General features: G+C 44.3%; 213 protein-coding genes, 9 tRNA genes and 6 rRNA genes (1 of these 228 cut by a window edge). 94 read left to right on the top strand and 134 right to left on the bottom strand.

Annotation, left to right across the window (positions count from 1 at the left end):
* From fusA to AB1Y31_01030, 23 genes are all read right to left on the bottom strand, one after another.
* Positions 1–1,124 carry the 5' portion of an elongation factor G gene (gene fusA, locus AB1Y31_01140; protein MEW4981767.1) on the bottom strand. 973 nt of this gene lie to the left of the window's left edge, so 1,124 of the gene's 2,097 nt are visible here — the first part of the coding sequence; the start codon lies at positions 1,122–1,124; its stop codon lies off the left edge, out of view.
* Between the two features lie 28 nt (positions 1,125–1,152).
* Complete coding sequence (rpsG, locus tag AB1Y31_01135; GenBank protein ID MEW4981766.1) at positions 1,153–1,623, bottom strand: 30S ribosomal protein S7; 471 nt, start codon at positions 1,621–1,623, stop codon at positions 1,153–1,155.
* 16 nt (positions 1,624–1,639) lie between these two features.
* Complete coding sequence (gene rpsL / locus AB1Y31_01130; GenBank protein ID MEW4981765.1) at positions 1,640–2,014, bottom strand: 30S ribosomal protein S12; 375 nt, start codon at positions 2,012–2,014, stop codon at positions 1,640–1,642.
* Positions 2,015–2,256: 242 nt separating this feature from the next.
* The gene (rpoC, locus tag AB1Y31_01125; protein MEW4981764.1) at positions 2,257–6,477 is read right to left on the bottom strand and encodes a DNA-directed RNA polymerase subunit beta'; all 4,221 of its coding nucleotides are present in this window, start codon (positions 6,475–6,477) and stop codon (positions 2,257–2,259) included.
* A gap of 55 nt (positions 6,478–6,532) precedes the next feature.
* Positions 6,533–10,612: a DNA-directed RNA polymerase subunit beta gene (rpoB, locus tag AB1Y31_01120; GenBank protein ID MEW4981763.1), complete on the bottom strand. Its 4,080-nt coding sequence runs from the start codon at positions 10,610–10,612 to the stop codon at positions 6,533–6,535.
* Positions 10,613–10,761: 149 nt separating this feature from the next.
* Complete coding sequence (gene rplL, locus AB1Y31_01115; GenBank protein ID MEW4981762.1) at positions 10,762–11,136, bottom strand: 50S ribosomal protein L7/L12; 375 nt, start codon at positions 11,134–11,136, stop codon at positions 10,762–10,764.
* A 43-nt stretch (positions 11,137–11,179) separates the two neighbouring features.
* Positions 11,180–11,707: a 50S ribosomal protein L10 gene (gene rplJ, locus AB1Y31_01110; GenBank protein ID MEW4981761.1), complete on the bottom strand. Its 528-nt coding sequence runs from the start codon at positions 11,705–11,707 to the stop codon at positions 11,180–11,182.
* Between the two features lie 203 nt (positions 11,708–11,910).
* Positions 11,911–12,609, bottom strand: a complete 699-nt coding sequence (gene rplA, locus AB1Y31_01105) for a 50S ribosomal protein L1 (protein MEW4981760.1) — start codon at positions 12,607–12,609, stop codon at positions 11,911–11,913.
* The gene (gene rplK, locus AB1Y31_01100; GenBank protein MEW4981759.1) at positions 12,610–13,041 is read right to left on the bottom strand and encodes a 50S ribosomal protein L11; all 432 of its coding nucleotides are present in this window, start codon (positions 13,039–13,041) and stop codon (positions 12,610–12,612) included.
* Positions 13,042–13,092: 51 nt separating this feature from the next.
* Positions 13,093–13,626, bottom strand: a complete 534-nt coding sequence (gene nusG / locus AB1Y31_01095; GenBank protein ID MEW4981758.1) for a transcription termination/antitermination protein NusG — start codon at positions 13,624–13,626, stop codon at positions 13,093–13,095.
* A gap of 10 nt (positions 13,627–13,636) precedes the next feature.
* The gene (secE, locus tag AB1Y31_01090; GenBank protein MEW4981757.1) at positions 13,637–14,005 is read right to left on the bottom strand and encodes a preprotein translocase subunit SecE; all 369 of its coding nucleotides are present in this window, start codon (positions 14,003–14,005) and stop codon (positions 13,637–13,639) included.
* Between the two features lie 47 nt (positions 14,006–14,052).
* Positions 14,053–14,128: transfer RNA gene (locus AB1Y31_01085), tRNA-Trp, on the bottom strand.
* Positions 14,129–14,158: 30 nt separating this feature from the next.
* Complete coding sequence (tuf, locus tag AB1Y31_01080) at positions 14,159–15,349, bottom strand: elongation factor Tu (GenBank protein MEW4981756.1); 1,191 nt, start codon at positions 15,347–15,349, stop codon at positions 14,159–14,161.
* Positions 15,350–15,417: 68 nt separating this feature from the next.
* Positions 15,418–15,492: transfer RNA gene (locus AB1Y31_01075), tRNA-Thr, on the bottom strand.
* A gap of 17 nt (positions 15,493–15,509) precedes the next feature.
* Positions 15,510–15,583, bottom strand: a tRNA-Gly gene (locus AB1Y31_01070).
* Positions 15,584–15,607: 24 nt separating this feature from the next.
* Positions 15,608–15,692, bottom strand: a tRNA-Tyr gene (locus AB1Y31_01065).
* A gap of 73 nt (positions 15,693–15,765) precedes the next feature.
* Positions 15,766–16,332 carry an aminoacyl-tRNA hydrolase gene (gene pth, locus AB1Y31_01060; GenBank protein MEW4981755.1) on the bottom strand — a complete coding sequence of 189 codons (567 nt, stop codon included), beginning with the start codon at positions 16,330–16,332 and terminating at the stop codon, positions 15,766–15,768.
* Between the two features lie 3 nt (positions 16,333–16,335).
* A complete protein-coding gene (locus AB1Y31_01055; protein MEW4981754.1) occupies positions 16,336–16,980 on the bottom strand; it encodes a 50S ribosomal protein L25/general stress protein Ctc in 645 nt (214 codons plus the stop codon).
* Positions 16,981–17,037: 57 nt separating this feature from the next.
* Positions 17,038–17,973 (bottom strand): ribose-phosphate diphosphokinase, encoded by a 936-nt coding sequence (locus AB1Y31_01050; GenBank protein MEW4981753.1) that lies wholly within the window; start codon positions 17,971–17,973, stop codon positions 17,038–17,040.
* A gap of 71 nt (positions 17,974–18,044) precedes the next feature.
* Positions 18,045–18,119, bottom strand: a tRNA-Gln gene (locus tag AB1Y31_01045).
* 17 nt (positions 18,120–18,136) lie between these two features.
* Positions 18,137–19,030: a 4-(cytidine 5'-diphospho)-2-C-methyl-D-erythritol kinase gene (gene ispE, locus AB1Y31_01040; protein MEW4981752.1), complete on the bottom strand. Its 894-nt coding sequence runs from the start codon at positions 19,028–19,030 to the stop codon at positions 18,137–18,139.
* Positions 19,018–19,599, bottom strand: coding sequence for a lipoprotein insertase outer membrane protein LolB (lolB, locus tag AB1Y31_01035; GenBank protein MEW4981751.1), 582 nt, complete (start codon positions 19,597–19,599; stop codon positions 19,018–19,020). Before lolB ends, ispE begins: the two co-directional genes overlap by 13 nt.
* Positions 19,599–21,353 carry a tetratricopeptide repeat protein gene (locus tag AB1Y31_01030; protein MEW4981750.1) on the bottom strand — a complete coding sequence of 585 codons (1,755 nt, stop codon included), beginning with the start codon at positions 21,351–21,353 and terminating at the stop codon, positions 19,599–19,601. The genes lolB and AB1Y31_01030 overlap by 1 nt, the downstream gene beginning before the upstream one ends.
* Before the next feature lie 175 nt (positions 21,354–21,528).
* Here AB1Y31_01030 and hemA point away from each other — a divergent pair, with 175 nt between their 5' ends.
* The 4 genes from hemA to AB1Y31_01010 are packed head-to-tail and all read left to right on the top strand — an operon-like array spanning position 21,529 to position 25,162.
* Complete coding sequence (hemA, locus tag AB1Y31_01025) at positions 21,529–22,779, top strand: glutamyl-tRNA reductase (protein ID MEW4981749.1); 1,251 nt, start codon at positions 21,529–21,531, stop codon at positions 22,777–22,779.
* A 1-nt stretch (position 22,780) separates the two neighbouring features.
* Entirely contained in the window at positions 22,781–23,869 is a 1,089-nt protein-coding gene (gene prfA / locus AB1Y31_01020; GenBank protein ID MEW4981748.1) for a peptide chain release factor 1, read from the top strand.
* 10 nt (positions 23,870–23,879) lie between these two features.
* Entirely contained in the window at positions 23,880–24,737 is an 858-nt protein-coding gene (gene prmC / locus AB1Y31_01015) for a peptide chain release factor N(5)-glutamine methyltransferase (protein ID MEW4981747.1), read from the top strand.
* A 2-nt stretch (positions 24,738–24,739) separates the two neighbouring features.
* Positions 24,740–25,162, top strand: a complete 423-nt coding sequence (locus tag AB1Y31_01010) for a M67 family metallopeptidase (GenBank protein MEW4981746.1) — start codon at positions 24,740–24,742, stop codon at positions 25,160–25,162.
* 10 nt (positions 25,163–25,172) lie between these two features.
* Here AB1Y31_01010 and AB1Y31_01005 read toward each other — a convergent pair whose 3' ends face one another.
* The 4 genes from AB1Y31_01005 to gatC all read right to left on the bottom strand — a co-directional run bounded on the left by AB1Y31_01005 (position 25,173) and on the right by gatC (position 28,879).
* Positions 25,173–25,556 (bottom strand): hypothetical protein, encoded by a 384-nt coding sequence (locus AB1Y31_01005; GenBank protein ID MEW4981745.1) that lies wholly within the window; start codon positions 25,554–25,556, stop codon positions 25,173–25,175.
* A 49-nt stretch (positions 25,557–25,605) separates the two neighbouring features.
* Positions 25,606–27,039, bottom strand: coding sequence for an Asp-tRNA(Asn)/Glu-tRNA(Gln) amidotransferase subunit GatB (gatB, locus tag AB1Y31_01000; protein MEW4981744.1), 1,434 nt, complete (start codon positions 27,037–27,039; stop codon positions 25,606–25,608).
* Positions 27,040–27,041: 2 nt separating this feature from the next.
* The gene (gene gatA / locus AB1Y31_00995) at positions 27,042–28,505 is read right to left on the bottom strand and encodes an Asp-tRNA(Asn)/Glu-tRNA(Gln) amidotransferase subunit GatA (GenBank protein MEW4981743.1); all 1,464 of its coding nucleotides are present in this window, start codon (positions 28,503–28,505) and stop codon (positions 27,042–27,044) included.
* An 86-nt stretch (positions 28,506–28,591) separates the two neighbouring features.
* Entirely contained in the window at positions 28,592–28,879 is a 288-nt protein-coding gene (gene gatC, locus AB1Y31_00990; GenBank protein ID MEW4981742.1) for an Asp-tRNA(Asn)/Glu-tRNA(Gln) amidotransferase subunit GatC, read from the bottom strand.
* A 123-nt stretch (positions 28,880–29,002) separates the two neighbouring features.
* On the opposite strand from gatC, the gene AB1Y31_00985 reads away from it, so the two are divergent.
* The 12 genes from AB1Y31_00985 (at position 29,003) to lipA (ending at position 40,278) form a co-directional block, all read left to right on the top strand.
* On the top strand, positions 29,003–30,046 hold the full coding sequence (locus AB1Y31_00985) for a rod shape-determining protein (GenBank protein MEW4981741.1): 1,044 nt from the start codon (positions 29,003–29,005) through the stop codon (positions 30,044–30,046).
* 18 nt (positions 30,047–30,064) lie between these two features.
* Complete coding sequence (gene mreC / locus AB1Y31_00980) at positions 30,065–30,949, top strand: rod shape-determining protein MreC (GenBank protein ID MEW4981740.1); 885 nt, start codon at positions 30,065–30,067, stop codon at positions 30,947–30,949.
* Positions 30,939–31,424 carry a rod shape-determining protein MreD gene (mreD, locus tag AB1Y31_00975; GenBank protein MEW4981739.1) on the top strand — a complete coding sequence of 162 codons (486 nt, stop codon included), beginning with the start codon at positions 30,939–30,941 and terminating at the stop codon, positions 31,422–31,424. The genes mreC and mreD overlap by 11 nt, the downstream gene beginning before the upstream one ends.
* Positions 31,425–31,429: 5 nt before the next feature.
* Positions 31,430–33,259 carry a penicillin-binding protein 2 gene (mrdA, locus tag AB1Y31_00970; protein MEW4981738.1) on the top strand — a complete coding sequence of 610 codons (1,830 nt, stop codon included), beginning with the start codon at positions 31,430–31,432 and terminating at the stop codon, positions 33,257–33,259.
* Complete coding sequence (gene rodA / locus AB1Y31_00965) at positions 33,256–34,392, top strand: rod shape-determining protein RodA (GenBank protein MEW4981737.1); 1,137 nt, start codon at positions 33,256–33,258, stop codon at positions 34,390–34,392. The genes mrdA and rodA overlap by 4 nt, the downstream gene beginning before the upstream one ends.
* A gap of 9 nt (positions 34,393–34,401) precedes the next feature.
* A complete protein-coding gene (mltB, locus tag AB1Y31_00960; GenBank protein ID MEW4981736.1) occupies positions 34,402–35,409 on the top strand; it encodes a lytic murein transglycosylase B in 1,008 nt (335 codons plus the stop codon).
* Positions 35,410–35,414: 5 nt separating this feature from the next.
* A complete protein-coding gene (locus tag AB1Y31_00955; GenBank protein MEW4981735.1) occupies positions 35,415–36,260 on the top strand; it encodes a septal ring lytic transglycosylase RlpA family protein in 846 nt (281 codons plus the stop codon).
* Between the two features lie 93 nt (positions 36,261–36,353).
* On the top strand, positions 36,354–37,478 hold the full coding sequence (locus tag AB1Y31_00950) for a D-alanyl-D-alanine carboxypeptidase family protein (protein MEW4981734.1): 1,125 nt from the start codon (positions 36,354–36,356) through the stop codon (positions 37,476–37,478).
* A gap of 12 nt (positions 37,479–37,490) precedes the next feature.
* On the top strand, positions 37,491–38,363 hold the full coding sequence (locus AB1Y31_00945) for a D-amino acid aminotransferase (protein MEW4981733.1): 873 nt from the start codon (positions 37,491–37,493) through the stop codon (positions 38,361–38,363).
* Positions 38,356–38,640, top strand: coding sequence for a DUF493 domain-containing protein (locus AB1Y31_00940; GenBank protein MEW4981732.1), 285 nt, complete (start codon positions 38,356–38,358; stop codon positions 38,638–38,640). The genes AB1Y31_00945 and AB1Y31_00940 overlap by 8 nt, the downstream gene beginning before the upstream one ends.
* Positions 38,637–39,299, top strand: a complete 663-nt coding sequence (lipB, locus tag AB1Y31_00935) for a lipoyl(octanoyl) transferase LipB (protein MEW4981731.1) — start codon at positions 38,637–38,639, stop codon at positions 39,297–39,299. The genes AB1Y31_00940 and lipB overlap by 4 nt, the downstream gene beginning before the upstream one ends.
* Positions 39,300–39,303: 4 nt before the next feature.
* Positions 39,304–40,278, top strand: coding sequence for a lipoyl synthase (gene lipA, locus AB1Y31_00930; protein MEW4981730.1), 975 nt, complete (start codon positions 39,304–39,306; stop codon positions 40,276–40,278).
* Positions 40,279–40,314: 36 nt separating this feature from the next.
* On the opposite strand, the gene murU is transcribed toward lipA, so the two are convergent.
* Positions 40,315–40,980 carry an N-acetylmuramate alpha-1-phosphate uridylyltransferase MurU gene (murU, locus tag AB1Y31_00925; GenBank protein MEW4981729.1) on the bottom strand — a complete coding sequence of 222 codons (666 nt, stop codon included), beginning with the start codon at positions 40,978–40,980 and terminating at the stop codon, positions 40,315–40,317.
* A complete protein-coding gene (locus tag AB1Y31_00920) occupies positions 40,977–41,999 on the bottom strand; it encodes a phosphotransferase (protein ID MEW4981728.1) in 1,023 nt (340 codons plus the stop codon). Before AB1Y31_00920 ends, murU begins: the two co-directional genes overlap by 4 nt.
* Positions 42,000–42,454: 455 nt before the next feature.
* Here AB1Y31_00920 and lptD point away from each other — a divergent pair, with 455 nt between their 5' ends.
* From lptD to rsmA, 4 genes are all read left to right on the top strand, one after another.
* Positions 42,455–44,809, top strand: coding sequence for an LPS assembly protein LptD (lptD, locus tag AB1Y31_00915; protein ID MEW4981727.1), 2,355 nt, complete (start codon positions 42,455–42,457; stop codon positions 44,807–44,809).
* A gap of 105 nt (positions 44,810–44,914) precedes the next feature.
* Complete coding sequence (locus tag AB1Y31_00910; protein MEW4981726.1) at positions 44,915–46,213, top strand: peptidylprolyl isomerase; 1,299 nt, start codon at positions 44,915–44,917, stop codon at positions 46,211–46,213.
* A 31-nt stretch (positions 46,214–46,244) separates the two neighbouring features.
* Complete coding sequence (gene pdxA / locus AB1Y31_00905) at positions 46,245–47,222, top strand: 4-hydroxythreonine-4-phosphate dehydrogenase PdxA (protein ID MEW4981725.1); 978 nt, start codon at positions 46,245–46,247, stop codon at positions 47,220–47,222.
* 4 nt (positions 47,223–47,226) lie between these two features.
* Positions 47,227–48,012 (top strand): 16S rRNA (adenine(1518)-N(6)/adenine(1519)-N(6))-dimethyltransferase RsmA, encoded by a 786-nt coding sequence (gene rsmA / locus AB1Y31_00900; GenBank protein MEW4981724.1) that lies wholly within the window; start codon positions 47,227–47,229, stop codon positions 48,010–48,012.
* Between the two features lie 20 nt (positions 48,013–48,032).
* Here the strand turns inward: rsmA and AB1Y31_00895 are convergent, their stop codons facing one another.
* A complete protein-coding gene (locus tag AB1Y31_00895) occupies positions 48,033–48,569 on the bottom strand; it encodes a hypothetical protein (GenBank protein ID MEW4981723.1) in 537 nt (178 codons plus the stop codon).
* A gap of 55 nt (positions 48,570–48,624) precedes the next feature.
* On the opposite strand from AB1Y31_00895, the gene AB1Y31_00890 reads away from it, so the two are divergent.
* Together AB1Y31_00890 and AB1Y31_00885 are read left to right on the top strand one after the other, a co-directional pair.
* Complete coding sequence (locus tag AB1Y31_00890) at positions 48,625–48,831, top strand: DUF465 domain-containing protein (protein MEW4981722.1); 207 nt, start codon at positions 48,625–48,627, stop codon at positions 48,829–48,831.
* Complete coding sequence (locus AB1Y31_00885) at positions 48,831–49,487, top strand: lipopolysaccharide kinase InaA family protein (protein MEW4981721.1); 657 nt, start codon at positions 48,831–48,833, stop codon at positions 49,485–49,487. The genes AB1Y31_00890 and AB1Y31_00885 overlap by 1 nt, the downstream gene beginning before the upstream one ends.
* 52 nt (positions 49,488–49,539) lie before the next feature.
* On the opposite strand, the gene AB1Y31_00880 is transcribed toward AB1Y31_00885, so the two are convergent.
* Complete coding sequence (locus AB1Y31_00880; GenBank protein ID MEW4981720.1) at positions 49,540–51,264, bottom strand: carbamoyltransferase; 1,725 nt, start codon at positions 51,262–51,264, stop codon at positions 49,540–49,542.
* Between the two features lie 129 nt (positions 51,265–51,393).
* Positions 51,394–52,173 (bottom strand): lipopolysaccharide kinase InaA family protein, encoded by a 780-nt coding sequence (locus AB1Y31_00875; GenBank protein MEW4981719.1) that lies wholly within the window; start codon positions 52,171–52,173, stop codon positions 51,394–51,396.
* Between the two features lie 27 nt (positions 52,174–52,200).
* Here AB1Y31_00875 and AB1Y31_00870 point away from each other — a divergent pair, with 27 nt between their 5' ends.
* The gene (locus AB1Y31_00870; GenBank protein ID MEW4981718.1) at positions 52,201–53,016 is read left to right on the top strand and encodes a lipopolysaccharide kinase InaA family protein; all 816 of its coding nucleotides are present in this window, start codon (positions 52,201–52,203) and stop codon (positions 53,014–53,016) included.
* Here AB1Y31_00870 and rfaP read toward each other — a convergent pair.
* Positions 53,013–53,816 carry a lipopolysaccharide core heptose(I) kinase RfaP gene (rfaP, locus tag AB1Y31_00865; GenBank protein ID MEW4981717.1) on the bottom strand — a complete coding sequence of 268 codons (804 nt, stop codon included), beginning with the start codon at positions 53,814–53,816 and terminating at the stop codon, positions 53,013–53,015. The two genes, AB1Y31_00870 and rfaP, sit on opposite strands and share 4 nt — an antisense overlap.
* The gene (locus AB1Y31_00860) at positions 53,806–54,936 is read right to left on the bottom strand and encodes a glycosyltransferase family 4 protein (protein ID MEW4981716.1); all 1,131 of its coding nucleotides are present in this window, start codon (positions 54,934–54,936) and stop codon (positions 53,806–53,808) included. The genes rfaP and AB1Y31_00860 overlap by 11 nt, the downstream gene beginning before the upstream one ends.
* Positions 54,937–55,051: 115 nt before the next feature.
* Here AB1Y31_00860 and msbA point away from each other — a divergent pair, with 115 nt between their 5' ends.
* Complete coding sequence (gene msbA / locus AB1Y31_00855; GenBank protein MEW4981715.1) at positions 55,052–56,803, top strand: lipid A export permease/ATP-binding protein MsbA; 1,752 nt, start codon at positions 55,052–55,054, stop codon at positions 56,801–56,803.
* Between the two features lie 40 nt (positions 56,804–56,843).
* Positions 56,844–57,947 (top strand): glycosyltransferase family 4 protein, encoded by a 1,104-nt coding sequence (locus AB1Y31_00850; protein ID MEW4981714.1) that lies wholly within the window; start codon positions 56,844–56,846, stop codon positions 57,945–57,947.
* Positions 57,948–57,950: 3 nt separating this feature from the next.
* On the opposite strand, the gene AB1Y31_00845 is transcribed toward AB1Y31_00850, so the two are convergent.
* The 9 genes from AB1Y31_00845 to AB1Y31_00805 are packed head-to-tail and all read right to left on the bottom strand — an operon-like array spanning position 57,951 to position 67,220.
* Entirely contained in the window at positions 57,951–59,048 is a 1,098-nt protein-coding gene (locus tag AB1Y31_00845; GenBank protein ID MEW4981713.1) for a CDP-glycerol glycerophosphotransferase family protein, read from the bottom strand.
* Between the two features lie 4 nt (positions 59,049–59,052).
* A complete protein-coding gene (gene pseI, locus AB1Y31_00840) occupies positions 59,053–60,105 on the bottom strand; it encodes a pseudaminic acid synthase (GenBank protein MEW4981712.1) in 1,053 nt (350 codons plus the stop codon).
* Positions 60,106–60,108: 3 nt separating this feature from the next.
* Positions 60,109–60,660 carry a UDP-4-amino-4,6-dideoxy-N-acetyl-beta-L-altrosamine N-acetyltransferase gene (gene pseH / locus AB1Y31_00835; protein ID MEW4981711.1) on the bottom strand — a complete coding sequence of 184 codons (552 nt, stop codon included), beginning with the start codon at positions 60,658–60,660 and terminating at the stop codon, positions 60,109–60,111.
* A gap of 9 nt (positions 60,661–60,669) precedes the next feature.
* The gene (gene pseG / locus AB1Y31_00830; protein MEW4981710.1) at positions 60,670–61,755 is read right to left on the bottom strand and encodes a UDP-2,4-diacetamido-2,4,6-trideoxy-beta-L-altropyranose hydrolase; all 1,086 of its coding nucleotides are present in this window, start codon (positions 61,753–61,755) and stop codon (positions 60,670–60,672) included.
* Positions 61,749–62,531 (bottom strand): SDR family oxidoreductase, encoded by a 783-nt coding sequence (locus tag AB1Y31_00825; GenBank protein MEW4981709.1) that lies wholly within the window; start codon positions 62,529–62,531, stop codon positions 61,749–61,751. The genes pseG and AB1Y31_00825 overlap by 7 nt, the downstream gene beginning before the upstream one ends.
* Position 62,532: 1 nt before the next feature.
* Positions 62,533–64,161 carry an aldo/keto reductase gene (locus AB1Y31_00820; GenBank protein MEW4981708.1) on the bottom strand — a complete coding sequence of 543 codons (1,629 nt, stop codon included), beginning with the start codon at positions 64,159–64,161 and terminating at the stop codon, positions 62,533–62,535.
* Entirely contained in the window at positions 64,158–65,315 is a 1,158-nt protein-coding gene (gene pseC / locus AB1Y31_00815; protein MEW4981707.1) for a UDP-4-amino-4,6-dideoxy-N-acetyl-beta-L-altrosamine transaminase, read from the bottom strand. The genes AB1Y31_00820 and pseC overlap by 4 nt, the downstream gene beginning before the upstream one ends.
* 3 nt (positions 65,316–65,318) lie before the next feature.
* Positions 65,319–66,317 carry a UDP-N-acetylglucosamine 4,6-dehydratase (inverting) gene (pseB, locus tag AB1Y31_00810; protein ID MEW4981706.1) on the bottom strand — a complete coding sequence of 333 codons (999 nt, stop codon included), beginning with the start codon at positions 66,315–66,317 and terminating at the stop codon, positions 65,319–65,321.
* A gap of 9 nt (positions 66,318–66,326) precedes the next feature.
* Positions 66,327–67,220, bottom strand: coding sequence for an O-antigen ligase family protein (locus AB1Y31_00805; GenBank protein ID MEW4981705.1), 894 nt, complete (start codon positions 67,218–67,220; stop codon positions 66,327–66,329).
* 23 nt (positions 67,221–67,243) lie between these two features.
* Between AB1Y31_00805 and AB1Y31_00800 the strand changes: the two genes are divergently transcribed.
* A complete protein-coding gene (locus tag AB1Y31_00800; GenBank protein ID MEW4981704.1) occupies positions 67,244–67,603 on the top strand; it encodes a hypothetical protein in 360 nt (119 codons plus the stop codon).
* A gap of 446 nt (positions 67,604–68,049) precedes the next feature.
* Here the strand turns inward: AB1Y31_00800 and AB1Y31_00795 are convergent, their stop codons facing one another.
* On the bottom strand, positions 68,050–68,916 hold the full coding sequence (locus AB1Y31_00795; GenBank protein MEW4981703.1) for a YicC/YloC family endoribonuclease: 867 nt from the start codon (positions 68,914–68,916) through the stop codon (positions 68,050–68,052).
* 64 nt (positions 68,917–68,980) lie between these two features.
* On the opposite strand from AB1Y31_00795, the gene AB1Y31_00790 reads away from it, so the two are divergent.
* The 6 genes from AB1Y31_00790 to pyrE all read left to right on the top strand — a co-directional run bounded on the left by AB1Y31_00790 (position 68,981) and on the right by pyrE (position 73,388).
* Positions 68,981–69,883 (top strand): serine/threonine-protein kinase, encoded by a 903-nt coding sequence (locus tag AB1Y31_00790; GenBank protein MEW4981702.1) that lies wholly within the window; start codon positions 68,981–68,983, stop codon positions 69,881–69,883.
* A gap of 114 nt (positions 69,884–69,997) precedes the next feature.
* Positions 69,998–70,714: a ribonuclease PH gene (gene rph, locus AB1Y31_00785; protein MEW4981701.1), complete on the top strand. Its 717-nt coding sequence runs from the start codon at positions 69,998–70,000 to the stop codon at positions 70,712–70,714.
* Positions 70,711–71,322: an XTP/dITP diphosphatase gene (locus tag AB1Y31_00780; GenBank protein MEW4981700.1), complete on the top strand. Its 612-nt coding sequence runs from the start codon at positions 70,711–70,713 to the stop codon at positions 71,320–71,322. Before rph ends, AB1Y31_00780 begins: the two co-directional genes overlap by 4 nt.
* Positions 71,319–72,470: a radical SAM family heme chaperone HemW gene (gene hemW / locus AB1Y31_00775; protein MEW4981699.1), complete on the top strand. Its 1,152-nt coding sequence runs from the start codon at positions 71,319–71,321 to the stop codon at positions 72,468–72,470. Before AB1Y31_00780 ends, hemW begins: the two co-directional genes overlap by 4 nt.
* The gene (locus AB1Y31_00770) at positions 72,467–72,664 is read left to right on the top strand and encodes a CPXCG motif-containing cysteine-rich protein (GenBank protein ID MEW4981698.1); all 198 of its coding nucleotides are present in this window, start codon (positions 72,467–72,469) and stop codon (positions 72,662–72,664) included. The genes hemW and AB1Y31_00770 overlap by 4 nt, the downstream gene beginning before the upstream one ends.
* 82 nt (positions 72,665–72,746) lie before the next feature.
* Positions 72,747–73,388 (top strand): orotate phosphoribosyltransferase, encoded by a 642-nt coding sequence (gene pyrE, locus AB1Y31_00765; protein MEW4981697.1) that lies wholly within the window; start codon positions 72,747–72,749, stop codon positions 73,386–73,388.
* On the opposite strand, the gene AB1Y31_00760 is transcribed toward pyrE, so the two are convergent.
* From AB1Y31_00760 to moaA, 6 genes are all read right to left on the bottom strand, one after another.
* On the bottom strand, positions 73,385–73,681 hold the full coding sequence (locus AB1Y31_00760; protein MEW4981696.1) for a hypothetical protein: 297 nt from the start codon (positions 73,679–73,681) through the stop codon (positions 73,385–73,387). The two genes, pyrE and AB1Y31_00760, sit on opposite strands and share 4 nt — an antisense overlap.
* A complete protein-coding gene (locus AB1Y31_00755; GenBank protein ID MEW4981695.1) occupies positions 73,681–73,938 on the bottom strand; it encodes a MoaD/ThiS family protein in 258 nt (85 codons plus the stop codon). The genes AB1Y31_00760 and AB1Y31_00755 overlap by 1 nt, the downstream gene beginning before the upstream one ends.
* Positions 73,938–75,206, bottom strand: a complete 1,269-nt coding sequence (locus tag AB1Y31_00750) for an FAD-dependent oxidoreductase (protein MEW4981694.1) — start codon at positions 75,204–75,206, stop codon at positions 73,938–73,940. The genes AB1Y31_00755 and AB1Y31_00750 overlap by 1 nt, the downstream gene beginning before the upstream one ends.
* 95 nt (positions 75,207–75,301) lie before the next feature.
* Complete coding sequence (locus tag AB1Y31_00745; GenBank protein ID MEW4981693.1) at positions 75,302–77,161, bottom strand: aldehyde ferredoxin oxidoreductase family protein; 1,860 nt, start codon at positions 77,159–77,161, stop codon at positions 75,302–75,304.
* Between the two features lie 44 nt (positions 77,162–77,205).
* Positions 77,206–77,667: a 4Fe-4S dicluster domain-containing protein gene (locus AB1Y31_00740; GenBank protein MEW4981692.1), complete on the bottom strand. Its 462-nt coding sequence runs from the start codon at positions 77,665–77,667 to the stop codon at positions 77,206–77,208.
* Between the two features lie 56 nt (positions 77,668–77,723).
* Entirely contained in the window at positions 77,724–78,740 is a 1,017-nt protein-coding gene (gene moaA / locus AB1Y31_00735; protein ID MEW4981691.1) for a GTP 3',8-cyclase MoaA, read from the bottom strand.
* Positions 78,741–79,044: 304 nt separating this feature from the next.
* Here moaA and AB1Y31_00730 point away from each other — a divergent pair, with 304 nt between their 5' ends.
* Genes AB1Y31_00730 through AB1Y31_00720 form a run of 3 tightly spaced genes read left to right on the top strand, consistent with a single transcriptional unit; the run spans position 79,045 to position 81,539 of the window.
* Complete coding sequence (locus tag AB1Y31_00730) at positions 79,045–80,034, top strand: ABC transporter substrate-binding protein (GenBank protein MEW4981690.1); 990 nt, start codon at positions 79,045–79,047, stop codon at positions 80,032–80,034.
* A gap of 17 nt (positions 80,035–80,051) precedes the next feature.
* Positions 80,052–80,795, top strand: coding sequence for an ABC transporter permease (locus AB1Y31_00725; protein ID MEW4981689.1), 744 nt, complete (start codon positions 80,052–80,054; stop codon positions 80,793–80,795).
* A 6-nt stretch (positions 80,796–80,801) separates the two neighbouring features.
* Complete coding sequence (locus AB1Y31_00720; protein MEW4981688.1) at positions 80,802–81,539, top strand: ABC transporter ATP-binding protein; 738 nt, start codon at positions 80,802–80,804, stop codon at positions 81,537–81,539.
* 137 nt (positions 81,540–81,676) lie between these two features.
* Here AB1Y31_00720 and AB1Y31_00715 read toward each other — a convergent pair whose 3' ends face one another.
* Positions 81,677–82,039: a phasin family protein gene (locus AB1Y31_00715; protein ID MEW4981687.1), complete on the bottom strand. Its 363-nt coding sequence runs from the start codon at positions 82,037–82,039 to the stop codon at positions 81,677–81,679.
* 181 nt (positions 82,040–82,220) lie between these two features.
* Between AB1Y31_00715 and AB1Y31_00710 the strand changes: the two genes are divergently transcribed.
* The 3 genes from AB1Y31_00710 to AB1Y31_00700 are packed head-to-tail and all read left to right on the top strand — an operon-like array spanning position 82,221 to position 84,333.
* Positions 82,221–82,808: a nitroreductase family protein gene (locus AB1Y31_00710; GenBank protein MEW4981686.1), complete on the top strand. Its 588-nt coding sequence runs from the start codon at positions 82,221–82,223 to the stop codon at positions 82,806–82,808.
* Between the two features lie 57 nt (positions 82,809–82,865).
* A complete protein-coding gene (locus AB1Y31_00705; protein ID MEW4981685.1) occupies positions 82,866–84,020 on the top strand; it encodes an MFS transporter in 1,155 nt (384 codons plus the stop codon).
* A gap of 10 nt (positions 84,021–84,030) precedes the next feature.
* A complete protein-coding gene (locus AB1Y31_00700; protein ID MEW4981684.1) occupies positions 84,031–84,333 on the top strand; it encodes an antibiotic biosynthesis monooxygenase in 303 nt (100 codons plus the stop codon).
* Between the two features lie 9 nt (positions 84,334–84,342).
* On the opposite strand, the gene AB1Y31_00695 is transcribed toward AB1Y31_00700, so the two are convergent.
* A complete protein-coding gene (locus AB1Y31_00695) occupies positions 84,343–84,831 on the bottom strand; it encodes an FxsA family protein (protein MEW4981683.1) in 489 nt (162 codons plus the stop codon).
* Between the two features lie 322 nt (positions 84,832–85,153).
* Here AB1Y31_00695 and AB1Y31_00690 point away from each other — a divergent pair, with 322 nt between their 5' ends.
* The 11 genes from AB1Y31_00690 (at position 85,154) to purD (ending at position 95,848) form a co-directional block, all read left to right on the top strand.
* Positions 85,154–86,953: a protein-disulfide reductase DsbD gene (locus AB1Y31_00690; protein MEW4981682.1), complete on the top strand. Its 1,800-nt coding sequence runs from the start codon at positions 85,154–85,156 to the stop codon at positions 86,951–86,953.
* Complete coding sequence (locus AB1Y31_00685) at positions 86,954–87,496, top strand: TlpA disulfide reductase family protein (GenBank protein MEW4981681.1); 543 nt, start codon at positions 86,954–86,956, stop codon at positions 87,494–87,496.
* 146 nt (positions 87,497–87,642) lie between these two features.
* Positions 87,643–88,095 (top strand): type II 3-dehydroquinate dehydratase, encoded by a 453-nt coding sequence (gene aroQ / locus AB1Y31_00680; GenBank protein MEW4981680.1) that lies wholly within the window; start codon positions 87,643–87,645, stop codon positions 88,093–88,095.
* A gap of 2 nt (positions 88,096–88,097) precedes the next feature.
* Positions 88,098–88,535 (top strand): acetyl-CoA carboxylase biotin carboxyl carrier protein, encoded by a 438-nt coding sequence (accB, locus tag AB1Y31_00675; protein MEW4981679.1) that lies wholly within the window; start codon positions 88,098–88,100, stop codon positions 88,533–88,535.
* Positions 88,536–88,571: 36 nt separating this feature from the next.
* Positions 88,572–89,912, top strand: a complete 1,341-nt coding sequence (accC, locus tag AB1Y31_00670) for an acetyl-CoA carboxylase biotin carboxylase subunit (GenBank protein ID MEW4981678.1) — start codon at positions 88,572–88,574, stop codon at positions 89,910–89,912.
* A gap of 5 nt (positions 89,913–89,917) precedes the next feature.
* Positions 89,918–90,799 (top strand): 50S ribosomal protein L11 methyltransferase, encoded by an 882-nt coding sequence (gene prmA, locus AB1Y31_00665; protein MEW4981677.1) that lies wholly within the window; start codon positions 89,918–89,920, stop codon positions 90,797–90,799.
* 3 nt (positions 90,800–90,802) lie between these two features.
* Positions 90,803–91,543, top strand: a complete 741-nt coding sequence (locus AB1Y31_00660) for a zinc-ribbon and DUF3426 domain-containing protein (GenBank protein ID MEW4981676.1) — start codon at positions 90,803–90,805, stop codon at positions 91,541–91,543.
* A gap of 87 nt (positions 91,544–91,630) precedes the next feature.
* Positions 91,631–92,620, top strand: coding sequence for a tRNA dihydrouridine synthase DusB (gene dusB, locus AB1Y31_00655; GenBank protein ID MEW4981675.1), 990 nt, complete (start codon positions 91,631–91,633; stop codon positions 92,618–92,620).
* Positions 92,617–92,865 (top strand): DNA-binding transcriptional regulator Fis, encoded by a 249-nt coding sequence (gene fis, locus AB1Y31_00650; GenBank protein ID MEW4981674.1) that lies wholly within the window; start codon positions 92,617–92,619, stop codon positions 92,863–92,865. Before dusB ends, fis begins: the two co-directional genes overlap by 4 nt.
* A 121-nt stretch (positions 92,866–92,986) precedes the next feature.
* Positions 92,987–94,549, top strand: coding sequence for a bifunctional phosphoribosylaminoimidazolecarboxamide formyltransferase/IMP cyclohydrolase (gene purH, locus AB1Y31_00645; protein ID MEW4981673.1), 1,563 nt, complete (start codon positions 92,987–92,989; stop codon positions 94,547–94,549).
* Positions 94,550–94,561: 12 nt separating this feature from the next.
* Positions 94,562–95,848 (top strand): phosphoribosylamine--glycine ligase, encoded by a 1,287-nt coding sequence (purD, locus tag AB1Y31_00640; protein MEW4981672.1) that lies wholly within the window; start codon positions 94,562–94,564, stop codon positions 95,846–95,848.
* A gap of 96 nt (positions 95,849–95,944) precedes the next feature.
* Here purD and rho read toward each other — a convergent pair whose 3' ends face one another.
* Together rho and trxA are read right to left on the bottom strand one after the other, a co-directional pair.
* Positions 95,945–97,201 carry a transcription termination factor Rho gene (gene rho / locus AB1Y31_00635; GenBank protein ID MEW4981671.1) on the bottom strand — a complete coding sequence of 419 codons (1,257 nt, stop codon included), beginning with the start codon at positions 97,199–97,201 and terminating at the stop codon, positions 95,945–95,947.
* 231 nt (positions 97,202–97,432) lie between these two features.
* Complete coding sequence (gene trxA / locus AB1Y31_00630) at positions 97,433–97,762, bottom strand: thioredoxin TrxA (protein ID MEW4981670.1); 330 nt, start codon at positions 97,760–97,762, stop codon at positions 97,433–97,435.
* Positions 97,763–97,899: 137 nt separating this feature from the next.
* Here trxA and rhlB point away from each other — a divergent pair, with 137 nt between their 5' ends.
* On the top strand, positions 97,900–99,165 hold the full coding sequence (gene rhlB, locus AB1Y31_00625) for an ATP-dependent RNA helicase RhlB (protein ID MEW4981669.1): 1,266 nt from the start codon (positions 97,900–97,902) through the stop codon (positions 99,163–99,165).
* Between the two features lie 8 nt (positions 99,166–99,173).
* Here rhlB and yrfG read toward each other — a convergent pair whose 3' ends face one another.
* Positions 99,174–99,824: a GMP/IMP nucleotidase gene (yrfG, locus tag AB1Y31_00620; protein MEW4981668.1), complete on the bottom strand. Its 651-nt coding sequence runs from the start codon at positions 99,822–99,824 to the stop codon at positions 99,174–99,176.
* A gap of 48 nt (positions 99,825–99,872) precedes the next feature.
* Here yrfG and AB1Y31_00615 point away from each other — a divergent pair, with 48 nt between their 5' ends.
* From AB1Y31_00615 to AB1Y31_00580, 8 genes are all read left to right on the top strand, one after another.
* Positions 99,873–100,430 (top strand): hypothetical protein, encoded by a 558-nt coding sequence (locus AB1Y31_00615; protein MEW4981667.1) that lies wholly within the window; start codon positions 99,873–99,875, stop codon positions 100,428–100,430.
* Between the two features lie 12 nt (positions 100,431–100,442).
* A complete protein-coding gene (gene nth, locus AB1Y31_00610; protein MEW4981666.1) occupies positions 100,443–101,078 on the top strand; it encodes an endonuclease III in 636 nt (211 codons plus the stop codon).
* A 188-nt stretch (positions 101,079–101,266) separates the two neighbouring features.
* On the top strand, positions 101,267–101,644 hold the full coding sequence (locus tag AB1Y31_00605) for a hypothetical protein (GenBank protein MEW4981665.1): 378 nt from the start codon (positions 101,267–101,269) through the stop codon (positions 101,642–101,644).
* Between the two features lie 13 nt (positions 101,645–101,657).
* On the top strand, positions 101,658–102,506 hold the full coding sequence (locus tag AB1Y31_00600; protein MEW4981664.1) for a DUF692 domain-containing protein: 849 nt from the start codon (positions 101,658–101,660) through the stop codon (positions 102,504–102,506).
* On the top strand, positions 102,493–103,260 hold the full coding sequence (locus AB1Y31_00595; GenBank protein MEW4981663.1) for a putative DNA-binding domain-containing protein: 768 nt from the start codon (positions 102,493–102,495) through the stop codon (positions 103,258–103,260). Before AB1Y31_00600 ends, AB1Y31_00595 begins: the two co-directional genes overlap by 14 nt.
* A gap of 110 nt (positions 103,261–103,370) precedes the next feature.
* A complete protein-coding gene (gene hemL / locus AB1Y31_00590; protein ID MEW4981662.1) occupies positions 103,371–104,651 on the top strand; it encodes a glutamate-1-semialdehyde 2,1-aminomutase in 1,281 nt (426 codons plus the stop codon).
* Positions 104,648–105,061, top strand: coding sequence for a group II truncated hemoglobin (locus AB1Y31_00585; GenBank protein ID MEW4981661.1), 414 nt, complete (start codon positions 104,648–104,650; stop codon positions 105,059–105,061). Before hemL ends, AB1Y31_00585 begins: the two co-directional genes overlap by 4 nt.
* A gap of 11 nt (positions 105,062–105,072) precedes the next feature.
* Entirely contained in the window at positions 105,073–105,702 is a 630-nt protein-coding gene (locus AB1Y31_00580) for a DedA family protein (protein ID MEW4981660.1), read from the top strand.
* Here AB1Y31_00580 and AB1Y31_00575 read toward each other — a convergent pair.
* The 4 genes from AB1Y31_00575 to mpl form a co-directional block, all read right to left on the bottom strand.
* Complete coding sequence (locus AB1Y31_00575; protein ID MEW4981659.1) at positions 105,688–107,736, bottom strand: EAL domain-containing protein; 2,049 nt, start codon at positions 107,734–107,736, stop codon at positions 105,688–105,690. The genes AB1Y31_00580 and AB1Y31_00575 overlap by 15 nt on opposite strands.
* 27 nt (positions 107,737–107,763) lie before the next feature.
* The gene (locus AB1Y31_00570) at positions 107,764–108,651 is read right to left on the bottom strand and encodes a rhodanese-like domain-containing protein (protein ID MEW4981658.1); all 888 of its coding nucleotides are present in this window, start codon (positions 108,649–108,651) and stop codon (positions 107,764–107,766) included.
* Positions 108,652–108,741: 90 nt separating this feature from the next.
* Positions 108,742–109,326, bottom strand: a complete 585-nt coding sequence (locus AB1Y31_00565; protein MEW4981657.1) for an LON peptidase substrate-binding domain-containing protein — start codon at positions 109,324–109,326, stop codon at positions 108,742–108,744.
* Between the two features lie 8 nt (positions 109,327–109,334).
* A complete protein-coding gene (gene mpl, locus AB1Y31_00560; protein ID MEW4981656.1) occupies positions 109,335–110,690 on the bottom strand; it encodes a UDP-N-acetylmuramate:L-alanyl-gamma-D-glutamyl-meso-diaminopimelate ligase in 1,356 nt (451 codons plus the stop codon).
* 135 nt (positions 110,691–110,825) lie between these two features.
* Between mpl and apaG the strand changes: the two genes are divergently transcribed.
* Both apaG and AB1Y31_00550 read left to right on the top strand, forming a co-directional pair.
* Entirely contained in the window at positions 110,826–111,209 is a 384-nt protein-coding gene (gene apaG / locus AB1Y31_00555; GenBank protein ID MEW4981655.1) for a Co2+/Mg2+ efflux protein ApaG, read from the top strand.
* An 11-nt stretch (positions 111,210–111,220) separates the two neighbouring features.
* A complete protein-coding gene (locus AB1Y31_00550) occupies positions 111,221–112,048 on the top strand; it encodes a symmetrical bis(5'-nucleosyl)-tetraphosphatase (protein MEW4981654.1) in 828 nt (275 codons plus the stop codon).
* On the opposite strand, the gene AB1Y31_00545 is transcribed toward AB1Y31_00550, so the two are convergent.
* The 5 genes from AB1Y31_00545 to AB1Y31_00525 form a co-directional block, all read right to left on the bottom strand.
* The gene (locus tag AB1Y31_00545; GenBank protein ID MEW4981653.1) at positions 112,045–112,527 is read right to left on the bottom strand and encodes a dihydrofolate reductase; all 483 of its coding nucleotides are present in this window, start codon (positions 112,525–112,527) and stop codon (positions 112,045–112,047) included. The two genes, AB1Y31_00550 and AB1Y31_00545, sit on opposite strands and share 4 nt — an antisense overlap.
* Before the next feature lie 58 nt (positions 112,528–112,585).
* Positions 112,586–114,157 carry a PAS domain-containing methyl-accepting chemotaxis protein gene (locus tag AB1Y31_00540; GenBank protein ID MEW4981652.1) on the bottom strand — a complete coding sequence of 524 codons (1,572 nt, stop codon included), beginning with the start codon at positions 114,155–114,157 and terminating at the stop codon, positions 112,586–112,588.
* 147 nt (positions 114,158–114,304) lie between these two features.
* A complete protein-coding gene (thyA, locus tag AB1Y31_00535; GenBank protein ID MEW4981651.1) occupies positions 114,305–115,099 on the bottom strand; it encodes a thymidylate synthase in 795 nt (264 codons plus the stop codon).
* Between the two features lie 3 nt (positions 115,100–115,102).
* Positions 115,103–115,873, bottom strand: a complete 771-nt coding sequence (lgt, locus tag AB1Y31_00530; protein ID MEW4981650.1) for a prolipoprotein diacylglyceryl transferase — start codon at positions 115,871–115,873, stop codon at positions 115,103–115,105.
* Positions 115,874–116,008: 135 nt separating this feature from the next.
* The gene (locus AB1Y31_00525) at positions 116,009–118,015 is read right to left on the bottom strand and encodes a sodium-translocating pyrophosphatase (GenBank protein MEW4981649.1); all 2,007 of its coding nucleotides are present in this window, start codon (positions 118,013–118,015) and stop codon (positions 116,009–116,011) included.
* Between the two features lie 175 nt (positions 118,016–118,190).
* On the opposite strand from AB1Y31_00525, the gene ppa reads away from it, so the two are divergent.
* A complete protein-coding gene (gene ppa / locus AB1Y31_00520) occupies positions 118,191–118,739 on the top strand; it encodes an inorganic diphosphatase (protein ID MEW4981648.1) in 549 nt (182 codons plus the stop codon).
* Between the two features lie 16 nt (positions 118,740–118,755).
* Here the strand turns inward: ppa and AB1Y31_00515 are convergent, their stop codons facing one another.
* Together AB1Y31_00515 and moaD are read right to left on the bottom strand one after the other, a co-directional pair.
* On the bottom strand, positions 118,756–119,208 hold the full coding sequence (locus tag AB1Y31_00515) for a molybdenum cofactor biosynthesis protein MoaE (GenBank protein MEW4981647.1): 453 nt from the start codon (positions 119,206–119,208) through the stop codon (positions 118,756–118,758).
* A 1-nt stretch (position 119,209) separates the two neighbouring features.
* Positions 119,210–119,443, bottom strand: coding sequence for a molybdopterin converting factor subunit 1 (moaD, locus tag AB1Y31_00510; GenBank protein ID MEW4981646.1), 234 nt, complete (start codon positions 119,441–119,443; stop codon positions 119,210–119,212).
* A gap of 81 nt (positions 119,444–119,524) precedes the next feature.
* Here moaD and moaC point away from each other — a divergent pair, with 81 nt between their 5' ends.
* The 3 genes from moaC to purU are packed head-to-tail and all read left to right on the top strand — an operon-like array spanning position 119,525 to position 121,324.
* Positions 119,525–120,007, top strand: coding sequence for a cyclic pyranopterin monophosphate synthase MoaC (gene moaC / locus AB1Y31_00505; protein ID MEW4981645.1), 483 nt, complete (start codon positions 119,525–119,527; stop codon positions 120,005–120,007).
* A 2-nt stretch (positions 120,008–120,009) separates the two neighbouring features.
* Positions 120,010–120,447, top strand: a complete 438-nt coding sequence (locus AB1Y31_00500; protein MEW4981644.1) for an HIT family protein — start codon at positions 120,010–120,012, stop codon at positions 120,445–120,447.
* Positions 120,448–120,454: 7 nt separating this feature from the next.
* Positions 120,455–121,324 (top strand): formyltetrahydrofolate deformylase, encoded by an 870-nt coding sequence (gene purU, locus AB1Y31_00495; GenBank protein ID MEW4981643.1) that lies wholly within the window; start codon positions 120,455–120,457, stop codon positions 121,322–121,324.
* A 148-nt stretch (positions 121,325–121,472) separates the two neighbouring features.
* On the opposite strand, the gene AB1Y31_00490 is transcribed toward purU, so the two are convergent.
* The 14 genes from AB1Y31_00490 to metH all read right to left on the bottom strand — a co-directional run bounded on the left by AB1Y31_00490 (position 121,473) and on the right by metH (position 138,434).
* On the bottom strand, positions 121,473–122,219 hold the full coding sequence (locus AB1Y31_00490; protein MEW4981642.1) for a PilZ domain-containing protein: 747 nt from the start codon (positions 122,217–122,219) through the stop codon (positions 121,473–121,475).
* Positions 122,220–122,288: 69 nt separating this feature from the next.
* Positions 122,289–122,861 carry a prepilin-type N-terminal cleavage/methylation domain-containing protein gene (locus tag AB1Y31_00485; protein MEW4981641.1) on the bottom strand — a complete coding sequence of 191 codons (573 nt, stop codon included), beginning with the start codon at positions 122,859–122,861 and terminating at the stop codon, positions 122,289–122,291.
* Positions 122,862–122,960: 99 nt separating this feature from the next.
* Positions 122,961–123,650 (bottom strand): prepilin-type N-terminal cleavage/methylation domain-containing protein, encoded by a 690-nt coding sequence (locus AB1Y31_00480; protein MEW4981640.1) that lies wholly within the window; start codon positions 123,648–123,650, stop codon positions 122,961–122,963.
* Positions 123,651–123,665: 15 nt separating this feature from the next.
* A complete protein-coding gene (locus AB1Y31_00475; protein MEW4981639.1) occupies positions 123,666–124,598 on the bottom strand; it encodes a hypothetical protein in 933 nt (310 codons plus the stop codon).
* 39 nt (positions 124,599–124,637) lie between these two features.
* On the bottom strand, positions 124,638–125,042 hold the full coding sequence (locus tag AB1Y31_00470; protein MEW4981638.1) for a hypothetical protein: 405 nt from the start codon (positions 125,040–125,042) through the stop codon (positions 124,638–124,640).
* Positions 125,039–125,659: a hypothetical protein gene (locus AB1Y31_00465; GenBank protein MEW4981637.1), complete on the bottom strand. Its 621-nt coding sequence runs from the start codon at positions 125,657–125,659 to the stop codon at positions 125,039–125,041. The genes AB1Y31_00470 and AB1Y31_00465 overlap by 4 nt, the downstream gene beginning before the upstream one ends.
* Positions 125,656–127,209 (bottom strand): hypothetical protein, encoded by a 1,554-nt coding sequence (locus AB1Y31_00460; GenBank protein ID MEW4981636.1) that lies wholly within the window; start codon positions 127,207–127,209, stop codon positions 125,656–125,658. Before AB1Y31_00460 ends, AB1Y31_00465 begins: the two co-directional genes overlap by 4 nt.
* Complete coding sequence (locus tag AB1Y31_00455; protein MEW4981635.1) at positions 127,209–128,411, bottom strand: type II secretion system F family protein; 1,203 nt, start codon at positions 128,409–128,411, stop codon at positions 127,209–127,211. The genes AB1Y31_00460 and AB1Y31_00455 overlap by 1 nt, the downstream gene beginning before the upstream one ends.
* Position 128,412: 1 nt before the next feature.
* The gene (locus AB1Y31_00450) at positions 128,413–130,116 is read right to left on the bottom strand and encodes an ATPase, T2SS/T4P/T4SS family (GenBank protein ID MEW4981634.1); all 1,704 of its coding nucleotides are present in this window, start codon (positions 130,114–130,116) and stop codon (positions 128,413–128,415) included.
* A complete protein-coding gene (locus tag AB1Y31_00445; GenBank protein ID MEW4981633.1) occupies positions 130,109–131,320 on the bottom strand; it encodes a tetratricopeptide repeat protein in 1,212 nt (403 codons plus the stop codon). The genes AB1Y31_00450 and AB1Y31_00445 overlap by 8 nt, the downstream gene beginning before the upstream one ends.
* A gap of 3 nt (positions 131,321–131,323) precedes the next feature.
* Positions 131,324–132,964 carry a pilus (MSHA type) biogenesis protein MshL gene (gene mshL, locus AB1Y31_00440; GenBank protein MEW4981632.1) on the bottom strand — a complete coding sequence of 547 codons (1,641 nt, stop codon included), beginning with the start codon at positions 132,962–132,964 and terminating at the stop codon, positions 131,324–131,326.
* A 105-nt stretch (positions 132,965–133,069) separates the two neighbouring features.
* On the bottom strand, positions 133,070–134,368 hold the full coding sequence (locus AB1Y31_00435) for an AAA family ATPase (GenBank protein ID MEW4981631.1): 1,299 nt from the start codon (positions 134,366–134,368) through the stop codon (positions 133,070–133,072).
* A gap of 48 nt (positions 134,369–134,416) precedes the next feature.
* Entirely contained in the window at positions 134,417–134,731 is a 315-nt protein-coding gene (locus AB1Y31_00430; protein MEW4981630.1) for a glutaredoxin family protein, read from the bottom strand.
* Positions 134,721–138,434 carry a methionine synthase gene (gene metH, locus AB1Y31_00425; GenBank protein ID MEW4981629.1) on the bottom strand — a complete coding sequence of 1,238 codons (3,714 nt, stop codon included), beginning with the start codon at positions 138,432–138,434 and terminating at the stop codon, positions 134,721–134,723. Before metH ends, AB1Y31_00430 begins: the two co-directional genes overlap by 11 nt.
* Positions 138,435–138,556: 122 nt before the next feature.
* On the opposite strand from metH, the gene AB1Y31_00420 reads away from it, so the two are divergent.
* Both AB1Y31_00420 and thiE read left to right on the top strand, forming a co-directional pair.
* Positions 138,557–139,360, top strand: a complete 804-nt coding sequence (locus AB1Y31_00420) for a hydroxymethylpyrimidine/phosphomethylpyrimidine kinase (protein ID MEW4981628.1) — start codon at positions 138,557–138,559, stop codon at positions 139,358–139,360.
* The gene (gene thiE, locus AB1Y31_00415; protein MEW4981627.1) at positions 139,357–139,977 is read left to right on the top strand and encodes a thiamine phosphate synthase; all 621 of its coding nucleotides are present in this window, start codon (positions 139,357–139,359) and stop codon (positions 139,975–139,977) included. Before AB1Y31_00420 ends, thiE begins: the two co-directional genes overlap by 4 nt.
* A gap of 2 nt (positions 139,978–139,979) precedes the next feature.
* Here the strand turns inward: thiE and AB1Y31_00410 are convergent, their stop codons facing one another.
* The 4 genes from AB1Y31_00410 to AB1Y31_00395 all read right to left on the bottom strand — a co-directional run bounded on the left by AB1Y31_00410 (position 139,980) and on the right by AB1Y31_00395 (position 144,571).
* The gene (locus AB1Y31_00410) at positions 139,980–141,293 is read right to left on the bottom strand and encodes a TonB-dependent receptor (protein MEW4981626.1); all 1,314 of its coding nucleotides are present in this window, start codon (positions 141,291–141,293) and stop codon (positions 139,980–139,982) included.
* Between the two features lie 204 nt (positions 141,294–141,497).
* The gene (locus tag AB1Y31_00405) at positions 141,498–142,598 is read right to left on the bottom strand and encodes an NAD(P)-dependent alcohol dehydrogenase (protein MEW4981625.1); all 1,101 of its coding nucleotides are present in this window, start codon (positions 142,596–142,598) and stop codon (positions 141,498–141,500) included.
* A 26-nt stretch (positions 142,599–142,624) separates the two neighbouring features.
* Positions 142,625–143,617 (bottom strand): amidohydrolase family protein, encoded by a 993-nt coding sequence (locus AB1Y31_00400; protein ID MEW4981624.1) that lies wholly within the window; start codon positions 143,615–143,617, stop codon positions 142,625–142,627.
* 27 nt (positions 143,618–143,644) lie between these two features.
* Positions 143,645–144,571 (bottom strand): VOC family protein, encoded by a 927-nt coding sequence (locus AB1Y31_00395; GenBank protein MEW4981623.1) that lies wholly within the window; start codon positions 144,569–144,571, stop codon positions 143,645–143,647.
* 297 nt (positions 144,572–144,868) lie between these two features.
* Here AB1Y31_00395 and AB1Y31_00390 point away from each other — a divergent pair, with 297 nt between their 5' ends.
* A complete protein-coding gene (locus tag AB1Y31_00390; protein ID MEW4981622.1) occupies positions 144,869–145,993 on the top strand; it encodes an alkane 1-monooxygenase in 1,125 nt (374 codons plus the stop codon).
* A gap of 73 nt (positions 145,994–146,066) precedes the next feature.
* Here AB1Y31_00390 and AB1Y31_00385 read toward each other — a convergent pair whose 3' ends face one another.
* The 6 genes from AB1Y31_00385 to AB1Y31_00360 form a co-directional block, all read right to left on the bottom strand.
* Positions 146,067–146,555, bottom strand: coding sequence for an aromatic-ring-hydroxylating dioxygenase subunit beta (locus AB1Y31_00385; GenBank protein MEW4981621.1), 489 nt, complete (start codon positions 146,553–146,555; stop codon positions 146,067–146,069).
* On the bottom strand, positions 146,552–147,742 hold the full coding sequence (locus AB1Y31_00380) for an aromatic ring-hydroxylating dioxygenase subunit alpha (protein MEW4981620.1): 1,191 nt from the start codon (positions 147,740–147,742) through the stop codon (positions 146,552–146,554). Before AB1Y31_00380 ends, AB1Y31_00385 begins: the two co-directional genes overlap by 4 nt.
* Before the next feature lie 121 nt (positions 147,743–147,863).
* Complete coding sequence (locus tag AB1Y31_00375) at positions 147,864–148,967, bottom strand: NAD(P)-dependent alcohol dehydrogenase (protein ID MEW4981619.1); 1,104 nt, start codon at positions 148,965–148,967, stop codon at positions 147,864–147,866.
* 277 nt (positions 148,968–149,244) lie between these two features.
* On the bottom strand, positions 149,245–151,293 hold the full coding sequence (locus tag AB1Y31_00370; GenBank protein ID MEW4981618.1) for a TonB-dependent receptor: 2,049 nt from the start codon (positions 151,291–151,293) through the stop codon (positions 149,245–149,247).
* A 282-nt stretch (positions 151,294–151,575) separates the two neighbouring features.
* Complete coding sequence (locus tag AB1Y31_00365; protein MEW4981617.1) at positions 151,576–152,337, bottom strand: OmpA family protein; 762 nt, start codon at positions 152,335–152,337, stop codon at positions 151,576–151,578.
* A 202-nt stretch (positions 152,338–152,539) separates the two neighbouring features.
* A complete protein-coding gene (locus AB1Y31_00360) occupies positions 152,540–153,298 on the bottom strand; it encodes an OmpA family protein (GenBank protein MEW4981616.1) in 759 nt (252 codons plus the stop codon).
* Between the two features lie 326 nt (positions 153,299–153,624).
* Here AB1Y31_00360 and AB1Y31_00355 point away from each other — a divergent pair, with 326 nt between their 5' ends.
* Positions 153,625–154,707: an alpha-hydroxy acid oxidase gene (locus tag AB1Y31_00355; GenBank protein ID MEW4981615.1), complete on the top strand. Its 1,083-nt coding sequence runs from the start codon at positions 153,625–153,627 to the stop codon at positions 154,705–154,707.
* Here AB1Y31_00355 and AB1Y31_00350 read toward each other — a convergent pair whose 3' ends face one another.
* The 3 genes from AB1Y31_00350 to AB1Y31_00340 all read right to left on the bottom strand — a co-directional run bounded on the left by AB1Y31_00350 (position 154,708) and on the right by AB1Y31_00340 (position 160,124).
* The gene (locus tag AB1Y31_00350; GenBank protein ID MEW4981614.1) at positions 154,708–156,327 is read right to left on the bottom strand and encodes an acyl-CoA synthetase; all 1,620 of its coding nucleotides are present in this window, start codon (positions 156,325–156,327) and stop codon (positions 154,708–154,710) included.
* Positions 156,328–156,442: 115 nt separating this feature from the next.
* Positions 156,443–158,212 carry an acyl-CoA dehydrogenase C-terminal domain-containing protein gene (locus AB1Y31_00345; protein ID MEW4981613.1) on the bottom strand — a complete coding sequence of 590 codons (1,770 nt, stop codon included), beginning with the start codon at positions 158,210–158,212 and terminating at the stop codon, positions 156,443–156,445.
* Between the two features lie 115 nt (positions 158,213–158,327).
* The gene (locus tag AB1Y31_00340) at positions 158,328–160,124 is read right to left on the bottom strand and encodes a methanol/ethanol family PQQ-dependent dehydrogenase (protein ID MEW4981612.1); all 1,797 of its coding nucleotides are present in this window, start codon (positions 160,122–160,124) and stop codon (positions 158,328–158,330) included.
* Positions 160,125–160,265: 141 nt separating this feature from the next.
* Between AB1Y31_00340 and AB1Y31_00335 the strand changes: the two genes are divergently transcribed.
* From AB1Y31_00335 to prpF, 6 genes are all read left to right on the top strand, one after another.
* Positions 160,266–161,207: an MBL fold metallo-hydrolase gene (locus AB1Y31_00335; protein ID MEW4981611.1), complete on the top strand. Its 942-nt coding sequence runs from the start codon at positions 160,266–160,268 to the stop codon at positions 161,205–161,207.
* Between the two features lie 73 nt (positions 161,208–161,280).
* On the top strand, positions 161,281–163,179 hold the full coding sequence (locus AB1Y31_00330) for a propionyl-CoA synthetase (GenBank protein ID MEW4981610.1): 1,899 nt from the start codon (positions 161,281–161,283) through the stop codon (positions 163,177–163,179).
* A 27-nt stretch (positions 163,180–163,206) separates the two neighbouring features.
* Entirely contained in the window at positions 163,207–164,094 is an 888-nt protein-coding gene (gene prpB, locus AB1Y31_00325; protein ID MEW4981609.1) for a methylisocitrate lyase, read from the top strand.
* Positions 164,094–165,221, top strand: coding sequence for a 2-methylcitrate synthase (gene prpC, locus AB1Y31_00320; GenBank protein ID MEW4981608.1), 1,128 nt, complete (start codon positions 164,094–164,096; stop codon positions 165,219–165,221). The genes prpB and prpC overlap by 1 nt, the downstream gene beginning before the upstream one ends.
* 83 nt (positions 165,222–165,304) lie before the next feature.
* Positions 165,305–167,899 (top strand): Fe/S-dependent 2-methylisocitrate dehydratase AcnD, encoded by a 2,595-nt coding sequence (gene acnD, locus AB1Y31_00315; GenBank protein MEW4981607.1) that lies wholly within the window; start codon positions 165,305–165,307, stop codon positions 167,897–167,899.
* Between the two features lie 14 nt (positions 167,900–167,913).
* Positions 167,914–169,092, top strand: a complete 1,179-nt coding sequence (gene prpF / locus AB1Y31_00310; GenBank protein MEW4981606.1) for a 2-methylaconitate cis-trans isomerase PrpF — start codon at positions 167,914–167,916, stop codon at positions 169,090–169,092.
* Positions 169,093–169,161: 69 nt separating this feature from the next.
* Here the strand turns inward: prpF and AB1Y31_00305 are convergent, their stop codons facing one another.
* The 17 genes from AB1Y31_00305 to tyrS all read right to left on the bottom strand — a co-directional run bounded on the left by AB1Y31_00305 (position 169,162) and on the right by tyrS (position 186,959).
* Entirely contained in the window at positions 169,162–169,740 is a 579-nt protein-coding gene (locus tag AB1Y31_00305; GenBank protein MEW4981605.1) for a rhodanese-like domain-containing protein, read from the bottom strand.
* A gap of 20 nt (positions 169,741–169,760) precedes the next feature.
* Positions 169,761–170,702 (bottom strand): quinoprotein relay system zinc metallohydrolase 1, encoded by a 942-nt coding sequence (locus AB1Y31_00300; protein ID MEW4981604.1) that lies wholly within the window; start codon positions 170,700–170,702, stop codon positions 169,761–169,763.
* Positions 170,699–171,427 (bottom strand): quinoprotein dehydrogenase-associated SoxYZ-like carrier, encoded by a 729-nt coding sequence (locus AB1Y31_00295; protein MEW4981603.1) that lies wholly within the window; start codon positions 171,425–171,427, stop codon positions 170,699–170,701. The genes AB1Y31_00300 and AB1Y31_00295 overlap by 4 nt, the downstream gene beginning before the upstream one ends.
* A gap of 46 nt (positions 171,428–171,473) precedes the next feature.
* On the bottom strand, positions 171,474–172,013 hold the full coding sequence (locus AB1Y31_00290; protein ID MEW4981602.1) for a hypothetical protein: 540 nt from the start codon (positions 172,011–172,013) through the stop codon (positions 171,474–171,476).
* 39 nt (positions 172,014–172,052) lie between these two features.
* On the bottom strand, positions 172,053–172,868 hold the full coding sequence (locus tag AB1Y31_00285) for a transporter substrate-binding domain-containing protein (protein ID MEW4981601.1): 816 nt from the start codon (positions 172,866–172,868) through the stop codon (positions 172,053–172,055).
* 1 nt (position 172,869) lies between these two features.
* Entirely contained in the window at positions 172,870–173,283 is a 414-nt protein-coding gene (pedF, locus tag AB1Y31_00280; GenBank protein ID MEW4981600.1) for a cytochrome c-550 PedF, read from the bottom strand.
* A gap of 154 nt (positions 173,284–173,437) precedes the next feature.
* A 5S ribosomal RNA gene (gene rrf / locus AB1Y31_00275) occupies positions 173,438–173,552 on the bottom strand.
* Between the two features lie 97 nt (positions 173,553–173,649).
* Positions 173,650–176,539 (bottom strand): 23S ribosomal RNA (locus tag AB1Y31_00270).
* 205 nt (positions 176,540–176,744) lie between these two features.
* Positions 176,745–176,820, bottom strand: a tRNA-Ala gene (locus AB1Y31_00265).
* Positions 176,821–176,839: 19 nt separating this feature from the next.
* Positions 176,840–176,916 (bottom strand) — tRNA-Ile (locus AB1Y31_00260).
* A 58-nt stretch (positions 176,917–176,974) separates the two neighbouring features.
* A 16S ribosomal RNA gene (locus AB1Y31_00255) occupies positions 176,975–178,512 on the bottom strand.
* A gap of 1,778 nt (positions 178,513–180,290) precedes the next feature.
* Positions 180,291–180,405 (bottom strand): 5S ribosomal RNA (rrf, locus tag AB1Y31_00250).
* Between the two features lie 97 nt (positions 180,406–180,502).
* Positions 180,503–183,392 (bottom strand): 23S ribosomal RNA (locus AB1Y31_00245).
* Positions 183,393–183,597: 205 nt separating this feature from the next.
* Positions 183,598–183,673: transfer RNA gene (locus AB1Y31_00240), tRNA-Ala, on the bottom strand.
* 19 nt (positions 183,674–183,692) lie between these two features.
* Positions 183,693–183,769: transfer RNA gene (locus AB1Y31_00235), tRNA-Ile, on the bottom strand.
* A 58-nt stretch (positions 183,770–183,827) separates the two neighbouring features.
* Positions 183,828–185,365, bottom strand: a 16S ribosomal RNA gene (locus AB1Y31_00230).
* The 16S, 23S and 5S rRNA genes sit together here with 4 tRNA genes alongside, the layout of an rRNA operon.
* Before the next feature lie 391 nt (positions 185,366–185,756).
* Positions 185,757–186,959, bottom strand: a complete 1,203-nt coding sequence (gene tyrS, locus AB1Y31_00225; GenBank protein MEW4981599.1) for a tyrosine--tRNA ligase — start codon at positions 186,957–186,959, stop codon at positions 185,757–185,759.
* A gap of 202 nt (positions 186,960–187,161) precedes the next feature.
* On the opposite strand from tyrS, the gene AB1Y31_00220 reads away from it, so the two are divergent.
* Positions 187,162–188,580 (top strand): peptidoglycan DD-metalloendopeptidase family protein, encoded by a 1,419-nt coding sequence (locus tag AB1Y31_00220; GenBank protein MEW4981598.1) that lies wholly within the window; start codon positions 187,162–187,164, stop codon positions 188,578–188,580.
* Between the two features lie 6 nt (positions 188,581–188,586).
* Entirely contained in the window at positions 188,587–189,687 is a 1,101-nt protein-coding gene (locus tag AB1Y31_00215; protein MEW4981597.1) for an anhydro-N-acetylmuramic acid kinase, read from the top strand.
* A 42-nt stretch (positions 189,688–189,729) separates the two neighbouring features.
* Here the strand turns inward: AB1Y31_00215 and erpA are convergent, their stop codons facing one another.
* The 4 genes from erpA to argC form a co-directional block, all read right to left on the bottom strand.
* Entirely contained in the window at positions 189,730–190,083 is a 354-nt protein-coding gene (gene erpA / locus AB1Y31_00210) for an iron-sulfur cluster insertion protein ErpA (GenBank protein MEW4981596.1), read from the bottom strand.
* 60 nt (positions 190,084–190,143) lie between these two features.
* Complete coding sequence (locus tag AB1Y31_00205; GenBank protein ID MEW4981595.1) at positions 190,144–190,560, bottom strand: polymer-forming cytoskeletal protein; 417 nt, start codon at positions 190,558–190,560, stop codon at positions 190,144–190,146.
* A gap of 83 nt (positions 190,561–190,643) precedes the next feature.
* Entirely contained in the window at positions 190,644–191,366 is a 723-nt protein-coding gene (locus tag AB1Y31_00200; GenBank protein MEW4981594.1) for a DUF6776 family protein, read from the bottom strand.
* A gap of 24 nt (positions 191,367–191,390) precedes the next feature.
* A complete protein-coding gene (gene argC, locus AB1Y31_00195; protein ID MEW4981593.1) occupies positions 191,391–192,422 on the bottom strand; it encodes an N-acetyl-gamma-glutamyl-phosphate reductase in 1,032 nt (343 codons plus the stop codon).
* A 72-nt stretch (positions 192,423–192,494) separates the two neighbouring features.
* Between argC and AB1Y31_00190 the strand changes: the two genes are divergently transcribed.
* The 4 genes from AB1Y31_00190 to AB1Y31_00175 all read left to right on the top strand — a co-directional run bounded on the left by AB1Y31_00190 (position 192,495) and on the right by AB1Y31_00175 (position 195,103).
* Entirely contained in the window at positions 192,495–193,787 is a 1,293-nt protein-coding gene (locus AB1Y31_00190; protein ID MEW4981592.1) for a chloride channel protein, read from the top strand.
* Complete coding sequence (locus tag AB1Y31_00185) at positions 193,774–194,280, top strand: TlpA disulfide reductase family protein (GenBank protein MEW4981591.1); 507 nt, start codon at positions 193,774–193,776, stop codon at positions 194,278–194,280. Before AB1Y31_00190 ends, AB1Y31_00185 begins: the two co-directional genes overlap by 14 nt.
* Positions 194,280–194,702 (top strand): protoporphyrinogen oxidase HemJ, encoded by a 423-nt coding sequence (hemJ, locus tag AB1Y31_00180; GenBank protein MEW4981590.1) that lies wholly within the window; start codon positions 194,280–194,282, stop codon positions 194,700–194,702. Before AB1Y31_00185 ends, hemJ begins: the two co-directional genes overlap by 1 nt.
* A 98-nt stretch (positions 194,703–194,800) precedes the next feature.
* Entirely contained in the window at positions 194,801–195,103 is a 303-nt protein-coding gene (locus AB1Y31_00175; GenBank protein ID MEW4981589.1) for an oxidative damage protection protein, read from the top strand.
* 5 nt (positions 195,104–195,108) lie between these two features.
* On the opposite strand, the gene AB1Y31_00170 is transcribed toward AB1Y31_00175, so the two are convergent.
* Together AB1Y31_00170 and AB1Y31_00165 are read right to left on the bottom strand one after the other, a co-directional pair.
* Complete coding sequence (locus AB1Y31_00170; protein MEW4981588.1) at positions 195,109–196,347, bottom strand: ATP-grasp domain-containing protein; 1,239 nt, start codon at positions 196,345–196,347, stop codon at positions 195,109–195,111.
* A gap of 16 nt (positions 196,348–196,363) precedes the next feature.
* Complete coding sequence (locus tag AB1Y31_00165; GenBank protein MEW4981587.1) at positions 196,364–196,753, bottom strand: iron-sulfur cluster assembly accessory protein; 390 nt, start codon at positions 196,751–196,753, stop codon at positions 196,364–196,366.
* 421 nt (positions 196,754–197,174) lie between these two features.
* Between AB1Y31_00165 and AB1Y31_00160 the strand changes: the two genes are divergently transcribed.
* From AB1Y31_00160 to AB1Y31_00140, 5 genes are all read left to right on the top strand, one after another.
* Positions 197,175–197,585, top strand: a complete 411-nt coding sequence (locus AB1Y31_00160) for a hypothetical protein (protein ID MEW4981586.1) — start codon at positions 197,175–197,177, stop codon at positions 197,583–197,585.
* A 751-nt stretch (positions 197,586–198,336) separates the two neighbouring features.
* The gene (locus AB1Y31_00155) at positions 198,337–199,587 is read left to right on the top strand and encodes a porin (protein MEW4981585.1); all 1,251 of its coding nucleotides are present in this window, start codon (positions 198,337–198,339) and stop codon (positions 199,585–199,587) included.
* A 72-nt stretch (positions 199,588–199,659) separates the two neighbouring features.
* Positions 199,660–200,112, top strand: a complete 453-nt coding sequence (locus AB1Y31_00150; protein MEW4981584.1) for an FMN-binding protein — start codon at positions 199,660–199,662, stop codon at positions 200,110–200,112.
* A 3-nt stretch (positions 200,113–200,115) separates the two neighbouring features.
* The gene (locus AB1Y31_00145) at positions 200,116–200,868 is read left to right on the top strand and encodes a PepSY domain-containing protein (protein ID MEW4981583.1); all 753 of its coding nucleotides are present in this window, start codon (positions 200,116–200,118) and stop codon (positions 200,866–200,868) included.
* An 8-nt stretch (positions 200,869–200,876) separates the two neighbouring features.
* The gene (locus AB1Y31_00140) at positions 200,877–201,425 is read left to right on the top strand and encodes a class II aldolase/adducin family protein (GenBank protein MEW4981582.1); all 549 of its coding nucleotides are present in this window, start codon (positions 200,877–200,879) and stop codon (positions 201,423–201,425) included.
* On the opposite strand, the gene AB1Y31_00135 is transcribed toward AB1Y31_00140, so the two are convergent.
* Positions 201,422–201,925, bottom strand: a complete 504-nt coding sequence (locus AB1Y31_00135) for a DUF5063 domain-containing protein (protein MEW4981581.1) — start codon at positions 201,923–201,925, stop codon at positions 201,422–201,424. The two genes, AB1Y31_00140 and AB1Y31_00135, sit on opposite strands and share 4 nt — an antisense overlap.
* 49 nt (positions 201,926–201,974) lie before the next feature.
* Between AB1Y31_00135 and AB1Y31_00130 the strand changes: the two genes are divergently transcribed.
* From AB1Y31_00130 to AB1Y31_00120, 3 genes are read left to right on the top strand one after another with little or no spacing between them, the layout of a single operon-like run.
* Positions 201,975–202,541, top strand: coding sequence for a thioredoxin fold domain-containing protein (locus AB1Y31_00130; GenBank protein MEW4981580.1), 567 nt, complete (start codon positions 201,975–201,977; stop codon positions 202,539–202,541).
* Positions 202,538–203,023, top strand: coding sequence for a DnaJ domain-containing protein (locus AB1Y31_00125; protein ID MEW4981579.1), 486 nt, complete (start codon positions 202,538–202,540; stop codon positions 203,021–203,023). The genes AB1Y31_00130 and AB1Y31_00125 overlap by 4 nt, the downstream gene beginning before the upstream one ends.
* A complete protein-coding gene (locus tag AB1Y31_00120; GenBank protein MEW4981578.1) occupies positions 203,013–204,791 on the top strand; it encodes an SLC13 family permease in 1,779 nt (592 codons plus the stop codon). Before AB1Y31_00125 ends, AB1Y31_00120 begins: the two co-directional genes overlap by 11 nt.
* A gap of 26 nt (positions 204,792–204,817) precedes the next feature.
* Here the strand turns inward: AB1Y31_00120 and AB1Y31_00115 are convergent, their stop codons facing one another.
* On the bottom strand, positions 204,818–205,423 hold the full coding sequence (locus tag AB1Y31_00115) for a hypothetical protein (GenBank protein ID MEW4981577.1): 606 nt from the start codon (positions 205,421–205,423) through the stop codon (positions 204,818–204,820).
* A gap of 59 nt (positions 205,424–205,482) precedes the next feature.
* On the bottom strand, positions 205,483–205,989 hold the full coding sequence (gene yjgA, locus AB1Y31_00110; protein ID MEW4981576.1) for a ribosome biogenesis factor YjgA: 507 nt from the start codon (positions 205,987–205,989) through the stop codon (positions 205,483–205,485).
* Positions 205,990–206,081: 92 nt separating this feature from the next.
* Here yjgA and AB1Y31_00105 point away from each other — a divergent pair, with 92 nt between their 5' ends.
* Positions 206,082–207,479, top strand: a complete 1,398-nt coding sequence (locus AB1Y31_00105; protein ID MEW4981575.1) for a CUAEP/CCAEP-tail radical SAM (seleno)protein — start codon at positions 206,082–206,084, stop codon at positions 207,477–207,479.
* On the opposite strand, the gene AB1Y31_00100 is transcribed toward AB1Y31_00105, so the two are convergent.
* Together AB1Y31_00100 and AB1Y31_00095 are read right to left on the bottom strand one after the other, a co-directional pair.
* Positions 207,476–207,664, bottom strand: a complete 189-nt coding sequence (locus AB1Y31_00100; protein MEW4981574.1) for a hypothetical protein — start codon at positions 207,662–207,664, stop codon at positions 207,476–207,478. The two genes, AB1Y31_00105 and AB1Y31_00100, sit on opposite strands and share 4 nt — an antisense overlap.
* A complete protein-coding gene (locus AB1Y31_00095; protein ID MEW4981573.1) occupies positions 207,665–207,994 on the bottom strand; it encodes a DUF2007 domain-containing protein in 330 nt (109 codons plus the stop codon).
* Positions 207,995–208,032: 38 nt separating this feature from the next.
* Here AB1Y31_00095 and rnd point away from each other — a divergent pair, with 38 nt between their 5' ends.
* The gene (rnd, locus tag AB1Y31_00090; GenBank protein ID MEW4981572.1) at positions 208,033–209,187 is read left to right on the top strand and encodes a ribonuclease D; all 1,155 of its coding nucleotides are present in this window, start codon (positions 208,033–208,035) and stop codon (positions 209,185–209,187) included.
* Positions 209,188–209,193: 6 nt separating this feature from the next.
* Here the strand turns inward: rnd and AB1Y31_00085 are convergent, their stop codons facing one another.
* From AB1Y31_00085 to AB1Y31_00060, 6 genes are all read right to left on the bottom strand, one after another.
* Positions 209,194–211,239 carry a LysM peptidoglycan-binding domain-containing protein gene (locus AB1Y31_00085; GenBank protein MEW4981571.1) on the bottom strand — a complete coding sequence of 682 codons (2,046 nt, stop codon included), beginning with the start codon at positions 211,237–211,239 and terminating at the stop codon, positions 209,194–209,196.
* Entirely contained in the window at positions 211,227–211,844 is a 618-nt protein-coding gene (locus AB1Y31_00080) for a hypothetical protein (GenBank protein MEW4981570.1), read from the bottom strand. The genes AB1Y31_00085 and AB1Y31_00080 overlap by 13 nt, the downstream gene beginning before the upstream one ends.
* Positions 211,845–211,889: 45 nt before the next feature.
* On the bottom strand, positions 211,890–212,228 hold the full coding sequence (locus tag AB1Y31_00075; GenBank protein MEW4981569.1) for a type 1 pili tip component: 339 nt from the start codon (positions 212,226–212,228) through the stop codon (positions 211,890–211,892).
* A 176-nt stretch (positions 212,229–212,404) separates the two neighbouring features.
* On the bottom strand, positions 212,405–212,890 hold the full coding sequence (locus AB1Y31_00070; protein ID MEW4981568.1) for a hypothetical protein: 486 nt from the start codon (positions 212,888–212,890) through the stop codon (positions 212,405–212,407).
* 206 nt (positions 212,891–213,096) lie between these two features.
* Positions 213,097–213,558 (bottom strand): single-stranded DNA-binding protein, encoded by a 462-nt coding sequence (gene ssb / locus AB1Y31_00065; GenBank protein ID MEW4981567.1) that lies wholly within the window; start codon positions 213,556–213,558, stop codon positions 213,097–213,099.
* A 64-nt stretch (positions 213,559–213,622) separates the two neighbouring features.
* Positions 213,623–215,017 (bottom strand): MFS transporter, encoded by a 1,395-nt coding sequence (locus AB1Y31_00060; GenBank protein ID MEW4981566.1) that lies wholly within the window; start codon positions 215,015–215,017, stop codon positions 213,623–213,625.
* Between the two features lie 68 nt (positions 215,018–215,085).
* Here AB1Y31_00060 and uvrA point away from each other — a divergent pair, with 68 nt between their 5' ends.
* Both uvrA and AB1Y31_00050 read left to right on the top strand, forming a co-directional pair.
* On the top strand, positions 215,086–217,926 hold the full coding sequence (gene uvrA, locus AB1Y31_00055) for an excinuclease ABC subunit UvrA (protein MEW4981565.1): 2,841 nt from the start codon (positions 215,086–215,088) through the stop codon (positions 217,924–217,926).
* A 13-nt stretch (positions 217,927–217,939) separates the two neighbouring features.
* Positions 217,940–218,845 (top strand): bile acid:sodium symporter family protein, encoded by a 906-nt coding sequence (locus tag AB1Y31_00050; GenBank protein MEW4981564.1) that lies wholly within the window; start codon positions 217,940–217,942, stop codon positions 218,843–218,845.
* 68 nt (positions 218,846–218,913) lie between these two features.
* Here AB1Y31_00050 and AB1Y31_00045 read toward each other — a convergent pair whose 3' ends face one another.
* Both AB1Y31_00045 and AB1Y31_00040 read right to left on the bottom strand, forming a co-directional pair.
* Complete coding sequence (locus tag AB1Y31_00045) at positions 218,914–219,717, bottom strand: substrate-binding domain-containing protein (GenBank protein ID MEW4981563.1); 804 nt, start codon at positions 219,715–219,717, stop codon at positions 218,914–218,916.
* 59 nt (positions 219,718–219,776) lie between these two features.
* A complete protein-coding gene (locus AB1Y31_00040; GenBank protein MEW4981562.1) occupies positions 219,777–221,135 on the bottom strand; it encodes a porin in 1,359 nt (452 codons plus the stop codon).
* Positions 221,136–221,346: 211 nt separating this feature from the next.
* On the opposite strand from AB1Y31_00040, the gene AB1Y31_00035 reads away from it, so the two are divergent.
* Positions 221,347–222,297: a sigma 54-interacting transcriptional regulator gene (locus AB1Y31_00035; protein ID MEW4981561.1), complete on the top strand. Its 951-nt coding sequence runs from the start codon at positions 221,347–221,349 to the stop codon at positions 222,295–222,297.
* A 131-nt stretch (positions 222,298–222,428) separates the two neighbouring features.
* On the top strand, positions 222,429–224,138 hold the full coding sequence (locus AB1Y31_00030) for a proline--tRNA ligase (protein ID MEW4981560.1): 1,710 nt from the start codon (positions 222,429–222,431) through the stop codon (positions 224,136–224,138).
* Between the two features lie 105 nt (positions 224,139–224,243).
* On the opposite strand, the gene AB1Y31_00025 is transcribed toward AB1Y31_00030, so the two are convergent.
* From AB1Y31_00025 to AB1Y31_00005, 5 genes are all read right to left on the bottom strand, one after another.
* Positions 224,244–225,476 carry a methyl-accepting chemotaxis protein gene (locus AB1Y31_00025; protein MEW4981559.1) on the bottom strand — a complete coding sequence of 411 codons (1,233 nt, stop codon included), beginning with the start codon at positions 225,474–225,476 and terminating at the stop codon, positions 224,244–224,246.
* A gap of 83 nt (positions 225,477–225,559) precedes the next feature.
* The gene (locus tag AB1Y31_00020) at positions 225,560–226,603 is read right to left on the bottom strand and encodes a chemotaxis response regulator protein-glutamate methylesterase (GenBank protein MEW4981558.1); all 1,044 of its coding nucleotides are present in this window, start codon (positions 226,601–226,603) and stop codon (positions 225,560–225,562) included.
* 24 nt (positions 226,604–226,627) lie between these two features.
* Positions 226,628–227,275, bottom strand: coding sequence for a chemoreceptor glutamine deamidase CheD (gene cheD, locus AB1Y31_00015; protein ID MEW4981557.1), 648 nt, complete (start codon positions 227,273–227,275; stop codon positions 226,628–226,630).
* 4 nt (positions 227,276–227,279) lie between these two features.
* On the bottom strand, positions 227,280–228,140 hold the full coding sequence (locus AB1Y31_00010; protein MEW4981556.1) for a protein-glutamate O-methyltransferase CheR: 861 nt from the start codon (positions 228,138–228,140) through the stop codon (positions 227,280–227,282).
* 140 nt (positions 228,141–228,280) lie between these two features.
* A partial coding sequence (locus AB1Y31_00005; protein MEW4981555.1) for a methyl-accepting chemotaxis protein occupies positions 228,281–230,686 on the bottom strand: 2,406 nt, incomplete at its 5' end.

Raw genomic sequence — 230,686 nt, 5'->3', positions numbered from 1 at the left:
TCTTTAACTTCTTGTCGATCATTAGAATGCATTTGAACCAATCGACCAATACGTTCTTTTTTTCCTTTAAGTGGATTAAAAACAGAATCACCTGTCTTTAAAACACCAGAGTAGACCCTGAAAAAAGTCAACGTACCGACAAAAGAATCCGTTGCAATTTTAAAAGCTAGCGCAGCAAAAGGAGAACTATCGTCCGCCAATCGCTCTGTAGGCTTTTCATCATCAGCGACTACCGCTTTAATTGCCGGCACATCAACTGGTGATGGTAAATAATCCACAACAGCATCTAACATAGGTTGCACACCCTTGTTTTTGAATGCACTACCACATAAAACTAAAACAATTTCATTTCTTAACGTACGAAGACGCAAACCTTGTTTGATTTGCTCTTCGGACAATTCTCCAGAGTCAAGGTACAACTCCATCAAATCATCATTACCTTCAGCAGCCGCTTCAATCAACTGCTCTCGAAGAACTTCACATTCTTCTAAAATCTCCAAAGGTACATCAGCATTTTGATGCGACACCCCTTTGTCATTTCCATCCCAGTAGACGGCTTTCATTGTGATCAAATCAACCACACCTCTAAACTCATCTTCAGCACCAATAGCGCACTGCAATGGCACCGAATTGCAGCCCAACCTATCTTTTAACTGCTGCACTACTCTTAAAAAATCCGCACCAGCTCGATCCATCTTGTTTATGAAAGCCAATCTTGGCACATCATATTTATTAGCTTGGTGCCAAACTGTTTCAGACTGAGGCTCTACACCACCTACCGCGCAAAAAACCGCACATGCACCATCTAAAACTCTCAAAGATCTTTCAACTTCAATTGTGAAGTCTACGTGACCCGGTGTATCAATAATATTAATACGGTGTGTATCAAACTGTTTATCCATGCCAGACCAAAAGCATGTTGTTGCAGCAGAAGTAATGGTTATCCCACGCTCCTGTTCCTGCTCCATCCAGTCCATCGTTGCCGCACCATCATGGACTTCGCCCATCTTGTGTGACACACCTGTATAAAATAAAACTCGCTCTGTTGTTGTCGTTTTACCGGCATCAATATGAGCCATGATGCCAATATTCCGATAACACTCTATTGGAGTAGAACGAGGCATCTTGTTTCCTAAATCTTTCTAAATAAACCTACCAGCGGAAATGCGAGAATGCTTTATTCGCTTCAGCCATACGATGAGTGTCTTCACGTTTCTTGAACGCTGAACCTCTGCTTTCTAGGGCATCAACCACTTCACCAGCCAGTCTTGCTGACATTGATCTCTCACTACGCTTACGCGAAGCATCAATCAACCAACGCATAGATAAACCCATTCTGCGGTTTGGACGCACTTCTACAGGCACTTGGTAAGTTGCACCACCTACTCGTCTAGACTTAACTTCAACGGCTGGTTGTACTTTTTCTAACGCTAAAATTAATGCCTCAACCGGCTCCGCATGACCTTTGCTTTCGATCGTATCAAGTGCGCCGTAAACAATTTTTTCTGCAATAGACTTCTTTCCATCCACCATGATCATATTCATGAATTTAGCTAACACTAAATTTCCGAATTTTGGATCCGGTAAAATCTCTCGTTTAATCGCTTTTTTTCTTCTAGACATTATTGAACTCGTTTAATTAGTTTTTAGGGCGCTTAGCACCATATTTAGAACGGCCTCTACGACGCGCTTCTACACCAGACGTATCCAAGCTTCCTCGAACTACGTGATAACGAACACCCGGTAAATCTTTAACACGACCGCCACGAATTAATACGACTGAGTGTTCTTGAAGGTTATGACCTTCACCACCAATATAGCTGGTCACTTCAGCGCCATTCGTTAACCTAACACGCGCCACTTTACGTAATGCAGAGTTTGGTTTTTTTGGTGTTGTTGTGTATACACGTGTACAAACACCCCTTCTTTGTGGGCATGCTTCAAGCGCAGGTACATTACTTTTTTCTACCTTACGTTTTCTAGGCTTACGAACTAATTGGTTAATTGTGGTCATATCTTATTTAGAGCTCCAAAAACTCGTGCAAAATATTTACTACACATTTGTGAAAACATGCATTTAATAATTCTTATTTAAGGTTATTCCAGCGAAAGGAAATCCAATCGACTGAAGAGCGAGAATTTTAGGCAGATTATGCTTTACTGTCAAGCATAATGACTGCGTAATTATTTATTTTAAGAAAACGCCAGTCCAAACTTCGGACTGGCAGATCTTAACTTTCTTTTCTCTTGACGAAATTATTCTTGCATATTGAGAGCTTGCTTTAACGCCTCTTCTGCTTCGTCATGAGCTGCCGCTGTAGTAGCTTCATCATCCATCTTAGGGCTCATTGCTGCTGCTTTGTTTTTCCTACGCTCTATATGATGAGCCAGGCCAGTACCAGCCGGAATCAAACGACCAACAATAACATTCTCTTTTAAACCATGAAGGTCATCTCGAGTACCTCTAACAGCTGCATCAGTTAATACTCGTGTTGTTTCTTGGAAAGAGGCCGCAGAAACAAATGATTCAGTTGCTAGTGACGCTTTTGTAATACCAAGCAGCACGTTATCAGCAGTTGCTGGGATTTTACCTTCCTTTTCCAACTTATCATTCATCTCAAGGTAGCGTGTTTTCTCAACTTGCTCACCTTTTATGTATGAACTATCTCCACCGGAAGTAATTTCAACTTTTCTAAGCATTTGTCTAATAATAACCTCAATATGCTTATCATTGATTTTCACGCCTTGTAAGCGATACACATCTTGTATTTCATTGACCAAGTATCTGGCTAATTCAGGTACACCACGCAGTCTTAAAATATCGTGAGGCGTTAACTCACCTTCAGCAATAGTTTCACCTTGCTCTACGTGCTCACCTTCAAACACAGTAATATGACGCCACTTAGGTATCAGCAACTCTTTGGTTTCACCGTCTTTATCCGTTACGACTAAACGGCGTTTACCTTTTGTTTCCTTACCAAAACTCACGGTACCCGTCATTTCAGCTAAAATCGCAGGGTCCTTTGTTTTACGCGCTTCGAACAAATCGGCCACACGTGGAAGACCACCTGTAATATCACGGGTCTTACTGGACTCTTGTGGAATACGAGCCAAGATATCAGCGCTTTCAACATCTACGCCATCAGTTACATTTACCACCGCTCCAGCAGGCATAACATAATGCGCCGCTATCGTTGTACCTGGTATATAGACTGGTTCACCATTGGCATCCACCAAGGTAATGGCAGGTCTTAAGTCTTTACCACTGCTGCCACGTTGCTTAGCGTCCGTAACAATTAGTGATGACAGTCCGGTAATATCATCTGATTGCTGCTGAACAGAAACGCCTTCAACAAAGTCAGTAAATATAACTTTACCAGCCACCTCTGTTATCACAGGGTGAGTATGCGGATCCCATGTTGCAAGTACAACACCTGCTGACAATTTATCACTTTCTTTAGCCGTTAATTCAGAACCATACGGAATTTTATAGTTTTCACGTATTCGGCCATATTCGTCGACGACACTGATTTCACCTGAACGGGAAATAACAACCAATTTGCCATCTTTATTTTCAATGGTTTTAAGCTTGTCATTGAATACTAGCGTGCCTTCAGATTTAATCTCAATACTGTTAATAGCAGCTGAACTTGAAGCCGCACCACCAATATGGAACGTACGCATCGTTAACTGAGTTCCTGGCTCACCAATAGATTGAGCAGCAACAACACCAACGGCCTCACCTAGGTTCACCAAGTGTCCGCGAGCGAGATCACGGCCATAGCACATCTTACAAATGCCTTTCCTATTCTCACAACTAATCGCTGAACGTGCAATTACCTTATCCACGCCATTTTCTTCTAAGTGCTCCACCCAAGCTTCGTCAATTAGAGTGTTACGAGGCACAATAATTTCATTAGTTGCCGAACTCAGTACGTCTTGTGCAATAACGCGTCCAAGAATTAGATTACCTAATGGTTCTACAACTTCACCACCCTCAATTAATGGTGTAACTTCGAGCCCATTTTCAGTACCACAATCGTCTGTAAGAACTACCATATCTTGAGCAACGTCAACCAAACGTCGAGTTAAGTAACCCGCGTTAGCTGTTTTAAGCGCCGTATCCGCCAAACCTTTACGAGCACCATGAGTAGAAACGAAGTACTGCAGAACGTTCAAGCCTTCTCTAAAGTTTGCAGTAATAGGTGTTTCGATAATCGAACCATCTGGTTTAGCCATCAAACCACGCATACCTGCAAGTTGACGTATCTGGGCCGCTGAACCACGAGCACCGGAATCTGCCATCATGTAAACCGAGTTGAATGACTTTTGCTTGACCGTGTTACCTTCGGCATCTTGCACATCATCGCTGCCAAGGTTATCCATCATCGCTTTGGCTACTTGTTCATTAGTATGAGACCAAATATCAATAACTTTATTGTAGCGCTCACCATTTGTCACAAGTCCTGAAGAGTATTGACTTTCAACTTCTTTAACTTCTTTTTGTGCGGCCTTAATCAACTTCCCTTTTGTACTTGGAATAACCATGTCGTTAATACCAAAAGATACGCCAGATTTAGTCGCATTCGAGAAACCAAGGTACATCAGTTGATCGGCAAAAATGACTGTTTCTTTATCACCCAATTGACGATATGAAGCGTCTATTAACTGCATGATCGCTTTTTTTGTTAAATCTTTATTAACAAGGTCAAAATCAAGTGATTTTGGAACAATACTCCAAACTTGAGCACGACCAATAGTCGTTTCAACAAGACGTGTTGTAGTTTCTTCTTCGCCAGAATCCGTAACAGTCTTTTCCTGTATCCGAATTTTAACTTTAGAATGAAGTTCAACGAAACCAGATTGAATAGCACGAGCCGCTTCATCAACATCACTAAATGCCATACCTTCGCCAAGACCATTTACTCGATCTCTGGTCATGTAATACAAGCCAAGAACAACGTCTTGTGAAGGAACAATAACTGGCTCACCGTTAGCTGGTGACAAGATATTGTTTGTCGACATCATCAAGGTACGCGCTTCTAACTGCGCTTCAATTGATAATGGAACGTGAACAGCCATTTGGTCACCATCGAAGTCGGCGTTGAACGCTGAACACACTAATGGGTGCAATTGAATAGCCTTACCTTCAATCAAAATAGGCTCAAACGCTTGAATACCTAGACGATGAAGCGTAGGCGCTCTGTTAAGCATAATAGGATGCTCACGGATAACTTCAGCAAGAATATCCCATACCTCTGGGCCTTCACGTTCAACTTGCTTTTTAGCAACCTTAATTGTTGTCGCTTCACCACGTAACTGTAACTTGTTAAAGATAAATGGCTTGAACAATTCAAGCGCCATTTTCTTAGGTAAACCACACTGGTGCAATTTCAATGTTGGTCCAACCACAATCACTGAACGGCCAGAATAATCAACACGCTTACCAAGTAAGTTTTGACGGAAACGACCTTGCTTACCCTTAATCATATCCGCTAGAGATTTTAAAGGACGACGGTTTGTACCCGTAATCGCACGGCCACGTCTACCATTATCTAATAGCGCATCAACAGACTCTTGCAACATACGTTTTTCATTACGAACGATAATGTCTGGAGCACTTAGATCTAATAAGCGATGTAGGCGATTATTTCTATTAATCACGCGGCGATAAAGATCATTTAAGTCAGACGTTGCAAAACGGCCGCCATCAAGTGGCACTAAAGGTCTTAGTTCTGGAGGCAGTACAGGAAGTACCTTCAAAATCATCCATTCAGGCTTATTCTTCGAAGCAACTAAGGCTTCAAGCACTTTAAGGCGCTTTGAAATTTTCTTAATTTTTGTTTCAGACTTTGTTGCATTGATGTCTTCGCGACAGCCATCCATTTCAGCATTAAGGTCTAGCGCTTTTAATAGGCCGTCAATCGCTTCGGCACCCATTAAGGCAGTAAACTCATCACCGTGTTCTTCAAGAGCATCAAGATACTCTTCATCTGTCATCAAGACACCGACTTCAAGTGTCGTTAAACCTGGGTCAACAACTACGAACGATTCGAAGTACAACACACGCTCAATGTCACGCAAAGTCATATTCAATAGTAAGGCAATCCGGGATGGTAGGGATTTTAAAAACCAAATATGTGCAACCGGAGAGGCAAGGTCAATATGACCCATACGTTCGCGACGTACTTTAGAAAGTGTTACTTCAACGCCACACTTTTCACAAATAACACCGCGGTGCTTTAAACGCTTGTATTTACCACACAAGCATTCGTAGTCGTTAACGGGGCCAAAGATTTTCGCACAAAACAAACCGTCTCTTTCTGGTTTGAACGTACGATAGTTGATCGTTTCAGGCTTTTTAACCTCACCATAAGACCATGATCTAATCATGTCAGGTGACGCTAAACCTATACGAATGGCATCAAACTCTTCAGTTTGGTTTTGTTGCTTTAAAAAATTGAGTAGATCTTTCAAGACCGTATCTCCTTGTTATCTGTTTTTGTTCAACTAAATGCTAATGAATAAGAAATTAATCTTGTTCCAGCTCAATATTGATACCTAGCGCCCTAATCTCTTTAACTAATACGTTAAATGATTCTGGCATACCCGGATCCATGGTGTGGTTACCATCAACGATGTTTTTGTACATACGTGTACGTCCAGATACATCATCAGATTTAACCGTTAGCATTTCTTGCAAGGTGTAAGCAGCACCATAAGCTTCAAGTGCCCAAACCTCCATCTCTCCAAATCGCTGACCACCGAACTGAGCTTTACCACCCAAAGGTTGCTGAGTCACAAGGCTATAAGGTCCTGTAGAACGAGCGTGCATTTTATCGTCAACCAAGTGATTCAATTTCAGCATGTACATATAGCCTACTGTTGTTTCTCGATCAAAGGCTTCGCCAGTACGGCCATCATATAACTGTACTTGTCCAGACTCAGAACGACCACCTAATTTTAGCATTTGCTTAACTTCAGCTTCAGAGGCACCATCAAATACTGGCGTTGCCATTGGCACACCTGCTTTGAGGTTACCTGCTAATTCAAGAATCTCATCGTCGCTGAACGAATCTAACTCTTCTTTACGGCCGCTCGTATTATAAATTTTGTCTAAGAACTTACGTAATTTGTCTACTTTAGCCTTCGCTTCAAGCATTTTACCAATTTCGTTACCTAGGCCTTTTGCCGCCCAACCTAGATGAGTTTCTAACACCTGACCTACGTTCATACGTGACGGAACACCTAGCGGGTTAAGCACAACGTCTACCGGTGTACCATCTTCCATATAAGGCATATCTTCTTCAGGTACGATCATAGAGATAACACCCTTGTTACCGTGACGACCGGCCATCTTATCACCCGGCTGAATACGACGTTTAACAGCAAGATACACTTTCACCATTTTCAAGACGCCAGGCTGAAGATCATCACCCATGGTGATTTTCTTACGTTTCTCTTCGTATAGCTCATTGATGTCAATACGTTGCTGCTCAACTTGTTCAGCTACAGTTTCTAATTGAACATTAAGCTCTTCGTCATTAAATTTAATTTTAAGCCATTCGCGATTAGTAATGCTTGATAAGTACTCTTTAGTAACTGCTGTTCCTTTTTTAAGCCTTTCAGGGCCAGAAACTGCTTCTTTTCCAAGTATTAATTTCTCAACACGTAAGAAGGTGTCGCCTTCGACGATACGTAGTTGATCGTCCAAATCCTTCTTAACACTGGCTAGCTCAGCTTCTTCAATTTCTATCGCACGTTGATCTTTCTCAACACCATCTCGAGTGAAAACCTTCACATCAATAACGGTGCCTTGCATACTTGAAGGAACACGCAGCGAAGTATCCTTAACATCAGAGGCTTTTTCACCAAAAATCGCTCTAAGCAATTTTTCTTCCGCTGTTAATTGACTTTCACCTTTAGGCGTTACTTTGCCCACTAGAATATCGCCACCTTTAACTTCAGCACCAATATAAACTATGCCAGATTCATCTAGTTTAGATAGCGCGCCTTCACCAACATTTGGAATATCAGCTGTGATTTCTTCAGAACCTAATTTTGTGTCACGAGCAACACACACTTTTTCTTCAATATGTATCGTGGTTAGGCGATCTTCCTTAACAACTTTTTCAGAGATCAAGATGGAATCTTCGAAGTTATAACCATTCCAAGGCATAAACGCGACCATCATATTTTGGCCAAGCGCTAACTCGCCCATATCTGTAGAAGGTCCATCAGCCAATACGTCACCTTTGGCAATTAAATCGCCAGGTTTAACAAGTGGACGTTGGTTAATACAGGTGTTTTGATTAGAACGAGTGTATTTAGTACAGTTGTAGATATCTACGCCTGACTCACCCGCTTCAGCTTCATCATCATTAACCCGAACAATAATTCTTGACGCATCAACATCATCAATGATGCCACCACGTGTTGCAACAATAGTAACACCCGAGTCCACCGCAACAGCACGCTCCATACCAGTTCCCACTAAAGGCTTATCAGCTTTAAGTGTTGGAACGGCCTGACGCTGCATGTTTGAGCCCATTAATGCACGGTTAGCATCATCGTGCTCTAGAAAAGGAATAATAGACGCCGCTACAGAAACGATCTGTTTCGGAGAGACATCCATATAATTAATTTTATCTGCCGTTGTGATGGCAAATTCTTCAGCATGGCGACAAGTCACCATATCTTCAGTAAAGTTTCCTTTTTCGTCTAATTCTGCGTTTGCTTGGGCGATGTAAAAACGACCTTCTTCAATAGCAGATAAGAAATCTACTTGTTCAGTCAATTGGCCATCAACAACTTTTCTATAAGGTGTTTCTAAAAAGCCGTATTCGTTTGTTCTAGCATAAACAGCCAATGAGTTGATCAAACCAATATTTGGACCCTCAGGTGTTTCAATCGGGCAAACACGACCATAGTGAGTTGCGTGCACATCTCGAACCTCAAAACCAGCTCTTTCACGAGCCAAACCACCAGGGCCTAACGCTGACACACGGCGCTTATGTGTGATCTCAGATAATGGATTATTTTGATCCATGAACTGTGATAGTTGGCTAGAACCAAAGAATTCTTTAATCGCTGCAGCCACAGGCTTAGCGTTAATAATTTCTTGTGGCATTAAGCCTTCAGAATCGGCGATAGACAAACGTTCTTTAACCGCACGCTCGACACGAACTAAACCTACTCTAAACTGGTTTTCAACCATTTCACCAACAGAACGAATCCTTCTGTTACCTAAGTGATCGATATCGTCAACTGAACCAACACCATTACGAATGCTAATAAGTTCTTTTAATACACCGATGATGTCATCATTACTTAAGACACCAGGGCCCGTGATTTCATCGCGACCTAAACGAAGATTGAATTTCATACGACCCACTGCAGAGATGTCGTAACGATCTAATGTAAAGAATAAGTTATGGAATAATTTAAGCGCAGATTCTTTAGTTGGCGGTTCGCCAGGGCGCATCATCCGATAGATTTCAACCAACGCGTCTAATTGATCCAATGTTGAATCAATTTTCAGTGTATTGGATATAAAAGCACCTTTATCTAAATCATTAACGTATAAGGTTTCGATCTTACTCGCGCCACTGTTAACAATTTCGTCGATATTTTCTTCTGTAATTTCAGCATTTAAATCAGCAACAATTTCACCAGTTTCCTGATTAACAATAGCCGATGCTAAAATTTTTCCTAATAAGTAGTCATTCGGCACGTCTATTTGCTTTATTTCAGCTTTAGTAAGCGCACGAATATGCTTCGCAGTGACTCTGCGTCCTTCTTCGATCAGGACTTTACCGTTGACCTTAACATCAAAACCAACGATCTCACCGCGTAACCTTTCAGGTACTAGGTCCATTGTAAGGATTGATTCCTTTACATGGAATACGTTCTTATCAAAGAACATATCAATGATTTGATCATTAGTGAACTCTAGTGCTTTAAGCAGCACCGTTGCAGGTAACTTCCTACGGCGATCGATACGAACATAAACGATATCTTTATGATCGAATTCAAAATCAAGCCATGAACCACGGTAAGGAATAACCCTTGCGGAGAAAAGCAGCTTGCCTGATGAATGTGTTTTGCCTTTATCATGATCGAAAAATACACCAGGAGAACGGTGTAACTGCGAGACAATAACTCGCTCTGTACCATTGATAACAAAAGTACCGTTACCTGTCATTAAAGGCAACTCACCCATATATACTTCTTGTTCGCGGATATCTTTTACCCGCTTCGATCCAGCTGGTGAGTCTTTATCGTATATAACCAACCGGACTTGAACTCTTAATGGTGACGCATAAGTTGCACCACGTGATTGACATTCTTTAACGTCAAATTTGGGCTTACCTAAACGGTAACTCACATACTCCAATACCGCATAACCGGTATGGCTTGTAATTGGAAACACACTACCTAAAGCTGCATGTAAACCAACAGAGTCTAGCTCTTCGGTTGTTGCAACATCAGATTGAAGAAAACGTTTGTAAGAACTAATTTGTGTTTCTAACAGGTAAGGTGTTTCCATCGCACCTTCTTGTCGACCAAATGTTTTACGAATACGCCTTTTCTCAGTATATGAGTACGCCATTTTTTAACCCTTTAATTCGTTTATTTCCAATTTAAATAACCCAATAAATTAGAAATTTTAATACCCTACAACGGGAAATAGGTCGGTAGTTAAAAACTACCGACCCTATTCTTTTAAAAGCCTTTATAGCTTTTTAATAGCAACAAATGTTACTTAACTTCTGCAGCAGCACCAGCTTCTACAAGCTGCTTAACAGTTTCTTCAGCTTCATCTTTAGATACAGCTTCTTTAACTGCAGCAGGCGCGCTTTCAACTAAAGTTTTGGCTTCTTTCAAACCAAGACCTGTAATAGCGCGAACAGCTTTAATAGCTGATACTTTGTTGTCACCGAAGCTTGTCATAATTACGTTAAACTCAGTTTGCTCTTCTGCAGCAGCAGCTTCACCGCCAGCAGCAGGTGCAACCGCTACAGCAGCAGCTGCAGATACACCAAATTTTTCTTCCATCGCTTCAACTAGTTCTACGACATCCATAACGCTCATGCTTGAAATTGCTTCTAAAATATCTTCTTTGGAGACAGCCATTGTCTTAACCCCTTAATTAATTTATGTGTTTAAAAAATAATACCTATGCAGCCTGCTTTTGAATGCGGACGGCATCAACAACTCTGACCAACTGTGCATGCGGTTCAGCAAGTGTTCTGACGAATTTCTCGACAGGTGCTTTCATCACAGACATCAACATACTGATTGCTTGGTCTTTTGTCGGTAGTTTTGATAGTCGATCAAGTTCTGATGCTTCCAGTAATTGACCACCAACAGAAACAAATTGTGTTTCTAGTTTTTCATGGTTTTTACTAAAATCCTTCACTAGTCGCGCTGCGCTACCTGGATCTTCCATTGAGAACGCCATAACCAGCGGACCCTGAAGTGCGTCTTGAATACATTCAAATTCAGTATTCTCAACAGCTTTACGTACTAACGTATTTTTAACAACACGCAAATACACACCAGATTCACGAGCCTTCTCACGAAGCTCAGTCATCTCTACAACAGTTAAACCACGGTATTGCGCTGCAACTGCGGAAAATGCATTTGCAGCAACCTCAGCCACTTCAGCAACAACTGCTTGTTTTTGCTCAAGATTTAGTGGCATATATACCTCCTAACTACTGTTATGTAACAACTAATGTCGTTACGATTTACACAACCCCTTGCAGGGCACCCTTTAACGGGGCATCCTAAATACTGATAAGGACTTACCGTCTGCGTAGGACTATTAAGCAACAATGCACCTACGGTCTTTGACGATTGCTAATTTCTTAGCAATCCAAAGTTATAGCTTCTTTACGAAGCTTTCTAGCCAATAGTAATGCTAGATTGATCAACCACTAGGCCAGGGCCCATTGTTGTTGATACACTGATTTTTTTCAGGTAAACACCTTTTGCCGCAACTGGCTTTGCCTTTAATAAGTCAGCCAATAGTGCTTCCATATTTTCTTTTAAAGCCGCTTCTGTAAATGCTGTCTTACCAATACTGCAATGAATAATGCCCGCTTTATCTGTTCTGTAACGAACTTGACCACCTTTGGCATTTTTTACCGCTGTCGCAACATCCGGCGTTACAGTACCTACTTTTGGATTTGGCATTAAACCACGTGGACCAAGAATTTGACCTAATGTTCCAACAACACGCATTGCATCAGGAGAAGCAATGACAACATCAAAATCCATCTCGCCCGCTTTAACTTGAGCTGCAAGATCATCCATACCTACAATATCAGCACCCGCAGCTGTCGCAGCTTCGGCGTTTGCGCCTTGTGTAAACACAGCAACACGAACTACTTTACCTGTTCCGTTTGGCATCAAAGTAGAACCACGAACATTTTGCTCAGATTTACGTGAATCGATACCCAAGTTCACGCTGACATCTACAGACTCATCAAACTTAGATGTTGCCAATTCCTTAAGAATAGCAAATGCACCGTTTGCATCATAAGCCTTGCCTGGCTCAACTTTTTCTTGAATTAATTTTGCTTTTTTTGTTAGCTTAGCCATTTACACACCCTCCACGTCAATACCCATACTACGAGCACTTCCAGCTATTGTTCTTACCGCAGCATCCATATCCGCTGCTGTAATATCAGCTTTCTTTACTGTCGCGATTTCTTCAAGTTGCGCACGAGTTACTGTCGCCACTTTAACGGTATTAGGTGTACCACTACCTTTTTGAATGCCTGCTGCTTTTTTCAATAAAATTGAAGCCGGTGGTGTTTTGGTAATAAATGTAAAGCTTTTATCTGCATATACTGAGATAACAACTGGAATAGGCATGCCTTTTTCCATACCTTGGGTTTTTGCGTTAAACGCCTTACAAAACTCCATAATATTCACACCGTGCTGACCTAATGCTGGGCCAACTGGTGGGCTTGGATTCGCTTCACCTGCTTTTACCTGTAATTTAATATAGGCATCTATTTTCTTAGCCATCTTTCTCTCCTAAGTGGGTCAAACGCCTTTCGGCTCCCCTGTTAACAATAATCAGACTTTTTCGACCTGACCAAATTCTAAATCTACTGGCGTAGCACGCCCAAAAATTAATACTGAAGCCCGTATCGAACTCTTATCGTAATGAACTTCTTCAACCGTGCCATTAAAGTCTTTGAAGGGCCCATCATTAATACGTATGACCTCACCGACCTCAAACAACACTTTCGGTCTTGGTTTTTCCACACCTTCTTGAATTCTATTAAGGATCTTATTCGCTTCAGCCTCAGATATAGGTGCCGGACGATCACTTTTACCACCAATAAAGCCTAATACCTTATTTGTGTCCTTAACCAAGTGCCAAGTATCATCATTCAGTTCCATTTGAACCAAGACATAACCAGGGAAGAACTTTCGTTCACTTCTTTTTTGTTGGCCATCTCGCATTTCAACGACTTCTTCAGTCGGCACTAAAATCTCACCAAATTGATCTTGCATTCCCTCACGCTCAATCGCTTCTTCTAATGAGCTTTTGACCCGATGTTCAAAATTTGAGTAAGCGTGAACCACATACCAGCGCAACGTCATATTATTTGCCTTAACCTGTTACCTGCCCAATGCCCCACATAAGCAGGCCATCAAACATCCACAATAAAATTCCAACGAATAAAACCATCACTGCAACAATTAATGTTGTTTGTATGGTTTCTTTTTTAGTCGGCCAAACGATTTTCTTAAGTTCTATTCTAGACCCTTGTGCGAACTGCCAAAATGATTGCCCTAAGTTCGTTGTATAAACAAGACCTACGGCAACTGACAAGGAAACTAGCAAACCTATCACTCTCAATAGCAAGGATTGATCGGCATAAAAATAAAAGCCACCAATAGCAGCAACAATTATTATAACTGCAAGACCTAGCTTTGCTATGTCAAGTCCACCAGACTCTTGCTCTATTTCTACACTCATATTTTAACTTCTATTGATATGACGAATAAGGTCTAGCGCCTGCCAAATGGCAGGCCAGGAGGGAATCGAACCCCCAACCTGCGGTTTTGGAGACCGCTGCTCTGCCAATTGAGCTACTGACCTATACTTCTGTTTTAATAAATCGCTTCGCTATTACTCTATAATCTTAGCAACAACACCGGCACCAACTGTACGGCCACCTTCACGAATAGCAAAGCGTAATCCTTCTTCCATCGCAATCGGGTTGATTAGTTTTACTGTCATTTGCACGTTATCACCTGGCATAACCATTTCTACGCCTTCTGGTAAGTCACATGCACCTGTTACGTCGGTTGTTCTGAAGTAGAACTGTGGACGGTAACCGTTGAAGAATGGTGTATGACGACCACCTTCATCTTTACCCAATACATATACTTCAGCTTCGAAGTGTGTATGCGGGTTGATTGATCCTGGCTTTGCCAATACTTGGCCACGCTCTACGTCTTCACGTTTTGTGCCACGTAGTAGGATACCTACGTTATCGCCTGCTTCACCTTGGTCAAGCAATTTACGGAACATTTCAACACCTGTACAAGTTGTTGTTACTGTGTCTTTAATTCCAACGATTTCAATTTCTTCACCAACGTTGATCACACCGCGTTCGATACGACCCGTAACAACTGTGCCACGACCTGAGATTGAGAACACGTCTTCTACTGGCATAATGAAGTCGCCATCAATTGCACGTTCTGGTAACGGGATGTATGTGTCTAATGCTTCTACTAATTTAAGCACTGAAGGTACGCCGATTTCTGATGTATCGCCTTCTAGGGCTTTAAGAGCAGAACCGGTGATAACTGGTGTGTCGTCACCTGGGAATTCATACATGTCTAATAGTTCACGTATTTCCATTTCTACTAATTCTAGTAGCTCATCATCATCAACCATATCGGCTTTGTTCATGAACACGACGATATAAGGAACACCAACTTGGCGTGATAACAGGATATGCTCACGTGTTTGTGGCATTGGACCATCAGCAGCTGAACAAACTAGAATAGCGCCGTCCATTTGAGCAGCACCGGTAATCATGTTTTTAACGTAATCGGCGTGACCTGGGCAATCTACGTGTGCGTAGTGACGGTTTGCTGACTCATATTCAACATGCGATGTTGCGATGGTAATACCACGCTCACGCTCTTCTGGTGCGTTATCAATCTCGTCAAAGGCTTTAACTTCTCCACCCATGGCTTCTGCCATGACTTTCGTTAACGCTGCTGTTAAAGTTGTTTTACCGTGATCAACGTGTCCAATCGTGCCGACGTTGACATGGGGCTTATTTCTTTCAAATTTTTCTTTAGACATTACGCACCTCTTATTCGAACATTAATTTAAATTAAAACCGCAATCACTTCTGTACAACTTATTACAACTGGAGCCCATAATCGGAATTGAACCGATGGCCTCTTCCTTACCAAGGAAGTGCTCTACCCCTGAGCTATATGGGCCTGATTCACTACCGCAATGGAGCGGGTGGCGGGAATCGAACCCGCGTGTTCAGCTTGGAAGGCTGACGTTCTACCATTGAACTACACCCGCGGTCATTTCGGCTCTACACACAAATGGTGGAGGGGGGAGGATTCGAACCTCCGAAGGCTGAGCCGTCAGATTTACAGTCTGATCCCTTTGGCCGCTCGGGAACCCCTCCGAAATTTAGCCGACTATTGTCTTGTATTTGAATTTGACTGTCAACAAGGAAAACACATGTCGACAAAAGATTTTTACGAATGGAGTCTTTGCATTACTTGCTGATACTCGCCACCACAAATGTTTGGCATCTCATTAATCACCTGGTCAATGCTTGATTCTAGCAAGATTAACTCTGACTTGCTAGGTGCTTTCAACACATAATTAACCACTTTATTGCGATCGCCTGGATGCCCCACACCTATCCGTAGCCTATAAAAGCCCTTCGAAGATAGATGCGTAATAATATCTCGCAGCCCATTATGGCCACCATGACCACCACCTACTTTCAAGCGAACCACACCCGGTTCAATATCTAACTCATCATGAACCACTAGAATCTGTTCAATAGGTACATCAAAATAATTTGCACACATGGATACCGACAAACCACTTTTATTCATAAAAGATTGCGGCTTGATTAAACGCACAGACTGTCCATTAATCAAGCACTTCGCCGTCTCTGCTTTAAACTTAGCCTCATATGCAAATGAGACCCCTAATTCAACAGCCAATGCATCTAACAATAAAAACCCGGCATTATGCCGGGTTTTTTTATACTCATCGCCCGGATTACCCAGGCCGACAATCAAAGAAATCACAATTTACTCGCCTGATTCCTCTTCTGGAGCTTCGCCCTCAGCATCCGCTTCGTCTTCTTCAGTCACCGCCGCTCTGTTTGCTTGAATAGCCACAACCTGTAAGTCATGATCTTCGCCTTGAATCAAAGCAACAATTTCTAAACCTTCTGCTAATTTAAGGTCAGATAAATGTAAGCTCTCGCCAATTTCTAAGCCTGAAACATCTACCTCGATAAACTCAGGCAAATCTTTCGGTAAGCAAGATATCTCGACATCTACCATGTCATGCGTTACCACACCACCTGCTTTAGCACCAGGCGCAACGTCTTCACCAATAAAGTGAATCGGCACGTGTACTTTTAACGCTTCCTTCATACTTACTCTTAAAAAGTCCGCATGCATCAATATTGGCTTAGCCGGATGACGCTGCAAGGCTTTAATAATGACCTTTTCTTCTTTACCTTCTACATCAATAGACAGAATGTGAGCGAAAAACGCTTCATTTTCTGTGCTATGTAATAACTGATTATGAGACAAGGTTATTGAGACAGGCTCTTCTCCGGCCCCATAAATTACAGCAGGAACCATGTCTTGTTTGCGTAAACGACGCGTTGCGCCTTTACCTAAATCCTTACGAATCGATGCCGCCAATTCAAAGCTGATACTCATCTAACCTTCTCCAAAAATAATATTAATTGCACTAAACAGCATATTTTGCCATATTTTTTAATCTACGTATAGCGAACTTACAGAATCACCCTCTACCATACGGCGAATTGTCTCCGCCAACATCTCAGCAACACTCAATTGTCTAATTTTATCGCAACCTAAAGCAGCAGCCGTTAACGGAATAGTATCTGTAACAACCAACTCATCTAAAACTGAATTTGATATATTATCAATCGCCTTGCCTGAGAGCACCGGATGCGTACAGTACGCTTTAACGCTGGTTGCACCACTCTCTTTTAGCGCCTTTGCAGCTAAACACAATGTGCCAGCCGTATCCACAAGGTCATCAACGATAACGCAGTCTCTTCCACTGACATCACCAATAATATTCATAACCTGAGAGACATTCGCTTTCGGGCGGCGTTTATCGATAATTGCCAAATCGGCATCACCCAAACGTTTCGCAATCGCCCTAGCACGCACTACACCACCGACATCTGGTGAAACAATCATCAGCGTGTCTGTTTTTCTTTTCCAAATATCGCTCAATAACAATGGCGACGCGTAAACGTTATCAACCGGAATATCAAAGAAGCCCTGTATCTGATCCGCATGTAAGTCAACCGTTAATACGTGATCCGCTCCTGCCGTATCGATCATTTTCGCCACTAACTTTGCCGTAATAGGCACACGAGCTGAACGCGGGCGACGATCCTGTCTTGCATAGCCATAATAAGGGATGACCGCTGTGATTCTACTAGCACAGGCACGCTTCAATGCATCAATCATTACCAACAACTCCATTAGATGGTTATTTGTTGGTGCACACGTAGGCTGAATAATAAAAACTTCCTTACCGCGAACATTTTCGCCGATTTCAACCATTACCTCGCCGTCACTAAACATATCAACGCTGACTCTACCCAGTCTGATATTTAGATAACGCACGATATCTTTAGCTAAAACTGTGTTTGCATTACCAGCAAACACCATGATGCGACTATCTAGCACACTAAACTCCTACTAAAGACTAAAGAAAACAGAATGTTCTACAAAATAAAGGATGGCTGGGGCGCCAGGATTCGAACCTGGGATGCGGAGATCAAAACCCCGTGCCTTAACCACTTGGCCACGCCCCAAACTTTATGGCTGCAGATTATACCTGATTTACTCGATTAAAAAACTGTTTAAGCGACTTCTGTAAAGGTGATTTGTTAATGCCTTTTACTATCCACTTATTCCAGCCATCGGGTAACCGATCTGACAGCGACACCGCCTCTTGCCGAGTGTTGCATTTAGCAAACATACTCGAGCCAGTGCCTGTTAAATATACCTTAGTGAAATCAGAGAACTGTCGATATTGACGATCCAATTCCTGATTCATTTCTCTTACAACCGGCAAGCAATCATTATTTTCTTGGCCGTCTAAAAAGTCGCGTATTGTGATGGGAGAATTATCTCTTGTCAAACTGTTATGTGCAAAAACTTCCTTTGTTGAACAATGATGGGCTGAATTCACTACAACAAACCAATTTTCAGGCAATTTAATCGACGTCATTTTTTCACCTACGCCTTCTGCCCACGCCGAACAACCTTTTACAAAGATCGGCACGTCCGCACCCAATTCAAGCCCTAAATCAATTAACTGCTCAACTGAATACCCTAAACCCCAAACATCATTCAACACAACCAACGTAGTTGCTGCGTCTGAGCTACCACCGCCTAAACCAGCACCCATCGGTAATATTTTTTTTAAGATAATATCCACACCTAAGGTTGAACCACTTCGCTCCTTGAGCAAGCTTGCCGCGTGTACAACCAAATTATCCTCTGTTGCGATATCAGCTGAGCTACAACTTAGGCTGATGCGACCATTATCGGTCGGTATAAAGTTCAACCAATCTGATATTGCTACTAACTGGAACACCGTTTGCAACTCGTGATAACCATCGGCCCTTTGACCAACGATATTAAGCATTAAATTCAACTTAGCTGGCGCAGGCCACCAATGCTCAGCCCATTCATCTCTATCCACACTTAAGTCAACCATTCATCTACCACCAATTTAATCTTCAAACGCTCTTTTGAAAGCGATATTTTGCTCGGTAATACCATTTCACCTACCTTAGCAAAGCGCTCTAATTTGACGGCCCATCCATCTTGTTGAAAGGCGAATACGCCAGCAATCTGTTGCTCACTCATCCTCACGCCAATATTAGGGTCAGGTAACCCGCGAACCCAATATTTTAGCTGTGCTAAAGGAGGCGAATAACCCAATAAAGACTGCAACTCATTTTCAGAAACACGTCGTGCCTGCGCATCCGCGCCGACCAAAACAATACCGTGGTTCGAATACCGCAGTTTTGCAACAACCCCACCTAACGATGTGCTCAGTGTTAAATCATCGACCGATAGCTCATGCCGCCACTCCAACTTCGTTAACCACGATTCACTAGCATTGCGAACAGACAATCGACCCAATAACCGCCAATGCTTAATCGCTAGGTTTTCTTGTAGGGCATAAGGAGAAACATCCAGACTAGGCTCCATTTTTATCGAGCCCACCGAGGCACACGCCAACAACTGCGTGACGAATAGCGCAAGAAAACAGTAGCGCATCACTTCAGCCTCTGAAGGACCTCAATTAAGTATCGATTACCAGCATCTCGTTTCAAAGCGTCTTCCCAAACAGTGCGAGCTTCCTTTTGCCGACCAAGCATCCACATGGTTTCACCAAGGTGCGCAGCTATCTCACCTTCGGGCGTCGTCTTATATGCTTTTTCCAATAAAATCAACGCCTGCTCGTAACGCCCTTCTCGATAATTCAACCACCCCATACTATCCAGAATGGCCGCATCATTCGGCTTCAATGCCAACGCTTGAGCTAAGTAATAACGGGCCTCTTTGAAACGAAATGTTTTACTCGCCAACGTATAACCTAGCGCATTTAACGCGTTAACATCCTTCGGCTCTCTTTCTAAAACAAACAGCAAATCCTTCTCAGCTAAATCCAACTCACCTATTTCAGTAGCCGCAATAGAACGAGCATATCTAAGCGCCAAATCATCAGGGATTTCATTAATCGCCTCCGTTAACATGTCATATGAACGCTTCATATGCTGACCATCCATTAACAGCTCGGCTTCTAAAAGGTAAAAACGTACTGATTTTTTTGGGTAGGCATTACGTAAGCGCTGCAACACACTTCTCGCCCCTTGCAAATCCCCCGTCTCTGACTTAATCATTGCGATAGACGCTTGAGCATCAATGTAATGATCACCTGCAGCTACTTTCTCGAACCACGCTAGCGCATCTTCATATTCTTTTTGGTAGTAATATATTCGGCCCAAATAAAAAGCCGATTTTGAAGGAAACGCCTTCGCTTCGTACAAGCGCGTAAAAACCTCTGTCGCCCTTATCGCATCGTCTAACTTCAAGTAAACAAGACCTAAAGCAAAGCGTGCCTCTGGATAGTTTTGCTCAAGGGACACCAACTCCAAAAACTTTTCTTTAGCCGCTTCATATTGCTCATTTTTTGCTAGTAACTGCCCGTACCCCATCATCAGCTGCCTTGTTTTAAGCCGATGACTTGCGTCCTTTAAAACCGCTAACGCGCCATCTGTATCGCCACTATTTTCAAGCACTAAAGCCAATTGAACGAACCCCGTTGGCCAAGACGGGTCTAATTGCGTTGATTTCAGCGCATCTCGCTCCGCCTGCTTTAACTCCCCTAGGCGCGACACAATTTGCGACCGAGCCAAATACACACTCGCTTCTTCAGGGTACTTATTAACCAACGTATTCATAACGCTAACGGCAACTCCATTGACCGCATTGCGCGAAACAACATCGCCTATCGCTAGCAACATATTACGCACTGGAATGTCACTTTTCTTAAGGATCAATTCGATCTGTTGCAAGCTTTTCTCTAGCTCACCCGCGCGCAAATAAATTGTTAATGCCAGCTTATGAGACGGTACTGACATGTTTTTATCTGCGACCAATATATCTACCGCAGATTTAGCCGCTGCAATATCTTTGTTATACAGCGCTATTTGAGCCGCCCTAAGAGCTACTTGCGGGTCTTTTGAATGCTTAGCGGCGCTAAGGTAAAAAACAGACGCTAAACCAACCTCTCCTCGCTGACCAGCCAATTCACCGCCTAACAGACTATACAATAGTACCGCGTCCAAATTACTCTGCTCAACCAATGTTGACTCCGGTCCTGACAGCGACTTCACCTCTGGCGTTTTTTGCTCAACACCCGTTGTCGGCTCAACACGCTTCTTAACCGCAGCTATCTCACTGTTAGCCACATGCGCACAGCCAACAGACAGAGCCACAACAATTATTAATACAAACCTTAAAACCATGATTTTCTCACCCAACAGCTCACGCCAAATTAACTATTCAAAACAAAAACCTAATACCATATTATTCTTCGAGAAGACGTCTCGAAAGCCAGCAGTAGCAACTTAATAAAACATTCACTAAGCTAAAAAGTTTATAATAACCCAATTAGACTAAGGTAAACCAAACAAAAAGCGCATGCTGCTTACGCTCGGACTCAATCACAACACGGCACCTATCGAGATTCGCGAGAAGCTTGTTTTTTCGCCTGAGCGCCTGACCGATTCACTGCAATCACTGAGCAACCTTTCCTCCATTGAAGAAGCCGCTATTTTATCGACTTGCAATCGCACAGAAATCTATTGTGATATAGCAACGCAACAAACGGATGAATTGATCGCATGGCTTGCCGCACATCATCACCTGAACGAGGCCAACATTAGAGATTATCTCTATAGCCACGTAGGTCACCAATCAATCAAGCACATGTCACGCGTTGCATGCGGTCTTGATTCTATGGTCCTTGGCGAACCCCAAATACTTGGGCAAATGAAGACAGCTTACCAACACGCGTCTAGCGCTGGCACACTAGGAAAATACCTAGGCCGCCTGTTTCAACACACCTTTCAAGTGGCTAAAAAGGTTCGCACCGATACCGCCATTGGATCTAGCCCTGTATCTGTTGCCTTTGCCGGTGTTAAATTAGCCCAACAAATTTTTAGTAACCTCGCAGAGCAAACAGCCTTACTCATTGGTGCTGGCGAAACGATTGAACTATCTGCTCAACACCTTAAAGAACAGGGCATCGGGCAGTTAATTGTCGCTAATAGAACCTTGGAAAAAGCCCATACCATCGCGTCTCAAGGTAATGGCTACGCCATAGAAATAAAGGACATCCCCGAGCATTTATCCGAAGCCGACATCATCATTTCTTCAACCGCTAGCACGCTGCCCATACTCGGTAAAGGCAGCGTTGAAACAGCGATAGCAAAACGTAAACATAAACCCATGTTTATGATGGATTTGGCCGTACCGCATGACATAGAAAAGGAAGTGGGCACGTTAAGCGACGTATACCTTTATTGCGTTGACGACCTTAAGAACATTGTCGACGATGGCCTGCAATCACGCCGTGAAGCCGCCGAGCAAGCCGAAGACATTATCGACATACAAGTGTCCCATTTCCAAACATGGATTCGTGCGCAAGACGCCTCAAAAACCATCTATCAACTCAGAGCTCAGTCCGACGAGGTTCGCAAAGAATTGCTTCAAAAAGCAATCAATTCACTGAATAATGGCCAGTCGCCCGAGCAAGCTCTAGAACGCTTAGCAAATGATTTAACGAATAAAATTCTACACGCACCAAGCAGCACGCTAAAGCAAGCTGCATCTGACGGTAATAACGAACTTTTAACCGCCGCCCAACAACTTTTCAAGCTAAAAAAATAACGTGAATATAACCATCTTACAAAAGCTAGACACCCTTTCTGAGCGCTTCGAAGAAATAGCCGGCTTACTGGCTGAGCCCAGCATTCAAAGTGATCAAAATAAATTTCGCAGCTTGAGCCAAGAGTACGCTCAATTGAACCCTATCGTTAGTACCCACCAGAATTATTTGTCGACGCTGGAAGACCAAGAAGCGGCCAAAGCCATGCTTGGTGACAGTGACCCCGACATCAAGGCGATGGCGAAAGAAGAGTTAAAAGAAACTCAAGCCGCTCTAGAAACACAAGAAAAAGAACTGCAAGTTCTGCTGCTTCCAAAAGACCCTAACGATGGGAAAAATGCTTTTCTTGAAGTTCGTGCCGGCACGGGAGGCGATGAAGCCGCTATTTTCTCTGGTGATTTATACCGCATGTATTTACGTTTCGCCGAGAAAAAAGGCTGGAAATTTGAAATCATGAATGAAAACCGAGGGGATCATGGCGGATACAAAGAAATCATTGCCCGCATTGAAGGCAACGACGTGTATTCACAACTAAAGTTTGAATCTGGCGCTCATCGTGTTCAACGCGTGCCAGAAACGGAATCACAAGGCCGCGTACACACGTCTGCATGCACAGTCGCCATCATGCCGGAAGTTGACGAAAAAGATGAAATAGAAATCAACTCTGGCGACTTGCGTGTTGATACATTTCGCGCCTCAGGCTCAGGTGGCCAGCACGTTAACAAAACAGACTCCGCCATTCGCCTTACCCACCTTCCAACGGGAACTGTTGTTGAATGCCAAGACGAACGCTCTCAACACAAAAACAGGGCACGCGCCATGTCGCTCTTAAAAGCCAGGATCATGACCGCTGAACAAGAAAAAGTTGACGCAGAACAAGCAGAGTCACGCCGCTCACAAGTTGGCAGCGGTGATCGTTCTGAACGCATCCGCACCTACAATTACCCACAGGGCCGCGTCACAGATCATCGCATCAACTTAACACTGTATAAGCTGGATGAAGTAATGCAAGGCGCGCTAGAGCAAATCATTGACCCGTTAATTCAAGAACATCAAGCGGAGCAGCTCACCCAATTGAGTTCTGACGACTAAACCACCTCCATTGAGCACCCCCTCGACAATTAAAGAGGCGCTATCACAGGCGTCGAGCACTCTCATCGATAGCGATAGCAGCGTCCTCGATTGCGAAGTGCTATTGGCACACACACTTAAAAAAAGCCGAAGTTATTTTAGAGCTTGGCCTGACAAAACCTTATCTGCCGACGAACTTCGTGTTTTCAAGCAATTGGTTAAACAGCGTCAGCAGGGGCAACCTATCGCATATTTAACCGGCGAGCGCGAATTTTGGTCTCGTTCTTTTATCGTTTCACCTAGCGTACTGATACCTCGACCAGATACTGAGGTTCTTATCGACATTGCCCAACAGAAATTTTCTGCTGAACAAAGCTTCTCGGTACTAGACCTAGGAACTGGTAGTGGCATCATTGCTATAACGCTAGCGTTAGAGTTTAAACACGCGGTTATTACGGCTATCGACGCAAGTAGCGACGCTCTCAGCATTGCGAAGAAAAACGCCCAGCTACTTGGTGCAAGCAATATTGATTTCATCCTCAGTGACTGGTTTGAACAGCTAGCGGATAAAAAGTTTGACCTGATTGTCAGCAACCCACCCTATATCTGCCCAACCGACCCCCATCTTTCAGACGGTGACGTGCGGTTTGAACCATCTTCTGCACTCGTTTCTGAACAAGAAGGGCTAGAAGATATTGAAAAGATTATTTCGGGTGCTCAACATTTTCTTAAACCCAACGGAATTATCTTGTTTGAACACGGCTTTCAGCAGGGCAAACAAGTAGAAAACTTGTTAAGATCCTCTGGTTTCAAACCCACCGAGAACTTTCGAGATATTCAGGGACATATTCGCGCCACATTAGGCAGACTTCATAAACAACAAGGTTAACAATGCATCAAAAAGAAATAACACTACCAAGGAAGCTTGTAAATGAATTACTTCACAACGCCCAAGTGTCGGAAGAGTTAGAAGTTTGTGGTTTTATCGGAAAAAATCAGGCTGGCGAATACTCCTGTTACCCCGTTGAGAATGTTGCTGAAGCACCTAGCAGTCGTTTCTTGATGGCGCCTGAAGAACAAATCAATACGATGAAGGCAATGCGTGACAAACAAGAAGATATGTTTGCCATTTATCACTCACACCCAACAGCTCCCGCCATTCCTTCAGCAACGGATATCGAGCAAGCCGCTTACCCTGACACCCTCTACCTAATCATCTCACTCAATACTAAGGGTGTACTAGAAATGCGCGGATTTAAGTTGCTACATGATGAAAATATTGTGGAAATCATCCTGCGAATGGACGAAAAATAAAAGCAACGTATTACTCATCCTCATAACGCTGATTCTCTGGCTCTAAACCTGCGAGATAGATAGCTCGCCTTAGTTTACTTCTCGGGCCACTGGCAAAATCGCTCAGTAGGTAGGCTTCTCGATAAGCCCAAACAGCCTCATTGTATCGCTTCAGGTGCATATTAGCGTCACCCACTAAGACCCAGCCTTTAACCGTCGGCTCGTCCTTTAGCTTTTCCATAATACGCGCAATATGCTGTTCAATCTTCGCTGTTTCTTTATCCTGAGAACTCAGCGAGTTACTACTTTCTTCAGCCTTTACCACCCCTGCACCCACTGCAGTTGTCGCAACGTTGGCACATGCTGACATCAATAACGCTAATGCAAAAATACCGGAAAGCTTTAAAATATTCATAATAACCTCATTGTTTAATTGTCTTTATTTTAGAACTTAGTGCCTAAGTTTATCCTTTCAACTTACTCTGCAATAACTTATTCACTTCTTGTGGATTCGCCTTACCTTGAGTTTGCTTCATGATACTACCGACAAAAAATCCTAATACTTTCGTTTTGCCTGCACGAAATTGCTCTACCTGAGTCTGATTATCAGCCATCAGTTGATCAATAATTTTTTCCAATTCACCTGTATCCGAAATTTGCCTTAAGCCTTCTCGCTCAATCACTTCGTCTGCCGTTGAATCACTGCCCCATAAATGTTCAAACACTTGTTTAGCAATTTTCCCTGAAATGGTTTGATCGGCAATTCGTATCACTAGACCACCTAAACGTTCGGCACTAACAGGGCTAGATGCTACCCCCAAACTGTTTTGGTTAAGAGCCGCACTGAGCTCACCCATCACCCAGTTAGCAACCAGCTTCGCCTCTCCATCAGAGAAATTAACCGCGTCTTCATAATAATCGGCCGTTGCACGTTGCGTTGTTAAAACATCCGCATCGTATTCAGTCAATTTGTATTGCGCTTGGAAACGCTGTTTTTTCACTTCAGGTAATTCTGGCAATTCCTCACGCATCTCGTCTAACAGACCGGCTGTTATCTCCACCGGCAACAAGTCTGGACAAGGGAAGTAACGGTAATCATTTGCTTCTTCTTTCGATCGCATTGAACGCGTTTCATCTTTATTCGCATCATAAAGTCTGGTTTCTTGCACGACCTTTCCGCCAGCTTCAATCACATCAATTTGGCGCTCTACTTCGTGTGCGACTGCTTTTTCTATAAAACGGAATGAATTCAGATTCTTAATCTCCGCGCGCGTGCCAAACTCGTCTTGACCCATTGGTCTCACTGACACATTAACATCACAACGAAAAGAACCCTCTTGCATATTGCCATCGCAAATACCTAAGTACTGCACCAAGGTATGCAACTTCTTAACATAGGCAACGGCTTCAGCAGCTGAACGCAGATCCGGTTCTGAAACAATTTCTAGCAGCGGTGTACCGGCGCGATTCAAATCAACACCGGTCATGCCTTGATAGTCTTCATGCAATGATTTACCAGCGTCTTCTTCCAAGTGCGCACGCGTGACACCGATGGTTTTTGTTTCTCCATTTACATCGATATTCAAATGCCCTAAGCCAACAATTGGCTTATCGAATTGGCTTGTTTGATAACCTTTTGGCAAATCTGGATAAAAATAATTTTTACGCGCAAACACGGAATACGGCGCGATATGTGCGCCTATCGCCAAGCCGAACTTCACCGCAAAACGAACAGCTTGTTCGTTGAGCACCGGCAAAGTGCCCGGCAAGCCCAAGTCAACAGCGCAAGCTTGCGTATTTGGTTCTGCGCCATACGCCGTTGACGCACCAGAGAAAATTTTAGATTTTGTTGATAGCTGAGCGTGAATTTCAAGCCCAATAACTGTTTCCCATTGCATGGCTACGCCTCCTGCTCGTATCCAGCCGGCACTGCAAGGTGCCAGTCTGTTAATTGTTGATATTGATGCGCCACATTGAGTAAGCGAGATTCTTCAAAATAATTGCCAATCAGTTGCATGCCTACCGGCTTATTATCAATAAAGCCACACGGCACCGACATGCCCGGCAAGCCGGCCAAGTTAACGCCAATCGTGAAGATATCCGACAAATACATGGATACTGGATCATCTTTTTTCTCACCCGAGGCAAACGCAAGCGATGGCGCAGTTGCACTGGCGATAATATCAACTTCTTTAAACGCTTCAACAAAGTCATTTTTAATTAAACGACGAACTTGCTGAGCTTTTTTATAATATGCGTCGTAATAGCCTGCCGATAAAACGTAAGCACCAATCATAATTCTACGCTTCACTTCATCGCCAAAGCCTTCTTCGCGAGAACGCTTATAAAGGTCTTCTAAGTCTTTAGGTGATTCGCAGCGGTGCCCAAATCGCACGCCATCAAAACGCGACAAATTGGCTGAACACTCAGCAGGGGCCACCACATAATAGGCTGGCACAGACAAATTAATATTCGGCAAACTGATTTCTTTTACCGTTGCACCCGCTGATTTAATGGTATCTATCGCTTCTTCAATTTTTTCACGAATATCGCCATCAAGGTCTTTGGTGAAAAACTCCTTTGGCAAACCAACGGTTAAACCTTTTATGGAGTCGCCCAAATGAGCCAATAAATCATCCACTGGCTTATCAACGCTGGTGGAATCTTTTTCATCAAACCCCGACATCGCTTGCAACATAATCGCCGCATCCTCTGCACTTTTCGCCATCGCACCGCCTTGGTCTAAGCTCGAAGCAAAGGCAATCATGCCGTAACGCGACACACGCCCGTAGGTCGGTTTAATGCCGGTAATACCACAAAAAGCAGCCGGCTGACGAATTGAACCGCCGGTATCTGTGCCACTTGCCAACGGCGCTAGACGAGCAGCAACAGCCGCCGCAGAGCCGCCCGAAGAGCCGCCAGGTACCGTGCTTAAATCCCAAGGGTTTTTTACGCTGCCATAAAAACTCGTTTCATTAGATGAACCCATCGCAAATTCATCCATATTGGTTTTACCCAAGGTGATCGCGCCCGCTTGCTCTAATTTACTCACCGCTGTTGCCGTGTAAGGCGCAATAAAATTATCGAGCATTTTTGAGCCGCAACTGGTTTTTAAGCCTTGTGTGCAAAAAATGTCTTTATGAAGTAACGGGATCCCCGTCAGTAAACCAGCTTCGCCGGACTGAATAACCTTATCGGCTTGCTGCGCTGTTAATAATGCAGCCTCCTCATTTAGTGTCACGACGCTATTTAAGTCGCTATCAAAACGCTTAATACGGTCTAAAAAGTATTGGCTTAGCTCAACACTTGACACTTCTTTATTGCGAAGACTCGCAGACAGTTCTTTTAATGATTTGTTATACATTTTTCACCAAAACTTTAAATATGCTTATCCCCAAGTGGAATAAGTCTCATTGAAACGAATAAAACTCTCAACTGCTTAATTCGGTTTTAATCGATGACTCGTGGCACCAAAAACAACCCGTCTTCTATATCCGGCGCATTTTTCTGCAAAGCATCGCGTTGATTACCTTCAGAAACAACATCTGCTCGCAGGCGTTGCATTTGATCTAACGGGTGAGCCATCGGCTCAATATCAGACGTATCGACCTGATTCATCTGCTCGACTAAATTCATAATATTGGACAAATCTGAAGCATATGATTCAAGCTGTTCTTGTTGAATACCAAGTCTCGCCAAATGTGCGATTTTCAGTACATCTTCCGACTGAATTGACATAGAATGCCTCCTTTATTTAATTCATACTTTAAAAGCGTGCAAATTAACACAATTCGCGCCTTGCCCAAAGAGGTAAAGGGTTGTTAAAGTACAATTTTACTCACCACTAAACTTTTTTATTCCATGTTTAAAAAAATACGCGGCATGTTTTCCAACGATTTATCAATCGACTTGGGCACAGCGAATACACTAATTTATGCGCTTGGCCAAGGCATTGTGCTTAATGAACCGTCCGTTGTCGCTATCCGTGAAGACAAAATTCGTGGTGAAAAAAGTTTTGCTGCTGTTGGCACTGAAGCCAAGGCCATGCTTGGAAGAACCCCCGGAAACATCACCGCTATTCGTCCACTAAAAGACGGTGTTATTGCCGACTTTACGATCACTGAAAAAATGCTTCAGTACTTTATTCATAAAGTGCACGAAGGCAAATTTTTACGCCCAAGTCCTCGCGTGCTTATTTGCGTACCATGCGGCTCCACTCAGGTTGAAAGAAGGGCCATTAGAGAGTCTGCTTCCGGCGCAGGTGCGCGTGAGGTTTATTTGATCGAAGAGCCTATGTCAGCAGCTATCGGTGCTGGACTGCCTATCGATGAAGCACGCGGCTCTATGGTTCTAGATATTGGTGGCGGCACCTCTGAAATCGCTGTGTTGTCATTAAATGGTATTGTTTATTCTGAATCTATCCGTGTCGGCGGCGACCGCTTCGATGAAGCTATCATTAATTATGTTCGTCGAAACTACGGCACCATCGTTGGTGAATCCACCGCCGAAAGAATCAAACACACCATCGGCTCAGCTTACCCAGCGAGCCAGGTTAAAGAAATGTCGGTCACTGGTCGTAATTTAGCAGAAGGGATACCTCGCAGCTTCACTCTCAATAGCAATGAAATCTTAGAATCCTTGCAAGAGCCCGTTAGTGCAATTGTTAGTGCCGTCAAACAAGCACTAGAACAAACACCGCCTGAGTTAAGCGCTGATGTTGCAGAAAACGGTATCGTCCTAACCGGCGGCGGCGCATTATTAAGTGGCCTAGATAAACTACTGCATGAAGAAACAGGTGTGCCTGTCCGTACTGCTGACGAGCCATTAACATGTGTCGCTCGTGGTGGCGGTAAAGTGCTGGAGTTGATTAATGAAAAAGGGCCAAATACTTTCGATTTAGAATAATAAAAAAGGCTATTCACTATAAAACCCATTTTCACAAAAGGTCCTGCTACAAGTACGCGCTTTATTGCCGCAGCGATTATCTCTATTGTGCTATTACTACTAGCACAACAAACCGGTCAACTTGCACGCTTCAAAGACGGCCTGTCTTTTATCGTACACCCCGTTCTGGTTGTCGTTGACCTACCCGGTAAACTTTATAAGAGCGTAACTGAAAGCACCGCCAACCACGCTGAGTTATCCGAGGAGAATAAAAAGTTAAAGTCTGAATCTTTAATCTTAAAAGCCAAACTACAAAAATTTGAAGCACTTGCAAGGGAAAACACCCGCTTACATAGTTTATTAGAGTCTTCATTCAAGCTTGGCGAGCAATTTATTTCTGCCTCACTTATCAAAGTTAACCAAAACCCGAACACAACCAATATTGTTATCGACAAAGGCAGTCGCTTTAACTTATATGAGGGACAAGCTGCTCTTAACGAAGACGGTGTGATCGGCCAAATTATTAATGTACACCCCCTCACCTCATCCATTATGCTGATCACAGACCCCAATCACGCCATACCGATTGAGATAAACAGAACAGGATTAAGAACCATTGCTCTAGGTAATGGCATACAGAACACCTTAACCCTACCGTACCTTCCGCATAATGCCGATATTGAGATAGGCGACCTATTAACAACCTCAGGTCTTGGCGGTGTTTTTCCTAAGGGCTACCCAGTCGCCACTGTATCAACGCTGACACCGTTGCCAGGAGAAGCCTTCATGGACGCTGAAGCTAAGACCGTTACAAAAATTGAACGCACCCGTGATATTTTATTGGTCTGGAGCAAGCAAGAACCCATACCGCTATTGTCGGGCGTAGCCATCGAACCTGAACAGCTAACACCCGATGCACGCTAAATCATCAGGTGGCTTCATTATTGTTTTATCGTTATTTCTTTCCATGTGCCTCAATGTCGCACCATGGCCAAATCAAGTCGCCATATTAATGCCAAATTGGACATTGCTAACGCTGATGTATTGGAGTATCGCCCTACCGCATAAAGTCAGTGTTTTCACAGGTTTTATCACGGGCCTGCTGTTTGATGTCTTAACCGGCAGTCTTCTAGGCCAAAACGCACTCATCTTTAGTATCGCGTCTTTTTTTAGTCACGCGCTCTATCCTCGCTTACGAAACTATCGGGTATGGCAACAGGCTTATTTTGTGCTGTTTTTCCTATTAAGTATGAAGCTGTTATCGTTGTCGATTAATCAATTTCCAATTCGCGCTGACGCCAGTTACCAGTACTGGCTACAGGCGTTTTCAAGCGCCATGATCTGGCCCGCTATTTTTGCCACCTTACGCTTGGCAAGAAGACGCTACAGAGTTCAATAGCATCGATGAAAACAAGCTTCGACCTAAAAAGCTCGCTTCGAGAAAACCGCCTTTTCCTGTCACGTGCAAGCATCTTGGTTATTTTTGTTCTTATCCTATTTTTCGCCCTAATAGCCCGCCTCACTTATTTACAAATACAAACCCACGACAAATACGCTGACCTCGCTCAAACCAATCGAGTAAAACTGTCAGCTATTACGCCAGTTCGTGGCCTAATTTTTGACACCCACGGCCGAGTATTGGCTGAAAACAATCCTAGTTATAGCCTTGAACTTGTTCCCGAACAAATTAAAGACATCAGCTCAACCATCGAGAAGTTAAGCGCCTTAATACCCGTCTCTAAAAATGAAATCAGGCTCTTTGAAAAACGCCGTAAGCAACAGAAATACTTCGCCAGTGTGCCCTTAAGAAACAGGCTAAATGACACCGAAGTCGCCATATTTTCTGCTCATCGTCATTTATTCCCCGGCGTTGACATACAAGCTCGCCCACTACGGCATTACCCGTTCCCTGAGCTAACCTCTCACGTTGTCGGCTATGTTGGCGCCATTAATGAAAAAGAGCTTAAATCAATCGACCCGGTAAACTACCGTGGCTCTCGCTTTATCGGCAAAACAGGCATCGAGAAAACATATGAAAACGAGTTACACGGATATGTAGGCTACCAACAGACTGAACATACTGCTCAAGGTAGGTCCATTAAAGTACTCAGTCATACCGCGCCACTGTCGGGAAGCAACCTCACTTTGAACTTGGACATCGATTTACAAAAAATTGCATACGACGCACTCGGAGAGTCTACTGGTAGCGTCGCCGCCATCGATACACGGACTGGCGCGGTCCGCGCGCTCGTTAGCAAGCCAGGCTTTAATGCTAACCTATTTGCCAAAGGCATAGACCAAACATCATACAATGCCTTAAGAGACTCTCCTAAACGGCCCTTATTTAACCGCTCACTTCGTGGACAGTATCCCCCAGGTTCAACCTTGAAACCTTTTTTAGGTCTAGCTGGGCTCGACTACAACACCATCAAACCTAATCAAAAAATCATGTGTCCTGGTTTTTACCAACTGCCAAAGCAAAGCCATAAATACCGTGATTGGAAAAGGGGTGGTCACGGTATGACAACTTTACACGACTCCATTGTTCAATCATGTGACGTGTATTTTTATAGATTGGCACATGACTTAAAAATTGACCGTATGCATAACTTCCTCAGTCATTTTGGCTTCGGGCAAAAAACAGGCATCGATATTCTCGGGGAGAAAAGCGGCTTACTTCCTTCTCGCGCTTGGAAGAAACGCAACCGAAACCAGGCTTGGTACCCAGGCGAAACTCTGATTGCGGGTATTGGACAAGGCTTCAACCTGACGACACCACTACAGCTGGCTCATGCAACTGCCATTTTGGCAAATAAAGGCAGCGCACACACGCCATCTCTTGTTGTTAAAATAAATGACACTCAAAGGCAAACAAAACTAACCACCCCAATCGAACTAAACAACGATGAGCACTGGAACTTAATGATTGACGCCATGTACGACGTGGTCAATGGCGCACGAGGAACGGCCCGTAAAATTAAAATTGGTGCGCCGTATAAAATTGCTGGGAAAACGGGCACCGCACAAGTGTTTAGTATAAAACAAGATGAAAAGTATGAGGAAGACAAGGTGTTAGAACACCTCAAAGACCACGCCTTATTTATTGCTTTTGCGCCCGCTAGAAACCCACAATTAGCTATTGCCGTTATCGTTGAAAATGGCGGACATGGCGGCTCGGTTGCTGCGCCCATTGCACGCGCTATTTTTGATGAATATATACTGATATCGCCATGAATTGGTCTTTTCAAAATACACAACAAGTAAGCCACTACCACCAAAGAAAAGGTAGTTTATTCCAGCGCATGCACATTGACCTTACCTTGCTCATCCTCTTAGCCAGCTTATCGTCTATTGGCATCCTTATTTTAATGAGCTCTGGTCATGATGATTTTGGCTTACTGCAACGGCAAGCGACTCGATTGGCTGTGGCCTTTTTTGCCATGTTGATCGTGGCGCAAATTCCACCTCATGTATTAAAAATGTTTGCCCCGTGGTTATTCTTACTGGGTGCGCTTCTTTTGCTTGGCGTACTGTTTTTTGGTGATATGGGCAAGGGTGCTCAACGCTGGTTAAATTTAGGTCTGTTCCGTTTCCAACCATCCGAGCTATTAAAACTTGCAACGCCGATGATGGTTGCTTGGTATTTAGCAGAAAGGCGCCTACCGCCAAGTGGCAGGCATATTATCTTTGCCACTATTTTTATTACCATCCCAACACTTCTTATTGCCAAACAACCTGATTTGGGAACAGCCATTTTAATAGCCAGTTCAGGCTTAGCCGTACTGTTTTTAGCCGGCATTTCTTGGAAAATAATAATGGGCGTAGCGACCGTAGGAACAGCGCTTGCTCCCATTCTTTGGAGTTTTATGAAAGACTACCAAAAACAGCGTGTACTTACCTTTCTTAACCCCGAAGAAGACCCTCTAGGGACCGGTTACCACATCATTCAGTCAAAAATTGCTATCGGGTCGGGCGGCATCCATGGCAAAGGCTGGATGAATGGTTCTCAAGCACGCTTAGAATTTTTACCAGAAAGCTCTACCGATTTTATTTTTGCCGTCTTCTCCGAAGAGTTTGGCTTAATAGGCTGTGTCGGCTTATTAACGATCTACCTACTCATTTTTATCCGCTCAATCTATATTTCCATACAAGCCCAAGACACCTTTTCAAGATTATTGGCCGGTAGCTTGTCTCTGACCTTTTTCATCTATTTATTCGTTAACGTTGGCATGGTCACCGGTATTTTACCGGTCGTTGGTGTACCCTTACCCTTAGTGAGTTATGGTGGCACTTCAATGGTTACATTATTAATTGGCTTTGGCATCTTGATGTCTATACATACTCACCGTAAATTACTTTCTTCCTAAGGACAGGTTATGCACCTCAAAAAACACCATTCTTTTCGCTTAATTTTAATCGTCTTGTTGACGTTTTCGTCTTTAAACGCATGCGCGGCAACGCCACCGCTTAAACCCAATATCTACCATGACTTTATTGAAAAAATGGTGGTAGAACATCAGTTTGATCGTTATGAACTCACTGCTTTATTGGAAAAAGCTGTGGTTAAAGAAAGCATCCTTAAAGCCATGTCATCCCCTGCTGAAAAACGCTTGGAATGGCACAGCTATCGCAAGATATTTCTAAAGCCAAATCGTATTAATGGCGGTGTTAAGTTTTGGCATGAAAATAAGGCATTGTTAGATGCTGCTTCAGAAAAATATGGTATTCCAGCTGAAATTATCGTTGCTATTATTGGTGTTGAAACTCGATACGGAGGCAATACAGGGTCGTATAAAGTGCTCGACTCGCTAACAACACTTGGCTTCCATTTTCCAAAACGTGCTAAGTTTTTCCAACGTGAATTAGAACACTTCTTATTATTATGTCGTGAGGAAGGCTTTGACCCTTACCAACCAAAAGGCTCGTACGCTGGCGCCATGGGGCAATCACAATTTATTTCTAGCAGTTACAGGGCTTATGCCGTTGATGGCGATGGCGATAATAAACGAGACCTATGGAACAGCCACGCTGATATTATTAATAGCATTGCCCATTACTTTGCAAAACACGGCTGGCAAAACTCGTCCCTCATTACGCAACAAACAAGCGTTGAAGGTAGCGCTCATAAAGTCTTACTCAATCGCTCATTGAAACCCAACAACACCCTACAACAGTTGGCGCAAAAACAAGTAAAGACCCCGTCAAACATTGCGGACGATACTATCGTCAGGTTATTGCAGCTCAAACAAAAAGAGCATGCTGAATATTGGCTCACCTTCCACAATTTCTATGTCATCACCCGCTATAACCACAGCCACTTATACGCGATGGCGGTTTATCAACTTGGCCAAGAGATCAAAAAAAGCTTTCATAAAAGCCAATAAAAACGATGCACCTGCCCCTGTTTTTTGTTATTGCCAGCCTCCTAAGTGCTTGTACCAGTCAGCAACCACTTATCCTCGATAGCGCGCCTTCCGTCCACCCCGCCAATATCGAACTAACGCCTGACGCCATTCCAAAAGTTGAAGCCAAAAGCCGTGGCGGCAACCCCGCTTCATACGAGGTGTTCGGAAAAACCTATCACGTAATGCCATCCAGTGAAGACTTCGTTCAACGCGGCATAGCCTCTTGGTACGGTACGAAGTTTCATGGCAACAAAACTTCAAATGGTGAAATCTACGATATGTACGCGATGACGGCAGCACATAAATCCTTGCCCATTCCTACCTATGTGGAAGTAACTAACTTATCAAACGGTAAAAAAATCATTGTTCGAGTCAATGATCGTGGCCCTTTCCACGATGGTCGGATTATCGACTTATCTTATGCAGCCGCCGCCAAACTTGGCACCTTAAAAAATGGCACCTCATCAGTAGAAATTAAGGCCATTAACCCAAGTACATTCACCGCAAGCTCGTTAGATACTCCACCTATCGCCAAAACAAGTGATTTTGCGTTGCGGTATTCCATCGAAAAGCCGTCCAAAAGCCCTTCAAATAAAGGCTTCTTATTTATCCAAGTAGGCGCTTTTAAGTCCTTAGATAACGCCACTAAATTAAAACATAAACTAACCAGTGCGCTAAACACACCGGTTACGGTGAGACCTAGCTCAGACTTCTCTAACCCAATATACGTTGTACAGATTGGCCCCTATGTACGCATAAAGAGCGCTGATTCTGCTCGATTAAAGCTTTATGAACTCGGCTATAAAAACACTATCTACGTTTCTAAATAAGCCAGTTGAAACACTGAAGCCGCTGCACTGAGATCACTCTTTTGCATGATATAATTGAGTTTTCCCCGCCGACAAAACTAATACGTCAACAATATGAAACGAATTATTCTAATACTTAGCTTTTTCCTATCTTCGCAAGCTATCGCCTTACCTATCCCATCAGCCCCTAATTTAAAGGCTAGAAGTTACCACCTAACGGATTTTCATAGTGGCACCGTTTTAGCGTCTAAAGATGCAGATTTAAAACTCGCACCCGCTAGCATGACAAAAATCATGACGGCACTAATTCTTTTCCGTGAGCTCAATCATGGAAATTTAAACTTAAGCGATAAAGTACGTATTAGCGAAAAGGCTTGGAGAACGCCTGGCTCGCGGATGTTTGTTGAAGTTAATAAGTTTGTCACTATCGACGATTTATTACACGGCATGCTCGTGCAATCGGGCAATGATGCGACCGTTGCCCTTGCTGAACACATTGCCGGCGATGAATCGACTTTTGCACAATTGATGAATCAAGTTGCCAAAGACCTTGGCATGACAAATAGTCACTTCATTAACAGCTCGGGCTTGCCTGACGAGCAGCACTACACGACGGCTAGAGACCTCTCGATACTCACTCGAGCCTTAATAATAGAATCACCCGAACTATATAAAATCAATGCGATCAAAGAATTCTCTTTTAATGGCATTACCCAGCAAAATAGAAATAAACTTTTGTGGCGTGACAGCACCGTGGACGGCGTTAAAACTGGACATACTGAAGACGCCGGCTACTGCTTAGTATCATCCGCCGTTCGTGACAAAATGCGTTTGATCTCGGTGGTCATGGGAACGAATAGCCTAGAAGCACGTAATGATACAAACCAAGCCTTACTGAATTACGGTTACCGCTTTTACAAAACTCACTTACTGTATAAAGCACAGCAATCGCTAACCAGCACCCGCGTGTGGAAAGGGGCTCAAAAAACGTTATCCGTTGGCCTATCTAAAGACCTTTATCTCACTATTCCACGCAACGAATACAAATCACTGGACGCCAGTTTGGAGTTAAAACCTCAATTGATTGCCCCCATTGCTAAAGGTCAACTCGTTGGTAGCGCCGTTATCAAGCTCAAAGGTGAGGTCATTACAAAGCGGCCTCTGCTTGCCTTACAAGAAATACCTGAGGGCTCGTGGATGGATGTGCTGAAAGATGAAGCCTTGTTAATGCTTGAGTAATAGGAGCCGGTAGTGTCATCTAAACTCGATGTTTTTCTTAACGGTCAATTCTTACCGCTGGCCGATGCAAAAATTTCCGTGCTTGATCGTGGTTTTTTGTTTGCTGACGGTGTTTACGAAGTTATCCCAGCATACGGCGGTAAGCTTTTTCGACTACAGCAGCATTTAGACCGTCTCAATAACAGCTTAGCCGCTATTCGCATGAAGCCTGTTATGAGCGATCAACAGTGGACAGATATTCTGAGTAAACTGGTAGAACCGCATACGCAATCCGACCAATCGGTGTACGTGCAAGTCACTCGCGGTTCAGGCGCTAGCCGCGACCACCAGTTACCGGATGACTATACTGCAACCACCTTTGCGATGTGCCAAAGCATCAACACGGATAGTTTGAATTCTATCGCAAAGGGCATTAGCGCAATTACCTTGGATGACATACGCTGGGATTGGTGTCACGTTAAATCGATCGCATTGTTGGGAAATATATTATTAAAGCAACAAGCCAGCGATCAAGACTGCGCTGAAGCTATTTTACTGCGTGATGGATTTGCCACAGAAGGCTCCGCCAGTAATTTGTTTATCGTTAAAGATAAGCAAATTATAACACCGCCTAAAAGCCATCATTTATTACCCGGCATCACCCGCGACCTTGTCTTAGAATTGGCCATTAAAGAAGGCATCAGTTGCGTTGAACGTGAGATATCAGAACAACAATTATTCGATGCAGATGAAATTTGGTTAACCAGTTCAACTAAAGAAATTATGCCCGTGACCGAATTGAATAGGCAAGCTGTCAGCAACAGGCAGCCCGGCGAACTATGGCAACAGGTTTCGGCCCGCTATAGCCACTTCAAAAATCAACTTAGAAAGCAACAACATGACTGACAAGCACGCCGACGAGCAACATAATGCCTTGATGGACTACCCCTGCGATTTCACCATCAAAACAATGGGGCTTGCGAACACCGGATTTGATTTAATCGTCGTCGAGATCGTCCGCCGGCATGCGCCTGATTTAAGCGAAAGTGCTGTGCAGTCAAAATTCAGCAAATCTAAAAAATACGTTTCTATTAGCATCACCATTACCGCTCAAAGTAAGCAGCAAATGGATGCCATTTATCAAGATTTGACAGACTGCGAACAGGTCTTAATGTCTTTGTGAAACAACAAGCCGAACAGACCTTATATATCCGCCAATTGGGTCAGCAAGATTATCAAGCAACTTGGGAAGCGATGAAACAGTTTTGCCTGTGTCGCGACCGTGACACAGCCGACGAAGTTTGGTTTGTGGAACACCCCGCCGTTTTCACTCAAGGCGTTAGTGGCAAAGCCGAGCACATCCTAAACAGCAGCGATATTCCCATAGTCCAGTCTGACCGGGGCGGCCAAGTGACTTATCACGGGCCGGGGCAACTCGTTATGTACGTTTTATTCGACCTGCGCCGCTTAGATATTGGCATTCGCGCACTGGTCGATGTGCTTGAAAACATCACCATTACCGGATTAAAACAATATGGCCTCTCGGCCATCGCGCGCAAAGATGCGCCGGGCGTCTATATTGATGACAAAAAAATCGCCTCCTTAGGCCTACGCGTCAAGAAAGGTTGCAGTTACCATGGCCTCAGCATGAACATTGATATGGACTTAACACCGTTTAGTTTTATCAACCCATGCGGCTATGAGGGTCTTGAAGTTACCCAATTATCAGAACATGGCGTAAAATGTACCACCTCTGATTTTGCAGCTGTTTTATTGCACGAATTAAAGCAACAACTCAATTATTGCCAACTCAAACTTGGCCCAAATACACTACACGTATAGCGATATGTCACACGATACAGATACTCTAAAAGCACCATCACGCGCCACCCCAGAAACGCACCAACGAAGCGAAGCGAAGCTGGCACGTATTCCCATTAAAGTTGAAAAGAAAGCCGATATTTTGCGCAAACCACATTGGATACGCGCCAAAGTGCCAAGCGGCCCTCGCGTCAATGCCATTAAAAAGGCGCTTCGTGATCACGGCTTATACTCGGTTTGTGAAGAAGCCGCCTGCCCAAATTTAGGTGAGTGTTTTAACAACGGTACCGCTACCTTCATGATTATGGGCGATATTTGCACGCGACGCTGCCCATTTTGTGATGTTGCACACGGCCGACCAAAGCCATTGGATAAAGACGAACCTCAAAAACTCGCTGATACTATTAAAGATATGGCTCTTCGCTACGTGGTCATCACATCTGTTGATCGCGATGATTTGCGAGACGGTGGCGCCGATCATTTTGCGCAATGCATTAACGCCGTACGCGAGAAAAACCCGACCATACAAATTGAGGTGCTGGTACCCGATTTCAGAGGCCGTATGGACCTTGCTGTTGAAGTTCTAGTACAGACACCTCCCGATGTCTTCAATCATAATTTAGAAACCATTCCACGCTTGTATAAAAAAGCTCGGCCCGGTTCTGATTACCAATGGTCACTCAACCTACTGAAACGCTATAAAGAAGCACATCCAGAAGTCCCAACAAAGTCCGGCCTAATGCTTGGCTTAGGTGAAACGATGGAAGAGACACTTGAGGTCATGCGGGATTTACGCGCACACAATTGCAATATGCTGACTTTAGGTCAATACCTACAACCAAGCCAAGACCACTTAGCCGTTGAGCGCTATGTTACACCCGAAGAATTTGATGAATTGGCACGCCTCGGTAAAGAGATGGGTTTTTCCCACGTTGCTAGTGGCCCGATGGTTCGCTCCTCTTACCACGCCGATCAACAAGCGTCCGGGGTTATTGACTAATCAACAACCCCTCATTGGGTACTGATTGATGCGACGTTAAATCTGCTGAAGTTTTCGTTCTAAATCAGCCAGTCGTTCCGGTGTACCAACGTCAACCCATTTACCTTGATACAGCTCGCCACTGACACGCTGGCATGATATCGACTCACGAATAATCGGCGCTAACGGGAAGATACCTGCTGTCTGCTGCGAAAAAATGATGGGGTTAAAGACCCCCACTCCGCTGTAGGTGTAGCGTTTATCCGACGCCAGTTCAATACTACCGCCGAATAAGCCAAAGTCACCATTCAGATTATGAGAAGGATTATTCACCAGTACCAAATGAATATTCTTATCCACCTTCGTTCTCAAGCTTGCGTAAGGAAAATCGCTCCAAACATCGGCATTCACAACTAGAAAAGGCTGTTCACCCAACAAAGGCAATGCGTTAAATATCCCACCGCCCGTTTCTAGAGCTTGCAGACCCTCATCTGAATATTCAATCCGCACACCCCAGCGCTCTCCACAGCCTAAGGCCGCTTTAATTTGCTCACCCAAATAGGCAATATTAATCACGAACTCGCTAAAACCATGCTTCTTTAATGCCAAAATATGGTGCTCGATAAGAGAACGCCCAGCAACCTTCAACAAAGGCTTGGGACAATGCTCGGTCAAACGACCCATTCGTTCGCCACGTCCCGCCGCTAAAATCATCACCTTCATAAAGGTTTCAACTCCGTTTGCAGCTGAACAAACTTAGCCATAAGTTGATGCTTTTCAATCAAGTCCGCGACGGGCCTTAAGTCATCATAGCGAGCACAAACAGCAATCACATAGCTCAATGTTCGAGGGATATCTTTTAAATAACCATTTTTACCATCCCTGATTAACAAACGCGCAAAAATACCAATCGCTTTCATATGCCGCTGAACCCCCATCCAGTCGAACCATTGATAAAAACGAGCTTGATCAAAATCATCTACGCAACCACGTGCTCTCCTCTGCTGGAGGAAATCATCGAGCCATACGTAAATTTTCTCATCTGGCCAATCGATATAACAGTCCCTGTATAAAGAAACGAGGTCATACGTTATTGGACCGGCAACCGCATCTTGGAAATCAATTACACCTGGATTGTCTTTCTCGGTCACCATCAAATTTCTGGAATGGTAATCTCTATGAACAAATACTTGTGGCTGTTCAAGGGCTGATTGAGCTAATTTTTCTTTGACCATCACTAAGCCCGTTTTATCATCGGACGATAAATCAACAGCCAATAATTTATTAACGAACCACTCTTCAAATAAGCCCATCTCTTGCTGTAATAAAGCTAAATCATACTGAGGAATCTCTAGCTCAGCCAACGGCAAGTCGTGCATTTTATGCAGGGCTTGAACAGCATCGCCATAGCAATTTTTCGCCGTCAATTCGCTTAGCTTGTCTAAATAACTTTCCGACCCCAAATCGCTGAGAACTAAAAACCCTTTTTCGAGTGACTTATAAAAAATTTGCGGTGCATTAATGCCTTGCGAAAACAACAGTTCTGCCACCGCAATAAATGACGTGCAGTCTTCCTTAGCAGGCGGCGCATCCATAACAACGAATGACTGACCGTTAAACTGAACACGAAAATAACGCCTAAAACTGGCATCGCTTGATGCTGGCTCACAACTAAACTCATCTGTTAAAAAAACACCTTTTAACCATTCAATTAAAAGTTGTTTACGTTCATCTATCACCATAAGGAACACTCTGTTAGACCTAATTCACGCAGACTGAAAGTTGCGTGCTAATATATTGAAAAATTATACAAGTAACATTGAAGAATTCGTCATTCTATGCGATTTTATACAACCTACGTTAGACTCAAATAAAAGGCTTTAACATTAACACTTCGTACAAACATTTTTTTCTTAGCCTAGCGCTATTTTTTACCGCATCACAAACTTTCGGTTTTAGCGATTCTCAGTGGGACTGTAACCTTGCAAGTGACGGTGAAACATGGGATTGTTCCGCCTCCAGCAAGCCTTTAGCTAAGCAGCCTGAGCCTACAGCCATTGATGAAAACGTCAGCGCTGAAAGCACTATTGCCGAGTCACCTGCAAAAAAAACAGCTAATCCTTCGGTGCCTCGTGTTCAACTAACTCGTCAAGCAACACCTTTAACCACTAAAAAGGCACCTGTGGCAGTTTCAAGCATGAACAATGACGGCTCATGGGATTGCCAAGCTGGCGCAAATGCCACTTGGGATTGCACCCAAACTAGCGCGCCTAGCAGTATTGAAGTTGCCAGTGTAGCGGCTGTCGAATTACCTAGCAGCACATCCTCTGATCGCATTAGAAATAATTCATTATTCCACCTAATGATTCAGCAACTTGAAGCTGACCCTTGGGATACCTGCGAGGTCTCGACAGCAGAACTTCGTGACAGTAGAAATGCTATCCAGCAAAGTCGTTTAAATGCAGAAGTGAGCATCCAATCTGATTACGCCGAAATTCTCGACCAGAATGATGCTCAATTTAGTGGTGATGTTTTAGTAAAACGCGCCGACCAATCTATTACCGCCGACCGCGTTACTTTCAACAACAATAAAGAAATTGCAGCAGCATCTGGTGATGTTTTCTACCAAGAAAATGGATTCGCCCTGCACAGTGATCAAGCAACGCTTCAGCTTAGCAACGATACCGGCGAGTTCAAAAACAGTCGGTTTATTATTGAAGGGACTCATGCACGAGGCACAACCCAGTCGACTCGTCTCATTAACCGTGATATCAGCCAATCAACAAATATTACTTATACCACCTGCGCACCCAGCGTTAGCGATTGGGAACTCCAAGCTAGAACGCTGGAACTCAACAAAGAAACAGGCCGCGGAACTGGACGTGACGTTTGGGTTGAAGTGTTTGATATTCCATTGTTATACACACCGTACATCAGTTTCCCAATTGATGATCGACGCCAGTCCGGTGTTTTAACACCAACGTTTGGTAACTCCGACACAACCGGCTTAGACTTCGCAATTCCTTACTATTGGAATATTGCTGAAAACTATGACGCCACTATTACACCGCGAATCATGAGCGATCGTGGTTTGATGCTAGGTGGCGAGTTTCGATACCTAACCGACAGCAGCGAAGGCCAAGTAGCGGCCGAAATTCTTAGTGATACCGACACCGATGATTTACGTGGCCAATTCTCATTGCAAAACAAATCAACCATCAGTTCCCGCCTAAGCTCAGAGCTAGACCTGAATTACATGTCGGATGATGATTATTTAGAAGATTTTGGCAACAACCTTAGTATTTCCAGTAACCGCTATTTAAGAAGCCAAGCCAGTTTAAACTACCGAGCCGATAGCTGGAGCTTACTCACTAAAATAGACAATTACGATTCTATTGATGAGTCTATTTCTAGTGCTAATAGGCCGCATCGTCGTCTACCACAAGTTCTTTTTAACCTGCGTGAAACCGAAGCCTTTGGTATTGCGAAAGTCAGCATGCGCAATGAGTTTGTATACTTTCAGCACAGCGCCGATGTTGATGCTAAACGAGTTGATTTGCACCCTGGCATTAGCGTCCCATTCCGAACACCTGCTGGATTCATTACCCCTAGGCTAAGCTTAAGACATACCGAGTACCGCTTACAGGATCAAGCCGCGGGAGTGGACAGCCAGCAAAGTAGAACGCTACCCATCTTATCCGTTGACTCTGGGTTATTCTTTGAAAGAGACCTGAACTTTGCTGGAGGCATGATCCAAACCCTCGAGCCACGCGCCTATTATTTATACGTTCCGCACGAGAACCAAGATGATATTCCATTGTTTGACACCTCAGAATACGACTTCAGCTTTAACCAGCTATTTAGAGAGAACCGTTATTCAGGTGCTGACCGAGTGGCCGATGCAAACCAGTTAACGTTAGCACTCACCTCACGACTTATTGAGTCTAACACCGGTAGCGAGCGCCTAAGAGCGAGTATTGGCACTATTGTCTACTTCGATGATCTTGATGTAGGCTTAAAGCCCACTAGCACGCCCATTACAAAAAACACCTCCGACTTAGTCACAGAAGTATCGGCAAAGTTAACCGACACATGGTCAGCCCGCACCGCGCTGCAATACAATCCTCACGCGGGTAAAACCCAAAAAGCAACGCTTGGGTTTCATTATCGTGACGGAGCAAACCGTATCTTCAATGCAACTTACCGCTCTCGTTACGAAGGAACCTTTGATAGCAACGGAAATTCCAATGATATCGAGCAAACAGACCTATCATTTAAGTGGCCCATCAGCAAAGAATGGAGCACCGTCGGTCGCTGGAATTATTCGGAAGAACAAAACTTAGCGCTTGACACATTCTTAGGCCTTGAGAAAGACACTTGCTGTTGGCGTTTACGGGTCATTGCCAGACGATACGTTAATGACGCATTTGATGAAGAACCTAAAGAAGGCATTTTCTTCCAGTTTGAGCTGAAAGGCCTCACAAGCTTTGGTGAAAAGCTTGACTCATTCTTGGAAGAAGGAATTTTAGGTTACCAGATACCTCAACACTAACTCAATAAATCAACCCCAAGGTCAAAACTATGGTTTCAAAATGGCACGCCGAGTGTTATTTTGGGCCTTTGACTTACCATCCATTTAACGCTGAACCCACCCAACATGAAAAGCTTCAAACAATCCATATTCGTTAATACAATCGTTCTGTGTAGCCTTTTGTCATTTGGCGCACTAGCTCAAAACTCTATTAATCGAATTATTGCAATAGTCGACAAAGGTGTTATTTTACAAAGCCAGTTAGATGAACAGGTTAAACAAACCTATCAGCGCTTACCTGCTGAGCAACGCGCTTCTATAGCAAGGTCCGACATTGAAAAGCGTGTTCTTGATCGAATGGTTATAACAGAGCTGCAACTGCAAATTGCCCGACGTAGCGCTATACAAATTTCAGATGCTGAAATTAATGCATCAATTAAACGTATCGCCAGTGCGAACAAACTATCAGCAGAAAAGTTTCTAGAGGTATTGCAGAATGATGGCGTCACACTTAAATCTTTCAAACGCTCAATTAAAGACCAGATGCTGGTCAGACGAGTACAATCCAGCTATGTTCACCATGAAGTAAAAATATCAGAACAAGAAGTAAAGAGCTTTTTGCAACTGCTAGAGCAAAGCAATGGCGATCAATCGACAGAGTATCAATTAGGGCATATCCTTATTGCGACACCAGAAAATGCATCACCGCAACAAATAGCTAAGGCGCGTAAAAAAGCAGCTAGTATAATTGCAGGTTTGAATCTAGGCAAAAAGTTTTCCACTCTGTCTATCGCCCACTCAGATGCTAGCAACGCGCTTGAAGGCGGAGACCTTGGTTGGATGAAACTAGCGCAAATGCCCTCAATGCTAACGCCTTATGTGCAAAAAATGCAGGCAAATGAATTTTCAGCGCCGATAGAAAGCCCCAGTGGTTTTCATATCATTAAACTCTTTGCAACTCGTGGCCAACAAAAAGTCATGGTTACTAAGACCCACGTACGTCATATCCTGATTAAAATTAATGCACTTGTTAGCGACAAAATAGCGCAAGAACGCTTACTTAACCTTAAACAGCGCATCGAAAACGGTGAAGATTTCACCATGCTAGCAAGGGCTAACTCTGAGGACAGGGGCTCTGCCATCAGTGGCGGCGATCTCAACTGGGTCCAGCCTGGCGCACTTGTTCCTGCCTTTGAATCAGCCATGAACGAACTGGCTATCAATGACATTAGCTTACCTGTTCAAACCCAATTTGGCTGGCATTTAATCCAAGTATTGGGCCGTGAACAACAAGACAACACACAACTCATGCGCGAAGCGCAAGCACGTTCTCAATTACAAAAACGTAAGGCCGATGCCGCGATTGAATCATGGTTGGTAAAACTAAGAGATGACGCCTACATTGAATACCGTTTAGCTAAATAAGCAGCGTATTGGTTACTTTTTACGCAAAATAATGCCTTTACCTCGAATTGTTATTACCCCCGGTGAACCCGCCGGTATTGGCCCCGATATATGCTTACAGGTCTGCCATAAAAGTTGGCCATGCGAACTGATTTTTGTCGCTGACATTGAACTATTACAACGTAGGGCGGTGGCTCTTAACTTATCAATCGATATTAAACTAGCCGACCTGAGTAAACCCACTAGCCCGCATATACCAGGTACTATGAACGTCCTTCCAGTTCAATTACCTGAAGAAGAAGTTTGTGGTCTACTCAACACTAATAATGCTAAATATGTAATTGAAACGCTTCAGTCAGCTGCTCAATTATGCCTTGATAACACCTGCCAATCGCTCGTTACAGGGCCCGTACAAAAAAGCATTATTAACAATGCAGGCATCCCTTTTTCTGGCCATACTGAATTTTTTGCCCATTATTGCGGCGGCTACCCCGTGATGATGTTAGCAACAAAGGAGTTACGGGTTGCCTTGGCAACCACTCACTTAGCACTCAAAGATGTTAGTTCGGCAATAACCGTGTTACTCCTTGAAAAAGTCATCAGCATTTTACATACCGACTTACAAAAAAAATTCGCCATCACTAAACCACGTATCGCCGTATGTGGCCTCAACCCACACGCCGGTGAAGATGGTCACTTAGGTGATGAAGAGATCACAACAATAATTCCTGCTCTTGATCGTTTACGTCAAAAGGGTATCAACTTAACTGGCCCCTTACCTGCAGACACCGCATTCACACCACCCATTTTAGCCAAACACGACGTGGTTTTGGCGATGTATCACGACCAAGGATTACCGACACTAAAATTCGCTGGGTTCGGTGAAGCTGTTAATATTACACTCGGTCTACCTATCATTCGCACATCGGTCGACCACGGGACAGCTCTTGAACTTGCCGGCACGGGAAACGCGAGTTCAAGTAGTTTAGAATCGGCGCTAGAAATGGCCATACAACTTTCATCCAAATAATACCTTGAATAAACCACACAAAGCTCGCAAACGTTTCGGTCAGAATTTCCTGCAGGATAGTCGGATCATCCATCAAATAATTATGGCCATCGACCCACTAGCAAGCGACCACGTCGTTGAAATTGGACCGGGGCAAGGTGCCATTACCGAACCGCTTTTAGATTCTCACTGTCAACTCGATGTCGTTGAACTTGACCGAGACCTTGTTGAACGACTCAACACTCGTTTTGGCCATATAGATCGATTTACACTGCATAGCGCAGACGCACTGGCATTTAATTTCGCCGCCTTAGATAGCGACAAACCTCTAAGGGTTATTGGCAATTTGCCCTACAATATTTCGACACCTTTATTATTTCATTTGCTTACGCAGGCATCGCATATCAAAGATATGCACTTCATGTTGCAAAAAGAAATTGTCAACCGGCTCCAAGCCCAACCGGGCAGCAAACAATTTGGACGCCTCAGCATTATGATTCAACTTCATTGCGACGTTGAGGCTCTGTTCGATGTCGACCCAGAGTGCTTCCACCCAAAACCCAAAGTCATGTCGAGCATAGTTCGTTTAACACCTCACACAAAACAAAAATATGCCATTGATGACTTAGAACTATTTGAAAAGATAGTGAAAGCCGCTTTTTCTCAGCGCCGTAAAACCATTAGAAATACACTCAAAAATATTTGTAATGAAGCATCTCTTGAAGCGGCCCATATAGACCCAAATGCACGAGCAGAGAGCCTAGAAATTAATGACTTTGTTAATCTTAGCAACCAGCTTAATCGTATCTAAACGCTCACGCCATAGATGTTTCAAACGGCCACGGCCTCGACTGGGTACACGATATTTATCACTTGATATGATAAATACAAATAACAGAAGGTTAACAACAAGCTGACACTAAAACTTTTCTGGATTGTTTCTCGGATGATGTTTGCCATCACAATAAAACCCCATACAACAATAAAGAAAACAATCAGGCCTACCACACCTATAGAGCCTTGATTTTTCACTAGGCCATCCATCCAAAAAACGTAGGGCACACTCAACAGTGTCATTAAAGCACCGCTTCCGTAAACAGCCGTTATTGCCTGATTAAAGCGGTTTTTCACCTGAAAGAAACTCACTAATAGATATATAAATAAGCCGACTAAAACTGTCTCTATAAAGGATTGAATAATCGCTTCACTTAATTCAATCGAGCTAGAAAGAAGCATCGTACCCGATAGAAAATAAATGAAAAAAACTATTTTCAACAACACCGTAGAGTCGGGTACATCTTTGGGCCCTCTTTTAATTAAACAGAGGTCAACAAATATTCTTAGCAGTGTTTTAAAATCATTATTCATCTCTCAAGTATGCTGTACCATGACAGCTTATTCAATCTGCTTTAAGTAAATCTAGATGATATTAAGCGAAAACAATCAAATTGAACTCAGAATTATTGAGCTCAAACAAGAGCATCAAGATTTGCACTATATAATTGATCACCTAATAGAAGAGCTTCAGCCCGACCAACTTAGAATACGCAGACTTAAGAAACGTCGATTATTCGTGAAAGATCAAATTGAACACTTAAAAAGCACCTTAATTCCTGACATTGACGCCTAATGGAAAACATCAGTAACGAACAATACCAACAACTAATCGCAGGCGCCGATGTTATTGAAGAAGATAGCTTTGGAGTAAAGGTACTAGACACCAAAAAAGGTGAAATGATTAAGCTATTCCGCCTGAAACGATTTCTTTCAAGCGCCCTTTTAAACCCATACGCTGTTCGTTTTGTAAGAAATGCCGAACAACTCAACACTCTCGGCATCACCACAATAACCATTAACCAACTCCTTTGGTGTCGAAGCATTAAGCGCCATATCGTTGTCTATCAAAGGCTAGAAGGTGAGTTATTGCGAGATGTATTAAATGACCCTGCTAAAGACACTGAGGATATATTCCGCCAATTTGGCGCCTTTGTCGCTCAATTACATCAAAAAGGGGTTTATTTCAGGTCGGCCCATTTAAAAAATATTCTCGTGCTACCCAATGGCGGTTTTGGGCTGATTGATATTTCCGATATGCAAATCAAACGTTCCTCACTAAACATGAGTTTACGCCAAAGAAATTTTGAACACATCTTGCGTTATCAAGAAGATAAGGCGCTAGCCCAACAGTACTTCGACTCATTTGTATCGAGTTACACTGTCGCCAGCCAGCTCGACGAAAGCAACAGCAACAAAATAAAACAAACCATTCAAAGCATTCTGGCTTAGAGTCATAGGCCATCAATTTCGTTGAACGGGCCTAGTGTCCTGTTAACTTGGCTTAAACTTTCTTCACCAAAATATCTTCCATTACTAGATATTCTAAGTCGGAGCCATAAAACATATTCAGTGCATCGGTCGGCGAACAAACCATCGGCTCGCCACGACGATTAAGTGATGTATTCAACACCACTCCATTGCCTGTTAGCTTTTCAACTTCCGTCAGTAGCTCATGATAACGCGGGTTGGTTTCTGCCGTTACAATCTGCGCTCTAGCCGTACCATCTTCATGCACTACCTCTGGAATTCTTTTCTTCCAACTGTCTGCCACGTCAAAGGTAAACGTCATATACGGGCTGGGGTGGTCTGTTTGCAAAATATCTTCCGCAACCGTGTCCAAAATACTCGGGCAAAATGGACGCCAGCGCTCACGGTATTTGATCTGTGCATTAATTCTATCCGCTACGCCCTTACTGCTCGGGTTGCCGATAATACTTCGATTTCCCAAAGCACGCGGACCAAATTCCATGCGTCCTTGGAACCACGATATAGGATTACCATCCGCTAATAACTTCGCCGTGTATTGCGTTGTATTTTCCAACACCTCGTATTCAGGCTTGTTAGGATGATCTAAACAGGCTTGAATGCATTCTTCATTAGTATATTCTGGGCCAAGGTAGGCGTGCTGCATTTTCTCTACGCTATCGCCTAATTCTTGCGCCGCATAGCTCGCCGCACCAATCGCAGTACCCGCATCACTGGCAGCGGGTTGAACAAATAATTCTTTAACGTCGGGCCGCGCAATAATACGTTGATTAAGCTTTACGTTTAGCGCTACACCACCGGCATAACAAAGTTTGCCTGTTTCTTTAAGCGTATCACCTAAATAGGTGTCAATTAAGCCAAGCGCCACCTTCTCCAGCAAAGCCTGAATACTCGCTGCATAATCTATGTAAGGGTCATCAATTTCATCGCCTTCGCGTTTTGGGCCAAGCCAATCAATTAATTTAGGGCTGAAGAAATAGCCTTTGCCATTTTCTTTATAACGCCGCAAACCTAAGCAGTTAACGAGTTTTGTATTGACCCGAAAATCTTTGCCATCTGTTTCGATAAGTCGTGAAAAATCAAAGCGTTTTGGGTCGCCATACGGCGCCATACCCATCACTTTAAACTCACCATCAAGCATCTCAAAGCCGAGAAACTCGGTAACTGCGCCATAAACGCCGCCTAAAGAGTCCGGGTCGTAGAATTCCTTAATCTTGTGAATTTTGCCGTTTTCGCCATAACCAAAAAAGGTCGTCGCGTACTCTCCTTTACCGTCAATACCAAGAATAGCGGTTTTTTCTTTAAACCCACTGAGGTGATATGCGCTGCTCGCGTGCGCCAAATGATGTTCAACCGGTACAAATTTAACTCGCTGTGAGTCAATACCTAAATCATCCAACATCTTCATCACGCTTTGGAAGTTTCGCTCATAGCGACGATTGCCGTTGAACAAGGCCATTAGCGCACGATCCGGTGCGTACCAATGCCTTTTAGCATAATGCCAACGCGCTGGACTAGATAGACCTATTTTTGCGTACGGAAAGGCCACCACGTCAACATCGCTCGGCTTAATGCCTGCGTACTCTAAACAAAATTTTGTGGACTCGTAAGGGAATTTACCTTTTGCGTGTTTATCGCGCAAGAAGCGTTCTTCTTCTACCGCCGCAACTAATTTCCCATCGATGTACAACGCGGCAGATGCGTCGTGACTCACTGCCCCTGATAAGCCTAAAACAATCATAATAAACCTGTTAAATATAAACGTTAACCAACCATACCTTGACGGTTTTTTTAAGGTTGGGAAATATTTGGATATACGTTAATGATAATTACTCGACCCAAACGCCTTGCAACTATCAATTCAGGCTAATTATATCTTACTTTTCCTAGCAATTTTATCTGCTATTTTAAGCCATAACTTTTTAGATTTTTTGCTAAGCTTTTCTTCCTGCTGATACTGCCTATAAAATCTGATTTTATCTTTAACACCCCACCTATCAGAATGTCGAAACAAGGTGTATAAGTCCCGAAAGCGAGCTCGATTTTTTACTAATGGTTTCTTTACTTTCTCTAAATCAATAATCCGTAATTCCACATCGCCATCTTGCAATGGCCTTGCAAAAATATGTTTAAGGTAAAAGCAGTTGTGCTGAAAACCATTTTCATGCATTACTTGCATTAAGCTGGCTAATTTTTTAAAAAGATTGGCCTTTTGAGTTTTCGTCGAAACAAAAACCCCACCCGGCTGATATTCATCTGATGATAGTGGGATATAACCCGCTAATTCCTCCGTCATGACAATTGCCCTTCGTTGGCCATCGTCTTTCCAATCTTCAAAAAAAACCAGATCAAGTGACGGAATACCATTATCATGAAAGGCATTGATATGCTCATATTCTCGGACAAAGGTTGAAAAACCACTTATCGGGTGCCGTAAAGACTTCGACACATGATTTTCTTGGCGCTTAAGAAAAACCCCGACCTTTCCGCCTAGCGGTAAATTCAACTCAATTCGTGAGACACCACTCCAGCCTCCCCGTCGATGGTTAGGCTCTTCAAACCATTCTGCTTCGAGGTCCCATATTTTCTCATACGTATCTAAGTGGTTAAAAACCAGTATGTCTCGCCATTTTTCAGATATATAATGCATCACTTATTTACTCATCTCATGCATTGAATGTCATCTAATAGTTCATTATATCGATATGTATTTCATGGCATTCGTTTAAATGTTTCGCCAGAGGAGCGAAATACTATGGTGTCACTTGGACTAGAGCATAGCAACGCTTGGTCTTCATTTAATGAAGGAGAAACTTTATCTAAAGGATCTACCACCTGCCTAAAAGTCACACTACCCCATAAATCTGTTATTTATTTCAAACGGTACCAATATACAAAAAAACCTTGGGATTTTTTTCTTAGACGAAGTAAAGCAGCAAACGAATTTATCAACTACCAGCGCTTTAAGAAAATCGGCATTCCAACATTAGACGTTATCGCTTTATACGAACAACGCTCATTTGGCTTTTTAAACCTCGCCTGCATTATCACCAAAGAGTTAAAAAACACTGTTCAGCTTGATGACTTTTTTACCGGTGTGCTTTCGAAAATGCCAAAAGGTGAGCGGCAACTAGTTTCCGACGATATCAAAGTAAAATTATTTCAACAAATAAGACTAGCGCATAATGCAGGCATTTTTCACTTGGACTTAAAGTGGCGAAACATTTTAATTCAGCGAGAAGGTAAGCAATACACGCCTATTTGGATAGATTGCCCACGTGGAATTAAACGACGTTTTCTAAACTACCGACTTAGAGTTGCTGACTTAAGCGGCCTAACGCGCAAAGCACTCAGCTTCTTTTCAACTCAACAACTTTATCGAATGGTGTATTTGTACCTTGGAAAATCAGCGACAAAAAAAGAAGCCCGAAAGCTGTTCTTTGACATTCAAAAACACTTGGCAAGACGGCCACCAAAATTTTGGGGAAACTAGTCCTTTATCGGTTTTGAATTAAGTTTTTGCCCTTTAGCAGAAACGCTAGCCCAACGATCCGCATGAAGCTTAAACTCTGCGCTTAAGCTTTTATCCGAATAGGTTTGGATAAAGCGATAAAAGTCTCGACGCGTAAAGCCGATCTGCATGCTAGAAAAATATAATGCAGCGAGGTCTTTAATTCGCCACCTTTCAGGTACGCTATCGCGCATCTGTACACGGTGTAAATCTATTAAATACAATGGCAGTTCTTCTGCTACCTGAATAGATTTCATATCTGACTCTTTCAATAAAAAGTGGCATATATACAAATCTCGATGATTAATGCCGTTGTCGTGCAAGTGACGCGTTATCGTTGCAACGTGTTTTATCAACGCCCTTTTAAGCTTTAAATCCGGCTTATTCTTCGCCCAATCCATCGACAAATCTTCTAGGCTAACAGCCGGCTCTAAAGATTCTGTAATAACAAATGATTCCAATTCCGCAACATTCAACCCGCGCTGACCAAAAGCTGCCAGCGTCATCGTTTTAATACCTAGTGTCGTTAATGCATTAATTGCCTCATACTCGTTTACTGCACCTAAAATTGGCAATCTTCCTTGCAAGAGGTTTTTAACGATTTCGCCCCAACCTACACCCTTATGGATTTTTGCAAAATAGTCTTTGTTGTTGAGCGTGAATTTAAATGTTTTACGCCTCGCCACCTGTCGATACATATCGCCGTCAAGCGCCATTACCTCATCAAAACCAGGGTTACTGCCCCAGTTTTTTTTGAAATTTTCTGCTACTTCAAACGGCATTATTTAAACTCACTGCAACACGTTCAATGGCTTCTACTGCCTTTTCTGGCATGCTGTATAAGTCTTCCTTATTCGCATAGTCCAAGGCATTTTTCACCCAATTATCTTTATTACTCGTCAGCATAGTCGCTAATGTTTCATTTAATATAGCTTGTGAAAAAGGCGACACCAGCACCACGCCCGATTGAGCCTTTTTTACGTGCTTCGCGTAGCCACACACAGCTGTTACTAACATCGGCAAGCCTGCTGCCATCGCTTCTAAAATAACCGTACCCGTATTTTCTTTACGCGCAGCGTGCAATAGAACGTCGCAACCCAATAAGAAAGTTGGTACATCGCTTCTCCCCCCCATAAAGTGAACCTTGTCACCCACTTTTTTTTCAGCGGCTAAACGCTCGTAAGACGGCAGATCATCTTCGCCAACGACCATTAAGTGTGTTTTAGACAGCAATACCTCTGGTAATGATGACAACGCCTCTATTGCTCGGTCAACACCTTTGGTTTTAAAGCCGGTACCGACCATTAATATCACAATATCTTGTTCATTAAGCTGATGCTCCTTACGAAACTCAGCCCGTATATCGGCTGCATTGTCAGGCCTACGTCGACTTAAATCGATACCCGGCGGTAGCGGCACTAATTTGTTATCAGCAACCCCATAATGTTGTTTAAATAGCTCTGTTTGCACATCTGAAATCATTAAACAAACTGTTTTGCTATCACCACCAAAAACTGCACGCTCCACACCCGAATAAAATCTAAAACGAGGGTTTAAGGTTTGCAAAAATGATTTTTCTTTGAAACGTTCTATATAACAAGGGTCCGCGGCATAGTACACATCAATATTTGGAATTTTATTAAAACCAATCACAGCGTCATATTGCTCATGCTGTAACTTATCATCTAATTGCCGATGAAAATCAGCCACTTTCGCATGATTACTCCACCCCCCACAGGCCAATATATACGTGTTGTATTCAGCAATAATATCGCCCTGCCATTCCATCACGTAAACATCAACAACATAACCTTTCTGAACACAAATATTAGCAATACGCACAAAATCACGCGCCAAACCGCCAAAAGGGAAATACTTATAAAGAGCAAAAGCTAGGCGCATAATCGTAAAGCTACTAATCAGACAGGTAAATTATTGATTATTTTACCTCTATTCTGCCCACTTAATATCGCTAGTTTAAGTTAAAATAAAAGTCCCTTATTTTGAATAACGCAACTTGTCAAAACCAAACAAAAACGACTCGCCGTCTAGCATCAACATATATTTCAGGCTTTTAGACTACGTTAAGCCACATTGGAAAATATTTAGCCTTAGCTTAGTTGGGTTTTTAATTTTCGCATCCACCCAACCCATGTTTGCTGCCTTGATGAAATACATGGTCGATGCTTTAAATGATGAACAACGCGATGCTATTTATTGGATTCCTATCGCGTCAGTTGCCATAGTTTTTGTACGCGGCATCGGGTCTTTTCTTGGCAGTTATTTTATCGCGCTTGTCTCAAATAAAATTGTCCATACCTTACGCTGCCAACTATTTGATCGCTACACGTTATTACCTAGCCACTTCTTTGATAACAACAACTCGGGGCACCTAATATCTCGCATCACCTATAACGTCCAACAAGTGACAGGGGCGGCCACTGATGCTGTTAAAATCGTTGCGCGCGAGGGGTTAACCGTTATTGGCTTGTTTGGTTACCTGTTCTATATGAACTGGAAATTGTCACTCATCTTTATTGCCATCGCCCCACTTATTGGCATGGTCGTTAAAGTCGCCACACAGCGGTTCCGCAGCATTAGCAAGAAAATACAAACCTCAATGGGCGACCTCACCCACGTATCTTCTGAAATGGTTATTGGCAACCGCGTGGTTAAAAGTTTTGGTGGCGAGCCTTATGAACAAGAACGCTTCCATAACGCCAGCAAATACAGTTTTCAACAATCCATGCGCATGGTGAAAACTTCTGCCATCCAAACACCTTTATTACAGCTAATCGTTAGCCTTGCCCTTGGTGTACTTATCTTTCTTTCCTTACTACTAATGGCTGATTCAACCACTGGCGAATTTATTGCTTACATTACGGCTGCGGGTCTCATCCCCAAACCTATTCGCCAACTCAGTGAAGTCAACTCCACTATTCAAAAGGGCATCGCAGCAGCAGAAAGCATTTTTAACGTTTTAGACGAAAATATTGAAAAAAACACCGGCACCCATACATCTCAACGAGTTAAAGGCCAGCTTGAATTTAAAAACCTGAACTACTCTTATGGGAGTGATGAAAAGCAAGTTCTTAATGACATTTCTTTTAAACTTGAAGCAGGTAAAACTGTCGCTATAGTTGGCCATTCAGGAAGCGGCAAAACAACGCTCGCCAACCTTATTCCACGTTTTTACGACCACCAAAGCGGCGACATCTTACTCGACAATGTTGAAATTAACGATTACGAGCTGTCTAACTTAAGAACTCAAATCGCTCTAGTTACACAACACGTCACCCTATTTAACGACACTATCGAACACAATATTGCCTACGGCTCACTCGGCATTTTCTCTAGAGAGGACGTTATTAACGCCGCGACTAAAGCGCACGCAATGGAGTTTATCGAGCAATTACCAGAAGGGCTCGACACTCTGATTGGCGAAAATGGCTTAAAACTTTCTGGCGGACAAAGACAGCGACTGGCAATCGCAAGAGCACTGTTGAAAGACGCCCCCATTCTTATTTTAGATGAAGCAACATCTGCCTTGGACACCGAGTCTGAACGAAAAATACAGAAAGCACTAGAAACAGCCATGAAGGATAGAACCACCTTAGTCATTGCTCACAGGCTATCGACTATTGAAAATGCCGACACGATACTTGTTATGGAAAATGGTGAAATAGTGGAGTCTGGAGCGCACCAAAGTTTATTATCAAAAAATGGGCTCTACTCCAATTTACATAACACGCAGTTCAAAGGAAGCTAACTCTACTTACTTCGAAGCAATAAGCAAAATCAATAAGGACATGATAAAAATATTACAAATACTCCCATCGGACGCTCTTGGCGTACAGCAGCTTGCCGAATCAATAGAGAGTAGCTTTCCAAATGAGGACTTTGAGGTCATCACAGCTTACCTAAATCCCACCGATAACAGGCAGGCCTCTTCTAAAACCAAACTGTTCAACTTCGATAGAAAAGCAACCAAAAAGATCAGACTAAAAGTACTTTGGCAGATATTCAAGTACTGCCGTGATGAGCAGTTTGATGTCATCATTACCCACCGTTTCAAACCGTTATACCTACTATTAATTCTTAATCTTTTTTTAAAAGTGCCCAAGTGTTTTTCTGTCATACATGGTTTTGATGACTTCTCTCGATATTATAGGCGTTTATTATTGAGCTTATTTTGGTCTAAGGATTGGCGATTTGTTGCTATCTCCGACTCTGTGGCAAACTACCTTCTTCGAGTAAAGCCAAATTTAGCAAATGATCACGTTATTACCATTAATAACGCCATTAACGTTAATGCCTTAACCCAAACTCTAAAAACAAAACAGCAAAGCCGCGATTCTCTCAAACTTAGTCAACAAGCATTTATATTTGGAACCATTGGCCGCCTTAGCCCATTAAAAGGTCATCTTCACCTAATTAAAGCCTTTGAAATAGTTCATCAAAAACACCCCAATACTCATCTAGTTATTATTGGGGAAGGCCGCTCTCGCCAAGAAATTGAAGCTTATTTAGCTAACCGAGATATTCAAAAAAGCATTACATTAACTGGAGCGATAGTTAATGCATCACAATATATAAAAGCATTTGATGTTTTTGTTTTACCATCATTAAAAGAAGGCTTTGGCATGGTTCTTCTTGAGGCGATGGGAGCAAAGCTTCCCATTATCGCATCCCATACTGGGGGGATACCTTACGTACTAGGGGGGCTTGGTGAGTTACTTCCACCTAAGGGCTACCCTCAGGCACTCTCCAATGCAATGCTTGAGCACGCCAAATTAACGCTTGAGGAAAGACAACAAAAAGGCAATGCGCTCTACAAACGATTGATCAAACAATTTGATGAGCCTATTTATAAAGAAAAGTGGCTGACACTTATTAAAGAGAAGCTACATTAAATGTCACAAATACTCTGAGCTCAGAATCTCAGCAACTCGATGCCCTGCATTTCTGTCTCGCTGACCAAAAATGGAAGAAAAACAAGCTTCACGATTTTCTGTATAGTTAGCTTCATTCAAGAAAGCATCGCTCACTGCCTCCTGCCAATTTGCATACCCTGCTTGGCTATAAACCGTCCCACAATCAAAAACTTGTAGTACTTCCATAATATCTTCTTCAGGCATACCCCGCTGAACAAGGCTAACTTCAATTTTTTCATATGCGCTATTACCCAACCCCGTTAATAACTGAGGTGTATTATAAAAAAGCGCCTCTTCACTGGGTGAATTTGAGTCTGAAATAAATAAATCTGCCACCATTAACAGGTTTGGCAATGCAATATCAACCAAATCTACCAGAGCATTCCCTCTCTGCTTTGCAGCAAGCTGTATGGCTCTCATGGACGATTTCTCATGCCACCTCAAGTTCATAGATTGGCTTGGGTGTGGTCTTAAAACTAAATTATACTCACCCGAAATTTCTCGTATCAACTGTTCCGCACACAAATCCCAAGAGCCAACCCCTCGACGGCTAGGACAATAAACAATTGTCTTTAGTGATGGATCCAAGCCCATTTCTTCTACTATCGCCTGACGGTTTTGTACCGTCTTTTCAGGAAAATGGCAGAAAGGAATAAAGCCTGTCTTTGAGTAGTTAATCTCTTCTCCTTTTAACAGCCTTAATAGCATTCTTTCCATTCTGTCACCAATTAAGAAAAGGTGATCAAAATGCTTTAGCCCTTGTAATGCTTGTGCCGTCAAGCCGGCATACGTCCCATGAAAAACCATCATTTTTCTTGCCGAGTATGGGGACAGCAGTGACTTATAAGGTGAACCTGTCACAATACAATCTGCGCTTAACATTGCTTTGTGACCGGCACTAAATCGCTTCAAGCGTTTACTAAAACGCGCAAAGCCTAGTTCTGGATATTCTTTTCTGAAATAACGTTTCGTACTTCCTCTTCCACAAACAAACGTCCCACCTAGCTCACGCTGAATGGCCACTAGTGAAGGAATCGCTTGATACATCTGAGAGAAAAAACAGATTTTATTCTTTGTCATCAGCTTATTTTCTCAAAAGCTTCCAACTAACAGCCGTACCTTGTTGGATATTTTCGTTAACCGTTTGACCAAGCAGTGATTCATAAAACTTTGGAGCTAAACCGAAACCAGGCCGAATACTTTTCACATGTTCTTTTGTAATCACCTCACCAGCCTTCATATCTTTAACAAAATACAACGACCGACGAAACTTAACATTACCTTCTTCACTGGATTTTCGACCGTAATCAATCTTTCCTAATGCCTGCCAAGCTGTTTTAGCGCCGTTGCATAAAGCGGTTAATTCAGAAGCTTCCAAGGAAAAACTATCATCTGGCCCACCAGCACTTCGATCCAATGTCACATGCTTTTCTATAATAGATGCGCCAAGCGCTACGCTGGTAATAGCCGTTGTATTATCTAGCGTATGATCAGATAAGCCCGTGACCAGTCCAAATCGTTGTTGCATATCAGCCATGGTTTTCAAATTGTAATCTTCTGCTGGCGCCGGGTAGCCACTTACACAATGCAAAATAGCTAGCTCTTTACAGCCGCCATCTTTAGCCGCCTGAATAGCTTCGGCTATTTCTTCTACATCGGCCATGCCGGTTGAAATAATCATTGGCTTACCCGTACTGGCTACATATTTTATTAGTGGTAAATCTACCGCTTCAAAAGAGGCTATTTTGTAGGCGGGTGTATTCAAGTCTTCAAGTAAATCCACCGCGGTATTATCGAAAGGTGAGCTAAAAATAGTAATGCCGAGTTTTGCTGCATAGTCAAAAAGTGGCTTATGCCAGTCCCAAGGCATATAGGCGCCCTGATATAATTCATACAGGCTCTGCCCATCCCACAAGCCCCCTTCAATCATAAACTCTGGCTCACGACTATCGAAGGTGATGGTATCGGGTTTATAGGTCTGGAGCTTTACAGCATCAGCGCCAGAGCTTTTCGCCATTTCAATTATTTTGAAGGCATTGTTTATATCACCATTATGGTTAGCCGACATTTCGGCAATGATATAAGGCGGCGTATCACTACTGATTGTCCGCCCAGAAATTTTAATGGACACATTCATCCTTTATTTTTGTAAGAATTTATTCAACTGATCTTTCATGACCTTCCTTCTTTCATCCCATTCTGTCGATAAGATCCCTAATGTATGAATATCAATAAATGCCTCATCAACCTTATGGTGCTCTCGTAAAATACCTTCCTCATGAAATCCAAATTTTTTATGTAACTTTATAACAGCCTCATTAAAAGCTAACACTTCACAACAGAGTTTATGCAAAGCTAATTCATGAAAAGCATAATTTAACGCAAGAAACTCCATCTTGCTTCCGGTCCCTTTCGGTGCATCTGGTGAAGCATAGAAAGCCCATGAGGCATTCTGGCTCTTTAAATCTATTCCACTAAACCCAACCACGCCTAGAGCCACGTCATCAAGTTCATACATAAAATATTTTTGCTCACTATTTTCACTCACTGATGCCCACCAAGCTTGGTGCTCATCTAAGCTGATTTCATGCCGCGTATACATATTCTCTCTAACCCTTGGGGCATTCCTCCATGAAAGAATCAAGCTTAGTTCTTCCATTTTAATCTCACGCAACTTGCCGATATTTTTCATAATTTTATTCTACTTTTGGGTAAGTTTTCTAACAACAATGGTACTACCATTTCCATAAGTTATTTTTCCTGCATTTTTACTTACTGTCTCTAGTCTAATTTTTTTAATTTCTATTTCAAAAAAAATATTTTGTAAATTAACTAGGCCATCCTTATTTAAAGTTAAAACGGCTCCGTGACTAGCTAAATTAGCTGCCGCTACTCTTTGGTTTTCTGCCAAAATAATTTGTATTGTCGGCAAGCCCAAACAACACCTTTCCCAAGTCGTTGCCCCGGCTGCGCCAATGGCTAAGTCTGCATTTGCCATCATCTCAGCCATATTACTAACATTAACCATCACATTTGTTTTATAAGCCAATAATCCTGCCTGCTGCTGCACACTCTTAAGGTGTGGCGCAGTTGCACCCATCACGATATTAATTTCTAATTCTTTAGAAAGGGAACCGTCTTTTAACACTTCAAGTAATTCACCCGTCACATTATTTAGATCAACTCCACCCATGGTTATTAATAGCTTTTTGAAACTTGGCTTTATGCGTCGTTGTAAACTGTACTCTCGCCACTCGGCAAACTCTGGTCGTAATAGAGCATATTCAGAACCGAGTAACCGTTGTGAACGTTTAGGCACCAGACCAACATAGTCACTTTCTTTTCTGCCATAGGTTTGGTCTAACAAAACATCACATTGATGCTTTCTATTAGCAAGGTCATCAATAACCATCAGCTTAGAAAAGCACTCTGCTAATAGGTTTTGCCATGTTTGATCCAATGAGTAGTGATCGACTATCAACCAGTCAGGTTTTATTTTTTTCAGTATGGGTAGGCATAATTCCGCATCTTCTTGCTGAGTACTGCCCAACCATTTCGAGCCATATAAACCGTCGTCTATTACAGTATTCTGACTTAGCGGTAAAACGTGTATTTTGAAACCTTGCCGTTTGATGCGTTCAATCAAATTCCCAGCATGCGCTCGGCATATAAACTCAATCTCTACAGCTTGCTTTTTTAATGCCTCAGCCAGTGTGAGACAGCGCATAATATGCCCTGTGCCCATTTGAAGGGAGGCATCTGCACGAATAATAACGCTCTTCACCATGCGGTCCAGCCACCATCAACCATTAAATTAGTAGCTGTGACATAGCTTGAACTAGAAGATGCCAAAAAAATTAAAGGGCCAACAATATCTTTGGGCACTCCTACTCTTGCCATAGGGATTTTATTAATAATTTTTGAAACTAAAGGCTTATTTGCCTCTTGTACGCCCTCTGATGGAAAGGCGCCGGGAGAAATACAGTTAAAGCGTATCCCTTCCTCTGCAAACTCACAGGCAGCATATTTTGTCCACTGAATTAGAGCTGCCTTTGCCGCTCCATACATCGGGGGGTTTGCCCCTTCCTTTGAAGCGTAGATTCTCAAGTCTGGGCTGACAACTCCATACATTGATGCGATTGTAATAACGCTTGCATCACCATTTTTCTTCTGTGCCGATCGCAAATAAGGTAAGGCTATTTGAACAAGGTTATGCGTAGCAATCATTGCAACGTCATAGCTTAATAAATAGTCTTCCGCCGATATGGTTTCAACCGTGCCCGCCGCTCCTGCGTAAGCATTATTAACAACTATATCTAGATATTCACTTTCAAAACCATCAAAAAAAAACTCTATTTCATCTCGCTTAGTCACATCAAAAACTGCTGATTTAACATCAAGCCCCTTTTCAACTAGTTTAGAGACCATTGCACTTATATTTTCATTGTTCCGACCGTTCAGATAGACCGTGGCTCCAGCTTTAGCCATCCCCTCAGCCATGACACTTCCTAAATACCCAGATGCGCCAGTTATCAATGCAGTTTTTCCACTTAAAGAAAACATATCAGTCACTTTGACTCCAATTGGAAGGATCTAGCGTCATTTCCGATAAGCTTACCGTCTCTTTCTGAAACAATTCCATTGCCCTAGGTGAGAATTCTTTTTTAGAAAACAAGTCTAAATTTTCCTCAAGTTGTTGAACTGTTTCCATTCCAACCACCACTCCATCAACCCAATTCAGCGATCTAACATAGGTTAAACACAGTTCTAAAATTGAGTTGCATTTTGTTTCTTCTGTTAGGCGTTTCAAGTAATCGATAACTAGACTTGGTTTCTCAACATTGGCTCTTTCCCATAACTTATGATCCTCAGATACCAATAACCCCTGCAATAAAGAGCTACGAACATGTACTACTATCTTCCTTTCTTTTTTCCTATGTTGGATTCTTTTGATCGCTTCTACCCACCTGTCATCCAAAAGGTTAAATGGCATTTGAATAAAGCCGACTGCTTTATTCGCTAATACAAGCTCTACTTCATCAGGGGTTTGCACTGATACACCTAGAGCGTTAACTACACCTTCCTCTTGTAATTCCAATAGTGTCTTCCAAACAATCCCGCCCCAATTTGTTAAATGCGATGCTCGATGAAGCATTAAACAACTTAATGTTTGTACACCCAAATGAAAACATGACTGATATACACTAGCCTTAACAAAAGTGCTTACCAGCTCTCCATCCATCCCCTCATGGCAGTCATTAAGAGGAGTTAGTTTTGTTATTGTTGTAACTCGTGAGGTCCAGCCCTTGGTAAGTATCTTGCCTAGTATAGACTCACTATCACCATATGCACTCGCCGTATCAATGTACTCAACACCATTGCAAATCGCCTTTATTACAAGATTAGATGCTGATTTAAAACTAGGTTTGCCGTGACTATTATTAATTCCGTAATTTAGTCCTATTTGCGCACCACCTAACACCATTTTTTTTATCGGCGATGTTACTAATACATATTTTGACTGCACCTTTAACTCTTGAACTAATTCTAGCCAACTAACTTCCTCCGGACATTCAAATTTTTCAAACAACTCATGAATATCATAATAATCATCAATACTATCGACGGTACTACGGTACGCCCCCATTTTTAACCCACGATACTTATCAAAGTATCGCTCACCAAAACGCCGTCTAATGAAAGGTGTCACATGCTCTAGGTCCGACATCTCAACCGATCTTTCATTCGCATCTCTTAATGAGCTCAACCTCATAACTTCTATACTAACTCCATAAGGCAAGCCAGATCTTTCTCCATTGCATACCAAATAATCAAGATCATTTGAACGAAAGCAGTCTTCCACCTCATCAAGTAAACCACCATCTGGTATGACATTATCAGCAGTTAATCTTAATACAACCGTCTTATCCTCATAACCATCTAAAGCTCGAACAAATCTTTCTAAAGTATTATCGAGACTTCCTCTATAAAAACCAATTCCATTTCGATTTAACTCTGCACATAAGCCATCGTCACTGCTTTCCCTTGATGTTACGACTAAAACCTTTTTACCGGTATTACTAGCTCTCCTTGCCGCAAGCACCACCAGTGGAACCCCTTTGATTGGCAAAAGAACTTTTGCTGGCAATCGACTCGAACTTGTCCTAGCCTGTATTACGACTACAGATTTCAAGCCAGTACCTTACCCAGCACCTCAATCACTCGGCTCTGCTCATCAAACGTAAGCCCTTGATACAAAGGAATACTGATCGCACGGTTATAATAATGCTCGGCGTTAGGGTAATCACCTTGCTGAAAGCCCATTGCTTGATAGTAGGGCTGTGTATGCACAGGAATATAGTGTAAGTTCACACCTAAGCCACTGCTTCGCAGTTCATCAAAAACTTGCTGGTGCGTTTTACCAAGCTTTTCAAGCTCAAGCTGTATTGGGTAAAGGTGTAGCGCCGAATAGCTCTCACTTGATTGGTAAGGCAGTTTAATAGGCAAGTCTTTTAGCCGCTCATGGTAGCGTTGTTGCAGAACATGCCGCTTTTCAACAAACTTATCCAAGCGCTGCATTTGGCTAACGCCGAGTGCCGCTTGTAGTTCGGTCATCCGGTAATTAAAGCCCAGATCAACTTGTTGGTAATACCAACCGCCATCAGCTTGTTTTGTCATTAATGCAGGATCACGCGTAATGCCATGGCTTCGCAATAATTGCATTTTTTCTGCTAATGCGGGCTGGTTGGTAGTGGCTAAGCCACCTTCTGCCGTTGTGATGATTTTTACTGGGTGGAAACTAAAAATAGTTATATCTGAGTATTTACAGCTTCCCACTGGCTGATCTAAATATTGAGCACCAATCGCATGACTAGCGTCTTCAATAATACTAAAACCATACTCTTCACTTAGCTTATGAATTCTCGCCATATCACAAGACTGGCCTGCAAAATGTACAGGGATAACAACTTTAGGTAGCTTGCCTTGCTCTTTAGCCCCTATTAGTTTTTGTTCGAGCGCGTCAGGGCAGAGGTTATAGGTTTGAGGGTCAATATCGACAAAACTAACCTCAGCCCCACAATAAAGCCCACAATTTGCTGAGGCAACAAACGTGATTGGGCTTGTCCATAAGCTATCGCCTTTGCCTAAACCAAGTGCCAGGCAGGCAAGATGAAGTGCCGAAGTCGCACTATTGGTTGCTACCGCATAACCTGCGTTAACCTTTTTGCTGACGACTGATTCAAACTGAGGGATTTTCGGACCTTGGGTCAGAAAATCTGATTGCAATACCTCGATAACCGCATCAACATCTGCTTGGTTTATATCTTGGCGGCCATAGGGAATCATCAATTAGATATTACCAATCTTGTCTTTATTTATTTCAAGCCAATCTTGAAGACTTGCGTTATCCATCCACTCTGGGTTGCTATCACTGGCATAAACAAAACCTTCTTTAACTTTTACCCCGTCTTTAATACGTGCTGAATCTGAGCCCCAATTATTAATAGTCGGTAGAATTTTAAAGTGCTCTGGGTATTCATAGGTATAGGCAGCATCTTCGGTACTGATCATTTCTTCATGGAGCTTTTCACCCGGGCGAATACCGATTATTTCTTGCTTTGCTTGCGGGGCAATGACACTCGCTAGATCAGTTACTTTCATTGAAGGGATTTTTTTAACATAGACTTCGCCACCTTCCATGTCTTGAAAAGCATGCCAAACCAAATCAACACCATCTTCTAATGAAATCATAAAGCGTGTCATACGCTCATCCGTAATCGGTAACACACCTTTATCTTTAATGGACATGAAGAAAGGAATCACTGAGCCACGAGAGCCCATCACATTTCCATAACGCACAACAGAGAAACGCGTACCGTGTTCGCCAGAGTATGAGTTACCCGCTACAAATAATTTATCTGAAACGAGTTTTGTTGCTCCATAAAGGTTAACGGGGCTGCTGGCTTTATCGGTAGAAAGAGCCACTACACCTTTAATACCTTTATCAATACAGGCATCGATCAGGTTCATCGCGCCGTTAATATTTGTTTTCACACATTCAAATGGATTGTATTCAGCAGTGGGAACAATTTTTGTTGCAGCTGCATGTACCACATAATCGACCCCATCTAAGGCTCGATACAAACGCTCTTTATCTCGTACATCACCGATAAAAAAACGAACACGAGAATCCCCTTCAAACTTCTTTGCCATTTCCCACTGCTTCATCTCATCACGTGAGTAAATGATGATTTTCTTGGGGTTATATTTATCAAGGGTCATTGGCACAAAAGTATTACCAAAGGAGCCGGTGCCTCCCGTAATAAGAATGGTTTGGTTATTAAACATATTAAATCCCTAGCTTTTAAATTCTTTTTTAACACTGTCACGAATCGCAACAATATCCTGATGCTTTTTTTGATTAATTTCCCAATACGTCATAATCAATGGCAACCAAAAAATGAGCCATATATCATCCGGGTTTGTCAGTAAAGCGTTTCCGTCAAACATCAACGCAGCCATCCCCACAAGCAAACCCAAAACCATTATAGCGTTATGTTTGAAACCCTGATAAGTGATATAGCCAACGACACACAACAAACTCAGCAAGCCGAACAAACCTGTATTTACAAAATGTGATAGGAAAACATTATGGGAGTGCTGAAACGTCTGCCCACTTTCAATCGTAATCTCACTATTGCCACCAAAGCCGCATCCTAAAAACAAACCACAATCAACTATTTTCATTAAACTGCTAATCCATATATCAAATCGGTAAGAGACTCCTCGGTTTAATATATTCCCAAAATAATAACCGCCCACCAAAAACGCTATAAACAAAATCAAGATCCCAATAGAAAACAGCTTCTGACCCTCTTTTTGCTTATAAATGGTCATTCCTAAAACACCAACAAATAATCCAACAACAGCTGATCTTGAATTGTAGAAGTATAAAAAGAAGATAATGATTAGAAATATCACCAACACATTAAGAGACTCACCTTTCCCTAAAAACCATTTCATGATCACCACACCATAAACGGTCAAAATAATACCCATAAAGATGGGCGAATTCAGCCTTAAAACTGGAAATAATCGAGCTCCTAAACTTCTCTCATGTAGCCAGTAGAAATCAACAAATGACAATAGGCTATAAGCTGCCGCCAAACAAAAAAGAGCGATCATTAATTTTTCAACTGAAATAAAGCCCACTGATAACAGGTAATAAGCAGTACCAATAAAAGCAGCCACATAAAACGCGTGTCTAAAGCGCTTTGCAACATTTTCCCAACCACCAGAATCAAAACCAACAAAAGAAAATAGCGCCCAAAAAACAACCAAATATACAATGGGTTTTAACGTTGTATAAAGTGCCTCTCCTTTTAGCAGCCTGGTTGAAAGAACTGATGGCAGTAAGACGAACAAATAAAAAGCTTGATTTGCAATCTTTGACGTTGGCGCTGCAAACATTAAAAACAAAAAAAACAAAAAACCATAAGGAAGCACAAGCAATGCTTTCTCTTGAGTCACTATCCATATTTTTTTATACATCCAACCCTTCACCTGACCAAATAACAACTAGAAAGCCCCACACCTATCAAAGTAAAGGTGTCGTCACACACAACATTTTCTGACAATCAGTTTTGCTTATCCCACGCTCCTGATTTTCACATGCCACCTTTACCAAAGACCAATTTAGCTGATATCAACTCGTTAGCGCATGAAACCTTAATGAAGTAAATTCACACCTATACACGACCATAAAATTATTCAAACTGACTCTAGTCGCAAATAAAAAAACCATTCATAAAATTACCACCTACAAAATCAACCATATAATTATTGAAACTACTCAGTGTCTTGACTAGGCCTTTGTTTCCATAAACCCCTTTAACACAAAATAATTTTACTAAGACCGTTAGTCAAACAACTAAAACCGATAAATGTGTGAGTGAAAGCAAACTCATAACTTACCTATAGTTGCGCTATTAAGCTTACTCTTATGCAATTAAAACATAAGCAAAATTGCCTAATGAAGGCGTACTCACAGATTAATAACACTTTAGAATAAAGTCTATATTTACTCTATATTCTGAATTTGCTCACGCATCTGCTCAATGAGCACTTTTAATTCAACTGAAACATTCGTTGTTTGTATATCCGCTGATTTTGAGCCCAAGGTATTCGCTTCTCGATTAAGCTCTTGCATTAAAAAATCCAACCTTCTACCAACAGGTTCATCTTGTCGCAAGATCCTACGCACCTCTTTGACATGAGACTCCAGTCTGTCCAGTTCTTCTTCTACGTCCATTTTTTGCAGAAAATATACTAGCTCTTGCTCCAGCCTTGCCTGTTCTGGTTCTTCTAATAAGTCACTGATTTTCTTTTCCAGCTTTTCGCGCAGCAATGCTTGAACTTCCGGCAAGCGCGTTTTGGCAATGAGCATTTGTTCTTGGATAAGCTCACAACGCGAATCAACCATATTGGATATATCATGCCCTTCTCGCTCACGCGACTCAATGAGTTGCGAAAGCACATCATTAAGTAGTGAAATAGCGGCCTCATGGACAGGCTCTAAATCTTCCCTCACTTCAGATTGAACGCCAGGCCAACGCAAAATATCTAATGGTGAAAGGGCTTGAAACTGATTCATCGCCGCTTCAACTTTAGTCGCCGCGTTCAATACTTGATTTAAACGCGCCTCATTAATCTCAATACTTTCTTCGCCGCCTTTATCTTTTCTATAAAAAAGATTGCAGTCAATTTTTCCTCGCTTCAGGTGTTTACCTACTGCCTCACGCACCATCGGCTCAATGGAACGGAAAATTTCAGGCAAGCGTGGCGAAACGTCTAAATAACGATGATTGACCGATCGAATCTCCCAAATCAACGTATACCCTTCAACATCTACCTCACTACTTGCGAAAGCAGTCATACTTCTTATCATTTTGTCGCCTATACTTACCTTAAACGATGAATACTAGGCTGTTTTTGAACGGATTAATACCCTGATGACAAGAAATCCCCCTTCGCTCGCTGTGCCAGCATCAACATTAAACGGTCAAGCGCTACCATCCGGCACCATCGTTGATGACTATATTATTGAGCGCGTGCTAGCCCAAGGCGGCTTCAGTACCGTCTACCTTGCACGTCAAACCAAAGACCAGCAACAAGTCGCTATCAAAGAATACAAGCCAGAACAGCTTACTAAACGCGATGGCTTCACGGTAAAACCCATTGATCATACTTGCGCTGCATTATTTCAGCGTGGGCGTTATTTGTTTATGAAAGAAGCCACTTTATTAGCGACGATAAAACACCCAAATATTGTGAGCGTACTCAACTTCTTTCTCGCTAACGATACCGCTTACCTTGTCATGAATTTTGAATATGGCAAAACCCTTGGGCATTGGCTAAAGAGTGTAGACAATACTGTCACCACTGAGTTTCTACTGAATGTTTTTCAGCCGGTGATGAGGTGCATTAAAAACATGCACCACCGAGGTTTGTTACACCTAGACATCAAACCAGACAACATTCTATTGAGGCCCTCTAATAACCCGTTGATTCTCGACTTTGGTTCCGCCCTTTCATACAAAGAACAACAAAACCAAACTGCACACAGCATGACAAAAGGCTATGCCGCACCAGAACAACATATGAGGGATGGCGCATTGGGTCCTTGGAGTGATTGTTATGCTATAGGTGCTAGCATGCGAGCTTGTTTAGACAGAACCACTCCAGCCGCCTCCTGCGATAAAAGAGCTATTCAAGATTGGCAACCTGCGCACATGCTTTATAAAAATAAAATCGATGAAAAGGTTCTTTACGCTATTGATTGGGCCATGCAAATTTCATCGTCACAAAGACCTCGAACCATCGACGACTTACTTAACGCCACCAACTATCGCTAGAATTCCTTATGCTAGGCAGATAAAGACTTATATCTTGCCCTATAATGCGCGTATTAATTAATATCAAATACGCCGAACTGTATTTTATTCAACTCCACCAATTCAGGAACAAACATGAGACCAAGCGGACGCAATGCTGACGAACTACGCGACATCAAAATAACCACCAATTTCACCATTCACGCCGAAGGCTCTGTGTTGATTGCCTGTGGCGATACACAAGTGCTTTGCACCGCATCGGTTGAAAGCCGTGTCCCGCGTTTTCTAAAAGACAAAGGCCAAGGCTGGGTGACCGCTGAATACGGCATGCTGCCTCGTTCAACACACAGTCGCATGGGCCGTGAAGCCGCACGCGGCAAACAAAGTGGTCGCACACAAGAAATTCAACGCCTTATCGGTCGTTCTTTACGTGCTGCCGTAGACCTTAATGCCCTCGACGGCCACACCATCACCATTGATTGCGATGTTCTACAAGCCGATGGTGGCACACGTACAGCAGCTATTACCGGTGGTTTTGTTGCACTGTCTATCGCCGTTGAGAAGCTATTAGCCGACAAAAAAATCAAGAAGAACCCTATTCACGGGCAAGTAGCTGCCGTGTCCGTTGGTATCTACAACGGCGTACCGGTGTTAGATTTAGACTACCCTGAAGACTCTGAAGCTGAAACAGATATGAACGTCATCATGAATGAAGCTGGTGCGTTTATTGAAGTACAAGGCACCGCAGAAGGGCACGCATTCCGCCGTGAAGAATTAGATCAAATGCTGAATCTTGCCGCATCTGGTATTTCAGAATTGATGCAGCAGCAACGCGACGCATTAGCAAAATGACCCAACAAGTCGTCCTAGCCAGTGGCAATAAAGGAAAAATAGCTGAAATCCAAGCCATTCTCAAACAACAGGCCATTGAGGTTGTTTCTCAATCACACTTCAATGTGCCTGGTGTAGAAGAAACGGGTACGACATTTATAGAGAACGCGATCATTAAAGCCAGGCACGCCGCTGCTATTTCAGGGTTGCCTGCTATTGCTGATGATTCCGGTTTAGAGGTGGACGCGATCAACGGCGAACCCGGCGTTTATTCTGCTCGTTATGCCGGTTTACCGTCGAATGATCAAAACAACACCAACAAACTACTACGCGCCTTGGTCGATATTCCGCCTGAGCAGCGTAGCGCTCGCTTTCATTGCGTGATGGTGTTTATGGCGCATAAGAACGACCCGTCACCGTTAATTGGACACGGCGTATGGGAAGGAAGAATAACGACCGAAGCATCTGGCAATAATGGTTTCGGTTACGACCCTGTTTTTTATATTCCCGAACAGCAATGCACATCAGCACAGCTCGACCCGCGTGTTAAAAACACCTTGAGCCATCGCGCCCAAGCTTTACAAGCACTTATGCCACAAATTTCCGACCTCCTTACGAATAAAAAATGACGTCCAGTAAACCGGGTTACAGCCTCTACATTCATATCCCCTGGTGCGTAAAAAAGTGTCCTTATTGCGACTTTAATTCGCATGAAAAACGTGATGATTACAACGAAGACGCCTATGTTGAGGCGCTAATTAAAGACTTATCCGTTGAGGCACCTAAGGTTCGCGAGCAAACTTTAAAAAGTATCTTTATTGGCGGCGGCACACCCAGTTTGTTTTCAGCAGCCAGTCTCGAGCGCATTTTGAGCGCCACCGATCAACAGCTCGGTATAGCAGACGACATTGAAATCACCCTAGAAGCCAACCCTGGCACTGCTGAAGCGGATAAATTTGCCGCTTTTAGGAAAATTGGCATTAACCGTTTGTCTATTGGCGTGCAAAGTTTTAATGATACGCATTTACAGAAACTAGGCCGCATCCACGATAGCGAGCAGGCACACCGTGCCATCATAATGGCACAAGATGCTAGCTTTGAACGCATCAACCTTGATTTAATGTTCGGCTTACCTGAACAAACTATTGAACAGGCTACTAGTGATATTAATACCGCTTTAAGCTACCAAACAGGGCACTTATCGCATTACCAACTGACGCTTGAAAAAAACACCTTATTTCATAAATACCCACCGGTTCTTCCACATGATGAATTAATTTGGGATATGCAAACCGCTTGTCAACAGCAGATTTCCCAGCAGTTAACGCAATATGAAGTGTCGGCGTATGCCGCTCAGCAACAACAATCACAGCACAATGTTAATTATTGGCAATTTGGCGATTATCTCGGCATTGGTGCTGGCGCACATGGCAAATTTACCGGTGAAAGCGGACAGATTACGCGTTACTGGAAAAATAAACAGCCACGCGACTATATGAAAAATGCGGGTTCTCCAACATCAATCGGTGGAAAGAACATCGTCGCTATAAGCGAGTTACCCTTTGAGTTTATGATGAATGCACTACGCCTAAAAGCTGGCTTTACGCTGGAGCAATTTACCCAGCGTACCCAACAAGCCGCTTCTATTATTCAACCCACCTTAGATACATTGCTTGATAAGAAGCTGCTACAACTAAACGACTCAACCTTTAGTTGCACCGAACAAGGCTGGAACTTTTTAAACAACACCCTAGAACACTTTCTGCCCAGCAAATGAATCCACTCATTGTTCCGCATTCATACCACTGTCCTTATTGTGGCGAGCTAATTGACACCTTAGTTGATACCTCTCAGGGAAACCAACACACTATAGAAGACTGTCGCGTTTGTTGCCGCCCGATCGAGCTGGAAATCAATATTAACGAAGCGGATCAACAGATAACAGTTTTCGCCAAATCCGACTCCGAGTAAAACCAAACTAAACACTCTATCGTTTGTGTGAATTGACGTCCTTTAAGTATAAAATACCGCTTTATTCTTTGGCATTACTATCATGAAAGCATACCAACAGCAGTTTATTGAATTCGCCCTCGAATGCGAGGTACTACGATTCGGCGAATTCACTTTAAAGTCTGGCCGTATCAGCCCGTACTTTTTTAACACCGGCCTATTTAATACCGGCGAGCGGCTTCGCAAGCTGGGCCAGTTCTACGCTCACGCTTTGATTGATTCAGGCATTAAATACGATATGCTGTATGGCCCCGCTTATAAAGGAATCCCTCTTGTTTGCGCCCTTGGCATAGGCCTATCTGAAATATCTAATGTCGATGTGCCTTACGTTTTTAATCGCAAAGAAGCAAAAGATCACGGTGAAGGTGGTTTGCTGGTCGGTGCCGAATTGCACGGCAAAGCACTTATTATTGATGACGTCATCAGCGCAGGCACATCTGTGCGCGAGTCTGTTGACATTATTCGCCAAGCAAACGCTAAACCAGCGGGTGTATTAATTTCATTGAATAGACAAGAAAAAGGTCTCGGTGAGACCTCTGCCATTGATGACGTAGAAAAATCCTATGGCTTTAAAGTAGCATCGATTATTTGCCTAAAAGATATTATCACTTACCTTGAAACAGCCGATAATGACGAGCATTTGGCTGCTATTCTTAAATACCGAAAGCAATACGGTACGGATTAGCCGCCACCACGCTGAAATTTGAGCAAGAATATTTTCATAAACGCCGCTTGCTCATCATCCCCCATATTAGAAAAGTCAAAGTTTACAAACAACAAGGGTATCTGAGCCGATGCTATTCGGCGCACACCCTCTTCACCCAGCGTTACTAAAGCTTGTTGATCATTCATTGTAAAATCAATGATATTCTCATCGCGCTGATACATGAGTTTGTTTTGACCCTCAAGCAAGGTAATAAACTCTTTGCGTGAGAAGCCCATTTCCAACGAAAAGACTTTTTCTTTAAACAACTTCATTAGCCACCAGCAACTGGTGGCCAAAAGCCAAGAACATCTCCTTCCGTCAGTACTGTTTCATCACGCGTTTCAGCATCTAAATACACGCCATTTAATAGCACAATATGAATGACGTTACGCGGCAGCTTTAAATCATCAATTAAATAACCAACGGTCGTGTTAGCCGTTATCTGATACTCAAACCCATGTGATTTAGTACTTTTCACCGGCAAGTAATCCATCAAACTCGCGAATAGCTTTACCGTCACTTTACTCATTAGTTAATCACTGCAGATTGTGTACAGGCTAAATAAGCCGCCATTAGCTGTAGCGGATTCTCCAGTAATTTGTTTTTCCATTCACCCAGTGGAATCTCGGCTTGAATTAATCCGCGCATAATCCCAACGTGTTGCGTATGCCCTATGCCCGTTGCACCAATCAACACATCCTCATCAAATTGCAAATTAATATAGCGCCACTTATCTTTCTCAACCAATTGACAACTCTCGCCTCCCTCAATACCTTGCCACATGCCGAACGAGCATGAAATCAGGCCCATGGTGTCTAGCACGTTCATATTGATCGTACCGCCACATTCTGCGTTATCTAAACCCACCATATTTTGCGCCGCAATGAGCCCATGTTCCGTTGCCGTGGGCTGAATCGCCTGAACGGCATACTCCCCTGTACAAAAATCTTTACCTTGCGCCACATCACCTGATGCATAAATATCAGCAACATTGGTTTGCATATTTTTATCAACAAAAATACCATCATCTACCTCTATGCCAGAACCTTCCAAAAAGTCAGCACAAGGGCGCACACCTGTTGCCGTAATCACCAAATCAGCATCCAGCACGGTAACACCAGCAGGTGTTTTAACACTCACCTCAAAGGTATGTGCGCCATCTACTTTCTTAATTTCGGTGACTTGCCCATTAGTGAATACGTCTATCTTTTTATGTATGCACCAGTCTTTGATCATGTTACCTGCAATACTATCCATCATACGAGGCACCATCCGATCTTCCATCTCTACGACGGTTAGATCTACCTTTCTTCGTGCTAGTGCCTCAAGAATAATACAAGCAATAAAACCCGCGCCAATTTGAATGACCTTTGCCCCAGGTTTTGCTAATGCAGCAATAGAACGAGCATCTTCAAGCGTCCAACAAGAGTGAACGCCTGGCTCACCAATACCTGGAATAGGAGGGGAAACCGGTCTTGAACCCGATGCTATTAATAACTTATCGTACGATTCTGTTTGACCTGTGCTCAATTGAACTGTTTTATTTACGGAGTCTATTTTTTCAACCCGTGCGTTTATCAATTCAATCCCTAAATCATCAAAATGCCCTGCCTTATGGCGAAGATGGGTACCTTCTTCTTCAATATTACCTATCAGGTGATAAGGAATGGCCATTCTTGAGTATGGCGCTTCAGGTTCATCGCCAATAATTGTTATTGATGCCGTTTTATCAAACTTCCTAATATGCTCTGCTGCAACAACGCCCGATGGGCCGGCACCAATAATTAAATGTTTCATCTCATTACCTCAATATTTCTTATTATTAAACCATTAAAAAAGGCGAATCCAAATAGATTCGCCTTTTTATTACACTGTATTAAAGCGTGCTTACATTACAGCCCTAAACGCGTTTTAGTTTCAGTGGTCACCTCGCCTTCTGGAGACCAACCACGTTCCGCATAGTAATCAGGCAACATGGTCGCTAAACCATTAACTTTACCTTCCGCAGGGCCAGATGTTGCAGGCTCAGAGACCATTCTAGGTGGCAACTTATCTGCAGAAGCGCCCTGACCCGCAGCTTCGTTGTAGAGACGCTCTAAGTTCCACACGCGCTCGCCTATTTCCTCCAAACGTTCAACTGTCCACTCACCTTCACAGGCAGCATTTAATTGAGGCGCCACATCTTCTAAAGACCAAGCAAACGATGTGAAAACACAAATACCAACTGAATCAAATACTGCCGTAGCGTTTTGGAATGCTATTTGAAGACCTGCTTTACCTTCAGTTTCTAATGGATCTGTTTTGATGGGAATACCCAATACTTCTGACGCTACTGTATAGCCACGCAAATGACACGCACCACGGTTAGACGTTGCATAACCTAAACCCATGCCTTGAATACCACGAGGATCATAAGCGGGAAATTCTTGCCCACGAACCGTCATAGATAACTCTGGATGACCGTATTTTTCACACAAACGTGCAGAACCTTGGCCTAACTCTAAACCGAAGCCTTCACCTTTTGCCACAAGCTCTGTACATTTTGTCATCGCCTCGACATTACCAAAGTTCAGTTCAATACCACCTGTATTTTCCGTCGTCAATACACCCATCTCAAATAGCTCCATGGCAGCAGCGATTGTTGAACCGAGAGATATGGGGTCGAGCCCTTGCTCGTTGCATACAAAGTTTGCATACGTTAAGGCATCAATATCATCAATACACGTATCACTACCCAAAGCCCAAGCTGCTTCATACTCTAAACCACCAGAATTGCCGTGGTAGTGTTCATGCAAATCTTCTTTGTTTTGAATAGTAAAGTGTTGTGGGTCAATAGTAGAAATACGGCCACATGCAATCGTACAAGCAAAACAACCGGCATTTCTTGTTAAGTTTGGTTTGCCGTCGCTTTCGCGAGGTTCCAGCATTGCTTCACCAGATATTTTTGACGCACCGGCGAATACACTTTCTTTATAGTTACGAGTTGGTTGCGCACCCATTTCGTTAATCACATTCATTAATACTTGCGTACCCAATGCAGGAAGACCTTCACCCGTTACCGGGTTGCCAGCAAGCACTGCTTTGGCTGCATTAGTCGCCTCAAAAAATGCCTTAGGGTCATTAACCTGAACACCTTTGCTACCACGAATAGCAACAGCTTTAACATTTTTAGATCCCATCACCGTACCCACACCTGAGCGGCCAGCCGCACGGTGCAAATCATTGATAATAGCTGAATAAAGCACACCTTTCTCACCGGAAACACCAATTGCGGCAATACGCAATTGAGGGTCTTGATGCTTAGCATGTAACCATTCATCGGCTTCCCATACTGATTTACCCCAAATTTCATCCGCTGGTAAAATTTCAGCCTTATCATCATTAATACTGATATAAACCGGCGTTGGTGACTTACCTTCCAGAATAACCATATCCCAGCCAGCGCATTTCATTTCGTTACCGAAGAAGCCACCAGAGTTAGAACACGCTACCGCATTCGTTAATGGGCTTTTCGTTACCACTGAATAACGGCCTGCTGTCGATGCCATCGTGCCTGTTAACGGCCCAGTGATCATATACATCGTATTCTCTGGTGAGAGCGGGTCTGTTGTTGGCGGCACTTCTTCCGTTAGGTATTTTGTAGCTAACCCACGTTGTCCAAGGAACTGCTCAACCCATTCCATATTTAATGGTTCGGGAGTACAAGTTCCCTCGGTTAAATTAATCCTTAATACTTTTTTTGTCCAAGACATAGTCTATCTCCTCACTTTTTTATTTTTCTATGTGCACAAGGCGCCTATTTAGCAGGCATAGCCTTCGCAGCATAATCTTTCATTTTGTCGTAACCCGTCCAGTTTGCATCCTGGTAGGTAATAGCAGCTGTTGGGCACGCTTTTGCACATTCTGGGTCGCCGCCACAAAGATCACATTTGATCACTTTTCCACTATCGGCGTTATAGTTAACCGTGCCAAATGGGCAAGCAATCGTACAAACTTTGCAACCGACACATAGGTCATTCACAATCTCTTTCGCACCTGTTGTCTTATTCAACTGAATAGCTTCAACAGGACAGGCGTGCATACACCATGCTTCATCACATTGAGTACATGTATAAGGTACAAAAATACCTTCTTCGTGGAATGGGAATATTTTAATTCTTGATTTAGTTGGGTTAAAAACTCCTTCACCCTCGTAAGAACAAGCCATTTCGCACTGCAAACAACCTGTACATTTATTCGCATCTATAACTAGTGACATCTGCATAACACCCTCCTGTGGGTTCTATTTATTTTAATTAATGTTAACAAAAAAACTTAACCGCCCGTGACACTCATATGACGAAAGATGACGGGCTGTTCGGTAAGATCAAAATCATGCCCCTTGGGCTTGATCTCCATTGACTCTATTAGAGCCTGTTTCACTTTATTCAAATCCGTAGGATTCGCTCTTAATACTCTTTTCAAATCCATTGAATGCTCTTGGCCTAAACACAGCAATAATAAACCTGACGCCGTGACTCGTACACGATTACAGGTATCGCAAAAATTATGACTATGCGGCGAGATAAAGCCGACCAAATTATCGTAGCCATTTACACTGTAGTAACGAGCCGGACCACCGGTATTTTTTGTACTGTGTATCAGTTCAAACTGTTGTTCAATATCACGCTTGATTTCATCACTGGAATAATAAGCCTCTTCTCGCGAATGACTATCAATCGCTCCTAATGGCATTTCTTCAATAAAACTGATGTCTAACCCCTCGTGCATGGCGTAGCGAACTAGACTAATGACTTCATCATGATTCCTGTTTTTTAGAATCACAGCGTTTAATTTAATTTTATCGAAACCTACTTTTTTTGCAGCTTGAATACCCGCGAGCACCGTGTTCAGCTCACCCACACGCGTTACTTTTTTAAATTTTTCAGCGTCTAGGCTATCTAAACTAATGTTGATGCGCTTTACGCCTGCATCTTTCAGTGGTTGCGCCAACTTCACTAGTTGAGAACCATTGGTGGTAATGACAAGTTCATCTAAACCATCTAACTTGGCGACATCAGCCAACATGCCGACAACACCTTTGCGTACCAGCGGCTCCCCGCCCGTCATACGGATTTTGGTAACACCCATTTCGACAAAAGCTTGAGATAAACGGGTAATTTCCTCTAGCGTTAGAACTTGTTCACGCGGCAAAAACTCCATCTCTTCACTCATGCAATAGACACATCGAAAATCACAACGGTCGGTGACCGAGATTCTCACGTACGTCACTTGCCGACCGAACTTATCAATCAGTTTATTTGTATTTATTGGTGATGGTATAGCACTCATACAGCTAGACAGCAGCTCCTACTTTTATAAAGTCTAATTTTTCATGAGGTTAGCCGACATTTAACATTCATTATCAAATGCAAATAATTATCATTAGTATTAATGACTTACGGCGTTTTTCACTTCTTTACACACCTTACCGCAATTTAAATTTATAGGTCAACGATTAGTTGATAAACCGCTTTTTTCAAGCTGCTGCCTCAACTACTGTTAGGGCTCAGTTTTTCATTCACCTTACCTTCATTTCATTTAAGATAAGCTACCAACAAGAATTAACTTTATTGAAAATAGCACCACTTTATAAATGCAAGCACCCTTAAAAAAACTCATCACGCTGACGCTACTGATCCTCACTGCTATTTTTTCTTGTTATAGCACTGCTAAAGCAGGTGCTGCTATAAAAATCTCGGCGCTTAAATTTGGCACCGTTAACTGGACGCTTGAGACAATTAAGCAAAACCAACTGGATAAGCAATATGGCTTTGAGCTTATCATCCAACCCTTAGCGAGCAGTGGAGCAGGCAAAATAGCATTGCAAGCCAATGCCGCTGATATCATTGTTTCTGACTGGACTTGGGTGGCACGTCAACGTGGCTTTTCATCCAATTACTTGTTTGCACCTTACTCAAGCTCTGCGGGGTCAATTATGGTTCCAGGCTCATCAACGATCCGCTCAATTGAAGACTTAGCGGGTAAAAAACTAGGCATCGCGGGCGGTGGACTTGATAAAAACTGGCTACTGTTACGCGCCTTGGCCTTAAAAAACAATATCGACCTTGAAGTAAAAGTCGACAAGGTTTTTGGGGCACCTCCTTTACTTAACAGCCTGATTAAACAAGGCGAACTCGACGCGCTTATAAATTATTGGCATTACAGTGTTCGCTTAAAAGCCGAAGGGTACCGGGAACTTATCAACACACACCAAATCATCCAACGCCTAGGCATTGATACAACCGTACCGATACTCGGTTATGTGTTTAGGGAGCAATGGGCTCATAAGAACTCAAGCAATTTGGAAAATTTTTTGGCGGCTAGCCGTGAAGCGGCGAACCTTTTATGCACATCCGACACACACTGGAATGCAATTTTACCGCTGACTCGAACAGACGATAAATCAACTCATCAGTTATTACGCAGCAATTATTGCAACGGGCGCGTGGCTATTCTTACAGAGAAGGAAAAACGAGCTATTGCCGATATTTATTCCATTCTTGCCGACACAGGCGGCGAAAAACTTGTCGGCTCCGTAAAGCAATTAGACCCCGAAATATTTTGGGTCAATAGCCGTCATTAATGTTAAATCCAATTTAAATGCCTCGCTCTTCATTACTAAACTCAACACTATCGCTAGCGCTACTGGCGTTAATTTGGCAGTTAACTGCTGTTATGCTGGATAGCCCCGTTTTACCATCACCCGTGCTTGTATTTAATACGCTAATCCATGCCACGCAAACGGGTGAATTACCCCACCATCTCGGCATCACCCTGTATCGGTTATCCATTAGCTTTTTCCTCGCTATGTTTTTAGGCGTCGCTATTGGGCTCATTCTTGGGCGCCGTCAGGAGCTAAATAAATTTTTCGATAGCTGGCTAGTTATCCTGCTTAATATTCCCGCGTTGGTGACCATTATTCTTTGTTACATTTGGTTTGGCTTGGTTGAAACAGCCGCCATTTTTGCAGTAGTTATCAACAAACTTCCTAATGTTATTGTGACGATTAGAGAGGGCGCTAGAAACCTCGACGACGAACTCATAGAAATGGCAACCGCGTATCAGTTTGGGCGATACAAAACATTAATTCACGTCATTCTTCCGCAGCTATACCCTTACATTATGGCGTCTGCTAGAACCGGACTTGCCCTTATCTGGAAAATCGTTCTGGTGGTGGAAATGCTGGGCAGAAGTAACGGTATGGGATATCAAATCCATTTGTTTTTTCAACTATTTGATATCACTAGCATCCTTGCTTATACCGTTTCTTTTATCATTATTATTCAAATAATCGAGACCACTATATTGCTACCCCTAGACAAAAAATCTCAACGTTGGAGGTAACTCAATATGAACCGCCTCGTCGTTGACATAAAAAGAAAAAGCTTCACCCTAGATGGGGAACATGAACAATTTATCGCAATAAAAAACCTCAAGTTTGAATTATCAAACAATGAGTTTGTCTGCATTGTAGGGCCATCTGGCTGTGGAAAAACTACCTTACTCAACACCGTCGCAGCACTCGACGATGATTTTGAGGGCAATATCTATATGGATAGTGAAAACACCGGTATTCGCCCGAGTTACGTTTTTCAAACACCTCGATTATTACCGTGGCGAACCGTGTTAGAGAATATTCAATTAGCCATTAACGAGGAAGGCTCACGCCCCATCATCGAAAACACTCTTCAGCGTTTAGGCCTAGGTAATCATTTAGATAGCTACCCGCATCATTTATCGTTAGGCATGCAACGGCGAGTCGCTCTCGCTCGCGCATTTTGCGCACAAAGCAACCTTCTATTGATGGATGAACCCTTTGTATCGCTAGATCAACCCACCGCCAGAAAAGCTAGAAAACTTTTATTAACGCTATGGACCGAGCAACCAAGAAACGTCTTGTTTGTTACCCATGATTTGAACGAAGCAATCGAATTAGCGGATAGGGTTTTATTTTTATCCGAGTCGCCCGCCAGTATCGTTGCTAATATTAAAATCGACATCCCTCGATCAGAGCGAACCGCTAGCAGTATCAACGCATTTACAGATCAACTAAAAGCGACCAACCCGAACATTCGACACCTCATATAAATCAGTCAAAAGGCCCCTTTAAGCAACGCACATAAAAAAGCCGCTACCCGAAAAGGTAGCGGCTTTTTGTACTACGGTTAAATCACCCTCAAAAGAGGGTAAGTCTCACCCAAGCGCTAGCGCTATTTGGCTTGACCTTAAGCTGCTTTTTTAGCTGCTTTTTTAACTGTTTCTTTAACTTCTTTAGTTACTACAGCGTTGCCTTCTTGAACAAGTTTAATAACTTCTTCGTTGTAAGCTTTAGCATCTTGAATTAATACTTTGCTGTCAGCTTGAACTTTTTCGAAGCTGCTTTGAGCTAACGCAACTTGATCTTTAACGAAAGCGTTTAAGCCAGCAACGTCTTTAATTGCAGTAGCCGCTTTAATACGTGCTTCAGTTAAAGCAACATATTCTTTAGCAGCAGCTTGTTGTACAGCAGCAGCTTTTTCGAAAGCAGCTTTGTTTAATTCAGCTAATTTTTTAGCAGGAGCTAATAAAGTTTCTAGATTGTTTAACATGTCATATCCTTTGGTTTAAGTTAATAAATTACGATTTGTTGCAGCGCATTATACGGAGATTTTATTGCAACGCAACACTTTCTCAATAAGTCCGCTCCTACTGCTTCCTAAAATGCCCATCTTGCTATCTCGGTGGGCCAGCCGTACCCTAGTATTCATTTCATCTAACCGAGACCAGTCCATGAGCAACGCTATCGACTTTAGTAACCGCGACCCATTACCAACAGTGAACGAAATATTTCATCAACGCTGGTCGCCTCGAGCCTTTAAAAAAACTGTCCTTGAGCAAGACACTCTTCTTAGCATCTTTGATGCCTCCCGTTGGGCACCCTCTTGCTTTAATGAGCAACCATGGCTATTTGTTACCTCTTCAGGGGAAAAAGACTTCAACACCTTTTTAAGCTTATTGAATGAATCAAATCAAATTTGGGCAAAAAACGCCGGATTACTTGGTTTCATCTTTGCGAAAAAAACGTTTACCCATAACGGCAACCAGAACAATAAAGCAAAGTTTGACTGTGGTGCCGCTTGGATGAACTTAACGCTACAGGCAAACTTAGTGGGTTTGCATACTCATGGCATTGGCGGCATCGACTATGCCCATGTGCACCAAACACTTAATGTATCGCCTGATGACTTCGACATCATCTGTGGATTTGCCTTAGGTGAGGCCGACCAGCCAGATTCATTACCCGACACCTTAAAGGAAAAAGAAAAACCGTCCGCAAGAAAGCCCCTCAATGAAGTCTGGCAGGCAGGCATTCTTTAGTTTCACCTCATTAAAGAAGCCGACAGCTTAACAATGCGACCATCAGCTGCCTAATCGATTCTGGTTTTTGCGGTTTTTTCTGGCTCTTCGTTGTGGTTTTCCAGCAATGCCATTCTAGATGAATTAAGCCTCGCCATTCCCGATACAAGTTTTGATGTATCTGACATTACATCTGCCGTCCAATTTGGCTTTATTATTGGCACCTTAATTTTTTCATTGCTTAACATTGCCGATCGTTTCCCCGCTGGCCGCGTCTTCCTCATCTCAAGCATCCTTGGCAGCTTATCCAATGCCCTTATCGTCATCACGCCCCTTGATAGCCAAACCTTAATCATTTCTCGTTGTTTAACGGGCTTTTTTCTAGCTGGTATTTACCCAGTCGGCGTTAAGATCGCCGCACTATGGTACCCAAATAAACTTGGGCGCGCTCTTGGCTACATTGTTGGCGCATTGGTCATTGGCACCGCGTTCTCTCATTTAATAAAGAGCCTTGAGCTTTCGTTAAACTGGCAATGGGTGATTATTAGCTCCTCTTTTATCGCTATCCTAGGCGGCCTGCTTGTCGGCTTTATTATTCCGGAAAGGTCGACGCCAAAACGAACCCCGCATCTTGAAGGCAAGGGGCTTTTAAGCATTTTTAACGCAACAGATTTTCGCGCTTCGTCATCCGGTTATTTTGGTCATATGTGGGAGCTATACACTTTTTGGGCTTTCGTACCCACCATACTCACTGTGTATAGTGGACAAATGGCTATCAGCTTAAATATTCCATTGTGGAGTTTTTTGATTATTGCCTCAGGCGGTATTGGCTGCTCCATTGGCGGACTACTATCTTTAAAGCTGGGCAGTGCGCGAATCGCTTTTTATCAATTATCAACGTCCTGTATTTGCTGCTTAATTTTCCCTGTTATGTTGTTCAGCACGACCGGTTTTTTTCTGGCTTACCTAATCATCTGGGGCATTACCATCGCCGGTGACTCCCCTCAATTTTCGACACTCAACGCGAAAACAGCCCCCGTCGATATCGTCGGCTCGGCAATTACATTAGTTATATGCCTTGGCTTTGGATTAACCATACTAAGCTTGCAAGTATTTAATTTGTTAATGACAAATTTCAGTCTCGGAATTGCAGTATCATTAATGGCTCTTGGCCCACTCTATGGCCTCTTTGCTTTACACCCATTAAAAGTAAAGAACCCGTTATTTAACTAAAGGATTTTTTATGTTTATCGCAATGAACCGTTTTAAAGTAACCCTTGGCAAAGAAAGTGATTTTGAAGAGGTTTGGCGCAAACGCGAATCTCGACTAAACGAGGTGCCCGGCTTCAAGTCATTTCACCTTTTACGCGGCCCTGAGCTTGATGACCATACCTTATTTGCCTCACATACAACATGGCAAGACAAGGCAACATTTGACGCGTGGACGCATTCTGATGCTTTTAAGCAAGTTCACGCTCAGGCCGGCCAAACTAAAGGTTTATACTTGGGGCACCCAAACTTTGAAGGCTTTGAGGTCGTTCTTTAAACAATAAAGCTAGTCGTCTTTTTTAGATATTTCTGACTCATCTTCACGCTTGAACTCGCCTTCAATAATATTGTCATTTGAAGCAGATTCATGATCATTTTTTTGAAACGGACCACCACTAGAAAAAGACGACTGGTTAATAAACCGGCTTTCGATAACCGACAAAGCAAATCTACGCCTCAAACCAGGAACTAGACAAAGGAAGCCTATAACATCTGTTACAAAACCTGGGGTTAACAATAAAGCCCCGCTCACCAACAGCATCGCACCTTCAAGCATCTCGATGGCCGGTATCTCGCCGCGTGATAAGCTTGCCTGTATACGCTGCACAGTTATTAAGCCTTGCAGCCTAAACAGATAAGCACCTAATACAGCCGTCACTAGAATTAACACGACGGTCGAAAAAGCACCTATTACACTACCAACCTGTATTAGAAAATATATTTCAACGACAGGAACAACAATTAATAGCAACAAGAAAATAGAAAAAGGGTTCATAATGAAACAGCTTACACAGGAACGATGGCTTTGTAAAAAGTGCTAACGACCTCAGTCCTTCAGTCCCTCCTAACAATAAATCACTGAGAAAGATTTAATCAGCTGTTAGGGTCTTAGTAACCAGCAAAATAAAATGAATGCGTCTGACCCAACACTGCACGCTATAATATCAATGACATACGATCAACGGCGCGAACTAATGACAGTCTCTATAAGTCTATAGTTAGCTTGACTATTTAACTGACCACCTATGTATAAAACTCTTTTAGCCTCATTCTTCATTTTCCTTTGCGCTTTGTTGCTTACCCCTGCGAGCCTTGCATTGGCCAACAGTCAATCTACAAATAACAACGCCGCTGACACATTAAGCGATTTATTTGGTGGTTTTCAGCAATCATCATCGGACCAATTACTCGACCCTGATGATGCCTTTAGCTTCTTCGCTGACGTTGATGATCAACAACAAATAACATTAAATTGGCGGATCGCGGCTGGCTACTACTTATACCAAGAAAAATTTGGCGTAACGCTGATACAACCGCAGGGACTTACATTACAAGACATTAACTTCCCCGAAGGAAAACAACACAAAGATGAAATATTTGGCGACACGATTGTTTATTATGGTGATTTAACACTAACCCAAGCTTTATCAACGCAACTGACCCAAGCCACTGATATCACTATCAACGTTGCCTTCCAAGGTTGCGCTGATATCGGTGTCTGTTACCCACCGATGAGCAAGGAAGTGACATTATCGCTGCTTGCTGCACCAACCGACGTCACTCAACGCTCAACAACAGTCAGCACCACAAACATTTCTGAGCAGGATCAAATCGCCAGCTCACTCGTTGGTAACGCCATCTGGCTAACCTGTTTAACGTTCTTGGGCTTTGGCATCTTGCTTTCGTTTACACCCTGCGTATTTCCAATGGTTCCAATACTATCAGGCATTATCATCGGACACGGCAAGGATCTCACCACCCGCAAAGCCTTCTATTTATCATCCAGCTACGTGTTTGCTTCTGCTCTCACCTATGCAGGATTCGGCATTCTGGCCGGGCTATTTGGCAGTAATTTACAGGCTACTTTTCAAAACCCTTGGATACTCAGCTTCTTTAGCGGCATTTTTGTGCTGCTCGCTTTGTCTATGTTTGGCCTCTTTCAAATTCAACTCCCCGCCTTTATCCAAAGCAAACTTTCTGAGCTTTCGCAACATCAAAAACACGGGTCATTGTGGGGTAGTGCGATTATGGGTATCTTATCGACCCTGATTGTTGGGCCCTGTGTCGCCGCACCACTGGCAGGCGTGCTCATTTATATTGGTCAAACAGGGGACGCGGTGCTGGGCGGCCTTGCTCTATTCTCATTAGGCCTTGGCATGGGAATTCCATTACTCATTATTGGCGTATCGGCCGGTAAACTATTACCTAAAGCTGGCCACTGGATGGACCCCATCAAATACTTCTTTGGGGTCTTATTGCTCGCCGTCGCTATTTGGTTGATGGAACGCATCTTACCGCCGGGCATCACGCTTATTTTATGGGCTGGCTTGTTTGTTATTTGCGCCATTTACCTTAAAGCCGTTGACCGCCTCCCTGACAACGCAAGCGGCTGGCAAAAGCTGTCTAAAGGACTGGGGGCACTCTTTTTAATTTACGGCATCATTTTAATGGTCGGGGCCGCATCAGGCGGAAGCAACCCGTTAAACCCTTTGGCGAACTTTACTATAAACCAGAAGAGTGGCCCACAGCAGCACTCGCTAGCTTTTCAAAAAATAACAAGCATTACTGAGTTAAATTCCGCCTTGCTAATAGCCGCTCAAAACAAACAATTCGTTATGCTAGATTTTTATGCGGACTGGTGCATTTCATGCAAAGAGATGGAGGCATTTACCTTTACTGACCCGGCCGTGCAAAATGCACTTAAAAATACGCTATTGTTGCAGGCCGATGTTACACAAAATAATGACGATGATAGGGTGTTACTCAATACTTTCTCGCTCATTGGCCCCCCTGCTATATTATTTTTTGACCTTAACTCGGTGGAGTTAAAACAAAACCGAGTGGTCGGCTATATGAAAGCCGCTGACTTCTTAAATCAACTTCAGACACTTCAATAAATGCCTAAGAAAGTTCTATTTGCCGTTAGTCTCGCCTCTGTCTTGACTCTAATGGCTATTACCTTTCTTGGCATCGACAGTCGCGCTGTAAACACAACAGCAGCGACAGCAAGCAAACAAGCAGGCTCAATCCGACCCGAGTTTTCTTTACCCGACCTTCAGGGAAAGCTGCGAAATATCAACGAATGGGATGGCAAATATATCGTCCTGAATTTTTGGGCAACGTGGTGCCCCCCTTGCCGCAAAGAAATCCCTGAATTTATAGCACTACAAGATGAATACAGCACCTCAAACCTGCAATTCATTGGCGTCGCCATTGATAACGAAGTGTCGGTTAATCAATTTGCCTTAGAAATGGACATTAATTACCCCAACTTAATTGCCGAAATGCAAGGTATCGAGCTAGCGCAGCAATACGGTAATAGCATGGGTGCTCTGCCCTTTTCGGTCATTATTAACCCTGAAGGTCAAATAGTTGCCCGTCAAGTAGGGCTATTGGAGCGCTCAAAAATTCTTGGTATCACTCAACTTTCAAAGGAGTAACTCCTGCTAACTTGCTGATATTTGTCTTCATCTTTCGCTAAGTAACGATTTATATAGACTTTAACCGCAAGCTTTGGCAAAATCCCCACATTGCAAGCTGGAGTTTTATCCAGAATTAATTTTACATTATTTGAGTTTAGTAGCTTATGGCAGTTATTTCAGTGATCAATGGCCCAAACTTAAACATGCTTGGCACTCGAGAGCCCGGTATTTACGGTGCTCAAACGCTCGCTGACATTGAGGCCTCATTAACCCAACTTGCAACAGAACAAGGACACGAGCTGCTTTTTTATCAAAGTAACGCCGAACATGATTTAGTCAATAAAGTTCAACAAAGTAAACAAGATGGCGTTGCTTTTATCTTGTTAAACCCCGCCGCTTTCACCCATACAAGCGTTTCTTTGCGCGATGCCTTATTGGCCAGCGGCACGCCTTTTATTGAGCTTCACCTATCAAATGTTCATGCACGCGAATCCTTTCGTCAGCACTCTTATTTTTCAGATATCGCAAAAGGCGTTATCTGTGGCTTCGGCCCAAAAAGTTATGAACTAGCGCTTCTTGCCGCTATCCCCTTAATAGAACAACCATCAAGAGATTAATTATGGATATCAGAAAAGTTAAAAAACTTATCGAACTCATTGAAGAATCCGATATTGCAGAAATCGAAATTCACGAAGGTGAAGAGTCGGTTCGCATTAATCGTTACTCATCGACACAACCTGTTGCTGTTACTCAGGTTCCCGCACAAGCTCCTGTCCCTGCAAGCGCCGCCCCTCAAGCAGCAAGTAACGTGGAAGAGCTTTCGGGCCACGTTATAACATCGCCCATGGTGGGCACCTATTATGACGCACCAGCCCCTGGCGCACCTAGCTTTGTAAAACTTGGGCAGGCTGTTCAAAAAGGTGACACATTATGTATTATTGAAGCGATGAAGATTCTTAATCAAATTGAAGCCGACAAGTCGGGCGTTATTGCATCGATCTTGGCCGACAATGGCCACGCTGTCGAATTTGATCAACCTTTATTCATTATCGAATAATCGCCTCCTTACTTTTAACACATCGACGAGAAAAATATGTTCGATAAAATTCTTATTGCTAACCGCGGCGAAATTGCTTTACGCATTTTGCGCGCTTGCCGCGAGCTGGGCATTCAAACTGTTGCCGTTCACTCCACAGCCGACCGTGACTTAAAACACGTTCGACTAGCCGATGAGTCCGTTTGCATTGGTGGCGCTTCTTCAACTGAAAGTTACCTCAACGTACCCGCGATTATCAGCGCTGCAGAAATTACTGACGCTGAGGCCATACACCCAGGTTATGGCTTCTTATCCGAAAATGCCGATTTTGCCGAGCGTGTAGAACAAAGCGGTTTTACCTTCATCGGTCCTCGCTCCGAAACCATTCGCCTTATGGGCGACAAAGTTTCTGCGATCGAAGCCATGATTAAAGCGGGCGTTCCTTGCGTCCCCGGTTCAGACGGCCCTTTAAATGAAGATAAAGAACGTAACATCAGGTTAGCTCGCGAGATTGGTTACCCCATCATCATCAAAGCCGCTGGCGGCGGTGGTGGCCGTGGCATGCGCGTTGTACACACCGAGGCCGCTCTTTTGAATGCGATTTCATTGACCAAAACCGAAGCCAATAATTTCTTTGGTAACGACATGGTCTACATGGAAAAATTCCTTGAAACACCGCGTCATATTGAGTTCCAAATTCTTGCTGATAAGCACGGCAATGCCATTCACCTCGGTGAACGAGATTGCTCAACTCAGCGCAAGCATCAAAAAGTTATTGAAGAAGCCCCTGCTATCGGCATCACCGAAGAAGTGCGTCAAGAAATTGGTACGCGTTGCGCCAAAGCATGTTCAGAAATCGGTTACTACGGTGCTGGTACCTTTGAATTCTTATACGAGAATGGCGAGTTTTATTTCATTGAAATGAACACGCGGGTTCAAGTGGAGCACCCTATTACAGAAATCATTACGGGGGTCGATATTGTTGCCGAACAGCTTAAAATTGCCGCTGGCGAACCACTCGGTTATACGCAGGATGATATTAAAATTTCGGGCCACGCCATTGAGTGTCGACTCAATGCCGAGCATTCTGAAACATTTATGCCGTCACCCGGCAAAATCACTCAATTACATATCCCAGGAGGACCCGGGATACGTTTTGATAGCCATATTTACAACGGCTATACCGTGCCACAATACTATGACTCCATGATTGGCAAACTTATTGCCTCTGGCAATTCACGTGAATCGGCACTCGCCCGCACAAAAACGGCACTTAACGAGACCGTCATTGATGGCATTCACACCAATATCCCTCTGTTGAAAGACATCGTCATCGACAAGGATTTCGCTTCAGGTGTCTACAATATTCACTATCTCGAAAAGAAATTGGGAATGTAACGCGTATGGCATGGCAACAACTGACCATCGCAACAAACCAAGAACTCGCAACACTATTTGAGACACTGTTAGAAAACTTGGGGTCACTGTCCGTCACCATGACGGACGGTGCCGACCAGCCGATCTACGAACCCCCATTAAACAGCACCCCTCTATGGCAGCACGTATCCGTAACGGGGCTATTCGAAGAACAGCACGACCTAAGCGGCGCAGAAGACTATTTTAAGCAGCACATCAGCGACCACGGTTCGTGGCAATTAAGAGTAGAGCGATTAGAGGACCAAGTTTGGGAACGCGTTTGGCTTGAGAACTTTCAACCCATTAAATTTGGTGACAACTTCTGGGTTTGCTCAACCGAGCACGACATCCCTGAACCCAATGCAACATTGTTAAGGCTAGACCCCGGGCTTGCTTTCGGCACAGGTACGCATCCAACTACGGCGCTTTGCCTCGATTGGTTAGCCAGCCACCAGCTGAAAGACCTCAACATCATTGATTTTGGTTGTGGCTCAGGCATACTCGCCATCGCTGGCTTATTACTCGGCGCAAAAAGTGCCGTCGGCATCGACATTGACCCGCAAGCACTCACCGCGACCCTGAGCAATGCCGAGCAGAACAACGTACTGGATAAAATTCAAGTCTACGATGCGCAGCAATACCCCAGCAAACCACAAGCCATTGTTATTGCTAATATTCTCGCCGAGCCTTTGGTATCACTGTCTGACGAGATTTCAGCTTTAGTTAAGCCTGGCGGGCATTTATTATTATCCGGCATTCTTAGCGAACAGGCTGAACACGTCATGCAAGCGTATTTAGACGACTTTATATTCTGTCTGCCAGTCATCCGAGATAATTGGGCATGCCTCCACGCCGTTAAAAAAACTTGAGCAATGCAATACGCACTTTGCCCGTTTTGCTTAACCACACTGCAAATCACCTCAGCGCAACTAGCACTCAAATCAGGGCTAGTTCGTTGCGGTCATTGCAATGATGTTTTTGATGCCAATAAAAACCAATTAACGCCTGCAACAAGCCAAGCACTGGCAACTGAAGAAACAGAACAAACCCAGCATGCCGAACCTCCTCTTCAAGACCAAGCTATAGGCGTTGAAAGCGACGCCCCTCCTACCATCGCTATCTGGGAAGTAGCAAAAACAAAGCCTTCTTATACGCACCCTTTCGGCTTCCTTTCATTTATCTTCGCCATCACCTTTGGCGTCCAGTTTCTCTATATCGAATCTGAAATGCTAACGCAAAACGTGCAGTTACAACCGATCTTCAAAAAGCTAAATAGCGCCTTTAATTTACACATACCAAGTTATAAAAACCTTGAAGAAATTCAAATAGTTGAGCGCCAACTAGCGCCACACCCAGAGTTAATCGACACCCTCTCCCTTCAACTAACGATAAAAAATACCGCCCTAGCCGAACAGCACTTCCCAACGATCAACGTGGTATTAACATCCAATTCGGGCGAACAAATCGCTCACGGCATGTTTACAAAGTATGATTATCTAGCGTCAAATGAGACAAATGATTACTTTGCAGCGCAAGCCCTACAACAAGTAAATCTTTTATTCCAAAACCCAAAAAAATCGGCATCTGGCTTCGAAATTTCGTTCCAATATTAGACGCTATCCCACCTTAAGAACCACCTCTATATGTTGACTCACCGTGGCACAACAGAGACACTGGTTATCTAAACTATCCCAACCACTATGAAAATCGGCCCTTACACATTAAGCAATAATTTGATTTTGTCTCCCATGGCAGGCATTACCGACCGTCCTTTTCGTCAAATCTGTCGTGAATTAGGGGCTGGCCTAGCTGTTTCCGAAATGACGGCTTCTAACCCCGCATTACGGAAACACAGACGCACATTATTAAAGCTAGACCACACCGGTGAAGACGAACCTCGTTCAGTACAAATAGTTGGCACAAGCCCTGAACAAATGGCCGAGGCCGCAGCATTCAATCAAGCCAACGGCGCCCAAATTATTGATATCAATATGGGTTGCCCGGCCAAAAAAGTATGCAACGTCGCGGCGGGGTCCGCTCTACTGAGAGATGAGCCACTGGTTAAAGAAATTTTGGAAGCCGTGGTGCGTGCGGTCAATATCCCTGTAACGCTAAAAATAAGAACCGGCTGGGACCCACTCAGCAGAAATGCGCCAACGATTGCTAAAATCGCCGAACAAGCCGGCATCCAAGCTCTCGCCATTCATGGCCGAACCCGAGCCTGTAAATACAACGGAAACGCCGAGTTCGATACCATTAAGCTCGTCAAAAAATCTATTGGCATCCCTGTGTTTGCCAATGGCGACATTACCACACCTCAAAGGGCGCTAGAGGTCTTGAATCACACCAATGCCGACGGACTATTAATTGGCCGAGGGGCTCAGGGGCGCCCGTGGATTTTTAGAGAAATCGACCACTTTCTCAAGACCGGCGAAACCTTAGCCGCACCGAGCACTGATGAAGTAAAACACATTATTACCCAACATATTATTCAGCTTCATCAGTTTTATGGTGATATTATGGGTGTCAGAATTGCTAGAAAACACATTGCTTGGTACTTTAAACAGTTGGACGCATCGCTATTGCCTCTTGTTAAAGAAAGTTTTTCGTTGCAAGAACCTCAACAACAATTAGCTTTTATGGATAAAATTTTTCATGCACTTACAAAAACAACACACCGGGCAGCATGAGTTTAGATAACCAAAAACAACCGCTATGTCAGCAAGTAACTCAGGCCTTAGAGAACTACTTCGCTCAACTTGACGGACAGGACGTAGTAAACCTACACGCTTTAGTCATCAGTGAAGTTGAAAAGCCCTTACTTGAGGCGGTTCTTAACCATACAAAATCCAACCAATCCAAAGCGGCCAAAATGCTTGGTTTAAGCCGTGGCACACTCAGAAAAAAACTAGCCGGTTACGAACTCGATATTTAACTCTGCGTCTTAATAATTTACGCCGCCAAAAATCTCAGCAAAAAAACGCGATTTTCTATAGAATACCCTGTTTCCCAGCAGGCCAATTTGGCCTCAGCAAATCTTAGAAACAGGTCAACACATGAGCAACAAAATCACCCGCGCCCTCGTCAGCGTTTCCGATAAATCCGGCATTATTGAGTTTTGCCAGCAACTTAACGAGTTAGACGTTGAAATTATTTCAACCGGTGGTACTGCCAAGTTACTGCAAGAGAACAACATACCTGTGATTGAGATTAGCGATTACACCGGCTTCCCAGAGATGATGGACGGTCGCGTCAAGACATTACACCCTAAGGTACACGGCGGCATTTTAGGTCGTCGCGATATTGACCAAGCTGTTATGCAAGACAACGACATCAACCCCATCGACTTGGTTGTTGTTAATTTATACCCGTTCCAACAAACCGTCGCCAACCCTGATTGCGACCTTGCCACGGCCATTGAAAATATTGATATTGGCGGTCCAACAATGATTAGAGCCGCAGCAAAAAATCACAAGGACGTCACCATTATTGTTGACCCAAATGATTACCAACAAACGATCGACGCTATAAAGGCAACAGGCGGTGTTGATGACGCAAAACGCTTTAACTTTGCCGTTAAAACCTTTGAGCATACAGCTCAATATGACGGCGCTATTGCCAACTACCTAGGTAGCATCCAAGAAAATGGTGAAAAAGCCGCTTTCTCCCGTACCATCAACCTGCAATTTAAACAGAAGCAAGTCATGCGTTACGGTGAGAACCCACATCAACAAGCCGCTTTTTTCACCGAAGAGTCAACGCCATCAGGCACAATTTCTTCTGCTGTTCAACACCAAGGTAAAGAGCTGTCCTACAACAACATTGCTGATACGGATGCCGCTTTAGAATGCGTTAAACAGTTTGATCACGCACCTGCTTGCGTGATTGTTAAACACGCAAACCCTTGTGGCGTTGCCTTAGGCGACAATATTTTAGAGGCCTATAACCGCGCCTATCAAACAGACCCTGAGTCTGCATTTGGCGGTATTATCGCCTTTAACCGCCCATTAGACCTCGAAACAGCCGAAGCGATTACCGAACGCCAGTTCGTTGAAGTGATTATCGCACCAGGCATCAACGACGACGCCCTTGCCGTTATTGCCAATAAAAAGAACCTTCGCCTACTCGATAGCGGCACATGGGAAAACAGCACGCCTGCTCGTCATGACTTTAAACGCGTTAACGGCGGCTTACTCGTACAAACCATTGATAACGAAATTTATTCTGATTTAACGGTTGTTACTAAACGCCAACCGACCGAACAAGAAATGCAAGATTTGCTGTTCACATGGCAAGTCGCTAAATTTGTTAAATCTAACGCCATTATTTACGGTAAAAATAACATGACCATTGGCGTTGGCGCTGGCCAAATGAGCCGCGTTAATTCAGCAAGAATCGCCGGCATTAAAGCCGAGCAAGCAGGCCTTGAAGTGACCGGTTCTGTGATGGCATCCGACGCTTTCTTCCCATTCAGGGACGGGCTAGATAATGCCGCCGCAGCCGGTATTCGCGCCGTTATCCAACCGGGCGGCTCCATGCGTGATGAAGAAGTGATTCAGGCCGCCGATGAACACGACATTGCCATGGTCTTTACCGCCATGCGTCACTTTAGACACTAAAAGGACAACGTAATGAAAGTATTAATTGTAGGTGGTGGCGGACGCGAACACGCGCTTGCTTGGAAAGCCAAACAATCAGCACAGGTTGATCTTGTTTACGTTGCCCCAGGCAATGCTGGAACAGAACAAGAACTCGGCATCGAAAACATCGACATCTCTGCCGAAGATATCGAAGGCTTATTGGCGTTTGCTAAAAAGAAAAATATTGAGCTCACTATCATTGGCCCTGAAGCGCCATTGGTTGCCGGCATTGTTGACCAATTTAACGCAAATAACTTACGCTGCTTTGGCCCCACACAATTGGCCGCTCAACTTGAAGGCTCAAAAGCGTATTGCAAAGACTTTTTAGCTCGTCATAACATTCCTACGGCTGAATACCAAAGCTTCACTGAGATCGAAGCAGCTTGCGATTACATTCGTTTAAAAGGCGCGCCTATTGTTGTAAAAGCGGATGGTTTAGCTGCTGGCAAAGGCGTTATTCTTGCTCAAACAGAACAAGAAGCTATCGACTCCGTACAAGATATGTTGGCAGGAAATGCCTTTGGCGAAGCGGGACACCGTGTTGTTATTGAAGAATTTTTAGTTGGTGAAGAAGCCAGCTTTATTGTCATTGCTAACGGCAGTCAAGCCTTGCCAATGGCCTCATCGCAAGACCATAAAGCACGTGACAATGGCGACACCGGCCCTAATACCGGCGGTATGGGTGCTTATTCTCCAGCGCCTGTTGTCACTGCTCAAATGCACCAAACCATTATGGATACCATCATTCAGCCGACTTTGGATGGCATGATTAAGGACGGCATCCCCTACTCAGGTTTTTTATATGCCGGCGTGATGATTGACTCACAAGGCATCCCTAAAGTGCTGGAATATAATTGCCGTTTTGGTGACCCAGAAACACAGCCCATCATGATGCGCTTAAACAGCGACTTAACGGAATTATGCAACGCCGCGATTGATAACAAACTCGATAGCATTAATGCACAGTGGGATTCTCGTACTGCCGTAGGTGTTGTATTAGCCGCAGGTGGTTACCCTTTCGACTACAACAAAGGCGATATCATTAGCGGCATTCCAGCTGAAACAGCCGATGCAAAAACATTCCATGCTGGCACTAAAGCACAAGATGGCAATACCACCACCAATGGCGGTCGTGTATTGTGCGCTTGCGCATTAGGCAATAGCGTAGAAGACGCGCAGATAAAAGCCTATGAAACTGTCGGCGCTATTTATTGGGATAATGTATATTTTCGCACCGATATTGGCCACCGTGCCATTTCACGTGAAAACGAAGCATGAAGCTCATGCCCCATCGCTGTAAATAATAAAACACCGCTGCAAAAAAAAGAGCTTCTATATAGAAGCTCTTTTTTTATGTTCTAGTTAACGCTGTTACTAGCGTTTCATCGAATCAAAGAATTCACCATTAGTTTTCGTTTTCTTAAAGCGTTCTAATAAGAATTCAATCGCGCCCATTTCATCCATTGGGTTAAGAATTTTTCGCAATATCCATGTTTTTTGCAAGATATCCGCGTCCACAATATATTCTTCACGACGAGTGCCAGAACGGTTGACATTGATCGCTGGGTAAACGCGCTTCTCGGCAATTTTACGCTCTAGATGCAGCTCCATATTACCCGTGCCTTTAAACTCTTCGTAAATCACATCATCCATTCGAGAGCCCGTTTCAACCAGTGCTGTTGCGATAATGGTTAAACTGCCGCCTTCTTCAATATTACGCGCTGCGCCAAAGAAACGTTTTGGGCGTTCAAGCGCATTGGCATCCACACCACCCGTTAAAATCTTACCGGAGGACGGCGCAACCGTATTATAAGCACGACCCAAACGAGTAATAGAATCGAGCAAGATGATGACATCCATTTTGTGCTCAACCATTCGTTTAGCTTTTTCGATCACCATTTCAGCCACTTGGACGTGTCGAGACGCTGGCTCATCAAAGGTACTTGAAATCACTTCACCCTTAACCGTGCGCGACATTTCTGTCACCTCTTCAGGCCGCTCATCAATCAACAAAACAATCAAATGACTATCTGGGTTATTGGCCGCAATAGAATGCGCCAAATTTTGCAGAATCATTGTTTTACCCGCTTTAGGTGGCGACACAATTAGGCCACGCTGGCCTTTACCAATCGGCGACACCAAATCAATCACGCGAGACGTTAAATCTTCGGTCGTACCATTCCCTATTTCAAGAGTTAAACGCTGATTTGGAAAAATAGGTGTTAAATCCTTAAACGCAATTTTATTTTTTACGTGCTCGGGCTTTTCGTAATTAAGCTTATCGACTTTTAATAATGCAAAATAACGCTCACTGTCTTTAGGGGGGCGAATTTTGCCTGAAATGTTATCGCCAGTCCTTAAGCCAAATCGACGGATCTGACTCGGTGAGACATATATATCATCGGGCCCCGCTAAATACGAGCCGTCTGCAGAACGTAAGAAACCAAACCCATCCGACAACACTTCAAGAACTCCATCGCCATAAACGTCATCGCCTCTTTTAGCTACTTTTTTAAGGATTTGGAATACAGTGGTTTGTTTTAATGATCGCCCGGTGTTATCAACGCCGAGTTCTTTCGCAATTTCAAGGATTTCAGCTGCGGGTTTGCGCTTCAGTTCAGTTAGGTTCATATGTTTTTGTTGGAATAAAAGAAGGTATAAACGTGCACAATTAGCACAGAGAATATTTTAAATAGATTTATTGGTCTTTTGCACGGCAACACGCGTGCTCAGGAATTATTACTTGATCGCAAAGGTAGCATTAAAAAATGCCTTCGTCCACCTTTATCCACTCAGAGGGTGAGCTTCGTCAAACCAAAGGCTTTTTTGGTTCATTTAACGTTACAACGAAGGCGATATGTTTTATATGTTGCTATCTATAAACGCTGCTAATTGTGATTTAGTCACTGCACCTACTTTAGTAGCTTCAACTTCACCCGCTTTGTATACCATCAATGTTGGGATTCCTCGGACACCAAAACGTCTTGGCATGGCTGGGTTTGAATCGATATCCAACTTTACCACTTTCAGCTTGCCGGCATATTCATCCGCAATTTCATCAAGAATGGGTGCCACCATTTTACAAGGACCACACCATTCAGCCCAAAAATCGACTAAAACTGGTTGATCAGACGCTAATACGTCCTGTTCGAAACTATCGTCGGTGGTATGAACTACATTTTCACTCACTATTTATCTCCGTTCGGTTAATACTACGCATCGTTACATCATAATAGAGTACGATATCAGCTGCATAGCTTATCATGAATAATTGAGCCCTAACTAACTTCCCTTTCATTTGCCTTAGCGCATTCAAAACTACTAAACCCATGTCTGAAACTCATTTAACCGACACCAAATTTTCATCACTTGGCTTAGCCGCATCCCTTATAAAAGGATTAGATGAAGCTAACTTTATAAAATGTACGCCAATTCAAGAACAAACGTTACCGATTAGTTTGACGGGTAAAGACGTAGCAGGCCAAGCTCAAACGGGCACAGGGAAAACCATTGCTTTTTTACTGGCCACTTACCATACGCTCTTAAGTAAAAAGGCCGCGGATAATAAATCAGGCGTGCGCGCACTGATTCTTGCCCCAACACGAGAGCTGGCCATCCAAATTGCTAATGATGCAAAAATCATCGGCAAGCACACCGACATTAAAGTTGGCCTAGCATACGGTGGCACCGATTATGAAAAGCAGCGTAAGACTATTGAAGACGGCGTTGATATTTTAATAGGCACTCCAGGAAGAACGATCGATTTTTTTAAACAGAAAGTTTTTAACTTAAGAAACGCAGACGTGCTCGTACTGGATGAAGCCGACAGGATGTTTGACCTCGGTTTTATAAATGATATTAGGTACTTATTGCGCAGACTCCCCCAGCCTGAGAAACGCCTTAACCTGCTCTTTTCCGCAACACTCTCCTTCAAAGTCACTGAGCTGGCTTATGAGCACATGAACAATCCCGAAATGGTGCGTATCGAGCCAGAACAAATCACCGCTAAGCAAGTTGTCGAATCCATTTATTACCCAGCTGATGATGAAAAAATCCCTCTGCTTATTCAAATACTTACCAATGAAAAGCCTGAAAGGGGAATCATTTTCATCAACACAAAGCACAATGCAGACCGATTGAACCGTTATTTAGAAGGCAATGATTTTGATAACGCTGTTTTGTCAGGGGACGTACCTCAAAAGAAACGCCAAGCGATTCTTAATCGCTTTCAAGAGGGCAAACTGCCCTTATTAATCGCCACCGATGTAGCGGCGCGCGGCTTACATATTCCTGCCGTTAGCCATGTGTTTAATTTTGATTTGCCTCAAGACGCTGAAGATTATGTACATCGAATTGGTAGAACAGCGCGTTCCGGCGCAAGTGGTAAAGCCATTAGTTTTGCTTGTGAAACATACGCCTATTCATTACCTGATATTGAAGCCTATATCTCACATAAAATCCCTTTCGAAAATATTGATGGCGCATCACTGCCTGACATAAAACCGGCCATAAAAAGGGCCTACAAACCGGCTACTAATAAACGCAACTCAAAACCGCGAGCAAACCAAAAGCCTCACTCACATAAACGAAAATAATGCCGCTACTAGGGCTTAATTTCACCTAAGTGTTCAACCGCCGTAAAGTCATGCACTATACGCGGTGGTTCGCTGCTGTCAGGTTTTGTTATCGCCACTATATATTTAATACCGAAAATATCAGCGGCTTTAAGAACACTTAAACTATCATCCACCATCACCGTCTTGGATTTATCAAATTGTTCCAGTTGATGAAACGCCTGCCAAAAACTTTGTTGCTCCTTGGGGTATCCAAAGTCATGTGCCGATACTATCGCGTCAAAGAATTCCACTAAGCCCGTCTTCTGCATTTTTATGCTCAAACTATCGGCGTGTGCATTCGTCACTAACACACACCGCTTGCCAGACACTTTTAGCGCTTTTAAGAAATCACGTGTATGCGGCAGCTCTTTTATAAACTCCTGCGTTTCGACTTTCAACTGGGCAATATCAAGCCCTAATTCCTCACTCCAATAGTCTAAACAATACCAATTCAACAAGCCTTCTTGCGCTTTAAAAATAGGCTCTAAGTGCTTTACTGCATCGTCAAATGAAATATTTTCCCTGCTCGCAAAATATTCAGGCACAACACGTTGCCAGAAATGGTTATCGAACCTCAAATCCAACAGCGTGCCATCCATATCCAATAGTACAGTTTCTATTTCCGACCAATCAATCATCTGGTAACCTAATAACTTAACAATCAAACCTACTCAAGGTAGCGCCCAATGAACATGGACATGTTAAACCATCTCTCTAAAGCATCGCTTGTTTTAATCGGTGTTTTAATGCTTGTTGCTTGTCACAAAGCTCCCGTGCTTGATAATAAACTTGCTCTAGAGTTACTAACGCCCAGCCAAACCTCGGGATATACCATTAGCCTCGTCACCAACAACCCAAATGCACGCGGCAAAAATGCCAACGGGTGGGATTGCGCTGATAAAAAAAACCTTGTCGAGTTAGGCGTTGTGACTTGTAAAAAATCAGGCCGCTCAGGAAGCTATCTGACATTCACCAGCCAAGGAAAACAGCTCTTAGTCGGCAGCCCTTGGGGCGACGAAGTATTACGTAACGCAAGAGTCATTGCTGTCACTCAAAGCATTCAAGAAATCCAATCTATTGAAATGATTGACCCATCACATGCCATCATCAATTACACATGGGCATATGACCAACACACTCCTTTTTCAAATGAACAATTGAAAAAAACCATTACTCTTAATGTTCAGCAAGTAGGCCAAGTTAGCGCTGTCTTGAACAATAAAGAGTGGACCATAGAGAACTAACCCTATTTACACATGAATAAAGTCAAACGCCTTGAAATCTTTGAACGACTCAATAAAGCCATCCCAGAACCAGAAACAGAGCTCAATTACTCGTCACCTTTTGAACTTCTAATTGCCGTCATTCTATCCGCACAAGCAACCGATAAAGGCGTCAATAAAGCGACCGACAAACTTTATCCAGTAGCGAACACACCCGAGGCCATTTTTAACCTTGGTGAAGCTGGCCTCAAAGCGTATATAAAGACTATTGGACTGTTTAACACCAAAGGTAGCAACATCATCAAGACCTGTAAAATTTTGATGGAAAAGCACGCTAGTGTCGTTCCCAAAACACGCGAAGAACTCGAAGCATTACCTGGCGTTGGGCGAAAAACGGCAAATGTCGTTTTAAATACAGCTTTCGGTGTACCTACCATCGCTGTCGACACACATATTTTCAGAGTGAGTAATCGCACCAAAATTGCCCGTGGAAAAAACGTATTAGAGGTTGAGCGCCAGCTAGAGAAACACGTACCGACCTCGTTCAAACTTGATGCACACCATCTATTAATTCTACATGGCCGATACACCTGTATTGCTCGCAAACCGCGCTGTGGCTCATGCGTGATTGAAGACTTGTGTGAGTTTAATAAAAAAACCAGTGATTAATTCATATTAGGTTCACCCTGCCGCTTTAGACTAACCTTGCACAAAAACCTTAACCGACTTGTAAGTTTTTTTAACTTTGCATGGTCTATTAAATCGCATATAGTGAACCGGTCGCCTCTTGTCGGAACTTTGTGCAAGATGCACTGGATTTACAGTTTAACTACTATTAAAAATAAAAGGATTCTCTTATGAAAAACTCTACAAAAAAACCATTAGTTGCCGCTTTAGGCGCAGCATTTGTAACCTCAATGGCTTTTGCGCCAGCAGTAAGTGCAGAGGTTAGCCCATTTGGCGCAACTGAGCTTGAAACGGGTTATATGGTTCTTGCTGAAGGCAAATGCGGCGAAGGTAAGTGTGGCGCAAATAAAGCAGCGGCAAAAGCCAAAGAAGGCAAATGCGGTGAAGGCAAATGTGGCGCAAACAAAGCAGCGAAAAAAGCTAAAGAAGGCAAGTGCGGTGAAGGCAAGTGTGGCGCTGAAAAAGCTGCAGCTAAAGCTGAAAAAGCTAAAGAAGGCAAATGCGGTGAAGGTAAATGTGGTGAAGGCAAGTGTGGCGAAGCCAAGTAACCCGGTATAAAAAATGACTAGCACCTTTCCCGTTCATGGTGCCGGTCTCGGATTAAGGCGGGCCTTTATTGGCCCGCTATCTGAGCGGCCACCCAGCAGTGTTGATTTCTATGAAATCGTGCCAGAAAACTGGATTCGTATTGGCGGCAGCTACGGCAAAAAATTACGTGCATTAACAGAACAATTCCCCTTTGTCTCGCACGGCTTATCCCTCAGTATTGGTAGCCCAGACCCATTAGATATCGAGTTTATACGTGAGGTCAGCGCGTTTCAAAAACGCCACCAACTCAAAATTTATACTGAACACCTAACGTACTGCAGTGATGGAGGCCATATGTATGACCTAATGCCCATCCCGTTTACCGAAGAAGCCGTTGATTACGTGGCCAATAGAATCATCCAAGTACAAGATATTATGGGTGAGCAGATCGCAATAGAAAACGCTTCGTACTACGCCGCGCCGGGCAAAGAAATGGAAGAAATAGATTTCATTAATGCCGTTATCAAAAAAGCGGATTGCAAACTCCTCCTCGACATTAACAATATTTACGTGAACAGCGTGAACCATAAGTACAACGCCGAAGAATTTTTAAAGCAACTCCCTGGTGACCGCATAAGCTATGCACATATCGCCGGGCACTATAACGAAGCTGAAGACATTATTATTGATTCTCATGGCGCTAAGGTCATTGACCCCGTATGGCAGTTACTGGACACAGCCTACGAACATTTCGGTGTACTCCCTACATTATTAGAACGTGATTTTAATATTCCACCTCTGGCCGACCTACTCGAAGAGGTTGACCTTATTCATCAAGCTCAATCACATCATGCCTCTACGCAAAAACATGCAACAGGATAAGCTCCCTTCTTTTATCCAAACCCAGCACGAATTCACCCAGTACATTCGCGATCCTAAAAAATCGCCAAGACCAACGGATATAGAAGAACGGCGTATAAATATATACCGCGACCTTCTCTTCACTAATATTTCAAATGTACTGAGTGATGGATTTCCTGTATTAAAAGAAATTTCTTCTGAACAACGCTGGGAAGAAATGTGTCGAGATTTTTATTCTCAGCATTCGAGCCACAGCCCGTATTTCTCCGAGATTCCACAAGAGTTTATCCAATATTTACAGACCGAACGCTTAAACAACCCTAACGCCAGTAGTGACTTCCCATTTCTCCTTGAACTGGCCCACTATGAATGGGTTGAGCTAGTCGTTTCAATCGCTGAAGATGAGAAGCAAACCACGCCCATCACAACCCCTTTAACTCAAGCTCTAACGGTTAGCTCCACAGCATTAGCACTGGCCTATAGCTACCCGGTGCATACTATATCTCCAGAGAATTTGCCTACTGAGGCACCTAAACAACCGACCTATCTCGTTGTTTACCGAAATGCCGATAATAGAGCCTCTTTTCTAGAAATCACGCCAATCACCCATGCATTACTTGTCGCTTTAACAGACAACACGGAGCGAACGACTGAGCTAATACTGTCTAAACTAGCTGACGACCTGCAGCACCCCGACCCCAGTGTGATTATTGACGGCGGCTTAACCATTCTCAATGACTTTATCAGTCGTGGGATTGTCATTTCTGCTAGCTAAATTTAACGCCGCCTATGGCAGCGAGTTCGTGGGCTAAACATCGCTTTTTATAGGCTATTAGGCTTTATTGCTTATAATGTTCCTCAATTCCAGACAACCTTAATATTATTATGAGCAATTCTTCACTTTTCAGCCAAGCACAAAAATTCATTCCAGGCGGTGTTAACTCACCCGTTCGCGCTTTTAATGGTGTTGGTGGCGATCCTATTTTTATTGACCACGCACATGGCGCATACATTGTAGACACCAATAATAAGCGATATATTGACTATGTAGGCTCATGGGGCCCAATGGTCCTAGGGCATACCCACCCAGACGTTGTTAACGCTGTTAAAGAAGCCGCCGAAAAAGGTCTTAGCTTTGGCGCACCCACGTTAATCGAAACCAGCATGGCCGAAATGGTTTGTCAGCTAGTACCGTCTATTGAAAAAGTGCGTATGGTTAGCTCAGGCACCGAAGCCACTATGAGTGCCATTCGCTTAGCACGCGGCTTTACCGGCCGTGACAACATCATTAAGTTTGAAGGCTGCTATCACGGCCACTCCGACTCATTACTCGTCAAAGCAGGCTCAGGCGCACTGACATTTGGTGTTCCAAGCTCCCCTGGCGTGCCCGCCGCACTGGCTGACCATACGCTCACCCTACCCTTTAACGATGCCGATGCAATAACGAAAGCCTTAAAAGAAAAAGGTGATGGTATTGCCTGCATTATCGTTGAACCTGTTGCTGGGAATATGAACTGCATTCCTCCTGAAGCAGGGTTCCTCGAGTGCTTAAGAGAACTATGCGACCAATATGGCATCGTCTTAATTTTTGACGAAGTCATGAGTGGTTTTCGGGTCGCGCTTGGTGGTGCACAGCAAGTCTACGGCGTTAAGCCAGATTTGACCACTCTAGGAAAAGTCATTGGCGGCGGCATGCCTGTCGGCGCTTTTGGCGGTCGCGAAGATATCATGGCTCATCTAGCACCCAATGGCGCTGTCTATCAAGCTGGCACCCTTTCTGGCAATCCGCTCGCCATGTCCGCCGGTTTAAAAACATTAGAGCTGGTTAGTGAGCCAGGGTTTTATGAAAAACTCACAGCGCGCACAAGCCAATTACTCGACGGCCTAACAGAACTCGCTAAAGAAGCGGGTATTCCATTTTCCACCAATCAGGTAGGCGCTATGTTCGGCCTGTTTTTCTCAAATGACAGCAACGTCAGCCGGTTTGAACAAGTCATGCAGTGTGATCAAGAGCGTTTCAAGAAGTTCTTCCACCTGATGCTTGAGCAGGGCATTTACCTCGCACCGTCTGCCTTTGAGGCCGGCTTTGTATCCGCCGCTCATACCGAACAAGACATTAACGACACACTCGCTGCCGCTAAAGTAGCGTTTGATAACTTAGCATGATCGAAACCATCAAACCGGGGCAAACATACAAACTCACCCAATATGAGAAGCTAGGCGGTGAAGTCGGTGTGCGCCAACTGGTTAACTATTTTTACGAAGCGATGGACAGCACTACTGAGGTAAAAACAATACGCGACATGCATGCACCAGACCTTAGCGAAGCCGAAGACAAACTCTATCTCTTTTTAAGCGGCTGGCTTGGAGGCCCTTCTTTATATATTGAGAAATTCGGCCACCCACGTTTACGCGCACGTCACTTACCCTTTTCTGTTGGCACAAAAGAGCGCGATCAGTGGTTACACTGCATGGATACCGCATTGAATAAAATGAACATTGAAAAACCCATGCACGATGAATTAATGCAGGCCTTTTTCAATACCGCAGATTTTATGCGCAATCAAAATAAATAACACCAACGTTAATGTTTGCTGACTTCCTCAACTTAATTACCCAATGGGTCGTTGACTACCCGCTTTGGTCCGGCGCGATTATTTTCTTGGTCGCAATGATCGAGTCGCTCGCTATTATTGGCGTTGTTGTTCCCGGCGTTGCCATCATGTTCGCCATCGGCACGCTGATCAGCAATGGTACGCTCGATATGTCTAGCAGCATCATATGGGCTGCCGCAGGAGCCTCGCTTGGTGATGGCTTGAGCTTTTTCTTAGGTCGGCATTACAAAGAAAAAATATATACTGTTGGGTGGTTTAAAAAGCATCCCGAAGTACTCACTAAGGGGCATCTTTTTTTTGAAAAATACGGTATTTTCAGTATTTTAATCGGACGCTTTATAGGTCCCATTCGAGCAGTAATCCCGTTGGTTGCCGGCATTTTGGACATGCCGCTCAAACAGTACATCCCCATTAATTTAATCGCCTCAATGTTATGGGCGCCCGCCTATTTATTCCCTGGTATATTATTTGGCAGCGCCATCTCAATCGTACCCGTCTCTCTGTTAGAACAATGGCCAATTGGGCTTGCTATTCTTGTCGCTATTATTCTGCTAGTTAAGCTACTAAAGAAGAGTCGTGAAAAGTCCTCACAAAATAACTAAGTGTCCAAACAATAATTCAGTCAAATTAGCTGCGCGCATCGGCTTATGAAAATAGTATCCTTGGAACACCAAACAACCATGACGGCTTAAAAACACCAGTTGACTCTCTTTCTCAACCCCTTCTGCCACCACCTCTAAATTTAAATTCTTTGCCATCGCAATTATCGTCGCAGCAATTTCCGCATCTGACTGATCCACGTGCAAGTCACGGACAAATGACTGGTCAACTTTCAGCTCACTAAGTGGCAATTTTTTCAAATAAGTTAATGATGAATACCCCGTACCAAAATCATCCATTGAAATTTTGAAACCCAAGGCAGTTAACACTTTCATTTTATCAATCGTTGATTGTATATCCGCAATCGTAATACCTTCCGTAACCTCTAACGTCACGTTACTTGCCAACACCCCCGTCTCTGTAAGCAACTCTTTGATATTTCCAACAAAATTATCTTGATGAAATTGAAACGGACTTATATTAATTGACAACCTAAAACCTGAGTCAACGCCTGCTTCCCCCCAGTTTTTTAACTGCATAAAGCTTTCTTTGATGACCCACTCACCAATCGGCAAGATCAAGCCAGTTGACTCCGCAACAGGTATAAACTCGGCGGGAGAAACCATGCCGCCGCCCTTCTTGAACCAGCGTAATAACGCTTCTGCACCAAGTATCCTGCCAAACTCATCCACTTGTGGTTGGTAAAACAACTCAAGCTCACCTTCACTTAAAGCAAACCGCAAATCTGTTTCCATTTGCAACCTGGCATCCGCTACGACCTGCATTTCTTGCTGATAAAAACGATAACCATCTCGTCCGGCCTCTTTTGCACAATACATAGCCGTATCAGCCTGTTTCATTAACTCTGCTGAATTATGTGCCATACTCGGAAACGTCGTAATGCCCACGCTCGCCGTCAAATGATACGACTCTCCTTGTACAATGAATTTCTCACTCAGAACATGCCGCAGTTTCAACATCAAAGAATGCACCTGATTGATCACAGACTCCTCCGAATCCTCAAGGTGCCCTGATAAAATCACAAACTCATCACCACCCAAGCGAGCTATCGTATCGGCTGCGCGAAACACCTGCTTCAAACTATCGGCTACTTGCTTTAACAGCTCATCTCCAGCTGCATGCCCACGCGAGTCATTAAGCGTTTTAAAATTATCCAAATCAATGAACAATAACGCGCCGTACTGAGCTTCTCTTTTAGCAATATCAAGCATATGCTCCATGTGTTCTGTGAACAACCGCCTATTTGGCAACCCTGTCAGCTCATCGTAATAAGCCAACTTTTGAGCATGATCCTTTGATTTCTCAACGTCTTCTAATGTTTTGTGCATCTGCTGTAACAAGGCGTTGAAATGCCTACCTAGCACTGCAAAATCACTTTTATCCGCCTTATCTACCACCACCTTCTTTGAATATCCCTGATCTTCCGTAATTCCTTTAATGGTTGTCATTAAACGTTGCAATGGCAAAACAAAAATACCTTGCAACCAAATTGACAGCAGTATTGCAAAAGCAAATGCGACTGGAATAGATATCAGGATCATCCTAGTTAATTCGTCGAGTAAGACCTCATAATTTTTATTCGAAATAGCATAACTAACGACACCAACCGCTTCGCCCTGAAACATAACGATATGTTTATATAAAAACAAATCGTCTACCACTTTAATTTGATTCGCTTCTTCTACGTGAATATCAAAATGCGTCCCCTCGGTCTTTGAATAATGCAGAATGGGTTCACCTAAAGCATTGACCAGATCTGCGTGCTCAATCATTGCAAATAGCTTCCATTTACGCATCAGCTCTACACTCGAGCTCGGTAACCCCATTAAAATCAATGCCGCATAATCACTTTCTAACACGCGGCTAATTGTCTTTAATTCATTAGAGGAGTCCTCCGTATACTCTAGCTTTTCATTCTGATAAGTAAAAGCCGAATACAGAATGATCAGCGCAGACGCCAGCACCATCATCAATACAATAAATTGGTGTCTAACAGATAAGTAGGAAAATTTCATAATATTCAGCAGCCTAGCTTCACTTAATTATTCAGCAGGAGCTATCGGTAAACCCGATTGCTGACTCCACTCAAACCAAGAGCCATCATAAGCACGTACGTTTGCACCCAACACACGCAACGCAACGTAATTAACCGCCGACTCTTTACCTTGGTTGCAATAAACTGTATTCATTTGATTCGTAATGACGCCTTTATAAAGCTCTTTCAGCTCGTCAATAGGCCTAAAGCTGGAATAGTTTTTTGTTAGGTTGCTAGCCCACGGAATATTAATCGCTGAAGGGATATGTCCAAACACTGCCGTTTGAGACTGCTGCCCGCTGTACTCTTGCTCACTTCTCGCATCAACTAACCCTTCACTTTCCTTGGTGATTGCTGCAAACACCATTAACATCGTTGCAAGTTTTTCTTCTTTTAAGGTTGGGTAAACATCTGTTTTCTTGGTAGCCAGCTCACCTTTTTCGGTTGGGTAGCCTAGTTTTTTCCACTCTGAAAAAGAACTATTCATGATGGCAACCTTTTTAACACCAAACGTCTCCAGCACCCAGAACAGCCTTGAAATATCCAAGAAGTTTCTGCCGCCATAAACAATAATTTGGGATTGTTGCGTCACCCCTGCATGATTCATAAGGTCACGCATTTCAGGAAGAGAGGCTACTAAATCCGAACGCCCCTTTTTGGTGAATGTTTCATCTGTCGGCATCGAAACTGCACCTTGAATATGCCCCCGTTTAAACGCTATAAAAGGGCGGGCATCAACCAGCGTAACCTCTTGTCGGCTCATGATTTCTTTAACCTCACCTACCGTCAGCAAAATATTATTACTGCTGGCAGCTTGGCCACAAGCAGCACACAAAACAAGTATTAAGGCTATGACATACCTTATCTCAGCACAGCTCTTTCTTTTCACATGCATTTTAAAATTATTATTTAGTAAGCAACTTTTTCTTCGAAAAAAAAATATAGCAGAAAAAACCAAATCTTCAAGGCAAGCAAGGCATTGAAATCACCTATTTGTAAACAGCCCTAAAATCATATGCAACCTTTCAACGGGGTCATCAATTTCCAATAAACGTTGGCGGATAACTCCTTCCATTGGTAGCACCTCTGTTAAACGGCAACCCACCCAATTTGCATTGTTGAGTTGCTCCGCATCCGGCGAGATATTAATTGCTTGCTTCTTAAGCACAGTTTCCAACATGCCCGTTAATTTGAACAACTCATTCGGCACAGGCACCACTGGCTTTTCATCCATTATTTTGATGGTCGCTGTTATTAAGTCTTGGCTAGAAACCTTACTGTCTAATATTTTGAACCGCTGACAACCCAGCACCTCAATCTGTAACACATCACCTTTAGATTGCTCCCAATTAACAATCTTTGCCAGAGTGCCTATTTGATAACACCTTGCAGCGCCACCCACTTCATGGCCATTGGCAATCATGCAAACACCAAAAGGCACGTCTTGCTTTAAACAACTGCTCACCATATCTAAATAACGTGTTTCGAATATTCTTAACGACAACACCCCCTCAGGAAAAAGCACTGTAGACAAGGGAAAGATAGGGACATTTTCTGTTGGGATACGCATCGTTAAGCTTACTGACTCAGCAACTCTTCAACCGTCTGATGAATACCACCAAAACCACCATTACTCATAAATAGCACCTGATCATTTTCTTTCACTTCTAATATGATCGCATTAATCAACGTATCCATGCTTTTAAATACTCGAGTATTTGCATGGGCCTCTACATCCATCCGCCAGCTTATTTCATCCGGCAGGTAAATAAACGCCTGATCCGCATCCACCAACGAGGGCAATAGCGTCTCTTTATGCACGCCCATCTTCATGGTGTTTGATCGCGGTTCTAATACAGCAATAATTCGCCGCTCACCCACCTTGCCCCGCAAGCCGGCCAAGGTACTCGCAATGGCCGTTGGATGGTGAGCAAAGTCGTCATATAAAGTAATGTTATTGATAACCGCTCGAATTTCCATACGACGCTTAACGTTTTGAAAGGCTGCTAAGGCCTCTATCGCTATCGCAGGTTTCACCCCAACATGATTAGCCGAAGCCAGTGCAGCCAAAGCATTTGAGACATTATGTCGGCCACTTAATGACCAAGCCACTCGCCCCACTTTGTCTCGCTGATAGTACACATCAAACTCACTTTCACCTGCGCTTATATTATCGGCAAGCCACAACGCGTCAGCGGAGGCCTCTGCAGAAAATTGTTCAACCGCTGTCCAACAACCCAAGTCGACTACTTCATCTAAATTGCTATCATTGGCAGGTGACAGCAATAAGCCATTACTCGGCACTGTTCTAACTAAATGGTGAAATTGGCGTTTTATCGCATCAAGGTCCTCAAAAATATCAGCATGATCAAACTCAAGATTATTTAAAACGCAGGTTTTTGGACGGTAATGGACGAATTTTGAACGCTTATCAAAAAAGGCCGTATCGTACTCGTCCGCCTCAATAACAAAATAATCAGATTCACCCAATCGAGCCGAAATACCAAAATTTAAGGGTACCCCGCCGATTAGAAAACCTGGGTGTAAGCCCGCATACTCCAAGATCCAGGCCAACATTGAGCTCGTCGTGGTTTTCCCATGAGTGCCCGCCACGGCCAACACCCAACGACCTTGCAGCACGTGCTCAGCCAACCATTGCGCACCCGACGTATACGGCAGGTCTAAATTCAACACCGCCTCGACTTCTACATTACCCCGTGATAATGCATTACCAATCACAACGATGTCCGGTTTTATCGCAAGATTATCTGCGCTGTAACCTTGCATTAACTCAATGCCTTCTGCTTCAAGCTGTGTACTCATCGGTGGATAAACACCCGCATCAGATCCAGTGACTGTATGGCCCATCCGCTTCGCCATTACAGCAAGCCCACCCATAAAGGTGCCACAAACACCTAAAATATGTACTCTCAAATCACCTTTTCCTTGATAATATCGCTTGAGACCATCTTACTTCAGATGCCGTTTATAATTAAAGTTAAAGACGTACTTATCGCTACGGCTTAGCTTTCTACTGACCAGAAAGAAAAATTACCCTGAAATAAACTTATGAGTGAACAAAAACTTCAAGACATCCAAATCGATGTAGACACCGCTTACATCGCTTCTTCGTCAGAACCAGAAGCGGCGCGATACGTCTTTGCTTATTCCATTACCATAAAGAACACAGGCAACATTGAAGCTCAGCTGCTGAGCCGTCATTGGATCATCACCGATGCCAACGGAAAAGTACAAGAAGTGCATGGTGAAGGCGTCGTCGGCGAGAAACCACATCTACAGCCGGGTGAGTCTTTTCAATACACCAGTGGTGCTGTGATTGAAACCTCGGTCGGTGCCATGCAAGGCAGTTATGACTTACTCGACTCGGACGGCGAAAAATTTAGCGCAACGATTCCACCGTTCTCTTTATCCATCCCCAGAACGCTGCATTAAAGTAGAACCAGATGACAACCTACGCCATAGGGGATGTACAGGGTTGTTATGATCCTCTCCGTCGACTCTTAGATAAAATTAATTTCGACCCTAACGAGGACCAATTATGGTTTGCAGGCGACCTAATCAATCGCGGCCCTAAATCGTTAGAGACCTTACGTTTCATCATCTCGCTGGGCGACAGCGCACGTAGCATCCTCGGCAACCATGAATGCCATTTTCTAGCGTCGGCTCGTGGTCACAAAAAACCGCACCGTAGCGATACTTTTCTAGACATTCTAGAAGCCGATGACGCTGACACACTCATCGACTGGGTTCGTTCCCAAGCCTTCTTGCACGAAGATAAAACACTGGGTTACACGATGGTTCACGCAGGGCTGCCTCCCCAGTGGACGCTCAACGACGCTAAACAATACGCAAAAGAGTTAGAGGCTGTTTTTAAAGGCAATCAATTTGATGCTTTCTTAGCCGACATGTATGGCAATGAACCGGCTCAATGGCATGATAATTTATCAGGCAACGATCGCCTCCGTTTTATCATTAATTGCTTCACACGGTTACGCTTCTACAATCAACATGGCGAACTGGAACTCAACGAAAAAAAATCTCCCAGTGCGCAATTAGATAAATTAACACCTTGGTTTGAGGTCAGCGGTCGGAAAACAGTGAATGACAAGATAATCTTTGGCCACTGGTCAACGCTGGGTTTAAATAAGAAAAACAATACCTTTTGCTTAGATAGTGGTTGCCTGTGGGGCGGCCAGTTGAGCGCGATCAAACTAGACCGCTCAGAACAAATTATTTCTCTCGATTGCGATTGTTCTCTAGAACCTTATTAAATCCGTTGATAAGTAATAAATGAAAATGGGTAGGCGTGCTTCTCATCTGGCTCATGATTCACTTGCTCTACTATTTGCCATTCCGCCGCATTAATCTCCGGAAAAAAGGCGTCGGCATCAAAGTGTTGCCGCACCACCGTTACATATAGCGTATCCACCCTAGGTAGCATCTGTTCATAAAAACTAGCGCCACCAATCACCATCACATCGTCAAATTCTTTAGCCTCTTCTAGCGCCGAGCTGATCGAGTGAACGACCGTCACCCCTTCCGCATCAAAACGCTCATCACGCGTAATAACAATATTCTTTCGGCCCGGCAACGGTCTACCAATAGATTCATAGGTTTTACGCCCCATGAGAATAGGCTTGCCCATCGTTACTGCTTTAAAGTGCTGGAAGTCTTTAGGCAAATGCCAAAGCAACTCGTTATCTTTGCCGATGGCGCCGTTATCGGCCATCGCCACAATCATTGAAATCATAAAATATTACATCTAGGTTAAAGAGTACGGGCGAATAGCATAACCCGTTTTTTCACTCCTATTTTACTTGTTTAAACCGTAACGTCATACCATGGACTTCATTGGCCGTTTTGGATAAATCCTCGCATAGCTCCTTTGCGCTGGCCGACTGGTCCGAGCTTTCTCGAGCTAATTCACTTATTTGTTCTACGCTATTCATCACCGAGGCGGTCACTTGGCTTTGCTCTTCAACCGCGGCTGCAACACTGAAATTCATCCTTTCAATGGCTACAACTTCCACAACAACCTCGTCTAAATGCCGGTGCGTTTCTTGAGCGCTATCGACTGTCAGCGCCGTTTGTTTCAAACCATTTTTCATCGCTACCCCAGCATCGCGCGAGCGCTGCTGCAATAACTCCACAATTCGCTGAATTTCCACCGTTGATTCTTGCGTTCGAAGGGACAACGAGCGAACTTCATCTGCGACCACCGCAAAGCCCCGACCATGCTCTCCAGCTCTTGCCGCTTCAATAGCCGCATTCAAGGCAAGTAAATTTGTCTGCTCAGCAATGCTTTGAATAACACCTAATACACCGTTAATTTCATCACTATCGCTCTCTAGCTGTTGAATAACGCCACTTGATACATCCATTGAATCGGCTAATTGAGCAATCGCTGCAATCGTTCCAGATAACACCACTTGTGCCTCATTAACTTTACTCGACACCTCTGTCGTCGCATTTGACGTATTAGATGCATTATTCGCCACCTCTTGAACCGCAAGGTTCATTTCGCTCATGGCATTTAACACAGACTCCGTTTGTTGTTGTTGAACCAGAACACCAGAGTAGGTTTTTTCCGAAGACTCCGCTAAACCAGAAACCCCATTACTTATACTAGCAAAAGACTCTTCTATCCGACCGACAATGGTACGCAAGCGCGCCTCAAGCATTAGACTTGAAAATTGCAACTGGCCAATACTGTCTGTCCGGCCCGTATATAAATATTGAATTAAATGATTATCCGCTATCGCCTTACTTGTCCTTGCCGCAACACTTAATGGCTTCAATGCAACTGCAATAGCCGCATAACCAAGAACACAAGATATAACGGCGACGCTCGAAAAGAGCAACATTGAGGCACCTGTTAAATAAGCCGTAAGCGAAAGCAAACTGACAATAATAATCAACGAGCCCAATAACGTTACTTGAACACCTAAACCCGACTTTAACGGATTAGCACGACTATTATTTAAACTTGTATATAGCGCCTCAGCTCGTTCTAGCGTTTGCAACGCCGGTTTGACACGAACTGACTCATACCCCACCGTTACTCCGTTTTCGACAATAGGTGTAACAAATGCATCAACCCAATAAAAACCACCGTTCTTACAGCGATTCTTAACAACGCCCATCCAATGCTTATCCGCTTTAAGGTCACCCCAAAGATTTTGAAATGCAGCTGGCGGCATATCAGGGTGACGAACCATATTATGACTTTTACCAATCAACTCTTCACGACTAAAACCTGATACGCGCACAAACGTATCATTCACACTGGTAATTCGCCCCTTCAGATCGGTGGTAGAAATAATTTCGTCAGCATCAGTTAAGATCACTTCTTTCGACGTGACAGGTAAGTTCTGTTTCATTTTAAGTTCCTATGTATATTCACAGAGAACTTTGCACCCAAGTACTCTTAAACGGAGTATTGTTGAATACTCAGATATTGCTTGGGATTTTCGTTTAACATTGACTGGAATTGATTTAAATCAATTCCAGCGCCATCTAACTTACCGTCAAATTGCGACCGGCGCTTTAATTCCAGCATGTGACTCATATCCGACTATGTCGAAATCTTCGTAGTTATAATCAAACAAGGTATCAGGTTTGCGAGCAATCTTTAATTGAGGCAGCGCCAATGTATCACGCGATAACTGCAAATTTGCTTGCTCGAAGTGGTTGCTATACAAATGCACATCACCACCAGTCCAAACAAAATCACCCACTTCCAGCCCCGTTTGTTGCGCGACCATGTACGTTAACAAAGCATAACTGGCAATATTAAAGGGAACACCGAGGAAAAAATCGGCTGAACGTTGATACAGTTGACACGACAAACGACCATCTGCCACATAAAACTGAAATAACAAATGACACGGTGGTAGCGCCATATCGGGTATTTGGCCGACATTCCACGCACTGACTATCAAACGCCGCGAGTCGGGGGTGTTTCTTATTTGCTCTAGCACCTCACTCATCTGATCGATGCTATCACCTGATGGCGTTGGCCAAGAGCGCCATTGATGACCATAGACGGGGCCCAAATCACCCTTTTCATTTGCCCATTCATCCCAAATACTCACGCCATTATCTTTTAAATAGCCGGTATTCGTATCACCATTTAGAAACCACAACAGTTCATGAATAATGGAACGCAAATGAAGCTTCTTAGTCGTAACCAGTGGAAAACCTTTAGACAGGTCAAAGCGCATTTGCCGACCAAACACAGACCGCGTGCCCGTACCCGTTCTGTCCTCTTTATCGGTTCCATTATCGAGGATATCTTGCATTAACTCTAAGTACTGCTTCATTTATTAGACCTTTTTTGAATTGGCTTTAAACATTAAGATTGCTCCTAGTAACAACATAGGGGTAGTGAGTATTTGCCCCATGGTTAACCAGTCAAACGCTAAATAACCTAGGTGGGCATCGGGGAGCCGTACAAATTCTACGGCAAATCTAAACACCCCGTAGCCTATTAAAAACAAGCCTGATATCGCCATTACCGGCCTTGGCTTACTTGAGTAAAGCCATAATATAATAAATAACGCGAGGCCTTCTAAGGCCGCTTCATATAAGCTTGAAGGGTGTACTACACCTAGATTTGGCACCGACACACCTAAAACAAAATCAGTTGGCTTGCCCCATAACTCACCATTGATGAAATTACCTATACGCCCCGCACCTAAACCGATTGGCACCAATGGCACAATAAAATCGGTCACTTCGAAGAAACGGTGTTGATACTTTTTAGCAAACAAAAACATGGCAATAATAACGCCCAACAAACCACCGTGAAATGACATGCCACCTTGCCAAATTTTAAATAAAATAAGGGGGTTATCGGTAAACGCTGGAAAGTTATAAAACAACACATAACCAATCCGGCCACCCAAGACCACACCCATAGCGGCATAGAAAATTAAGTCATCAATTTGCTCTGCATCCCAGCCTATTTTTTTTGCTCGTAAACGCCCTAAACACCACGCGCCCGCAAAACCCACCAGATACATTAACCCATACCAATGAATTTTCAGACTTCCCAAAGAAAGTGCAACGGGGTCAATATTTGGATAAGACAACATACGAAAAATTATTAGTTTTAGGAGTAAGCATTATAGGAGATAGCTCTTCAACATTTTTAACAAAACAAAGGGTTTAAGAAACAAAAAGGCAACTGCTGATGCAGCTGCCTTATCTGTATCGTTTACGAGAACGCTTTAACCCAGCAAAGGCGCGATGACCAAGCTCACAATCGCCATCACGTTAATCAAAATATTCATTGATGGACCCGATGTGTCCTTAAACGGATCACCCACGGTATCGCCCACCACCACAGCCGTGTGAGTATCTGAGCCCTTACCACCGAGATTGCCTTTTTCAACATATTTCTTTGCGTTATCCCACGCCCCACCGGCATTAGCCATCATTAGCGCCATCAATACGCAGCATAGTAAAGCTCCAGACAGCATGCCGCCTAAGGCTTCTGCGCTGATTAAAAAACCAACTAACGGTGGCGCACTGATCGCAATAACACCCGGCACGATCATTTTTTTAAGTGCCGCTGTTGTCGCAATATCAATACATCTAGCCGTGTCTGGTTCTGCGGTACCTTCTAATAAGCCATCTATTTCTCTAAATTGACGGCGAATCTCTTTGATCATTTCAAATGCCGCATCGCCAACAGCTGTCATCGTCAGCGCCGCGATGACAAAAGGAATAACTCCACCGATAAACAAACCAATTAATACCTGCGGGTCATTCAACTCCAATGAAAAATCAGGCACATGTGCCGACACTGTTTCAATAAACGCAGTAATGATGGCCAACGCAGCCAATGCGGCCGCGCCAATCGCAAAGCCCTTACCGATCGCGGCGGTTGTATTGCCTAGTTCATCTAATGAATCGGTGATCTTGCGCGTTTCTTCACCCAAGCCCCCCATCTCAGCAATGCCGCCCGCGTTATCGGCCACAGGACCATAAGCATCAATGGCCATGGTAATGCCAACCGTTGCCAACATACCAACTGCCGCGATACCCACACCGTATAAACTAGCAAAATGGCTAGCCACTCCAATCACTCCACAAATAGTAAAAACAGGTATGGCGACTGATTGCATGCCCACGGCTAGTCCAGAAATCATCACCGTGGCTGGCCCCGTTTCACCCGATTTCGCTATATGTTGAACCGGCGCGCCAGCGGTGTAATATTCCGTCACAAGGCCAATAATAATGCCGCCCACCGCTCCTGCTAAAACGGCCATCCAGACATACGTATTCACGTCCATCATTAAAATCAGCAACAGTGCCACCACAATAAATAGTAAAGATGCCCCCATCGTTCCCATGCGTAGTGCTTTTTCTGGTGATTTTGATGCGTTCTTTTTTACAATGATGATTCCCCCTATCGAACAAAGTAAGCCGATAGACGCTAATGCTAGGGGTAAAAACATTAAACTTGATTGGGCACCAAGCTCTGACAATAAAACAGCTGACATGGTTGATGCAATCGCAATCGTCGCAATCATTGAGCCGCAATAAGACTCAAAAATATCAGACCCCATACCAGCAACATCGCCTACATTGTCACCCACGTTATCGGCTATAACACCGGGATTTCGCGGATCATCTTCTGGAATACCCGCTTCAATTTTACCCACCAAGTCAGCGCCAACATCTGCACTTTTAGTGAAAATCCCGCCACCCACTCGTGAAAAAAGAGCCACGACTGAAGCGCCCATCGCAAAACCATGAATCGCGTGCGAGGTTTCTGGGTCGCTACCAAAGAACAGGTACATTAAACCTAACCCCATCAAACCGAGTGACGCGACCGCCAAACCCATAATAGAACCACCGAAGAAAGCGACCGACAGCGCGGCCTCTGCGCCATCTACGTGGGCCGCCGTGGTGGTTCTAACATTCGCCTTAGTCGCGGTGTTCATACCAATGTAGCCCGCCGCTCCCGATGCCAAGGCACCAATCAAAAAACAGAGCGCCGTTGCCCAGCCCAAAAATATAAAGGTTAAAACAAATAATACAGCGGCAACATTAGCCAGCATTTTATATTCGCGCTTCATAAAAACCATCGCACCTAGATGGATCTGCTCAGCAATTTTCGCTACCGCTCCTTCACCTTCTGGGTACTTCATCACTAAGCCGTACACATACTTGGCTGCGTATAAACCAAAACACCCTATGATAGGGGGCAATAAATGACTCAACTCCATGTTTTTCTCCCGATGTTTTTTTATTGATCTAGAATTTTTAATTCACACAAAAATACAACAACTCGTCTTTTTTAACCTGCCTATAAGAATGGTGCAAGTATAAAATTTAATTAATTTAGCGCACCCCTGTATAATGCAGCACAGCAATTATAAAATATAAAACATAGGAAATAATATGAGCCTTAATTTAGTCCCGTCAGGAAACGACTTACCCCACGACATTAACGTCATTATTGAAATACCCTCACATGCTGATCCTATTAAATATGAAGTCGATAAAGAGTCAGGCTCATTATTCGTAGACCGTTTCATGGGCACAGCGATGCACTACCCTTGCAACTACGGCTATGTGCCACACACGTTATCTGATGATGGCGACCCTGTTGACGTTTTAGTTATTACTCCAGTCCCATTAATGAACGGTTCTGTGATTCGTTGTCGCCCCATTGGCGTGCTAAAAATGACTGACGAAGCCGGTGAAGATGCGAAAGTATTAGCCGTCCCCGTGTCAAAATTAACACCGCTTTATGATGACGTAAAATCTCACAAAGACATTCCGGCCATTGTTTTAAACCAAATTTCTCACTTCTTTGAACATTACAAAGATTTAGAGTCTGGTAAATGGGTAAAAATTGAAGGCTGGGAAGGTGTCGAAGGCGCTGCAAAAGAAATCATGGAAAGTGTCGAACGCTACGAAGCTACCGACGACAAGCCTCGTTTCTAAAAACTGACAATTCCGGTTAGTAACCGCTGGTGTTTTTTGCAACCCAGCGGTTTTTTTCTGTCTGCTGATCGCTCGCACGTAGACTTTCCTTTTTCCAGAAAGGTGCTTTGCTCTTTAAATCTTCCATAATAAAACGACTGGCCTCAAAAGCGTCTTTACGGTGTGCCGACCATACTGCCACTAATACAATGGGGTCGTTCGGCAACAACTCACCGACCCGATGAATCACCAAAGCCTCTAACAGATCCCACTGTTCTTTCGCTGCCTGCACTATCTTCTCTAGGTGCTTCTCAGTCATCCCTGGGTAATGCTCAAGCACCATCCCGTTGATCAAATCACCCTCGTTCATATCACGCATCGTGCCAATAAAATTAGCGCATGCACCAAATTCACCATCCCGCCTCATTTCACGCTGGAACGTGGACAGCTCATGCCAAGGGTCAAACTCACTGTCGGTTACTTTAATCATCTTAACCGCCGGTTACAGGAGGAAAAAAAGCCACTTCATCACCCACTTTAACAATAGAATCTGCTTGGGCGTATTCTTGATTAACCGAATATAAAACTTGCTGTGATATTTTATGGCCCGCGCTAACGCGCTTCCAAACATCCCCAACCGTCGTCAACCCTTCCACACTGAGCTGCTCTTCGCTTCGCCCAAATATCTCTTTTAAACTGGCAAAATAAAGTACTTTTATCGGCATGATTTCTCCGTACATCTCGCTATTTGAATGTGTCATAATTCAACATATTACCACGCTAACAAACAAAGAAAGTCACTAGATATGTCAGAGCTCACACACTTTAACGCCGCCGGCGACGCCCATATGGTAGACATTAGCGCAAAGGCCGACACAGACCGTACTGCAATAACAGAGGGGTTTATTGAAATGGACGCCGCCACACTGCAACGTGTGATTGATGGTGATAATAAAAAAGGTGACGTGCTTGGCATTGCCCGTATCGCAGGCATTATGGCCAGTAAGAAAACCGCCGACTTGGTGCCTTTATGCCACCCACTCCCCATTACCCACGTGGATATAAAACTCGAGCCCGATACCAACAACAACCGCATTGTTTGCCAAACGACCGTCACCACCTCGGGTAAAACAGGTGTTGAAATGGAAGCACTGAACGCGACACAAGTTGCTTTACTAACGATTTACGATATGTGCAAAGCCGTTGATCGCGGCATGACAATACAGGGCGTTCGCTTGCTTGAGAAAAAAGGCGGTAAATCTGGACATTGGAAACGAGAGGCCGATTAACAATGCAATTTGAACTACACCCTAGACTCGCTGAGGACTGCCATTACCTTGGAGACTTTCCTCTGTGCGCATTATTGCTGAGCAAAGACGCGAATTACCCGTGGTACATACTTGTACCAAGAGAAGCGGGCATTAGTGAGGCTTTTCAACTCAGCCTTATCGATCAACAAAAATTACAACATGAATCATTACAACTCAGTCATGCTTTAAGTAAAGCCTTTACTGCTGACAAAATGAACATCGCTGCTTTAGGCAATATGGTGCCTCAATTACACCTTCACCATATCGTGCGTTATAAAAAAGATGCCGCATGGCCAAACCCAGTGTGGGGTTACGTTGACGCAAAACCCTATGATGAGGTCTCTCTAGCGGAGCGCACCCATAAAACATTGCAATTACTCCACAATATGAGCTTCACACCAACGCTCCCTACAGACTAGAACAAAAATGACATCGCATAATCAAGCATCCGCTATATTGTTGGCAGAGTGCCCTGACCAACCGGGCATCATCGCAAAAGTGACTGACTTTCTGTCACGAAACAATGGCAATATTGTTGATTTGGAACAGCACGTTGATACCGATGATAAGCACTTCTTTATGCGCGTTGAGTGGCAGCTCGAGCACTTCGCCATTCAACGTGACTCCATTCAACAAGCCTTTGCCCAGCAAGTTGGTTCAACGCTTAATATGAACTGGCAAATCGCCTTTTCTGATATTAAACCCCGATTAGCGCTGTTTGTTTCACAACACGGGCACTGTTTATTCGACATCTTATCTCGCTACCAATCGGGCGAGTGGAACGTTGAAATTCCTCTAATCATCAGTAACCATCAAGACTACCGGTCTCTCGCTGAAAACGCGGGCATTGCGTTTCATCACCTACCGATAACCGCCGACAATAAACAGCAACAAGAACAAACTCAGCTTAATTTACTGGCAGAGCATCAAGTCGATACCATTGTGCTCGCGCGTTATATGCAAATATTAAGCGCTAATTTTATTGATCATTACCCTCATCAGGTTATTAATATTCACCATTCATTCCTACCGGCATTCCCTGGCGCTAAACCGTACCATTCAGCTCATGAAAGGGGCGTAAAAATTATTGGCGCAACAAGCCACTACGTCACCACTGAACTTGATGCAGGCCCTATCATCGAGCAAGACATCGTGCGCATCAGGCATAACGACAACGTTGACGATTTAAAACGCAAAGGTCAAGACAACGAGAAAATTGTCTTATCCCGCGCGATCAGACACCACCTTCAACACGAAGTATTAGTGTATAAAAATCGTTGCATCGTCTTCGTTTAAACGCATCCAAATACAGGAAAATCATCGCTAAAAACTGGCCGTTTCTTTTGTAGCTCAACGACAGATGAAAGTTTTAAAGTAACCTGCGATACCGGCTTTTTGTCAGCACTTGCATTATCAAGAAACTACGGACTAGATACTCAAGGCACTAAGCTTGTTCAGATAGCATCCATTGGAAGGTATCGCTTATTTCTTGTAGCACATCAAATAAGTTACCAAACTCACGGCCCGCGTCTGTTTCAAACACGACCTTTTTCTGACCACGTACCAGTACTGGTTTAATCGTACAACGCGTTAAAGAAGTCCCTTCAGTATCTTTCATCGGCACCGTGATTGACATCGCCTGGGTATCAAATTCAAACAATGTGTCTAATTGGTATGAATGACCTTGTCCATCCACATCATCTTTAAGCAGTTCAATCAAACGTGATTTAAAGGCATTCACACCGTCAAATAAATGTATTTGGGCCTTTTTTAAACGCTTATGGTCCGCGTTTTGGCGAAGCTTTAATACCATATTGTCGGCGATGCCAGCAGAAAAATCCTTCACACGAACAGATGACAGCGTTTCGAGGCTAAGCGTCTCTTCAACTGAAGGCGCAACATCAATAAACAATACGCCGTATTGAGTCACATCATCTTTTTCTACGATATGACAAATAAGCGCCTTGCCTTCAATTTTCCGATGACCAACAGACAGCTCAATATAAATCTTTTGCAACAAATCAAAACTCAACTCATCCGATGCAAACGCCAAACCATTCTGGCTTACATCAATGGGTAAACACTCAACAAAAGAGGCATTTATACCCAGCGATAATTTACGCACCTTTATTTGCACATCTGGCAAATGAAGCCGTTTCTCGTTACGTCGATTTGATATTTGTTTTTTCATTATTTTATTTCATAAAAAAACCTTCCCATAACGCTCGGTAATGGGAAGGTCGTCATAAATCAGTTTTTACTACATTTCAAAACAAAGTGATACCGCCGTTCCCGATGCATACGCAGCCGATCCATCACTACGGACAGTTCCCGTATTGTAAACACCATCATCTTCTTTCGTATCTACAATTAGCGCGTCAGCTCCATCAACCCCACTCGCACAGACAACATTTCCGGATAATCCATTAGTCCCATTAGCGACAGTCAACGTCCCACCTAAAGAGTGGCTTGGTAACGTTGTTCCACTGCCGGTCAGCAGGTTAACGGCTCTTAGGTGAGCAAAGAAGTTTGTTTCTTCTGCAGGGGTGCCGCCTGAGCCATTCGCAATCGCTCCATTACCATCGCCATTACTGCTGGCTACACCAGTATGCGTCACACCAAGAAGGTCATCCCCAGGAATCGCGTTATAACGATCTCTATACGCGTACAGCGCCGTTGTAACACCACTAACATCAGTAATCACATTACGAATCTCAGCATTCTTAATCATTTCCTGCCCCTTAAGAACACCGCCTAGTAGTAAACCAATAATCACCAATACAATTGCTATTTCTACTAGTGTAAATCCATTTTGTTTATTTATATTGTTCATCCCAATTCCCTAGTTTTTATTTTATCCATCAAAGCTTATATTCACTGACAAAATATAGCGTAATAATAATAAGTTACAAGCCTAACTTTAAGTTTAGCGTCAGGGTAACTTTTTTGCTGCCACCATTTTTGCAATCAAATTATTTAAATTGACCCAATCTACAATATCGTCGTAGTTATTACTGCCACCACTCGCATACGTCTTGTCAACAAAAATGGCATCGTCATCCGTATTCTCACCTTCATCATTACCTGTCGCTTGCGCCCAGTTTTTACCGTGTGAAACGATTATCGCAGGCAAATTAGATGCAACGGCATTACCACCTTGACTATCCAATACACTAATATCACCTGCCGAACATATTTCAAACGATACGCCAGCCGTATCATCATCCGCACAACCTGAACCATCCGTTGTATCGGCATAGGTTGTGTCAACACGATAAGTGAAAGGTCTTTTCCAACCGTCCATTATTCCCACGCCCAGTGTGGCCCAAGGGACGTTACCATAAACCTGCGTACAAGCAGAGCCTGACATATCTTCTGCACCATCGCTATCTGTGTCAGGACACGGAAGCCGCCCATTTCTTATTGCGAAGCCAACTATCGATTCTTTAATTAGCCCGATTTCTTTCACTGTCGCTTTCCTATCCAAGCTTTCTAGCTGTACTTGCAAAGGCCCCATCAGCCCCCCAATCACTAAGCCAAAAACCAATAATACAATGGCTATTTCAACCAAAGTAAAGCCCTTTATTTTCCGAACGCAGAATAGCTCCTTTCTAGGTTTCATCTTCTATTTCTTCCCTTACCCATTTCCATTTCCATTTCCGTTTCCGTTTCCGTTTCCGTTATTATCCGCTATACATTGACCACCATTATTAGCGGTATAGCCTTCATCACACACAATATTCTTACATTGCCCACCATTGTTAGGCGCCTCTGTTACTAAGCAGCCATATATGTCGTCGACGCACTCTCCATCCTCATTAAGGCTATACCCCGTATCACATGACTGTATAAGCTCACAGACACCGTTAATTAATGTATAGCCAGCATCACACGAAGCGACCACCACGATAGAGCCTGTTATATCCGTTGTACTGAGCCATATAGAGACATCGTTAAACGCATCAGCCTTATCCGCCTGTATAAAAACAGTCGGGTTACTGGCTGCATTATTAACCCCACTGATGATATCCAAATAATTCACGGCATCATTCTTCTGTGCCGAAGAATCCGTACTGCCACACACACTGTTACTGCCACTTCCCATGCCTCGCAATTGTCCCGATAGCGCCTCTAATGGCGCTAATACAACAGCAACTATCCCTGTATCACGCGTATTATTATTAACATCTTGGATTTCAAAGTCACCGTCCACCAAACTCGCAGGCGCCACACCCTCGTAAGCTGCCGACACCGCATAACGCAAACATGCGCCATCACCATCCCTTAACGGTTTAACGCCTAGCGCTTGCCACGGCAACCAACCTTCTGCAGTTGAGCATGAATCCCCAAGCCCATTACCAGTAGAATCCGGACAAGGTAACGCGCCATCGTTGCGGTATGCGTAACCCACTAATGCACCTTTAGCCTTAGCCAATGCCTCGCTCGATACTTGATCTCGCTTAACCGTATTATCTTTTCTACCTGCTCCTGTCACCAAAACGGTAGATATCGTTAGCGCCAATATAAGCATTAGAATCAACAATGCAGCACCACCCTGCTTGTTGTTCATTCTATTGCTCATCTGCGTATTAACATTCATAACAAATATTTATTGATAGGCATCGACAACTTTATGATCATCAAGGTACATCTTCTGACCGGCTTTAAACGGTAACAAGCGCTCATTGCCATCAATAGCCATGTTTAATGTTTGCTCTTTTTCGCTTAGTTTCTTTACTAGAATGCCATTAATGGCATCATCTGGATTCACTCGCTGACCATTGACCCAGACAACCCCTTTCTCACGTTTATCATGGCTCTTGAAATAAAAACCATTGACCTTCAATACTTTTGTTTGCGGCTTAGCTGCTGGTGTTTCTATACCACCTCGTTCACGCATCGCATCTAGCGCGTGACGCTGAAGCGCAGTGGTAAAGAAGTCACCAAACGCATGCGCCTGCAACGATATAAAGCAAAGGAAAGCTGTCATTAGGTACTTATTAACTGCTCTCATTTATTTACCTCTCTTGAGACAAATGGTTTGACGGTATACCACGCTAATGAACAGCTGATACCCACGTTTCTTTTTATCTGATGGAATGAAATAACGTCGCCTTTGGTCATTTTGCACTCTTTTACGCGAAAAACACCCGGCGCAAAATCCGATAATTGCTGGGCAATCGTTACAAAATCACCTTCATGCAAAAGGTCTGCTTCGATGCTCATCATGCTTTCAGACAGCCCTAGCCTAGATTGGAAACCCGAACCAATATTAGACACCTCCCGCTGAGGGGCTATCGAATATTTAAAATTAGGCAATGTTAATTCCTCCGACAGCTGTTTTAAAACCTCCGTCCAAGCAAGCCTGTCTTCCTCTCCGTAAAACCCTTTTACTTTCAACGCCGAAAAACTATCACCAATCTCATTCAGTATCGCCTCGTCTTCCATTAAACGATCAATATCCCCATTCAGCTGGCCTTGCTTAGCTAAAACTCTCAGCATTTGCTCATCAATATTGCCCATATAAAAGAGGCTTAATGTCAGGATAAAAGCTGAGAGCGTCATAACGCCAATTAACTGTAGTAGTTCAACTTTCAATTTTTTTATGAATGAATGACCCGCCATTTTCACGATAACCCCATCGTAATTAGCAACGTAAATTCTACGGGCCGCTTCAAAGAGGCACCCTCTCCCAAGGTTTCAGCTATTTGTGCTTTGGCACTGGTATCAATCGCTGCCATTTCGCGTGTTACTTGTTGTATTTCTGGCTGCTCCATTAGGGCATCCGAAAAGTCACTCACTCTGTCTAAAATCACTCGGTTCCCTAAGCTAGCAGGCAGGCCGACCTTCAGCTTAAATTTCCTTAGTTCCTTAAGTTTATTCGTGAACGGACCGCTATTCTTGCCTCTACGACGCTGTTTATCTTGTTTGCCTTTTACCCAACTAAGTTCAAGCAATGAGATGGTATTAAAACCAGCATAAGCACGCGATAAAACGCTTAGCACACGATCAGGCCCGTATTGATACAGGCTAAGCAACTGATGCAAGTCTACGATTTGCTTCATTAGGCGCGGCTCAAGCTCCGTTACTTGAGCGCTAGCCGATAATACGTCTTTATGGCTTTCTAATTGCGCCACACCCGCTTGCAAAGCATCGACTTTCGCTTGCTCACTCTTCGCTAAAAAAATAATCACCGATGCAGCCACTATCGATAACACGAGCAAGCCCGCCGAACACCAACGAACAAAACCTTTCGCATGCTTGGTTTGAAACGAATCACACAGGCCTGCAGGCTTGAAATGTGGTTTTACATGTTTGAGCGAAACGTACGCCAACAATAATTCAGCTAAGCTCGAAAATGAGCCATGACTTCCTAGTTTTTTGTTTTTTGCTATGCCATCTAAGCTGACAGCCGACATGTTTACTTTATCGTTATCTGCTTGCTGCTGTAACAACTGCGCTGATTCGGCATCATCAAGCGCCAACAAGACATCCAGTTTCTGCCTTGAATCTAATTGCCTTGTTCCACTTAAGAAATGCCTCATCCTCTCAACTTCACTAAGCAACTGAGGAAAGACTTGCTCATGAGTTTCACCGCTAATGGACGTTACACGACTCATCAGCAGTTCACCCTCTTTCATAAACGTTTGACGATACAGTTTTTTACCTGGCGAACTACCTAATATCCTCGAAACAGTTAAGCTTTGTGGCGACGTTGGTAAAGCGCTCAGTAAATCCCGCTCAAGAATTGACGCCGAATAAACACCCGATACTTTTTGTTTCATCTGCATAAGGGCGTCAAAAACATGTTCGACTGCCGAGGGCAAAGGAACGCTTATTAACAGGTAAACATCGTCTTTACGCCCCGTCTTTTCTCTATAAAGATGCTTGCGCCACGTTAGGTTCGCGTTAGCGAATAGGCCTTTACACTTTCTGTCTAGCAGTAACTCACGGTCTTTCCCGCCGATATGTGGGATTTTTTCGTGCTTGAACTCTTCCCCCATTACATCGAGGAAAATGCTAAACGATTCGGGCTGATGCTTTGCTAAAAAACGTTGAAATTTATCAATATAGTCCGCATCAGTTAATGAGTGCGTGAAAATAGACTTCAGGCCGGCGCTGTCTATCTCACAGAAAATAAGTGACACATCGGACAAATAAAGTACGTGTTTTACCTGCATTACAATTCCAGATTGCCAATCAAGTCATAAATTGGCCCAAGTACTGACATCATCACCCAGCCCAATATCAGCCCTAAGATAACCGTCATTGCCGGCTCTATCATGCTTTGCAGCTTCTCAATCGAATCCTCAACATCCCTATTGAAGAAATAACTCACGTTGACTAATGATTTATCAAGCGCCCCTGTTTGCTCTCCCACCCGAATCATTCGCATGACTAATTGAGGAAATAACTGTGTTCTTGCAAACGCATCAGAAATACCCGTACCTTCTGTCACTTGGTCATGAATAAATTCAATTTCCTGTTTTACATAAGCATTGCCCACCACACCTTTAGTAATCCGAAGCGCCTCAAGAACGCCAATACCCGAACGATATAACAGTGCAAAGTTTGAGGTAAACCTAGCCAAAATTATTTTCTTTAACACAGAACCAAGTCCAGGAACCTTCAGAACATTTTTATCAAACAAGAGTCGCGCACGTTCACTGTTATTAAGCGTTATTTTCATCGCTATTGTGAACACGACGGGCAATGAAATAATTAAATACCAATAATTAACAAAAACATCAGACACCCCCATCAGTAGCTTGGTATGAAATGGCAACTCACCACCCATATTCGCTATAAAGCCAACCATCTGCGGTACTAGATAGATCATCATAAAACACAGCACTGCAAATACCACCGTACCAACAAAGGCGGGATACATAAGGATCTTTTTGGTTTGCGTAATCAGCTCATCTTGCCACTTAAGCGCTTCTTTTATTTCACCAAAAATAGTCGCTAACAAACCACTTTTTTCACCTACTTTTACTAGCTCAACAACTAGATTACTAAAGACTTTCTTTGAGCCTTCCATCGCATGCGATAACGTACTGCCACTGTTTATTTTTTCAATCAACTCGCCAACAACTTCTTTTAGTTCTGACGGCTCAAGGCCTTGCTTAAAGTCTTCTAGTGATGCCACAATGGGCACACCCGCCAAGATCATTTGCTCCATATAGACAAAGAAATCGATCAAATCACGACGCGTTATATTTTTCTGCAACAAATTAAGGCCTGACGATTTCGTTTTTGCAGAAATCAACGCACAGCCCGTTTTTTCTAAACGAGATTCTAAATCCAATATATGTAACGCCTCCATTGCACCTTTTATAACCACGCCGTCACTTCTAACTGCCTTGTAGTTATAGTTCGCCATCTTATTTTAACGCTGCCGTTAAATCGACCACTCGTGACAGCTCACTCAAAGTCGTATGCCCAGACAATATTTGTCGAATCCCATCTTTCACTAAACTTCTAAAGCCTTTCTCTTCGGCCATTTCGATGATCTCTCTTTGCGACGACTTTTGTGCAATCAGCTCATCTAAGTCTGTATCCATTCTCAAAATCTCAAGTAAGGCAACTCGTCCTTTAAAGCCCGTCTGGTGACAAAATGCACAACCAACTGCGGTCGCTAAATGCGTTACTTGCTCACCATCTGGGCCAAGCAATTGCTTCTCAATATCGGTTATCGCAGTTTGTTCTTTGCACTTAGGGCATAACTTCCTAATCAGTCGTTGACCAATAAGGCCTATGATGTTGCCAGATACAACATCCGGCAACACGCCCATATCTAATAATCGTGGGAACGCGCCTATGGCAGAGTTGGTGTGTAGCGTTGAGAAAACCTGATGCCCCGTCATAGCCGCCCTAAAACCCATTTCTGCTGTTTCTAGGTCGCGCATTTCGCCGACGAGAATGATATCTGGGTCTTGCCTCATTAGTGAGCGAATGCCATCGGCAAACGTCATTTTTGACGACATACCGATTGATGTTTGACGAATTAATCCCATCGGGTATTCAACTGGGTCTTCCAATGTCATGATGTTAACGGACTCATCATTCAAGTGGTTCAACATCGAATACAAGGTCGTCGTTTTACCACTACCCGTTGGGCCCGTTACCAAAATAATGCCTTCTGGCCGGGCCATTAAAAGTTTCAGTAACTGCTTGTTATCTTCTGCAATGTCTAAACTATCCAGAGGAACGATGGATTTATCGCGGTCTAAAATTCGCAATACAAAATTTTCACCGTGGATGGTCGGTTGTGATGCCACACGAAAATCAATGGGGTGACCGGCAACCTTCAAATGAATACGCCCATCTTGCGGTGCCCTTGTTTCCGCCAGGTTCATATTTGACATTACTTTCAAGCGTACAACGATAGAAGGCCAATATTTATTATGCAAACTCCTAATTTGATGTAATACGCCATCCAGTCGATAACGCACTCGAAGAAAGCCCGCTTCCGGTTCAAAATGAATATCCGACGCACCCCGTTTAACCGCATCCGTTAAGAAGGCATCCACCAAGCGAACCAGTGGGTGCGTATACTCCGCCGAATCCATGCGCTGCTGGGCTTCTTCAAATTCGCCGGTTTCAATTTCACGAAGAATGCCATCAATCGACAACTCGTAACCATAAAAGTGATCTATATTCCGTTCAATCTCTTTTACACCAGCCAGTACGGGCGACACGGTAATATCCGCCGGAATTACCGCTTTAATTCTATCCAACGCCAAAATATCAAAGGTGTCGGCCATTGCCAGCTGTAACACTTTGCTGTCTGCATTGAAGTCACAGGGCAACACTCTCAACTGCTGCGCTAACTTTTTATCAATAAAAGAGATAGCATCCGCATCCGGCACCACTTCATTCAGATCGATACTGTCTTCACCTTGAGACTCACCCAAGACTTCTTTTAATAATGTCTCGGTGATAAAACCAAGATCAATTAAAATTTTACCAATTTGTCCGCTCGATACCTTTTGTTCCTGCAAAGCAATCTTTAACTGATCCAGACTAATAATACCTCGATCAATCAGCTCATCACCGATCCTTTTTTTTGGCTGTAGCTCACTCATACACTTCACTTAACTCCGTTAACCTATTATTCACCCGTTCTAAACTCAGCGGCTTCGCTGACTGCTTATTAAGGTTCAAGGTTTTTTGATAGTACGTTTTTGCAGCGGTATATTGCTCTAACCTATCTAAACTAACCGCTAAATTGTAGGCGTACACCGTGTTATTTGGATTGAGTGAAAATGCCTTGAAATATGATTTCTGCGCTGCTGCCCACTTCAGTTGTTCCGCAAATGCGTGACCCAACGCCAAATGCACCTCGGGGTTATTGCTGTATTTTCCGACCAGCTCTTCGAGCACTTGCTGTCGCTGAACTGCACCTTGCTGATTGTACGTTTGCAGCAAGCCTATCTGCGCAATGCTGTTTGCGCCGTCCACGCGTAACACCCGCTCATACAATGCTCGTGCGGATTGCGCCTGATCGGTTTGACTCTCAATATTCGCCAAGCCTAATAACGCATCCACTTGATTAGGCCGCTTCTGCAATACACTGTTATAAAGACGAGCCGCTCGATCCAGTTCATTCCCAACCAATGCAGCGTAAGCTTCGCTAAGTTTATTGGTCAAACTTGATGAGGTTCTGCGTCTCTTAATTTGAATGGCGCTAGGATTTTCATCAGGCGAAGAAACCTGAGCAGGCTTCTGTATTAGTGCAACTGAATCCACTTTTTTGCTATCGGCCATGTCGACAACAGCAGCCACAACAGGAGTGTTAACGGCCTCTTTTTTAGTCGGCGCAAGCTGTTTAGCCATTGCCGCCTTTTGCGCCGCGACTTGATCCTTATAAGGCACTTGCTGATACCTTTCTTGATCGATCAGAAACAAGCTAGCCACACCAGTAAATAACAGCAGCACCAGTAATGCACCAATCTTTTTATACCCTATATTTTTAACTGGTTTCTTGCCGACGGAAAGGATATCAACTGACGCTGGCTTTATAGCGCTAGCCGGCGTTTTTTTCTTTACAAGCGGTTCGGTTACCTTAGCTTCAACGCTGACCGCCTCTTCTTGCTCCATAGAAACCGGCTCAACCTGTAAATCAACTGAACTGTTTGGCACCGCCTCGACATTAACCTTAGCCGAAACAACCTGCTCTTCTAACGTTAACTCAGCAGAGTCTCTAGGTATTGAGGTTACCTGCGCCGTGCCGGCTACCTTTTTTTTATTTTCTTCCGCCTGCTTTAAGGCATCAAGCAATAAGCTCATGGCTTATCTTCCCAACTCGGCGCTACTTTCTTGCGCGTCTAGAAAACGTTTGTATTTGGCAAACTGCCCATTCAACGTTGGCTTCTCAGCAACCATCGGTTTCAAGAAAATGACTAGCTCAGATTTCGATACCGAATTATCCTTATAACTAAAGAAGTCGCCAATAAAGTTCATCTTAGACAAGCCTGGAACACCGTCAGTACTATAACGATGATTATCTTGCATTAAGCCGCCAATAACGGCCACATCACCACTTTTGACCCGCAACATAGACTCGATTTCACGTACCGAAATCTCAGGAATTAAGCTCGCAGCATCGCCCGTGCCCAACTCTGGATTAGGGTCTTCAACAAACTTTAAAATTCGAGAAATAGTTGGTCTAACGTTCAAGGTCACCATATTTTCTGATGAAATATACGGCGTAACGCTCATCACCAAGCCCACGGGAACGGTATGGATTTCGGTCTCAAAGGTGCGGGTAAGCAAGCCCGATTCTGAGGTGTCCGTTTCGACAGAAACGGTAAAGTAAACACGATTATCAACCACCTTTAGCAAGGCAGTTTGATTATTCAGCACCATTAGTTTTGGTGAAGAAAGCACCTTTGTATTACCAAATTGGTTTAACAGCTTAACCGTCGCGTTCAGGTCGTACTTACTACCTGGGTTGTTATAGGTCAATGTTGTAACAGGTGCCCCAGCTAAATTAGTACCCAGCAAAGCTTGAGAAACACTAAAGCCTTCTGTCCCTGCCTGCACTAAACGACTCCAGTCAACTCCCGCTTGGTAGTCATCATTCAGTTCCACTTCAACAATCGTTGCTTCTATAAAGACTTGCCGTTTAACGCCGGCTAGGGTCAAGTCTAAGTATTTTTCAACCATATGATGCTGTTTTTGTGTCGCAAAAACGCTAAGCAAACCACTTTCAGGGCTGGCTATCACTCGAGACTGCTTGCCCTCTCCCATCTCAACGGAACGCTCTGTTTGGCCTCCTGTTAATTTTGCAACGGCAACGAACTCCGCGCTCACCTTTTCATCTTCTTGCAGAATCGCACGAACATTATCGACCGTGGTTTTCCAAAATTGATGCACCGATTTGTTATTAATGGAGGTATCCGAAGTATTCCCCACCTTTGAATTACCTGATGTACCTCCCGTTGAAGCGACCTCGGTCGAAATAGCGATGGTAGAGTCGCTCGTTCGGGCTAAGTTGACATACCCCACATCGTAATGCTTTAGAAATTGGCCATCCTTTTTGACAAATACAACGCCTTTTTCAACGCTATAACGGATATCGGCTTGCCGACTAACTCGGCTTATAATTTGATCAAATGTCCGGTCAATCGCATTTAGCGTTACCCGCCCGTCGACATCTTGAGCAATATCAATTTCCACATTCGCGTCACGTGCAATCGCAAATAACAGCTCCTTAACGGGTACATCATTGACGACCACAGTAAACACGTCTTCTTGTTTAGAGTGTGATGGTGGTGTTGGCAGCGGCGCCGTCTGAAGAACAGGCAACGGCTCGCCTGAGGGTCTTGCTGTTTCTTGAATATGATGGCTAGAAACTTTTATTGAAGCAGGTGCACAAGCAGCTAACACTAAAAAGCTACCCGCCAATAGCGCAGCAGAGCGTATCGTCATAACAAGTCCATGTATCTTTATTATTTATTTCAGCAAAGTTTAGACTAATTCAGCCATAAATCACACCTCAAAAAAAGATTAAGCCAATGTTTTTACTGGGAGTTTTTATTTAGGAATAGCGCTAATATAAGGTGAAAATTTCGTTAGCTTCTTGGGCAGTGTATTTAGCACCTTCAAGGCATCTGAATATTGAGAGAATTCACCGTAATACACAACATAATCTTTACTTTTAAGCGTCAGCTGGGCGACATTCAGGCGATCAATATCACCTAGGTTCTGTACGCTTCGAAGAAAACCCTCAACTAACGGCGCCTTATCGCCCGACGCAGATAATAAGCGAATGGTGTATTTACTGTTCGTTTGCTGCTGCCATATGCCAAAGCTACCCAATTTATTTTCCAGCAATGCATTACTCGCATTCACCTTAATAACCCGTTCACTAGCCCTTGGCACAATAGGCTTATCAACAATGCGTTTAGCCGCCATTGACGACGCTTGCGGCTCAAACTGAACTAGCCAATAAAACACCCCTACACCCAGTAAAACCGCGACCACACTTAATACCGCAGCAATTGTACTGGTGTAATTTTTCCCTTGCCCCTTGTTGCTATCTTGTAGCGCAATTTTCACGTGCTTCGCTTCAACCACCGCATTCTTATCTAGAAAAGCCGCTAAAAGCGCCTTATCTGCCAACACGTTCAAACGGCGTAATGTTCCATGTGAGCTTTTAGTGAGCAGCTTGATCGCCGCTTGTTTAAAAATTCCTCGCCCTTGATGACCCGCTTTTTCAAGCCGAAACGTCAAATAAGTTTCTGCCAAATTCCAGGTTAATGGGCTTAGGTAAAAGCTATAGGTAATTCTTTCTCGCAACTGTCGAACGCTTGGCGTATCAATATGCTCATCCAGTTCAGGCTGGCCAAACATAATGATTTGCAATAGTTTTTCAGTTTCCGTTTCTAAGTTACTCAACAGGCGAATTTCTTCCAAGGTTGCCAGTGGCATTTGTTGCGCTTCGTCAATAACTAGAACAACTTTTTTACCTTCTTCGTATAACTGAAACAGCTTTTTCTGGAGCAAATGCAGCACTTGAATCGATTGATTGCTCTCATCAACCGTTAAACCCAGGTCATAAGCAATCGCATAAAACACTTGCTCTGCCTGAATACTTGGATTTAATAAAAAAACAAAAACCGTATTATCTGACACCTTTTTAGTCAGCATACGAGAGAGCATTGTCTTACCGCTACCCACTTCACCCACTACTTTGATGATGCCTTCGCCAGAGTTCAACGCATATAAAATCGCCTCTAGAATTTCGCCCCGCTCAGCGCCCTTAAAAAACAATGAAGTATCAGGGGTAATCCCGAAAGGCTGCTTGGTTAGTCCGAAATAGTCTAAATACATAGAGGTAGTCTAACAGGGCAAGAGCATCAGACTAAGGCCAAGTTTAAATTAATGTAGAGCAACAAAACCGAGTAATTCAGCATAGCTGAAAGGCCAACCTAAATCGTTCTGCACGTCATTTTTCATGACAACGGGAATACGAGTTCCGTATCGCTCAACAAGTTCCTCAGACTCAATAATATCAACTATCTCAATTGAAAAGCGGTCTGGGTATTGCGCCAATAGCTGCCTCAGAAGAACGATCGCTTCTTCGCACAAATGACAACCATCGGTTGTGTAAAAAGTTAAGGCTGTATAGGCTAGCTGAGCGTTCTCAGCTGAGCCAATACAATCTACGACATTTGACTCTAACTCAATTGTCATCTGGGTCATAAGCTAGACTTGGCGCCAACCAACGTTCAACATAATCCACCGATTCACCTTTACGCTCAGCGTAATCTTCGACTTGGTCTTTCTTTAGTTTACCCACGTTAAAATAGTTTGCTTCAGGGTGTGCAAAATACCAGCCGCTGACCGCCGCTGTTGGATACATGGCAAAGCTTGTGGTTAGCTCAATGCCCACTTCTTTTGTCGCATTGAGTAATGAAAACAAGGTCGCTTTTTCTGTGTGGTCGGGACATGCCGGATAACCAGGCGCAGGACGAATCCCCTTATAACCTTCTTTAATTAATTCATCATTATCCAATAATTCATCTGCCGCATAACCCCAATAATCTTTTCTAACTCGTTGATGCAAGCATTCAGCAAACGCCTCGGCTAAACGGTCTGCTAACGCTTTGACCATGATGGATTGATAATCATCATGCTCTGCCTCAAAGCGCGTGACGTGCTCTTCAATACCAATGCCGGCTGTTACAGCGAACCCACCCACGTAGTCATTAACGCCTGAGTTTTCAGGTGCCACATTGTCTGATAAACAGTAATTTTTACGGCCCGGCGGCTTGATATTTTGTTGACGAAGATGATGCAATACCGTCGTTTCTTTTGTCCGCGATTCATCATCATAAATAACAACATCATCGGTGCGACTATTCGCTGGATAAAAGCCGAATACAGCACGCGCTGTTAACCATTTCTCATCAATGATTTTTTTCAACATCGCTTGCGCGTCTTTAAATAGATCTTTGGCATGCACACCGACAATTTCATCGTCCAAAATTTTAGGGTAGCTGCCCGCCAGTTCCCATGTATGGAAAAATGGCGACCAATCGATAAATTCGGCAATCTCCTCTAGCGGAAACTCATTAAGCACCTTGGTGCCCAAAAAGCTTGGTTTGACCGGCGTATAACTGTCCCAATCAAGGATCGTGGCATTATTACGTGCATCGTCTATATTCAGCTGGCGCTTGGTTGATTGACGCCCTTTGTGACGCTCACGAACCTCCGCGTATTCATCGCGCACTTTTTGCTGATAATCATTTGCCGCGTTTTTATCTAACAATTTCGTTAACACGCCCACCGACCTTGACGCATCGGTGACGTAAACACTGGCACCGTGATAATTTGGCTCTATTTTTACCGCGGTGTGTGCACGCGAGGTCGTTGCACCACCAATCATCAGCGGCACTTTAAACCCTTGACGTTCCATTTCTTTCGCCATGTGCACCATTTCATCGAGTGATGGGGTAATTAAACCACTCAGACCAATCGCGTCCACGTTGTGCTCTCGCGCTTGTTTTAAAATGGTATCCGCTGGCACCATAACGCCAATATCAATCACTTCAAAGCCGTTACATTGCAACACCACCGCGACAATATTTTTGCCGATATCGTGCACGTCGCCTTTAACGGTTGCCATTAATATTTTGCCGTTACTGCTAATCACATCGCCTTTTTCTTCTTCCATAAACGGCATCAAGTAGGCCACCGCTTTTTTCATCACACGGGCAGATTTCACCACCTGCGGCAAAAACATTTTGCCCTCTCCGAACAAGTCACCCACCACGTTCATACCGTCCATTAACGGCCCTTCAATCACGTGCAAGGGACGCTCAACCTCTTGGCGAACCAGCTCGGTGTCTTCTTCAATAAACTCGGTAATACCTTTTACTAAAGCGTGTTCCAAGCGTTTTTTTACCGGCCACGAGCGCCATTCGGCCGCTTCTTTTACCGCCGCCTCAGAATCACCATCAAGGTACTTTTCAGCCACCGCTAATAAATTCTCGGTTGCGCTGTCACCCTGTGCAGGGGTGCGATTTAGAATTACGTCTTCAACGCACTCGCGTAGCTCTTTGGGAATATCGTCATACACCGCCAATTGCCCTGCGTTAACAATGCCCATGTCCATACCGGCTTTAATCGCATGATATAAAAACACAGCGTGTATCGCTTCACGTACCGTGTTGTTACCTCGAAATGAGAACGACACGTTCGATACCCCACCCGACACCATCGCGTGCGGTAAGGTTTGCTTAATAACGCGCGTCGCTTCGATAAAATCAACGGCGTAATTATTGTGCTCATCGATGCCCGTTGCTACCGCAAAAATATTCGGGTCAAAAATAATGTCTTCTGCTGGGAAGCCTGCTTTTTCGGTCAGCACCTTATAAGCTCGCGTACAAATGTCAACTTTACGCTCAAAAGTATCGGCTTGCCCGTTTTCATCAAACGCCATCACGATAACCGCCGCGCCATAACGCATAATGGTTTTCGCTTGATTAATGAAGTTTTCTTCGCCTTCTTTTAGGCTGATCGAGTTAACAATGGCCTTGCCTTGCACGCATTTTAAACCCGCTTCTAAAATGTCCCACTTAGACGAGTCAATCATCACCGGCACCACGGAAATATCCGGTTCTGCCGCAATCAGGCTTAAGAAGCGAACCATCGCAGCTTTAGACTCCAGCATGCCTTCGTCCATATTAATGTCGATAACCTGTGCGCCACTTTCAACTTGTTGACGCGCAACATCTAAGGCGGTTTCGTAGTCTTGTTCTTTAACCAAGCGTTTAAACCGAGCTGAGCCGGTCACATTGGTCCGCTCACCGACATTGACGTACAGCGAATCGTTATAAATATTCGACGGCTCTAAACCCGATAAGCGACAAGCAACCTCAATGTCAGGAATCGCTCTAGGCGCACTCTCACTCACCGCCTCTTTCATCGCCGTGATAAATTCTGGTGAGGTGCCACAACAACCGCCAATAATATTTAAGAAACCACTCTGCGCCCATTCGCCGATGTGCCCCGCCATATCTTCTGGGGTTTCATCGTAACCGCCAAATTCATTCGGCAAGCCAGCATTGGGGTGTGCGCTAATATAGGTATCAGCAACGCGCGATAACTCCTCAACGTATTGACGTAGCTCTTCCGCACCCAAGGCGCAGTTAAAGCCAATGCTAATGGGTTTTACGTGACGAACCGAATTCCAAAATGCTTCTGTCACCTGGCCGGATAGGGTTCTACCAGATGCATCAGTGATGGTGCCTGAGATCATCACTGGATATTGCACGCCATGCGCGTCAAAGTATTCTTCTATCGCAAACAGCGCTGCTTTCGCATTAAGCGTGTCGAAAATAGTTTCTACTAACAAAATGTCCGCACCCCCTTTGATCAAAGCATCGATCGACTCTGTATAAGCTTCAGCAAGCTCGTCAAAACTGATGTTTCTAAACGCCGGGTCATTTACATCGGGTGAAATACTCGCGGTACGATTTGTGGGGCCGAGGACACCCGCAACAAAACATGTTCTTTCTGGGTACTTAGCCTCAATATCATCCGCCGCTTTTCGCGCAATACGGGCAGATTCTTCATTAATTTCATACGATAAATCCTCCATATCGTAATCGGCCATTGCCACGCGCGTTGAATTAAACGTATTGGTCTCAATAATATCTGCGCCGGCTTCTAGGTACGCCAAATGAATCGCCCTTATCGTGTCAGCCTGCGTTAGTGACAATAAATCGTTATTGCCCTTTACGTCACTGGGCCAATCAGAAAAACGCTCACCCCGATAATCGCTTTCGCTAAAGTTATATGCTTGAATCATCGTTCCCATCGCACCGTCTAGCATTAAGATGCGTTGCTTTAGTAAATCTAAAAGCTGGGTGTGTTTTTCTGTTTGCGCCATTGTTCGGTACGTGGTCTATTATATTGACCCATCATTTTACGCTTTTACTACAAAACAGGCACTTGTTGTTATCAATTTATTCCTCTAACATCCCGTTAAACATCTGCCAACACAACACTTATTTGCCATACTCTTCAAAAAACTCACCGGTAAAACCTATCGTACTCAGCCTTTCTGGGCACGACCCAACCGGCGGCGCGGGCATACAGGCCGATGCTGAAGTGCTGGCTCACTTTGGCTGCCACCCCTGCTCGATTTTGACCTGCTTAACCGTGCAAGATTCCAGTACCGTACACCGCCTTATACCACTGGATGCTGCCCACATCACTGATGTGGCGAATGCTCTATTTAACGATATGCCTATCGCCGTTATTAAAATCGGTTTAACCGGTTCGGTTAATGTCGTTAACGCCATCGTCGAGATTCTCAAATCGCACCCTGATATTCCGGTTGTTTTTGATCCGGTGCTTGCCTGTGGCGATGGCACATCACTTGCCAACACTGAATTAATTCACGTTATAAAAGACACGCTTATTCCATTAACGACCGTGTTAACGCCTAATACGCTAGAAGCCGCTCAATTATCTGGCCGAGCAAAAACAACAAGCACTGCCGAGCTTGGGCTTGATTTGCTAGCTCAAGGCGCACACTACGTGCTAATCACCGGCGGGCATGAGTCGACGGCGACGATAAAAAACAGCTTATTTCACGACAAGCAAATACGTCGAACGAGCGTATGGCCGCGACAAGCTGGTGAGTTTCACGGCACTGGCTGCACCTTGGCTTCGGCCATTGCAGCATTAATGGCTAAAGGCCACGCCATAGCCGACAGCATCGAACTCGCACAGGAATATGTCGACAAAGCCATCAAGCAAGCCCATCAACTAGGCCGCGGACAGGCTTTTCCAGACCGCAGTCAGCAATGAACAATTTGCTTCAAAAAGGCTTATACGCCATTACACCCAGCATCAGCGATAGCGATTTATTATTAAAAAAAGTTGAACTCGCATTGCGCGGCGGCGCCGTGCTACTGCAATACAGAGATAAAACAAGCCCCCCCAAACAGCGCTTGCGAAGGGCAAAGGATATCCATCAACTGTGCTTCCGCTACAAGGTGCCTTTGATCATTAATGACGATCCTCAACTCGCTTTAGCATGTAACGCCGAGGGCGTTCACCTTGGCCAAGGTGACGGCAGCATTCAGCACGCAAGAAAACTATTAGGTGCGAACGCCATCATAGGCGCGACCTGCCATCACCATGTATCGCTCGCTGTACTAGCTGAAGAACAAGGTGCCAACTATGTTGCATTTGGGCGCTTTTTTAAGTCATCGACAAAACCCGGCGCACCATTAGCCACGCTTCAAACGTTAGCCAAGGCAAAAAAAAATCTGTCTATCCCAGTCGTGGCCATTGGCGGAATAAATCACGATAATGCAAAGCCGTTGGTCATCAATGGCGCCGACAACCTCGCCGTCGTTGATAACGTTTTTGCCGCGGCTGATATCACTGAAAGCTGCAAACGTTTCGCCGCCTTATTTTAGCGCTATAGGGCCCATGTATAAGCGATGTGGAACGCATTGACGTAAGGCGTCAAAGATTCACTCGCGCCGGGAAAAAGAGCAGAAGGACCACGGTATGTTTCCTTGAAATAATGCTCAAAACCAAGGTGCAGCTCATCGCCATGCTCACTTTTCCAGCTCAAGCCAATACTTGCTTGATGTATCGGGTTAGGCGTCAATAAACTAAAACTCGTGGCATTAATATCATTATCATTCGGCCTCTCGCCATAGGCGTAACCGGCTCTTAATGTTAACTGAGACGACGCAATATAAGTCGCACCCAACTTATAATTTGTTTGATTGCGCTGCCAACCGAATGCACTTCCTGAATCACTGCCAATGGGTGGCGCACTTGGCGACAACGAATTCAATACGCTATTGCCCAGAGCTTTCACCTCAGAAAATTCTACTCGCTGTATATCCAGTGCAATAATCCAGTCAACATTGGGCCGCATCGCCACGCCAATACTGTAATTAGCGGGTATATCAAAACTGCCTTCGGCAAAGAGCCCCTTATATTTATCAAACTCTTGCATATACACCTTCGACGAATAAGCAGCACCTAGCGATAACCAAGGCCTCACCTCACCATACCAACCCACACGAACGCCTGCACCAAAAGCAATATCATGGCCATTATTTGTTAATTTATCAGGGTATTTTGATAACGGAGCAAACCCGTGCAAACCAAACGCTTCAAATCGCTGCAAAGCAATCAACGGGGAAAATCCAAAGCTATAACCAGGGGAAAACTCCCATGCAATCGTCGGCGCGATAATTAATTGAGCTAAATCAAACCCTGCCTCATCACAGCCGGTAAAAAAGTTACCCTGTTTCGCCCCACATTCAGCTGGGTTAGCATTGGTTCCAGGAACCTCTGTGGTATTCGCGTACTCGCTATTCAAGCCCCCATTTGCATACGCCGTTATGCCGATTGCTAAGGTATCGTCTAGTTGGTGTGAAAAAGCAAATTCGGGAATGATAAAAAAGGAATTCCGACTGTTTGATGAGAAATCAAACGGCGTACCGGAATCGCTGCGTTTTACTTTTCGATGAGGGTTAAATAGTTCTGCACCCACTTCGAATTGGTTACCTGCCGCCGTCAACTTTCCCGGGTTAGACGCGCCTGCAAACGCATCTTCCGCAACAGCCGTTACCGCTCCTGCGGTTTGTTTCGCGACGTGCCCGTAACCGAGGGAAAAATACCCGCCGCCTGCAAAAGCATTATTGGAAAGCACACACATTAGAATAACAGCCCACACTAGCGCACTTCGCAATGGAACAACCAACAACTGCATACATTCCCCTTCTTGTTTTTTTTAGATATGGAAACTACTCAGCGTTAAACTATACGACTATCCTAAGCATACTACTAGTTCGCGACCTAACTAGTAAATCATGATAGCAGTCGATAACAACCTGCCTCAAATCTCTCATATAAATTTTAGGTATAAAAAAACCGAGGCTTTAACACCTCGGCCTTAGCAGCAACTACTCGTGCTTTATTTAACTCGCATCACCGCCTTAAGTGTTTTACCTTTCTCGGAATCCGCCGCCGCTTGGTTAATTTGGTCGAATTCATAAAATGTTATTAATTTATCAAATGGAAACTTACCTTGTTTATACAACTCGATTAAGCGAGGAATAAAAACATCAAAATTAGACTGCCCTTGGATGATGCCTCGCAAAGTCCGGTTATCCAACATAAAGCTAACATCTACCGGTATCGTCACACCTAGCGCCGGCGAACCAACGATACCTATTTCGCCCCCAGGTTTTGAACAAGTAATCGCTTGAACCAACACATCCGGCACACCACTGGTTTCAAGCACATACGCTATCCCTGAACCGGTCAATTTTTTAATTTCGTCAACCGGATCCATTTCAGCGGCATTAATGACATGAGTGGCACCGAGTTCTTTCGCCAACTTTAAACGGTTTTCCTTAACATCAATGGCAATAATTGTTGTGCAGTTAGCGACCGCAGCGCCCATCACCGCTGACAGGCCAACGGCACCGGCACCAAAAATAGCAATGGCACTACCCGCAGCAGGGTTTAACGCATTAAGGACCGAACCTGCACCTGTTTGCACGCCACAGCCTAAGGGGCCCAATAGCTCCAGAGGCACATCTTTAGGCACTTTTATTGTATTGCGCTCGTAAGAAAGCACATAGTTGGCAAAAGATGATTGTCCAAAGAAGCTGGAGCCAATTTCATCACCTGAGTGGTCATGAATCGTACAACTCCCATCAACAGCTTTGCCTAAAAAATTCGGTTCAAACGCTGCCTCACAACGTGCAGGTTCACCATTCAAACACGCCTCGCAATGGCCGCAGGTATAGAATGTAAGAACCACGTGATCGCCTGGCTCTACCTTCGTTACATTGGCGCCAACTTTCTCGACAATACCAGAGCCTTCGTGCCCGAAAACCATTGGCAAAGGGACTGGGTATGCTTGATCACGACAAGTTAAGTCTGTGTGGCAAAGCCCCACGGCTACTATTTTTACTAAAATTTGATCAGCTGAAGGTTCTGCTAACTCAAGAGACTCCAGTTTAAATTCACCTTTACTTTCTCGCACAATAGCCGCATTAATTTCCATTTATTGATTCCTAAGTTGGGTTAACATTATTTAACACTGCCCAAAAAGCGCAGTGCATTTTTTGATAGCAATAGCGCCATCTCTTGCTCATTTAGCCCTAATGACTGTATTCGCTTGCCGGGTGATTTTTCGCGAATAACAAAAGGGTAATCAGAACCCAGCATCAACTGCTTGATACCGAATGATTTGATGAGGTATTTAAGGGTCTCGTTGTCGTACACCAAGGTATCGAAATAAAGCCGCTTAGCGATCTCAATCGGTGACTCATTAAACAAATGGTTACCCATAGTTTTCCAGCCGTGCATCATCCGTGGCAGCATTAAAGCAAATGTTCCGCCGCCATGGCTTAAGCCCACTCGTAGTTCTGGGTACTTAGTTAACATGCCGCCACTGACTAAGGACGCTGCGGCGAAAGCCGTTTCATTTGGAAAGGCAACCAACGCAGACATTGCGGCTGGGCCTACAATACGCTCAACACCCGCAGGGTGCAGCGGGTGAATAAAAATGGATAAATCATGCTTAACGGCTGCGGCAAAGATAGGTTCAAAAAATGGATCACCGATAGGCCGACCATTAATATTGGTACCCACTTCAATCCCAACTAAACCATACTCATCCCGTAACCGCGACATTGCTTCGGCTGCTCGTTCAGGGTCTTGCAAGGGCACCATGCCTAAGCCGTAAAAGTCATTCGGCGAACTGCTCACCATATGAGCAATACTCGAATTAATGTGCGCACACATGCGGATGGCATCATCAATGTCAAACCAATAAGATAACAACTCGGGCATTGGTGATAATACTTGCCGACTAACCCCTTCTGCTTGCATATCCGACAAGCGCTGAGCTACGTCCCAACACTGGTGACTCACCTCGCGAAAGGTTTTGCCTCCAATTAAAACCGCACGGTGATGAGGTTGGTCACAACAGCCCATTGACGGCCACCGTGCGTCTAAATTTTTCCCGCTGTACGCAGGAAAGCTCTCAGGTACGACATGAGTATGTACATCAATAATCATTTTAAACGACTAGCTAAGTCGCAATAACTAAAGCAACTTACCTATTAATTGTGGTTTGGCGGGCAGTATGTCACCTCTTTTGGCCCAGTCTTCTTTGGGCAGCCCGCCCCAGTAATCCCCCGAATCTGGACGTGGCTCTAATGAGCGTGGCTTACGTGGATTATGCTCTGGAAATTCTTCCATACCAAAACTGTACTCAACTGTCATTCCATCGGGGTCAAGAAAGTAATAAAAAATACTACCCGATGGTGGATGACGTCCAGGACCAAACACAATAGGAATATCATTTTCCGGCAATCTATTCAATGCACGGCCAATATCATCCATGTCTGTCACCATAAAGTTCACGTGATGTAAACCAGGCCTGTCACCTCTTAATTTGGCGCTACTAACACCAAAGGTATGGTGATAAGGATTAGGGAAACAACGCATAAAATTAATAAACCCATCAATCGAATCGGAGGTATCAAAGTTCATCACGTCTCTGAAAAACTTAATCGTTGCATGCCAGTCAGAAAAGCTAACGACAACGTGGCCTAAACGCGCAATTTTGCTAACTGTGGCTTTAAACGGATCAGCTCGCTTATATTGCTGGCTATACAGCTCGAAGCAAATGCCGTCATTCGGCTCTATAAAACGTAAGGTGCGCGCTTGGAATATTGCCGCACTTTCTTCTTCCGGCAACTCATAAACGTCGAGCCCATGTTTTTTAAATGTTTCAGCAGCATTATCTAGCTCGGCGTCACTTTCTACTTCCCAAGAAATACGTTGCAAGCCAGCCACTGCGCTCTGATATAGCACAAGGTTATGGTGGTCGTCACTACACGTGAAATAAGCCACACCATCTTCTTGATGGTTAAGCTGTAAACCGATTAGGTCGCGGTAGTAGCTAATTGATTTTTCGAGGTCTGTAACCCCGAGAGCCACATAACCCAGTTTCTTATATCTGATCATTTAATTCCCCTTCAGTAGTAATGCCTAACGTCCTGTTTAGCATGACACCTATATAAAAAGAAACTGATTATACTGATGCCACTGCTCACACTAATTAAACAAATGTTAGTTATTTTGAATGCGGTGCGACAGCTTAATATCCAGACAAAATGACAACAGTCACTTTTCAACAGCCGACTAATAATGCTGATGTCATTGCTCACAATCATTAAAACAAATGTTAGTTATCTACTGTGCGCTGTGGTAGCTTAATTTTTGGTCAAAATAAGAAACATCACATTTCAACGGAGGAATAGCATGGATTATTTACGATATTACTTTGGCACGGCAATTGTTTGTATTGCCATATTAGGCTTTACACAAGGAGGGCATTGGGTTTGGACTGGCATTGGCTTGCTGATGCCCATCACACTACTGGATGTACTAGCAAAACCTGACCTTAACATGCGTAAAATAAACCATCCTTTTATCGTCAACATCCCTCTTTACCTCCACTTGTTTATTATGATTGCCTTGTATACTGCCTTCGTACATTGGATCAATACGACCGTTCAAGCATCGGGCTCTATTCCAGTGATAGATATGATTGGCGCTGTATTTTCATTGGGACTTCTAGGCGCGATGCCAAATGTGCCCGTCACCCACGAGCTAATGCACCGCAGAGATTTTGGCCGCTACCTCGCCACATTGCTTGGCACTTTTTTCTTAGACCCAACGCGGGATGTCGCTCATATCCATAACCACCACATAAATCTTGCCACACCGGAGGACTCTGATACCGCTAGACGGGGTGAGATAATTTACAGTTACATGTTTAGAGCCTCATTTGGCAGCTATAAAGACTTCATCCACGCAGAACGTGAGATGTGCAAAAAGACCAATAAAAGCATCTGGTCACCCACCGGTCGATTAGTCCGCGCGATCGTTCAAGTCTCGGTACTCATAGGCGTCGTGACTTGGTTTGGTGGCATTTATGCAATGGGCATGACCATTATCGCTTTAATGTTGGCAAAATTATTCGCCGAAGGCTTTAACTATTTCCAACATAACGGTCTAGTCCGCGTTATTGGTAAGCCCTACGAGTCACGTCATATTTGGAATCATTTATCCTATATTATTCGCCCGCTCGCTTATGAAATTTCAAACCATAATGATCACCACCTAGACTCATACATCCCCTTTTATGAATTAAAGCCAAATCCAGATGGCCCACAAGGCCCCAGTATGTTTCTATCCTTTAATGCGGCGTTAATCCCACCCATTTGGTTTAAGTTTTACGCACAGCCAAAACTAAAAGAATGGGATTTGACCCGCGCCACACCTGAAGAAAGGGTTCTCGCACGAGAAGCAAATAAGGCCGCTGGCTGGCCGGACTGGCTCGGGGAAGACATCGAAGAGCCCATCGACATTGCAAGCACCTAAGGTGTTTTAAAGTCCTCGAGAGACCAAATTGGGCCGGTGGAAACACCGGCCCAATGACGTTGGTTAACTTAATTTAAACAGGGTAGATAACGTAACGCGGCAACACATTGGTATCAACAACCGCTAGTTTCTTCAGATACTTAGCTTCTTCATTTTCTATCACGATGGTGTCCTTATAGCTTCCCACACAAAGCGTTGCCGTTTGATGCGTATCTTTGGGAGTGTAATAAACAGACAAGTTATGGCTCGCCTGAAAGCTACCATCGGCTTGCTCTGCAACAGAGATCAGCTGGGTGAAATGGCGCATCTGATAATGTTCAGATGAGTCGTATTGAATCTCCATCACTTGCTTTACCCGGTCTTTCAACCGTGCATAACAATCATCCAACATAAACGCAACTGGCAGACCTCTACGCACGTTCTCTTCAGAGTTCAAAATATACTGCCCTTGCTCGCTAAAGCAGCGCAACCAGTTATCCATATTAAAGTCATTTAGCGCACTGATATAGTCACTATTTAAATCTTCAATGAGTTTTTTATTAGCTAACGAAACTTTTTTCATGCTGGACTCCTTTCAAAACCCATTAGTGCTCTATAACGCTCCCAACGAGCCAAATTCCCTGTTTCATCCGTCTGCCCAACAGCTAATGGGATAGCGTATTCATCTTTAACGCCTTTTTGAAAAATAGCGTTACCATGAGTTTTATTGCCCTTATCGATACGTGAAAAAACCGAGGCATCTTCCATGCTGATTAAACCACAAGGGCCTAATAAATTACTCGACTGCCGGACGCGATGCCTGACCATTTCATCATCATCGTCTTGATGTGAGAAATACGCATAATGAACCTCAACCCCTTTAGTGCCTTTAGGGAAAGAATAACGAATATTTAACATATCCATGTGCTTGGTATAGACCGTTATCGGGAATGACATCAACACAATAGAACCATTGCTGGTTTCCGTCCCTTTAAAATCAAGAATTGAGCCATCTTCCAGAGCATCTACTTTATCAGGAATCGTTAGCTCAGAATCGAAGCACAAGTGCCCGTTTTCCGTCACAATTTGTGTTCCCTTACCTCCTTGCCAATTTAACATCGCAAACGCTTTATGTAATAAGGCTCCATGGTAGCCATCATTATCGCAATAAGCCTTCCAGTTACAGTCGTATGTAACCTTTTGATAGCCAATCAAATTCAAGCGGCCGTCACCACCTAAGAGTCGCTGCAAAGGCTCATAAAAACTTTTACCAAAATATTCCTTCAAGGCTGGCGTCTTATCGCTCATCGTGACGAAGTACAAACCATAAAACTCTTCTACACGTAATGTCATTAGGCCATAATCTTTTACATCAAAATCTGGCGAAAACTCGCGACTATTAGGGCAACCGACCAACTCACCCTCCAAACTAAACAACCAACGGTGATAGGGACACTCAAACTCTTTTTTATTGCCAGAGCTTTCCGTTACTAACGACGTACCCCGATGAGTGCAGGTGTTTTGAAAAACCCTTATCTCCCCATCATTGCCGTGCACCGCAAAAATGTTAATTTCACCTATTTGCGCCGCTTTGTAATCCCCTGGTTCAGGAATTTCTGCACGATGAACGATGGGATGCCATTCTTCTGCATAAAAAATAGCTTCTAACTCTTTTTCCCACAAGCCTTCTTTCTCGAATACTTCTTTCGGCACATGGTTTGTTTTTGCTGGCCACTTTATCGTGGCATCAGCTCCTTCGTTAACTGACATACTTGCTCTCCATTTCTTATGTTAAAAACGCAACTTGCTTTAAAACTCAGCCAAAAGTAATAGGCATAAAAAAACCGGAGCCAAATACCTGCTCCGGTTTTAATCGTCAACTTAATACTGACTACTTAATTCGTAAAATCGCTTTAAGCGTCGTTCCTTTTTCTGAGTCAGCCGCCGCTTCATTGATTTGGTCAAGATCATAGAACTTAACTAATTTATCAAACGGGAATTTACCTTGCTGGTAAAGACTAATCAATCTCGGAATAAAGATGTCAGAGTTTGATTCACCTTCAACGATACCACGTAATTTTCTGTTAAATAACATGAAGTTAATATCCAGAGGAACCGTTGTTCCCATCGCTGGCGCACCCACGATACCAATTTCACCGCCCACGCAAGATGACATGATTGCTTGACTCAAAACAGGTGCAACACCACTTGTTTCAAGCACATAAGCAATACCGCCACCGCCAGTTAGTTTTTGGATTTCTTCAACTGGGTCAACTTCTGCTGCATTAATGGTATGTGTCGCCCCTAGTTCTTTAGCCAACTCCAAACGGTTTTCTTTAACATCAATTGAAATAATCGTTGTGCAATTTGCCACAACTGCGCCCATCACTGCTGACAGACCAACCGCGCCCGCACCAAAAACAGCAATAGCACTACCCGCTGGTGGGTTTAACGCATTTAATACTGAACCCGCCCCTGTTTGAACACCACAACCTAATGGGCCAAGCAGCTCAAGAGGAGCATCTTTAGGTACTTTAACGGTGTTACGCTCGTAGGCAAGCGCATGGCTAGCAAATGAGGACTGGCCAAAGAAGCTACAACCTACTTCATCGCCAGCATGGTCGTGAATCGTACAGCTACCATCCACCGCACGTCCCATGAAATTAGGGCCAAAAGAGTTTGCACAACTAGTCGGGTCACCCGTTAAACACGCATCGCATGTACCACAGGTATAAAAAGTTAAAACCACGTGATCACCTGGCTCAACCTTAGTTACATTTTTACCAATTTTTTCTACTACACCAGAGCCTTCATGACCAAACACCATAGGCAGAGGCACTGGATAAAGCTGATCACGACAGGTTAAGTCGGTATGACACAAGCCCACACCCACAATTTTAATTAAAATTTGATCATCAGATGGCTCTGCTAACTCTAGAGTTTCAATTTTGAAATCTCCTTTACCCTCGCGAACCACCGCAGCTTCAATCTTCATATACTCTCTCCTTAATTGCTTTTAAATTATAAAAAACGAACATCCAATAAAGTCTGTATTTACCCTCTATAGAAACATCATCTTTTTCCATCGTCAAACAAAAGTTAGGTTAATGAAGATAAATATCACGCAAGCTATGACTTTACTGCTTCAACCCTAAGTTTGAAGCAGTTGACCGTATCATTTAAGCTTATTCTTACAGCAATATTTACGCACAAAAAAGCCCAAGTTTTCACTTGGGCTCTCCACATCCATCAATGAAGTTGGAACCCGCTATTTACCACTCATAGCTGGCTGTTATGTATACATTTCTGCCTTGCCCTGGCACTTTATCGCCAGTAGATACATCAGAACCCATCGCCCTATTGATGGCAGCGGTATGGTCCGCATAATCTTTACCTAGAACATTTTCCACACCCAAACCAATATTCAAGCCCGCTATCGGTTGAGTTTCTCCACGGAGGTGAAGCAAACCATAGCCCGCTGATTTCATCTCACCGTTATAATCAGCCACATCATTTTGCGCAGAATACATTTCAACTTCTGTTGCAACAGACCAGCTGTCTTGTGCATACGTTAGCTGCGTACGTGCGTTAAGCGGTGCTATACGGTAAAGATTATCGCCGCCGTTATCTCGCTGACGACCTCGCACATAACTCACTGTACCGTCTAAACGCCAGTCACCGCTCATTTCGTATCCCCACTCAACATCCATACCATAAAGCTCAGCGTCTACATTAGTGAACTGAAGGACTATTGAATCACCCGACATCATCCCTTTCACCATATTAGCTGTCGTTCCAAAAATTTCTTTGCCTTGGATATAGTCATTTACGCGGTGATAAAATGCCCGCGGCGCAACATAAAAACCATTGGCGGCATACTCCAAGCCCGCTTCAAATTGATACGCTGTCTCTGGGTCTAAGTTCACGTCACCAATATAGGTTCTGTTATCAGCCAATCCTCCCGTTGCTTCTTGAGCACTCCACAAATAGCGCTCTTGATATGATGGCGAACGTGTTTTTCGTGCAAACCCAATTTCTGCTGTTAATTCGCTTGATAGCGTCTTCCTTAAGATGGCATCAAAGTCCCAGTTGTGGTCTGTTTGGGACAAGTCACTGGCATTAAAACTTGAAACCAAACCGCTCAACATTCCCATATCAGAACTAACCTCATCTGAATCCATCTCCACCTGCGTATATCGTAGACCCATCTCCAGTTCTAGTCCTTGTTGAACAACACCCTTCCATTCACCAAAAACACTGTACCGATTACGCTCAGCACCCTTGAATATCGTCGTATCCATATCCATCATGCCGAACATTGTCACCGTTGCATCATGTGTCGACAGATCCCCTTCAAGACCTAAACTTAATTCACCACCAGATAATGGCACCTGATAAACAGCCGATAAGCCACCGCCATCAACTGTAGTTAAATTCTGCATAACCATGCCAGCTGTACGCAATGTGAAGTTATTCATCAAATGGCGCATATCTTGATAATAGTAAGACACTTCCAGTGAGCGCGAATCTCCAAGCTGAATATTGTAATCAGCTGAGAATATGCCGCCTCTCACCCAAATAATATCCATCGGTAACGAGGGCGAACCTGTATGACCTGTATCGTTATTACTGTAGTTAAACCCTAATTCATGTGCACCAAGTTTTGCACCATACCCAACGGTGTAGGCATCACGATCATACTGGCTTGGGTCAACTGATTTGCTGCCATCAAACTCATAGTCATCGCCTTGCTCTTGGCTCATACTCGCGTGAAATCGATGACTGTCATTCGCATAGCTAGCCAGCACACTACTGGTTAAACCATTATCCGCTTCGCTATAGCCTAAAGAAGCTAAGCCATGAAGTTCAAATTCACTACTGTCCGTGAATTTACTTTTACGAGATTCTGCGATCATTGTGCCGCCAATGGTTTCAATGCCGCTACTAATAGGCGCAATCCCTCTATACACAGTTAAGTTATCAGTTAACGCAGCTGGAATATGGCTTAACGGGGGATCCATGCTGTTCGGGCCAACTTCCTTCCAAGACATCCCGTCGACCACAGAGTTTACTCGACTACCAAATTGGCCACGATAAGAGGCTATACCTGTCAACGGGCCATTACGGTTAACGTTGGCACCTGGGATACGTTTTAATAAAGAGGCCGTATCTTTTAACGCTAAAGAGTCTGGAGCAATACCAAACGTACCTGGCCGCATTAGGCTACCTTCAACAATAATGGTTTGATTAGTGTAATCTGCGGCATTAACTGACAGCGACATCATCGCGGCGGACAATAAACTTAACTTAAGATGCTTCATAAAATCCTTTTTTATTTTTTATAACTAAGCAATCCTACCGACTTATGTACTAATTAGAATGTGACAAATTGTCGCACCCTACAGTAAATAAAGCTAACCGCTAGCCTTGGGGAACTGCGCTACTAATGGTTCAGCAAGTTATCGCCGACATAATGGCGGCCAATTCATCGGCTCATGAGCTTCCAAAAAAAAGAGCAGCCTATTAGGCTACTCTTTTTCAAACATTAAGTACCAGATCAATGCTTAGCTGACCGGCACCTACTTTCTATATTGTGCTACGCGTTATTCGTTAACACTCATCTCAACACGACGGTTCTTAGCACGGCCTTCTGATGTGTCATTATCCGCTATTGCTTTACTTTCGCCATAACCAGCCGTTGACAGTTTATCAGCGTCACAGCCATGCGTAATCATAAAGGAGCGAACCGCTGCTGCACGCCTTTCAGATAAATCTTGGTTATAGGCATCTGATCCTTGCGAATCGGTATGCCCATCAATAACTAAACTCACGTCTGCATGATGCATGTGATGGGCTCTAGCAATTGGAAGCAAAATAGCCTTCGCAGAATCCGTAAGCTCCGCTGACGCCGTATGGAAATTAACACCGTCTAACACAAGCGCTTCGGCACAGCCTAATGCATTAACTTTTGCACCCGGCACCGAGTTAGGACACTGATCTTTATAATCAGCAACGCCATCACCATCTGAATCTGACGTACAACCTTTCATGTCAACCGTTGCCCCTACAGGTGTATTTGGACATTCATCACGGCTATCTACGACCCCGTCACTATCCGTATCTGGCTCAGCTCCAGGTGCCACTGCTTCAGCCGCATCCCCACAAATCAAACCACCGATAGTACCACCAACAACTGCTCCAACTGCCACTTCTGTTGCACCCTCAACAAATGCACCCGCGGCACCGCCTAGTAAGGCACCGCCAATCGCACAATTTTGCCAACTTTCTGTTTCAACAGTTGCACAGCCTGTTACTAACATTGCTGCTGCCAACATTGCAGTCAGTTTTTTGTAAATTCTCATCATTCTCTCCGTTTAAGTTCTAAATTTTTATCCCTACTCGACGATTCTAACCTAAACAAGATAAAGATCAATAACTTCAAGCTGTTCTACCCATCACCGAACCACCTGCTGACCTCTCTTAGCACTTCCCCTATCTATTCAACAGTACTCACAAAAAAACGGGGCAAGCCCCGTTTTTTTAACCGCGTACTTTTAAGTGTTTTTCTTATTTCACGCTTAACTCAACACGACGATTTTTAGCACGACCTTCTTTAGTCGCATTATCTGCAACTGCTTGGCTTTCACCATAACCAACCGCAGTCAATCTCGCCGCATCACAGCCATGCTCAACCATAAAAGCCACAACCGCTTGTGCACGTTTTTGAGATAACAATTGGTTATACGCCGCTGAGCCTTGCGAATCCGTATGCCCACTAATCAGCAAATCCACATCATTATGGTGCGTGTGGTGAGCCATTGCTATTGGAGTCAATATAGCTTTTGCCGCCTCAGTTAATTCAGCAGAGTCCGTGTGAAAGTTAACACCGTCTAACACGAGGGGTTTGACACAACCTAAATCGTTCACTACAGCACCCGCTACAGAATGTGGGCACTGGTCTTTATAATCTGCAACACCATCGTTATCACCATCTAAAGCACAACCTTTGCTATCCACTGCAACGCCCTCAGCCGTTGTTGGACATTCATCAGCGCTATCTGCCACACCATCGCCGTCGCCATCTGTTGGTGCGACCACCTCATCTTCAGCCATCAGGGCACAAACCGTACCACCAATGATTGCGCCGCCAATAGCACTAACAATCAGGTCAGACCTATCATGATCATCGCCAAAACCACCCGCCGCACCACCTATTGCAGCACCGGCCACTGCACAGCTCTGCCAGCTATCTGTTTTAACAGAAGCACAACCTGTTACCAATATTGTTGCCACTAAAACCGCCGCTAAATTCTTAATTCTTCTCATTACTTACTCCATCTTTTAAAGGTATTAAATCTCAACTTTGCCATTGTAACGCAGCCACCTACCTGAAAAATATTGGTGAATCATAAATATGAGTTATGTCAGCTTTCGCTTGATGTCACCACAGCGCTTACACTTGTACAGCGTTACTAATTTTCCTTGCTTAACGTCAAATTTTTGCTGTTTATCGGCCTTCCAAAGATGATGACCATTTCGACACAAAGTATCTCCTCTATGCCTTTCCGACAGCTTTTTCCTCTTAAAGGGTATTATTTCAGCCATATTTTCTTTACATTAATTAAAACCACCTACACTCACCGAGAACTCGTATGACCATAGCTAAACAACCATTAAATGTATTTGATTACGAGAAAGCAAGCCAATTACTCCTAGAGCCCCAAGCTAATGACTACTATCAAAGTGGCTCGATGGGTGAGCATACGCTGGCCGACAACATTGACGCATACCAACGTATTAAATTTTTACCGCGTGTATTAAAGGATGTTAGCCAGTTAAACAGCTCCATAGAACTTGCTGGGAACTCCCTACCATCACCCTTAATTATTTCACCGACAGCTTTTTTAGGCATGGCACACCCTGACGGCGAGTTAGCTGTTGCTAGAGCCGCAAATAACTCAAGCACAATTATGATTTGCAGCACCATGTCGAATCACCCTATTGAGGATATAACCGCTGCGACAAACTCACCCGTTTGGTTTCAACTGTATGTGTATAAGGATAAACAAGCCACATTAGCACTCATTGAACGCGCAAAAAATGCTGGTTGCCAAGCGCTCGTTATTACTGTCGACGCCCCCTTTTTAGGTCGCCGTGAACGAGATGTTAGAAACCAATTTCAATTGCCGTCACACCTCAAAATGAGCAACCTACACGCATTAGAGCATTCGCAATTACCAAACAAACACGGGCACTCTGGCCTTGCCCATTATTTTGAAAACCTAATCGACAAGAGCTTAACTTGGAGAGACATCGGCTGGATTAAAGAACACGCAAACATGCCCGTTTATTTGAAAGGTATTTTGCACCCACAAGATGCCAAACTAGCCGTTGAACATGGCATTGATGGCATCATCGTATCAAACCATGGCGGCCGCCAACTGGATGGCAGCATTGCGAGTATTAATGCGCTGCCTGCGATTTCAACAGCCGTCAACCAACAAATACCCATCATTTTAGATGGCGGCATCCGCAGAGGCAGCGATATTTTAAAAGCACTCGCTCTTGGTGCCCAATGTACTGGAATCGGTCGTCCGGTTATTTGGGGCTTAAGTCATTCAGGCCAACAAGGTGTCGAAGACGTCCTCAACATTCTACAATCCGAACTCGAACTCGCAATGGCCCTCGCTGGCTGCTCATCTGTATCAAACATTAGCAACGATATTATCGCTTAGCTAAATCTCGTTTGCCCGGTCCCTTAATATAAACTTCTGAATTTTCCCCGTTGATGTTTTCGGCAACGCTCCGAACACGATAAGTTTGGGTGCTTTATAATGGGCTAAATTTTCACGACAGAAGGCCACTATGTCCTTTTCTGTTACCACCTCACCCTCTTTTAAGGTAACGAATGCACACGGCTTCTCACCCCAAACATCATCACGCTTTGCGACAACGGCTGCCTCTAAAATAGAAGGGTGACGATATAAAACAGATTCCACCTCTAACGTTGAGATGTTCTCGCCACCTGAAATAATGATATCTTTTGATCGATCCTTAATATCGATATAGCCATCTTCATGCCAAACCGCCAAATCGCCTGAATGAAACCAGCCTCCTTTAAAAGCCTCCTCTGAAGCAGCCGGGTTTTTTAAGTAGCCCTTCATAACATTATTACCACGCATAAAGATCTCGCCCATGCTCACACCATCTTTCGGCATAGGCTCAAGTGTTTCAGGATCAGCGACCATCAAGTCTTCTAACATCGCACTACGCACACCCTGCCGCGCTCTAAGAACAGACTGCTCGTCAGCCGACAGCTCATCCCACTCATCGTGCCAAGCACACACCGTGCAAGGGCCATAAGTTTCTGTTAACCCATAAACATGCGTCACACTAAAACCCATCTCTTCCATGCGTTGAATAACAGCTGCCGGTGGCGCTGCTCCAGCGGTCATTACTTTTACATTGTGTTCAATACCCTGCTTGTGCTTCTCAGGGGTATTAATTAACATCGTTAAAACGGTTGGTGCACCACAAAAATGATCTACCTTTTCAGATTTAATGAGTTTGAAAATTGTCTTGGGCAGCACGCTACGTAGGCATACATTGGTACCCGCCGATGCCGCAACACTCCATGGAAAGCACCAGCCATTGCAATGAAACATTGGTAATGTCCAAAGGTAAGTAGGGTGATTCCCCATATCCCACGTAATAACATTACTGATAGCATTTAGGTAGGCACCGCGATGGTGATACACCACGCCTTTTGGATTGCCAGTGGTTCCGGAGGTGTAATTCAGTGTAATAGATTGCCACTCATCGTCCGGTAGAGCCCATTCAAAATCCTCGTTACCTTCTTTAATGAGCAATTCGTACTCAAGCTCACCAACGGGGTTATTTGCATTAAATGTTAGGTCTTCAACATCAACAACTAATGGCAGTGTTTCCGCCTTTTTCACAGCCGCGTCCATCACCTGAGAAAACTCACTATCGATAAAGATAGCTTTACTTTCAGCATGGTCTAGCTGAAAAGCGACCGACTCGACATCTAAACGCGTGTTAATGGAGTGCAGCACCGCACCGATCATAGGCACGGCAAAATGTAGCTCAAACATAGCCGGGATGTTCGGTAGCATTGCTGAAACGGTATCGCCCTTTTTTATCCCTCTGGCAGATAAGGCGGAAGCCAGTTTGACGCAACGAAGGTAGGTTTCTGCCCACGTAATACGTTGATCACCATGGACACATGCAATTTTATTTGGGTAAACGTCGGCGGCTCTTTTTAAAAAAGTAAGCGGGGAAAGTGATACATAGTTAGCCGGATTTTTATCCAGCGACATATCAAAAAAATTCATTTGGCAATAACCTAATTATTATTCTTTCTAAATATTAACACGCGACTCGTCCTTAAAAAACAAAAACCCCGCTCAACAGCGGGGTTTTTATGACGGTCAAACTGTTGCGATAAGACTAGATGATAAGATCTTCATCCGGATCCATAACACAGTCACCACCGGCCATTACAACTGGCACCAAACCGTGCACACGCGGCAATAGCTTAGTTGCAAAGAACTTGGCCGTTGCTAACTTTCCTTGATAAAAAACACCTTCTTTTGCACTCGCCACCTTAGCGGCGCGTAACCAATAATAACCCAACGTTACCAAACCAAAAATCTGTAAGTAATCAACCGCAGCGGCCGCTGAATCGTTCGGATTATTTTCTTTTGACTGGACTAACCAACTCGTCGCCTCTTCTAAGGCGGCAAGAGCTGACGTTAATGGCTTCGCAATAAAGTCCATGCCTTGTTCCGCTGACGCCAACTCACTTTTCACATCTGCAAAAAAGTCGTTTGGTAGCTGTCCGTTATTCATTGAGAGTTTACGGCCAATCAAATCCATTGCTTGAATACCGTTCGTGCCTTCATAGATACAGAAGATTTTGCTATCGCGCATATTCTGCTCCATACCATGCTCACTGATATACCCATGACCACCATACACTTGCACGCCTAGACCAGACACTTCCACACCCGTATCCGTAATAAATGCTTTACAGACCGGCGTCATAAGATCGACCCGTGCTTTAGACGCGCTACGAAGCGCATCATCAGGGTGGTTCTCAGATAAATCAACGTGCTTTGCCGTGTCATACGCCATCATCCGACAGCCTTCCGTCAATGCTTTCATGGTTAACAACATTCGGCGCACATCTGGGTGGACAATAATAGTGTCACTATCAAAAGAAGATTCCGCTTTCCGGGTTAAAGGACGCCCTTGCTTGCGGTCTTTTGCATACGTGATAGCATTTTGTGTTGCACGTTCTGCCACACCCAAGCCCTGCAAGCCGACCATTAAGCGAGCTGCATTCATCATCACAAACATGTTTTGAATACCCTTGTTTAACTCACCCACCAAATAGCCTTTTGCGTCGGTAAAGTTTAAAACGCACGTACATGAACCATGAATACCCATTTTTTCTTCGATGTTTGCGCATTCCACTTCATTACGCGCACCCAACGAACCATCTTCATTAATCAAAAACTTGGGTACAACAAACATACTAATACCGCGAATACCTTCTGGCGCTCCCGGTGTTCTAGCTAATACCAAATGAATAATATTATCTGTTAGATCGTGTTCCCCTGCGGTAATAAAAATCTTATTACCCTCGACTAAATAACTACCGTCGTCTTGTGGTACGGCTTTTGTTCTTACTTGCCCAAGATCACTACCTGCTCCTGGCTCTGTTAAGCACATCGTGCCACTCCAATCGCCAAGGCTTAAGTGACTCATATACGTTTCTTTTTGCTCTTGAGTACCGTGCGCTTTCAACGCTTCATAAGCACCATTACTCAAGCCTGGGTATAACGAAAAAGCTGCATTTGCACCCGACAACATGTCAGTAACCGCCGTGGCCAGAACATATGGCAAGCCTTGGCCATCAAACTCAACGTCTTTATCTAAGCCAATCCAACCGCTTTCTGCGTATGCTGCATACGCTTCTTTAAAACCGGCAGGTGTTGTCACCTCACCTGCTTTCAAAGATGCGCCTTCAGAATCGCCAGACTCATTTAACACACCAATGGTGTTATCAATTTGCTTTGCTGCCTCATCAAGTACGCCGGTGATGATGTCGTCAGTTGCGTCTTCAAATTTCTCAATATCAGTTAAGGATCCGACGTTGATAATTTCATTAAGAACAAACGCCATATCTCGTACTGGGGATTTATAAACTGCCATGCTTACTCCAATTTCTGTATTTTAATGCCGTGGCCAACAGATCAAATCAATGCGGCCACCTTTTAAAGGCAAAAAAAGGCCAGAAAGTCTGGCCTTTTCTCTAAATGTAGTTCGTTTAACTTTTATGAAGCTTAAACACCCACAATGAACCGCCTTGGTTAAGAGTTTTGATGCGCTTTGCGACATCGCCGCCCCATAAAGGAACAGCACCACCCCAGCCAGAGGGAACAGCGATATATTGCTCACCGTCCATTTCCCAAGTCACAGGAATACCAACGATACCCGAACCAGTTTGGAATCTCCAAAGCAACTCACCCGTTTTAGCATCTAACGCATTCAAGTAACCTTCTGGTGTTCCAAAGAAAACCAAATCACCACCTGTTGTTAATACGCCACCCCATAAAGGTGCATAGTTTTTATATTCCCAAATCCATTTTCCGGTTTTAGGGTCAATCGCTCGCAGTGCGCCGATATAATCTTCATAAAGAGGTTTGATCGTAAAACCAGCTCCCATGTACGCCGCACCTTTTTTATAAGTGACCGGCTCATTCCAAAGGTCCATTCCCCACTCATTCGAAGGAACATAGAACAGATCCGTTTTAGGACTATATGCCATTGGCATCCAGTTTTTACCACCGAGGAAAGATGGAACAGCAAAGACAGCTGAACCTTTTTTACCTTCCGCTTTTGCAGGGTCACCTGGTCGCGCATTAGGTGTTTCAATTGGACGGCCCGTTTTAAGATCCACACCCGTGGTCCAATCTTGACGTGTAATAAATGGGTTGGCTGAAATTAATTTACCGTTAGTACGGTTAATCACGTAGAAAAAACCATTCCGGTCGGCTTTCGCACCCGCTTTAATAATTTCACCGTCTTTTTTAAGGTCGAAAGAAACGAATTCATTCACGCCATCAAAATCCCAAGCTTCATTGGGTGTTGACTGATAGTGCCAAACCATCTTCCCAGTTTCAGGATCAATCGCCACGGTTGAAGATGAATACAAGTTATCGCCTGGACGTAAATGAGCATTCCATGGTGCGGGGTTACCCGTTCCAAAGAACAACAAACCTACTTCGGCGTCATACGTTCCACCTAACCAAGTGGCAGAACCACCTGTTTTCCACATATCACCAGGCCAAGAGGCTCCACGTGTACCAGTAATACCATTCTCGACTTTCTCACCGTCTTTGTATTTACCGCTTTTTTGTTTCACACCAGGGCCATACTTGTAACCCATATGCCCTTCGATAACCGGACGAGACCAAACCATCGCACCCGTTAGTGCATCACGCGCTTCTACACGACCAACAACACCAAATTCACCACCAGAAACACCCGTGATGACTTTCCCATTGGCAATAATCGGCGCCGCTGTTAACGAATAGCCCGCTTTGTAATCATCGACTTTCTTCTTCCAAACCACTTTGCCCGTTTCTTGGTTTAACGCAACAATTTTTGCGTCCAGGGTACCGAAGATAACCAAATCGCCGTATAGAGCTGCACCTCGGTTAATCACGTCACAACAAGGAAGGATGCCATCTGGAAGACGATGATTGTATTCCCAAAGTTCTTGCCCAGTCCTTGCGTCAACAGCAAACAAACGAGAATATGATGCGGTTACAAAAATTCGACCGTTATAAATAACAGGCTGTGCTTCTTGCCCCCTTTGCTTTTCACCACCGAAAGAAAAAGACCATGCAGGTACCAAGTCTTTAACCGTCTCCACATTTACTTTCGCCAACGGACTATAACGCTGTGCTTTTGTACCAATGCCATAAGACACAACATTTTCTGTGTTTGCGGCATCATTTAAAATATCTTCATCGGTCACGCCTGCATTTGCCACACTGACCGTTAGTACGGTGCTGGCAAAACAGACCATAAAGGCTGACTTTAATCTGCTTAGTTCCATTTACAACTCCTCATTATATTTAATTCTTTTATGTAAAACCCCTGGCCATACGTCTCAACTTAATCTTTGCAAGCAATTTTAATTTAAAACACCGGTTTTTGAGTTTAACATAAAGGTTCTGTCAAACAATACCCCAAAAACATGAGCAAACTTATTTACAAAGACCTAGGCCATGGTGTTAGCTGCATCGATTCTCAGTATATCCGACCTGGCTTAGCTAGCTGTTATCTGATCGAGCAAAATGGCCACGCCGCCTTTATCGACGTCGGCACAAATTTCACCGTGCCGCTGCTATTGGAAATTCTCGATATCAAAAACATACCCACCGAAAACGTTGATTTCGTTATCCCCACCCACGTACATTTAGACCACGCCGGCGGCGCAGGCAAGCTCATGCAACTGTGCCGTAATGCCCAGCTGATTATTCACCCACGCGGCGCGCGTCATATGATCGACCCCAGCAGACTTCAAGCCGGCGCATCGGCAGTATATGGCGATGCCGAGTTCAAAAAACAATACGGCGACCTCATCCCCATTGATGAAAAACGCGTGACTGAGGCAGCTGATGGATTTAGGTTAAACTTTCAAGGAAGAGAACTCTCCTTCATCGACACACCGGGGCACGCCAAACATCACTTTTGCATCATCGATACGACGAGCAAAGGCATGTTTACTGGGGATACATTTGGCGTTGCCTACCCAGAACTCACCGTCGATGGCCAACCCTTCATTTTTCCGCCATCATCACCGGTTGATTTCAACCCGACTGACTGGCTAATTTCTATTGATAAGCTAATGGCCACTCAGTGCGAACGCGCCTACCTCACCCATTTTTGTATGGTAGAGAACTTAAAGCCGCTAGCGACTGCACTACGACATCGTATAAACGTATTTGCCAAGCTCGCAACAGAGTCCCCCACTAGCGATGCGCTATCAAATCAAATAGAACGCTATTTCATCGAGGAAGTTTTGGCTACTGGCTGCTCACTTGAGGCAGAAAAAATATTGGAAATTCTAACGCTAGACATGCTCCTGATCGTCCAAGGCCTGAGGGTGTGGGTTGAAAAAAACACCCAAAAATAGTAGTATTACTCGCTTTTAACGAGCGATTCAACATACAAAATAATAAATTGTCGCTAACCTTGAGGAGAAATAAATGGGTCAATATTTAGAGCAGTACGAGCAGTCACTGAATCAACCAGATGTTTTTTGGGCAAAGGCCGCTGAAGCGATTGATTGGGATCAGCCTTGGGATAAGGTGTTAGATGATTCAGAGGCCCCCATATACCGTTGGTTCTCTGGTGCCAAACTGAATACCTGCTATAACGCTCTAGATCGCCACGTAAAAAATGGCCGAGCAGAACAAGCCGCCTTAATCTACGACAGCCCTGTCACCGAAACAAAAAAAACCTATAGCTACCAAGAGCTCCTAGACGAAGTTTCAAAACTCGCCGGCGTTTTAGTCGACCTTGGTGTCACCAAGGGTGATCGCGTATTAATTTACATGCCAATGATTCCTCAAGGCGTCATGGCTATGTTGGCTTGCGCACGAATCGGCGCGGTTCATTCCGTCGTATTTGGAGGTTTTGCTGCGACTGAATTAGCGACGCGCATTAACGATGCGAAACCTAAAGTTATTCTTTCAACGTCCTGTGGCATCGAAGGTAGTCGTGTTATTGAGTACAAGCCATTACTTGATGGCGCGATCGAACTGTCGACCCACAAACCGACAAACACAGTTATTCTGCAACGCCCTCAAGCAACGGCGAGCATGCAAGAAGGCCGCGACGTCGACTGGACTAACGCGGTTGCTGATGCAACGCCGGCTGATTGTATTTCTGTGGAAGCAACTGACCCGCTTTATATTCTTTATACCTCTGGCACAACTGGTCAACCAAAAGGTGTGGTTCGTGACAACGGTGGCCACGCAGTTGCCATGATGTGGACGATGAAAAATCTCTACAATATCAAACCTGGCGAGGTATTTTGGGCCGCATCAGATATCGGCTGGGTGGTTGGTCATTCATATATTTGTTATGGGCCTTTACTAAACGGCTCCACAACTGTTATTTTCGAAGGCAAACCCATCGGCACACCCGACCCAGGTGCATTCTGGCGCATTATCTCTGAATATAAAGTAGCCTCATTGTTTACCGCCCCAACCGCGCTTAGAGCCATTAGAAAAGAAGACCCTAACTGCGACTACATTAAGAAGTACGACATGTCATGCATGCGCGCCCTATTCCTCGCAGGTGAACGCTGCGATCCCGACACATTGTTTTGGGCGCAAGACAAGATTCAAGTACCCGTGGTTGATCATTGGTGGCAAACAGAAACCGGCTGGGCAATTGCATCTAACTGTTTAGGCCTTGAAGAATTTGCAGTTAAACCCGGCTCACCCACCAAAGCAGTACCAGGCTACGATATTCAGTTCCTCGACGAAGCAGGACAACAAGTTGCTGCAGGCGAAATGGGCGCTATTGCTATTAAACTACCGCTTCCTCCGGGCACTTTCCCAACCTTATGGCAAAATGACGAACGTTTCTTTAGCTCATATTTAGAAACATTCAAGGGCTATTACGAAACCGGAGACGCTGGCTACCAAGACGAAGACGGTTACGTCTACATTATGGGCCGTACCGATGATGTGATTAACGTTGCAGGCCATAGACTTTCAACCGGCGCAATGGAAGAAGTGATTGCCGCACATCCCGATGTGGCCGAGTGTGCCGTTATCGGCGTAGCAGATAAACTCAAAGGTCAATCACCCATGGGCTTTGCTGTTTTACAGTCTGGCGCTAACCGCGATGACGACGACGTGGTGACAGAACTTGTCGCGTTGATTCGCGAAAAAATCGGCCCCGTTGCCGCCTTTAAGATGGCAACCGTTGTCAAGCGCCTTCCTAAAACACGCTCTGGCAAGATATTGCGTGGCACGATGCGCAGCATGGCCGACGGCGTGGAACATAAAGTACCGGCCACTATTGACGACCCAACGACTTTAGGCGAAATCGCCGAAAACCTTAAAACGCTTGGTTATCCAAAAAGCGTTTAATTAATCTAATTTAGGAGCACATATTAGATGAGTACTATTAAATCAGCAGGCCTACGCTTCCGTGAAGCGATGGCCGAAGAAAAACCGCTACAAATCATGGGCACTATCAATGCTTACGCAGCTTTACTCGCTGAAAAAACGGGCTACAAAGCTATTTATCTATCTGGCGGCGGCGTTGCTAATACCTCTTTCGGCTTACCTGACTTAGGCGTAACAACGTTAAATGATGTACTAACAGATGCTAGCCGCATTACTGCTGCAACTGACGTGCCTCTTTTAGTGGATATCGACACAGGCTGGGGCAGCGCTTTCAGCATCGCCCGCACCATTAAAGAATTTGAACGTGCTGGCGTTGCTGCGGTTCATATTGAAGATCAAGTGGCTGCGAAGCGTTGCGGACACCGTCCAAACAAAGAGCTAGTGACTAAAGAAGAAATGGTTGATCGCGTTAAAGCAGCAGCCGATGCTAAAACTGATTCTGACTTCGTTCTAATGGCACGTACTGATGCTTACAACAGCGAAGGCCAACAAGCTGCTATCGACCGCGCTTGTGCATACGTTGAAGCGGGCGCAGATATGATTTTTGCTGAAGCCGTTTACGAGTTAGACGACTATCGCGCATTTACAGCCGCTGTAGACGTACCTGTTCTTGCTAACATTACAGAATTTGGTCAAACGCCTTATTTCACAACAACAGAATTGGGTGATGCCGGCGCAAGCATGGTGCTTTACCCATTATCTGCATTCCGTGCAATGAGCAACGCTGCGTTAAACGTATACGAAACTATTCGTAAAGAAGGCACGCAAGTTAATGTTGTAGACACCATGCAAACACGTATGGAACTTTACGACGTATTGGGCTACCACGAATACGAGCAAAAATTAGACGCGCTATTTTCTAAGGAGAAAAAATAATGGCTGAAAAGAAAGTTGGCGGAGCAGGTCTTCGCGGTCAATCAGCAGGCGAAACGGCTTTATGTACGGTAGGCAAATCGGGCACTGGTTTAACATACCGTGGCTACGACATGACAGACCTTGCAGAAAACTCTTCATTTGAAGAAGTGGCGTACCTATTAGCGTACGACAAACTTCCAAATCAAGGAGAGCTAGACACATACGTTGCTAAATTAAAGACTCTACGTGGCTTACCAGCAGCATTAAAAACTGTCCTAGAAAACATTCCTGCTGAAGCGCACCCAATGGACGTTATTCGTACCGGTTGCTCAATGCTAGGTAACTTAGAAGAAGAGCAAGACTTCTCTGAGCAAACAGACAAAATCGATCGCATGATTGCTGTTTTCCCGTCAATCATTTGCTACTGGTACAAATTCACTCATGAAGGCGTACGCATTGAAACTGAAACAGATGACGAATCAGTTGGTGGTCATTTCTTGCATATGTTGCGCGGCGAAAAACCAAATGAATTGCACAAAACAGTGATGAGTGCTTCGCTTATTTTATACGCAGAGCATGAGTTTAACGCATCAACCTTTACTGCTCGTGTATGTGCTTCAACCTTATCTGACATTCATTCATGTGTTACTGCTGCCATCGGCACATTACGCGGCCCATTACACGGCGGCGCAAACGAAGCAGCGATGGATATGATCCAAGATTGGACATCTGCTGAAGAAGCTGAAGAAAAAATGATGAGCATGCTAGCGCGTAAAGAAAAAATCATGGGCTTTGGTCATGCTGTTTACACAACCTCAGACCCACGTAATGCTGTAATCAAAAAATGGTCAGAAAAGCTGGGCAAAGATGTTGGCGATACAACGCTTTATCCCGTCTCTGTCCGCTGTGAAGAAGTGATGTGGCGTGAAAAGAAATTATTTTGTAATGCCGATTTCTTCCATGCTTCAGCCTATAACTTCATGGGCATTCCAACAAAGTTATTTACGCCGATCTTCGTCATGTCACGAGTAACCGGCTGGACTGCTCACGTGATGGAACAACGCTCGAACAACCGTATTATTCGACCTAACGCTGATTACACTGGACCAGATCCACGTCCTGTAACCGCTATTGCCGATCGCGACTAAAAACGATTAGCAAAAAAACACAGCCAGTCTTGAACTTTAAGACTGGCTTTTTTATCTAAACATTAAAAAATGTGAGTTAACAAATGAATACTGAATACCGCAAAAAACTTCCCAGTTCCGATTTGGACTTTTATGACACTCGAGCAGCTGTTGAAGCCATTCAGCCTGGCGCTTATGCCAAACTGCCGTACACATCGCGCGTTCACGCCGAAAACCTCGTGCGTCGCTGCGACCCAGCTTCATTGACCGACTCACTAAAACAAATTATTGGCAACAAGCAAGACCTGGATTTCCCTTGGTACCCAGCACGTGTTGTTTGTCACGATATTCTTGGCCAAACAGCGCTCGTTGATCTTGCTGGTTTACGTGATGCGATTGCTGCAAAAGGCGGCGACCCATCGTCAGTAAATCCCGTTGTACCAACCCAACTTATTGTTGATCACTCTCTAGCAGTAGAGCATGCTGGTTTTGAAAAAGACGCGTTTGAAAAGAACCGCGCCATTGAAGACCGCAGAAACGACGATCGCTTCCACTTCATTAACTGGTGTAAAAAAGCCTTTAAAAACGTTGACGTTATCCAACCGGGTAATGGCATCATGCACCAAATTAACCTTGAAAAAATGTCACCGGTTATTCACGCACGTGACGGCGTTGCATTCCCAGATACCTTAGTGGGTACCGACAGCCACACACCACACGTTGATGCTTTAGGCGTTATCGCAATTGGTGTTGGTGGTTTAGAAGCCGAAACAGTCATGCTAGGTCGCCCATCTTACATGCGCTTACCAAACATCATCGGTGTTGAGCTAACAGGCGAACGCCAACCAGGCATTACAGCAACCGATATCGTTTTAGCCATTACAGAATTTTTACGTAATTCTAAAGTTGTTTCTTCATACCTAGAATTCTTCGGTGAAGGCGCAGCTAAGCTAACCATTGGTGATCGTGCAACCATCTCAAACATGACACCAGAATTTGGTGCATCAGCGGGTTTGTTCTACATCGATGAGCAAACAATCGACTACTTAAAACTAACTGGCCGCGATGCAGAGCAAGTTAAATTAGTAGAAACATACGCAAAAGAAACGGGCCTATGGGCAGATAGCCTAACTAAAGTTGAATACCAACGCACACTAACATTTGATCTATCATCTGTTGTTCGTAACATTGCTGGCCCATCAAACCCACACCGTCGTGTACCAACATCTGAATTAGCCGAACGTGGTATTTCAGGCGTTGTTGAAAACGAAGAAGGCTTAATGCCAGACGGTGCAGTTATTATTGCTGCTATCACAAGCTGTACAAACACCAGTAACCCACGCAACGTTATTGCAGCAGCTTTAGTTGCACGCAACGCAAACAAATTAGGTTTAAAACGTAAGCCTTGGGTTAAATCTTCATTCGCACCGGGTTCTAAAGTAGCTCAGCTTTATCTTGAAGATTCTAAGCTACTGCCTGAACTTGAAGAAATGGGCTTCGGTATTGTTGGCTTCGCTTGTACAACCTGTAACGGTATGAGTGGCGCATTAGACCCCGTTATTCAACAAGAAGTGATTGACCGTGACCTTTACACAACCGCTGTTTTATCAGGCAACCGTAACTTCGATGGCCGTATTCACCCGTATGCAAAACAAGCATTCTTAGCATCACCTCCGCTTGTTGTTGCTTATGCTATTGCTGGTACTATTCGTTTTGATATTGAAAAAGATATCTTAGGTAACGACCAAAACGGTAACCCAATAACACTAAAAGACATCTGGCCTTCAGACGAAGAAATTGACGAAATTGTAGCGAAAAGCGTTAAGCCTGAGCAGTTCCGTCAAATTTACATTCCAATGTTCCCAGAATCTACAGCGCAAACAGAACAAGTTGACCCGCTTTACGACTGGCGCCCACAAACAACCTACATTCGCCGCCCTCCTTATTGGGAAGGTGCTTTAGCGGGTGAGCGCACAATGAAAGGCATGCGTCCATTAGCTGTACTTGGCGACAACATCACAACCGATCATTTATCGCCATCTAACGCGATTATGCTCAACAGTGCTGCCGGTGCTTACCTTGATAAAATGGGTCTGCCAGAAGTTGATTTCAACTCATACGCAACACACCGTGGCGATCACTTAACAGCACAGCGCGCAACGTTCGCTAACCCTAAACTATTAAACGAAATGGTGATGGAAAATGGCGAAATCAAGCAAGGTTCACTTGCTCGTATTGAACCAGAAGGCGAAGTGTCTCGTATGTGGGAAGCGATTGAAACCTACATGGAGCGTAAGCAGCCGTTAATCATTGTTGCTGGTGCGGATTATGGCCAAGGTTCATCACGAGATTGGGCAGCAAAAGGTGTCCGTCTAGCGGGCGTAGAAGCGATTGTAGCGGAAGGCTTTGAGCGTATTCACCGTACCAACCTCGTTGGCATGGGCGTTATGCCAGTAGAATTTAAAGCTGGTGAGAACCGTAAAACATACTCCATTGATGGCACAGAAACCTTCGATGTGGTTGGTAAAATCACACCGCGCGCAACGTTAACGTTGATTATCCATCGTAAAAATGGTGAAACAGTCGAAGTACCCGTCACTTGCCGTTTAGATACTGCAGATGAAGTATTAGTGTATGAAGCTGGCGGTGTATTACAACGCTTCGCTCAAGACTTCCTTGAATCTTCTCCAGCGGCTTAATAGGACGATCTATCATGGCATATGTACCTCAAATTAAAATCCCCGCTACCTATATGCGGGGGGGAACCAGCAAAGGCGTCTTCTTCAACCTGACAGATTTACCACAAGTTGCTCAAAGCGCTGGCGCAGCGCGTGATGCGTTATTACTTCGCGTCATCGGCAGCCCAGATCCGTACGCTAAACAAACCGACGGCATGGGTGGCGCGACCTCCAGCACCAGTAAAACGGTTATTTTATCTAAAAGCAGCCAACCTGAGCACGACGTGGATTACCTGTTCGGGCAAGTTGCTATCGACAAAGCCTTTGTAGATTGGAGTGGTAACTGCGGTAACTTAACGGCGGCTGTTGGTTCATTTGCTATCAGCAGTGGCCTCGTTGACCCAAGTCGCGTACCCGACAATGGCATTGCGGTGGTACGTATTTGGCAAGCCAACATTAAAAAAACCATCATCGCCAATGTCCCGATCACTAATGGAGAAGTGCAAGAAACCGGTGATTTTGAACTTGATGGGGTGACCTTCCCTGCCGCTGAAGTTGAAGTTGAATTCATGAGTCCAGTAGATGCCAGTGAAGCCATGTTCCCAACGGGCAATTTGGTTGACGACCTTGAAGTACCCGGTGTCGGCACATTCAAAGCCACCATGATCAACGCGGGCATACCCACGGTATTTCTTAATGCTGCTGAAATCGGATATAACGGCACTGAATTACAAGAAGCTATCAATGGCGATGCCAATGCACTAACGAGGTTTGAAACCATACGTGCCTATGGCGCTATCAAGATGGGTCTTATTCAGTCTGTTGAAGAGGCTGAGGCGCGTCAGCACACACCAAAGGTAGCTTTCGTTAGCGGTACTCAGGAATATACGTCGTCAAGCGGTAAGCAAATCACAAGCACTGATATCGATCTCAATGTACGTGCGCTTTCTATGGGCAAACTACACCACGCAATGATGGGAACTGCTGCCGTTGCGATTGGTACGGCGGCCACAATTCCAGGTACCTTAGTCAATATCGCAGCCGGCGGTGGAGAACGTAGTAACGTCACCTTTGGGCATCCTTCAGGTACTCTAAAAGTTGGCGCTGAGTCTACAGAGGCAGATGGCGAATGGTCGGTCCAAAAAGTAGTCATGAGCCGAAGTGCTCGTGTTCTGATGGAAGGTTCGGTTCGTATTCCAGGCGATTCGTTTTAGTTTCATTTCAGACATAAAAAAAGCCGCCCTTTGGCGGCTTTTTTTATGTTAAATCAGACACCTTAGAGTTCAGTCATTGACCGGCAGATTCACTGGCTCACTGTCTTGCAATCGCCAACCATTATCATTCCAACCATCAACACCCTCTCGAAACCACATAACCTGTGTGTAGCCCCATTCACGCGCCCTTTTGGCTGCGTTCCAAGACATCCAGCAATCTTCAATACAATAAATGACAAGGTCTTTATTTTTTTTAGATGCCGTCAACTTTTCTAGCTGCGTTCGATAGTACTGTTCAACGACAGGCCTTAGCACCTGCTTACCGACATTAGGTAACCAGACGCTACTAGGTATGTTCTTCCGCGGTTCACTCACCAACCAAGCCCCATCAAAGTCTAAAGACTCTTCTCTAAAAATCGCAGCATACACATCAATAAGCACTGGGGCTTCAGCTGAGTTAAGTTGTTTTCTCAAATCATTAACGGAAATTTTTTTTACACCGATCGGTGGTAATTCTGTCGTAGGCGCGTGATATGGCAGACCCCGATAGACTTCCTTATTAATGTTTGGTGAAATATTTTTCGCGCAAGCACTAATAAATATAATGCTAAGAAATAGCAGTAATTTAATTTGAAGGCTATTATTCATTTAAGTGACAACCAGCTAAGTTAATTAACCCGTTTAAAGACCTCACTTTCATACGAGGTAAACAAATGAATAACAGAGCGAGAGAACTCTTGTTTCAGTAAAGCATTTGAATTAAATCTCGCCGGTAGTTTTATCTGCATTGCCTCGTTCATTGAAAAGCCATTTTCTGCTGCATGTTTAAAGCTAGCGTCTAACCAATTCAAATATTCAATCATCTCAGTAAGTGGTTTTTTATCGTGGCTAATCGGCCCGTGCCCAGGCACAAGAACATTAAATGAGAACTTATTAAGTGAATCAATCGACGACCGCCATTTTTTTATATCAGCATGTGGTGTTGTCAAGGTGCGCTTATGGAAAATTAAATCACCTGAAAACAAAACACCCGAGTTATGATCGAAAATAGCCATATCACCATTTGTGTGCCCTGAGTAAGAAAGTATTTCCAATTTATGTTCGCCTATTACAAGAAACCCAGGGTCCAATGTTTTTGTTGGTTCAACCACATGCGTACCTCTCATCCAGTCACCAACCATTAAATATAGGTTATCGGCAAAGCCAGCACCTTCAACTTTTATGCTATTAGCAGTGCTGGAAAGGGCAAGTATAGATGTTCCTTCAAAAGCTTGATTTCCAAGAAAATGATCTGGGTGGTGGTGTGTTAGTAAAACCATATTAATGGGTTGATCCGTTACCGACTTTATTGCCGCCTTCATTTGCTGTCCATAACGAAGTGATGGACCACTATCAATGACAACAACTCCTGCTGATGTAACAATAAACCCTGTATTTACGATATTTCCACCATTTTCAAAGGTAAAATCTTCTGTTTTACCAACAAATACATACGTCGAACCAGCTATCTTTAGCGGTTTAAGTTGATAGTCAAATTTTGAAGCATTGGCACCTAGTGAGAATAAAAGTGTTAATACTAGCCCTGTTAGAGTTTTCTTTAGACTTATCATTTAACAAACTCCGCTTCAAATTCATTTCCGTTATTGTCCTCGCCTCTCATAAATATTGTTGATGCTAGGTTATTGCCCTTGAGGTCAAATCCCAGCACGGGGTTTGCATTAATGGGTTCATAAAGCTTAATATGGGCAAGCTCCTCGCCATCAGCGTTAACAAAATCTAGCTCTTCTATATAAAAGTTAGGAATACCAGATACTAATCCCGTATCCATCGGGTGGTGGATCAAAAATCTAACACGGTTTGAGTCAGTATTTGACCACCTCTTACCATAGGTATCACCGAGGTAATCTGCCCAATTTCCAACAAGACGGCCTGTACTAGCTACAGTGCAGCCGCCACCGGATGAGTTAACCCAAACGCCTCCAATATGCCATATGTCATCGTCCGATAATACCGCAACCCTCACAGGTGATGCCTGTTGAATTTTAAAGCGAAATGACAAAGTAGCCTTAGCCTTTTTAGGATAATACTTTGCAATCAACGGAATTGGGTTAAAGTCTGCAAAAATAACCATTGCTTTGACCCCAGTCAATTTCGTTGCATCCACTGAAATAGGAACATTCATTGGGTCTTCAGCAAAGTCAGGTGCATATATAATCACCCTCTCATCAAACTGTACGGGATAGTCGCTTAAGAACGCCGCATACATATCATTCCACTGTACTGAGCCAAGTGGATCTTTTACTAGAGCTTCTGCGTGGATAATTGAACTGAACATCACACAAACTACTAGAGAAATAATTCGAGTCATCACAATCAACGTATTATTTAATTAAGACACTAGGGTAAACGTAGTTTGACTTATCGGCTTCAAATATTTCATCTTCAGCAAATGGATGTTCGGGGTCATCAGGCTGTGTAGCTAAAATATTCATATCTACTTCGGACACTACACCATTAATATTACTACCAACTTGGGTTAATCGATAATAAATCCCATTCCACATATTAATGCCATATTCTGATGGGTTCTTATGGAGAAAGAGTAAGTCATACGACAGGTCTGTTAAATCACCAGCAACAACGTAACCTTTCTTTTCATACGGATAAGGAACATGACACATAACTTGTTTCTTACCCATAATGCATTGAAATGGCCGCATAGATAAGAATTGGTTCTCAAAAGGCTTATCAATTATTGAGACCGAATACCCAATGTTGTCCATATTTTGCTTAAATTGGATGTCCGCGATATGCGTCAGTTCCCCAGCTGCATTAACTAGGTAAACCTTTTTATTTCCTTCTAACCCATCTGCTTGGAGTAAGCACGACCAAAATATAAACAATAACAATATATACTTCATTTTACCCTCGTTGAGCGTTTAAATGAGTCAAATCACGATTTATGGTTTTGTATAACTGATATTATATTTTTTAAATAAATTAGTTAACTCACCAGATGCTTTTATATCATCGAGAGCCTGATGTAGCCTCAACATCAATTCCTTTCTTCCCTCTTTAACAGCCATTCCTACTGTCCATTGTGCCTGATATGATCTGGGCATAGTGACATTATTAAACACATACTCATCCCGCAAGCCTGAGAGTGCGGCTTCAATCTGGCTCCTAGGCGCTACAACACAGCGTACTTCACCCGCAACCATGGCTTTCACCGCTTCATCTACAGTAGCGTAATGTAAGACATTCTGCCTAAACCTACCACCATGCGCCCCAACTAGGTAAAAATCTGGTAATGTATCGAGCTCGACTCCAATTTTTTTATTAGCAAATAATTTAATTAACGGAATTGAAGCCAGTGAATTATGCCTCGCCGCAACAATTTCTTCCTTAAAATATGCATTACCAATAATGACTCGGTCATTATCTTCAGCAAACCTTTTATGCACCGGAACATGCAACATAACGTCAGCAGTACCACCACCTAAGTAATGTCCTTTCCAGACCGTATTACGCAGGTCATCCTCCATATTCTCATCTGCACCTATAGCCCAAATAACTGGGTCCACGCCCATTTTTCTGGCTAGTAACTTGCCCAGATCAACTTCTATACCTTTTAATTTACCACCATCACGATAAGAAAAAGGTGAATAATTCTTATATACAGCGATACGTAGATAACCCTTTTCTTCAACCTCAGAAAATGAAAAAACCTGCTGAGAGAAAAATCCCAGCAGGCAAATAGAGATAAGGTATTTCATGTTAATCAGCTGGAACAGTTTCAACCCAAGATCTGATTGCCCACATAGCTTCTTGGCTAAAGATACCCTCAAATGCCGGCATATAGGTGATTCCATTTCGTATTGCGCCATTTCTTATACGGTAAATAAACCATTCATCGCCTTCGTCACCTTCATCAAGTTCACGAAGGTCAGGTGAGATGCCGCCAGAAACAGCACCTAAACCATGGCATCGTGCACAATTAGACGTATAACCAGCTTTACCAATTTTAATGGCTTCTTCATTGCCTCGATACGGGTTTGATTCAAGCCATTCTTCACCAAGAGGCTCTAAAGTACTGACATCAATTGGCTGCGGCTGAGCATCACCATGGGCAAATGCCTTACCAGCAATTAACAATAAAGCTATACTTAAAACCAATATATATTTTTTCATTACGGGATTTCCCTCTTATATTTACAAACTAATTATAGGAAAGCAGTCTGAACAATGTATGAACGCCTTCCTCAACCTCCGATAATATTTTAGCATTAAACAAAAAACATGGCGCAAAAAAAACCCGCCAGAAGGCGGGTTTTTTATTGTAAAAGCCTGGCGGTTCCCTACTTTCACATGGCTACTGCCACACTATCATCGGCGCTAAGCGGTTTCACTTCCGAGGTCGGGATGGGATCGGGTGGTACACGCTCGCTATTGCCACCAGGCAAATCGGCATCAGAGAAATATCTCTGCAATAATTTAGAAAGTTGTACATTTATTCATATGTTTGTTATTTACGATAACAACCCTTTTGGGTGTTATATGGTCAAGCCTCACGGGCAATTAGTACACGTTAGCTTCACACATTACTGCGCTTCCACACCGTGCCTATCAACCTTGTAGTCTTCAAGGGCCCTTCAGGATTCTTAAAGAATCAGTGAGAATTAATCTTGGAAGAGGCTTCGCGCTTAGATGCTTTCAGCGCTTATCCCGTCCGAACGTAGCTACCCGGCAATGCCACTGGCGTGACAACCGGAACACCAGAGGTTCGTCCACTTCGGTCCTCTCGTACTAGAAGCAGCTTTCCTCAATTCTCAAACGCCCACGGCAGATAGGGACCGAACTGTCTCACGACGTTCTAAACCCAGCTCGCGTACCACTTTAAATGGCGAACAGCCATACCCTTGGGACCGGCTACAGCCCCAGGATGTGATGAGCCGACATCGAGGTGCCAAACACCGCCGTCGATATGAACTCTTGGGCGGTATCAGCCTGTTATCCCCGGAGTACCTTTTATCCGTTGAGCGATGGCCCTTCCATACAGAACCACCGGATCACTATGACCTACTTTCGTACCTGCTCGATGTGTCTATCTCGCAGTCAAGCACCCTTATGCCATTGCACTAAGCGGACGATTTCCGACCGTCCTTAGGGTACCTTCGTGCTCCTCCGTTACTCTTTGGGAGGAGACCGCCCCAGTCAAACTACCCACCATACACTGTCCCCGATCCGGATAACGGACCTGGGTTAGAACTCCAAACATACCAGGGTGGTATTTCAAGGGTGACTCCACGAAAACTAGCGTTCTCGCTTCAAAGTCTCCCACCTATCCTACACAAATAGGTTCAAAGTTCAGTGCAAAGCTATAGTAAAGGTTCACGGGGTCTTTCCGTCTAGCCGCGGGTACACTGCATCTTAACAGCAATTTCAATTTCACTGAGTCTCTGGTGGAGACAGTGTGGCCGTCGTTACGCCATTCGTGCAGGTCGGAACTTACCCGACAAGGAATTTCGCTACCTTAGGACCGTTATAGTTACGGCCGCCGTTTACCGGGGCTTCGATCAAGAGCTTCTCCGAAGATAACCCCATCAATTAACCTTCCGGCACCGGGCAGGCGTCACACCCTATACTTCCTCTTACGAGTTTGCAGAGTGCTATGTTTTTAGTAAACAGTCGCAGCCACCATTTTATTGCAACCCTCTTGAGCTTATGGAGCAAGTCCAATCACCTAGAGGGCGTACCTTCTCCCGAAGTTACGGTACCATTTTGCCTAGTTCCTTCACCAGAGTTCTCTCAAGCGCCTTAGAATTCTCATCCCACCCACCTGTGTCGGTTTGGGGTACGGACGCTTATAACCTGAAGCTTAGAAGATTTTCTTGGAAGCATGGCATCAATCACTCCGGACTCCGTAGAGTCCTCGACATCACATCTCAGGTTTAATGTACTCCCGGATTTACCTAAGAATACGCCCTACATGCTTAAACATACATATCCAACAGTATGCTGATCTAGCCTTCTCCGTCTCTCCATCGCAGTTACAAGCGGTACAGGAATATTAACCTGTTGTCCATCGACTACGCCTTTCGGCCTCGCCTTAGGTTCCGACTAACCCTGCGCTGATTAGCATTGCGCAGGAAACCTTGGGTTTTCGGCGTGGGAGTTTTTCACTCCCATTATCGTTACTCATGTCAGCATTCGCACTTCTGATACCTCCAGCAAACCTCTCGATTCACCTTCGCAGGCTTACAGAACGCTCCTCTACCATGCGTATAAATACGCATCCGTAGCTTCGGTATGATACTTAAGCCCCGATAAATCTTCCGCGCAAACCGACTTGACCAGTGAGCTATTACGCTTTCTTTAAAGGATGGCTGCTTCTAAGCCAACCTCCTGGCTGTCTGTGCCTTTTCACATCGTTTTCCACTGAGTATCATTTTGGGACCTTAGCTGACGGTCTGGGCTGTTTCCCTTTCCACAACGGACCTTATCACCCGCCGTGTGTCTCCCGCAATTGCACTTGTTGGTATTCGGAGTTTGCAACGGGTTGGTAAGTCGGGATGACCCCCTAGCCGTAACAGTGCTCTACCCCCAACAGTGATATGCGAGGCTCTACCTAAATAGATTTCGAGGAGAACCAGCTATCTCCGGGCTTGTTTAGCCTTTCACTCCGATCCACAGCTCATCCCCTCATTTTTCAACATAAGTGGGTTCGGGCCTCCAGTAGGTTTTACCCCACCTTCACCCTGGCCATGGATAGATCGCCCGGTTTCGGGTCTACTCCCAGCGACTAATTCGCCCTATTAAGACTCGGTTTCCCTACGCCTCCCCTAACGGTTAAGCTTGCCACTGAAAGTAAGTCGCTGACCCATTATACAAAAGGTACGCAGTCACATAACAAGTATGCTCCCACTGCTTGTATGCATACGGTTTCAGGATCTATTTCACTCCCCTAACAGGGGTTCTTTTCGCCTTTCCCTCACGGTACTGGTTCACTATCGGTCGACAAGTAGTATTTAGCCTTGGAGGATGGTCCCCCCATTTTCAATCAGGATATCACGTGTCCCGACCTACTCGATTTCACTCTAAATGCACTTTCGTGTACGGGGCTATCACCCACTATGGCCAAACTTTCCAGAATGTTCCACTAACACAAATAGAGCTTAAGGGCTGGTCCCCGTTCGCTCGCCGCTACTAAGGGAATCTCGGTTGATTTCTTTTCCTCTGGGTACTTAGATGTTTCAGTTCCCCAGGTTCGCTCCTTATACCTATGTATTCAGTATAAGGTGACCATTAAAAATGGCCGGGTTTCCCCATTCGGAAATCTTCGGATCAAAGGTTGTTTGCTACCTCCCCGAAGCTTATCGCAAGCTACAACGTCCTTCATCGCCTCTTGTCGCCTAGGCATCCACCGTATGCACTTATTCACTTGACCATATAACCCCAAAAAGGCTATAGATCCGCAAATAACTATCTATATGAATATCTAAGCCATATTAAACATGCGATATCACGTCTAATATGTCTTATATAACGCTAGCAACTAGGTGCTATCGTTACATGTACAACTTTCTAAATTGTTAAAGAGCTATCAACACTAATGTCAATTCAATAAACCCTCGTTAGAAGACTTATTGAATTGGTGGAGCCAGACGGGATCGAACCGTCGACCCCCTGCTTGCAAAGCAGGTGCTCTCCCAGCTGAGCTATGGCCCCAATCATAGTATTACGAGCGTGGTGGGTCTGGGTGGATTTGAACCACCGACCTCACCCTTATCAGGGGTGCGCTCTAACCAACTGAGCTACAGACCCTAGCTCGGGTGTCTATCAAGTAATTTGTGTGAACACTTATGCAATGTTTATGTCATAGAAAGGAGGTGATCCAGCCCCAGGTTCCCCTAGGGCTACCTTGTTACGACTTCACCCCAGTCATGAATCACAAAGTGGTGAGCGGCCTCCCGAAGGTTAGCCTACCCACTTCTTTTGCAACCCACTCCCATGGTGTGACGGGCGGTGTGTACAAGGCCCGGGAACGAATTCACCGCGGCATTCTGATCCGCGATTACTAGCGATTCCAGCTTCATGCAGTCGAGTTGCAGACTGCAATCCGGACTAGGACCGGCTTTAAGGGATTGGCTTACTCTCGCGAGTTCGCAGCCCTCTGTACCGGCCATTGTAGCACGTGTGTAGCCCTACCCATAAGGGCCATGATGACTTGACGTCGTCCCCACCTTCCTCCGGTTTATCACCGGCAGTCTCCTTAGAGTGCCCAACTAAATGGTAGCAACTAAGGATAAGGGTTGCGCTCGTTACGGGACTTAACCCAACATCTCACGACACGAGCTGACGACAGCCATGCAGCACCTGTATCAGAGTTCCCGAAGGCACCAATCCATCTCTGGAAAGTTCTCTGTATGTCAAGGGTAGGTAAGGTTCTTCGCGTTGCATCGAATTAAACCACATGCTCCACCGCTTGTGCGGGCCCCCGTCAATTCATTTGAGTTTTAGCCTTGCGGCCGTACTCCCCAGGCGGTCAACTTATTGCGTTAGCTGCACCACTAAGCGGAAACCCGCCCAACAGTTAGTTGACATCGTTTACGGCGTGGACTACCGGGGTATCTAATCCCGTTTGCTACCCACGCTTTCGCACCTCAGCGTCAGTGTTGGTCCAGAGAGCCGCCTTCGCCACTGGTGTTCCTTCAGATATCTACGCATTTCACCGCTACACCTGAAATTCCACTCTCCTCTACCACACTCTAGTTAAACAGTTTCAAATGCAGTTCCCAGGTTGAGCCCGGGGCTTTCACATCTGACTTATCTAACCGCCTACGCGCGCTTTACGCCCAGTAATTCCGATTAACGCTTGCACCCTCCGTATTACCGCGGCTGCTGGCACGGAGTTAGCCGGTGCTTCTTCTGTAGGTAACGTCAGGGTAAGCAGTTATTAACTACTTACTTTTCCTCCCTACTGAAAGTGCTTTACAACCCTAAGGCCTTCTTCACACACGCGGCATTGCTGCATCAGACTTTCGTCCATTGTGCAATATTCCCCACTGCTGCCTCCCGTAGGAGTCTGGGCCGTGTCTCAGTCCCAGTGTGGCTGATCATCCTCTCAAACCAGCTACGGATCGTCGCCTTGGTGAGCCATTACCTCACCAACTAGCTAATCCGACATAGGCTCATCTAATAGTGCAAGGCCCGAAGGTCCCCTGCTTTGCCCCGTAGGGATTATGCGGTATTAGCCTGGTTTTCACCAGGTTGTCCCCCGCTACTAGGTAGATTCCTATGCATTACTCACCCGTCCGCCACTCGACGCCTGCTAGCAAGCTAGCATCGTTTCCGTTCGACTTGCATGTGTTAGGCATGCCGCCAGCGTTCAATCTGAGCCATGATCAAACTCTTCAGTTTATATTTTTCGACCTCTTAAAAGGAGGTCTAGATCTTGCTCAATATAGAATTAAACGTTTATTACTTAAATTTAAAACTTAAGTGCGTCCAACCTATATTGATTATTTTTTAATATAACTTAAACAATCAACACAAGTGTCCACACAAATTACTTGATAAATTTTTAAAGAGCTGGTTCAAACTTCGTCTGAACCGAGCCAGCTATTATAATCAGATTCTTGCTAAAAGCAAACTTTTATTTAACTTTATCAGCTTAAATAAACATCGATTTGTTACCGACTCACCCTCTCGCCTTGTAGCAATAATTCGCTGCTTGGCCAGAAGAGATGCGTATTATAGGGACAATATCTTTACCGTCAAACGTTATCTCAACCTTTCATCCATTTATTTCCTAAGCTATTGTTATCCTTGAATACTTTCTTTTGCCTGCTACAACTTAACACTAAACAAGACATGTATTAGTCAAATAATCTTACCGATATTTACATACATTAATTTTAAAATGTTACGAGTTCAAAAGGATTCAATAACAAATAGTAACTTTTGCGCCGTACTAACGCTATCGATATGCAAACCTGATGTTTCTTTACACTTACTTCAACAATGAAATTGTTGATTATACCTACAGGTGCGACATCGGTTTCATGCTAAAAAAAAAACACATATCGATCTGAATTTCTAAATATAGTTCAAAATTCATCACACCTTAATATCAATATATTCAGGTGATCTAAAAAAGCTTAGTTAGACTAAGGAATAGTGAAATAAATAAGGCCACCACCTCCTCATCTTAGAAGATCACCAATCTAAGTTTCTTCAATATAGGATGAACTAAAACACCTAATATTTTACACAAGTAGCACGCTCAATAATTAAAGTGGATCATGGTACGTATTATTGTCAAATACGAAACATATCGTTAACATCAGTAATCAACTTAACGCAACTGATGTAGAGGTATGTATTGAATCCAAGAAATCCCGCCCAAGTTAATAGAAACCTTTTTGCCGGAAAATATCCGCTTCAAAGAATACAAACGTATTTGTGACAACACCAAATACACATGATTAATCAGGTGTTGAGAAAGCGCATATCAAAGTAAGAAGCCTGCTAGATCATCAGGTTCAGTCTGACACAGTCAATTCACACCTTGATTGTGATATCCATCTATGTCATGACTGGGTTTAGTTGACTTGAATATTTTATTTGTGCTTACAATAATTTACCGCTTGACCGATATCAAATAAACAAATGCGAATTAGAAAAAACATCATTGGCTCATACCATTAATAGATACCAACTGAAAACGAGACAATTACTACTTCAGTCTGGCCAAGTGGTTACGGCATTCTGCAACCATATTGTCTAATTATCTGCGGAGACTAAGCACAATGTAGGACATCAGTTACCCTGATAATTGTTGAAGTATCCTGTTTTGAACATTCAAAATCAAAGCGACTTAAGTATTTACGGTTCATCAATTATTATTCAGCGGTCAGTACCGCGAAAATCACATGACATTTAATAAATGTCTTAAGATGCCTGTACAGCGTGCATCAAGAAGCACTGAATTAAGCAAACTGACTTAAATTATAGCGAAGAAATTTAACTACTGCTCCTTCACAAAGCCCCATCCCCAACAAGATCACTGTTAGTCTATATACTATCCAGCACACGAAATATAATAAGTAAGAATTCGTAATTATCAAACAAGTAGCATTAAACAAAAAACATGGCGCAAAAAAAACCCGCCAGAAGGCGGGTTTTTTATTGTAAAAGCCTGGCGGTTCCCTACTTTCACATGGCTACTGCCACACTATCATCGGCGCTAAGCGGTTTCACTTCCGAGGTCGGGATGGGATCGGGTGGTACACGCTCGCTATTGCCACCAGGCAAATCGGCATCAGAGAAATATCTCTGCAATAATTTAGAAAGTTGTACATTTATTCATATGTTTGTTATTTACGATAACAACCCTTTTGGGTGTTATATGGTCAAGCCTCACGGGCAATTAGTACACGTTAGCTTCACACATTACTGCGCTTCCACACCGTGCCTATCAACCTTGTAGTCTTCAAGGGCCCTTCAGGATTCTTAAAGAATCAGTGAGAATTAATCTTGGAAGAGGCTTCGCGCTTAGATGCTTTCAGCGCTTATCCCGTCCGAACGTAGCTACCCGGCAATGCCACTGGCGTGACAACCGGAACACCAGAGGTTCGTCCACTTCGGTCCTCTCGTACTAGAAGCAGCTTTCCTCAATTCTCAAACGCCCACGGCAGATAGGGACCGAACTGTCTCACGACGTTCTAAACCCAGCTCGCGTACCACTTTAAATGGCGAACAGCCATACCCTTGGGACCGGCTACAGCCCCAGGATGTGATGAGCCGACATCGAGGTGCCAAACACCGCCGTCGATATGAACTCTTGGGCGGTATCAGCCTGTTATCCCCGGAGTACCTTTTATCCGTTGAGCGATGGCCCTTCCATACAGAACCACCGGATCACTATGACCTACTTTCGTACCTGCTCGATGTGTCTATCTCGCAGTCAAGCACCCTTATGCCATTGCACTAAGCGGACGATTTCCGACCGTCCTTAGGGTACCTTCGTGCTCCTCCGTTACTCTTTGGGAGGAGACCGCCCCAGTCAAACTACCCACCATACACTGTCCCCGATCCGGATAACGGACCTGGGTTAGAACTCCAAACATACCAGGGTGGTATTTCAAGGGTGACTCCACGAAAACTAGCGTTCTCGCTTCAAAGTCTCCCACCTATCCTACACAAATAGGTTCAAAGTTCAGTGCAAAGCTATAGTAAAGGTTCACGGGGTCTTTCCGTCTAGCCGCGGGTACACTGCATCTTAACAGCAATTTCAATTTCACTGAGTCTCTGGTGGAGACAGTGTGGCCGTCGTTACGCCATTCGTGCAGGTCGGAACTTACCCGACAAGGAATTTCGCTACCTTAGGACCGTTATAGTTACGGCCGCCGTTTACCGGGGCTTCGATCAAGAGCTTCTCCGAAGATAACCCCATCAATTAACCTTCCGGCACCGGGCAGGCGTCACACCCTATACTTCCTCTTACGAGTTTGCAGAGTGCTATGTTTTTAGTAAACAGTCGCAGCCACCATTTTATTGCAACCCTCTTGAGCTTATGGAGCAAGTCCAATCACCTAGAGGGCGTACCTTCTCCCGAAGTTACGGTACCATTTTGCCTAGTTCCTTCACCAGAGTTCTCTCAAGCGCCTTAGAATTCTCATCCCACCCACCTGTGTCGGTTTGGGGTACGGACGCTTATAACCTGAAGCTTAGAAGATTTTCTTGGAAGCATGGCATCAATCACTCCGGACTCCGTAGAGTCCTCGACATCACATCTCAGGTTTAATGTACTCCCGGATTTACCTAAGAATACGCCCTACATGCTTAAACATACATATCCAACAGTATGCTGATCTAGCCTTCTCCGTCTCTCCATCGCAGTTACAAGCGGTACAGGAATATTAACCTGTTGTCCATCGACTACGCCTTTCGGCCTCGCCTTAGGTTCCGACTAACCCTGCGCTGATTAGCATTGCGCAGGAAACCTTGGGTTTTCGGCGTGGGAGTTTTTCACTCCCATTATCGTTACTCATGTCAGCATTCGCACTTCTGATACCTCCAGCAAACCTCTCGATTCACCTTCGCAGGCTTACAGAACGCTCCTCTACCATGCGTATAAATACGCATCCGTAGCTTCGGTATGATACTTAAGCCCCGATAAATCTTCCGCGCAAACCGACTTGACCAGTGAGCTATTACGCTTTCTTTAAAGGATGGCTGCTTCTAAGCCAACCTCCTGGCTGTCTGTGCCTTTTCACATCGTTTTCCACTGAGTATCATTTTGGGACCTTAGCTGACGGTCTGGGCTGTTTCCCTTTCCACAACGGACCTTATCACCCGCCGTGTGTCTCCCGCAATTGCACTTGTTGGTATTCGGAGTTTGCAACGGGTTGGTAAGTCGGGATGACCCCCTAGCCGTAACAGTGCTCTACCCCCAACAGTGATATGCGAGGCTCTACCTAAATAGATTTCGAGGAGAACCAGCTATCTCCGGGCTTGTTTAGCCTTTCACTCCGATCCACAGCTCATCCCCTCATTTTTCAACATAAGTGGGTTCGGGCCTCCAGTAGGTTTTACCCCACCTTCACCCTGGCCATGGATAGATCGCCCGGTTTCGGGTCTACTCCCAGCGACTAATTCGCCCTATTAAGACTCGGTTTCCCTACGCCTCCCCTAACGGTTAAGCTTGCCACTGAAAGTAAGTCGCTGACCCATTATACAAAAGGTACGCAGTCACATAACAAGTATGCTCCCACTGCTTGTATGCATACGGTTTCAGGATCTATTTCACTCCCCTAACAGGGGTTCTTTTCGCCTTTCCCTCACGGTACTGGTTCACTATCGGTCGACAAGTAGTATTTAGCCTTGGAGGATGGTCCCCCCATTTTCAATCAGGATATCACGTGTCCCGACCTACTCGATTTCACTCTAAATGCACTTTCGTGTACGGGGCTATCACCCACTATGGCCAAACTTTCCAGAATGTTCCACTAACACAAATAGAGCTTAAGGGCTGGTCCCCGTTCGCTCGCCGCTACTAAGGGAATCTCGGTTGATTTCTTTTCCTCTGGGTACTTAGATGTTTCAGTTCCCCAGGTTCGCTCCTTATACCTATGTATTCAGTATAAGGTGACCATTAAAAATGGCCGGGTTTCCCCATTCGGAAATCTTCGGATCAAAGGTTGTTTGCTACCTCCCCGAAGCTTATCGCAAGCTACAACGTCCTTCATCGCCTCTTGTCGCCTAGGCATCCACCGTATGCACTTATTCACTTGACCATATAACCCCAAAAAGGCTATAGATCCGCAAATAACTATCTATATGAATATCTAAGCCATATTAAACATGCGATATCACGTCTAATATGTCTTATATAACGCTAGCAACTAGGTGCTATCGTTACATGTACAACTTTCTAAATTGTTAAAGAGCTATCAACACTAATGTCAATTCAATAAACCCTCGTTAGAAGACTTATTGAATTGGTGGAGCCAGACGGGATCGAACCGTCGACCCCCTGCTTGCAAAGCAGGTGCTCTCCCAGCTGAGCTATGGCCCCAATCATAGTATTACGAGCGTGGTGGGTCTGGGTGGATTTGAACCACCGACCTCACCCTTATCAGGGGTGCGCTCTAACCAACTGAGCTACAGACCCTAGCTCGGGTGTCTATCAAGTAATTTGTGTGAACACTTATGCAATGTTTATGTCATAGAAAGGAGGTGATCCAGCCCCAGGTTCCCCTAGGGCTACCTTGTTACGACTTCACCCCAGTCATGAATCACAAAGTGGTGAGCGGCCTCCCGAAGGTTAGCCTACCCACTTCTTTTGCAACCCACTCCCATGGTGTGACGGGCGGTGTGTACAAGGCCCGGGAACGAATTCACCGCGGCATTCTGATCCGCGATTACTAGCGATTCCAGCTTCATGCAGTCGAGTTGCAGACTGCAATCCGGACTAGGACCGGCTTTAAGGGATTGGCTTACTCTCGCGAGTTCGCAGCCCTCTGTACCGGCCATTGTAGCACGTGTGTAGCCCTACCCATAAGGGCCATGATGACTTGACGTCGTCCCCACCTTCCTCCGGTTTATCACCGGCAGTCTCCTTAGAGTGCCCAACTAAATGGTAGCAACTAAGGATAAGGGTTGCGCTCGTTACGGGACTTAACCCAACATCTCACGACACGAGCTGACGACAGCCATGCAGCACCTGTATCAGAGTTCCCGAAGGCACCAATCCATCTCTGGAAAGTTCTCTGTATGTCAAGGGTAGGTAAGGTTCTTCGCGTTGCATCGAATTAAACCACATGCTCCACCGCTTGTGCGGGCCCCCGTCAATTCATTTGAGTTTTAGCCTTGCGGCCGTACTCCCCAGGCGGTCAACTTATTGCGTTAGCTGCACCACTAAGCGGAAACCCGCCCAACAGTTAGTTGACATCGTTTACGGCGTGGACTACCGGGGTATCTAATCCCGTTTGCTACCCACGCTTTCGCACCTCAGCGTCAGTGTTGGTCCAGAGAGCCGCCTTCGCCACTGGTGTTCCTTCAGATATCTACGCATTTCACCGCTACACCTGAAATTCCACTCTCCTCTACCACACTCTAGTTAAACAGTTTCAAATGCAGTTCCCAGGTTGAGCCCGGGGCTTTCACATCTGACTTATCTAACCGCCTACGCGCGCTTTACGCCCAGTAATTCCGATTAACGCTTGCACCCTCCGTATTACCGCGGCTGCTGGCACGGAGTTAGCCGGTGCTTCTTCTGTAGGTAACGTCAGGGTAAGCAGTTATTAACTACTTACTTTTCCTCCCTACTGAAAGTGCTTTACAACCCTAAGGCCTTCTTCACACACGCGGCATTGCTGCATCAGACTTTCGTCCATTGTGCAATATTCCCCACTGCTGCCTCCCGTAGGAGTCTGGGCCGTGTCTCAGTCCCAGTGTGGCTGATCATCCTCTCAAACCAGCTACGGATCGTCGCCTTGGTGAGCCATTACCTCACCAACTAGCTAATCCGACATAGGCTCATCTAATAGTGCAAGGCCCGAAGGTCCCCTGCTTTGCCCCGTAGGGATTATGCGGTATTAGCCTGGTTTTCACCAGGTTGTCCCCCGCTACTAGGTAGATTCCTATGCATTACTCACCCGTCCGCCACTCGACGCCTGCTAGCAAGCTAGCATCGTTTCCGTTCGACTTGCATGTGTTAGGCATGCCGCCAGCGTTCAATCTGAGCCATGATCAAACTCTTCAGTTTATATTTTTCGACCTCTTAAAAGGAGGTCTAGATCTTGCTCAATATAGAATTAAACGTTTATTACTTAAATTTAAAACTTAAGTGCGTCCAACCTATATTGATTATTTTTTAATATAACTTAAACAATCAACACAAGTGTCCACACAAATTACTTGATAAATTTTTAAAGAGCTGGTTCAAACTTCGTCTGAACCGAGCCAGCTATTATAATCAGATTCTTGCTAAAAGCAAACTTTTATTTAACTTTATCAGCTTAAATAAACATCGATTTGTTACCGACTCACCCTCTCGCCTTGTAGCAATAATTCGCTGCTTGGCCAGAAGAGATGCGTATTATAGGGACAATATCTTTACCGTCAAACGTTATTTCAACCTTTCATCCATTTATTTCCTAAGCTATTGTTATCCTTGAATACTTTCTTTTGCCAACTTGCACGAGGTACTCTTTCCCCAACTCCAACACTGCTTTCTTATCATCCACTTTAAGGCTATCAACCTTAACCGCACCTTGCTTCATCATCCTATATGATTCTGAGGTACTGACGGTTAGGCCTGCTTCTTTTAGTGCATTAGCTATTAGTAAGCTTTCGCCGTTTGTTATTACGACGTTTTCAATTTGCTCTGGTATTTGCCCGTGCTTAAATCTTGACTCAAAGGCTTCACGTGCCTTTGCAGCGGCTCGCGCATCATGGAAACGCTCAACGATTTCCATGGCCAATTTAACTTTTATATTTTTAGGGTTCTCTTCGCCCGCTTCACAAGACGCTTTCCAACTGTCTATTTCACTCATTTCCCTAAAGCTGAGTAATTCGTAGTAGCGCCACATTAATACGTCAGATATCGACATTAATTTGCCAAACATTTCCGATGGCTCTTCATTGATGCCTATATAGTTACCTAACGATTTTGACATTTTCTGAACGCCATCAAGCCCTTCTAGTATTGGCATTGTCATCACCACTTGGGGCGACTGACCGTATACCTCTTGTAATTGACGGCCTACTAACAAGTTGAATTTCTGATCTGTCCCGCCCAACTCTACGTCAGACTCAAGCGCTACAGAGTCATAACCTTGTATCAACGGATACAAAAACTCATGTATCGCAATCGGTTTGCCGCCGGTATATCGCTTATTAAAGTCGTCTCTTTCCAACATCCGCGCAACGGTGTGCTTTGCCGCCAACTGGATAAGGTCTGATGCATCAAACTTTGACATCCACGTTGAGTTGAAAACCACTTCAGTTTTTTCAGCGTCTAATATTTTAAACACCTGTTGCGTATAAGACTTTGCATTCTCAATCACATCTTCTTTTGTAAGCGGTGGCCGCGTTGCCGATTTACCTGTGGGGTCACCAATCATCCCAGTGAAATCGCCAATCAAGAACAAAATATGATGCCCCTCGTCTTGAAACTGTTTTAACTTATTGATCAGAACCGTATGACCCAAGTGAAGGTCTGGGGCGGTCGGGTCGAAGCCCGCTTTTATTCTTAGTTTTGTCCCTGATGCAATCTTCTTTTCAAAATCCGCCTCGACCAATATTTCATCAGCGCCACGCTTCAAGCGCTCTAATTGTATTTTTACAGCTTCACTCACCAAATTCCCCTTCTATATAGTGTAGGTCGCGAAAGATACTGCATATTAAATATAAATCAACTATTTATGTGATGGCTTTATCGTTTAACCCTACAGCATTCTTCAGTTTTATACTTTTCACTTTACTTACTATACAATGGCTAAGATATGGCTTTATATAGCTTTTTTGTTTTATATTAAACAACCACTAATTAAGATATTTATGATTAAACCCAGCTTAATTAATCGTGATTTTAAGATTAGGGCCAACCGTGCTCACCTTAACCACAAGAAAACAAAACTGCCTATCGTCCTTCTAGGCACGTCTCTATTATTTGCCGCCGTATTTTATTTCAAGAGCGCAACATCTCTTACTGACTCTGATAACAATGTAGACTTAACAGCTTCGAGCCACGTTATTTCTATTGATTTACCTAACAACTCTCCCGATGATTTCTCACCTCCGGTTCTTGATACAGTTAGCAAAAGACTCACGCTCACTTCGACGAACAAAAAAAAGGCTATCATCACGACAAACTCCGAGGAAACGGCTTGGAAACAGTACACCGTTAAATCCGGCGACAACTTGGCTAAAATATTCAAGCGCCTAGAGTACTCACCCACAACTCTGCATAACATTATTAAACTCGGCGGCAAAGCAAACGCCTTAAAGAACATTAAGCCTGGGCAAACTCTTCGATTCGCACAAAACTCAAACGCTGAATGCATTTCACTTGAATACGATATAGATCGAATTAAAACGCTTAAAATTAAAACATCAGGCAATGGCTTTACCGCCTTGATTAGTGAAAAACCTGTTGAAATATCACACGCTACTGCATCCGCTGAAATACAAAACTCGCTCTTTTATGACGCTAAACAAGCAGGGATTTCCGACAAAACCATCATGGAGCTTGCCAATATCTTTGGTTGGGACATTGATTTTTCCCAAGGCTTAAGACAAGGCGACTCTTTCACCTTGTTATATGAATCTAAGTTCATTGATGGCAAACGTATCGAAAATGGTCATATCTTAGCTGCTGAATTTATAAATCGTGGCGACAAGTATCAAGCTATCCGCTTTGCCGACAAAAATGGTGACGCCGAGTACTTCTCACCTGACGGCAAGAGCATGCGAAAAACCTTTCTACGTAACCCAATCGACTTTGCAAGAGTCAGCTCTCATTTCAACTTACGCAGAAAACACCCTGTTCTAAATAGGATTCGGGCACACAAAGGCGTTGATTATGCCGCGTCCACAGGCACGCCAATTAAATCTACTGGGGACGGTAAAGTAATATTCCGCGGCGTTAAGGGGGGCTATGGGCGCGTTGTGATTGTTCAGCATGGGCAAAAATACAGCTCATTGTATGCACATATGTCCAAATATGGCCGCTATAAAAAGGGCTCACGCATTAAACAGGGCCAAACCCTTGGTTACGTTGGCATGTCTGGCTTAGCAACGGGGCCGCATTTACATTATGAGCTTAGAATAAATGGCGTTCATCGAAACCCACTAACGGCTAAATTTCCCGCCGCTAAGCCAATTGATAAGAATTTACTGGCTAAATTTAAGCAACGAACAGCCCCGCTTCTAGCACAATTGGAAATAGCAAAACAAACTCAGCTAGCGCTTAACTAGCAGCACGTGAGTCAGCTTTATATCGGTTTAATGTCTGGCACCAGTTTAGACGGTGTCGATGTTGCCATTGTTGACTTTAATGATGAAACGCCAAGTCTTGTTTCAAGCCATTTCAAGACATACCCTAATGCGCTGTATTTGGCCTTAAAGGAAGCCTGCCAACAAACGACAATTTCATTTAATGAATTTGGCACACTCGACTCTCGACTTGGGAGTTTCTACGCCCAATGTATTCGGCAAGCATTACTCGAAGCAAACATTAGCAGCAAGGACATCATCGCCATCGGCTCGCACGGCCAAACCATTCAACACAGCCCGAACAGCAACCCTCCTTTTACTTTACAAATTGGCGATGCCAACTGCATTACTGAAAAAACAGGGATTACCGTCGTTAGCGACTTTAGAAGGCGCGACATTGCAGCAGGTGGACAAGGAGCGCCCTTAGTTCCAGCTTTCCATCACGCTATCTTTCAATCAGCTAAAAATAGCCTCGCTATTATTAATATTGGCGGCATCTCAAACATAACCTACCTAGATCAAGACTTGCGCGAGCCTACTATTGGTTTTGATTGTGGACCAGGAAACACGTTAATGGATCAATGGTGCCAGCAGCACTTTGATATGCCATACGACAAATCAGGCACCTTGTCTAAAACTGGCTCTATCTGCACACCCTTGCTCGACAGCATGATGGCCGACCCATATTTTTCATTAGCTTACCCAAAAAGTACTGGCCCTGAGTATTTCAATCTCGCTTGGCTAAAGAGGCACCTTGATAAGCAGCCAAGCAATACAAACGACACCCTAAGCACCTTATGCGAGCTGACCGCTAGGTGTATTGTTTTAAGCTTAGAAGAATTCAGCTCTGTTAATGAAGCACTTATTTGCGGCGGCGGTGTTCACAATGCGTTTTTAATGCAAAGACTACGCAGCTTGCTCGACTTACCAGTAGAAACGACGGCCAGCCACGGCGTCGACCCTGACTGGGTGGAAGCAATGGCTTTTGCATGGCTTGCCAAACAAACTATGGAGGGGAAAACCAGTAACACCCCATCCGTAACAGGGGCGAAAAAAGCCGTTATTTTAGGCGCTATTTACTCAGCCTAAACTCATACGGCGTATTTTTTTGAAATTGTGCTTTTATAAACCTTAAGCGGCAAAGGATGAACCACAACCACACGTTGTTGTTGCATTAGGGTTACGAATGACAAACTGAGAGCCCTGTAAATCTTCTTTAAAATCCACTTCTGCTTTCTCTAGATATTGGTAACTCATCGGATCAATAACCACCACGACACCGTCTTTCTCTATACCAAAATCATCTTCGGCCATTGTTTCGTCGAAAGTAAACCCATATTGAAAACCAGAGCAACCGCCACCTGTAATATATACGCGAAGTTTAAGCTCAGGGTTACCCTCTTCTTTTATCAACTCAGCCACTTTTTTGGCCGCGCTATCTGTAAAGTTAATATCGGCTTCTGCCGCAAATGTTGTCATATTCAATCTCTTTATTAAATTTATTACTATCTGGGGTTAGTACACTTTCAAGCAAGAAAGTTCGCTTTATGCAGGCACATTCTCGGTCGTAGTAACCATGTTTGAGCCTTCGCTTTGCTGTCTTACTAACTGACCGTTCACTTCGGCACCCACTTCCATTTCTATTAGATTATACTGGACATTACCCGTAATACGCGAATTGGCAATTAATTGCACCCTTTCAGATGCAGCCACATCACCTTGAACCTCTCCATCAATAACCACTGTCGGCACATTCACATTGCCATGAATAGAACCCAACTTACTCAATGTAAGCGTTGTTTCGGAAGCATGCTCCGCTGATACATTTCCAACCACTCGACCATCTATATGCAAGCCGCCAGCATAAACAATATCGCCTTGAATAACAGTGCCCTCTCCAATGATGGTTGATACATTGGTTGTGTTTATTTCTTTTAATTTTTTTGTATCCGAAGAAAACATATCTCTTAACCCTTTGTTTTATTACATAGTTCAACAGTATAGTACAGTCTAACTTAGATACACGCTATATCCTGTATCTTAAGCTAGTCCCTAGCGATCGCCTCAGACCACAGCCAATGTTGTTTAATCTCTTTAGAGCCTTTCTTGGCGGAGTTTAGTGCCACCTTGATTTTCAATGGCACAAACCCATTTGGGAATTTAAGCTCACCCGCTAGTATTTCGTAATACTTAAAAGAAAAGCCTGTTGCTTGCGGCTCCCCCAACGACATATCTTTGATTGACAGCACTTTCTCAGCCCCTTGCAGCTCACCCACAACCGATATCGTATATTGCCCCTTGATCGCTCTTTTCTGGCCAGCTCCTTGCGCTAAAATTAACTGATATTCGTAACCAAGCCCCACATCCAGTGGTTTAACCTCAAAGCTATTAATATACAAACCCTTCAGCAGCGTTTCAGGAGCAACCACTCGTTGATAAAATGCCAACTGCTCTTTTACTTCACTCAGCTCATCATGCAGTTTTGTTAATGAGCGTCTCGAATCCTTTTGCGCCTGCGCATCAATCATTTTTGAGCTTTCAACAAAGTCTTGCTGTTTAACCAGCTCCTTATTCTGTCTTGTTAGCTCAGCCAGCGAGGTTTGCAGCAATGTATTCTCATACCGGTAATCATCGACACTTTTAACAAAAAACCGCCCCAACGCAAAAGATAACAGCAACGCTACTAGGATAAAAACAAGCGAATTTCGTTCAATGGCTTTCCTGCGCTTCGCCTGGTGATAGGGATGTGGGCACTGGTGGCGGATCATCGGTACGAACTTCTTATTACTGGACTATGGATACAAGCCAACCTGATTTAACCCCGCGCGCTCATCCAGACCAAACATAATATTCATATTATGGATGGCTTGACCCGACGCGCCTTTCACCAAGTTATCAATCACTGACAACACGGTCACGATATGCCCACCTTGTGGCTGATGTACAGCAATTTGGCAGCGATTCGTACCGCGCACATCGCCCGTATCTGGGTGCGCCCCTGCCGGTAACACATCAACAAACGGCTCGTCTGCGTAGCACTCTTCAAACAACGCTTGCAGATCAATATTTGTTTCTTTTAGCGGCGCGTATAATGTCGCATGAATACCACGAATCATCGGCACTAGGTGCGGTGTAAAGGTTAATGAAACAGGCGCAGATGATAGCGTCTGTAACTCCTGTGAGATTTCAGGCAAATGCCGATGCCCCGGCACACCATACGCTTTAAAACTTTCGCCGCTTTCGCTCATCAAACCAACAACACTGGCAGAACGACCGGCCCCGCTAACGCCTGATTTTGCATCCGAAATCAGCATTGACACATCAATCGCATTAGCCTTAATTAACGGTAGGAACCCCAATTGTGTTGCCGTTGGGTAACAGCCTGGGTTCGCCACTAATGTCGCTGTTTTTATCGCCGCACGATTTGTTTCAGGCAAGCCATATACCGCTTGTTCAAGCAAGTCTGGGCAAACGTGCTTGGCACCATACCACTGCTCCCAAACAGCAACATCTTTCAGCCTGAAATCAGCAGACAAATCGATCAGTTTAACGCCAGCAGCCAACAACTCTTTTGCCATATGCATGGCCGTCGCATTTGGCGTAGCAAAAAACACAAGGTCGCAGTCTGTCAGGTTCTCAACCAGTGGCTCTACAAAACACAACTCATTGAAACCACGTAAATTTGGGTACACCGAATCAACCCGTAAGCCCTTTTCAGCACGTGACGTAACGACTCGCACATCTACATCTGGATGCATAGCGAGCAACCTAAGCAATTCAACGCCGGTATAACCAGTGCCACCTACAATACCTACCTTAATCACGTTTCTTCCTCTTTAAACTAATCCTCATATCGCGCACATTTTACACTAGCACCGTCTGATATACTTAATGGAATGCCAAACCCCGACAAACACTCGCTTTTACAGCTGATATCTACTTCAAAAACACATCTTGTTTTCTGGTTAGGCGCTATTTTTGTTGGTCTATCATCCATCGCATTAACGCTTGGTAGTGAATACGTGAGTGAGCTCTTTAGACAGCTCTATCAGAAATATTTACTGTACAGCTTCTTATTTACCCCAATCTGCCTCACTTTACTTGCTTGGATTACCTTTACTTTTTTCCCCGGCGCAGAGCGCAGTGGTGTGCCGCAAGTTAAAGCGGCTCTGCAACCATCCGAAGTCGGCAGTGAAAAGCCATTTTTAAGTTTTCGCATTATTATTGGTAAGTTATTACTCAGCATTGGCGGCATCTTTGCTGGCGCATCCGTCGGTTTAGGCGGTCCAGCCATCCACATAGGCGCCGCTTTAATGACTTATTTTGGGCGCTTTGCTAATTTTGGGCCGCACTACCTAGAGCGTGGATTAATTCTAGCGGGCAGTTCAGCGGGGTTTGCAGCCATTTTTAGTGCTCCGTTAGCAGGGATTGTCTTTGCCATTGAAGAAATGGGCCGCTCATTGGAAGAAAAGACTAGTGGCCTTATTTTAACAGCGGTTATCTTTGCTGGGGCAACCGCCCTTATTATTCATGGGCAATATGTGTTTTTCGACAATCGATCCACTGCTTTCCCTTGGGGAAAAGCTTGGTTTATTATTCCTATCTGTGGGGTCGCAACTGGCCTGATGGGTGGTCTGTTCAGCCTCATTCTTTTAAAAGGCGGTGATTTTTTTAAAAAAATCACTTACTTGTCACCCCTTAAAATAGCGTTTATTTGCGGCATTATTATTGCCATTTTGAATTACTTCAGCGATGGCGCCACTGCGGGTACGGGTTACCAAGAAACCAAAAACTACCTACACAATGCGCAAACCATGTCGGCTGAATATCCTCTTATGCGTATGCTAGCCAGTATCGCAACCTTCTTCATTGGAATTCCTGCCGGCATTTTTGTACCCTCGCTTTCTGTTGGCGCTGGCATTGGTGCCAATCTCGCTGAGTGGATACCCATAGCCCCTCTGTCCGTCGTGATCCTACTCGGCATGACTGGCTATTTCGCGGGCATGCTGCAAGCACCGCTAACCTCGTTTGTTATCATTATGGAAATGACTAACTCTCATGACTTGTTGCTACCAATGATGGCGACTGCTTTTATCGCCAATGGAACCTCCAAACTTATTTGCCCTCTATCTTTATATGAGGGCTTAACTCAACATTATCTAAAAGTAGAAAACCATGAGCAAAAATAAATCCACCAACATCATTCTCGCGATAATGCTAATTGGCTTCGCTGGGTTACTCTATTTCAATGGCGGCGCTATTAACACGTTACCAAACATTTCAGTTAACACCATTAACGGCGAAAAAATCGCCTTATCTTCATTAAAAGGCAAGCCTAGCCTAATCACTTTCTGGGCAACTGACTGCCCCGGCTGTATCAAAGAAATACCCCATTTAAAAGCCATACACGCTGACTATGTCGCTAAAGGTGTGAACATTATTGCCATTGCGATGAAATATGACCGCCCCGACCACGTTATAGCCATGAGCAAAGAAAAAAATCTGCCCTATAAAGTAGCCCTCGACCCGATGGGCGATGCGGCTAAAGCATTCGGTAATGTTCGATTGACACCGACAACGTTCCTAATCGCCCCAGATTCAAGCATCTCTATGCAAAAGCTGGGCGTATTCGATGAACAAGATATGCGCCAACAACTCGATAAACTATTGGCTAACAGTTAATGTGGTACAAAGCCTTACACATGATCTTCATGGTGACGTGGTTTGCCGGTCTGTTCTATTTACCTCGCCTATTTGTCTATCACGCGATGAGCGATGATGAGACCAGTCACCAGCGTTTCAAAATAATGGAGCGCAAATTGTATTTCGGCATCATGACGCCCGGGCTGATCCTCACCTTGGTCTTCGGCGTTTTGATGCTAACCGATTATGCCTGGGCGGCTTTTGGACAAGCGGGTTGGTTGCATGCCAAATTAACACTGATTGCCGTACTGTGCATTTATCACGTTTACTGCGGCAAATGGTTATTAGACTTTAAGCACGACAGGAATACGCACAGCCACGTGTATTTTCGCTGGATGAACGAGGTTCCTGTTTTATTCTTGGTTGCCATTATTATTTTGGCAACCGTTAAACCCTTTTAACTCAAAAGTTAATAGTCGCCATCATTTGTTCAAGCCTTATGACTTACACAACGGCAAACCTTGTATAATTATTGTTTAGAATCAATTCAGAGTAGATCATGACTAACACCGTTCAATGCGTCGTCCTTAAAACAGAAGCCGAGGCGCTAGATAGCGCACCTCACCCAGGCGAACTAGGTGAAAGAATTTTAGCAAATGTATCTAAAGAAGGCTGGAGTCAGTGGCTTGAACGCTTAGCCACTATCATTAATGAAAACGGCTTAAGCACCGCCGATGTAGAAAGCATTCAATTGATTGAAAGCCATATGAAAGGCTTTTTCTTTGGCGAAGGTGAAATGGGACAACTGCCTGCAGGCTTTCATGAGGGCTCACAATCAGCAGCCCCTTCTAAGGGCAAATAAACGGCTTAACTGCTAATCACTTTAAACGTCGGCATTATCACTATTTTTAAGCATGCGTGCGCCTTTCTAAGCGCCAACTCGGCCAACTCGGCCGTTGGCGCTTTGGCAAAAATAAAGCCCAAATAGCTCGCCCCCTCAGGCAAAGGCACTAACTCGTAACCTTCGCGCACACTAATACCAATATCAGTGATATGAGGCAGTTGTTTTGCACGGCTAATACCTTCAACTCGACGCAAAATCCCTTGCGACGGAATAGGAATCATCAGCACACCTACGCTATTTTTTAACGCCGGAATATCAACTGGCTTGCCCAATGCTTGTAGAAGAACTAATTCTTCCAGACCTATATTTAAGCCAAATTTCAGCATATCTGCACAATCTCCACCGATGGTGCGTGATGCCATTTCTATAATATATGCTTCTTTATTCTGCAGCCTAAGCTCTGCGTGTATCGGCCCTTCCCGCAAGCCATAGGCGTCGCAGGCTTGTTCTACTCGAGAATGAATTAATAACTGCTCATCTGCCGATAAGCTCGTTGGTGCCAAGTAATACGTCTCTTCGAAAAACGGACCTTCCATCGGGTCGGGCTTATCAAAAATCGTTAACCGTTTTAACTTCCCCTTATGTAGCAAGCCTTCAAATGCCATTTCTTTGCCCGAAATATACGCTTCAATTAATACGTTCTCACGCTCAAACGAATCGGTTAAATGCATCAATATTAATTTAACCCGATCTAGCGCTGCTATACATTCTTGGAAATTGTTCGCCCGTATAACGCCTTTGCTACCCGACATCGCAAGTGGCTTCACTACCACCGGATATTGCAATTCATTTAACTGCGAGGCGACAGGCTCTGTCAGGTCAACCGTTCGAAAAGCAGGCGTAATAACACCGCACTCCTTAAGTCGCTGTCTCGCCAAATCTTTTCTACGTGTTAATTCTGCTGAATCTGGTGCATTTGATGATAAGCCGAGTGCTTGCGCGACCACCGATGCCAGCCTAACGCCAGCATCATCCGTCGAAACAACCGCTTGAAAATGATGCGTCTTATCAGCCTGCAACACAATGCTAAGGCTAAAAGCATCATCGTGAAAGTTTACTTGAAGGCCATCAGCCACCGAACTCACTAAGGAGTATTGGCTCTGAGACGCAATAACCAACTTGATATTTAAGTGTTTCGCCGCTTCTATATAAGCGTGAATTCTATAACTATTATGCGGCGCTATCAGTAAAACGCTTCGCATATAAGCTATCTAGCGACTAGCCGCAACCGCCACCTGAAGAACCGCAAGAGCCACAACCACCTGAACCACCCGTTGCCGCAAACACGTTATTAAAGACAAAACTAGCCTCGCCCATGCCCTTGTCTACAAAATCAATTTCAACACCGCGCATGTAATTTAGCGCAACGGTATCAACATAAACCTTGTAATCACCTGAATCGAGCACACTATCGAAAGGTGTTTTTTCATCACTAAACGTCATGCCATATGACATACCGCCGCAACCGCCACCTGAGACAAAAATTCGAATAGCGTCCATTTCATCGCCCACGTCGACAAATAGCTCTTTAAGCTTTTCTCCTGCCGCTTCGCTGATGTTGATATCTGCTGCTGTTAGAACCGAATTAAATGAACCTGCTGCACCCATGACTGACTCCTGAAAAAAATAGATCTGATCTTCATTATACGAGATATTACGACTCATAAGCGGTTTAAAGGTGGAATTGCAAGCGAATCGTACTGATAAAAATTCGCATGATGATATTAGGCGCAATCGCTTTAAAACAAGGGAATAAGCAAGATGAGAAAAAAAAGAATCAGCCCTTACCGGCTACTTAACTCTAGACACAGCGTTTGCCTCCCTACCGCACATCACTTTCGCCCAGGAATTGAATATAGCATTCCTGATAACGCTTATCCGTTAGCACCACCAATACCTAGCGTTACTGCGCTACATTTTTTATAAACGCCCTTCTTTTCACTATATATACTCGCAACCTTTTTCTCTTGTCGCTATTTATACCCGCTTTTTTATGAATCGGTTGACAGCCAGTTAGCATATTGCTTTAATGAGAATGATTATCATTAACATCAAGAAAAAGGAAACCATGCAACATAAAGCAACTAAGAATACCCCAAATGGAGCTCAAACAAATCAAGAAAACAACTCGTCCTATACCGCAGGTAAGCAACTCAAAAACAACGTTACCCCAGATAAGCTAAAAGCAGAGGTGCCGTCAATGGAAGAACTTAAAGCCATCACTTTATACCTAATGACTAAGTTTGCTGCGACCCAAAGTAAAAAATATGCTTTGGCAGCCTATAAGCACCTATGCATGATAAGTGACCGACACAGCAAGAACCCCGAATTACAATTTCTGAATCGCTCTTTAGCACTTGAATGGCATACCATTTATCGCAACATTGGTTATTCTGCACAAAGTACGCAGGCAGCAAACAGAGAAAAGACCGTGAACTAGTTTAGTAAAGACTAAATAGTTTTATCATTGGATTCCGCATCAGAATAATCAACGCTTACCGAGTCTATTAATAGGCTTTCGAGGAGGTTTGGTTGCATTTTTATTGCTTAGAATTATTCTTCAATGTTTAAGTACAACATGACACGCAGGTCGGTAAACTTGTTTTAAGATGGCATTACCCGCTTTGTTGTTTCTTTACTTAACTTAAGTCTATTACTAAGCGAATAACAGGCCTTTAAATAGTTCAACGGCGTTAACAATAGCCATCGAAGACGCGCCACTTTTTAGACCGTAGTACTACTCACACCATTTACCCTTTTGCTCGTGCGCCATGCTGAAGACGCAGCAAAACAACTTGTGGGGAATTTGGGTTTTTTATTTGTGCCCCACGGCGCAATCCACAAGGCCACACCAAACACCACCACCCTTAGTTTTTGCTCTAACTTTGAGTTAGCTACGGCACATTAACAATGTGTCCTCATACGAACCATTTAGCAAAATTCAGCCGCTAACGTTTTCTTTAAAGCTTTATTAACATTAGGCCGATCCAGCATATTGCATATACAAATAGGTTCATTTACGTCAGAAGCTCTCCTTTAGTTTCTCAGCTTAAGAAGGCACTCAGAACTTCAAAAACATTTCTTTTTAAGAAAGAATGTGATTATTCGCATTAAAATACAACCTTGATATTGCTAATGAGAATGATTCGCATTACTATGCACGCTCTTAATAACAAGATAGGAAACCACCAATGAACTTCGCAACTCTCGCTAAAAATACTGGGCTCGCCGTTGCCCTCAGTATCGGCATCAGCCCCCTTGCATCGGCCCTCACATTAGAAGACCTAGCTAAAAGGCTCGATGCGCTTGAAATACAAAACAAGCAATTAAGCAAAGAAAATGCCCAACTTCGAGACGCTGTTGCACAAACAAACGACAAAGTAGAAGCTGCTGTTATCGCTACCGAGTCTATTGCCGATAGTGCAAGTGGCATCCAAAAACTAGCCAACTTCGCTGACAAAACAACCATCGGTGGTTACGGCGAATTGCATTACAACAACCTATCTGGCAAAGGCGGCGCCAGCGATAAAGATGAGATTGATTTCCACCGTTTTGTTTTATTCTTCGGTCATGAGTTCAGTGACGACATTCGTTTCTTCTCAGAACTTGAAGTTGAGCACAGCATTGCTGGTGAAGGTAAAAGCGGTGAAGTTGAGTTAGAACAGGCGTATATCGACTTTGACCTAAACGACAACCACACAGCCCGCGCAGGTTTATTCTTGCTACCTGTTGGCATCATCAACGAAACACACGAGCCACCTACTTTTTATGGCACAGAACGTAATCCTGTTGAGAAAAACATTATCCCAGCTACATGGTGGGCAGCGGGTGCCGGCTTAAACGGCCAATTAGGCGGTGGCTTTAGCTACGACGCTTATGTACACTCTGGCCTCGCTGTACCTGGAACAGGTAAAAATGCTTGGAAAGTTCGTAGCGGTCGTCAAAAGGTGAGCAAAGCTAAAGCCAATGACCCAGCTGCAACCGCACGCCTTAAGTACACTGGCATTCCAGGACTGGAACTTGCTGTTAGCGCGCAATACCAACAAGACATGGGCCAAGGTTTAGTTGCCGGTCTTGATAGCGGTACATTGATTGAAACACATGCTATCTGGAAGTCAGGCCCCTTTGGTGTTAAAGCGCTATACGCTGCTTGGGATATCGATGGATCCGAGGTTAAAGCAGCCGGTGCTGATGAGCAAGAAGGCTTTTACATTGAACCTTCTTACAAAATATCAGAAAAATTCGGTGTGTTTGCTCGCTTTAACCAGTGGGACAATCAAGCCGGTAGCAGCGCAAGCGAATCTGAAAAAGAACAGTGGGACATCGGTGTTAACTACTGGCCACACGAAAACGTGGTTATCAAAGCCGATTACCAGTACCAAAACAATGACGACGGCGAAGATCAAAACGGTCTAAACATCGGACTTGGCTACCAGTTCTAAGAATATAAGGTAAGATCAGTAAACATGAGAACACTTGTACTTTTTATCTCCTTACTTTTCTTGCAACCTGTTATGGCTAAAGGGGTTTATCAAACCCCTTTAGCCTTTCTTGATCAAACATTCAGCGGTGATGTACCCAGTGCAACGAATATTTGGCTGACCACGCAGAAAAAACAAGTTATCAGCAATATCTTGCAACACTCACCTTCTTTCATTCGCGTTAAATATTGGCAGCATGAGTCAAAAACAGCTTGGATACTCAGTGAAGTGGGCAAGGAAAAACCCATCACTGTCGGTGTCGTTATTGACGATGGCAAAATTCAACAACTCAAGGTGTTAACGTTTCGAGAATCTAGAGGCTGGGAAGTTAAACACAATTTCTTTACCCGTCAATTTGACCATGTTGGACTAAACCAAGAGCGGCGACTAGACAAATCTATTGACGGCATTTCTGGCGCGACCCTTTCCGTTCGAGCACTCAAAAAAATTGCTAGAATAGCACTGTATCTCGAACAACAACTCTAGGTCATGGGCAACAGAAGGCAGCAACGCAAAAAACTAAAATCGTTATATGTTTGGCACCGCTACGCAGGGCTATTTACTGCGCTGTTTATTATCTTTATTACCGTTAGCGGTATTGCGTTAAACCATACTGATGACCTCGCACTGAAAAAACAGCATATCAGTAGCAACATCCTGTTAGACAGCTATAACATTCAAGCGCCAAGCTTCATATTGCAATTCAGCAGTGGGCAACGAGTCATCACACAGGCCGACAACTTCTTATTCATCAATGCTGGCAACGCCATAACAGCTGAAGAGCCATTAATTGGCGTTGCTGAATTTGACAACTTCCTGATCATCGCGTTAAGCAATGCTCTTCTTTTAATAGATTCTAACCATCAGCTCGTCGAGACCTTGGGCCATATTGATGGTGTTCCAAATAACATTTCTAGCCTTGGCGTGGATAAAAGTCATCGAGTCACCCTGCTAGCCAACAATCAGCTTTATCAACTAGATAATGACCTCAGTTTGCAAAAAGTGTCCATGGATCACGCCATCAACTGGTCAACAGCTGAACGCATGTCAGAGAGTGAAACAGCTCATATTGCCCAACGCTACAGATCCAACATCATCTCGCTAGAAACCCTTCTTCTAGATATCCACAGTGGGCGATTTTTTGGCTCGTACGGTACTTTATTTTTTGACTTAATCGGCATTGTTCTTTTGTTTTTAGCCTTCACTGGGGTTATTATTTGGATAAAACAACGTCTCAAATAGGTGCCTTAATGCCGCAACAAGAACAGCTCTGCTTTTACTATCGACTCTTACGGCAACATGGCTTAAACGATTCGCACAGTGGCAACGGTTCTGTTCGGTTAAGCGACGCCTTCGCCATAACAAAAACAGGCGCATGCGCTGACACTATAAAAGTCGACGAGCTTATTCATTGCCATCTCAACAAACCGCCGCCTGAAAACGCCTCATTGGACGCCAGTATTCACCAGTCTATCTATCAAACAAATGAACGTTATCAAGCTGTTTTACACGCCCACAACCCCTACACCATTGCCTTAACTCTACACAGCCAACAGTTTTCCCCTGTCGACTTTGAAGGCAAACTCTATTTTGGCGACCTGCAAGTCATTGAATGTGAGGCTAAACGCTATCTTGAGGTGATGCCAAAACGCATCTGCGAGTCTTTAAAACAGCAACCTATCGCCATCGTTCAATCGCACGGTGTGTATGCCGCAGCAGGCAGCTTAGAATTAGCCTATAAATGGTTATGCTCCATTGAACAATCGGCAAAAATAAAGTGGCTAACTAAACAAATCTAAATCTGGTGGTGTACACGCAGGTCATACAAGTGCTTTTCTGCATCAATTAGATGTTTGCCCCAGTGTAAAAAAAAGCCATCTCGCCAAAGACTCAACGCTGCTGGCAAGTTTTCTTGGCCTAAATTAATGAGGTCAAGGCCCCGTTTGATTTCAAAGTAAAGATCAGCTAAGTCACCCGAGAGGCTACCATACAGCTCGTTTTCAGCCAGCTCTTCACCTAACTCATAGGCATCCTTTTCACCCAAGCTGTTTTTAAGGTGGCAAAACAAATCAAAACGCTCGTCAATATCTGATAAGGCGAACAAGCATTCACCCCGATCATTTGCACTGTCAATAACACCCATCACCGCATGAATCTGCGGCAAAATCAAGCTGATGTCATTCAACCATTCTTGAGAGGAAAACTCATGTATATTTTCAATCAGAAAACAAAATCGCTTTGCATTTCCCTGCAAATCTTGGATTTGTTTTAATATTTTATTTTTGTTTTCCCTAAGCACACAGTAAGCTTAGACAAAATTATAAAAAATGTTGTGAATTAATCGACAAATGTTAAAAATAAACTCGACAGCTTTTCGCCTCGTTCTCAGCAGCCTTTTATTCATTTGCTCACCCGCTACAACAGCGCTTTCTGAGACAGCAAACAGCAACAACTCACGAGCTGATTTCTTTCACAATTTTTCAGGCAGTTTAGCGACAGAACTTGCGCTCGCTAAGGAACAGAAAAAGTTCGGTGTGCTGTTGTTTTTTAGAACCGCGCACTGCCCATTTTGCCTCAGAATGAAAGACACAGTCTTTAATCAAACAAGCGTACAACAGTATTATAAATCGCACTTTCGGCTGCTAGACATCGACATTGAATCGGCGCAACACTTAACCGATGAAAAAAACCAACGCCTTAGCCATATCGACTACGCAAAAGCACACCGTGTTAGACTCACACCAACCATTGCCTTTCTCGACCTAAATGGCGAATTAACATACCGACAAGTCGGCATGATTGCAGACCCAAAAGAGTTCATTTGGCTTGCTGAATACGTTATCAGTGGGCAAACAAAAGTACAGAATTTCACCACCTATAAAATGCATAAGCGCAGCAGAAACCACGCCCAATGATTCGACTATTTTTACTGATTGCAATTGTTCTAGGTGTTCTATACCTCGTTCGCTGGTTTTTAACGACACCAGCCGAAACCGTTGCCGCTAATATTCGTAAGTCACTTTGGCTTTTATTGGGGCTTGGGCTCATTTTTCTCGCCATTACGGGCAAACTCAATATCATCTTCGCCTTTATTGGCTCGGCGGTCCCTCTGATTGCAAGGCACTTGCCGAATGTTTTACGGGTTATGGGCATTGCGAAATCGATAAAATCAGCGCGCACAGATAAGCAAAACATAAACCAGCCTCCCTCTAAAGTCATGAGCCAGCAAAAAGCCCTCAGCATTCTTGGGCTACAGGAAGGTGCCTCAAAAAAAGACATTATTCAGGCACACAAGCGCTTGATGCAAAAATTACACCCTGACAAAGGCGGTTCAGAAGACCTTGCAACACAAATAAACCACGCAAAAGACACTTTATTAAAAGAGCATGAGCACTGAACAAGTTTTAATATTTTCCATTTTATTCGCCACCCTAGTGTTATTTGCGTGGGGAAAATGGCGATACGACATTGTTGCCCTAGCCGCCATGACCGCCGTGCTCTTATTTGATCTGGTCACGCCTGATGAAGCATTCGCTGGATTTGGTCACCCCGCCGTTATTACCGTTGCCGCTGTACTCATTATCAGCCAAGCCTTAAAAAATGCCGGCGTCGTCGACGTGGTTGCCGCCTATTTATTGCCGCACACGAGTAATGCCATTATTCACATTGCGCTACTCACGGCTATCGTGACGTTCTTTTCAGCCTTTATGAATAATGTGGGCGCACTTGCCCTATTACTACCTGTAGCCATTGCCACCGCAAAAGAACATGACCGCTCTCCCGCCATGGTATTAATGCCCTTGGCTTTTGGCAGCATCCTAGGCGGCATGAGCACCATGATTGGCACACCGCCAAACATTATCATTGCCAATTATCGCGCCGAAATCACAGGCACGGCTTTCAGCATGTTCGATTTTTCACCCATCGGCTCTATCATCGCCTTCATTGGTGTTCTCTTTATCACCCTTATTGGCTGGCGGTTGATACCCAAACAACGCTTTGAAGAAAACCCGCCTGAACAATTGTTTGAGGTCAGCGATTATTTAACTGAAGTGAAGGTAATGGCCGACAGCCCGTTAATAGACCTTGCGGTTAACGAAATAGAACACCTTAAAAGTAATGATATTGGTATTGTTGGCGTTACGCGAGGCCATCGTTTTGCTCTCAATACAAACCCAAATTATGCTTTAAAAGAAAATGATATTTTGATTCTACGAGGCGACCTTCTCGCCTTGCAAAGCAAATTCGCCGATAGCAATCTTGAATTCCAAACCGCTAGTGGGAAAACCTTTGATGATTTAACCGATGGTGACCTTACTCTCACGGAGTGTGTCATTACCGCTACCTCGCCCTTAGTTAATCGAGACGTATCTTATTTACGCCGCCGAACCGCTAACTCGGTGGCTGTTATCGGCCTTGCTCACGAAGGAAGAATGCTGCGTAAGCGCCTACGCAATCACAGCTTCAAAGTGGGTGATATCCTGCTTTTACAGTGCGAAAAGGCTTTTGTCAGCGATATGCTCGTCGAATTAAACTTATTACCGCTCGCCAAACGGGATATTCAAATCGGCCAACAGCGTCGCGTACTGATGGCGCTAGCTATTTTTATTGGCGCAATTATTATAGGCGCGATGAACATTCTGCCGATGGCAGGCTCATTTATTTTAGCCATACTGCTGTACTCCGTAATGGGGTTCTTACCGGGGAAAGACGTCTATCGTGATGTCGATTGGCCCATTATCATTCTGCTCGGCGGCATGATTCCTGTGGGTCGGGCCTTAGAAAGCACCGGCGCGACCGAATTAGTCGCTAGCAGTATCGTAAACATAACCGATGGACTGCCCATTTATATGGTGTTAACGCTCATTCTAGTCATCACCATGTTTCTATCCGACATTATTAATAACGCGGCAACCGCTTTAGTGATGGCACCTATTTCAGTGGGCATAGCAAATCAGTTAGGCGTGAACATAGACCCTTTTTTAATGGCGGTTGCCATCGGTGCATCTTGTGCATTTCTAACGCCTATCGGGCACCAGTCAAATACCTTAGTAATGGGCCCGGGCGGTTATCAGTTTGGAGATTATTGGCGAATGGGCTTGCCACTGGAACTTATCATCACGGTTATTTCTGTACCGCTTATTTTAACCGTATGGCCGCTTTAATAACGGCCACACACCCAACAAACCATTTAACGAAGAATAATATCTGCTAGATCGATGACATCAATAACGGTTCCATTACCTTCTAGAACACGAACCACTTTATCACCCACACGACGAATTTCCTCGCCATCGCGCAATGCCGGTAATCGCCTTTCTAACTCATAAGGGATACGTTCAGAGTGTCTTAAAATATCGGCATCTAACACTTCACCTCGGGCCACCTTAGTTTGCCAGCCTGGCGGTAACTGACCACCTCGTTCTAGCTTCTTTTGCAAACCATACGGCATGTTTTTACTTTTATTTTTCTGCTTCTTTTTATCTTTTTTATTGCTCCGCTTAGCAACATCCGCACGGTAATAATCTTCTATGTGTGACCGCTCAGAGTTACTGAAGTTACGTTCTGACTTTTGCTGATGCTCACTTTTCTTTTCTTTAACTTTTTTAGCTTCAACTCTATCGTCAGCGTCTGTGCGTTGAACTTTCTCAGCACGACCAAACCATCGATCCCAAAAAGACTCACTATGCTCAGCCTTACCAGCCACGTTTGCTTCCGGCTTAGCCGCCTGCACTGCTCCTGCCGATAATAAAAGAAACATCGCTAGCGCACTTATCCTTACTCTTTTGTTCAACATAATCATCCCTTTATTTATGAGTACTGACTGACTATACACAGCGTTAACTGAATAGCTTGTTAATCCGATATTGATATATCCTTTATATATTGGAATATTTTACGTGCCGCGGCAGGCGGTTTCTGCTTTTCAAGCTCGTGCTTCGCTTTGCGTTGAAGCTGCCTAATATGTTGCCTATCCGCTTGCGGGAAACTCTCTAAAAATTCACTCAGCGCAACATCACCTTGTTCAACCAGCTTATCGCGCCATTGCTCCATTTTATGTAAACGGGAAGCAGCCGCTCGGTCTTTATCTAGCTGGCGCTCAATGGCCTGTTTCATTTCTTCAACGTCGGTACTACGCAGTAATTTCCCAATATATTTAAACTGTCGTTTAATCGCGCCGCCTTTGGTTAGTTTTCTCACCAAAATAATCGCTTGTCTTAAGTTGTCACTCAATGGCATAGCCTCAAACTGATCTTGCGACAGATCTGCAATCGTTTTGCCCAATGACACGAGGTCATCGGCCTCTCGCTTAATTTGTGTCTTACTGATCAGCTCAGCTTCTCTTGCTTCTAGTTCGTTCATTAAATATAGATCCAATTCAGATTAATGACATGCTATCAAATTAAGCGTACTGTGGTTCGATACAATTAATTTTTTATTAACAATAAGTACCGATGCAAAACAAATTAAACATTTTATTGATCAGCCCTTACGACCTTGGTCGCCAACCATTTGCCCTAGCGCACGCCCGTACTTGGTTGAAAGAAAGTGGTTTTAATGTCGAATGCTTAGACTTATCCATCCAACAACTTGAGCAAAAAGCTCTAAAAAAAGCCGACTTAATCGGCCTATACCTCGGCATGCACACCGCCACCCGCATTGCGTTAAAGGCCTTACCAAAAATCAATCAGTACGCGCCCAAAGCCAGCTTGTTTTCTTTCGGCTTATACGCGCCATTAAATCAAGACATTCTTAGCCAGCAAAAGGTGCGCTATTTCTTTGGCGGTGAAAGCGAACCCGATATTCTACAGCTGGCCAATCAACTGGCGCAGGGAGCGGATTCCAATATCGACAACACCATCGTTCGCACAACAAAAATTGATTTTAAATTACCGGATAGAACTGCTCTGCCAGCTTTATCAAAATACGCAAAACTAATTCCCGCACCCGGCCAGCAAAAAAACTTGGGCTTCATAGAAACATCACGTGGTTGCAAACACGTCTGTCGTCATTGCCCTGTTACCCCGATTTATAAAGGAAAATTCCGTATTATTCCCTTTGATATCGTGATGCAGGATATCGCTCAGCAAGTTGATATGGGCGCTGAACATATTTCATTTGGTGATCCCGACTTTTTTAATGGCCCAACTCATGCCAAGAAAATTATCTTCGCCATGCATGAACAGTTCCCTCAACTCAGTTTTGACGCGACCATCAAGGTTGAACATATTTTAAAACATGCCGATCTATTAGCTATTTTGAAAAAAACCGGCTGCCTCTTTATTACCTGCGCGGTTGAATCTTTTGATGACGATATTTTATTAAAGCTGGATAAAGGGCATACGCGTGCTGATACCTACAAAGCGGTCGAGCTAATAAGACAAGCTGGCATTGTGATATCACCAACCTTCGTTCCCTTTTCCCCTTGGATGAGTTTACAAGGATACCGAGATTTATTACACGACGTCGTCAGCTTGGGCCTTATTAACGAAGTTGCTCCCATACAACTGGCGATTCGCCTGCTCATTCCAAATGGCTCTTATCTATTAGAACTGCCTGGTTTTGAAAAATTAATCGGTGACTTTGATGCAGATACCTTAGGCTATCAATGGCAACATACAAACCCTGATGTCGATCAGCTTCAACTTAATATCATGGAAATTGTTGAACACGCCGAGCAAGAGGAACACGCTCGATACCAAACATTCTCTACGATATGGCAAGCCACACACGATGCGCTGAACATAGCCACACCCGCCCTCGCCGCCAGCCCTGCTAAACACGTGCCTCACTTATCAGAAGCGTGGTATTGCTGCGCAGAGCCTACTGAGGAGCTTATCAATAGCTTCTAACCCGTCATCACCAGAAAGACCACGAATAAAATCACCGCTGCTATAGGCAACAAGATACCGGCCCAGTCTTTTTCCGCCTCTTCACTTTGTTTAAGTGCCGCCTTAATGCCCGGCCTAAACCAAAAAATAACCAATAAAGCCACCGCGCCTAACGCCAATTGCTCCCAGAGTGCCATGCCTATCATTTAACCTTCCCCACTAATTTCATTCGCTTTTTCTTTTTCGCAATTCCAACAATGCGTGAACTGCCCATCACTTTCTTCACCACAAAACTGGCAAAGCCAAGCCGGCAAATTTTGCTCGCCTAATGGGTCACTGGCTAAATGTTTCTGCGCCACCGCTTCGTCCCGATCATCCGTGATCCAAAGCTCAGGCCAACACTCTATCGGCGGCAATTCACCCGCCGCACTGCCCAAAAATTCATTTTTAATTTGGCACGCAATATCGTGTTGCTCTAGATAATTTCTCCAAAAAGCCACCTCGATAAAATTTTGCGCTGAAAAAACCTTAATCATCGTTTACACTGCCTCAACTTCTCACAACCCTTACCGTTATGACTCAACCCCAATATATCGATACAACCGAACAACTCACCGACTTTTGCAATGTTATAAAAAGCGTACCGTGGTTAGCTATCGATACCGAATTTCAGCGGGAAAAAACCTACCGTTCAATACTCGCGTTAATCCAAATCGCCACGCCGGATATAGTCGCTATCATCGACCCGCTGGCCTGCGACATCAACCCCTTATTGGATGTTTTAAGCGATAAAAATATTTTAAAAATATTTCATGCCGCTCGCCAAGACCAAGAGATCTTTTACGACTTACGTGGCGAACCTTTATCACCCGTTTTCGATACTCAAATCGCCGCCCCGATTCTAGGGCACCCCGAACAAGCCGGTTACGCGCGCTTAGTCGACGATATCTTGGGCGTGCAATTAAGCAAAGCCCATTCCCGAACCGATTGGCTCCGCAGGCCTCTGAGCGATGAACAAATAACCTACGCCGCAGACGACGTCATCTATTTAGCCAAGCTGTACCCATTATTAGAAAACCAGCTTAAAGAAAAAGACCGGCTCAACTGGCTAGCACCCGCCTTTGCCGATTTATGCAAAGCCTCGTTATATGCCAACCCACCTGAATTCGCTTGGAAACGGATCCGCGCTGCCAAACGCTTAAAAGGCGCATCACTATCCATTTTACAAAAAGTCGCCGAATGGCGTGAAGCACTCGCACAAACAAAAAATATTCCGCGTGGCTGGCTAATCAAAGACGACGTCTTAATCGACATCGCAAAACTCAAGCCGAGCAGCATTCATTCCTTATCGAGCATTCGCGGTGTTTCAGAAAAGTTTGCCGATAAATTTGGTAACACTATCCTTCAGTTAATTAGCGCTGCCGTCGATAAAAAACCTAGTCCACTAGAAGCACACAAAAAACCAAAAAAAGTGACTGAAAAGGAAGAAGCGCTAGCCGATCTTTTGATGGCACAGGTCAGGTTAAAAGCAGCCACTGCGAACGTTAACCCCACCTCACTCACTAATCGTAAAGAATTACTGCAATTAATCCAAGGTCAACGGGATATTGAGTTACTCAGTGATTGGCGAAACGACATGGTTGGCAAGGACCTCATCGCCACACTCGATGGTAATAGCAGTTTTAATGTTGTCTCTGGAGAGTTAATTATCACACCCTCTCAAGCATAAAGCGGGTTACTGCGAGTTTTTGTGAATCTGAGGAACCATCAACCGAGCACCCGCACTAATGTGGTTAAAATCAATCGCTGTGTTGTATTGCCGTAATAACCACATTGGCACATTCCGTTGTTGCGCCAATAACCAAACAGAATCGCCTTTCGCCAAGGTTAACACCTCTGTTTGCACAACGCTAAATCGTTTGAAAAAGTCATCCTGCAATTTTTGATGATAAGCCAATCTTTTCTGTTCAAATGCAGGCTTTTCAATCTGCGAGAAATCTAGTTTCAATCGCTTGCCAACCACCAGTCGAGACCTCGAACTCATCTTATTAAGCCGTCTCAATGACGTCGTTTTGACTGATAACCAATCAGCAAAGTGACCCAGTGTTTCATTACTTTGAATTTCTACTGAGCCATTGTTAGAGACCAAATAATCATTGGGATCCGCCCTTAAAGTATGTTCTCTAGCCCTTTGCTTAGGATTAAGCACCTTCGCATTTGCGGTAAGCGATAAAACAATAGGATCTTGTCTCAACCTTAGTTTCTGGCCAACGTATAAATAATTCTTATTCTTCAGCTTGTTCAATACCAAAATATTCGCCTCAGACACACCGGCTTTACGGGCAATAACCGATAAGCGGTCACCCTTTCTCACGCTATAAAAAACAGCATCTGGCGCGACTTGCTGCGCACCTTTTAATTGCTTTCTGGCGGCACTCGGTAGCTTCAACACCTGACCAATACGAATTTGATGTCGACTTCTAAGGGCATTAATCGCCACTAGCTCAGTGGTGCGAACTTTAAACCGTTTAGCAATTTTTGATAGCGAATCACCACGCCGCACTTTATATGAGACATCCGGCTTTTGCTTTGCCGATTTCTCATCCCGCGGAATACTCGCTATTAATTTTTTTGACGTCGCGCCGCCTGACTTAACCGGTACGCGAAGTCGATAGCCTTTTGGCACGTATTTACTATTCGACCAAATAGTGGACTGTAACGCGGGGTTCAGTGATTTAAAGATATTATTCTTCACACCGAAGGCGGTCATCAAGCCTTGCGCCGTGTAGTACGACGGCAATTTAACCTCTTGAATAAGCATTCTCTGCTCGCGCTGTATTCGTCCAAAATAGGTTGACGTATTTTGATCAATTTCATTCGCAGCAACAAAGGCATTATAAAAGTTGCGCGAGGCAAACCCGAACGTGCGCCCCTTATACTCGCGCACTATTTTTGCAATATCGGTGCCTCCGGTCGCTTTAACCGCCCTCCGCATACCTGCCGCACCATGGTTATACGCCGTTAATGCCAATGGCCAAGTACCCGTGATTTGATGGTTGTCTTTTAATAATAAGCCCGCCGCCCTAGTTGCTAAAAAAGGGTCTAGCCGCTCATCTACCACGTGATCTATACGCATAAATCGACGACCCGTTGAACGGGTAAATTGCCATAAGCCTGCTGCGCCAGCATGTGACCGCGCATCAGATCGAAATGAAGATTCAACGTGCGGCAAAGAGGCTAACTCATGCGGAATGCCCAACTTATCAAATTCTTCCTTAATAAACGGCTGCCATCGCCCAGACCTGACCAAGCCGCGTTTGAACCTGTCCGACTGGCCCAGCTGAAATCTCAAGCGCTTGGTCGCTGCCTTAAACTCTTTACTGCTTGTTCCCGTTGGCCATAAGCCTTTTACATGCCGATAACGCGCCCTATCTAGCCGTTTATTGGGGTTCGCCGCGAGGTAAGTCAAAATACTTTTATAATATTTTTTCTTTTGTTTAATCGCTTTTTGACGGGCTTTGTAGCTCATCCCAGCGGCAAATGACAGTCGCTCATAAATAACGTTTAAATGCTGGCTATCATGAATCAAGCCTTCGGTTGTGCTCACTTCTGTATACACTTTTAGCCAGAAATTAACATCCGGCTTTAGAGTATTGGGGAGCGGAAAGGCCTGCGTGTCCCTAGCCAGTATTGCGCACGGCAATAAAGCCAGAATAAGTCCGGCACAAATCAAGCGATAGCTTTTTTTTGCCAGAACATCCATAAAGATTAAAACGGCCAAATTGACCAACCAGCGTCTAAATTTGATTCACAGCCTTTTAACTGCGACGAATAACGTTTCGCTTCGGCACCGACTTTTTTTGCCACCCGTTGTAACCAAGGTTTAGCCAAGTACGTACCACGGCTGTAGCCACCGTGACCTTCGTGATAGGCAAGGTATTGTTTTTCTCCATCCCACTTGGAAACCCCCAGCTTACGCTGCGTTACATTCGTATACCAGCCTATAAAGTCGGCCACATCGGCAAAGTCATCTCGATCGGCACCATAATTATCAGTCGATTTCATATACCAATCCCAAGTCGAATCTTGCGCCTGCCCGTAGCCGTAGGCACTTGATGATCTAGGCAAGGGAATCATGCCTAAAAACCAGTCCCGTGGCGGCTTAACGTCCGACTGAAAATGCGATTCTTGATGAATAATAGCCATTTGCACCGCTATCGGCGTGCCCCACTTTTCCTGTGCCGCCAAGCTCGCTGCGTACCAATCATCTTTTTCATAATAAATTGAACAAAGGTTCGTTTGATTCTTTGGTGGCGTTGTTGCACAAGCCAACTGAACAAGCGCCAAGGCACACAAACATAGCCATTTCACGTACCTTTTACGCATTCACAGCAACACCACAGCTTAACCCAACGATGTCATCAGCCAACACTAAACAAGGTCAACGTTTTGTTTGAGTAAGTCACTGTATTTCTTTTTTAATCCGCTGAATAACGGCGTGAGTCCCGCATCGTTATATATCGGGTCGCCAAATTCATCTTCAGCAATAATTTTATCGCCTTGAATATACGGTAACGTTTCTTCCAAGCCATCCAATGCCGTGCGTAAAAGGTCTGTAATCATTTGAGTATCCGTTCTGTTTGGATACATTTCTGCCAACGCTAATAAGCGAGCGGCGTCATTGGCCGATAATCGAATAGAGTAACGTTCCTCTGTCAATACTGTCGATCCGCCCAAGCTCCATTGTTCCAATAATTCTTTTAATTTCATCGAGAACTCCTGTTCAGCTAGTTTTAACCATAACACTGGCCCAGTCTTATTGAACCAATCAGTAATGCGTACATCTTAGACATAAAAATGCCATGAAGTTAACTATCAATTAAAAAGAATATCGGAGTAATCACTTTTCAATCCGCCTCGAGCATGGAGTAATAAGCAGCTTAACGCTATCGGCCTTTTTCCCAGGCATCAATACCTATAACAAATTTTTTCGCCGCTTGCTCTAATAAGGCCAAAAACTGCTCGTGCTCGCTCAGTTTCATCGCCTCCCAAGCACGCTTTATATCCGCGTCCGCGTCGGCCATTATCGCTGCATCTAATATCTGCTGATACGCCCTATTGAGCGAACTGATCATCGAGCTCATCTCAGCTTTCCCAACATTGCCTTCCGTAAGCACCATCATACAGGCCGCTTCTGGTGCCCTCTGCAAAGACTCTTCACTAGACATCGCACTAAGCACCGCCCATTCATCAACGTAGTACTTTCTTAAGCTTGTTACCAAGTGCATCAAACACAACATACTCGGCAAATCTTGGAGTAGTGTTGGATCACCTCGGCTAGCGGCTAATTCCGCCGCCACCTTAAGTGAAGGCGCAACAATCATCTGATATTCTTCGGGGCTTAGCCAATCTGGCTGGTTTACATTCGACATACTTCTCAATCATTCTTAAGTGTTAATCAAATAGCATGCGATGAACACTATCCTATTCAATTTTGAATATTCATTATAGTGGATGCATACAACTAACACGGTGAAAAGCTTAAGGTTATTTTCAACAATTCTTTTGCCGTAAATAAAAAAGAGCCTGTAAAACAGGCCCTTATCATTTCAATTCAATAACTTTTTATTATGTATTCCTAAAACGGAATATCATCATCAAAATCATCCATCGGCGCTGTCGGTTGAGCAGGTGCTGATGAGAAGTTGCTTGGCTGAGACTGCGACTTCGAAGCTGGCGAGAACTCCGCTGAACCGCCGCCTCGACTGTCCAACATTTGCATGGTGCTACCTTTTATTTCAGTGGTGTAGCGGTCTTGCCCACTTTGATCTTGCCATTTACGCGTTTGCAATGAGCCCTCAACATAAATTTTTGAACCCTTCTTTAGGTATTCACCTACCACTTCTGCCAAACGGTTGAAAAACACCACTCGGTGCCACTCTGTTTGCTCTTTTTGCTCACCGGTATTTTTATCTTTCCACGTTTCTGATGTTGCTACCGTAATGTTTGCCACTGCGCCACCGCTTGGCATATAACGAATTTCTGGGTCTTTACCCAAGTTGCCTACCAAAATTACTTTGTTTACGCCTCTACTTGCCATCTTGTGCTCCGCTTGTTCGTGCCCCTACCGAGGCGTTTAAATTAAACCTATTCGTTAATGAAGCTTATCTTTCCGAAGGATTAGAAATGATAATATCCAACGCCGCTTCATCTAAAAATTCATTATCCACTTTCAGGTAAGCAGTTGAATCATCAACTGAAATACCTACATCCAACACCCCTTTTATGGCTAATAGCTTATCAGTTATCTCCTGCGCTTGCTCGGCCGTTTCAACGACCACGTGTTTCAATAAGCTGCTCATGTGTCGCGGTGATTTCATGCTAAACGCAACCAAAGCCCAAACAAACAAAATACCAGCACAAACCAGAAAGACCTCGGACAAACCGTAATGATTCCATACCAGCCCACCCATTAGGCCGCCGCAAAAAGCACCAAAAAACTGCGCGCTAGAATAAACCCCCATTGCCGTTCCTTTGCCACCAGCAAACGCTATCTTCGAAATCAAAGAGGGCAGACTCGCCTCCAATAGATTAAAGGCGGTAAAAAATATAAATAACGACACCACCATACCCCATAGGTGACCGCTGAATAAGTACAGGCCAATACTAGCAAAAGATAAAGTCGCCACGGCACTCACAAAAACGGTTTTCATTTTGCGTTTTTTTTCTGCAATGATAATAAACGGCACCATTGCAACTACCGACAAACCCAGCACGGGTAAATACACCATCCAGTGATCTTCAGCCGCAATACCGAGCTTACCGCGCATTAATAACGGCAAAACAACAAACATCGCCGTCATCACCAAATGTAAACAGAAAATACCAAAATCTAAGCGCAGCAATTGCCCATCTTTTAATACCTTGCCCATCAAGGCGGGTATCGGTTCTGCGTCCTTGTGTATGGTTACTTTTTTTGGCTGGGGCACCACCTTATGCAGTATCACAATCCCAATTGTTGCCAACACAGCGGTAAACCAAAAAATACCACTCAACCCGACCACCGCAGCCAATATTGGCCCAAGCACCATGGCTATACCAAACGAAATACCGATACTGATACCGATAGTCGCCATTATTTTTGTACGGTTTTGCTCCAACGTTAAGTCGGCCGCCAAGGCCATCACCGCTGCCGCAACCGCGCCACTACCTTGCAATGCGCGGCCAGCAATAATGCCATAGATACTAGTGGACATAGCCGCCACAACACTGCCGCCAACAAATAACAATAAACCAATGGTGATAATCTTTTTGCGGCCAAAACGGTCCGACATTAAACCAAATGGAATTTGCAATAACGCCTGCGTTAAACCATAAACACTGATAGCTAAGCCCAACAGCACCGGCGTGATACCGTCAAGATTCTCCGTATACAAAGACATCACCGGCAAAATCATAAACAAGCCGAGCATACGCATTGAAAAGATGCCCGCCAAGCCAAGGCTTGCTCTTTTCTCTTGCTCGCTCATTGTTGATGATCGGCCTAACGAATCATCCATAATTACTTTGCCTAGACTTTCAAAAGAGGGGTATATTAACAGGTTTGGCGCTATAAATAGGCACGTAAATGGACACCATTCAAATTCGCGGTGCGCGAACGCATAATTTAAAAGAGATCGACCTCGACCTCCCTCGCGACAAGCTGATTGTCATCACTGGTTTATCGGGCTCGGGCAAGTCTTCGTTGGCGTTTGATACCATCTATGCAGAAGGTCAGCGGCGCTATGTTGAATCTCTTTCAGCCTATGCGCGACAGTTTTTATCGGTAATGGAAAAACCCGATGTAGATCACATTGAAGGCTTATCGCCCGCCATTTCAATTGAACAAAAGTCCACCTCACACAACCCACGTTCGACGGTTGGGACCATCACAGAAATTTATGACTATTTGCGACTTTTGTTTGCCCGAACCGGTATTCCACAGTGCCCAGACCACGGCACCTCACTGGAAGCTCAAACCATTACCCAAATGGTCGATTCTGTTCTAGCGTTGAACCCAGATAAACGTTGGATGCTATTGGCTCCCGTTATTCAAGAACGCAAGGGGGAACACTTTAACGTTTTAAATGACCTGCGTAACCAAGGCTTTATTCGCGCACGCATTGATGGTGAAGTTGTTGAACTAGAGGATGCGCCGCCGTTAGAGTTAAAGAAAAAACACACCATTGAAATCATCGTCGACCGCTTCAAAATTCGCGACGACCTATCCATTAGACTGGCAGAGTCATTTGAAACGGCCTTGAAGCTCACCGAAGGCATCGCCATCATCAGCAGCATGGATGATGACGAAGAAATTCTCTTTTCCGCGCGCTTCGCTTGCCCAACATGCGGTTACAGTATTAGCGAGTTAGAGCCGCGTAGCTTCTCATTCAATAGCCCCAAGGGAGCTTGCGCCAGTTGCGACGGTTTGGGTATTAAGCAGTACATCGATTCAAACCAAGTTTTGCATAGCCCCGAGATCAGCCTAGCCGGTGGTGCCATCCGCGGCTGGGACAAGCGTAATATGTATTATTACCAGATGATTATGTCGCTGGCGAAGCATTATCATTTTGACCCAGAAGAACCGTTTAATACTTATCCAGAAAAAATTCAGCAGGCTATTTTATTTGGCAGCAACGACGAACCCATCACCTTTAACACGCTCAATAGCCGAGGTGAAACAACTAAACGCACCCACCCTTTTGAGGGCATTATTCACAGCATGGAACGCCGTTACCGTGAAACCGATTCCAACACCGTCCGTGACGAACTGGCCAAATATTTATCCAGCAAAGCCTGCCCCGACTGTGATGGCCAGCGCCTGAATGAGGCGGCTCGACACGTCTTTGTTGACACCCACACACTGCCCGATATCACCAACCTATCGATTCAAAAGTCCAGTGACCTATTTGCCTCGCTAAGGCTCTCTGGGCACCGCGGAGAAATTGCCCAAAAGATCGTCAAAGAAATAAAAGCTCGCCTCGATTTTCTAATTAACGTTGGCTTGGACTATTTATCGTTAGACCGCAGCGCAGACACTTTGTCTGGTGGCGAAGCCCAACGAATTCGCCTCGCCAGCCAAATTGGCGCTGGGCTTGTTGGCGTTATGTACGTATTAGACGAACCGTCTATCGGCCTCCACCAGCGCGATAATCAACGCCTTATCAGCACGCTTTTTCACCTGCGCGATATTGGTAATACGGTGATTGTTGTCGAACATGATGAAGACGCCATTTTAGCGGCGGATCACGTGGTCGATATTGGCCCCAACGCCGGTATTCATGGCGGAGAAATCATCGCTCAAGGAACGCCGCAAGACATCATCGACAACCCGAACTCTATTACTGGGCAATACTTATCGGGGCAACAATGTATCGCCATACCGAGTAAGCGGCATCAAGCCGATGCAACAAAAAAACTGCGCATCAACAATGCCCGCGCAAATAATTTAAAAAATGTCAGCGTGGATATCCCTGTTGGTTTATTTACCTGCGTCACAGGCGTTTCTGGCTCAGGAAAATCCACCCTAATTAACGAAACCTTATACCCCACGGTTGCGAAAATACTGAATAAATCTTCCTTACCCATTGCCGTTAATGACGGCGTGGATGGCTTAGAAAACATCGACAAAGTCGTTGATATTGACCAAAGCCCAATTGGCCGTACCCCACGTTCTAACCCCGCCACTTATACTGGCCTGTTCACGCCCATTCGTGAATTATTTGCCGCCACACCCGAGGCCCGTTCACGTGGATACACACCCGGCCGATTCAGTTTCAACGTCAAAGGCGGCCGTTGCGAAACCTGCAAGGGCGATGGTGTCATTAAGGTAGAAATGCATTTTCTCGCCGACGTATACGTCAACTGTGAAAGCTGCAAAGGCCAGCGATACAGCCGTGAAACCTTAGAAATCCGCTACAAGGGCAAAACCATCCACGAGGTGCTCTCGATGACTGTTGAGGACGCCTGTGTCTTTTTTAGTGCCATCCCAGTTGTTTCAAGAAAGCTGAAAACGCTAATGGAAGTGGGACTTGGCTACATTACCCTAGGACAAAATGCGGTCACCCTATCCGGTGGTGAGGCACAGCGGGTCAAGTTATCTCGCGAGCTATCCAAGCGCGACACTGGAAAAACGCTGTATATTCTTGACGAACCGACCACAGGACTGCACTTTGCCGACATCCAACAACTGCTCACTGTGCTGCATACCCTTCGCGACCACGGCAACACCTTGGTCGTCATCGAACACAACCTCGACGTTATTAAAACGGCCGACTGGGTTATTGATATGGGCCCCGAAGGCGGCGATGGTGGTGGCCAAATTATCGCGCAAGGCACCCCTGAAACGGTTGCTCAATGCGTTGAGTCTCATACCGGGCACTACCTAAAAGATTTTCTAAATAAAGCCATTAACAGTCAATCAGCGTAAAAAGGAGTTTCTTTTGATTAACACCGCCACAAAACTTTTCCCCGTTTGGGCAGTGCTATTATCACTCATCGCCTATGCACTGCCAGAGCTATTTACGCCACTCAAAGGCAGTTTGTTTTTCTTGCTTGGCTTGGTCATGTTTGGCATGGGCATTAGCCTGAAATCCAGCGATTTTTTACGCATTCTTAAGTCGCCCAAACCCATTTTATTGGGCTTATTGCTACAGTTTTTATGCATGCCATTTTTTGCTTGGGGCATATCCACTTGGCTACAATTACCCTTAGCGCTAGCGAGCGGCATGATGCTCGTCGGCGCAAGCCCCGGTGGTACCGCGTCTAACGTCATCTGTTATTTAGCCAAGGGTAACGTCGCCCTCTCCATCACCATTACTACGTTTTCCACCTTATTGGCCGTTGTCGCCACACCTGCCCTGAGCCTTCTATATCTGGGCAAGCACGTTGACGTCCCGGCGATGAAGATGCTGACAGATATCGTAAAAATCATCATCTTGCCGGTCACTGCTGGGGTTATTATCAACCATATTTTTGGCCGCTTTCTACAGTCAATACGGCAAGTTTTTCCGCTTATTTCTGTCTTCGCCATCGTCCTTATTATTGCCATTATTGTTGCGCTCAACCAACCACGTTTAGGCTCTATAGGGCTTCTTCTTATCACTGCTGTTGCGTTGCACAATGCACTTGGCTTATTAGTCGGCTACTGGGTAGCGCGTGCATCCGGCATGAACCAAGCCACCTGTAAGACTTTGGCGATTGAAGTGGGCATGCAAAACTCTGGGCTAGCCGTTGCTTTGGCGGTTAAATATTTTGCGCCGATGGCCGCACTACCGGGCGCATTATTCTCTTTATGGCATAACTTGACCGGTTCCTTACTGGCCTCCTTTTGGTCACGCTCCAAGTAAAGGCGCAAAAAAAACGCCTTCTATTTTCAGAGAAGGCGTTTTAATTATTGCAAAATAAGCGTTCTTATTTACTTCGCATCTGGGTAGAACAGTTGCTGCCCACCTTTTCTGAAGCCAGCAATAATGTTTTGTCCTTCTTTGCTTGTCACAAATTCAATGTATTTTATCGCCAAACCGTGCTCGACCCCTTCGTGCTTCTTAGGGCTAACAGCCATCACGTGATACGGGTTAAACAGCGCGTCATCACCTTCAAACATAACCTTTAACGATAACTTATCAGCAAAGGCAATTTGTGTTCCGCGGTCGGTTAATGCGTAGGCTTGTTTTTCGTTGGCGATATTTAACACTGCCCCCATGCCTTGCCCCACTTCTACATACCAGTCACCAGAGGGTTTAGTGTCTGCAGATGCCCATAAGATTCTTTCTTTCTTATGGGTGCCTGAATCATCACCGCGTGAAACGAAAATAGAGCCTGTGTGTGCGATTTTATATAGCGCCTCTGTTGCCGTTGCTGCAACAGAAAGCATCGCTGGATCACTTGTCGGACCAACAATCACAAAATCATTATGCATCACCGCCGCACGGTCTACAAAATCACCCGACTTAACGTACTTTAATTCTGCACTCGGTGCGTGTACAAACACAACGTCTACGTCACCTTGCGCGCCCATTCTCAAGGCCTTGCCGGTACCAACGGCAATCACTTCCAGTTTAATATCGTGCTTTGCTTCAAACGCTGGGTTTAATACGGCCAATAAACCTGAGTTTTCGGTGCTGGTAGTCGTCGACATTCTCAATATATCCGCTGCCCAGCCATTTGTTGCGACAACTAAAAAAGCACCGGCAAGCATTAATGATGTAAATTTCTTCATTCCTAATTCCACTTTATTTAATAATAAGAGCGCCTATTACGGCGCTCTTTAAATTCACATTAAAACGCCCACTGACCACGAAGCTGCATGATGTCAGCTTCTTCGTTATCGTGTGCGCCGCCATCCATTTCAAGCACTTTAATGTAGTTGGCAGAGAAACGTAAACCGGCTACTGGGAACCAATTTAGACCCAACGTCAAGTTGTCCATTTCACCACCGTCTATTCCAGTATCAATTAAATCAATCGTGCTATAACGAAGCGCCACTTCCCACGCACCCATACCCCCATTACCGAAAGGGTTGCTTGGCTTAACCGCCTTAAACTTAGCACCTTTGTGCGTATACGGACGCGTATCATCGGTTAAGAACCAACCCGTTTGCGCATACCAACCGTCGAAGGTAGGGTCGCTCGCCGTATTGCGATCAAGCGTGGTGCGAATGTATTCTGCTTGCCCGGAGAATCGGTCTTGAACAATCGCCAGCTCCGCCCCTAGAGATAAGTAATTATCAACATCTGATAACGAACCTGTATCAACAAAGTTTACTCCAGAGATGTTCGTTTCCGGCTGCTGTTTAAATCGAACGCTGTCACCGTCTGTACTGCGGTAATTTGCCGCTAACCCGAAATGAACCAACGAACCTTTTTCATTAACAGGCATCCAAGTAGCACGACCACCTAAGCCCCAGCCCTCATCATCTGACCCGCCATTTGTCTTGGCCTTGTCACCAAACACACCCAGCGCTGCCGTCCAGTGCTGACGGTTAACACTACCCATCACACCAATGTGCCTGCTCGCGGTAAACGCATCAATCGATGCCCTTTCAGTAAATTGGGTATTGTTATCACTGACTTGGTCTTGCAACATAAATGGGTCTCTAAAGTGACCGGCTTTAACGCTTAAGCCGTCAAAATCAAAACCGTTATAACCTACCCAAATATCGGTAATGCCATTTCTTGTATCACCCGAACCGGCAAAGTCATATTCAAACTTATAAAACCAATCCTTATTCACCGTTCCCTTAATATAAAGCCTTGCGCGACGCACCTTTGTGCCATCACCCAGCGTACTCCCCGAAGCCGAATCGTCCTCGCCGTACCACGCTGAATCCAGTTGCATACGCCCACCTATCTTGGTCGTGAATGAACCATCTCGAGACTTAACCGCAAGACCACCTTTACCCACATTAACTTCTACATTAGTCGCCTTATCCAATTGCGCTTGAATTTCTTGCTTTTCAGCGACTTGCTTTTGCTCAGATGCCTGCGCTTCTGCCAACACACGTTTGTACTGCGCATCTGAAATTGTTCCGTTCTCGTGTAACAACATCAACAATGTTGCCAGCTCTGAACCCGCCTGCGCCTGTGTAGACAGGCCTGCAATAACAGCCGTTGCAAGTGCTAGTTTTTTAAATCTCATTTAAGTCCTCTACTTTTAATTATATTTATTAATCATCTCGCCAACATAAGCAGAATTTATACCACGTTAGGAAGGTGTCGGCAGCCCCATGATTTATCTACTCATTTTCAAACCCCAGCAACAAACTAGCTCTTGCAGCGATAGACATTCTCGACAACTTGTCCCAAAATACGAGATCCTTAAGACAATATGTCACACTCCCCTCCTACGCATGAGCAACTTACTCTCCCCTAACCAACGCAAAGCCATTCGCGATAAACACGATTTCTTTGGCAACACCGCCACGATCGGACGCTTACTGGACGATATTAAGCGGATTGCCGGCAAGAACACACCCATTTTATTAGAAGGCGAAACAGGAACAGGCAAGAGCTTAATCGCTCGAAAAATTCATGATTTAAGCCAGCGCAAAGGCAAATTGGTCGCTATTAATTGCGCCACCTTCAGCCAAGACCTACTGGAAACCGAGTTATTCGGTCACACCAAGGGCGCCTTTACTGGCGCACAAGAGTCACGCACAGGGCTGGTTTCCTTTGCACAACACGGCACCTTGTTTTTAGATGAGATTGGTGAGTTACCACTCGATTTCCAACCAAAGTTACTACGTTTACTGGAAGAGAAAATGATACGCCCCGTGGGTTCCGATAAAGAGTACCCCATCTCTGTTCGCATCATTGCGGCCACCAATCAAAATTTAAAAGACCGCGTTAAAAAGGGTTTATTTAGAGCCGACTTATATTACCGATTAAGCGTTATTCCCTTCACCGCACCGCCGCTTCGTGAACGTTTCGATGACATTAAAGACTTAACACTGAGTTTTATCGCTCAAATTTGCGAAGAACACGACATTGAACAACCCGGTATTTCAGCAACTTCGATTGATGCCTTGCGCACTTACGATTGGCCCGGCAACATTCGAGAATTACGCAATCACATTGAGCGTTCGCTGCTATTAGAATTCCCGCTACATGAGAACTTGCCCAACAACCATATAACCGTTCTAAGCGCTGGCTCGCTCGGCTTAAAATCTCACGAAAAAATACATATATTAAAAGCCATTAAAGAAAACAACGGCAATAAAAGCAAAGCCGCCTCAAGCTTAGGTATTTCGCGCCGCACACTAGATCGAAAGCTTAAACGTTGGCGCGAAGAAGCGGCTTAAAAATACACCACCGCAACTATGCCAAAACACACGGCAATATTCATGTTTTTTCATACCAGCCCTAGGTGAGCACCTGTTTTCAGCGTAAAATACCGCCCAACATTCAATCACACCTTTCCAATCGATGCCTTATGCGTACTAGTCAATTCCCTCTCAACACCGTAAAAGAAACACCCTCAGACGCCGAAATTATTAGCCATCAGTTAATGATTCGAGCGGGGCTTGTTCGCAAACTAGCCGCTGGTTTATACACCTGGTTACCGCTGGGCGTTCGTGTATTGCAAAAAGCTCAAGCTATTATTCGTGAAGAAATGAACGACGCCGGAGCATTAGAAGTCTCTATGCCGGTTGTGCAACCCGCCGAACTTTGGCAAGAGTCTGGTCGTTGGGAACAATACGGCCCTGAACTAGCGCGCTTAAGTGACCGCCACGGTCGTGAGTTTTGCTTAGGCCCGACGCACGAAGAAATTATCACCGAATTGGCACGTCACGAGATTAAGAGTTACAAACAGTTGCCGATCAATTACTACCAAATTCAAACCAAGTTTCGCGATGAAATTCGCCCTCGTTTTGGCATTATGCGCTCGCGTGAATTTATCATGAAAGACGCCTACTCGTTTCACTTAGATGATGCGTCGCTACAAGAAACTTACGACCGCATGTTCCAAGCGTATAACAACATCTTTAGTCGTTTAGGATTAAACTTTAGACCCGTTTTGGCTGACACCGGCTCCATTGGCGGCAATGCTTCACACGAATTTCACGTACTGGCTGATTCCGGCGAAGACGCCATCGCCTTTTCTACTGACAGCGACTACGCAGCGAATGTCGAAAAAGCAGAAGCCCTCACACCTCTTGCTGGACGAGCAGACGCCAGCCAGCAACTTGAAAAAGTAGCCACACCAAATCAACGCAGCATTGAAGAAGTCAGCGCCTTCTTCAATATAAGCCCCGCACAGTGTTTAAAAACTTTGCTGGTTAAAAGTGATGATGACGGCGTGATTGCACTACTGTTACGTGGTGACCATACATTGAATGAGATTAAAGCCGAAAAATTAGACGGCGTTGCCTCACCCCTTACTCTGGCAGATGATGAAGAGATCCTTAAAGCGGCTGCTTGTGATGCCGGCTACATTGGCCCAATCAACCTAGAGATACCAATGATTGTTGATCGTAGCGCGGCGCAAATGGCGAATTTTGTCTGCGGGGCAAACGATAATGGCATGCACTATAGCGGCGTTAATTGGCAACGCGATTTGGCTGAACCAACGCGTATTGAAGATATTCGGCAAGTAGTTGAAGGCGACCTAAGCCCAGACGGTCAAGGCACGCTAACCATCGCCCGCGGCATTGAAGTCGGTCATATCTTCCAATTAGGCACCAAATACAGCGATGCCATGAAGGCGTCTGTACTTAATGAAAATGGCAAAAACCAAACCATGACCATGGGCTGTTACGGTATTGGCGTAACCCGTGTTATAGCCGCTGCTATTGAACAAAATCACGATGACAAAGGCGTTATTTGGCCCGCCGCACTGGCACCGTTCCAAATAGCCTTATTACCCATGAACATGCATAAATCCGAGCGCTTAAAAGAAGCGACTGAAAAGCTCTATTTAGAACTTAAAGAAGCTGGTTTTGACGTGTTATTTGATGATAGAAAAGTACGCCCTGGCTTTATGTTCTCCGACATGGAGCTTATCGGTATTCCGCACCGTGTCGTCTTAGGTGACCGTGGACTGGATAACGGCATGGTCGAATACCGCGCGCGCGTAGACAGCGATAACCAAGATATTCCGCTAGAGGGCATCATCGAATTCCTAACGGATAGACTAAAGTAACTAAGCGCTAAAGCCTGCATGTTTCATGCAGGCTAGTGTTCTCTTCAATTGGCACCTGTATAACTTACAAATTTGTAACCCGCGACAGAGCTCTAACCGACTAGGCTAAAAAAGCTCCACCTCGCCCTCAGTCATGGCTTCTTGTTTTACTGCCACGTGTCTAACAGCACAAGTCTCCGTACGAATTTGTTGTAACTGTTCGCGCAAGTTCTTAACCCGAGAAACGGCATCACTGCCGCCACTATTGTCTTTATAATAAGCAGACGCTTGAGTAATAAATGGCCCCACTTGTTCGCAAGTTTTTTCGATATGTACTGTTAATTGAGAGATCATATCCTCAAACTGTAGGCCACGCACAGCGCGACCAACGTCATTATTTATTTCCGCTGTAATATTTTGAATCACCTGCATTTCTGAGCCAATTCTTTGATTCATTTCGCTTATTTCGGACATCATCTCGTTAACGCGCTGCTTAGATTCCATCGCCACGTTCATGTCTTTTGATGCCATACTACCGATTTTTGCAACAGCACCATCTATATTCTCTTTTGAACGAGAAATAACCGCCCTAATCTGATCACCCGTTTCAGCAGAACCGGTAGATAATTTACGCACCTCATCGGCCACCACAGCAAAACCTCTACCATGCTCTCCAGCTCTTGCCGCCTCAATCGCCGCATTTAATGCCAATAGATTGGTTTGATCGGCGATGGCTGTCACGTTTTTAAGGAGCTCATATATTTCATCCATATTGCCTGAAATATCATCGATGTTACCCACCATTTCCATGCTTTGTTGACTAATATCTAAAATATTTTCAACAAAATAATTTAGCGTCTCATTTGTCTCATTAACAAAGCTTGCGAAATCCAGCTGACTGCCGCCTTCAGTATCACCAGTGCCTGACATTGATTTCATCACACTAGTAATTTCATGTTGTTGTTGCTGCGCATGCTCGTTCATGCCATTAAAGCCGCTATTTAATTCGATAATCGCATCAGCTAATAACTGCCTAATTCTAGTCGTTTCAGACTGCGCTCTAGACAACTCATTTTCCACAATAGAACCTATATCCGTCAGCAAGCCACTGATTTCTCGATCCAATTTTGATGCTTCTGAGCCGTTAGCCAAAGCTTCATCCACCGTTTTTTGTTTGGGCAATTTTTGTGAGCCACCACCGAGCAACCCAACAGCCATCCAAACTACCGTGCTTATGATCACAAGCATTGGCGCTAAATACATTGTTGTTGGCGGCAACACAAAACCCGCTACAATCGCCAAAAAACTAACCAATAGCGCCGGCCAGAACTGCCTCATAAAACTCTTTTCTTCTATCACGTATTCTCCTCAACTTATTGTGCTATAGCCACATTATCGGCTTAGCTCACCCACACTTTAGTTCTTAACGACTATTCGCATTCCTATTCGTACTGGTCAATCAAGTGACCAGCTATTTTCTTCAACGGTAAAATTGACTGTACAGCAGACAAATTGACGGCACTACCCGGCATCCCCCATACCACACTGGAGGCCTCATCTTGCGCCGTCGTTTTTGCACCGGCTTGCAGTAATTCCAACATACCTTCAGCGCCATCAGCACCCATACCCGTTAACATAACGGCATGAACGTCTTGTGGGCTACAGGCAAGCAAGGAACGAAACATAACGTCAACCGATGGCTTATGTCTGTTCACGGGGGGACCATCATTTACAACACAACTGTAGCGCCCCCCTTTCTTCATAATAAGTAAGTGTCCATCACCCGGCGCAACGTACACATGACCCGGCTCTACTAGCATGCCTGTTTTCGCCTCAACAACCGACAATGCACAGATACTGTCTAAACGCTTTGCAAATGGCCCACTAAATGACTTGGGTATGTGTTGCGTAATGACCACCGGTGGCGAACCCTCTGGCAAGCCCGCCAAGATACTTTTAATGGCTTCTGTACCACCGGTTGAGGAACCAATTGCGATGATTTGCTTATGGTTCAGCCTAGAAACTGGCTGCAGCTTAACTTTAACTGCTGGCGCTGCCGGCGCTAGGCTGGCTCCTCGGATACGTGCCCTGGCAGCCGCACGAACTTTATCGCAAACCTCTGCCGAATATTTTGCTAATTGTGTTTTTACATTCACCTTCGGTTTAGCAACAAAATCTATCGCACCTATTTCTAATGCTTCAAAGGTAATGTCGGCACCTTTTTCAGTCAGCGTTGAAATCATCACCACTGGCATTGGCCGTAAACGCATTAAATTCTTCAAAAAAGTAATACCGTCCATCCTTGGCATTTCAATATCTAGGGTTATAACATCGGGCTTTAATGCCTTAATTTTATCCCTCGCAATGATGGGGTCTATTGCGGTACCAACCACATCAATATCATCGGTATTTTTAAAAATTTCTGTGAGCACCTGACGTACAATCGCCGAGTCATCCACAATTAATACTTTAATTTTTTTATCCATACTTATTCGCAAATTCCTTCCGTACTAAAACAAATCAACCGAGCCATCCAGCTCTGTCGTTTTTAGTTTATTAATGTATTCTGCATCCCGTTGTAACAAGGTAGTATTGTTCACCTTTTTCAACTTTCTAACTTTAACCTTACCCGTTTTCACGTGGAACAACACTTTTCGTGGGTATCTATCACCCACGTCTTCCGATACTAATTGCAAATTTTCATTCGCCACATAATCATAGATAAACGCAATATTTCGTAAGCCGACATCAGTCATTTTTTCCATGACACGGCCACCACCAATCACTTTAACTTCCAAACGGGCTTTAACGCCGCCATTGCTGATAATGTCATTAATCATATGCTCCATCGCAAAGTTGCCATAACGTGTTTCGCTGCTGATCACGGTAGAGCCCCAACTTTCATCATGCTCCCGCGTATATATGGGCAACATAAAATGATTCATGCCTCCTATGCCGGCTACTCTGTCATAGGCACAGACAGAAATACACGAACCTAATACCGTCGCAATTAACTCATCGTTTTTACTCACGTAATACTGCCCAGGCAATATCTTTGCCGAATAGTGACCGTGTGACGAATCCCAGTAACGATTAATATCTTCAAACCCTGGCAGGGCGGTGGGCATTGCTGCCGGTTTTATACTAGTTACCGCCATCTGCTTAATGCGTTTTTCGATAAATAGTATGGCCTAACGACTCAAATCGCTTACATACATTAAACATATTTTCTGAATGCCCAATAAACAAATGTCCATCAGACGCCAACGTATTTGCGTAACGATCAAACAGAGATCGCTGGGTATCCTTATCAAAATAAATAACAACATTACGACAAAATATGATGTCTATCGGCCCTTTTATTGGCCAGCCCTCTAATAAATTTAATTGCTTGAAAGTGATAATATTTTGTAATTCACGACCCATCTTTACAAAGTCGGACTTTTCTCCTTTGCCACGCATCATCCAACGTTTTTTATATTCTCTGGAAACACCTTCAATTCTAGACAGGGTATACACGCCTTTTTTGGCCGTATTGACAACGTTAGAATCCAAATCAGTCGCAATAATTTTCACGTCCCATCCACTATCCTGCGGGAAGAATTCTCGAACAGTCATCGCAATACTGTAGGGCTCTTCACCTGTTGAGCAACCCGCACTCCAAATTCTAATTTTACGAGTCGCTGCATTTTTTTCCATTAGCGCCGGAAATACCGTGCTTTTTAGATAGCCAAAGTGGTGCTCTTCCCTAAAGAATGACGTTAAATTCGTCGTGATCGCATTAACCAGATGAATAAGCTCTTCTTCATCCTTACTTTCAATAATCTTTATATAGCTTTCAAAACTCGACAGTTTTAGCGCTCGAAGTCGCCGCGCTAGTCGACCGTACACCATGTTTTGCTTACCATCAGCCAACACGATGCCGGTTCTCTCTTTCACCAGCTCTTGAATTTTATTAAATACCTTTGCAGTAAACTTAAACTCCCTTTCTTTATCTGCTTTTATCGCCGCAACCACAGCCATCTCCATTATTTGATTTAGTTAAAAGGCTAAATAATTCATTCTCAAATTAGCGTTGTTAGCGTCGGGCCTTCTAGTTTCCTAGTATAGCTATGCTCAGGCCCAACACGTCCAACACTTACCTGACTTGTTGTCCCAAGTGTTTAAAATTCATCCCACTCATTATCATCTGCTGCTGGAGCCACTGGTGCAGGGGCAATTGGAGCCCGAGCCACCGGAGCTGGTGCCAGTGGTGCCCGAGCCACCGGAGCTGGAGCCAGTGGTGCCATTGGAGCTGGTGCCATTGGAGCACGAGCCACCGGAGCCGCTGCTGCCAACAATGATGGAGGTAACTTAAAGAACGATGTCGCTGAGTTCAAAATACCGGCCTGTTCTTGCAGCGACATCGCTGCCGCTGTTGCTTGCTCAACCAGTGCCGCATTTTGTTGTGTCACGCTATCCAAGTTAGTCACCGCAGAGTTGACCTGTTCGATACCGGCCGCCTGCTCTGAACTGGCTGATGCAATTTCAGATATCAGTCCGCTCACCTCTTGCACCGATTCGACAATTTCAGCCAACACTTTGCCGGACTCATCAACTAATCGACTGCCTTCACCCACTTTATCCACACTATCATTAATCAACACTTTAATTTCTTTCGCTGCTCCGGCACTTCGTTGCGCCAAATTCCGAACTTCACTGGCGACCACTGCAAAGCCTCGGCCTTGCTCGCCCGCTCTAGCGGCTTCAACCGCTGCATTCAATGCCAACAAGTTTGTTTGGAAAGCAATTTCGTCAATCACACCAATAATGTCTGAGATCTTCTTACTTGAAGCATTGATTTCGCTCATCGCGACAACGGCATCTTTCACCACATCGCCACCTTTTACAGCTTGGGCGCTGGCACCTTCAGCTAAATCATTAGCACGTTTCGAATTAGCCGCACTTTGTTGAACCGTGCTGGTGAGCTCTTCCACACTCGCCGCCGTTTCTTCAAGTTCAGATGCCTGCTGTTCTGTCCGATTACTTAAATCGGCGTTGCCTGTTGCAATTTCAGAGGTGGCTACTCCAATATTGCTCGCAGCCGTACCAATTTTGCTAACGGACTCTTGCAAATTACTAATCGTTGCCCCTACCGAGTTCATCAACTGCTCAAGCTCGCCTTGGTAATCCCCATCAACCTTGATATCTAAATTACCGGCTGCAAGTTCATTCATTAACGAAGCCACTGAACGTATCGGCGCCGCAAAGGTATCAACCAGTTCATTAACACCAGATGCAATGGCTTTCACACCACCACTGTACGTTTCATGATCAATTCGCTCGCCTAACTCGCCCGCTGTCGCTGCGGAGATAATATTTTGAATTTGTTTCTCGGCGTCTTTCTCTTCGGTTAAATCCTGCCATTCCACCATGTTGCCCATGTACTTGCCGTCTGGGTCTTCTATGAAAGTGGCGTTGACCGAAAACACTAAACCACCCACTGAAATTTCTGCTTGTGCCGGTAAGCGGTTTTTATCCGCTAATAAGGCACGCTGGTGCGCAGGGTTTTTGTGGAAACCATCAATACAGGTACCAATTAAGTTTTGTGGATCTAAGCTTGGCCAAATAGTACGCAGTTCATTCACGCGGTTTTGTAACATCGCAATCACCGCGTCATTGGCGTAAATAATATTTAAATCGTTGTCACACATCATAATATTGGTTTGTGCGCTATCTAACCCTGCTTGTAACCGTGCCACTTCACGCTCTTTCTCTTTTTGCTCGGTTAAATCTTGCCATTCGACCATGTTGCCCATGTAGTCGCCCTCTGGGCTTTCGATGTAACTGGCATTCACGGCAAAGGTGAGTCCTGCGACTTCAATTTCTGCTTTCGCCGGTAGTCTAGATTTATCCGATAACAAGGCACGTTGGTGCGCGGGGTTTTTGTGGAAACCATCAATACACGTACCGATAAGATTCTCTGGGTCCATTCCCGGCCAGATGGTGCGCAATTCGTTGACACGGTTTGCTAACATTCTCACCACGGCATCATTAGCGTAGGTGATGTTTAAGTCTGCATCACACATCATCAGATTGGTTTGTGCGCTATCAACCGCCGATTGCAAACGAGCTACTTCACGTTCTTTTTCTTTTTGCTCGGTTAAATCTTGCCATTCGACCATGTTGCCCATGTAGTCGCCCTCTGGGCTTTCGATGTAACTGGCATTCACGGCAAAGGTGAGTCCTGCGACTTCAATTTCTGCTTTCGCCGGTAGTCTAGATTTATCCGATAACAAGGCACGTTGGTGCGCGGGGTTTTTGTGGAAACCATCAATACACGTACCGATAAGATTCTCTGGGTCCATTCCCGGCCAGATGGTGCGCAATTCGTTGACACGGTTTGCTAACATTCTCACCACGGCATCATTAGCGTAGGTGATGTTTAAGTCTGCATCACACATCATCAGATTGGTTTGTGCGCTATCAACCGCCGATTGCAAACGAGCTACCTCTTTATCTTTCTCTTTTTGCTCGGTTAAATCTTGCCATTCGACCATGTTGCCCATGTACTCGCCTTCTGGGCTTTC

The sequence above is a fragment of the Cycloclasticus sp. genome (assembly GCA_040743155.1).
Classification (GTDB): domain Bacteria; phylum Pseudomonadota; class Gammaproteobacteria; order Methylococcales; family Cycloclasticaceae; genus Cycloclasticus.
This window is presented reverse-complemented; position numbering and strand designations above follow the sequence as displayed.

Bases quoted from the DNA above. Each gene is read 5' to 3' on its own strand.
- AB1Y31_00480 (MEW4981640.1), bottom strand. From the start codon at position 123,650: ATGAAACCTAGAAAGGAGCTATTCTGCGTTCGGAAAATAAAGGGCTTT.
- rplJ (MEW4981761.1), bottom strand. From the start codon at position 11,707: ATGCCACTAAATCTTGAGCAAAAACAAGCAGTTGTTGCTGAAGTGGCT.
- hemW (MEW4981699.1), top strand. From the start codon at position 71,319: ATGACGTCCAGTAAACCGGGTTACAGCCTCTACATTCATATCCCCTGG.
- AB1Y31_00105 (MEW4981575.1), top strand. From the start codon at position 206,082: ATGCAAAACAAATTAAACATTTTATTGATCAGCCCTTACGACCTTGGT.
- AB1Y31_00490 (MEW4981642.1), bottom strand. From the start codon at position 122,219: ATGAAAAAACAAATATCAAATCGACGTAACGAGAAACGGCTTCATTTG.
- AB1Y31_00435 (MEW4981631.1), bottom strand. From the start codon at position 134,368: ATGTATTTAGACTATTTCGGACTAACCAAGCAGCCTTTCGGGATTACC.
- apaG (MEW4981655.1), top strand. From the start codon at position 110,826: ATGAGTGAACAAAAACTTCAAGACATCCAAATCGATGTAGACACCGCT.
- AB1Y31_00170 (MEW4981588.1), bottom strand. From the start codon at position 196,347: ATGCGAAGCGTTTTACTGATAGCGCCGCATAATAGTTATAGAATTCAC.
- AB1Y31_00745 (MEW4981693.1), bottom strand. From the start codon at position 77,161: ATGTCTTGGACAAAAAAAGTATTAAGGATTAATTTAACCGAGGGAACT.
- gatA (MEW4981743.1), bottom strand. From the start codon at position 28,505: ATGTATAACAAATCATTAAAAGAACTGTCTGCGAGTCTTCGCAATAAA.
- AB1Y31_00595 (MEW4981663.1), top strand. From the start codon at position 102,493: ATGCAACAGGATAAGCTCCCTTCTTTTATCCAAACCCAGCACGAATTC.
- AB1Y31_00290 (MEW4981602.1), bottom strand. From the start codon at position 172,013: ATGAAGTATATATTGTTATTGTTTATATTTTGGTCGTGCTTACTCCAA.
- AB1Y31_00395 (MEW4981623.1), bottom strand. From the start codon at position 144,571: ATGATCAGATATAAGAAACTGGGTTATGTGGCTCTCGGGGTTACAGAC.
- prpB (MEW4981609.1), top strand. From the start codon at position 163,207: ATGAGTACTATTAAATCAGCAGGCCTACGCTTCCGTGAAGCGATGGCC.
- AB1Y31_00605 (MEW4981665.1), top strand. From the start codon at position 101,267: ATGAAAAACTCTACAAAAAAACCATTAGTTGCCGCTTTAGGCGCAGCA.
- AB1Y31_00140 (MEW4981582.1), top strand. From the start codon at position 200,877: ATGCCGCAACAAGAACAGCTCTGCTTTTACTATCGACTCTTACGGCAA.
- gatB (MEW4981744.1), bottom strand. From the start codon at position 27,039: ATGCAATGGGAAACAGTTATTGGGCTTGAAATTCACGCTCAGCTATCA.
- rpsL (MEW4981765.1), bottom strand. From the start codon at position 2,014: ATGACCACAATTAACCAATTAGTTCGTAAGCCTAGAAAACGTAAGGTA.
- AB1Y31_00060 (MEW4981566.1), bottom strand. From the start codon at position 215,017: ATGGATGATTCGTTAGGCCGATCATCAACAATGAGCGAGCAAGAGAAA.
- prmA (MEW4981677.1), top strand. From the start codon at position 89,918: ATGGCATGGCAACAACTGACCATCGCAACAAACCAAGAACTCGCAACA.
- AB1Y31_00370 (MEW4981618.1), bottom strand. From the start codon at position 151,293: ATGAAGCATCTTAAGTTAAGTTTATTGTCCGCCGCGATGATGTCGCTG.
- rnd (MEW4981572.1), top strand. From the start codon at position 208,033: ATGACTCAACCCCAATATATCGATACAACCGAACAACTCACCGACTTT.
- AB1Y31_00875 (MEW4981719.1), bottom strand. From the start codon at position 52,173: ATGCATTATATATCTGAAAAATGGCGAGACATACTGGTTTTTAACCAC.
- AB1Y31_00130 (MEW4981580.1), top strand. From the start codon at position 201,975: ATGTTAAAAATAAACTCGACAGCTTTTCGCCTCGTTCTCAGCAGCCTT.
- dusB (MEW4981675.1), top strand. From the start codon at position 91,631: ATGAAAATCGGCCCTTACACATTAAGCAATAATTTGATTTTGTCTCCC.
- AB1Y31_00825 (MEW4981709.1), bottom strand. From the start codon at position 62,531: ATGTTTTCTTTAAGTGGAAAAACTGCATTGATAACTGGCGCATCTGGG.
- rplL (MEW4981762.1), bottom strand. From the start codon at position 11,136: ATGGCTGTCTCCAAAGAAGATATTTTAGAAGCAATTTCAAGCATGAGC.
- uvrA (MEW4981565.1), top strand. From the start codon at position 215,086: ATGGACACCATTCAAATTCGCGGTGCGCGAACGCATAATTTAAAAGAG.
- acnD (MEW4981607.1), top strand. From the start codon at position 165,305: ATGAATACTGAATACCGCAAAAAACTTCCCAGTTCCGATTTGGACTTT.
- rpoB (MEW4981763.1), bottom strand. From the start codon at position 10,612: ATGGCGTACTCATATACTGAGAAAAGGCGTATTCGTAAAACATTTGGT.
- AB1Y31_00470 (MEW4981638.1), bottom strand. From the start codon at position 125,042: ATGAGAGCAGTTAATAAGTACCTAATGACAGCTTTCCTTTGCTTTATA.
- AB1Y31_00220 (MEW4981598.1), top strand. From the start codon at position 187,162: ATGATTAAACCCAGCTTAATTAATCGTGATTTTAAGATTAGGGCCAAC.
- AB1Y31_00200 (MEW4981594.1), bottom strand. From the start codon at position 191,366: ATGATCCGCCACCAGTGCCCACATCCCTATCACCAGGCGAAGCGCAGG.
- AB1Y31_00580 (MEW4981660.1), top strand. From the start codon at position 105,073: ATGTTTGCTGACTTCCTCAACTTAATTACCCAATGGGTCGTTGACTAC.
- AB1Y31_00165 (MEW4981587.1), bottom strand. From the start codon at position 196,753: ATGGGTGCAGCAGGTTCATTTAATTCGGTTCTAACAGCAGCAGATATC.
- AB1Y31_00725 (MEW4981689.1), top strand. From the start codon at position 80,052: ATGCCTCGCTCTTCATTACTAAACTCAACACTATCGCTAGCGCTACTG.
- nth (MEW4981666.1), top strand. From the start codon at position 100,443: ATGAATAAAGTCAAACGCCTTGAAATCTTTGAACGACTCAATAAAGCC.
- AB1Y31_00850 (MEW4981714.1), top strand. From the start codon at position 56,844: ATGATAAAAATATTACAAATACTCCCATCGGACGCTCTTGGCGTACAG.
- AB1Y31_00870 (MEW4981718.1), top strand. From the start codon at position 52,201: ATGTCATCTAATAGTTCATTATATCGATATGTATTTCATGGCATTCGT.
- hemA (MEW4981749.1), top strand. From the start codon at position 21,529: ATGCTGCTTACGCTCGGACTCAATCACAACACGGCACCTATCGAGATT.
- AB1Y31_00740 (MEW4981692.1), bottom strand. From the start codon at position 77,667: ATGTCACTAGTTATAGATGCGAATAAATGTACAGGTTGTTTGCAGTGC.
- AB1Y31_00375 (MEW4981619.1), bottom strand. From the start codon at position 148,967: ATGAAGATTGAAGCTGCGGTGGTTCGCGAGGGTAAAGGAGATTTCAAA.
- AB1Y31_00755 (MEW4981695.1), bottom strand. From the start codon at position 73,938: ATGAGTAAAGTGACGGTAAAGCTATTCGCGAGTTTGATGGATTACTTG.
- AB1Y31_00570 (MEW4981658.1), bottom strand. From the start codon at position 108,651: ATGCATGTGAAAAGAAAGAGCTGTGCTGAGATAAGGTATGTCATAGCC.
- fis (MEW4981674.1), top strand. From the start codon at position 92,617: ATGAGTTTAGATAACCAAAAACAACCGCTATGTCAGCAAGTAACTCAG.
- AB1Y31_00045 (MEW4981563.1), bottom strand. From the start codon at position 219,717: ATGAAGAAATTTACATCATTAATGCTTGCCGGTGCTTTTTTAGTTGTC.
- AB1Y31_00360 (MEW4981616.1), bottom strand. From the start codon at position 153,298: ATGAGAAGAATTAAGAATTTAGCGGCGGTTTTAGTGGCAACAATATTG.
- AB1Y31_00390 (MEW4981622.1), top strand. From the start codon at position 144,869: ATGGATTATTTACGATATTACTTTGGCACGGCAATTGTTTGTATTGCC.
- prpF (MEW4981606.1), top strand. From the start codon at position 167,914: ATGGCATATGTACCTCAAATTAAAATCCCCGCTACCTATATGCGGGGG.
- AB1Y31_00575 (MEW4981659.1), bottom strand. From the start codon at position 107,736: ATGAAATTTTCCTACTTATCTGTTAGACACCAATTTATTGTATTGATG.
- AB1Y31_00080 (MEW4981570.1), bottom strand. From the start codon at position 211,844: ATGCGTAAAAGGTACGTGAAATGGCTATGTTTGTGTGCCTTGGCGCTT.
- AB1Y31_00145 (MEW4981583.1), top strand. From the start codon at position 200,116: ATGGGCAACAGAAGGCAGCAACGCAAAAAACTAAAATCGTTATATGTT.
- lipA (MEW4981730.1), top strand. From the start codon at position 39,304: ATGTCACACGATACAGATACTCTAAAAGCACCATCACGCGCCACCCCA.
- AB1Y31_00205 (MEW4981595.1), bottom strand. From the start codon at position 190,560: ATGTTTTCTTCGGATACAAAAAAATTAAAAGAAATAAACACAACCAAT.
- AB1Y31_00920 (MEW4981728.1), bottom strand. From the start codon at position 41,999: ATGGTGATAGATGAACGTAAACAACTTTTAATTGAATGGTTAAAAGGT.
- AB1Y31_00940 (MEW4981732.1), top strand. From the start codon at position 38,356: ATGACTGACAAGCACGCCGACGAGCAACATAATGCCTTGATGGACTAC.
- AB1Y31_00790 (MEW4981702.1), top strand. From the start codon at position 68,981: ATGACAAGAAATCCCCCTTCGCTCGCTGTGCCAGCATCAACATTAAAC.
- lgt (MEW4981650.1), bottom strand. From the start codon at position 115,873: ATGTTGTCTTATCCAAATATTGACCCCGTTGCACTTTCTTTGGGAAGT.
- pseG (MEW4981710.1), bottom strand. From the start codon at position 61,755: ATGGTGAAGAGCGTTATTATTCGTGCAGATGCCTCCCTTCAAATGGGC.
- AB1Y31_00540 (MEW4981652.1), bottom strand. From the start codon at position 114,157: ATGAAACAGAACTTACCTGTCACGTCGAAAGAAGTGATCTTAACTGAT.
- yjgA (MEW4981576.1), bottom strand. From the start codon at position 205,989: ATGAACGAACTAGAAGCAAGAGAAGCTGAGCTGATCAGTAAGACACAA.
- pseH (MEW4981711.1), bottom strand. From the start codon at position 60,660: ATGAAAAATATCGGCAAGTTGCGTGAGATTAAAATGGAAGAACTAAGC.
- cheD (MEW4981557.1), bottom strand. From the start codon at position 227,275: ATGGCGGTAACTAGTATAAAACCGGCAGCAATGCCCACCGCCCTGCCA.
- AB1Y31_00115 (MEW4981577.1), bottom strand. From the start codon at position 205,423: ATGTTGAACAAAAGAGTAAGGATAAGTGCGCTAGCGATGTTTCTTTTA.
- secE (MEW4981757.1), bottom strand. From the start codon at position 14,005: ATGAGTGTAGAAATAGAGCAAGAGTCTGGTGGACTTGACATAGCAAAG.
- AB1Y31_00040 (MEW4981562.1), bottom strand. From the start codon at position 221,135: ATGAGATTTAAAAAACTAGCACTTGCAACGGCTGTTATTGCAGGCCTG.
- AB1Y31_00600 (MEW4981664.1), top strand. From the start codon at position 101,658: ATGACTAGCACCTTTCCCGTTCATGGTGCCGGTCTCGGATTAAGGCGG.
- moaC (MEW4981645.1), top strand. From the start codon at position 119,525: ATGTCAGAGCTCACACACTTTAACGCCGCCGGCGACGCCCATATGGTA.
- AB1Y31_00010 (MEW4981556.1), bottom strand. From the start codon at position 228,140: ATGGCTGTGGTTGCGGCGATAAAAGCAGATAAAGAAAGGGAGTTTAAG.
- aroQ (MEW4981680.1), top strand. From the start codon at position 87,643: ATGGCAGTTATTTCAGTGATCAATGGCCCAAACTTAAACATGCTTGGC.
- AB1Y31_00160 (MEW4981586.1), top strand. From the start codon at position 197,175: ATGAGAATGATTATCATTAACATCAAGAAAAAGGAAACCATGCAACAT.
- AB1Y31_00910 (MEW4981726.1), top strand. From the start codon at position 44,915: ATGAAAAGCTTCAAACAATCCATATTCGTTAATACAATCGTTCTGTGT.
- AB1Y31_00355 (MEW4981615.1), top strand. From the start codon at position 153,625: ATGACCATAGCTAAACAACCATTAAATGTATTTGATTACGAGAAAGCA.
- AB1Y31_00175 (MEW4981589.1), top strand. From the start codon at position 194,801: ATGACTAACACCGTTCAATGCGTCGTCCTTAAAACAGAAGCCGAGGCG.
- moaA (MEW4981691.1), bottom strand. From the start codon at position 78,740: ATGAGTGCTATACCATCACCAATAAATACAAATAAACTGATTGATAAG.
- AB1Y31_00985 (MEW4981741.1), top strand. From the start codon at position 29,003: ATGTTTAAAAAAATACGCGGCATGTTTTCCAACGATTTATCAATCGAC.
- AB1Y31_00335 (MEW4981611.1), top strand. From the start codon at position 160,266: ATGAGCAAACTTATTTACAAAGACCTAGGCCATGGTGTTAGCTGCATC.
- rho (MEW4981671.1), bottom strand. From the start codon at position 97,201: ATGAACCTAACTGAACTGAAGCGCAAACCCGCAGCTGAAATCCTTGAA.
- AB1Y31_00565 (MEW4981657.1), bottom strand. From the start codon at position 109,326: ATGCGTATCCCAACAGAAAATGTCCCTATCTTTCCCTTGTCTACAGTG.
- gatC (MEW4981742.1), bottom strand. From the start codon at position 28,879: ATGTCAATTCAGTCGGAAGATGTACTGAAAATCGCACATTTGGCGAGA.
- AB1Y31_00525 (MEW4981649.1), bottom strand. From the start codon at position 118,015: ATGGAGTTGAGTCATTTATTGCCCCCTATCATAGGGTGTTTTGGTTTA.
- AB1Y31_00955 (MEW4981735.1), top strand. From the start codon at position 35,415: ATGCACCTGCCCCTGTTTTTTGTTATTGCCAGCCTCCTAAGTGCTTGT.
- AB1Y31_00890 (MEW4981722.1), top strand. From the start codon at position 48,625: ATGATATTAAGCGAAAACAATCAAATTGAACTCAGAATTATTGAGCTC.
- pseI (MEW4981712.1), bottom strand. From the start codon at position 60,105: ATGAATGTGTCCATTAAAATTTCTGGGCGGACAATCAGTAGTGATACG.
- AB1Y31_00885 (MEW4981721.1), top strand. From the start codon at position 48,831: ATGGAAAACATCAGTAACGAACAATACCAACAACTAATCGCAGGCGCC.
- AB1Y31_00285 (MEW4981601.1), bottom strand. From the start codon at position 172,868: ATGAAATACCTTATCTCTATTTGCCTGCTGGGATTTTTCTCTCAGCAG.
- AB1Y31_00150 (MEW4981584.1), top strand. From the start codon at position 199,660: ATGGCTAAAGGGGTTTATCAAACCCCTTTAGCCTTTCTTGATCAAACA.
- AB1Y31_00365 (MEW4981617.1), bottom strand. From the start codon at position 152,337: ATGATGAGAATTTACAAAAAACTGACTGCAATGTTGGCAGCAGCAATG.
- AB1Y31_00095 (MEW4981573.1), bottom strand. From the start codon at position 207,994: ATGATTAAGGTTTTTTCAGCGCAAAATTTTATCGAGGTGGCTTTTTGG.
- rfaP (MEW4981717.1), bottom strand. From the start codon at position 53,816: ATGCCGTTTGAAGTAGCAGAAAATTTCAAAAAAAACTGGGGCAGTAAC.
- AB1Y31_00515 (MEW4981647.1), bottom strand. From the start codon at position 119,208: ATGATTAAAGTAACCGACAGTGAGTTTGACCCTTGGCATGAGCTGTCC.
- moaD (MEW4981646.1), bottom strand. From the start codon at position 119,443: ATGCCGATAAAAGTACTTTATTTTGCCAGTTTAAAAGAGATATTTGGG.
- pseB (MEW4981706.1), bottom strand. From the start codon at position 66,317: ATGTTTAATAACCAAACCATTCTTATTACGGGAGGCACCGGCTCCTTT.
- rph (MEW4981701.1), top strand. From the start codon at position 69,998: ATGAGACCAAGCGGACGCAATGCTGACGAACTACGCGACATCAAAATA.
- AB1Y31_01005 (MEW4981745.1), bottom strand. From the start codon at position 25,556: ATGAATATTTTAAAGCTTTCCGGTATTTTTGCATTAGCGTTATTGATG.
- accC (MEW4981678.1), top strand. From the start codon at position 88,572: ATGTTCGATAAAATTCTTATTGCTAACCGCGGCGAAATTGCTTTACGC.
- AB1Y31_00035 (MEW4981561.1), top strand. From the start codon at position 221,347: ATGAGCAACTTACTCTCCCCTAACCAACGCAAAGCCATTCGCGATAAA.
- pedF (MEW4981600.1), bottom strand. From the start codon at position 173,283: ATGAAAAAATATATATTGGTTTTAAGTATAGCTTTATTGTTAATTGCT.
- AB1Y31_00950 (MEW4981734.1), top strand. From the start codon at position 36,354: ATGAAACGAATTATTCTAATACTTAGCTTTTTCCTATCTTCGCAAGCT.
- AB1Y31_00070 (MEW4981568.1), bottom strand. From the start codon at position 212,890: ATGTCGAATGTAAACCAGCCAGATTGGCTAAGCCCCGAAGAATATCAG.
- AB1Y31_00445 (MEW4981633.1), bottom strand. From the start codon at position 131,320: ATGAGCTTATTGCTTGATGCCTTAAAGCAGGCGGAAGAAAATAAAAAA.
- AB1Y31_00305 (MEW4981605.1), bottom strand. From the start codon at position 169,740: ATGAATAATAGCCTTCAAATTAAATTACTGCTATTTCTTAGCATTATA.
- AB1Y31_00585 (MEW4981661.1), top strand. From the start codon at position 104,648: ATGATCGAAACCATCAAACCGGGGCAAACATACAAACTCACCCAATAT.
- metH (MEW4981629.1), bottom strand. From the start codon at position 138,434: ATGGCGCAAACAGAAAAACACACCCAGCTTTTAGATTTACTAAAGCAA.
- nusG (MEW4981758.1), bottom strand. From the start codon at position 13,626: ATGACGTTGCGCTGGTATGTGGTTCACGCTTACTCAAATTTTGAACAT.
- AB1Y31_00720 (MEW4981688.1), top strand. From the start codon at position 80,802: ATGAACCGCCTCGTCGTTGACATAAAAAGAAAAAGCTTCACCCTAGAT.
- mrdA (MEW4981738.1), top strand. From the start codon at position 31,430: ATGAAAACAAGCTTCGACCTAAAAAGCTCGCTTCGAGAAAACCGCCTT.
- prpC (MEW4981608.1), top strand. From the start codon at position 164,094: ATGGCTGAAAAGAAAGTTGGCGGAGCAGGTCTTCGCGGTCAATCAGCA.
- AB1Y31_00500 (MEW4981644.1), top strand. From the start codon at position 120,010: ATGCAATTTGAACTACACCCTAGACTCGCTGAGGACTGCCATTACCTT.
- AB1Y31_00700 (MEW4981684.1), top strand. From the start codon at position 84,031: ATGTTTATCGCAATGAACCGTTTTAAAGTAACCCTTGGCAAAGAAAGT.
- AB1Y31_00685 (MEW4981681.1), top strand. From the start codon at position 86,954: ATGCCTAAGAAAGTTCTATTTGCCGTTAGTCTCGCCTCTGTCTTGACT.
- AB1Y31_00760 (MEW4981696.1), bottom strand. From the start codon at position 73,681: ATGAAGTTGTTTAAAGAAAAAGTCTTTTCGTTGGAAATGGGCTTCTCA.
- AB1Y31_00615 (MEW4981667.1), top strand. From the start codon at position 99,873: ATGAACATGGACATGTTAAACCATCTCTCTAAAGCATCGCTTGTTTTA.
- rplA (MEW4981760.1), bottom strand. From the start codon at position 12,609: ATGGCTAAGCTAACAAAAAAAGCAAAATTAATTCAAGAAAAAGTTGAG.
- AB1Y31_00385 (MEW4981621.1), bottom strand. From the start codon at position 146,555: ATGAAAAAAGTTTCGTTAGCTAATAAAAAACTCATTGAAGATTTAAAT.
- accB (MEW4981679.1), top strand. From the start codon at position 88,098: ATGGATATCAGAAAAGTTAAAAAACTTATCGAACTCATTGAAGAATCC.
- purD (MEW4981672.1), top strand. From the start codon at position 94,562: ATGAAAGTATTAATTGTAGGTGGTGGCGGACGCGAACACGCGCTTGCT.
- AB1Y31_00450 (MEW4981634.1), bottom strand. From the start codon at position 130,116: ATGAGTGAGCTACAGCCAAAAAAAAGGATCGGTGATGAGCTGATTGAT.
- lolB (MEW4981751.1), bottom strand. From the start codon at position 19,599: ATGCGCTACTGTTTTCTTGCGCTATTCGTCACGCAGTTGTTGGCGTGT.
- AB1Y31_00330 (MEW4981610.1), top strand. From the start codon at position 161,281: ATGGGTCAATATTTAGAGCAGTACGAGCAGTCACTGAATCAACCAGAT.
- rpsG (MEW4981766.1), bottom strand. From the start codon at position 1,623: ATGTCTAGAAGAAAAAAAGCGATTAAACGAGAGATTTTACCGGATCCA.
- AB1Y31_00550 (MEW4981654.1), top strand. From the start codon at position 111,221: ATGACAACCTACGCCATAGGGGATGTACAGGGTTGTTATGATCCTCTC.
- AB1Y31_00485 (MEW4981641.1), bottom strand. From the start codon at position 122,861: ATGAACAATATAAATAAACAAAATGGATTTACACTAGTAGAAATAGCA.
- AB1Y31_00895 (MEW4981723.1), bottom strand. From the start codon at position 48,569: ATGAATAATGATTTTAAAACACTGCTAAGAATATTTGTTGACCTCTGT.
- AB1Y31_00430 (MEW4981630.1), bottom strand. From the start codon at position 134,731: ATGACAATTGAGTTAGAGTCAAATGTCGTAGATTGTATTGGCTCAGCT.
- thyA (MEW4981651.1), bottom strand. From the start codon at position 115,099: ATGAAGCAGTACTTAGAGTTAATGCAAGATATCCTCGATAATGGAACC.
- AB1Y31_00880 (MEW4981720.1), bottom strand. From the start codon at position 51,264: ATGATTGTTTTAGGCTTATCAGGGGCAGTGAGTCACGACGCATCTGCC.
- mreD (MEW4981739.1), top strand. From the start codon at position 30,939: ATGCACGCTAAATCATCAGGTGGCTTCATTATTGTTTTATCGTTATTT.
- lptD (MEW4981727.1), top strand. From the start codon at position 42,455: ATGAACAATGACGGCTCATGGGATTGCCAAGCTGGCGCAAATGCCACT.
- AB1Y31_00750 (MEW4981694.1), bottom strand. From the start codon at position 75,206: ATGAAACATTTAATTATTGGTGCCGGCCCATCGGGCGTTGTTGCAGCA.
- AB1Y31_00350 (MEW4981614.1), bottom strand. From the start codon at position 156,327: ATGAATTTTTTTGATATGTCGCTGGATAAAAATCCGGCTAACTATGTA.
- purH (MEW4981673.1), top strand. From the start codon at position 92,987: ATGAGCAACAAAATCACCCGCGCCCTCGTCAGCGTTTCCGATAAATCC.
- mshL (MEW4981632.1), bottom strand. From the start codon at position 132,964: ATGACGATACGCTCTGCTGCGCTATTGGCGGGTAGCTTTTTAGTGTTA.
- AB1Y31_00185 (MEW4981591.1), top strand. From the start codon at position 193,774: ATGAGCAAAAATAAATCCACCAACATCATTCTCGCGATAATGCTAATT.
- AB1Y31_00380 (MEW4981620.1), bottom strand. From the start codon at position 147,742: ATGTCAGTTAACGAAGGAGCTGATGCCACGATAAAGTGGCCAGCAAAA.
- AB1Y31_00460 (MEW4981636.1), bottom strand. From the start codon at position 127,209: ATGCAGGTAAAACACGTACTTTATTTGTCCGATGTGTCACTTATTTTC.
- AB1Y31_00410 (MEW4981626.1), bottom strand. From the start codon at position 141,293: ATGCAGTTGTTGGTTGTTCCATTGCGAAGTGCGCTAGTGTGGGCTGTT.
- AB1Y31_00695 (MEW4981683.1), bottom strand. From the start codon at position 84,831: ATGAACCCTTTTTCTATTTTCTTGTTGCTATTAATTGTTGTTCCTGTC.
- murU (MEW4981729.1), bottom strand. From the start codon at position 40,980: ATGAAGGTGATGATTTTAGCGGCGGGACGTGGCGAACGAATGGGTCGT.
- AB1Y31_00300 (MEW4981604.1), bottom strand. From the start codon at position 170,702: ATGATAAGTCTAAAGAAAACTCTAACAGGGCTAGTATTAACACTTTTA.
- pyrE (MEW4981697.1), top strand. From the start codon at position 72,747: ATGAAAGCATACCAACAGCAGTTTATTGAATTCGCCCTCGAATGCGAG.
- AB1Y31_00455 (MEW4981635.1), bottom strand. From the start codon at position 128,411: ATGGCGAACTATAACTACAAGGCAGTTAGAAGTGACGGCGTGGTTATA.
- AB1Y31_00730 (MEW4981690.1), top strand. From the start codon at position 79,045: ATGCAAGCACCCTTAAAAAAACTCATCACGCTGACGCTACTGATCCTC.
- AB1Y31_00545 (MEW4981653.1), bottom strand. From the start codon at position 112,527: ATGATTTCAATGATTGTGGCGATGGCCGATAACGGCGCCATCGGCAAA.
- AB1Y31_00770 (MEW4981698.1), top strand. From the start codon at position 72,467: ATGAATCCACTCATTGTTCCGCATTCATACCACTGTCCTTATTGTGGC.
- AB1Y31_00400 (MEW4981624.1), bottom strand. From the start codon at position 143,617: ATGATTATTGATGTACATACTCATGTCGTACCTGAGAGCTTTCCTGCG.
- mltB (MEW4981736.1), top strand. From the start codon at position 34,402: ATGCACCTCAAAAAACACCATTCTTTTCGCTTAATTTTAATCGTCTTG.
- AB1Y31_00340 (MEW4981612.1), bottom strand. From the start codon at position 160,124: ATGGAACTAAGCAGATTAAAGTCAGCCTTTATGGTCTGTTTTGCCAGC.
- AB1Y31_00020 (MEW4981558.1), bottom strand. From the start codon at position 226,603: ATGGATAAAAAAATTAAAGTATTAATTGTGGATGACTCGGCGATTGTA.
- AB1Y31_00860 (MEW4981716.1), bottom strand. From the start codon at position 54,936: ATGCGCCTAGCTTTTGCTCTTTATAAGTATTTCCCTTTTGGCGGTTTG.
- AB1Y31_00715 (MEW4981687.1), bottom strand. From the start codon at position 82,039: ATGTTAAACAATCTAGAAACTTTATTAGCTCCTGCTAAAAAATTAGCT.
- rodA (MEW4981737.1), top strand. From the start codon at position 33,256: ATGAATTGGTCTTTTCAAAATACACAACAAGTAAGCCACTACCACCAA.
- AB1Y31_00475 (MEW4981639.1), bottom strand. From the start codon at position 124,598: ATGAACAACAAGCAGGGTGGTGCTGCATTGTTGATTCTAATGCTTATA.
- AB1Y31_00120 (MEW4981578.1), top strand. From the start codon at position 203,013: ATGAGCACTGAACAAGTTTTAATATTTTCCATTTTATTCGCCACCCTA.
- tuf (MEW4981756.1), bottom strand. From the start codon at position 15,349: ATGTCTAAAGAAAAATTTGAAAGAAATAAGCCCCATGTCAACGTCGGC.
- AB1Y31_00345 (MEW4981613.1), bottom strand. From the start codon at position 158,212: ATGGCAGTTTATAAATCCCCAGTACGAGATATGGCGTTTGTTCTTAAT.
- purU (MEW4981643.1), top strand. From the start codon at position 120,455: ATGACATCGCATAATCAAGCATCCGCTATATTGTTGGCAGAGTGCCCT.
- thiE (MEW4981627.1), top strand. From the start codon at position 139,357: ATGAACAATTTGCTTCAAAAAGGCTTATACGCCATTACACCCAGCATC.
- AB1Y31_00190 (MEW4981592.1), top strand. From the start codon at position 192,495: ATGCCAAACCCCGACAAACACTCGCTTTTACAGCTGATATCTACTTCA.
- rplK (MEW4981759.1), bottom strand. From the start codon at position 13,041: ATGGCTAAGAAAATAGATGCCTATATTAAATTACAGGTAAAAGCAGGT.
- hemJ (MEW4981590.1), top strand. From the start codon at position 194,280: ATGTGGTACAAAGCCTTACACATGATCTTCATGGTGACGTGGTTTGCC.
- AB1Y31_00155 (MEW4981585.1), top strand. From the start codon at position 198,337: ATGAACTTCGCAACTCTCGCTAAAAATACTGGGCTCGCCGTTGCCCTC.
- AB1Y31_01050 (MEW4981753.1), bottom strand. From the start codon at position 17,973: ATGGTGTTTGCTGGTAATGCAAACACAGTTTTAGCTAAAGATATCGTG.
- AB1Y31_01030 (MEW4981750.1), bottom strand. From the start codon at position 21,353: ATGGTTTTAAGGTTTGTATTAATAATTGTTGTGGCTCTGTCTGTTGGC.
- ssb (MEW4981567.1), bottom strand. From the start codon at position 213,558: ATGGCAAGTAGAGGCGTAAACAAAGTAATTTTGGTAGGCAACTTGGGT.
- ispE (MEW4981752.1), bottom strand. From the start codon at position 19,030: ATGGTTGACTTAAGTGTGGATAGAGATGAATGGGCTGAGCATTGGTGG.
- AB1Y31_00710 (MEW4981686.1), top strand. From the start codon at position 82,221: ATGAGCAACGCTATCGACTTTAGTAACCGCGACCCATTACCAACAGTG.
- hemL (MEW4981662.1), top strand. From the start codon at position 103,371: ATGAGCAATTCTTCACTTTTCAGCCAAGCACAAAAATTCATTCCAGGC.
- AB1Y31_01055 (MEW4981754.1), bottom strand. From the start codon at position 16,980: ATGAGTATCAGCTTTGAATTGGCGGCATCGATTCGTAAGGATTTAGGT.
- yrfG (MEW4981668.1), bottom strand. From the start codon at position 99,824: ATGATTGATTGGTCGGAAATAGAAACTGTACTATTGGATATGGATGGC.
- AB1Y31_00795 (MEW4981703.1), bottom strand. From the start codon at position 68,916: ATGATAAGAAGTATGACTGCTTTCGCAAGTAGTGAGGTAGATGTTGAA.
- AB1Y31_00295 (MEW4981603.1), bottom strand. From the start codon at position 171,427: ATGTTCAGTTCAATTATCCACGCAGAAGCTCTAGTAAAAGATCCACTT.
- AB1Y31_00100 (MEW4981574.1), bottom strand. From the start codon at position 207,664: ATGATAGGCATGGCACTCTGGGAGCAATTGGCGTTAGGCGCGGTGGCT.
- AB1Y31_00780 (MEW4981700.1), top strand. From the start codon at position 70,711: ATGACCCAACAAGTCGTCCTAGCCAGTGGCAATAAAGGAAAAATAGCT.
- AB1Y31_00030 (MEW4981560.1), top strand. From the start codon at position 222,429: ATGCGTACTAGTCAATTCCCTCTCAACACCGTAAAAGAAACACCCTCA.
- AB1Y31_00405 (MEW4981625.1), bottom strand. From the start codon at position 142,598: ATGGAAATTAATGCGGCTATTGTGCGAGAAAGTAAAGGTGAATTTAAA.
- rhlB (MEW4981669.1), top strand. From the start codon at position 97,900: ATGTCTGAAACTCATTTAACCGACACCAAATTTTCATCACTTGGCTTA.
- AB1Y31_00660 (MEW4981676.1), top strand. From the start codon at position 90,803: ATGCAATACGCACTTTGCCCGTTTTGCTTAACCACACTGCAAATCACC.
- pdxA (MEW4981725.1), top strand. From the start codon at position 46,245: ATGCCTTTACCTCGAATTGTTATTACCCCCGGTGAACCCGCCGGTATT.
- AB1Y31_01010 (MEW4981746.1), top strand. From the start codon at position 24,740: ATGCATCAAAAAGAAATAACACTACCAAGGAAGCTTGTAAATGAATTA.
- AB1Y31_00845 (MEW4981713.1), bottom strand. From the start codon at position 59,048: ATGACAAAGAATAAAATCTGTTTTTTCTCTCAGATGTATCAAGCGATT.
- pseC (MEW4981707.1), bottom strand. From the start codon at position 65,315: ATGATTCCCTATGGCCGCCAAGATATAAACCAAGCAGATGTTGATGCG.
- AB1Y31_00125 (MEW4981579.1), top strand. From the start codon at position 202,538: ATGATTCGACTATTTTTACTGATTGCAATTGTTCTAGGTGTTCTATAC.
- AB1Y31_00075 (MEW4981569.1), bottom strand. From the start codon at position 212,228: ATGAAATTAAAAGAATTATTGGAACAATGGAGCTTGGGCGGATCGACA.
- ppa (MEW4981648.1), top strand. From the start codon at position 118,191: ATGAGCCTTAATTTAGTCCCGTCAGGAAACGACTTACCCCACGACATT.